Below are 230,686 nucleotides of genomic sequence, written 5' to 3' on the forward strand. Positions count from 1 at the left end.
TAAATATAATTTAATAGTATAAAAAAAATTAAATCAAATTAATAATAGTTTAAAAAACTGTTTGTATAATATAATATTATTATATATAATATTAAGCAACTACTATGATACTAATGAAGTATAGTGCTATTTTATTAATATGTAGCGTTAATTTATTTTGTTTTCAAAATAAATTAACTACTTCTCGATGGGAATTCCCTAAAGAAGATTTAATTAAAAAAAAAATAAAAATAGGCATAATTTACCATAATTACATAAATTCTATCTTTTACAATGAAAATTATAAATACATTGCCTTTATCGGAATATTGACATCTTATAATGAATGGATTGAAATACAATTTAGCCCCATAAATTTTTTTACTATCCCAACAAATAAAGATTTTATTTCAAATACTTATTTCAATTTAGCTTTCACTATTTACATTACCAAGTATTCAATTTTAACTGATACACTTGCTATAAAATTTTTTATTGGAACCCAAATCGATTTAACTCTGAGAACTACTATATTTACAGGAAAAACAACTCATGCATTTCTCTATCCAATTCTTCCCATAATTACCTTCAAATTTGAAATTGATTTCATACCTAATAACTATAGTATTTACTATAAATTATCGACTTCTTTTAAAGAATTTATCCTTTTAGATCTAGGAATTTCTATATTTATATAATCCTTTTTTTATTATAGAACTTTTTTTATGGTATAAATTATTTAACACAAATTGTAAAAAGACCAAAAACAAATTTTCAAAACAATTTCACTAAGGAATGAGTACTATATTGACACCCGAACTCAAAGACTTTTTAATAGCATTTTCAATATTAGAAAAACTTCTTGTAATTGCTCCCATATCATAAGAATCTGTCATCATAATACTAGTAATATTTAAATTTTCCCTTATAATATTAACAATACTTTTAGACATGCTAGTTATATCTTTAGAAATTTTAGGAACATTTACATGACCAATCATAATAAATTTAGCAGCTCTACCAAAAACAAATGGAACAAAATTATTTAACATTAAAAAGCTTTTACTATAAGGCAAAAATGCTAAATATTTATGTGTATCTGTAGTTGTTCCCCCTAATCCAGGAAAATGTTTGATTGCCGAAAATACTCCATTATTCTGCATACCATCAATAAAAGCTTCTACCATAAGTCCAATATTATAAGCGGAATATCCTCCAAATGTCCTATTTAATAAAGGAGTATGTGGTGCAAATTTTATATCGGCAACTGGAGCCATATTTAAATTAATACCCAATCTACGCAATTGTTTAGCAAGAACTTCACCAATTTTATAAATAAGATGCAAATCTTTAACACCCCCCACATGCTCCATGGCCGGAAAATTATAAACCCCCATTTTTTTATTTTCACTAGCTCTACTAACTATTCCCCCCTCTTCATCAATAGCAATAAAAATATCATGTCCAATATGACTCTTTATTGCATTAATCAATCCCTTTGTCTGCTCCGCATCTTTTAAATTTTCTCTAAATAAAATTATACCAATTGGATTAATCTTTTTTATTCTATTAATATCATCGATATTAAGCTCTTGAACATTCTTAAAATTTGTTAAATTTCTAATCCCAATAAATAAATTTCTATCTTTTAAAATAGTTTGAAAATCTAATTCACCTAAGAATTTTATCAAATCTACAAGATCTGATTTATCCTTGTTAAAATATTCATAATCTATTTCTGGTAAAGATTCTATCGCAATTAAATTTAAGCAAAAAAAGCTAAAAAACAAAAAAGAAAAGGTTTTTAAAAAGTCCATTTATATAGCCCACAAAGCAAACCATAATCTTTTGATAACAAATCAGGAAGAGCGCTAAAATTCTTAGCAGAATTATCGATCCCCTTTTTACAACAATATCCACATATATCTTCAAGATTACTATTAAGCAACATGTTAATAAATAACTTTGCAGGAAGGAATCTTCTATTTCTATCAACCGTTAAAATTAATGGATTTTCTATTAATTTTAACACTTCCCACGTTATTTGCTCAACCGAAATATATTTACCAATTTCTTTATCTTGCTCTATAATTCTAATGGGCATTTTTTCTATTATTTCATCAATATTTTTTATCAAATACTCTAAATTAAAAAGTCCAGTTGCACAATTAAACAGCAGTCTATTACCCTTATTTTCAAACTCTTGCACAATCTCTGAAGAAATCCCCCCGCCAATATCAACACAAGTTAAACGATTTTCACCATTTACTGCCAATATCCCTCCCTTAAAATCCGCTTTGCTTTTAAAACTAAATTCAAACCCAGAAGAACAATTAGTCAAAGCCATTAAAGCAAGTGCTTTAAAATTAATTGTAAAGCCCATATTATCAACATTACCAATATATATAAATCTTTTACCAGATTCATAAAGCTTTAAATAAATATCTTTTAAAATTTTAAAATTTTGACCATGACCGGCAGGCAAAGCCAAAATAGAATTAGCATTTTTATTATCTTTGAGAGTAAAATATTGATAATTGGAGCTATTCAGTTTTTCATAACAATAAACTAAAGGTTGAACAGCTGTGAAAACATCTTCTTTTTTGAGATTGCAAAAATTTACACTTTTAATCAAGTCATCTGCAAATAAATCGTCCAAAGATTTTGAAATAAATTCATCCGTTTTGCAACTAGTCATTTGAAATATTGAGGGCTTGATCATTTTGCCACAAAAAGATTCATATCTTTTAGCAACCATTAAAAGATGCCTAATTTTCAAAGCCAAAAATGAAAATCCAAAACTACCATCTTTGTTAATATAAGCTGGTGTTATCCCCTTTGGAAATTCTCCAAATTTTTCTTTAAATTCAAGTATTTTAGATTCATATAACATATATAAATCTTCATTTAACGCCCTATTTTTAGCTAAATCAAAATAACTTGTTGCAGAGCCACCATTTAAGATTCCAAAAGAAAGGTATGGGAAAAGCATTAGACCCAAATTTTCAAGATCACAAGAAGAAAAAATATAACAATCACCTTCTTCTGATTGCAAAAATTTAGAAAAATCATGAAAATATTTTTTTAAATTATCTTCAACCAAGCCTTTGTTGAACTTAAACCTCAAAATTTCATCCGAAATATTAAAAATATTTTCATGGTATCGCAAGGAAAATATTTAATGGATTCAAAAGTATTAGGACAAATCTTGCCAGAATTAAGTTTTTCAAGTATCATTTCAGAAAAAATTTTATCAACTTTAACATTCATAAGTTAAAACCAAAACCCTTAAAGAAAAGCTTATTAATATAAGCAAAAAAACAAATTTTTAAGTATAATAACATAAGTGGCTATACTATTGATTATTAAAATTATAGCAATAATATGACTAGAATATCAATGAGAAGAAATTTACATGCTTAAACAATATTCACTTAACATGAAAAATTTTAAAAAAGCTTTTGATGAGATGATATTTTCTCCTTCAGGATTTAGAAAAATTTTTGCAAAATCAAAAAATGAAGATTCAACAGAAAATGAAATAAACAATAAAGATAAAGCACTAATAGCACTAATAATCTTCACAATATCAAATTATTTTAAAAATGAATCTAAGCCCTATATTGGATTGGGATTAGATTCAAGACCAACTGGCAACATTATTGCAGAAATAACAATAAAAATATTAATAACAAACAAAGAAAAGATTAGATTTTTTGGAATACTTCCAATAACTGAAATTTTAGCTTATACAAAAAACAGCAAAGATTCAAAGGGCTTTATTTATATTTCCGCAAGCCATAATCCAATAGGATACAATGGGATAAAAATAGGGTTAAACGATGGTGGCGTACTAAATTCCGCAAAAGCTAATGAAATAATACAGCAAATTAAAAAAAATAGCCAAAATGAAAAGCTAATAAGCCATTTAATTAACACTCTAAACAAATTTGATGAAGATAAATCCAATTTAGAATATTATAATAAAATAATAAAATTAGAAAGAAAAAATAAAAACCAATCTTATGAAGCATATAAATCATTAATACATGAAATAGCATATGAAAACGATATTAACAATAAAAATATCGAAATTTTAAAGAAAAGAATACTAAAAAATCCAATTGGAATAATAGCAGAGATGAACGGAAGCTCCCGAATCAATTCGATAGATAAAGAATTGATAGAATCTTTGGGATTGAAAGTAAAATTATATAATGACGAAATAGGTATTTTTAAGCACAGTATTATTCCTGAAGGAAAATCCTTAAATGAATGTAAAAAGTTGCTACAAAATAAATATATACAAGACAATTCTTTTGAGCTAGGATACGTACCAGATTGTGATGGAGATAGGGGCAATCTGGTGTTTATAGATAAAGCCACAAACACTGCAAATATCATCGAAGCACAAAAAATATTTGCACTTGTAGTCATTTCAGAACTTAGCTATCTTTATTATACAGGAATAAAAAATAACATAGCAATAGTAACCAATGATGCAACATCTCTAAATATTGAAAAAATTGCAAATTTTTTCAACGCCAAAGTTTATAGAGTAGAGGTTGGAGAAGCTAATTTAACAGAGATGGCAGATGATTTAAGAGCCCAGGGATTGATTGTAAAAATCTCAGGAGAGGGATCAAATGGGGGATGCATAATTCATCCTTCAAGGGTAAGAGACCCAATTACTACTTTACTTAGTATCGTAAAATTATTAAAAATGAAAGAACTTTACCAAATATGGTGTAAATTGTCTAAAAACCACTATAAAGAAAAGTACGACTTAAAAGATATTTTAAATACAACAAATTTTTATAGTAATGTAATAGTATCATCCAAAAAAGCCAATTTAACAAATCTAAAAATAGAAAATCAAGAAATTTTAAAAAGCAATTATGAAAATCTATTGATTAAAGAGATAAAAAGTAATAAGTTATTTCAAGAATTATCAGTAGTTGATTATGAAATCATTAACTATGAAGGCAAAAGACAATCTAAGATTAGAACAGGAGATTCTTCGGGAGGATTAAAGGTATTGTTAAAAACTAATAAAGAAATTGTTGCAACCTTATGGATGAGAATCTCAAAGACAGAACCAGTAACAAGAGTGCTCAGCGAAGTTATTTACACAAAAAGAAACATTTTATTCAAGCTACTAGAATTTAACAAAAAATTAATAAAAAAGGCAAATCTACCTAATAATTAATATTGTTTGATTTAAATAATAAGTTAATTACTAATATAAGTCTAGCATAAAATCAATAATTTTCATTCTTCATTTTTTAATTTTTTCTCAGCGCTATATTTTATTCCATTCCAAGTTTTTGAAAGCCCTATTAAATCCTTAACATCTTTTACTACTTTATTTGCAATAAACCTCGCCTTGCTTGTACCATCAAAAATAATTTCATCAATGTAATCTTTTTTTTTGGCTTCATAAAAACTTCTTTTATCTCTTATTGGCTTTAAAAAACTATTCAAAGCTAAAAACAATTTTTTCTTAACCTCAACATCACCTACTTTACCCTTCTTATACCTACTTTTAAGATCCTCAACTTCTTCATGATTACTATTAAAAAAACTGTGATAAATAAAAATGGGATTACCTTCAACATTGCCAGGAATATCTGCCCTTATCCTATTTGGATCTGTATACATAGACATAATTTTTTTTTCTAATAAATTTTCATCGTCGTTTAAAAAAATTGCATTATCAAGGCTCTTGCTCATTTTATTTTTGCCATAAATACCCACCAAAGGACGAGAATCTGTGAAAACAGATTCGGGTATTGGGAAAAAATTATTTTTGTACAAATGGTTAAACCTTCGTGCAAGCTCTCTTGCAAATTCAATATGAGATTCATTATCACGCCCAACGGGAACTAAATTTGCTTTTGTCATTAAAATATCTGCACTCATAAGAACAGGATACCCCAAAAGGCCATAAGGAATCTCTTTAAGTCCAGCTGCAATGCTCATGTCTTTTATACTTGGAATCCTTTGCAAGCGCGCAACAGTAACAATCATTGAAAATATTAAATGAAGCTCAAAAAGCTCGGGTATGGCTGATTGCAGATATATACTAACCTTATCAGGATTAATTCCACAAGCAAGATAATCTAAAACCATTTCTCTAACATTAGAAGGTATTGTATTGATGCTCTTCAAGTCAGGCTTTGTAGTCAAAGTATGTAAATCGGCTATAATAAAATATGTTTCATACTCTTCTTGAAATTTTAACCGATTTACTACAGACCCCACATAGTGCCCCAAATGAAGAGCGCCAGTAGGCCTATCTCCCGTAAGCATAACCTTTCTTTTCAAAATCAAATCTCCTTATCTTTACTTGAAATATGGCTAATATTACTTAAAATCTCAGAGCCACCCAAAAATACAGAAAAAGACTTAAGCCAACTCACATTATCAACTATTACCTTTACAATCACAGTGAAAGGATAAGATATTAAAAGACCTACGATACCCCAAAGCCATCCCCAAAAAAACAAAAAACATAAAAGTAAAAATGGTGAAATATCAAGTCTTTTCCCCTGCATTTTTGGCTCAAGAATATTTCCAATCAACATTTGAATAGAAGTATTATATATAAAAACATAAAGCACTATGTTTAAATTTGGATAAAATTGAATTAAAGATGTTATTACAATAAAAAACACAGCTAATATGGATCCAATGCTGGGAATAAAATTGAAAACAAAGGAAAGAACTGCCCAAACAAGAGGAAAATCTTGCCCAAACAAAGTTAATCCAATAAACACTAAAATGCCCGTTAAGCAACTAACAAGAATTTTTATTCCCAAATATTTGCCAATTTGATTATTAATGGTATCTAAAGCCCCAATAAATCTAGTAGATATCGGCTTTTTAAAAGCTTTATCAAGCTTCATTTCAAAAACATGTATTTCTGAAAGCAAAAAATACAACAGCAAAAAAACTACTACCAAACTGCTTGTAAATCCAATAATTTCATTATAAGCTCTTGTTAAAAAAGGATAAATGTAACCAGAAAAATTCACATCATTAATAACAGAACTATCAACTTTATATCGACTAAGCACATCTTTCATGATAAATGCTAATTGGTTTTGATAGTATGGCAATTGCTTCATTAAAACAGTAACGCTGTAATAAACAAAACTAAAAATCAAATAAGAAAAAGAAAATAATAAAAAAAATATAATAAAAACTATTAAAAATTTTGGGACTTTGAATCTTGCTAAAAAAGTATAAACAGGATAAACTAAAAATCCCAACACTATGGAAATAGCCAAAGGTTTAAATACGGCTTCTGCTATTTTAAAGGCCCCAATAAATATTAAAACTATAACAATACAATAAAAAACAGATTCCACTCTCCAAGGCTTTAACCCTTGATTTGTATTTAAATCTTTAAGCATATTCCCCTCTTTTCGTTTTTTTACTGCTTTTATCAACTAAACAAAAGTAAGTTACATGAATCATACGCTCAAGCAAATTTTCTCCATTATCCAATTATACAATTTAGTACCCTTAGTATAATTGGCCTCAGCAAAATCTCCAACTCTATTCTCATAAAACAATTTTTTTGCATTCTTATCATTTCCATGATACACTGTCAAAGTATTTCTACAATGTTTCAAAATATTATTCAAGATTTCAAATGCCGGAACATCGCTAAATCCATCTGCAATGTAAAATATATTTTTAAAAGGAATTTGTCTTTTGCTCTTTGGCACTCTCTCATTAATCTTCTCATAAGACCCTTTATTGATTTCAAAAATAACTCTGGTTTTTATTGTATGATCTACAAAGTAGCAAACACTGCTTAAAATCTTATTTTTAGAAAATTTATCATCTCTGAGTTCGTAAAAAGGCATTAAATAAGAATCTATAAACTCACATGCCCACACTTTACTCACATAAGGGGCAATTTTACTTCCCAAAATCATTTGTCTAAACCCACTTGAAACAATGTAAATTTTAATCTGAGACTTGCTATTTTCCAACTTCTTATTTATTTCAGATATCTCATCAAATAAGCCAATAACCCCTTCAAAAAATCTTAACTTAGCACCCAAATTAAATAATGCTCTATTATCCAGACTTTCAAAAAACCCTTCCCTTACGTAGGTTAAAAAATGGGATAAATATATCATTTCATTAGAAATTATATTATAACCGTTTTGCTTATAAACATACTCTAAACCTTCAACTTCTCTCCAAAAAGAACAAGAATCAACACAATACTCATCAAACAGTACTTGCTGCATATTGCCATAAATAAGAGTATTATCAAAATCAAATATTAAAGCTATAATATTTTCTCTTTCATTCATAAATTCAAAAACAATTTAATTTAATAATTACAAACTGTGCTTATTTATATATTTTATATTATACTAATATAGGTTAATAAGTACAGTGTTTTCACATTGAGTAGAAAATTTATGATAGACATAAATGATTTAAATCAAATAAAAGATACTTTTTCAAGAATCTTAGATCTAAGCTTAATTAGCATCCTAGTATACTACATATATAAAAACGTAATCAATTCTTATTCTACAAATCTATTAAAAGGAATGTTGATCATTATCTCTGTAGGAATTATCTCATATTATTTAAATCTCTATACTATTAGTTGGCTGTTAAATTATATAGCCAATATATTACCAATAGCAATAGTCATACTTTTTAATCAAGAAATAAAAAAAATAATAATGCAAATTGGAAATTTCAATTTGGCCTTTAAGCTTTCAAATAAAAAAGAAGAAACTTTAAAAGTTATTTCTGAAATCCTAAAAGCAGTCAAACACCTATCTGAAAACAAATCCGGCAGCTTGATATGCATTGAAAAAAAAATACAGTTGGAGCAAATAATAAACAAAGGAACTAAAATTGATGCGCTAATATCTAGTGAACTGCTAATATCACTATTTGAGCGCGAAACTCCTCTTCACGATGGAGCTGTAATAATTAGCAAGAATAAATTAAAATACGCAGGCTCATTTTTACCATTATCTAATGTTGATTCTATTAGCAAAGCATTTGGAACAAGACATAGAGCAGGACTTGGGATTTCTGAAAATTCTGATGCAATAACAATAATAACCTCCGAAGAGACTGGATCTATTTCTATTACAATCAATGCAAAATTGGAATACAATTTAAGCTTAAGTGAAATTAGAAATAAGTTAAATCTAGAGCTAATAGAGTAAAATAATGGAAATAGGCAAAAAAATAATAAATATAATAAAGTTGCTATTTGATGATTGGCAAAACAAAGCTATTTCCATTTTAATAGCTATTTTAATGTTTGTAGCATTTAACTTTAATAAAATAGAATCAATAACAACTGAAAAAGAATTCAAAATTATCTTGAATGATCAAATAGCTCTTGGAAAAATACCAGACTTTAGCAAAATCAAGATTACAATAAAAGTCAACAAAGATGACTTAAAATACCTTGATCTTAATAAAATAATATTATTTATTGAAGCATCAAGCATAAAGATTCCTGGAAGCTATAAGCTACCAATAAAAATAAAAAATCTTAATTCAATACACATTGCAGAATATAAGCTTTCAAAAACAAATGTGTTGCTAAATCTTGATAACAAAGTCTCTAAATTAGTTAAAATAGAACCCAAGTTTAAACTTATAGAAAAAGATGGCAAGGGAGAATATTTTATTGCAAAATACAATATATTACCTGAGAATTTATTAGTATATGGACCTGAGCAAGAGCTCAAAAAAATAAACACCATTCAAACCAACGTAAAAGAGTTTGACACAAGAACTCTATTTGTATCAGATTATCTTGAAGTAGTTCCACCAAATCCTCTAGTTATGTTTGAAAAAAGTCACGTGGTAGTCAATATTTATTTAAACAAAAAATATTCAAACACAACAATAAAATCTCCTAATCTTATTTTTAATAATCTTAAAAATGGCCTTGAAATTAAAGATAAAGAAAAAATAATAAACTCAGAAAATAAAATGTTCGTAAAAATAAAAACAAGACTTTCTGAAAAACAAATTAAAGCTCATATAAACAATCAAAATATAAGCCTTGCTTTTGATTTAGCAGATATAAAAACTCCCGGGATTTATAACATTGCTGCAAATATAATTCTTAAAGAGAATATCAATGAAACAGAAATATATGATTATGAACCCAAAAAAATAAAACTAGAAATAATTGAAAGCTCAGAGATCAAACCATGAAGTCAATAGGATGTGATATAATAAAAGTAGAAAGATTTAAAAATTTTTTAGAAAATAAGAAAAAAATGGAGAGGTTCTTTACACATAAAGAAATTGAAAATTTTAAATTAAAAGGGGGTAGCATTATAGAAAGTTTAGCTGGAAAATTTGCAGCTAAAGAATCTTTAATTAAAGCATTAAGTCCACTGTTGCAATATAAAATAAATTATACCCTTAAAGATATTGAGGTAATAAAATCTTTAAAAGGAAATGCGGAGTTTTGTTTGCATAATGAAGTTGAAAAATTTGCAATAAAAATGAATTTAAAGCTATACCTAACAATATCCCATGAAAAGGAGTACGCTATTGCATTTGTAATAGTAGAAAATTAATTCATGAAAAAAATATCATATTTTACAAAAGAAAAAATTGAGTGTCCTGTATGCTCTTTTAAATTTCAAAAAGAAGAATTTTTGACCGGAAGTAGTAGATTAATAGCCGGAGAGTTAAAAATTGATCTAAAAAGAGAATATATAAAAAACGACAAATATGGCAACATTTATCCTAGAATATATTCTATAACAGTATGTCCAAAATGCTACTTTGCAGCATTCCCAAGCGAATTTAATTCAATCCCTAAAAACAAGAAAGAAATTTTGCAAAACAAAAAATACGAAAGAAAAAAAATAAATACAATTTTTGACAACATGCTCAACTTCAGTAAACCTAGGACATTAAAAGAAGGAGCTGCAAGCTATATTCTTGCCATGCTGTCTTATGAGCATCTGGAAAAGAATTATAACCCCACATTAAATCAAGCAAAGTCAGCAATAAGAGCCGCTTGGACATTCGAAGACCTTGAAAAAGAAGAACCAAACAAAAACTATAATTATCTTCAAAAAATATTTTACCACAAAGCTGCATACCTTTATAAACTAGTTATTGAAAAAGATAAAGACAATTCAGAACCTGTTAGTGCATCAACCATGTTTGGCCCAGATACAGACAAAAATTATGGCTATGATAGTGTGCTATACTTATCAGGCCTTCTAGAATACTTTTATGGAAATAAAGACAATAAAGAATATAGATATAAACAATTAAACGACATAAAAACCACTCTTTCTAAAATAGCAGGCATGGGTAAATTTTCAAAAGAAAAGCCTTCAATACTTTTAGATAAAATCAAAGAAGTTTACTTTAAAATATCAAAGGAAATGAAAAATCTTAAATAAATGAAAAAAATATTAGCTGAAATCGCTTATGACGGATCCATATACCATGGATTTCAAATACAACCAACAAAGCCTACAGTTCAAGGAGAAATTGAAAAAGCTCTAATGAAGATCAATAAAAAAAAAGTAAAAATTCATTCATCCGGAAGAACAGATAAAGGCGTTCATGCAAAAAAGCAAATAATAACTTTTGATATAAAAATCAATATTCAGCTAAACAATCTAAAAAAAGCTTTAAATGCAATATTATTAAAAAACAGCATAAAAATACTAAAGCTCAGGTATGTAAAAAATTCATTTCATCCACGTTTTAGCGCTCAAAAAAGAAAATATAGCTATTGTATATTAAACAGCGATAACTACTATCCCTGGGAAGGTTATCAAGCTCACTATGTAAATAAAAAACTAAGCATAAGCAATTTAAACCAAATGGCCAAAACATTGATTGGAAAACATGATTTTACCACATTTTCATGCATAAAAGATAAAAGCAAATCTAAATTTAGGCATATATATTTTGCCAAATTTAAAAAAAGAGGAAAATATATTATTTTTGAAATAATAGGATCTTCTTTTTTGTGGAAAATGGTAAGATCAATAATAGGCACAATGCTGGACATTGAAATAAAAAACGAATCAATTTCTACTTTTGAAACAATATTAAAATCAAAAAATAGAAACCTTGCAAGAACAACTGCACCTGCAAATGCTTTATTTTTAGAAAGAGTTTACTATGAATAATAGCGTTTTAACTAAAAAACTTTTTTTACTTAAAATATTGACAAATAATATAGAAGGCAAAATTACCGAAAATTTTGAAGAAATAGACAATGAAATTAAACAAAAAATAGAAAAAGCTAAAAACACTAAAATTTATCAAAAAAACGAAAATAGCAAAGAACCTGCAAAATTACCTTTGGAAAACCAAAATTCAAAAAACATATTATTAAATAATAGCTTACAAGAAAAAGGTATCAACGATCAAATCATAATATATGTAAACAAAAACTATCTTAACGAACCTTCAAGGGATATTATAACAAAATGGTGCAAAAGCATAAACATATACAATTATAAAATAATAGATACTATTGAATCACTTAACTTAGAAATCAGCAACAAAAATCCTAAAGCAATTTTATCTTGCGAAGAAATAGATTTTTTCTTAAATCAACCGCTAAGAATTCACATTGTAAGAGGAATAGAGCTGAGATTTAAAGGCATTCCATTAGTTTTTACATATCTTCCTACAAATCAAATAAAAAATCCAGAATTAAAAAAAGAAATATGGCAAGATTTAAAAATAATAAAAGGCATAATAAAATATGGTTGAGCATTATCATTCAACTTATTACTATGAAATAGCAATAAATATTCCTTTAAATAAACTTTTTTTTTACAAATTTAACTTAAACCTAGAAATTGGAATAAGAGTAATGGTTAATTTTAATGGCTCCAATAAAATTGGAATAATTATTAAAAAATATTTTGAAAACGAATTTAAAGAAAAATTTGAATTTAAAATAAAAGAAATTATTAAAATAATAGATACAACTAAAATAATAACAGAACATAACATTGATTTAGCACATTGGATTAGTAAAAAAACATTTTCGGGATTTGGAGAAACTTTATTCTTTGGGTTGCCCCAAAATTCAAAAGCTAAAAAAAATCAAACATTACCTTCAATAAATGAGCATCCGGATCATAAAAAATGCCTTGAGCTAAACAACGAACAACAAAATATTTACAAAGAAATTATCGGGTCAGAAAAAACCAATGTTTTTTACCTTTTTGGAATACCTGGATCTGGAAAAACTGAAATATTTATCAAATTGTGTGAATACTATTTAGCACTAGAACAACAAGTGCTTTTTTTGATTCCCGAAATATCATTAGGATATCAAATAATAAAAAGAATAAAATATGCATTAAATATGCACCATAAAATTTATGAATATAACTCCAAAGTTCCAAATTCTGATAAAAATTTAATATGGAATAAAGTTAAAAATGGAGAAAGCCTGGTTGTCATTGGCATCAAAAGCGTTTTAATGCTGCCCTTCACCAAATTGAAATTAATAATTATGGACGAAGAACACGAAACTACATACAAATCTGAAAACATTCCAAGATTTCACTCAAGACATATATCATTTTTTTTACAAAAAAAATTTAATGCTAAATTTGTAATGGGAAGCGCAACACCTTCTCTTGAAGCATACCACGCAATGAAAAATAACCAAATAAAAAAAATAATAATGCAAAACAAATTCTCTCAAAGCAAAATAGAAGATATAAAAATAATAAATATGAAAAAAGAACCTAGCACAATTTCATCAGAACTATTATACAGTATACAAAAAAGTTTAAATGAAAAAAGACAATCTTTGATTTTCATTAATAAAAGAGGATATCTAAAAAATCTCGAATGCAACGAATGTGGGCATATAATTTGTTGTCCAAATTGCTCATTTGGTTTGATTTACCATAAAAAAGAAAACAAACTTTTATGCCACTATTGTAGTTATAAAACAAAAACAGCAAGCCATTGCCCTCAATGCGAATCAAAAGATATTAAATACAAAACTTATGGAATTCAGCTTGTTGAAAAAGAACTAAAAAAATTTTTACCAAATGCAAAAATTGCAAGAATAGATTCTGATATTACAAAAATAGAAAATATAGATTCAATAAATAAGTTCGAAAATAAAGAAATAGACATACTTATCGGGACACAAATCATTGCAAAAGGATTTAATTTTGAAAATATAAAAACACTGGGTATAATCAACGCTGACATTGGAATGGGACTGCCTGATTTTAGAAGTGGTGAAAGAATTTTTACAACACTCTCACAAATTATGGGAAGAGCCGCACGATTCAAGGATGACAACATAATTATTATACAAACAAAAAATCCCAATTATTATGCCATAAAATATGCTTATAAGAATCAATATGAACAATTTTACGAAGAAGAACTAGATATACGAAAAAAATTGAACTATCCTCCGTTTAACAAAATTATTAGAATAATATTTAGAAGCAAAAATGAAGAATCTGCTAAACAAAAATGTTGGGAATTTTTTGAAAAATCTAAAGAATTTTTGCAAGAAGAAATTGAACACTTAGGCCCATCAGAAGCTATTATGAAGAAAATATCTAAAAATTACAGATACAATATAATATACTTGTCAAAATCCTACAGCCTGCTTGAAAAACTAGTTAACAAGACAAAAGAAAAGGTAAAAATGACAAGCACTGTTTATATTGAGATAGATTATTACCCAATATCATTAATTTAGGTAAAATCTAACCCTTCTTTACTTAAAGACTTAAGAAACGTTGAAAGCACATAAAGCGCTTTATCATTATGACCTCCCTCGGGAATAATAAGATCAGCATATTCTTTGGTAGGCTCAATAAATCTATAATAACCCCATCTAGTGGTATTTAAATACTGATCAATCACCGATTCTACAGTACGTCCTCTTTTGGAAATATCTCTTCTTAAACGCCTAATAAATCTAATATCATTTGGGGTGTCAATATATATTTTAAGATCTATTAAATTTCTTACTCTCTCTTCAACAAAAATCATAATACCCTCAACAATAACAACAGGAGTTGGAACAACCAAAACCGTTTTAAGTTGTCTTTTATGATTAATAAAATCGTAAAGGGGCATATCTATTGGACTATTTTTTTTTAAATTTTTTAAATGTTCATAAAACAAATTATTATCAAAAGCATCCGGATGATCAAAATTTACCTTAGAAAATTCATGTTCATAATCGCCTACACTCTTATAGTAATTATCTTGAGAAATAAGGACAAATTCTGGAATAAACTCACTAATCTTGCTTACAACTGTAGTTTTTCCGCTTCCAGAACCACCAGATATCCCAATAATCTTAGCCATCAACCAACTTCTTTTTTTGCTTGTGGCATGTCTTTCAAGGTTCCAGCAACAAACACATTCTTAAATCCCATGCTTTTTAAAACTTTTTTAGCCTCGTAAGACTTATTAAAACTTTTACCATAAACAATTATTGGGGACTCAAAATCACCTAATTTATCCTTTTTAGCAAATAAATTATTAAAAGGAATGTTAATTGACTTCAAATAATGAGACTTGCTATATTCTTTGGGAGACCGAATATCCAAAATTTTTGCTCCATTTTGGATTTTTTCTAACAAAAACAGATTAGTTCTTTTCATCCTAAGGATAATAAAAAACCAAATATAAAAAAAAAGCAGAACTATTAATACTGCAAATCTTGCATAATTCATCGCCATAGTTTCATGAACATGATATCAAAAAAAATAAAAAAAGTGAATAAAATTGTTTTTTTTGCAAAATTAATATAGAATTCAAGTAAATTACTAGCTTGTAGCTTAAAAGTGGCTCTAACATTAAGATGAAAAAGAAAAAAAAGATACGTTGTCGTAGAATTAAAAAAAAACTCAAACTATTATTACTAATACTAATAAAAAAATTAAAGACTATAACTAAAAATCCTAAATTAATATTTGATAGCACAATACAAATAACTTTAGGATCTGCGCTAATGGCAATTTCCACCAATGTTTTGTATATTCCTCATGGACTTCTTAGTGGGGGAATTGGGGGCATTTCATTAATGCTACATTACCTATTAAGCTTCAATTTGGGATGGACAATATTTGCATTAAACATACCATTATTTCTTATTGGAATAAAATTTTTAAACCTAACATTTATAATTCAAAGTTGGATTTCAATGGGATTATATTCTATTATCATAAACCACTCCCAGTTTTTACAAAATAAAATACATCTTAATGATATGATGCTTGTATCAATACTAGCTGGACTTATTTCTGGACTTGGGCTTGGGCTAATATTTAAGGGCAAAGGATCTTCAGGGGGATCAGATATAATTGCTATGATCATTAAAGAAAAATATTCAATTAGCATTGGAACAACAAACTTCGTAGTTAATCTTGTGGTATTAATACTTGCAACCTTTTTCTTTAATATTGAAATCGCTCTTTATACACTAATAGCATCATTTGTAACATCTATCATGACAGATAAAACAAGTACTGGATTTGGCAATCAAAAAGCAATATTAATCATTTCGGATAAAGGAAAAGAAATTGCTTATCTTCTTACAAACAAGTTAAAATTAGCCGCTACATTAATAGACGGAAAAGGTGCTTGGGCAGGAACAGAAAAAACTATAGTATTTATAGTAGTTCCAATAATGCGTTTATCAAGAATTAAATATATATCACAAAAAGTTGATCCAAATTGTTTCATTACCGTTATTAACACTAATGAAATCACTGGGGGTAAAATAATAACTGACCCAATCTCATTAAAACAAGAAATTTAAAATTAAAAATCTCTTAAAAAAAGAACCAAATTATCAATAATCAAATTTAATTCATCACTCTTGTAAAAATTTGACAAAAAAATAACAAATCTTTTGGGAAATTCAGAAATAAATTTCTTAAAAGAATTTTTTCCAACATCAATTTCAAGCTTATAAGAATGAAGCATTAGCGTTATTTTTTTTAAACTGCCATCTACTCTGCCATAAACCTCATCTCCCAATATTGGAAAATTAAGATATTTCATATGAACTCTCAATTGATGAGTACGGCCGGTTTTAGGCTTTAAAGCTAAAAGAGAATATTCCCCAAAATTGAGCAGTAATCTATATTCTGTTAATGCCTTTTTTCCTCTATCTTTAGAAACACTAAATTTTTTCCTATTGTGTTTATCTCTATCTATAAAAGATTCAATGCTTCCAAAAAAACTATTAAAATTACCCTTAACAATTGCAATGTAAACTTTATTTGTTCTTTTATCTTTAAACTGCTGAGCTAAAAATCTTAAGGTGCTAATGTTTTTTGCACAAATTAGAACTCCAGAGGTATCTTTATCTAATCTATGAACAATTCCGGGTCTAATTTTTTCTTCATTAAAATTAATTTTCAAGCTTTTTATATGATATAAAAGAAAATTCACTACAGTATCATCCCAATGTGATATTCCAGGATGACTCAAAATTCCTTGTGGTTTATTCAAAACAATAACATTGGAATCTTCATAAATTATAGCAATAGGGATATTACTCGGCCTAAGGCAATCAATTTGACTACTCTCCTCGTCAAATTCAATTAGTATTTCATCATCTTTAAAAACAGGCTTGGATAATTTTATCTTTAAAAATTTACCATTACTCTTTTTAAACGCTTCTACATTTCTTCTTTTGATCTGACTTCTGGTAAAAACTTCAAAATTGCCTGATAGGTAAAGATCCAATCTTAAAGCATTTTCTTTAACGGTAAATTCTCTCTTAACTCTTATCATATCATTAAAGAAAATAATCAAGCAAGGCAATGGTTAATGCAACTATTGCTCCAATAGAAGCTGAAACAATAAATTTTTTATAAATCTCATCTTTTGAAAAACTAGGACCATTTGAAAAAGGATATGGAACGTAATTTGCATTCATTCCGCTATAAAAATAGTAACTCACATCAAAAAAAAATAAGCTCAAAAATAAAACTATTGGAAAAGATCCAATACTAATAGCTGAAAACCTAAAAAAATCTTTTGCTGATTTTGACTCAAGATCATTCTCAAGATTCAAAGCCTTATTCTCTTGAATATTTTTATAAAGAAAAGAATCGTCATTATCAGCAACAGACATATTATTATTTTTTTTATGAGAAACAAAATTGCCACTGGAAGTCGATTTGTCTTGCAATGGCAAACTTTTAGCATCACTTAACTTTAAATAATTAAAATTGGACTTGAAATAATCAAGTGAATTTGAATAAACATTTAAAACACTAAAAAGCAACAACAGGCTTACAATAAACATAAATTTACTACTTAAATAATTCTAACTTTAAAGTCTCAGTTATCTCATCAACAATCTCAGAAGAACCAAAATACTGTACAGGCCCTGGATATAAATACAAATTATTTAAAGCCCACTTATCACGATTTTTAACAAACTCTTTAAATGGTCTTCCTTCTAAATCAACTARAGCTTTTTTTATAACAGGCTTTTTCTCTCCATACCTCTCTTCCATATTCATCAACATTGTTAGAGGCACTCCCCCTGCAATCCAATCTGTTGGTTTTAAATTTAGATTTTTTATACAAGACATATAGCCTGTTAGCCCATTTAAAATAAGAACAACAGCATTATACCCTAAGCTATAACAATAATCACTATCAAAATTAGAAGGAAAAGCGCTTCTGCCTTCATAGCCAAAAAAATGATCAACCGGAGTAAAACTTCCCTTATATTCTCCCCTTTTCTTCATGTCATTTAATCTTGATTGAATCATCTCAATAAACAATTTTTCAGTAGGAACTCTTGAAACATTAAAATTCCCATGAGGATCTCTTTCTAAAATTGATTTTATAAGTTCAAATTGAATAAACAAAGGCAAAGACAGATAAACTCCCTTCATATAATCACTAAGCTTGGCAACAAAAATTTCTTTCATTTTTTCAATATTAAGCCCCTTAAACTCACCTTCATTTTTATCAAAAATATCACATAATTCAAGCATTAAGGACTTAACTTCTGGAATAAACTCAATTAAACCTTCAGGAACTATAACTACTCCAAAATTATCTCCATTTAAAGATCTCTTTAAAATAACAGACACCATTTCATCGATAATCTCAGACAAAGTCTTCTTTTTGGCTAAAACCTCTTCAGATACAATGCAAATGTTTGGATGAGTTTTTAAAGCACATTCCAAAGCAACATGAGATGCGCTCCTGCCCATAAGTTTGACAAAATGCCAATATTTTTTAGTAGACATAGCATCTCTGCACAAATTACCTATCAACTCAGAATAAATTTTTGTAGCAGAATCAAAACCAAATGAAATTTCAATATGATCATTTCTTAGATCAGCATCAATTGTCTTTGGAACTCCAATAACTTGAATATTTTCCCCATTCTTTTTGAAATACTCTGCAAGAATAGCAGCATTGGTATTTGAATCATCGCCACCAATAATAATAATTGCATTAAGATTGTTTTCTTTAGCAACAAATAAGGCTTTGTTATAATGTTCTTCAGTTTCTATTTTTGTTCTTCCAGAAGATACAATATCAAAACCCCCAGTATTTCTGTAAGAATTTATTAAACTCTCGGTAAGTTCAATTTTGTCATTCTCCAAAAGGCCTAAAGGGCCTCCCTTGAATCCAAAAAGCTTTGAATTTGGATTAAATTTTTTTATTGCATCAAAAACACCAGATATAACATTATGCCCTCCAGGAGCAGGTCCTCCAGAAAGAATAATTCCAATATTTAAAGCTTTTGAAAAAGATAAACTTGACTCACCTTCGGTAAAACTTATAATTGGCAATCCATAAGTATTCTTAAAAAATTCTTTTAAAGCCTGTCTATCTTGAATTGCTTCAGTATTTTCTCCATAAACTAAACTAATATTATTAAAATCTTTTTTTAAAATATTTGGCAATTTGGGAATATACTTTTGCCTTTCCTGCTTAAAAAGAGAAGTATTCATACATTTTCCTCCTAATTAATTAAATAAGCCTTTATCATAAATTAAATATTAAAATAATTCACAACTAATATCTATATATTATTTAGAATTAACATAGCATCACCATAAGAAAAAAATTTATAACCTTTATTTATAGCTTCTTCATAAAAACTAAACACAAAATCTTTGCCTGCAAATGAAGAAACGAGCATCAAAAGAGTAGATTGAGGTGTGTGAAAATTTGTAAAAAGCATGTCAACAAACTTAAAACAATAGTTCTTGCCAGGATAAATAAAAAGATTTGTACTTTGCTGACCTGTTTTAAATTTCTTAAGGTTATTATCATAAGATGACTCTAAAGCCCTAAGCGTTGTGGTAACAATTGACAAAATTCTTTTACCAAGAAGTTTTGCATTCTGCAATCTCACAGCCACAAAATCTTTTATTAAAAAAGTTTCAAAATGCATATTATGTTCTTCAACCTTTTTAGATCTTACAGGAAGAAAAGTCCCAAGCCCCCACATGAAGAGTGATAAAATCATATTCAATATTGTTATTTTCAAAGGCAGAAAACAAATCTCTGCTAAAATGTAACCCTGCAGTTGCAGAAGCTGTAGATCCAACATATTTAGAATAAATAGTTTGATATCGATCTTCATCTATCTTATCATAATCTCTTTTAATGTAAGAGGGCAAAGGCACAAAACAATGTTTTTCAAAATAATCTTCACCAACATTATTGTTAAATTTTAAAACAACCTCACTACTATTTTTTGACAAAATTTCATCCATTAATCCTTCGGGGAATTTGTAAAAATTGCCAATAATTTGCTTTTTTGACTTAGAAACTAACGCAGTGAATAAATTAGTGTCAATTCTATCCAAAATTAAAAATTCAACATTACTGCTCATCTCTGATTCTGCATATATTCTTGATTTTCTAGCTTTTGAGTTATTAAAAATATTACTATTTATATATTTTAAAATATTGTTTACAGAATTTTTATGGTAAATTTTTTGCAATTGAGGATCTAGCACGATTAACCTTGAAGATCCTCTTTTTTCACTTGGATATTGCTCTATTAAAGAATGGGATAAATTAAAATGAAACTCTTTGGTTTTCATTAAGACCATCCTCTTTCATCTCTAAGTTTAAGTGAAGGTATGCAAACTCAGTAGCTTTACGACCTCTGTGAGTTCTACTGATAAATCCTTTCATAATTAAATAAGGCTCATAAAAGTCTTCAAGAGAATCTGCTGTTTCTCCTACAGAAATAGCTAAAGTATCAACACCTACAGGTCCTCCATTAAATTTCAATATTAAACTTCTTAAAATATTTCTATCTTGCTCATCAAGGCCTTCCCCATCAATTCTAAGCATTTCAAGCCCAATTGAAACAATATCACTTGTAATAACCAAACTTCCAGTTACCTGAGCAATATCTCTTATTCGTCTTAAAAGTCTATTTGCTATACGAGGAGTCCCTCTTGAGCTTCTTGCAAGAAGAAAAGCAGCATCCTCTTCTATTTCAATATTTAAAATAAGAGAATTTCTCTTTATTATCTCAACAAGCTCTATTTCACTGTAAAGTTCAAATCTTGCAGTAATTCCAAATCTCGCATAAAGTGGAGATGTTACTTTTCCTGGTTTAGTAGTAGCTCCAATCAATGTGAATTTTGGAAGTGGCATTCGAACAGTTCTTGCATTGGCTCCTTGCCCTATTACCCAATCCAGCTCATAATCTTCCATGGCAATGCAAAGCATTTCTTCTATTATTGGTCTGAGCCTATGTATTTCATCAATAAATAAAACACTCTTCTCATCAAGACCTGTTAAAATTCCAATAATATCTTTTGGTTTGTCAAAAGCCGGAGCTGAAGTAATCTTAATAGAAGCATTCATCTCAAAGGCAATAATACTTGCAAGAGTGGTTTTCCCAAGACCCGGTGGGCCACTTAAAAACACATGATCTAGAGCCTCATCTCTCTCTTTAGAAGCTCTTATGAAAATACTAAGGGTTTCTTTAACATTAACCTGACCTTTAAAATCTTCAAAAACTTTAGGCCTAAGCTCATTTTCACTCTTATCATATAAATAATTTTCATTAGAGCTTAAAAAGCTTATACTATTTTCGTCTTTCATAAATATTCCTTAAAAACTATTTTATAACTATAAAAAACTAATAATTAATTCGATATTCTTTTTAAAACCTCCTTAAATAAAAACTGCTCCTTTTCAGAATCTTTTAAATTTGCAAATTCAGCTAAATTGAAAGCCTCTCTAATCTTGCTATTAACAATTTTTCTATCAAATCCCATACTAACAATTGATTCTTCTAATTCTTTAAATCTAAAAAGACCAGTGGATTCAAGCTCGCTATTAATCAAAAGCTTACCTTGAAGATGTAAAAACATTTTACCAGCCATTTTTTTGCCAATGCCTTTGATTTTAGAGACAAGTTCAATATCCTCTTTGTCAATAGCCTCCTTAAACTCATTATACCTTATATTGGATAACACTCTTAAAGCGGCCCTTGGGCCTACTCCGCTTACTCCAATAAGCTCCTTAAAGATCTCTCTTTCATCTGAATTCAAAAATCCAAAAAGTTTTAATTCATTTTCTCTAGTATAAAGATAAGTAAATAACTCAACTTTGTCTGACAAATTAAAATTAGCAAGGCAAAATGCACTAACTAAAAGTTCAAATTCAAAAACAGTAGTCATTAAAACTAAACTAGATTCTTTTTTTTCTATAACTTTACCATGAATCTTATTTATCATATAATTAAATTATAAATTATATTACACAGAAACATTCAACAATTTAAAGCAAAAGCCTTAAGTAAAAAAAGGACACTAAATGAAAAATCAATTTTTAAATAGCTATTTTCAATTAATTACAACTATTTTCTTAATCTCATCTATAACTATTGCAGCAGAAGAAATAACAAGCACACTAAAAGTTCCTAATGGATTTAAAGTCGAAATTTTTTTAAACAATACAATTGAAAAACCTAGAGGAATCACAAGCGATCAAGATGGAAATATATTCATAGGATCTGGAAGCACTTTTGCATACTTTGTAACAAAAAACAGAAAAATTTATACCATAGCAAAAACCCTGCAAAAACCTATTGGTATTGATTATTGGGATAATAAACTCTACATATCTTCTGTCGATAAAATATATGTAGTTAAAAATGTAAAAGAAGAAATTAATAAAAGCATAAAATCACATAAAGACTATACATGGAAAATGCAAATTTTTGCACTTTTGCCAAAAAATAATTCTCAAATGCACTCAGGACGTTACATTAAAGTAGATTCTAAAAATAACAAATTAATAGTAAATATAGGATCCCAGCACAATGTTAAAATTCCCCCAAAAAAAGAAGCAGTAATCCTTAGTATTAATTTAAAAACAAAAAAAGAAGAAATAGTAGCTTTTGGAGTGAGAAACTCAGTTGGGTTTGATTTTCACCCAATTAGCAATGAAATATATTTTAGCGACAATGGCCAAGACGGATTAGGAGACAACATTCCCCCAGATGAAATAAACGTAATAACCGAATATAAAGAACATTTTGGATTTCCCTATGTGTTTGGAAAAAATCAAAAAAATTACGGTTTTTATAACAAAGCACCCAAAAACACTAAGTTTATCCCATCTATTTACGAACTTCCCGCACATGTAGCTCCACTTGGAATACACTTTTACCGGGGAAATAACTTTCCAAAAGAATACATAAATAAATTATTCATAGCAGAACACGGCTCGTGGAACAGATCTTCTCCTGTTGGCTACAAAATAACAACACTAGACATTGATTCTAAAACCAGAACAGCAAGAAATTACAAGACTTTTTTATATGGATTTTTAAAGCACGACAAATCTAAATTTGGACGCCCTGTTGATATAATCACATATTATGACGGTTCAATTCTTTTTACAGATGACTTTGGAAATAAAATATACAGAGTTTACTACGAAAAGATTTAAATAAAACTAACTTAATTCTTCTGGGATCTCCAAATTATGAATTACTTCCTGAACATCATCAAAATCTTCAAGCTTTTCAACAAGAAGAATTATTTTTTCTGCTTGATCTTTGTTTAAAGAAATTTTATTTTCAGGAATTAAAGCTATCTCTGCCACCTCTTCTTTAAATTTGGTTTTCAAAAAAGATAAAACTTTGTCAAAATCATCAGGACTTGTTATAACCTCTGCCTCATTGTTTGAAACTAAAATATCTTCAGCACCAACTTCTAATGCAAATTCCATTATTTCATCTTCAAGATATTTTTCTAAATTGTAAACAATAAGACCCTTTCTGTAAAACATATATGAGACTGAACCTGGGGTACCAAGAGATCCTCCACCTTTTGCAAGAACACTTTTCACATCGCTAGAGGTTCTGTTTTTATTATCCGTTAAGCATTTAATCATTAGAGCCACTCCATAAGGAGCATAAGCCTCATAAGTTATTTCAAAATATTCAACCCCTTCATTACCACCAATACCCTTTTTTATTGCCTTCTCAATATTATCTTTTGGCATATTGGCAACCTTAGCCTTATTAACAGCTACCCTTAGTCTCGGATTAGATTCAATATCCCCACCCCCTATTTTAGCTGCAATAGTTATTTCTCTTATTAGCTTTGTAAAAATTTTATTACGCTTTGCATCAAGAGCACCTTTTTTTCTCTTTATTGTTGACCATTTACTGTGACCAGACATTTACACCTCCAACAATTTTTCCAACCGATTTAAAACGTCAAACATCCTATTATTAATCAAATGAGCTTTAATTGTATTAAACATTAACATAAGAACCGTAACAGGACCTATCCCCCCCTTAACAGGAGTAATAAATTTAACGCACTCTTTAATATTGTCAAAATCTGTATCGCCTGAGAGAATTTTCCCGTTGTCAGTCTCAATTTCAGAAATGCCAATATCAATCACATAAGGCTTTCCGCACAACATGCTTTTATCTATTAATCTAGGCTTACCAACAGCAGAAATAACAATATCTGCCTGTCTTAAATAAACATCTAAATAAATGCTCTTGCTGTGACAAACAATAACAGTTGCATCGTAAGGTTTTGATGAAAGCAATATTGAAATAGGCCTTCCTACAAGAGGACTTCTACCAACCACAACAACCGTTTTTCCCAATGTTTTTATCCCTTCATCTCGCAAGATCTTTAATACAGCAAGAGCTGTACAAGGAATAAACCCTTTTTTATCGCCCAAAATCATTTTTCCCAAATTAACAAAAGATAAGCCATCAACATCTTTTGAATAAACTATGCTATTTAAAATAGAATTTAAATCCATACCTTTCAAAAGGGGTAATTGCACAATAATTCCATCTGTACTTAAATTTTTATTTTCTCTATCAATTACTTCTAAAATATCGCTTTGAACAGAGTTTGCAGAAAATTTAATTACTTCAACATTCAAGCCAATCTCTTTTGCAACTCGACTCTTAATTGAAACATAAAGATTGCTTGCAGGCTCATCATTTGCTAAAACAACTTTTAATGCAATTTTATCTCTCAAGTTATGCTGTTTTAAGAATTCTTTGAGCATTAAATAATACTTATTCGCAAAATCTTTCCCATTAAACACAATACTCAAAATATACCCCTTAAACCCCAATAAGATTACCTTAATATTATACTTAGATTGTCAATATAAGGAAAGTCAAACGACCAAATTTCAAATTGTAATTAAATTTATTTTAAACTATAATAAACAAGGATAATAATTTTAAAAGAATGGAGAATAATGAGAAAGTATATTTTTATAATACTAATTGCAGTCTTGCTAATTGGTGTAAACATAAAAAAAATTGCGGCCGCAGCCAATATTGATAGGCATACAAACTCCACTTTAGGAATAGATTTAAGTGTAGGAATCCCTATTTTTTACAACGACTTATCAAAAGCTTATCCTACCAATTTATATCCAGGAGGTATTGGGGCAATAAAATACCAGTACCATATTTTAAACAATTTAGCAATTGGACTTGAACTAAGGTATATGTTTAACTTTGATATTAACCATTCTTTTAATATATTAAATCCAGATTCAAGTGTAGGTAAAATTTTTTATAGCGTGCCTATTACATTTTCAATAAATTATATATTTGATATAGGAGAATTATTTCAAATTCCAGTCTTCACAAATATAGGGTTTTCTCTTAATACATATGGAGATAGAAACAACAATATTACAAATTTAAGAACTTTTGATGCACTCCCTACAATCTCTTTTGGATCTGGAATTTTATGGAACTTTAACTATAAATGGGCTTTTGGAGCAACAGCATCTTGGTGGATGATGTTTGAATTTGGAAATTCTGCTAAAATGGCACATTTTGCACTTGTATCATTATCAGTTACAGTGAATGTAAATAAATTGTAGGATAAAAATGAAACAAAAATACGAAAACTATTTTAAAAAAAGATTAATTTTAAACCTATTAATATTTTTACTACTAGCATGCTCAAGCGAATCCATATTTTCACAATTAGGAAATCTGCAAAAAATAAAACATGAATACAATATTTTGGGCAGTTCAAGTCCAAGAGGAATTTCTCTAGTAGGAGAAACTCTCTACATTGCAGCCATGCATTTATTTAAAAAAGAAAACGGCAAGATTGAAAAAATTGATTTGAGCAATTCTTATGAGTTTATAAACGACATTGTAAATATATCTGGAAAAACCTATCTTTTAGCGCAAAACAAAGAAGAAGAATTAGAAGTTTGCGAGCTAAATGGAAAAGATTGGACATTAAAATTTAAAAAACCGCTAAAAGCATATAAATTCTTAAAATCCGTAGGAAGAGATGGCGTAAAAGAAGCATATATTTTAGCTATAGATAAAAATAATCGTGAGAAAATTTTTGATCTACAAGGATCTGACAAAACACCACCACAAGCTACTGAAAATGACAAATTTTATCAAATATCAAATGAAGAAAACTTAATTACAGGAAATTCACTCAAAATATGGCAAATGAATAACAATACATACACAAACATAGACTATCAACAGGCCAAAGAAATAATGCCTATCATTAAAACAAGCATTAGGGGCTCTTCTGAAGTTTTAGTAATGACTGGTGGTTACAATAATTTAGATACAAAATTTAAAGTTTACTCAAATACAAATAATTACACAACGCCAATATTTATTCAAGACGAAGTAGGCGAATTTAGCAGCTACTTTGCAAGAGAATTTAATGATGCGATATTAATCGGAAGTAATAATGGATTTGCAGAATTTACAAAAAATAAAGAAGGAATTTTTGCCCTACGGGCACCCTCAAAATCTGTAGAACCTGGAGCTTATAACGGATCTCAGCTAAGCAAAACAGGCCTTAATGATATTATTCCTGTATCAAACAACACGATTTACATATTAACTCAGGGCAAGGGTTTGTGGAAATTGGAAAACAGAAAATTAACTAAAGAATAAAGAATAAAAATTCGTTATAAATTTTTCATATCTAGATTTATTAAAATCTTCATCATAATATTTTTTAATCTTAATTTTCAAATTGAAATTAATCTTAGATCTAAAATATAAATAATTTATATTATTTATATCAAAAATTCGACCTTCATCATTCATAACCTTAACCCCAAGATCTAAAAGAAGCTTGGCAAAAAAAATATCTCGAGTAATCACAAGGCTATATCTATCTGCTAAATTCAAAATAAATGAATCAACATTGTCTACCACTTCCAAAGCAACATTTTCTGTTATTTCCAGACTGAAAAACTTATTAGAAACTACAATGAGTTTTGATTTATTGTGCAATATAAATTTTTGTAAAAATTTTATTATCTTAAAATTACAAGAATCAGCATCAACAAAAATTTTACTTAACAATCTTATAGTCCACTACCTTAAGAACCAAAAAAGAAACAATAGCATTTTTATTAATGGGTCCAAATATTCTAGAATCATTTAAAACGCTTAAATTGTCATTTAATAAAAAAAATTCATTTTTTTTCAAAGTAAAACATTTAATCACTTCGTCTGTATTAAAAAAATCATTCAACTTGTAATAGCTAACCAAATTGCCATTCAAATAAAAAAAATTTGTATCCTTTTTATTTACCAGGACATTCAAACCTCTAACATAAACAGAATCGCCCTGAACAGCTGCTATTCTTGATACTTTATAGCTTGCTCTTTTAAAAATTTTATTTAAAAAAAAGAAATCTTTTATTAAAGTTAACAAAAAATTATTACTTAACCTAAAATCCTCATAAAGAACAATATCATTCATTTTCAAAGGAATAAAAAAAGAAGTTATGTGTGTTGCTACAAAAAATAAACTGGCATTTTTTGTTATTGTTGGTAACATCTCATTACTTTTAATCATAAAAATTTGCAAAACAAACTTTGTGAAAAAAAAATTTAAAATTAAAAATGTTAAAAAATATTTAAAAAAAACTTTTCTTTGTCTTTTCCTTAAAAGCCTTTGTTCGAAAGTTAAATATGGGGCCACTTTAAATAAATCCTACTCTAGAAAATGGAAGATATATTATCAAGGTTCTTCCAAGTACTTTATTCTTATTGATTACTCCAAAAAACCGACCATCATGAGAATTGTCTCTATTATCTCCAATTGGCAAAATATATCCATCAGGAACATAAATACCATAATCTCTCATTATAGCTTTTTCCATATAATAATCCACATAAGGCATAAAAGCAGATAAATACTTATATTCCAATCTTTCAAACTCAAACCTATCAATCATTCTAACATCAAAAAATGAAAAATCGGGAGTGCTACTTAAATTTATATTTAACTGGCTAAGAGCAACAAACATAGCAAAATCACCATAAATCCCATAGTCCTCATTTGCCACAATTTTTTTAATTTTAAAATTTTTATCAACCAAATCCCAATAAGAATCTTCTAAAATAAAATTTTCCTCGCCTTCTCTTTTAATATAAGCTTTACCGTTATTAAATCTAACAATTTTACCATCTGCAAACGCACCTCTTTTCACAAGAAATCTAACATTGGGATTGCCATATTCATCTCTATCAAGATCAATAAAAGATAATGTTAACATGTAAAGTATTCTTTGAAAGATATCAAAAAAAACACCCTTTGATTTATACTCTGGATTTTCAAAAATAATAATATCGGATTCTTCTGGGGCTTTAAAACCATTAATTTTAAATAACCCTGGTAAAAGCTCAGGACCGTAAGAAAATTTATCTACAAATAAAAAATCCCCTATTTGAAGAGTATTTTCCATTGATCCTGATGGTATTTTATAAGCTTGAACAAAATATTGATTTATCACCAATACAAAAATTGCCGCTGCTACAAAATCAAATAAAAAGTTAAGCAAAAATCCTCGTTTCTTAGCCCTTAATTTGCAAAAATATTTCTTTCTTTTTCTATATGTCAAATATTTCTCAACAATGTGTACCAAAAAAGATGCAAATTTATCCAATCTTCTTAAATACATAACCTAACCTCAAGAATTAAATAATACAAAATATTGACACTTATTTAAATACTTTTCTATACTTTAAAAGATGAAAGAGGTTGACGAGAATTCAAATGTTGAGCTTTTTGAAGTTAAATTAAAGCCAATCCTAGGAATAGAGCCTAAGGTTTACGTATTTCTTACAACAATAATATTGCTTTTAAGTTTAATATCAACTTTAATAATCATACCTAAATTTAAAAATCCAGGAGCATATTTAAAAATAAATTCCAATATTGAAAACACTTACATATATTTAAACGAAAAATATATCGGTAGAACCCCACTTAACAAATATATAAATGCCACCGAAGGAGTTCTTAGAGCAAAGAGAATGGGATTTAAAACTTACGAACAAAGGATAAAAATTCACAACAAATTTTTTGGAAACTACAGTTTGCAAATAAATTTAGAACTGGTTGATCCTGAAAAGATCATTAAACAAAGACAAAAAGAGCTCTCTATAATGGTGAAAATAAAAAATATTAATGAAAATACAAAACTAATTCCTGTTTTTTCATTAATATCTAGCGAACTTAAAGAACATCCCAAATACATTAAAAAATTTCTAAAAGATTCTATACCTTACTTAAATTCAACCGAAATGTTTAAAGATTTTCTAAATTCATATAAAGCTATATATTCAATAGACCAAGACAACAGCAATCAAGAAGAAATATGGAACTCTTTAAAAACAAATTTTGATTTAGAAAATAGAGCCATCTTTTGGTTTTTAGAAAATTTAGATAAAGATTTAAAAATACTAACAAAAAATGCGCCTTGGGTTAAAACATTAGCCAAAACTCTAGACAATGAAAATATTCAATTAATTTCTAAAAATGAAAAAATCAATATAAAATTACCTGGATTTAAAAAAATAAATTCAAATAAAATCGAAAAAATTCAAAATTATGAATTAAATTCATTAGATTCAAAAAACATTTCACTAAAATCTACCTATAACGTAAAAGAATTTCTTATTCAAGAACAAAATGTTACAAAATACGAGTATCAAGATTTTTTAAAAGAAAATCCAAAATGGGCATTAAATAATAAAGAAAATTTAATTAAAGAACAACTTGTAGATGAAAATTATCTTAAAAATTTTAATCAAATAGGCTTAAATGAAGCCATCACTGGAATATCTTATTTCTCAGCAATAGAATACGCCAACTGGTACTCTAAAAAACTTCCCACAGGGTTCAAAGCAAGACTGCCTATATCACAAGAATGGGAATTGTACCAAAAAGAACCAAACAAAAACCCATTAAATATTAATGAAATATCAAAAAAAGTTGGATTTTGGAATTTAATGCAAAATTCATCTTTTAATGAAATCGCAATATTTAAAAATGAAAAAAATTTTTATAGCGAAAATTCAAATTTTTACTCATTGATAACAGAAATTAGAACATATTCCCAGCAAAATAATAATTTACTCAATGCATCAACCAAAGCCTCTTTTTTGAAAAACTGGAGTTCTCCAAACATTGGCTTTAGGTTGATTGTATCAAAGGAATAAAAGGAATAGATTTGAACACAAACAATTTGCTTCTTGAAAACAAAAAAGCAAAATTTAATTACTTTATTGAAGAGAAAATAAGTTGTGGAATAGTGCTAAAAGGAACTGAGGTAAAATCAATAAAGGCAAAAAAATTATCATTTAACAATAGCTTTGCAAGCATAAAAAAAGAAGAATTGTGGCTTGAAAACTTGCACGTATCAAAATATAAAGAAGGTAATATCTTCAATCATGATGAATTAAGGCCCAGAAAACTTTTAATCAAAAAAAGAGAATTGCAAAGACTAAAAAAATTTAAAGAAAAAGAGGGATATACTTTAATTCCTATTAGTTTTTATTTAAAAAAATCAATAATTAAAGTAGAAGTTGGAATATGTAAAGGAAAAAAGTTGTATGATAAAAGAGAAATATTAAAGCAAAAAAGCATAAAAAAAGATCTTAGTAGAGAAATAAAATACAAGTAAAAGCTCTTTTAATTACAATTGAGCAATTGCAATACAGAATTGCAATCACCCATTTTTGTAATAAATAAAATTAATAGCTTTTTTTGAAAGACAGTTCAAACCCAAGAGCACTGGATTGGCCCATTGCAACATCAAAACTAGGTTCAAATCCTCCTAAAGCTACATTAAGGCTATTTTTTAGCTTCCTATTATAACTATTAGCAAATGTAAATGGAAGAATAATTTCTGTTAATCTTGTCACAGCCATAGTAACCACACCTGCTAACATAACTCCCTTACCCCAAGTCCATTGAAAAGCAGCTTTTTTAGTAATACCATCAAGCGCTTTGATATCCAAATAAGCCCCCGCAAGTATAAGCCCTATACCAACCGCATCAAATCCAAGAATAAGAGAACCTCCAAGAATATCTCCTTGAGCAAAGGAGCCTATTCCAAACCCTAAAAAAAGGTTCAATAAAAATGGTACAATAGGATCTTGCTTGCTAGTTTCATAAACCAAAAGTTTTTCTCCAGCACTCATCCCAAACGCACCATTTTTAGAATCATTAGCTTGAGCAAAGCTAGAAAAAACACAAAAGGTTGCCAAAACAAAAATTAAAAGTTTATTCATAAAAACCCCTTTATTAAAACTGGTACTATGGTAGCATATTAATGAAATTTAAAAAAGGTTTTTAAAGTTATTTAAATTTAACTTTTTTCAAATTATTGCTTGAAATTCGCTTCCCAATAGAGCTTCTTGATTTGACCATAAAATTATCAATTTCAATTCTTTTAACAATGTCTTTATTTGTAGAAAATTCTACAAATTCTGGATTCAATGAAAAATCGACAAATTCATCATTTTCTCCCAAGAATTCATAAACCTTATCTGTAATAAATTTATCTATTTTAAACCTTTTAACATAATAAAAATTGTCAAGCCTGTTAAAATAAATTATTGAAAATATTTGCTCTTTTGAATTATTTATATCATAAACTAAAGCACATACATTCTTTTTATCTATAAATGTCTTGTCTTCAATATTTTTAAGAACATAACTATTTTCTCTAAAAACTAATATTTTATCATAATAACTAGCATTTCCAATAAATTCACCATCAAAAAGACTTGTTCCTGCAAAGCCTTCTGCCAAGTTCAAATAAACTTTCATATTCTTTGTAGCTATTTCTTTTACATTCTTTGATTTGATTAAAGAAATTTTAGTCTTTCTTTGATGCTCTTTAGAATACTTTGCAAGCAATAAATCAATAAAATTTATTGAATAACCTCTTATTGAAGAAATATTGCTATTTATACTCTTTAATTCTTTATTTAAAATTTTAATATCCTTAGAATTCTTATCAATATCAAAAAGACTTATTTTTCTAATTGGAATTTTAAGCAAATTTTCAACATCTTCTTTTAAAACTTCCCTTGAAAAAGATTCTTTGTGCCTTAAAACCTCTGACAATATTATACTTAGAATATTTTCTTCTTTAGAAATTGTTTCAAGAAGTTTATAAATCTTTTTTTCAATAAAAATTTGCTCGAGTGTTTTATAAAATATTTTTTCAAGAATCTTGCTTTTTTGTAATTCAAGTTCCATTTTTAAAATTTTTTGAAGATGGGCTGCATGAAACTTGATAAGATCTTTAATAGTATAAACAACAGGATATCTCTCGCTAAGCAATAATAAATTAACAGAAATTGATATCTGACAATTTGTATAATGATACAACTTTTCAATCACTTCGCTTGCATAAACACCCCTAGGCAAAGATAGCTCTATGGCCACATTTTCAGCAGTAAAGTCATTAATGCTTGAAACTTTAATATAATTTTTTCTAATTGCTTTCTCAATCGAAGATATTAAGCTCTCAGTAGTCTCACCAAAGGGTAATTCCCTTATTACAATTGTTTTTTCATCTATGGTTTCAATCTTAGCTCTAACTAAAACTTTACCGTTACCATCAGCGTATTCGTTAACATCAACTATTCCTCCCGTTGGAAAATCAGGATAAATATCATAACTCTCTCCAAGAAGCTCGCTCTTTACTGCATTTAAAATCTCATTAAAATTGTGAGGCAATATTTTAGCTGCCATTCCAACAGCAATTCCCTCACTTCCTTGAATTAAAATAACAGGAATTTTGGCAGGATAAAGCAAAGGTTCATTATTTCTTCCATCATAAGAAGATTCATAAATTGTTATCTCTTTGCTGTAAAGAACATCAAAGGCTAAGGGAGTTAGCCTACATTCAATATATCTAGAAGCAGAAGCAGGATCACCTGTGAATAAATTGCCAAAATTGCCCTGCTTTTCAATAAATAGATCCTTATTGGCAATATTAACAAGAGCCTCATAAATTGACGTATCGCCGTGGGGATGATATTTCATTGTATTACCAACAACATTTGCAACTTTATGAAAGTTGCCATCATGCATTTCAAAAAGAGAATGTATAATTCTCCTTTGAACTGGTTTAAACCCATCAACAACACTAGCAATAGCACGATCTTTAATAACATAAGATGAATATTGCAAAAAATTATCTTTAAGTACAGTTCTAATATCCATTAAATCAAATTCTCCATAATAAAATTCCGCCTCTCAGGAGTATTTTGCCCCATATAAAAACCCAATTTCTCTTTTATTTCTTTAATATTAAAAAGGTCCACCTTTGTAAGCTTAATGCTATTAATATCAATAAAGCCTTTAAATTCATTTGGAGAAATTTCACCAAGGCCTTTAAACCTTGTTACTTCACATCCCCCCTTAAGCTCAAGAATGGCTTTTTGCTTTTCTTCCTCAGAATAACAATAGGTCGTGATTTTTTTGTTCCTAACCCTAAAAAGAGGAGTTTCTAAAATATACATATGCCCATTTAAAATTAAATCCTCAAAAAAAGTTAAGAAAAAAGTTAACAATAAATTTCTAATATGAAATCCATCAAAATCTGCATCGGTTGCTATTACAACCTTATTGTACCTTAAATTTTCAATTGATTCTTCAATGCCAAGAGCTACCATCATATTATAAAGTTCTTCATTTTTGTATATTTCAGATTTATTCTTTTCAAACATATTTTGAGGTTTTCCTCTAAGAGAAAATATAGCCTGAGTATAAACATCTCTACAAGATACCATTGAACCTGTTGCAGAATCCCCCTCTGTTAAGAAGATCATAGTTTGTTCTGACTGCTTGCTGCTGTCATTAAAATGAAATTTGCAATCCTTAAGCTTAGGGATTTTAAAAGATATTTTTTTTGCTCTCTCTCTTGCTTCTTTTCTTACGCTACTTAATTCTTTTCTGAGTCGTTCATTGTCAACTACTTTTTTCTCAATCAATTTTGCAAGTATTTTATCTTTATATAAAATTTCAGAAATTATCTTCTGCACTTCCTTTGCAACATTGCCTCTAGTTTCAATATTTCCAAGCTTATTCTTAGTTTGACTTTCAAATATTGGATCTTTAATTTTAACAGAAAGAGTTGCAACAAGCCCTTCCCTAATATCCGTAGAGGAATATGTTTTTTTAAGAAAATCGTTAATAGCTCTTACAAAGCCCTCTCTAAAACCAGTCTGATGGGTACCTCCATCATTAGTATATTGACCATTAACAAATGAAAAATAAGTCTCCCCATAATTATTTGTATGGGAAAAAGCAAATTCTAAAGTTTTACTAGAATAGTAAACAATATCATAAAGCAAATCATCACTTTTAATTTCTGAATTCAAAAAATCTAAAAGACCATTTTTAGATTCAAAAATTTGATCATTATAGTTTATTATAAGTCCCTTATTCAAACAAGCATAATGGAAAAATCTTCTTTTGAGAAAATCTTCACTATAAGAATATTTTCCGAATATTTCTGAATCTGCTAAAAACTCAACATAAGTACCATCTTTATCAGAAGATTTTATTTCTCTAGATTCCAATAATTTTCCCTTAGAAAACAAAGCCTCAAAAGATTTGCCATTTCTTGTTGATCTTACTAAAAATTTTGAACTTAAGGCATTAACTGCCTTAGTTCCAACCCCATTAAGCCCTACAGAAAATTGAAAAACATCGTCATTGTACTTGGCTCCAGTATTAATAACTGAAACACTCTCAATAACTTTTCCAAGAGGAATTCCTCTTCCATAATCCCTAATAGAAATAAGATTATTTTCTTTTTTTATAAAAATTTCATTTCCGTAACCCATAATAAACTCATCAATTGAATTGTCTATTATCTCTTTAATTAAAACATAAATACCATCATCAATATTAGAGCCATCTCCCAAACGTCCAATATACATACCAGATCTTAATCTAATATGTTCAAGAGAAGATAGAGTGATTATTTTACTTTCATCATAATTTTGAGTCTTCATCTAAATCCTTGCTTTATAAATTAAATTTTAATAGTTTCAAGCTTTTTAACTATTTGATCTCTAATAATACTAGTGAGATTCTCTTTTTCATACTCACTTAATTTTAAAACATCTATCAAAGGATGGACATGAATATAAACAGACAGTCCAGAATTAAAAATAATATTTTTAATAAAAAAGTTATTAGTATTATAAAGAGTAACAGGAAGAATTGATGTTCCTGTTTTTAATGCCATCTTAATTGAACCTTTTTTAAAAACTCTAGTATCCCCCCCTCTATTTCTAGTTCCTTCGGGGAAAATTCCAATAGATCTACCTTCTCTCATAACCTTTATTGCCTTAACCTCAGCAGCAGCAGCAGATCTTATGCTCCTTCTATTAACAAAAATAACACCCATAACAATCAAAACAATATTCACAAAAGGAATCCTAAGCAACGAATGTTTTGCCAATATTACAAATGGGCAGGCAAAAGTATAAATAAAAATTAAAGGATCCATAGCCGCAATATGATTTCCCATTATTATTACATTGCTTTTTTTAGGAATATTTTCAGAACCCGTAACAATAATTTTAATTCCAGCAAGCCATAAGCTAATTTTAATGCAAGCTCGCATCATAATGAAACTAAGCCTAACAACATAACGTTCAATTAAAAAAATTTTACAAACCAGGTAAAAAGGAAATAAAAAAAAAATTAAAATCAAAAAAAACAATAAAACATTAAAATAAGTTATAATACTTCTCAATATTTTCATAAAAACTATTATCATATTTTTTCTATTCGCTCAAGCTTTAATTTTTGCCCTTTAACTAAGCTTACATCATCTTTTAAAATTTTAATAGGATTTAAAATGATTGTAGAAAATTTTTGCTTTTGAACAATTCTTTCGCTATGCTCAAGGAAAAAAGATTCAACAAGCTTGTAACTACCCATGTCAATCTCATATTCAAGAACAAAATTATTTTTTAAAGGAAAAATATTAAAAATGCCATAATAAATTTTATTCTCATCAATATAAGTTAAATGGGGGTAAGAAAAATCATAAATTTTATCCTTATACACGTAATTTCCACTAGGAATAAAATAAATATCACTACTCCCTTTTTTAACATTTAAGACATTCTCATCAAACCTCTTAAATGTACCCGAAAATCCACTATTATCATAAGAATTTGTGCTAGTGTCAATTTTGATTTCAATGTTTTCTTTATCTACAATTTTGATCCAAAAGTTATAAACTATCAAATCTGAAAAAAGAGACTTTGCACTAACATTAAGAGTATTGTAAGCAGGTTTTGAAATATATTCAATCTTTGCAACTTCTTGAGAATTTTTCCTGAAAAGATTAATCTCGCTTGATTGCCTTTCAAAAGACAAGAATAAAACTTCATCAATATCTTTGACATGCATTTTATTATAGTCATGAACATCATACCAAACTCCATGCAAAAATTTATAAACTTCATCTTTGCTTAAATTCTTTAAAGTTTTATAAATATTATTATCAATTTTACCAACTTTTTCGCTCACAGAAGAAAGACAATATCTACCCTGAACATTAGAATATTCATATTTTTCAATCTTGCTAATTATTAAATCTTCCCCCACTTTTTCATATTTTTCTAAAGAAATAGGATAGCTTTCTCTTGATCTGTTTTCTTCATAAGCTGAAGATCTTGCATACTTATTAATAAGAACAGTTCCATTAACTTTGTCAAAAAATATAGGCCTATAAGAAGACACATCATTTAAAACAGATTTTTGAAAAACATACAAAACAGATTTATCTTTTAAAAATCCTTGAATAACTATATTAAAATCATAATCACCTGTAATATCTTCAAGATACATGTTATAAGAATTTTTTGGATCAATATCTATTTGAGTTTTAAAAAGAATCGTTCCAGCTTTAATTTTAGGATCAAAACCAATAATAAACAAATATGCATTAAGATTTGAAAAATTTTGAGCTAAAACCACCTGCTCAAAATACACATCTAAATTTAAATTTTCCTGCTGAACTGAAAGAATTTTATAACCTTTTAAATCTATAATATCTCCAAAAAAATCTTCCATTTTATTAACTTCTAAAACATTGGAATTTGGATTATCGATCCTGGAAGAAGTCTTTACATCTTTGTTAAAAACAATAAAATCTTTGCTTACCTTGGAACAAGCAAGTAATGTAAAAAAAAAGAATAAAAACAAAAATTTATAAAATGGGATTAATTCTTTATCCTTACTCAGAAGAGCAATCGCACTAACAACCAAAACCTTTGTCATAACATTTATTTCTTAATTTTGACTAAAGTTTTGCAAAGCAAAAAACGACTCATTAAAATTATTAACAAAATCTTTTTTATTCAGTAAAAAATCTGTAATCAAACCACTATTTGCAATGTTAAAATTGTCAAGAATTTTTTCATTTTTGATCTCGTCTTTGAGCTGATTAGATCTTTTTTTAACTGAATTGAGAAAAAATAAATAAACTTTTTTATTTGCCACAAAAGGCTTAGACCAAGAATTTTCCTTTAACCCAAAAATAATATCATAAAAAGACTTGCTATTATTAAACTCAACCAACTCCTTTAAAGTATTGGGGTAAACATTAATATTATAAGACAAATTAACAATTTCTTCTTTTAAGCTAAGCTGATATTTTTCAAGAACTTGGCTTAAACTGCTAAATTTAACATCACCAAGAAAATCAGATAGCTTATTTTCCAAATAACCTTCAATAACACTTGGTTCATAAGTTTCAATGTAATTTTTAACAGAACTAATATCACGATCTGAATTTTTATCAAAATCATGAACATTACTAAATGCCTTATATATTTGATATTCATTTTTATTTTTAATCTTAATAGGCTTACTAAATTCACCTTCTCTTAAAGAAAAAATGGAATTTAGATCTTCTTTCTTTTCAACATTAAGATCTAAATCAAAATAATACTTATCCAAAGAAACAACTCCCTTGAAATTGGCTATATCATCTGAATAAAGCTTAGCAAGCTCCTCGAATGGAGTTTTGTTTAATAGCTTATCATGAGCAGTCCGAGCATCATTCATATTTTTAAAACGAATAGATGCAAGCGATAAACGTTTGAATAAATTTAAATTCTTCTCAGCATAAGATATTACCTCTTTATTAGAAAAATCTTGATAGGAAAGAGAAAGATATGAAATATGCCTTTCCACAGTACTCATATTTTTAATCATATCAAAAAGAGAGTCGGGAAATATCAAATTACTATTTAAAAAAATTTTAACATTAGAAAACAATATATTTTCTACCATATCATCATAAATTTTAACTTTTTGATAATCAGAAGCTTTATTATATCTTTTAGAACTGAAATTTCCACTAGAGTCTAAATATTCTGGAGATTTAAGTAAATTTTTATTCAACATTTCTTTAGAAATATAAAAATTATATTTTTTTACTAGGTCCAAAAAAGCAACATCCTCAACATATTTCATAAATGCCAAATACCAGGCATTATAATCTGTATTAATATTTTTAGCATTACCCTGCAATCTAGAATAAAGATTTGAATAATAATTAACATACTTGGCAAACTTACTATCTTTTTTATAGTAAATAGGTTGACCTTTATAAGAACCAAATTTTAAACCAGATGAATGAGCATTATCAAATATCCCTGGAAGTAAAGGTGCAATAATAAATCCGAAAACAATCAAAATAAGAGCAAAAATACCCCACATACCAACTTTTTTTTCTTTAGATTCAAGCACAACTAAATCATTTTTGACTTTTCTACTTCTTTTTCGCATAAAACAACCTTTAATAAGTAAGCATACTAATAATTTAACTACTAAATTATCACAATTGAAAAATTATTGCAATTGAAATATCTAACTTAAGCTATACGCTTAAGTATTATAGAACTAAAAAAATTTTACATTTCTAGTATGAAAACGAATCGCTATGGATAAAAAAGGAGAATGAGATCAAAAGTATATGAACACGAATCAAAACAAATTCAACCTTAATATAAATATAACTAAGGACGAACTTTCAAGATTAATAAAAATAGTTTACAATAATTTTGGAATCAATCTCAGCGAAAAAAAAAAGCTGCTAATTGAAAGCAGATTATCATCTCTTCTGAAAGTTAAAGGTTTTAAAAATTTTACTGAATACATCAACTTTTTAGAAAAAAGCACTGGAAATATTCAATTAATCGAATTAATAGACAAAATATCAACAAATCATACCTATTTTTTCAGAGAATCTAAGCATTTTGATTTTTTAAATAATAAAATATTACCCAAACTTACTGAAAAAATATTAAACTCAGAAAACTCAGAAATTAGAATATGGTCAGCTGGCTGTTCAAGTGGTGAAGAGCCTTATACAATTGCAATGATGCTAAAAGAATATATGGAACATAATAGAGTAAATTTTAAAGTCAAAATCTTAGCAACAGACATTTCAATTAGCGTTCTAAATGAGGCTCGTGAAGGGATTTATCCTGAAGATCGCATAATAAATTTGCCCAAATATTTAAAAATTAAATATTTAAATCAACTTCAAGATGATAAATTTCAAGTTAAAGAAATTTTAAAAAAAATGGTTTACTTTAAAAAATTAAATTTAATGGATGAGAAATTTCCATTTAGCAAAAAATTTGACCTAATATTTTGCAGAAATGTCATGATCTATTTTGATGAAAAAACTAGGAATAACCTTGCCAATAAATTCAACTCCTACCTTAAAAAGGATTCTTATCTTTTAATTGGACATTCAGAAACAATCAGAGGAAACAAAAATCTTGAATACATAATGCCTGCCACCTATAAAAAGAATTAATGCTTATGCGCATCAATTCTTTTTATAATAAATTTTCTATTATGCAAAATTTATTTAGCTTAAAAGGTCTAAAAATAATACTGCTAAGTTAAGTTTACTTTTTCACCTATTCTAATAAAATAGAGCAATTCACCAATTGTTGCTACATGATCGCCTACTCTTTCTAAAAAACTATTCAAAAATAATATATTTAAAAGATAATCCAAATTTTCAGGATTTTTTTTCATTGCATCAATAACAATACTTTTCTGCTTTGAAAATAATTTATCTATTATATTGTCATACTTAACTATCTTTAATATTTTGGTAAAATCTCCATCAAAATATGCGTCAAAAATATCAGACAACATTTCTTTAGCTGTATCGGCCATTTCTCTTAAAGGTTTAAAATATAAATTAAGAAAATCAAAATCATCCAAATCTGATTCAAGTAGAAGAACAACCTTTACAATCTTAGTAGCATGATCTGCAATCCTTTCAAGAGAGCTTATTATTTTAATAATTGCTAAAATTTCTCTAAGCTCTGTAGCAACAGGATGCTCAGTTGCAATTATTCTTCCGCACAAATCTTCAATATCGTACTGATAATCATCTATTATTTTTTCATCTTCATTGATTATTTTTTTGGCTAAATTTTTATCTTTAGATTCTAAGGCTATTAAAGAATCATCGATAATCTTAAGCACACATTCTTTCATATCCCAAAGATAATCTTTTATTATTTCAAGTTGTTTAGTAAGCTTTCTCCTTATCATATCATGTCTCCTAAAAAAACCGCTTTAAAAATAAATATCTTATCTTGGCTCTCTCATAATAATAACTAAAAGGGTAATTATCAATAACCAATTTATAGTAATGCAAAGCCTTTAAAAAATCTTTATGCTTGCTCTCAGACTCATAAAGTTTTCCCAACAAATAACTATATTTGTCTGAAAAGCTTGAATTAATATACTTAGGAAAGTAAAGAGAGCTAAAATTTAAAGCAAACTCATGCTCTCCCCTTGTTACTAAGAATTCAAAGATCTCAAGATAAATGCTCTCAGAAAAATCAACATTCTTTTCAACTAAATATCTAGCGTTCTCTAAAACCTCTTCTTTAATATTTAATTCTATAGCAAGCCTAATTAGATCAAAAACAATGCTTTGAAAATATTTACTCTTCAATTTCAAATAATTTTCATAAGATTTTAAATAATCACCATTTTTATAATGAATTTCCGCCTTCAATAAAATATATTTATCGTCATTGAAATTATACTTATTAAGCAAATCTATTGCTCCTTTGTAATCATTTATGTAGGACAAATTTAAAGCCCTAACAATAATCTCTTTAGAAGTTGCCCCGCTAATACTCCCCCCCCCAAGTTCAAGATTATTACCAGTTTCAATGTTATTGTCCCTGCTAGAGCCACCACCAACGCCTTGTGGAATTGCAACTTCAAAATTCTTTGTAATTTTCAAGATAATTATTTTATTAAATTCACTTGAATCTTTAACATTTTGATAAGTGAAAACCAATTTAATTTTGCCTTCTTTTTTAAAAGTCTGAAAAGTAAAAACAGCACCGTTATCATAAGATTCTCCAATTAACTTAATAAAAGCTTCATTTTCAATGCTTTTGATATAAATCCAAGACTCATCTTTAAAAGAAAGATTAAATTTTGAATTGGTATTTACACTAATATCTACCTCTCCACTACTAAAATCAAGCTCATACGAATCGTCTTGACTTATAAAAGCTGGCTTAGAGTAAACTTCAAAAACAATAAATAGCAAACTTATATAAATCAAATATTTTCTAATCATTTGGAAATTTCTAAAATCTTATCTATTAATTTTTCATTCTCCTTCTCAATATCAACGTTAAATAAATTTTCCTTTTTAATCCAAAGATCCTTGAAAAAATTCTCATCAAGAAATTTATTTTTAATCAATCCATCAACAACTAAATTCTTATTTAAATTTTCATTTAAAAAATCAGGTCTTGGAATAAAAAAATCATCCATATTTAGACATTCATTTAAATCAAAATAAAAATCTTCCATATCAACTAATTTAACCTTAGCGTCTAAATTGTCTTCAACACACTTTTGAGATTTTTCCAACATTTGTGTTGAATAGAAATAAGTAATACCAGAAACAATAAAAATCAAAAATACTGAAATTAAAAAATATTTTCTAAAACTAAACTTTCTATCTTGCATGTTAATTTCCTTAAATCTAACTTAATTATATATTAAACACCCTGCTTTCACCATTATCAAGTGTAATACCTATCAAATTTTCACCACCCTCAGAAACATATGCATTATGGGTTATTACTAAGAGTTGGAACTTTTTACCCAATTCTCTTAAAAGTAAAGAAAGTTTTTTGCTATTTTCAAAATCAAGAGCTGCATCTATTTCATCAAGCATGCAAAAACAAGCAGGAGAATAATAATAAAGTGCAAATAAAAAAGCCATACTAACCAAAGTACTCTCGCCCCCTGAAAGCATGTTATTGTTTTTGACAAACTTGTTTGAAAAATTTATTCTAATCTCAACATTATCGGTATTTTCATTATAAAAAAGACTAGCGGTTCCTTTAAAAATTTTTTTAAAAAAGAAAGAAAAATTTTTATTAATCTCATCAAATGATTCTCTAAATTTTTTATAAATCTCATTTTTTATTTTTTTTTGAAGCTTTTGTAATGAATATTTTGAAAGCTTTAAATCTTCTACTTGTAAACTTACTTTTTCAAAACGCTCCTTAGTTTCATCAAACTCTTTATCAATATTGAAAAATACATAATCACCCAGCTTGATTGCATCTATCTCTTTGCGCAACAACTCTCTGGTTGCAAGATCTTCTTCCAATTCAAATTTATCAGACATTTCATTAGAAACATTGAAATTTTCTATTTCGCTCTTAATGCTTACATTAGAATTTAAAAGAAATTCGTATTCTGTCTGTTTTTTTATATATTCATAATAATTAGTTTTTTTAAAATCATTCAAAAAAACTAAGGAATTAAAATCTTTCTCCTTAAAAGACTCACTACTGAATTTTGAAGCACCAATAAGATTGCTTAAATTAAGCTGAATATCGCTTTTTTCTAAATTTAAATTTTCAAGCTTTAAATATAAGTCTTTAAGCTCTTCATCAAGGCTATTCTTAGATTCAAATAAAAATTCTAAATTACCATCTATAAGTTTAATTTCATCCAAATTTTTAAACTTAGAAAGCTCTATATACTCAAGCTCACCCAATACATCATTTAATTGAAGAGTCTTTTCTTCGATTAATCTCTCGATATTTGTTATCTCTTTAGCAAGATTTGATTTTAAAGCATTTTTTTCAAGCAAAAATTTTTTCAAATTAACATTTTGATCAAAAATAGGTTCAATTTTATCCCTCAATAAAGCCAAAAGATTCTCATCTTTGCTTATATACTTGATTAAATTTACCCTAATCTCTTTAATATATTTTATACTCAATGATTCTTCAAAAAGTTTAAGAGAGTCTAATATATGCTCTTTTAATAAAACAAACTCTTCTGATTTGGCACTCCTTAATACAGACAAAATTAGATCAACAAGTTCAAAAAAACTTTTAGTATACCTATTAATCTCGTCACTTAAAGAAAAAAAATCATTTTTCTTTTCTTTAAGCAAACTATTTAATTGATATAAATTATTATTTATAGAATTCTTTTTCTCTTCAGACTCAGATTTGCTCTTGACAAACTTATCTTCCAAATTCATCTTTAACGTCTTTTCTTGCTCTAATTTTTGAATTTTAATCTCTAGCCCAAGAATTTTAGACTTCATAAGCTCAAGATCTTTTTCTAATTCTTGAATATTATTAATAACATTTTTTTCTCTAAATGAATAAAATTCTAACTTTTCTTTAAAACCAGAAGACAAAAATTTACTCAAACCGTCTAAATTTAATTCGCTCTTCAAGACATTAAGATCAAAATTAATATTGAAAAGCTTTTTTAACGTTATTGTTTTTTCTAAAGCTTCTAATTTTTGACTTAAATCTTGATGTTTTTTTCTCAAAAGGAAAACATTTTTTATGTTATCGTACTTTTGCCTTAAATTTTCTTGCAGAGACAACAAAGATGATAAATTTTGACTAGATTGCTTAAAATTTTTCAAGGCCTCTTCTTCTTCCATTTTTAAAATATCTATTCCGCTTGCTTGTTCAATCAAAGATTTGAGATTTACATTTCTTTCCAAAGAAATGTCCTCAACCCTACCTTGAGTTATAAACATATAAGGCGATTTTTTAAACTTAAAACTGTTCAAAAGTCTATTATAATCTTGAAAATTCAAAATTTTATTATTAAAATAATATTCACTTGAACCATCCTTATAAAGACGCCTGCGAATATAAAAATCTTCATTAAATTCCTTTAAAGTCGATTTTTCAGAGTTAATGTTGCTAAAAAAAAGAGTTATTTCGGCAAAATTTGATTTTCCTGATTTTGAAACAGAAATTAAATCAGAAATATCTTCAACCCTTAAAAATTTTAAATTATCTTCTCCCATACAAAAACGTACAGCATCAATAAGATTGCTCTTCCCACATCCATTAGGCCCCACAATAAAACTTAAATTTTCACCTATTTCAAACTCTTGTCTATTTAGAAAAGATTTAAACCCTAAAAGCACTATTTTTTTTAAAACCAAACTAACTCCCAATTAAAATTAAAAACCAATTACTGATAAATCTACAATTTCATATTATAATAAATAAAAATATTTTAAAAAAAGGTCAATTATGATTTGCGGAATAGATGAAGTCGGAAGGGGTTGTATTTTTGGACCTATTCTAAGTGCTGCTGTGGTTTTCAAAAAAAAGCCCAGCTTTATAAAAGAATTGGATGATTCTAAAAAACTAAAAAAAGAAAAAAGAGAGTACCTATCCTCATTAATACTTGAAAACTCATATTATGCATTTGCTGAAATTTCAAATATAACAATAGAAAAAATAAATATTCACAACGCATCCCTTCTTGCAATGCAAACTGCATACGAAAACCTAAAATTAAATTGCAGCTTAGTACTTGTAGATGGCAAATTTGTACCCAAAATAACAGCAAAAAATGTTAAAGCAATAATTAAAGGAGATTCAATAATAGATGAAATAAAAGCTGCTTCAATTATTGCTAAAGTTAAAAGAGACAAACTAATGGATAAATATGATAAAATTTACCCATTGTATTTACTCAAAAAAAATAAAGGATACCCCACAAAAGAACATAAAAACGCAATAAAGAAATATGGGGTCTTAAGCCTTCATAGAAAAAATTTTAAACTAATTTAAAAAATAAAAATAATAAAATTTAATAATCCTTCTTTTTAAATCGCCCGCCTGATAAATGAGATTTCTTATCAAATCTAGAATCGTCTAATTTAGATCTCTCCCCATATTCACCATACCCTTTATTATGCCTTGCAGAAGAGCCAACGGACCCCGTAGATACTTTCTGCTTAATAACCGCTATTGCCTTAAGCAAATTGGATTCAAACTCATTTATATTCTCTTCATATACAAAAATAGAATGTCTTTCAAAATCTCCACTTGGACTTCTTTTGCTCTCTACAATATTTAAAAAATAATCTCCTTTTCTATTTTCCTTGACATTAAAAAAATAAGTTCTCTCAGACTCTGTAAATAGTTTTTCAGAGTATACTTCCCCTCTCTCTCCCATCAATTTCCTCCACACAAGTTTTTGTACTTGACTACATTTAAGCTAAATTAATTGTACTTATTTAAAAAAAAAATTGCTAGCTAAAAATAACATTACAATAAATCTTATTGACATAAATTGATTTTTTTTATATAAGTAAATTATTGTATTGCGTCCTTCGTATAATGGCTATTACCTTAGCCTTCCAAGCTAATGATGTCGGTTCGATTCCGATAGGACGCTTAAAATAATGACAACAAATTTTCTAAGCTTAGCAATGCTTGTTGGGAATAAGAATTATGTTTAAAGGATAAAAAAAAGAATAAAATAAATGGAGATGGCGGGAATTGAACCCGCGTCCTAAAAATAATACTATAAGCTTCTACAAGCTTATCTAGTATTTTATTAAGCAATATGGTTTGGAAATACTAGCAAACCACCAAATTGCTCTCAAGTATAAAAGTCCCTAAAAATCAACTTGAAAACATTTTTAAGCAAGCTTTGATGTCGAAAAGAGTATAAGTGAACCTCAAAGCCAAATTCAACAAAACCCTCTGCTAACTTAAGCAGCCATTACAAGATTTGAGCTTGTAAAGTTATTATTTTTTGCATTTATTTTAGAAGTTTTAAGAGATTCCCTCTGCCTGCAACTTACAATATTAACATTTTCAGTCAAATCCAAAACATCCCCTCATATAAAGGTTATTATAGCATAATTTTAAGAAAACAACAATACTTACCGCCTTATTTGAAAAAACTAAGCTAAAATTTTATAATAGTAAATCAAATATCAGTAAAAGGTAATTTTATGTTTAATGAATTTTTATGGTTTGGCGTGCTATTTACCACTTATTCATTTTTGATTATTGTATCCATTTTTTTTAAAAAAAACGGATTATTTGCATGGGTTGCAGTAGCAATTATTATAGCAAACATTCAAGTTTTAAAACAAATTACAATATTTGGAATTAATGCTACATTGGGCAACATTATTTATACATCATCATACATTGCAACAGACATGCTCTCAGAATTTTATGGAGAAAAAACTTCAAAAAAAGCCGTTTATATTGGATTTATCAGCTTTATTATCTTTGCAGTATTAACAAATGCGCAAATTCACTTTATGTCAAATAGGACTCAAGAAAATTTTAAAAGTTTAGGAAACATTTTCTCTTCAATGCCAGCTTTACTACTAGCCTCTCTTGTTGCATACCTAATATCCCAATTAAACGATGTTTATCTATATCAGCTTATTAAAAAAAAATTTCCTAGGTTTTTATTTTTCAGAACCAATGGATCAACATTAATAAGTGGCTTAATAGATACAACAATTTTTGTAGGCATAGCAACATATTTCAAAGTATTTCCAAAACAAGCTTTCCTAAATATAGTAATTTTCACATACGTAATTAAAGCTGTAGCAGGTGTCTTGGGAACGCCTTTCATATATTTTGCAAAATATATAAAACTTGAAAAATGAAAAAGTTATTTGCAAGAATAAAAAACTTTATCTAAGATAATCAATCTGCTACAATTAAATGTTATGAATAAGGATATGTTTGATTTAAGCTTGTGGACAGGAATGTTTCTATTTATATATACAGCATTGGGAATTCTTTACCGATTTTTTGGAAAATCTGGGCTTTTTTGTTTCAATGCAATTATTTCAACAATGTCAAACATTATAATATTAAGAAATTTAAAAATATTTGGAATGTCCTTAAATTTATCAGGCATTACCTTTTTATCAGCAGCATTCTCTTTAAACTTAATGGTAGAAAAATACAGCAAAAAAGAAGCAACAAAATCCGTGGTATTGAGTCTTTTGCTAAACATAACTTTTACAATTATGCTTTATTTTACGATACTATTCAATCATAATAAATTAGACACCGCAGATATTCATCTTAAAATACTGTTTAATAACTCTACATACATTTTAACAATATTAATTGGAACGTATGTGTTTTTTCTATCCCAATATACAAACATCTTACTATATAATTATTTAAAGCAAATAAAAATAAAATCTTTATGGATCATTCATCCTCTATCAAGACTAATTTCTGGATATCTGGCTAATTTTCTAGTTTCAATATCTATAAATACAATACTTAAATTCTACCCTGAAACAAAAAATATCGAACTTACAAAAGGCTCTCTAATTATTACATTAATAATAATTGCAATCGATACCATTTTTTACCTATTTATAAATTCTTGGAAAAAAATAAAAGAAGCTTAAGAATTAATAAGATTCTCAATAAATTGATAATTTTTAACAACTTGTCTATAATATTTTAATCTCAAATTTGATTTCTCAGCTTCATTTAGCAAGTAATCAATACTACTTTTTCTTAAGCGCATCAATAAAGAATACATAACTATTGCAACAGCTACAGAAATATTATAACTTTGAGTAAACCCATACATAGGTATTTTTACATATAAATCAGCAGCTCCCAATACCTCTGCACTAAGCCCTGTTAATTCAGTCCCAAAAAATATCGCCATTTTATTGTTAATTGTCAAATTTTCAAGATTTATTGATTTGGGATTCAAAGATGTGGCCACTATACTATATCCATCAGATTTCAACCTATCAATTGCAAACTTAGCATTTTTATACTTATTTAAATTTATCCATTGTGAAGATCCTAAAGTAACATCTGGATTTAAAGTATGCTTATTCTTTTTTTCAATGACATGAACATCACTAAGTCCTAAAATTTCGCCTGTTCTAATAGTAGCACTTGCATTTTGAGACTGAAAAATGTCTTCTAGAACAAATGTTAAATAATTGGTACGAAGATTTAATACTTTCTCAATCCTAGCTTTTTTTTCATCTGTAATAAATTTAGACAAAACACCTATTCTTTTTAATACATCATCATCCATAATAAAAATTAAATTTCAAAAATAACAAATCAGTCCTTTAATATATTTCAAATTGCAAACTATTTCTTATATAATACAAAAATGAAAGTAAAAATTGAAGAATCTTGGAAAGAAGTTTTAAACAATGAATTTAACAAAGAGTACTTTAAAAAGCTCGTGAAATTTATTAAACATGAATATAAAACAAAAAATGGAAAAATATTTCCTCCCCCAAAACTCATATTCAATGCTTTTAATTCTTTACCATTTAAAGACATAAAAGTGGTAATAATTGGACAAGATCCATACCATGGAAAAAACCAAGCAAATGGACTTGCTTTTTCTGTAGATTCAAAAATTAAAATTCCACCATCTTTGCAGAACATATTTAAAGAAATAGAAAAAAGCTTAAAAATAAAAACCATCCCAAACGGAGATTTAAAAAGATGGGCAATTCAAGGTGTATTTCTAATAAATACAATTTTAACAGTCGAAGAAGGCAAACCTTCTTCTCACAAAGCTATTGGGTGGGAAATTTTTACAGATGAAGTAATAAAAATAATCTCTAAAAATTTGAAAAACATTGTGTTTATGCTTTGGGGCAATTTAGCAAGAAGTAAAAAAGGGCTAATTGACCCAACAAAGCATCTAATTCTTGAAACAAGTCACCCATCTCCATATTCAGCAAACAATGGATTTTTAGGATCAAATCATTTTAGCAGTGCTTTAGATTATTTAAAAAAACACAATAAAAACATAATAAACTTTCAATAAAATTAATAAATTTAATAATGGTTATGATTTAAAATTCCTTTATGTAAAAAACTCTGAGTAAATACTACTCATAGTATACACAACAGTAACCAATTTAAATTATTTTTCTTTCAAATTGTTTTCTTTAATTTCATTAATATTAGCATCTGATTCACTATTCTCATCATCCCAGAAAGTTGAACTATTCTTGTTTTCAGTCTTTATGTCATTTAGAAAGCTATCATCTGCTCTTCTGGTGTTTAGAAAAGATAACAAAACTACAAAGATAAAAAAGAGTGCTATAAAAAATCCAGTAATTTTTACAGCAACACTTGAAGACTTTGCCCCAAAAATAGAAGAACTACCACCCCCAAAAACACCACCTATTCCATCACCCTGCTCATCTTGAATTAAAACTAAAAGGATAATAAAAATCGAAACAATAACAAAAATTATAAAAATAAAAAATCTAACTAAATCCAAAACAAACCTCTTCAACTAAAGAACATTGTTAATTATAGATAAAAAAGATTCGGCCTTTAAAGATGCTCCACCTATTAGCGCACCATCAATATTAGGCTCATTCATAAGCTCTTTTACATTGTTTGAATTAACAGAGCCTCCATACTGAATTATAATATTGTCTGAAGCTGACTTTGAATAAAGCTTCGTAATCTCAAGCCTAATTGCCTTATGAACCTCTTCTGCCTCTTCTTTAGTTGCGGTTTTACCCGTTCCAATTGCCCAAACAGGTTCGTAAGCTAAAATTATCCTTTGAATATCTGATTCAGAAACACAATTTAACCCCTTTTTAACCTGATTTAAAACAACCTCTAAAGTTTTTCCAGAATCTCTTTCATCAAGAGTTTCTCCAACACAAAGAATTAAGTATTTGAAAGGATGCTTAAGTCCTGCAAGAATCTTTTTATTTATTATTTCATCTGTTTCTGCTAAATACAACCTACATTCAGAATGACCAAGTATAACATATTCTACTCCAAATTCTAAAAGCATTGAAGGTGAAATTTCACTTGTCCTTGCTCCACTTTCCATATAAGACATATTTTGAGCACCAAGGAGAATGTTACTACCCTTAATACATTCTGAAACCTTAGATAAAGCCGTAAATGGGGGAGTTATCATTATTACAACATCATCTTTTAAGGTCTTAACCTCAGTTGCAATTTTTTTTGCAACAATAGAAGCTTCTGCACTTGTATAATGCATTTTCCAATTTCCCGCTAAAAATGTTTTTCTCATTTTAATTCTCCAAAACCTTAATACCCGGCAAAATTCTCCCTTCAAGATATTCAAGCGATGCACCACCGCCCGTTGAAACATGAGTAATCTTATCAGATAAATTAAATTTATTAACAGCTGCAACAGAATCTCCACCACCAACAACGGTTAAACCTGAGCAAGATGCTACCATTTCGGCAACCTTAGCAGTCCCTTTTGAAAATGAATCAAATTCAAATACACCAAGAGGACCATTCCAAATTATAGTTTTGGCAGTTTTCACAACATTTTCAATTTCTTTTAAAGTATTAGCTCCAATATCCATGCCAATCTTGTTTTCAGGAATATTAAAGGAGTCAATATACTCAGGAATTGAATTTTTGTTAAAATCATCAGCTACAATATGATCAAGTGGTAAAATTACTTTAACGCCCAGCTCTTTTGCTTTCTTTAAAAAAGAAGATGCTATACCAATATATTCGTCCTCTAAAAGAGATTTGCCTATAGAATATCCTTCGGAATGCAAAAAAGTATAAGCCATTCCACCGCCAATCACAACTACATTAGACTTTGACAAAAGTGATTCTAGTACCGCAATCTTTGAAGAAACCTTAGAACCACCAATAATTGAAACAAATGGCCTTTCGGGATTTTTTAATATTCCACCAAGAAATTTATCTTCTTTTTCCATTAAAAATCCACCAACAGACGGCAAATAATCAGCAACTCCCACAGTTGAAGCATGAGCTCTATGAGCTGCGCCAAAAGCATCATTTACAAAAACATCTCCATTTTCAGAAAGTTTTTTTGCAAAATTTTTATCGTTTTTCTCTTCTTCTGCATAAAACCTTACATTTTCAAGCAATACAACATCCCCATCCTTCATTTGCAAGGTACTATTTACAACCTCACTTCCAATACAATCAGAAAGCATCTTGACATCTTGGCCTAAAAGCTCTGACAACCTATTGGCAACCGGCTTAAGAGAATATTTAGGATTTTTCTTTCCATCTGGTCTACCCAAATGACTTACAAGCACAATCCTAGCTCCTCTTTCTTTTAGATACTCTATTGTAGACAATGCTGCCCTAATTCTAGTATCATCGCTAATGCTCCCCTCTTTTAGGGGAACATTAAAATCACATCTTACTAAAGCTCGCTTGCCCGCAAAGCTACTAAAGTCTTTTACTGTTTTTATTGACATTTTATTACCTTAAGCTTACTTATTTTACCAATTTTTGAGCAAGATCAACCACTCTTGTAGAATATCCAAACTCATTGTCATACCATGACAATATCTTTGCAAATCCATTTTCAAGAACCATTGTCTCAAGACCATCAACAATAGAAGAATGAGAATTCCCCTTTATATCTGAAGATACAATTGGATCTTCCGTGTACCCCAAAATACCTTTAAGCTCAGGCGTTTCTGATGCCTTCCTGAGCACAGAATTAATCTCTTCTTTTGTAACATCCTTTTTCTTAAGTTGAACTGTAAGGTCAACTATTGAACCTGTTGGCACAGGCACCCTCATTGAAGTACCATTCAACTTACCCTTAAGTTCGGGCAAAACAAGTCCAACTGCTTTTGCAGCACCGGTTGAAGTTGGAATAATAGAAAGTGCAGCAGCTCTTGCCCGTCTAAGATCAGAATGAGGAAGATCCAAAATTCTTTGATCATTAGTATAAGCATGAACTGTTGTCATAAGTCCTTGTTCAATTCCAAATGATTCATGAAGTACTTTTGCAAGAGGAGCCAAGCAATTGGTTGTACATGAAGCATTTGACACAGCCTTTAAATCAGAATTAATATCGTGATCATTTACACCAAGAACTATTGTTTTAATCTCGTCTTTAGCAGGAACTGTTAAAATAACTTTCTTAGCCCCAGCATGATTCACATGATCAAGATATCCCCCTTTATCACTAGTTGCTGATGAAAAAACACCTGTTGACTCAATTACAACATCAATTCCAAGCTTTGCCCAAGGAAGATTTTTTGGGTCTCTCTCAGCAATAATTTTTATTTCTCTTCCATCCACAACAATGGCACCATCTCTTGACTCAACTTTTTTATTATATACTCCAAAAGTCGAATCATACTTTAAAAGATGTGCAAGAGTTTTAGGATCTGTTAAATCATTTATTGCGACAATATCAATTCCTCTTTCAAAAGCAATCTTAAAAACATTTCTACCAATACGCCCAAAGCCATTAATAGCCAATTTCATACAAAATCCTCCAATTTTTTGATTTTATTCTTACTAGAATTATTAAATCACAAATTAACAACAAGTGTCAAACTATCTTTTTATAAGCACAGTGGCTCCTTCTTGAACATAATCCTTTAAAAAGGTAGAAGATTTTACAATGCCTCTAGAAATATAATCACTTATATCCTCAATTAAAATCTCGCCTAAAATATCTGATTTTTTGTAAACAATAAAACCAGAATCTCTAGTATCACTGTTTAAAGCACCTTCTTTAAGAATCAAAAAAACATCGCCTTTTACAACACCGTTTACTTGGCCAAGATTAATAAGAGCATCGTCATTTTTAATTTGAAGAATCTTTCCTTTTTTGGGCAAATAATCATGAAAATCTTTTGAAAGAGAATTTAAAGCATTGCTTAAATAATTAACACCTCCCACATCATAAGAGAAAGAAACAAGCTTAATCCCTGTTTTACCTGAAAAAATATTCACTACCAAGGTAGCTGTATTTTTCAAAATATCTGCCTTAAAATCAAAAATTAAAAATAAATCCAAATTATTATTTCTTGAATAAGAAAACCCTTCAGAAAAATTATTAATCAGATAGTCTCTATTTTTATTGTAATCAAAATTATAGTTAACTATTTCCATATTTAAATTACGCTCAAGCACCCTTTCAGCGTATCTCAATATCAAATCATTTGCCCCAAAAAACTTATTCTCACTTTGAGTAAAAATAGCCATTTTATAAACCACTCTGTCATCGTAAAGCTTATTAAAATCAGCAATGCTTTTGTATCCATATTTATAAAATAAAGACTTTCTAACATCAAAAGACACAACATCGTAAAAATCTAAAATTCTAGAATCAGTAGAATTTCTTTGTTTTGCTAAATAAAAAAGCTGCTCATATGCCATAATATCTAAATTCATAAGCTTGTATATTTTTGAAAGCAAAAACCTAGCACTATCATTATCAGGCCAAATATCAACAGCATTTTTTGCATTAAACAATGCTTTGTTTAAATTTAAAGATTTAAAAGCTTTAAGCCCCTCATTTTCATAATGCTTAGAAATTCTAGCATTGGAATTATTTTTCAAAAAATTTCTAAAATTAGATGCAAAAAAACTCTCCTCAAGAGCAATATTATAAAATTCTAAATCTTTTTTGAGATTTTTAGCTCGCTCTAAATTTAAAATAGCCTTTTCAATATCTCCAAATCTTAAGTAAGAATACCCCAATAAATAATAAAGCTCATCAGAATCTTTATTAACTAAAATAGCTTTCTGCAATGCTTCTATTGCATCCTCATATTTAAATTCATGCAAATAAACAAGCGCAAGCAATCGATACGCATCAACAACTCCAAAATCTTTGTAAGAGCTTTCAATTAAAGCCAAATAATTTAAAGCATACTTTTCAGCAAGCCCCAAATTATTAATACTAATATAAAATTCAGCGACTCTTTTATGAAAATCTGGAAAAGATAAAAAATTTACCCTGACTTTATTTATCAAATGTCTAATCTTGTCATGCATTCCTAGCCTTTGATAAATGTCAATAAGATGCTCAAAAGCACTATAATTATTTTGACTATAATCAAGAATAGATAAATAATAATTAGCAGCAGCTATAAATAATCCATTTTTTTCAAAAATTGAAGCAAGTCCAACCAAAGCATCAATATTATTCCTTTGTTTGACTAAAACCTCAGAATAGATTTTTTTTGCTTGATCAATTTTATCGTTTTTTAACAATATATTTGCATAAAGAATTTTATATTCAGTGTCTTCATTGGACATTTTAGAGGCTTTCTCTATGAAAAATTGTGCTTGAGTATATATCTTAAGGGAATAGTAAATTGATGCAATAAATTTATAAGCTTCATAATAATTGGGATTAATTTTTATAGCCTCAACAAGCTCATCAATAGCATCATAATACCTTTTAGATAAATAATACTCATTAGCCCTTTGATAATGTCCTAATGCTGTAGTATCACTTCCTAATAGAACACTAAAATTAAAAAGGAATAACATTAAAAACCAATTAAAATTCATAAACCTTCCTTCTCGGAAATCTTTATCACCTTAATATTTCTTTGATGCATATTTTTAATCGAAAAAACCAAATTGTTATATTCCACCTTTTCATTTTTCAAAGGAATCCTCCCAAAAAGATCATAAACGAAACCGCCAAGAGTATCAAAGTCTCCATTTGGCAAATTTAAATTAAGTTTCTCATTTAAATCCTCTATTAAAATTCTTGCATCACAAAGATAAGATCCATCATCAAGACGAACTATTTCATCAAGCTCATTGTCAAATTCATCTTGAATGTCACCTACTATCTCTTCAAGAATATCTTCAAGAGTTACAAGCCCCGAAACCCCACCATACTCATCAACCACAATTGCAATATGAACATGATTTTCTTGAAATTCTTTTAAAAGAGAGTCTGTTTTTTTGCTTTCGGGGACAAACATGACCTTTCGCATAATATCTTTTAAGTCTATTTCGTAGAAATCTTTTTTACACATATGTAATAGTATGTCTCTTGTATGAATTATCCCAACAATATTGTCAATGGTACCATGATACACAGGAAATCTTGAATGACTGCTAGATGTTACAACTTTTAAAAGCTCGTCCTTGCTCTTAGCATAATCAACAAATATAACTCCTATCCTAGGAATCATAATCTCTTTTACAACAGTCTCTTTAAGCGCATTGAAGTTTTTTATCAAAGAAGTTTCAATATTCGACTTATCTTCAAGATCATTTTCTGGGCTTCCTTTTTTCTTCTTTTTGTTTTTAAAATTAAAAAATCCCAACATCTAAAATACCCTTTTATTTTCTTTTAAGATATTTTCTTGAAGAATCAACATACCTTCCTTTTGAAAATCATTAGTTTCATGTTTATATCCCATTAAATGCAAAATCCCATGAATAGTAACACGTTGAAGTTCTTCATAAATTTCAACATTAAACTCTTGAGCGCTGAATTTTAAATATTCAAAAGATATTACAAGATCTCCTTGTATTTTATAATTTATGCCATCAACCAAATCTTCGTTAAGCTCATTATGTTCATTATAATTAAAAGAAAGAACATCAGTTGGCTCGTTCTTGTTTCTAAATTTATTATTCAATTCTTGTATATAAGCATTATCACAAAGAATAACTGAAAGTTCAAAATCGCTAATGGAAAGAGCATTCAAAACAGATACAACAAAATCATAAAAAACATTAAGATGTTCAAATTTAATATTTTCTACCAATAAATTCAAATCAGATTTGGACAAATTAAATATACCCTAAAATAATCCACATATAACTTACAAGTATGATTAATTGCTATAGCAATTAAATTATTTTATTTTGCAAACTAAAAACCAAAAAAATCCTTAATTATGTTTTCAAAAGCATCTTCTTGCAAAAAGCCAACAGAAACCTTTGGCTTGCCATCAACAGGAATAAAAAGAATAGTTGGAAGACTTTGTACTCCAATCGCAGAAGAAATATCTTGTTCCTTATCTGTATCTACTTTGTAAAAATCAATGCTATTCTCGTACTTTTTAGAAAGTTTTTCAAAAATCGGAGAAAGCATTTTACATGGACCACACCAATTAGCATAAAAATCAATTATTGCGGGTCTATCACCTCTAAAACTCCACTCTTTATCATTTTTATAATCAAAAACTTTAACAACAAAATCTTCTTCGGTTAAAGAAATAGCCATATATTTTACATGCCCCCCTATCGACTTAAAATTATATCACAAATACAATATTAATAATAAGGAATTATAAGAAATGAATCTAATGTTAATAACTTTTAATGAATTTAAAACAGGAATTTCACTCAATGATACTAGGGCAGAACATCTTGTTAAAATCTTAAAATTAAAAGATAACGACAAATTTAAATTTGGTATTCTTGGAGAAAAAAACATTTACCACTGCATTTACAAAAAAGATAAAAAACTATTTTTCAAGAAAATCTTTAAAGTAGGTGAATCTAATAAACTTAAAAAATTATATGTGCTAATTGGAATGATAAGACCAATTGTTGCCAAAAGAATCATAAAAGAACTTGCTAGCATTGGAACATACAAAATAATTTTTTTTAACACTGAGCTTACTGAAAAATCATATTTAAATTCTAAAATCTTTAAAAACAATGATTGCGAAAAACATTTAATAGCCGGAGCAATGCAAGGAAAAATAACATACTTACCAAAAATAAAAATTATAAAAAATTTGAAAGAAAGCCTTAAATATATTCAACAAGAAAATTTTGAAATAAAAATATTGCTTGAAAAAAATAGTGAAAAAAATTTAATTGATATAGAACAAATAAACAATGCGGTCATTATTGTGGGACCTGAAAGAGGATTTACAGAAAAAGAAAAACAATTAATAGCACAATATAATTTTTCCCCTTACAGCATATCCACAAACACCCTGAGAACAGAAACAGCCACAATTGCTGCATCTATTATTACAGCATCAAAACTAATTAATATGTGATTTTATATTAAAAATTTTTTTATCATTTTAAATCAATATGTTTTTGAGCACAATTAATTTATAACTGTTTGATTAATCAGCTTATCATAAATATAAAGCTCAATCATAGAACCTTTATTAACCTCATAGGGCAACTTAATAAGTCCTCCCTTTGACTTAAAGGAATAAATCAAAGAATTTTTACCATCCACGCCTTTTAACCTAACAGATATATCGACATAAGATGGATGTTGTCTTAATTTATAAGTCAAAATTCCAAAAACAATTTTATTGTCAACCTTGGGCTTTGCAATAGTAATTAAAATTTTATCTGATTCATTTATTTTAGTTCCAGGCGGAATAGACTGAGAAATAATATTTCCAAAATCGCCGATATTTGCCAAATCAATGTCAAAGTTAATGCTATCGCTTAAAAGAGAAGCAATTGCATCTTTATAATAAATTCCAACATAATTTTTAACATGTTTGTCCAAATGATCTTTACCCTTACTAATTAAAAATTGAAGATCCGTTAAACTTGATATTTGACTACCCGGTGATGGATTTTGACTAATTATTATTCCTTTTGGCAATTCGCTTTCAACCTCAAGAGGTTGAACAATATGGTAAAGTAATTTAGAATTATCAAAAGAATTGGCCTTTAAATTAATAATAACATCGTCAATGTTTTTACCAATAAAACTATCAACTCTGTTTATTATAGCCCCTTTGCTAATGAAAATTATAACCTTATTGCCATGTCTTAAAACAGTTCCTGGTTTTGGACCCTGATCTATTACTTTCCCTTTATCAAGAGCACTTGAAGAAAATTTAAATTCAATGTGCGGAATCAACTCTTTTCTCTGCAATTCAAGAACAGCATCCTCAATAGCAAGAGAATAAAGATTTGGAACGACTGTAATCTCATTATTTTCTAAAACCATAAAGAAAATTGCAAAAGAAACAATTAAAGATCCAAAAATAACTAAAAGCAATGCCTTAATTGTGGTTTTGGGCAAAATCAACATTTCATTATTGCAATTTTTGTCACTCTGAGACAGATCTAATTTATTTTTAAACAATTCCCCTTCATTAGAAAATTTATTTTCTAGATTGTCATTATTATTAAAACTAATATATCCCCCCCTATTCTATTGAAGAAAACACTTGCCCTATTAGCTGCCTACTTCCATTATAAAAGGACTTAAAATCCAAAACCTTTCTTCCAGGTCTTTGAACTTCTAAAAGCAAAAGAATCCCTTTCCCGGTATTAACAAATAATCCTTTTTCAGGATTAAAATCAACAATTTCTCCTATTTTTCTCTCCTTATATAAATCTACCTCCAAAAAATCGGCGCGATGAAAAATAATGTCGTTATAATCAAGCCTAACTCTTACAAGTGGCCAAGGATTGCACGCATTAATTTTATTTTTAATCTCAAATGCACTTAAATTAAAATCTATAAATCCAGATTCTTTTTTTAAAAAAGAACAAAAAGTAGCTTCGCTTGATTTTTGAGGAATTCCCAAAAAACCCTTGCTAATTTTTTCCAAAGCTTCTAGAACAAGGCTTGGACTAAGGCTTGATACAAGTTTTGAAATATCATGACTTGTATCATAAGATCTTATTTTAAAATTTTTTTGCACTAAAATATTGCCACTATCCATTTCTAAAGCCATACTCTGAATAGTAACACCGCTAACACAATCACCATTTAAAATTGCAGATTGAATCGGAGAAACGCCTCTATATTTGGGTAAAAGAGAAGGATGAACATTAATACATCCCTTTGGGAAAAGATCTAAAAATTCTTTTTTAAAAATCTTGCCATAAGAAAAAACTAACATTAAATCTGGATTCAAATCTCTAACTAAATTTAATACATTATCATCAAGAATCAAAGGATCAAGAACTTTAATATTCCTAGCAATAGCCTCTGACTTTATTACATTTTGACTTAACTTTTGTCCTCTACCCTTGGGTCTATCAGGCAAAGTCAAAACTCCCACCACTTCATAATGCTTTACAATCTCTTTGAAAACTTCTAAAGCAATAGAAGAAGAGCTTACAAAAAATATTTTCATTTTGCCTTAAGCCCCCTTTCTCTCATATAAGGCTTTAGTAATTTATTTTTTAACTTTTCTTCGTAATAATCAATAAAAAGAACTCCATTTAAATGGTCCATTTCGTGCTGAATAATTCTTGCCAAAAAATCAGAATTTTCTATAGTAAAAGATTTTCCATTCTCATCATGAAAATTTATTACAACAGCTTTAGGCCTCATTAAATCATAATAAACTCCTGGTATACTCAAACACCCCTCTTTGTAAGAACTAAACTCATAAGAAGTCTCTATGATTGAAGGATTGATAAAAACCAAAGGCCTTGCCATTTTATTCTCTCTAACTACAAAAAGCGCCAAATCAAGGCCTACTTGGGGAGCAGCAAGCCCAACTCCACCGCTAATATCCATCAATTCTATCATCTTTTTAGCATAATCTCTAATCTTATCGTCAATATTCTCGATTTGCTTTGTCTTAACACGAAGCAAATCATTAGGATAAAATACCATTTCCATAAAAACCCATCCCCCTTTCAAACAAAAAAGACACTTATTTTATTTTTCCAAAAAGCTTCCATTCTTCATTTCCCAATAATGAAAAATAAATATTACCAATCCTAGACTTAGGAATAGCATAAAGCTTGTTTTCATTAATATCTTTAAAAACTAAAAATTCTTTAAGATCTGTATCAAAAAGAACAAGCTTTCTGTCTTTACCATTAAACTTTAATCGCCAATCACCTTTTAATGTTTTGTAAAAAAAGGTTCTCTCATCAGCAGTATTAATTTCATAATCTTTTTGCTTTTTTAAAACACTTGTTGATTTTATAGCTCCCATAACATAGTTTAAAAAATCCTTATCAAATTGAACACTGCTCAAAACAGCTCCCACATAAGCTGCCTTTATTTGCTCATTCTTAGAATCAACAAAAAAAATAGTCGGACTTTTTTGTAGATTAATTTTATTAAAAATTTCATTATCCTTATCAATAACTAAAAAAACACTTTTTCTAGATACTTTGTGAATAATTTCACCATTTGTAAAAGAGTTTAAAAAATCTTTTATTAAATTTTCTTTAATATCTCTACCAACCAAAATTAAAACATTTTTATTCAATTTTTGAGCTTTTTTAATTGCAACCTCATAAGAACTCTCAAAAATAATATCTTCCGGAGGCAAAGAAAACAAATTTGAAAATCCTTGATTTAAAATCATTAAAAATGCAATTATAAATCTCATATTTTACTTGTTAGCTTTGCTAAAAATTCCAACTCTCCTTCATTATCAAAGCGCTCTTTTAATGTTAAAAATACACATTCATGATAATCATTGATATAATTTAACTCATCTTCTGAGAGCATTTCTTTTACTATCAATTCCTTTTCAAAAGGAACAAGGGTTAAATTCTCAAACTCTAAAAAAGCTCCAAAGTCATTTGTAAAAGCTTGCCTTACAAAAACTAAATTCTCAATTCTTATTCCGTGACTAAATGTTCTATAAAGACCAGGCTCAATTGAAACTACCTCAGATCCTTTAAAAAGATAACTAGAATTAGGACTAATAGAAACTGGAAGTTCATGAACATTAAGAAAAAACCCAACACCATGCCCAGTGCCATGAATAAAATTCAATTCATTTTTTAAAAGCGGTAATCTACAAATTCCATCAAGAAAAGCTCCGGAAGATCCATATGGAAACTTTAAAGAAGAAAGGCCAATGAAAGCCTTAAGAACCAAAGTATAGTCGCGCTTTTCTTCATCAGAGGCATCACCTATTAAAAAAACTCTTGTAACGTCTGTCGTACCAAGTCCAAAATATGAACCCCCAGAATCAATCAAAAGAAGACCATTGGTATTTATTTTTCTACCTCTTTTGGGCTTATAATGCGGAAGAGCTCCATTTTCTCTAAAACCAACTATTGAGTCAAAGCTAGAACTAAAAAAATCTTTATTCAATTTTCTAAAATGCAAAAGCATATCAGCAACATCTATTTCATCTAATTCAGACAATTCAACCTTGCTAAGACTTTTAAATTTACGTAAAAATTTAATCAATGCAATAGCATCAATAATATGCGCTTCTTTCATCTTAAGAAGTTCATAATCGGTTTTTAATGCCTTAAGACTACTTATAATACTCTCTCCCAAAATGATATTAGTCTCACCAAGAACTTTTAAAACCCTAACATTGGCATAAAATGAAACAAAAAATTTACCTTCGTGCTTTATTTTGTCCAAAAAACAGTAAAAATTGCTGTAAGACTCTATTTCAAAATTTTCCATTTCAAGTGCTTCTTTAACACCCGAATCAAGTTTTTTTRTGTCAACAAAAAGAACATTTTTTCGATTTTTATTCCTAGATATTAAAAGAAACGAATAAAATAATGCTGATTCTTCAACATCTGCCCCTCTTAAATTCAGCACCCAAGCAATCTCATCAAGAGCAGTAATAACATAAAAATCTGCCAAATTCTTTTCTAAGATCAAATAAATAGATTTGATTTTTTCAGCTCTTTTGTTATTCTTCTCAGCATCAGCCAATTCAAATACATGGCTAAACTCAAGCTGGGGTCTAGATTTCCAAATTAAATCAATTAGATCTTGATTTAAAGCCTTGATATGTGTATTTTTACATTTTTCAGACAACTCTTTATAAAACTTTATACTAATCTCATCTGAATAAATTCCAAGCTTTGATTCTTTAAGATTCAAATTTATATACGTAAAAATATCAGGAGATCCTTTTACTCCAAGCTTTATTAATGCAATTTCAGTTCCCTTAAGCTCTTGCTCGGCCTGTAAAAAATACCTACCATCTGTAAAAAGAACAGCTTTTGATAATGTTATAATTACCGTACCAAAGCTACCAGAAAAACCTGTAATAAACTTACGAGTGCTATATCTTTCATGAGAATATTCACTAAAATGAGGATCATAGCCTGCTACCAAATAAGCATCAACCCCATTATCTCTCATATGATCTCTAAGCAAAGCTAATCTTTTATTAATATCCAAAAAAATCCCCTTTATACAACCTTACTAATATTAGTATACCAAATAATTATCAATTTAAAAAAAAAAAATTATTTGATATAATTTAGCTTGAAATTAACTCCTAAAGGATAAAACATGAAAAATATTAAAGCGGTTGCCTCTGATCTTGATGGCACTCTTTTACTATCAAAAAGCTATATTGGAGCCTTTACAGAACTTGTAATTAAAAAATTAACAAAAGAAAAAAAGAAATTCATAATAGCAACAGGAAGAAGTAAAAATGAAATCATTCAAATTATAAAAAAAACAGATCAACTGCAAGTTTCATTTTTCATTACATTAAACGGAGCAAAAGTTTACAATCAAGAATGGAAATTAATAAAAAGTCATAATTTATCTGCTGAAGTGGTAAAGAAGATTTTAAATTTAAGAGACGAGAAATTTAGTCACATACCTCATTTTTTACATAAAGCAGATCAAAACGACGACCAATTAAATATTGACATCAAGACTAAAATTGCAATTGATCAATGTAAAAAATTGCAAAAAGAATCCAATGTCTTCAGACATGAAATAATCAGCCCAATCAATAAAATTCAAGAAATTAAAGACTTTAACGAGCTTAAAAATTTTGAAAATGTTGCAAAAATAATACTAGCTGGCGGAGAAGAAAGCCTAATAGAATATGAAGCAATGATTTTAGAGAAATATAAAGGAGAAATAAATGCATACCTTTCTACCCCAAATTCACTAGAAATTGTAGATCATAAAGTCTCCAAAGGTAATGCATTAAAAGAAGTTCTTAAAACTATAAATATTAATTTAAGCGAAACCATAGCTTTTGGAGATGGCTTTAATGATACTGATATGCTAGAAAATGTTAAAAAGGGATTACTAATGGGAAATGCAAATTATAGATTAAAAGCAATGCTTCCTTACTTAGAAGTAATAGGAACAAATGATGAAGAAGCTGTTGCAAACTACATTAATGAGAATGTCTTAGAAGAACCTATTTAGGAGGAATAAATGGAGAAAGATTTAATAAAATATGCAGAGCTTATAATTTTAAAGGGAATTAATTTGCAAAAAAATCAATGTGTTTTAATTCAAGGTTCAATCGACAATTATAATTTTTTGAAAATATTAGCAAAAAAAGCTTATGAACACGGGGCTAAGTATGTCAAGCTAAACATTAAAGACATTGATATTTTAAAATCAAGACTAAAATTTTCACAAGAAGAAAGCTTGAAATTTATTCCAAATGCAGAAAAAAGCTTTTTAGAAGAAATGGTTCAAGATAAATGGGCAAGAATAAACGTCGATGATACAGAAAATTTTGAAGACTTAAAAGAAAGCATTGGTCAAAAAATGTCAATTTATCAAAAAGCCTTAAATTTGGCAAGCAAAACCTTATCACAAGCAATAATGAGCAACGAAATAGCCTGGTGCGTTGTTTGTGCACCAGGTCCAAAATGGGCTTCCAAAGTTTTAAATAAAAAAGAAGGAAGTCAAACTTTAGAAGAATTTTTCAAAATACAAAAAAAAATATTATTACTCGACAGTGAAAATCCAATAGAAAGTTGGGAATCCCATGGAGAAAAACTTCACAAAAGATGCAAAACATTAAATGAACTTAACCTAGAAAAGGTAATTTTTAAAACCGAAAAAACAAACTTGGAAGTATATCTGCTTGAAACTTCCCTATGGACAGGTGGAAGCGAAAAAATCAAAGGAACAGAAATAGAATTCAATGCCAATATGCCAACAGAAGAGGTTTTTACAACTCCAAACTATAAAAAAACAAAAGGCATCGTGTACGCCACCCGCCCTGTAATGGTTCTTGAGACACTAATATATGGAATGTGGTTAAAATTCGAAAATGGAAAAGTTGTTGACTTTGGCTGTGATGATGAGAAGCAAAAAGAAATATTAAAATCACACATTGAAACCGACATTCAAGCAAAATATATAGGAGAAGTAGCATTAGTTGACAGTAGCTCCCCTATTTATCAAAGCAATCTTATTTTTTACAGCACATTATATGATGAGAATGCAAGTTGCCACATAGCACTAGGAGCTGCATATCCATCTTGTTTAAGCAATGAAGAAGATTTAAAGACCGATGCCGATAAGCTAACTTACGGATGTAACGTTTCATTGATACATACAGATTTAATGATTGGAAGCGATGACTTAAATGTCATTGGTGTAGACAAAAATGGAAAAGAGTACACAATAATAAAAGCTGGTAAATTCGCAATATAAAAGGAGGCTTAATAATGATAAGGGCATTGCTTACCAATGATCTTTTTTTGTCTTGTCTTGTATCAGGAATTTCTGCTCAAGTGATTAAATATGGTATCCAAACTGTAAAAACAAGAAAGTTAAAACTAACTCCAGTACATCTTTTAAAAAAAATTTTTCTAGAAACAGGAGGCATGCCAAGTAGTCATTCATCAACGGTCACCGCTCTTTCAACCTCAATCGCACTAACTGAAGGAATAGATACAAATTTTATAATAGCTCTTGCATTTGCCCTTATTACAATAAGAGATTCTTTCGGCGTAAGATATATGTCTGGAGTTCAAGCAGAATATTTAAATGCATTATCAGAAAAATTAAAAAAAGAAATAAAAATTGACACAACAAAAATAAAAGTGGTCAAGGGGCACAAAAAGAAAGAGGTTCTAACGGGCATAATAATAGGAATAGTCTCTGCGTATATTGTGTGCTATTTTTAGCATAGGAAAAAATAAATGGTGCGTTTTTTAGGTTTTTTATATTTAATTACAACAATACCACTTATCAAATCCTGTGATGCAGCTCAATTTGGAGACTACAAACCTTTATACTTTGAAAATGAAAATGATCTAAAAACTGCCAATGAATATATAAATTCACTAGGATACAAAACAATCTCAGAATACACAACAAAAATTGACATTTTAGACTTTCCCGAAAATAAAGAAATCACAATAAATGAGATAAACAAACTTAACAATCTTGACCTGAGAAAAAGCATATTTTTAAAAAAGCTCTCCAATCTTTTCAACATAGAGCACAAAAAACTTCTTTATGTTGAAAACAGGTTTAAAAGTATAAATTTTAAAAACCTAAAAAAAGAACTCAATATTAATGCCGACATACATTCTCTTGACTACAAAACAAAAATTAATTTTATTTCAAGCATAATATTTCTAATCATAATAATTTTATTAATTTTTTTAGACCCAACAAACTCTATATTTACTTTAATTTTTCTATTAATTTCATCTCTTGCTTTTATGATAAGCAAAGAAATAATGTATTTTTATCCATTTACAGTTCTCTCTTATTTGTTATTTTTAATAATCAGTAATTTTAACAAAAATTACAATAAAATATATTTAAAAGAAATAAATTTTTTAACACTAATGACAAAAATAAAACACTTACTATTTTTATTTACATTCACAGCTCTATATTTCATTACAATCACAACCTTTTTTACTACAAATATTGATCCCACTTTTATTGCATTTGTCGCAATACCAACCCTTTGCATTTTCTTAATTTTCAGCTGGATAAAAACAGAAAGCAATTTTAAAGACACTTTCTTATTCCCAATCGAGATTAAAGAGAAAAAAATAGAAGGAAAAAAAGCTTTAAAATCAAAAATAGCAATACATCTACTACTATTTACACTCTCATTAATTCCTTTCGCTTATTCAAGCTATATGCTAAATTCTTATGAAAACATTAACTACCTTTACAGTAAAAAATTAAATTACTTTGATTATTTAAATCCTAATAACATTTATATAATGCTGGGATACAACAAAGACATGCCCAATATTATAGGGTACCTATCCCACATTCTTTATCAAAACGAACTAAAATACAATATTACCGCTAAGTATGGAAAAATTCCTAAAGATATAAAAGAAAATTACTTTGAAATCAAAAACGACAAAATAGAAATTCATCCTAAAACTGTTTACGAAGTAGACAAATCATTTATTGATGAAATTCTTAAAAAAGATCTTGCAAGTCTGTTTTTAAAAAATAAAAATCCAATCCTAATATATAAAGAAAACAAGAATAATATCAACACAGATAAAAAAAATTACAAAATACTTTTCTTTTTCTCTTTGCCCTTCTTTGTATTACTATTCCTATTTAAAGCAATAAGATTTACAATTCTTTTAAACATAAATGAAAAAACCTATAAAAAATATATTCAAGGATAAATAGCTAATGCTAGACTTAGAAAAAGTAAAAACAATTTTTAAAAAATACAATAAATACGAAATAAATATTAACGAGATTCAAATACCTGAATATGCCCTAATACCCCTTGAAACAGAAAATTCAAAATCCATAATATACATAATTGAAAAACAAAAAATAGAAGAAAATCAAATTTTATCCAAAAACTCAAACATAGAGCTATACACATATTCTCCAATATCTGGAATAGTAGAAAAAATATACACAGCCAATTTTCCAGATGGAAAAAATTTAAAATCAGCATTAATCAAATTTCAAGGAAAAATAAAAACTGAAAAAACACCAATTGAAGAAGGAGCCTCAAGAGAAAAAACCTTGGAAAAATTAATTCAACTGGGAATTCCTTGGTTTAACGAAAATTCTTTATTTCAATTCATAAACAAATGTAAAAAAATAGACAAAATGATTTTATTAACAAACGGAAAAGATGCATTTACAAATATTTCAGAAGCACTGATGGCAGAAAAATTAGAAGAAATTTTTTCAGGATTCCAAATAATCGACAAAATATTCAAATTCAAAGAAATAATAATAATAATATCAAATAAAGACAAACTAAAAAAAGAATTCGAAAAATTGAGTATTTTTAAAAACAGAAAAATAAAAATTAAATCTTTAGAAAATGCATATCCTTATACAAATCACGAAATGATAATGCACTTTTTATACAATAATAAAAATACAAAAGATGATATAAATCCCCACAACAATATTTTATTAGCAAATATTGAAGATCTATACAATGCAAATCTTGTCATAAAAAATAACAACCCTTATAAAGAAAAATTTGTAGCTATAAATGGAAATAAAAAAATAAAAAGTAGAATACTGAAGGTAAAAATTGGAACCTCTTTCAGCCAGCTAATAAATGAGAAAATTGACACAAAAAAATATGAAATTTTTTTAAACAACCCAGCCAATAAAATAAAAATCGATACATTAAACATACCGATAACAAGAGATATTTATAGTCTCACCATATTAAAGAAAAAGTCAATATACGACAAAATTAAAGCATTGTTTATATCAAGCTTTGCACCATTGCAAATGGAAAATATTATTTTTTCATTCTTAAAGAAAGAAAAAATAAATAATAGCGGCAAATTAAAAATATTTAATTATACAGACAAAGAAGTAGAAGAAGAAATACATAAGGTTCAAAAAGAAATTAAAAGCAAAATTCTAAATGAAAGTCTAACAAATGAAGCAATATACACTGAAAACAATTTAAAAGACATATACTTTGCTATCATACTATCACTATCACCTAGCCTGATATTTTCTTTCCTAAATAACACAAAATTCATGACAGACACCTTGCTGTTAATATTTATTAGTGTGGCAATCTATATACCTATAATGCTAAAAATTAATTACAAATGTTTGTCTTTTTTTGTTTACGCCGCCTTAATGATAAGCATTATATTGCCCTTGGATTTAGAAATTACACTAAAAATAATTTCCTTATTATTTACTTTTTTGGTATTCTTTTACTTTTTCAGACTATCAGCATTTTTGGCAAACCCTATATTAATTTCTTTTATGTTTTTGGTATTAAATTTTCCGGTAAGTTTTAAGCAAGCCTATCAAGAGGAACTTAAAAATTCAAATTCAATAATTCCAACCTGGAATGAAATAATTGAAACAAATCCAAACATAAAAAATTTAAAAAGTTTAAATACCTTTACAAGATATGAAAGTAAAAAAATAGATGCAATTGAAAACTTTGTAAATCAAAACATTTTTTCCGCTTTTAATATAATTGTCACAAGATTTCATATTGAAAGTCTTTTGGGAGTTAATAATGAAAAAAAAATATCTCCTATCTTGCTTTATTTTGGCCTCTTATTAATAGTTGGCAAATATATAATCAACAAATTAATACCACTCTCATTTTATATAAGCTTAATGGCAATCTCGTACATAGCACATAATATAGGAATGCTAAACCACATCAGCTCCGACATGTTAACACTACTTATTTCTCCAATCCCAATGCTGTTAATATTTACAATGGCAACAGAATTGCAAATAACACCTCACTTTAAATTTGAGCAAATACTCTACGGATCAATATTGGCATTTATATACTTTTTGACATTAAGCTACATTCCTTTTGAAACTTTATCAGTCATAATATCTATTTTCATCTTACAAACAAGCTCAAACTTAATAAAAAAATATAGCTTAACCTTCAAAATTAAAAAAATAATGCATGTTTTGAAAACAAATAAAGAAAAAGCACTCAAAACACCTCTTGAGAATGAAAAGGATATAATAAAATTATGACCAATAATTTAATTGCATGCCTAATTATTAACAACTTAACCTTAATACACTTTGTTGGATTTGAGGACATAAAAATAAAAAACAATATAATGCTAATAAAAAGGTACGCCATAATAACAATTACTTCTTTATTAATATATTCAATATCGTTTTATCTCTATAAACTGTTTGCAAAGAATAATTTACTGTTCTTAGTGCCAATTTTTTATGTAATTTTGATTTACGTGTTGATATTATTATTTAAAGTATTAAATGATTTATTTATTGTTTACAACAAAAAATCAAATTATTCAAACGATTTCATGCTTTCAAATAGCAGCTTAATTGCAATAACATTTTTTGCGCTTGATAAGAACAACGGATTTTTTGAAGGATTAGAAATACTTATTCTATCTGCACTTGGCATACTAATAGCTTTAATGTCAATAACATCAATAAAAAAAAACTTTGATAAAAACCCCAAAATCAATATATTGGAAAACGAACCAATATATTTTTTTATAATATTTATTTTATCTTTAATTCCAAATATAATTATATTAATATACAATCAATAATAGCGAGAAATAAAAATGAAAGAAAAAATAAATACATTGCTCAAACATGCCGAAGACATTTGGAGGAAGCTTTGACAAAAATGAAATTCAAGCTAAAATCGAAAAATATGAAAAAGAAATAAACCAGAAAAATTTTTGGAATGATCCTAAAAGAGCTCAAAAAGTAATTAAGGCTCAAAGTATTTTAAAAAATAAAATTGATCCGTGGGAAGAGCTAATAAATAAAATAAAAGACTTAAGCGATTTGTGCGAAATTGCCGAAAATGAAAAAGATACTAACGGCTTGGAAATTGAATTTAATACGCTTGAAAAACAATACAAAGATTTACTCACAATTTCTTACTTTAAAGAAGAGCTTGACGCAAACAATGCTTTTTTAACTATTCATTCTGGGGCTGGGGGCACTGAAGCATGTGACTGGGTCGCAATGCTTTACAGAATGTATTCAAGATACGCTGAGAGAAAAAAATACAAAACAGAACTTATTGATTTACTCGAAGCAGAAGGTGGAATAAAATCTGTTACAATAGAAATCAAAGGTGAGTATGCTTATGGGCTATTGAAAAGTGAAGTTGGAATACATCGTCTTATAAGAATTTCTCCTTTTGATGCTGCTAAAAAAAGGCATACCTCTTTTGCATCAGTATTTGTTGACCCTGTTATTGATGACAAAATAGAAATAACAATCAAACCAGAAGACATAAGAATTGATACATACAGAGCATCGGGAGCCGGAGGACAACACGTCAATAAAACATCCTCTGCTGTAAGAATAACTCACATTGAAACAGGAATAGTAACTCAGTCTCAAAGCGACAGAAGCCAGCACAAAAACAAAGACTTGGCAATGAAAGTTTTAAAATCAAGACTTTATGAATACTATAAGAGCAAAGAAGATGAAAAAAACAAATCCAAGCAAGACACAAAAAAAGAAATTTCTTGGGGCAACCAAATAAGATCTTACGTATTTCAACCTTACAATTTGGTAAAAGATCACAGAACAAAATTTGAAAATTCAAACACCACTTCGGTTATGGACGGAAACATAGACAATTTCATAGAAGAGTATCTAAAATGGAAAAGCTTAAACTAAAGCTAGCAATACCATTGCTAGTATTTACAATATGCAAAATACATTCTCAAAGTAATATTGAATACAATTTTTCCTATATCATTAATACAAAAAAAGAAAATATTGACCTAAAAAAGGGTATTGAAAAACAATTGGACAAAATCTATGATAAAATAACAGAACATATAGTAAACAATGATGACAAGAGCATCATTGAAGACATTTATATAAATCAAGATATAATAAAAACAGAACTTGAAATTAGCAAATTAAAAAAAGAAATGGATAAAAAAAAACTTCAAAACATAATAACCGCAAAAGAAAAGCATAACACCAAAACCAAAATTGATGAGCTTAAAAAAAATATTCAAAATATTAACAATAAACAAAAAAAATTTGCAGAATATTTTAACAATTTAAAAAAACTAAAAGTAAAATATAAAAAAATCGAAGAGCAAACAAATATATCAAATTTAAATAAAGAATTTTTTATAAGAGAAGAATTATTTTTTATTAACTATATTGATCTTAAAAAAATAGAAAATTATTATTTGCTAGAAATTAGCAACATCACTCCTGAGAAAATTGAGACTAAAAAAGCGGTATTTAAAACATCATCTTCTGTTAATGAAATTGCAGATCACATAACAAAATACAGCCTCAAAGAAATATTGGGCAGAGAATTTTTAAAAATCAACATTAACGTCAAAAATAACTCGGATGCAAAAATCTACATAAATGAAAAATTTGTTTCAAAAGGAATCTATCACGATAATATTTTTGACATTTCTAAACTCCCAAACAAAGAAATTGAAATACAAATCACAAGTGCAAATTTCGAAAACTATTCTATTAAAAGAACGGTAAAAAATGCAGACTCAATAATATTAGATATTGACTTAAAAAGAACAATCTCTAAAAAAGTATCAATTAAAAGCAATGTACAATCTAAAGTTTTTAAAAAAGGAATATTTATGGGAGAAACCCCAATTGAAATTGAAAAACCAGAAAATCAAGATATCATCTTGCTTAAATCTAAAGGATATAAAGATAAATTCAAGTTAATAAATAAAGAAGAAGATCAAGTAGAAATAGAAATGATAAAAACTAACAAAAATAGACTTATCGACACAAGAGATAAATTTTATGTCAATCTGGCCGTCTTTACATTAAGCACAATAGGAGCCATTTTTGCAGGAACATTGCTTAACAATTCAGAAGTACTTTATAAAATAACAGGCAATCACTTTATTAACAAAAGATTAACAGCAGAAGATGTTTATATGGCAAAAGCGGAACAAATGACTGCAACATTTCTATTTGGAGTAGGAATCACTTTAACTATTGGAAGCTTTATCTCATTAATAACTCATTTAGTAGAATATATTAAAGAAGCAAATATGGGAGAATAGATTTAATAATCTGCAATAAAATAGGAGAACAAACTTTTGGGCATTTTAGAAAAAATAAAAAATTTATTTAAAAGCAAACAACAAGAAAATGTTATTGAAAATTTAGAAGACATTTTATTAGAATCAGACATTAATAATGAAATTGTAATAGAAATAATAAATAAATTAACAAAAGAAAAAAATGAAAACGAAAAAACTATTATTGGAAAACTAAAAGAACTTTTAAGCAGCTATATTAATACAAAAAAATTTACTCTAGAAAATAACAAATTAAATATTTTGTTAATAGTTGGTATAAATGGAATTGGAAAAACATCAAGCATAGCAAAACTTGCAAATAAATTAAAAAATGAAGGCAAAAATATATTAATATCGGCTGCTGATACATTCAGAGCAGCTGCAATTGAACAAATGAAAATTTATGGAGAACAAATCGGTGTTAGAATAATATCTCAAAACCAAGGAAGCGATCCATCAGCTGTGATATTCGACAGCATATCAAGCGCTAAGCTTAAAAATTACGATGCATTAATTATTGACACAGCCGGAAGATTGCAAAATAAAGAAAATTTAATAAAAGAGCTTCAAAAAATAAACAATGTAATATTAAAGCAAATAAAAAACACCGACATCAATTACCAAAAAATACTTGTAATAGATTCTACTATTGGAAAAAATGCAAATAGTCAAGCAGAAATTTTTAATAAAGCAATAGAAATAGACGGAATAATAATCACAAAACTTGATTCATCCTCAAAGGCAGGTACAATACTAAATATTTCAAAAATTCTTGAAAAACCTATATACTTTACTACCTTTGGAGAAAAACTAGAAGATATTAAAGAATTTGATATAAATGAATATTTTAATAAATTACTATGAAAAAAAAACAATTAATACTTCTTCTATTTATGCCACAAATTATTTATGCAAAAAGCTATTTTGCATCTGATGTATTTTTCAATAAATACCAAAAATTAAATGAAAAACCAAAAACGGGGTTTTATATTGAGTATTATTCTGTTGATGATACTGAAAAACTCTACCTATACAAAGAAAATAACTTAATAAAATACAAAACAATTCAAATCATAGAAAACACAAAAAAAATTACATGTTATGATACAAAAGATACAAAAAGAAAAGAAGAGATTTACGATAATTTAAATAACAAAATACAAGAAATTGAATATGATAGCAAAGGAAAAACTCTTGAAACAGCAAATTACGTTTATGAAAACGAAAACTTAATATCTAAAAATTTAAAAACAATAAACCAAAAACCAAAATTAATATATTATTCTAAAGACGACAATGGTAAATTACTAAAAATAACAGGATCAAATTTCCAAATTTGGAACTATGGAATTAATGGCGACATAAAATCTACATATTTTGACATCAAAAAAGCAACAACAAAAGTTATAAAATATGATGATAAAAAAAGAAATTCAAACAGTACAATAATTGTTAATAATAAAATAAAATCCAAAGAAAAAAACCAATATTTAGATGAAGAAAAAATAGTAAATACCTTTGAAGAAGAGAATACAAAAATCATATCTACCTACAAGGCAAACAACCTAATTAAAGAAGAAACATATAAAAATAATGAACTTATAAAAGTAAATGATTTTCAATACAACGAATCTGATATGATAATTTTTCAAAACACTAAAGAAAAGGATAAAGACCAATACACCAATACTAAAATTGAATACGAATATAACAAAGACAATCAATTAAAAAGCAAAAAAATTTATGAGAACGATATAATTTATCTAAAAACTGAATACCACAATGACAATGAATATGAAGAAGAAATATACTACAATAAAAAACCTGCTCTTAGGGTAAAACACAAGAACGGAAAAGTCACCGAAGAAAAACCAATAGGAACAAATTAAATGGGTATAAGAAATTTTTTGCTTAAAAGATTAATACTAGAAGAAAAAAATAGTCTAGCCCTCACAATTGTAATAATATTAAGCATTGCCTTAGGCGAAATAATAATTATCCTAACAATATCAATCATGAATGGTTTTCAAAACGATTTTTTTCTTAGCATTACAAATGTAGAAAGCGGAAACTTAAAAATAGAAAATGAATTAACTCAAGAAGAAATCAAAAAAATTAAAAAGATTGAAGGAATAAAACATATAAATAAAATATACGAAACACAAGGCATTGGAATTCAAAATTATTATTATCCAACTATTTTAAATATCATTGCAGTTGATATTAAAGATCTCAAAAAAGACCAAAATTTTATTTCATTTACAGGACTTGAAAAAGATGAGCTGGATCTTAAAGACAATGAAATCATTATTGGAAATGTACTCTCTCACAATTTCAACTTATTCGAAAATGATCCCCTAGAATTAATAATAACCGATGAAATAAAAAACACTTATATCGCTAGAAAATGATATAAAAAGCTTTAAAATAAAATCAATTTTCAAAAGTAATTATGCAAAAATAAATGAAACTTTAATTTTTATGAATATAGACTATTTCATTAAAAATAAAATTTTACATAATTCTGGTATTAATTACCAAGTAAAAACAAAAAATTTAAATCCAAGTAACAAATTAATTGAAAAGATTAAAGCTGTTAATCCAAAAATTAAAGCAAAAACTTGGAATGAATACAATAAAGAATTCTATAAAATATTAAAAATAGAACGAAATACAATGTTAATTATTTTAGCAAGCATTTTCATTGTTATTGCCGTTAATACATATTATCTTCAAAAAAGAATAATAATAAACAAAAATAAAGCTATTTTAATACTATTAGCCATGGGACTTAGAATAAAAAAAATAAAGCAAATTTTTTTTATTCATTCAATAATAATTTGCACTGTAGGAGGACTTCTTGGCTTGACACTGGGAATTTCCATTTCCCTAAATATAAATGAAATTTTAAAAATAATTGACAATCTGGTAAACACTTTAATAAATTTTTTAAATCAAATATTGGCTTTAAAAATAGATGGCATTAAAATACAAATAGTAAAAAATACAATTACTCCTAAATTATTTTTAAGCGATTTAACATTTACTTTCTGCTTTGCATGCTTTTCTACAATGTATTCAAGTATGAAGGCAACAAAAAAAATTGGAAGTCAAAAAAACATTGAAACTATTAATGGACAGTAAAATGGAGAATATATTAATTATAAAAAATCTTTGCAAAGCATATAAAAAAAATAAAACAAAAATTCAAGTAATAGAAAATCTAAACTTAACTGTAGAAAAAGGTGAATTTATTTCAATTCAAGGAAAAAGTGGTTGTGGAAAATCAACTCTTTTTAACATGATTTCAGGAATTGATAAAATAGATTCTGGAGAGATAATATCGTGTGGAATATTTTTGAAAAACGCAAATGAAAAAACATTAAGTTTGTACAAAAACAGACAAATAGGCTTAGTATTTCAAAATTATAATTTAATAAATGAATTTAGTGTAATTGAAAATATAATTTTACCCCAAATTATCTCAGGCCAAAAAACAAAAGAAACAATAAATAAAAAAGCTTTAGATCTAATGAAAATATTAAAAATAGAAAACAGAGCAAATCATTACCCTTCAGAGCTCTCAGGAGGCGAATCACAAAGGGTTGCTATTGCTAGAGCATTAATCAATGAACCTAATATAATATTGTGTGATGAACCCACGGGAAATTTAGACTTAAGCACAGCCAAAACTGTAGAAAATCTACTTATCAATACAGCAAAAAATTTTAAAAAAACCTTAATACTAGTTAGTCACAACCCACAATTTGCAAACAAAGCAGATTCAAAATACGAATTCAAAGATAGGACATTGAAAAAATTATGATACTAAGGCTACCAGAAATTACAAAAATTGCATATTTAATTTTCAAAAATTCAACAAATAAAATAGCTTTAATAGGTTCTGGAATATCATTAAGTTTAGTAATGATCCCATTAATTATTGTTTACTACATGTCTAGCAACATCATGACTTCTACTATTAATAAATATATTGAAAGTGAAGGATTTTCAATGCAAATAGAATACAACGAAACAAATAGAACCCATTATTTAAAAGACAGATTAAGCTTATTGAAAAAAAAACATAATTATAAGGATCTAAATTATTTTTTCGAGAAAAGAACTTATGGAATTATTGGAAACAATAAAAAACAAGGTGTATTAATAAGAGCAATAGAAAATAAATTCATATTAGAAAACAAATCAATAAAATTAATAAAAGGTACTAAAAACTTAAAAAAGGATTCTATACTCATTTCAAATCAAATCAAAAATAAACTTAATTTAAATCTTAATGAAAAAATTGATATTTTGATTCCAAATACAAAAAATGATAAAATAATGCCCAGAATAAAAAAATTTAATATCTCAGGAATAATTGAAACCGGATTAAAAGATATTGATAATAATTTGGTATTGATTTCTTTTGAAAACGAAAATTTAATGTCAAAAAAATTTTCAAAAAGTATAATTGGACTTAAAACAAATTCCAATTCCATAAAAAATAATGAGATCTTAAAACAGAATTTAGAAACCGAATTTCAAGAATTCCAAATAAAAACATTCTATGAACTTTACTCAAATAAATACAATAATCTGGATATAAGTAAAAAACTTTTAATATTCATTATGGCTTTGATTATAATATTTGCAAGCATCAATATATCTTCGTCCCTTTCAATGCTTATTTTTGAAAATAAAAAGAAAATTGCAATACTAAAATCAATTGGAATGAATAATTTAAATATAAAAATAATATTTCTTTTGATATCGCTCACCTTAAGCACTATCTTTTGTGGAATTGGAATAATAATTGGAAATTATTTAACACTTAAAATATCTTATTTAATAAACTTTATTGACAATATTTTAAACTTTTTTTTAAAAATATTTGGAGAAGAAAATTCTGAAATATTAAACTCAGAATATTACGTATCTGAATTTCAAATACATTTAAGCCTAAGCTTTAGCTTAACACTTCTTGGTCTTTATATGTTAATAAACATTTTAACTACACTGATTCCGCTTAACATTGTCTCAAATCTAAAAGAAAAAGAAATCTTAAGATAGCTTAAAACTCTATTTAATCATCACATTATAAATTTTAATAGAAGAAAAATCCTTTTCAATTGTAGGATAAATCTCATTTGGAAAAATCGTACTAATTGTAAAACTCTGCTTGGATTTAGACTTTAAAAAAGAATTGGCAGAAGAAATTAATTTGCGTCTCAAAGACCTAATGATTCTACCTTCCTTATCAATATAACCAATTTCAATCTCCAAATTTTTAACAACATCTTTTGAAGAATTGAAAACTTCTATAACAGTATTTGCCTTGCAAATCCCAAAAGACTTTTGAAAATAATTTCCAATATATTTAAATTTTAATATAAAAGAATCTGAGTCAAGATTTACACCAATTTTATCATCAACATTCTCAAAAAAATCAATGTCAATGATATCTAATACTATTCTTTTAGGATTAACATCAATAGCTCTTGGTATGCTTGATATAACATCAATTGGAATATAAACATCTTTACCCCATTTTGCAGAAAAATCACTTTCTTTAGAAAAAATCTGATTAAACACAGATTTGCCAAGATCATCGTAAACTGTAACTCTGTAGGAAATCTTTTTAACAGGGTGCATTGTTGAGATAACCCCCGCTTTAAGCTGATACAAATGCGCATCTTCAAATACCAAAACTTTAGCATCCTCTATTTCTATGTAATAGAAATCTTTGGGACTTGAAATAAGATTAACAGCTTCAACTACTAAATCCGTAGCCATAGTAATAGGAGGAAGGCCTTGCGATGTAAAAGAGGGAGCAAATTTTTCTTTTAAAGCCATTGCACCATTCCCATTCATACTCATGAAACCCTGAAAAGATCTGTAAGTAATCAAAGAAATACAAAATATCAAGATAGAGCTTATGGTTAATATTAACATTCTGTTCTTGGATTTCTTAAATTCATAATAGTCGATTAAATCTAAATCATCTCTTATTCCAAATTCTTTTGCTTGTAAAGTTACATGGATCATTTTTTTTTTAGATTCTTTAGTATTTACCTTATCAGCAACTTCTTTAAAAAGAAAAAAAAATAAACTAAACATTGACTTGTCGTGAAGAGAATAAAAATAGATAGACTCAAGCTCTCTAAAAGCAATATCTATCTTGCCTATATCAACAAATCTTTTGGCTCTCGCATAAGATCTTCTAAAGTGAAGTCCCATATTTTCAATGTCATTATCAGAAATATCTGATACTTCAATAATATTTTTAATACTCTTTTTGCTTAAAATTTTATTTTTATGCTTCTTAAGCTTCGATAAATAAATCTTAATTCTATCTTCAGATGTTTTACTACTATTCATTATCTTCTAATTCATCAACTTTTTTTAAAAGCCAATACGCAATATTTCTAGCAGTGGTCTTTGTAATAGAAATCCCTATAAAAGAGTTGATTAATACTATTTTTCCCTCTTCTCCACTTTTAAATTCTTTTGAAGCCTCTTCTAAAACACCTTCTTTGGTTTTTGTGTAAGCAATCTCCTCAGAAATCTCTGTGGATTCAAAAACAAGATCACAAAAAATTTCTCCTGTATTAGTTACATTCCCATAAATATTATTAACAGGAACTAATTTATAATCTTCGGCTTTTTCAAACCTATAAATTACTTCTTTCATATAAACGAGTATATCATAATCAAAAAACATAGCCAATAAACAAAATTTATACAAAAATAAATTTCAATTTTAAAAAAAAATGATTATTAATTAATAATTATTTTAAACTTTTTTTGTGAAATAAAAAATAATGATATAATAATTAAAAGCTAAAAATTAAAACAAAGGAATTTATAAGAATAATGGATTTCAAACAAATAAAAAGCAATGTCGAAAAGGTTAAATTTTTAAGAAAAGATTTTCCTATTTTAAATAAAAAATTTGACAATAAGTATATAATTTACTTTGATAATGCAGCAACCTCTCAAAAGCCCAAAAACGTAATTTATTCTAACGTTGAATATTATGAAAATTACAACGCAAATGTACACAGAAGCGGTCATAAATTTGCAATTCAATCGAGCATAAAAATAGAAAAAACAAGAGAACTTGTAAAAAATTTCATTAATGCAGAATCTGCAAAAAATATAATATTCACCTCTGGAACTACTGATGGAATTAATACCATTGCAAGTTCATTTTTTTATTCAAAATACTTTAAAAAAAAAGATGAAATTATTCTTACAACTCTTGAACATAACAGCAATTTACTGCCTTGGGTAAATCTTGCAAATTTAGCTAATTTAAAAATTAAATTAGCTAAATTCAATGAAATGGGAATTATTACCCCTGAAGAAATTGAAAAACTTATTACAGAAAAAACAAAGCTCATCAGTATTTCAGGAATAAATAATACCCTAGGAACCATTAATGATTTGGAATCTATTGGAAAAATCGCAAAAAAATACAATATATGTCTCTTTGTAGATGCTGCACAAATGGCACCTCATATAAAAATAGATGTTAAAAAAATTGGCTGTGATTTTTTGGTATTTTCTGGACATAAAATGCTTGCTCCAACAGGAATAGGAATTTTATATATTTCAAATAATATGGCTGAAAAACTTCACAGCTCAAAATTGGGGGGAAATACTGTAGAAGAAATATTTATAGAAAATGAAAAAATTAAATTTAAAGCATCTGATTCTCCTAATAAATTTGAATCGGGAACCCCAAATATTGCAGGAATTATTGGACTTGAAGAGGCAATAAAATATATTGACAATATTTCTATGGATTTTATTTTAGAGCATGATAAACAGTTAATCGAATATGGGGTAAAAAAATTACAAGAGCTTGATGAAGTTGAATTTATACTAAATACAAATCTTAAAAGAAATTCAATAATATCATTTACAGTAAAAAATATCCACTCTCACGATATTGAAACATATCTAGATACAATGGGAATAGCAACCAGAGCCGGAAGAACTTGTTCCTATGTGGCATTTTTCCCAGAAAATTTAAATAAAGACCATCTTTTAAGAATTAGCTTTTATTTTTATAATACACAAGAAGAAATTGATAATTTCATATTGGGATTAAAAAAGGTAATAAAAGAGCTTTCATAAAAATTTATAAAATAAAGATCTTAACAAAGTTAATCAAAAATTGTATTTTTGATTAACTTTAATTTCAGGATTAATAAGAATTGTTTTAATTTTTAAAAATATAAAAACAATTTCAACTGTAATACTATATTTTTAAAGTTTTTTATTTAAAAATCTTTATATTATCTTTTATTATTGATTTAATAAATCAAAGAAAATAAAATTAAATTATGCTCACTGAAAAAACTAAAAAAGAATTAATAAGACTAAGTAAAGTAAATAATTACATAATAAAAGTAGAAACAAACCAGAATTTCAAACATCAATCTAAATGTGGAGACCAAATTTTATTCCAAATAATAGAAACAAATAATGGGAAATTTAATTTAAAACATCATGCATCTGGATGCATAGTTTTACTTGCAAGCGCAAACGCTTTAAATAAATTGTGCAATAACAAAGCAAAGTCCGAAATCCTAAATTTAGTGCAAAAAGTGATAAACAGTAATTTTGCAAATCTAGATGAAATTGACGTAAGTTTAAAAATTTTTAACGTATTTACAAATACAAATAGAAAAGACTGCTTTTTACTGCCATACAAATCATTAAAAGATAGTTTGGAAAGCTATAAGCCTTTAAGGAGAACTATCAGATGAAAATCTATTCACACTCATCAATCGGATATGAAGGAGAACTAATTGAGATTGAAATAGACATTAAAAAAGGAATTTCTGGAATTGATATCGTAGGACTTGCTGGGAGTGAAATTAAAGAATCAAGAGAAAGAGTAAAATCAGCTATCAAGAATTCAAATTTTCATTTTCCCAAAAATAGAATATTAATAAATCTTGCACCAGCTGGAATTAAAAAGCTTGGAACAGCTTTTGACCTTTCGATCGCTATTAGTATTATTAAAATCCAAGAAAGCAAAGATGATAAAAATTTAGAAATCTTAATATTAGGAGAATTGCAATTAGATGGCAAAATAAGATCGATAAAAGCGGTTTTACCGGCCATTGCACTTGCCAAAGAAAAGGAAATAAAATTTGCAATAGTTCCCTTTGAAAATTTAGAAGAAGCTAGTTTAATAGATGGTTTGAATATTTGGGGTGTTAAAGACTTAAAAGAAACTATAAAAATAATAGAACAATTAAACAGCAATATACTCCCCCCAAGAACAAATACTAAACCCCAATCAATAATTGAAAAAGATTATATTATAGATTATGACTTTAAAAACATAAAAGGACAACAAAGAGCAAAAAGAGCAATTGAAATAGCAATTGCCGGTGGGCATAACATCATGCTATTTGGTCCACCTGGAAGCGGAAAAACACTTAGTATTAAATGCGCCCAATCTATTCTTCCTCCACTTACAAACAAAGAGCTTATAGAAACAAACAGAATATGGTCAATATCTGGGAAATTAATAGACAGGAAAATAATAAAACAAAGACCTTTTAGAAATCCCCACCACACTGCTAGCAAAGAAGGAATAATCGGTGGGGGTCCCAATCCTTTACCTGGGGAAGTGTCTCTTGCCCACAACGGAATATTATTTTTAGATGAAGCTTTGGAATTTAAAAAATCTATCCTACAATCTTTACGCGAACCTATTGAAGACAAATCAATTTCAATCTCAAGAGCAAGTTCTAAATTATTCAAATACCCCGCCAACTTCCAATTAATGCTTGCAATGAATCTTTGTCCTTGTGGAAATCTTGGAAAAAAAAATACAGATTGTTTTTGCTCACAACAAGAAATTTCAAATTATTGGAAAAAACTTGGAGCCGCAATGCTTGATAGAATTGATATTAGAGTCCCAACAAGAGCAATTAATAATGAAAAATTACTCAGCGAAACAAGCGAAAGTTCAAGTGAAATAAAACAAAGAATAATAAAAGCAAGAAATATTCAAAATATAAGATACGAAAATTTTGCAAACATAAATAAAAATTCTGATCTTAATTCCGATCACATTGAAAAATTTTGCGAATTAAGTGCAATCTTAAAAAATGATTTGATTTACATTTTAAATAAACTCAACATATCTTCAAGAGCAACACATTCAATACTAAAAATTGCAAGAACAATCTCCGATTTAAAGGAAGAAAAAAATATTTCAAGAGAAGCATTGCTTGAAGCAATTGAACACAGAAAAAACGGAGAAAATATGCTTGAAAAATGAAAACCCCCAAAATATTTGGGGTCTTAATACTAAAATTCCATTTTATCAATATAGCTTTTAAGCTGATTAGCAGAACTATTAAACTTATCAAGCTCTTTAGGGCTTATCTTAAAGTTTAAAACTTCTTTGACTCCTTCCTTACAAACTATAGCAGGCGCTCCAATATAAATATCTTTAATCAATCCCCCATACTGGCCATTAATATAAGAAGATATTGGCAGAATAACATTCTGATCTCCAATTATTGCATTTACAATATTCTTAATACCAAGTCCAATAGCATAATAGGTTGCCCCCTTTAACTTAATAACTTCATAAGCAGCATTCACAACCTTTTTATGAATTTCATCAAGCTCCAACTCAGTTATTTTGCCTTCAGCAAGATATTCTGACAAAGGCTTCATTGCTATTTTTGTTTCATCCCACGTAGCAAAAGAACTGTCACYGTGCTCACCCATAATATATGAATGTATATTTTGAGTGTTCACATTAAAATGATCACTTAAAAAATATCTAAGTCTTGAAGTATCAAGAATAGTCCCAGTACCAATAACCTTATGAATAGGAAATTTGGAATATTTCATTGTAACATAAGTCATAATGTCTACAGGATTGCTTGCAACAACAAAAATACCATCAAAACCGCTAGATACAACATTAGTTATAATATCTTTAAAAATTTTAGAATTTTTATCAACCAAATCAAGTCTTGTCTCACCAGGCTTTTGATTAAGTCCTGCTGTAATTACAACAATATCTGCATTAGCACAATCTTTGTAAGTCCCAAACAATACATTAATATTCTTCTTTAAAAACATTTGGCCATGATTAAGGTCCATGACCTCCCCTTTTGCTTTATTTTCATTAACATCAATAATTACAAGTTCATGTACAAGTGAATTGTCTATTGTTAAAGCATACGCAAAGCTTGAACCAACCCCACCAGCTCCAATAAGAACAACTTTATTAGACTTAAGCATAATTACTCCATTAAATTAAAACTATATACAAAACTAATTTTAAATAAGTAATGATAAAAATATTCTATCGCATTTCTAAGGGCTTTGCCAATCACATACCTTTAAAAATTAAAAACAAATTTAATTATCATTGGATTTTAGAACCGCAAGAAAAGCGCTTTGTGGAATCTCAACATTTCCCACCATCTTCATTCGCTTTTTACCTTCTTTCTGCTTTTCCAAAAGTTTTCTCTTACGAGTAATATCACCACCATAACACTTGGCAGTAACATCTTTTCTAACAGGAGAGATTGTCTCTCGAGCAATAACATTAGAGCCAATAGCACCTTGAATGGCTATTCTAAATTGTTGCCTTGCTATTTCATCTTTCAACTTTTTACAAATCCCAATAGCCTTAGTTCTGGCGCTATCTTTAAAAACCAACTGGGAGAGTGCATCAACTCTATCCCCATTAACTAATATATCTAATCTTACCAAATCTGTATATTCATAATCTAAAAGCTCATAATCAAAAGAAGCATATCCACGGCTCACAGATTTAATTTTATCATAAAAATCAAAAAGGATTTCAGAAAGAGGCATTTTATAAATAAGTTCAACACGCTTAGTATCAAGATAAATTAAGTTCGTCTGAACTCCTCTTTTCAATAAACACACACTCATAATATTGCCCAAAAATTCTGTAGGAACAATAATATTAGCCTTAATATAAGGTTCAAGAACGCTTTCAATAGCTTCATTTCCGGGAAATTGCTCAGGAGTTTCAATAAAATAAGATTCTCCCTTTTTAGGAATTATTTTGTATCTAACAGAAGGAGAAGTCAATATCACGTTTAAATTAAATTCACGCTCAATGCGTTCTTGAATAACTTCTAAATGCAAAAGACCAAGAAATCCACACTTAAAACCATGCCCAAGAGCAGATGATGAATCTTTTTCAAATGTTAACGATGCATCATTAAGTTTTAATCTATCCATTGCCTTTAAAAGATCATCATATTGATTAGCATCAACAGGATAAACTGAAGAGAATACTACAGGCTTAACTTCTTTAAATCCCTCAAGAGGAGATAATGCGGGAAAATCACAAAGTGTTACTGTATCTCCAATTTTCACATCTGATATATTTTTTATTCCTGCAATAAAATATCCAACATCTCCTGCTTCTAAGGTATCTTTTCTTTCAAGTGATATTTTAAAAATTCCGATTTCTTCAATTAAATGCTCGCTATTAGTATGCATTAACCTAATCTTATCGCCCATTTTGATTTGTCCTTCGAAAATCCTAAAGTGAACAACAACTCCTCTATAAGAATCATAATGAGAATCAAAAATTAATGCTCTTAATGGATCCTTAATACTTCCCCTAGGAGATGGCACATACTTACAAATAGCTTCAAGCAAATCATCAATTCCTATTCCATTCTTAGCAGAAATCGAAATAGCAATTTCTTCATTTAATCCTAAATCATTTTTTATTTGCTTTTTTACAAAATCAACATTAGCATTTGGAAGATCTATCTTATTAATAACGGGAATAATTTCTAAATCATGCTCAAAAGCCATATAAAAATTAGAAACTGTTTGAGCTTGTATTCCTTGACTTGCATCAATTAATAAAAGAGCACCCTCACAAGATGAAATTGCCCTTGAGACTTCATAAGAAAAATCAACATGGCCTGGAGTATCTACAAAATTTAACTCATAAAAATCACCATCATTACTTTTATAAGTAATTGTTACTGCCTGACTTTTAATTGTAATTCCTCTTTCTCGCTCAATATCCATACTGTCAAGCATTTGACTTTTAAAATCACGATCAGATATTATTTTAGCTTTTTGAATAAATCGATCAGCTAATGTAGATTTACCATGATCAATGTGTGCAATAATGCAAAAGTTTTTCTTACGAATACTAATACTACTTCCCCCCTGAACTACAAGTCAAAATTTAAAAATTTAATTTTTTTTTAAATATACAGAATTTTTAATTTGACTTCTTGATTTAGCAATATAAGGAGAAAACCTTGGCGCAAGATCTACTACTAATTTCCAAGTATCTATTGCTCTAAATTTATAATTGCCATTAGAATATGCATAAGTAGCAGCAGCAACATTATAAACTATTTCCCAAAAATCTGTAGATTCAAAAGCATTTTTTATTGCCTTATACTTATTAATTTTTTGAACAAAAGACCTTAAATTTTTAAACTGATACACAGGTTCATAATAACAAACATAATCATACATTCTTGTTAAAATTCCTACTGCAGCTATAAGTCCATGAGTAATTGAAAGCTCATAAGCTTTTAAGTGCAAATAAACTTTTGACAATAATTGATGAGTATCAATAACATTGTAGTTTTTAAATCTGTAAAGATTAAAAGTAAAATCAATACCAAAAGCTCCTCTTACTTGTTTTAAATAAGAAGTTAAATAAAATGAAGCATTAAGTTCATTATTTGACATACTGTTTTCGCCTTGAGAATAATCATGATAACTATAATAATCTTTTTTAGTTGAAAACTTATTTAATATGTCATTCAAATAATCAATAGTATCAACATAATTATTCTCAAGTTCAGCCATTTTAGCTAAAGAAAAAAGTATTTTTTTTTCAAAAGATTCATCTAGCAAATAATATCTGTCTTCAAAAGACTTATAAAGGTTTAATTTTTCAAGAATAGCATTGCCAGACATACCATAAGCTACTGACAAATAATAACTAGCCTCAGGATAAACGCCTTTTCTAAGCAAAGCTTCCTGCAAATAATTAATAGCATGTGTAAGATTAGACTTACTAAATTCAGATTTAGAATAAAGAAATTGCCTGCCTTTTTCAAGTAAAATCCAATACGGAAAATTTTTATTACTTGAAGAATACAAAGAAATAGAAAAAGGCAAAGCAAAAAAAAATAAAACCGCACTTCTCATAATAATAAATATATTAAATTAACTCATAAATTACGAGAAAATTTAATATTAAAAGAAATAATAAATCAAAATTAAACAAACTTAAATATCATTAAGAATACCATTACAAAAAGAGCAACGGATTCTATTAATCCTAAAACTAATAGATATGTGGCAAATCCTTTCCCAGTCTCAGAAAATGCATCGCAAGCACCTGCTGCCGCTTTACCTTGAGCAAATCCAGAAACAGCAATAGCAAACCCACCACCAATACCAGCTCCAAGCAACAACCATGGATTTGTCTGCATCATTACCTCATATAATGTGTTCATCAAAATATATCCATATATTATTTGAGTCAATGGTGCTGAAACAAAAACTATCAATAAAAATGGTGCTGGCTTTCCTTGCATATAGCATCTCTTCCATGCTCCAATAGCAGCACTACCTGCCGCCCCCATGCCCAACGCAGAACCTATTGCTGAGATTGTTAAAGCTGAATTAACCCCTATTAAACCTATATCCATAAATACTCCTTTTTATTTATTTTTTCATTTTTTTAAAAGGCCTATAAGCACATCCACTCCATTCTTGCCCCAAATGGTTTGAAAATTCAAGCATATTAAGCCTTACCCCATGAACAATTACTGAAAGCAAAGATAACATTATATTTAAAACATGCCCAAAAAGTATAACAATAATTCCAGCTACTATAAGACCAATATTAGAAGATTTTAACAAAGGTATTGACATAGTATTAAAACTTGCTGATATTGAAAGCCCCGCAAGCCCAACTGCAAAAAGTCTAATATAAGATATTATATCTGCAAACCCCGACACAGTGGTTAAAAACTGCTCTATAATACCCCCAAAACTTTTCAATATACACTTGAAAAAATTTGAACCATCTTGCTTGCCAAAAACAAATACAAGTGCAACGCCAAAATATATTACATTATAAACAACATTATACATGGGAAATCTAGATTGACTTAGTATTAAATTCAAAACAAGATAATAAAGTCCAACTATACACATAAGCCAACCAATCTGTGCAATTGAATGAATATGGGGCTTTTCTTTTACTTGTCTGAAAAAATTCCAAACATGCGCCAATGAAATTTGCAAAACCCCTATTGAAAAACAGATAAAGATAATATTTTGTACACTATTTTTCTCTGTCAAATAACTAACTTTAAATGAATTTAAAATAGGAAACATTTCAAGAATTAAAGGACTACCAAACCAAGTCCCAGTCATAGCACCATAAAGTATCGATGATACACTAAGATAAAATATTAACCCATGAAATGGCGTTAAGGGCTTGCCTTTAAGAAGAAAACTCAAACTAAGCAAAATTCCTATCAAAAAAAATATCACTCCATAAGCAGCATCACCTATTATCATACCAAAAAACACAAAGAAAAATAACATAAAGATAAAACTTATATCCCTTTCTTTGTACCCAGGAATTGTCTCTAAAATATTAAAAATGGGTGCAGCTAAATTGGCAATTCCTTTTCTTTTTATATAAGTTGGAATAATATCATTTTCTTCAGGATCTGCAAATTGAGCTGCAAAACCTGCTTTTAAAACTGCGTTTTTAAGAGATTCTTGACTTTCAGCTGGAACAAATCCTGTAATATACGAAAAATCTTCMAAATCAGTTTGCATATCAGCTAAAACTTGCTCAAACTCTACGATTTGATCGTAATTTTTTATCTCATCTCTTAAAATATCAATATATTTATTAAAAAGAGAAATTTGTGTCAATTTTTGATCTAAAATCTCATCAACAACCTTTAATTTATTATTAATATAATCAAGATCAAAATTAAATTTAAACTCATCAGCAATTTCAATTTTTTGCTCAAATTCACCAACACTCACAAAATAAGAAGTGTTTTTTACGTTTTTAATCAAAAGCACATTGACATTAGGGTCTCTTAATAAATTTTTATATTCACTCTTTTGGATTTTAAAAAATTGAATATAAATGTTAGACTCTTTTAATTCGTCAATATTCTCTAAAGAAAAATTTCCCCAAACAGAAATCAAATTCCTTTCATGTAATAAAGATCGTTTAATATCTTGAAATTCTTTAATTTCATTGCCCAAATTGACTATGCTTTTTGCAATATCTAAAAAATTTCCATTAGAAGATTTTAAAGCTTTAACACCTCCATCTTCTTTAAGCAGGGAAAAAGCTTGCATTAAAATTCGTCTATCATCAATGCTTTTTTTTAAAGAATCTGAATTCTTATTGCAAGAATTAATATGAACTGCTCCAAAATCTCTTAAAATCTCTAATGACTCTTTTTTATATTTTGATAAAGTTAAAAGCAACACTTTTTTCATTTTTACAATCATAAGCTGTTCCTATTTTTTTTTATCAAACTAGATTTAGCAATCTTACCTCTTACAACAGCCGCGGTTTGCTGATCTCCAAGATATATATTAATTTTTTTTATATTAGCCTTAGCTGTTGGTATCATAACTTTCTCAAATAAATTAACCCTCTGAGATGTTATTCTAAACTCTCTTAAAAGCAAATCAATCTGTTTTTTTAAAATTTTAAGTTCTACATCAATTTGAATCACAACTTTAAGAATCTCAATCCCCTTATCTACCCAATAAGGAGTAAAAAGTAAATCATGCCTTATGTCTTCATATTCAATAGAATCGAATATAGGAATTGCAACTCCAGCAATATTTAAAGACTTTTTGACTACTGTTTTTACTTGAATCCAACTCTCAAAAGGAAATTTTTCGCTAAAAAGAGAAATCCAATTAGAAATATTCTCCTTAAGTTTTTGTTGCTCAAGATTTTTAATTTTGTAAGAATTCTCAATTTTAACAATTTCCATATAAAGCTGCTGCTTCTTAAGCTGCAAAGTAGGCAAATATCTCTTAAACATTTTAAGTTCGTCTTTTTGCTTTTTAAGATCATTTTTGGTTAATTTAATTTTAGACATAATCAATAAGTCTCTTTTTTAGGCCAATATTTTTCAATAAGATCTGTTTTTATTCCCGTTTCTTTTGGGCTAAAACAACTAGCAAGAATGCTCCAACCTAAATCTAAAGCCTCTTCTAAAGGAATATTAACAGACAAATCCATCATCTTACTTTCAAACATATTGCTATACTTGAGCAATTTTTCATCCCACTTAGTCATATTAAATCCCATAGCCTTTTTTTCTACAGACTCTTTTGAAGATGCATAAAGCTTGATCATTGAATCCATTATAGTCCTGTGATCGTCTCTAGTTCTACTATTTACCATTTGCTTAAGTCTTGAAAGAGACCCAAAAGGCTCTATTCTGCCACCTTTTAAATAGTATTGACCTTCTGTAATGTATCCAGTATTGTCAGGAACAGGATGAGTAACATCGTCACCCGGCATTGTTGTAACTGCAAGTATTGTAATTGATCCTGCGCCTTCAAAGTCAATAGCCTTCTCATAACGATATGCAAGCTGAGAATACAAATCCCCGGGATAACCTCTATTAGAAGGCACTTGTTCCATTGTAATAGATATTTCTTTCATTGCATCAGCAAAATTTGTCATGTCTGTGAGAAGCACCAAAACTTTTTTGCCCTTTAGAGCAAACTTTTCAGCAACAGAAAGTGAAATATCAGGAACAGTTAAAGATTCAACAACAGAATCATTAGCAGTATGAACAAAAAAAATTGCTCTACTTAAAGCACCTCCCTTTTCTAAAGAATCTTTAAAAGTTAAATAATCATCATGCTTAAGTCCCATTCCGCCAAGAATTATTAAATCAACTTCTGCTTGAAGTGCAATTCTTATAAGAAGCTCATTATAAGGCTCACCAGAAACAGAAAAAATTGGCAATTTTTGAGATTCAACAAGAGTATTAAAAACATCTATCATTGGAAGCCCTGTCCTTATCATATTTCTAGGAACAATGCGTTTTGTAGGATTTGCAGAAGGCCCACCAATTTCAATCAAATTATCATCAAGAGAAGGGCCCCCATCTCTAGGATTCCCAGAACCATCAAAAATTCTGCCCAACAAATTGTCAGAAAATGAAACCTGCATTGAATGCCCTAAAAACTTTATCTCGTCTGACGTGGAAACACCTCTTGTACCACCATAAACCTGAAGAGAAACTTTTTCTCGATCAAGTTTAATTACTTCGGCTAGAGAACTTGTATCTTTTGCTTTTACAATAGCAAGCTCACCATACTTAATACCTTGAGCTGTAACAGTTATTACATTGCCTGCTATAGACTCTATTTTACTATAGACTCTTTTCATATATATATTTCTCCAAACCCCCTAAATTACCTTTTTAAAATTTATCAATTCACCCAAAGCATGCTCCAATTTATTAAACTTATGATCCTTAAAAGAAGAAAGATTCATGTCTAAAAGATTTTGCCTTAACTCATTTATAAAATCTCTTGCTTGAAGTTTATCAGAAAACTCAAAGTTAGTTTTAAGAATGTTATAAACTATATCAAACATATAATTTTGACGCTCTGAACTAACAGCAGCATCAATAGAATCAAATGAATTTTGCTGCAAATAGCACGAATCAAGTAGCTCGGATTTTAAATAAATTAAAAAATCATCGTTACTTATGCCTTCTTCTCCAACAACTTTCATCATTTGATTAATTTCATTACCTTTCACCAAAAAAGATCTTGCATATTCAGTCTTTTTTTGATCAATAACGCCTTTATATTTACTCCAAGATTCAAGAGGACTAATAGCTGGAAATTTCCTAGCATCAGACCTTTCTCTTGTAAGCCCGTGAAATGCTCCTACAACTTTTAAAGTTGCTTGAGTAACTGGCTCTTCAAAATTACCACCAGCAGGACTTACAGAGCCACCAACTGTTACAGATCCAATATCCCCATTATTAAGAACTACAATACCTGCCCTTTCATAAAAGGAAGCAATAACAGACTCAAGATATGCCGGAAAAGCCTCCTCGCCAGGAATTTCCTCAAGGCGTCCAGACATTTCTCTCATTGCTTGAGCCCATCTTGAAGTTGAATCTGCCAAAAGAAGAATATCAAGGCCCATTTGCCTGTAATACTCACCAATAGTAATAGCAGTATAAACAGAAGCTTCTCTAGCTGCAACTGGCATTGAAGATGTATTACAAATAATACAAGTCCTGTCCATTAAAGATTTGCCGGTTTTTGGATCCATTAATTCGGGAAATTCTTTAAGAGTTTCTACCACTTCTCCTGCTCGCTCACCACAAGCTGCAATAATCACTACATCAACATCAGCATTTCGACTTGTAACCTGCTGAAGAACCGTTTTTCCTGCTCCAAAAGGACCCGGAATGCAAAAAGTTCCACCTTTGGCAACTGGGAAAAATGTATCTATAATTCTAGTTTGAGTCAACATAGGTTCACTAGGAATAAGGCGTTCCTTATAATTAGTAATAGGAACTTTAACAGGCCAATGAAAAGACATTGTAATATTATGCCTCATACCAGAATCATCTTCAATTACAGCAATTTGCTCATCAATCGAATAGTCGCCATCACTTACAATCTCCACAATTTTATAAGAATCCCTTTTATAAAATGGAATCATTATTTGATGGTGAACAGTTCCCTCAATTACAAAACCTAAAAAATCTCCTGCAATAACGATATCTCCAACTTTGGAGGTTTTTTTAAAATTCCACTTTTTATCTTTATTCAAGGGCCTTAAATATACTCCCCTTTCTAAAAAAAATCCACATTGAATAGCCAATTCAGGCAAAGGATTTTGAAGCCCATCATATACTTGAGTTAAAAGCCCTGGTCCGAGTTCAACTGTTAAAAGTTTGTCTGTAAATTCAACTAGGTCTCCAACAGATATCCCTTTTGTCAATTCAAAAACCTGTGCATCAACTTCATTGCCCCTAATACGAATTACTTCTGCTTTTAAATTCCTACCAGCAGTCTTTACAAATAAAACTTCATTCATAGAAACTGAACCTTCTACCTCAATAGTAACTAAGTTTCCATTAACTCCAACGACTTTTCCTTTTGTATTCATTTAAATTCCTTTTCTAAACTTTTTCATTAGTTTTATCAATTAAATTTTTACAAATATTGTCAAAATTTTGAATACCCAATTTTTCTTTAAACAAATTATGCCTTAAAAATAACCTTAACTTTAAAAAGTAAATTATTAATTTCTCAAAATCAAATTCATGCCCAACCTCAAGATCAGTTAAAAATTGCCACTTAAGAAGGTCAAAACTTAATTCTATTTCAAAAGGATTTTCTTTCAAGCAGATGTTTTTCAAAATACTAAGATAGTAACTTGAAAAATAAGTAGACTCTAAATAAAAATCCTTAGACAATCCCAATTTTTCTGCCCTTAAAGCTGCAAGTGTATATCTTATTGTATCTTCAAAATTAAGAAAAAGGTCAATAACTCTTGACTTGCCCCTATCTATCTTAAATTCTAGCAACTCTTTTAAAAAATTGAAGTCCTTTTTACTTAAAGAAATTTCGACATTATTTAAAAAATCTGAAACACTATAATTTTTCAAAGATTTTAAATCAATATAAGGCAAAGAAGATAAAACATAATAATATGAATCTAACACAAAAGTCTCCTAGACCACTTTTATAACTTCCTTAAATCTTGGATTAAGATAATCAAAAAGAATGTCTGCAATAGTTTCAGCTGAAAAATCATAATGCAAACCAATATTCTTTTTTTGAATCTTAAAACCTTTGCTTATGCCCCTGAAAGGCCTAAGCTCCATCCCTTCCTTAAGCTTATTGCCAAGTTTTAGTCTTAATATCTGCTCTAAACTAGAAAAATCAGATTCATTTAATTGAATAACTAATTTTTCTCCCTTAGCCCATGAATCTGTTATTTTAATTATAAGCTCTGCTAAAAAATTATTATCACTTAAAACTTCCGTCACATTATCTTTTAAAGCATTTTCAAAAAGAGATTTAAGATTCTTTTCAACGCCAATAATTAAATCTCTTATTGCCTGACGAGAAGCTTCAAGGGCATGGCATTTATAATCATTAGCTTCTTTTTCTGATTTTGCCTTTAATACTCTAGCAGCTTCTTCTGCTCTAGCAACTATTTCCTCTGCCTCTCTTTTAGCCTTCAAAATAATATCATTAGATGCTCTCTCAGCTTCTTCAAGCCCATCTTTTTTAATTTTATTTATCAGATCCTTTACTTCAAATTGCATCAAAACTCCTTATCATATAAGATAAAAATAATAACCTAACACTTATTAGCAAACAAAACTTTAAAAAAGCATAAAATAAATTTTTAATATCAAAAATTTTACAATATTAAAAAACATATCAAGTTGGCACAATAATACTTCTTTAAAGAATATACTTATTCTCAACTATTAGAAATAATACAACCATTAAAAAAATGGTCCAATAATTTTATAAACATTGCCATCAAGCACTATATCAAGATTTTTGCTTGGAAATTTATTTTTAAGTCCTTCTCTAAAGATTTCAATACCCCTTTTATTTATCTTATCCCAAAATTCATCATCAACAAAATTTAAAGTTAATATCTCAATAATAATCAAATAACCTCTTCCAAACCTAGATCCATAGCCTGACGTAAAAGTTGTTGTAACACTAAAAAGACCATCTAAAAGACCATTTGCAGCCTTACCCCTAAAGGGCCTGTTGGGATGAATATCATAAGAATTGCCAAATTCATTCTCAAGCACAAAATCAACATCAAGGCAAATGTGAAACAATACATTTTCAAATTCATTAAATTTCGATATATTCACTTAAATTAAATCTCAACTATGGTTTTTCCAGACCCTCCATCACTAGGGTGAGCAAAATAATATTTTCTAATAAACTTCAATTCTTTTAATAAATTGTGAACTTCTCTCATAAGATGGCCCTCCCCTTTTCCATGAATGATCTCAAATTTATTAATACCATTTAATATAATATTATCTATTTTCTTATTCAAAAAGTCTAGAGCATCAACAGACCTCATACCCCTAATATCAATGGTAAAGCTTAATAAATTTTCCTTATTATAATCAATTGAAAAGTTAAAATTTTTTCCATTCTCTTTTTTTTCTTTAAAGTTTTCCAAAGATATCTCTGAGCTAGAAACACTAACATTAAAAGCACCTACATTAACGGTGATCTTCTTTTTTGAGATCCCGACTATTTTTCCTTTTGCATTAGAATTAACTATTCTAACCTTGTCTCCTATTTTAAAATCTGCAACTACATTTCTCTTATTGTTAAGAGAATTCACTTTATTTGTCTTGAGGTCTACATTTTTTTCCAAATCTGATATAAAAGCTTTATTCTTTGCAACATTAATATTGCCCTCTTTTATTTCTCTAACCAAATTTTCTAAAACTTTTCTTGAATTTTTTAAAAATTCATTCTGCTCATTTAAAAGCTTTGTCTCAATATTTTTTTCCCTTAATAAAAGATCTTGATAAAAATTTTCTAGCTCTTTTTCTTGCAATTCTATTTGGATTAATTTCTTATCCATACTTTCTTTAATTAAAAGCAAATCTTTTTCTTTTTCTATTAATTTTTCTAAAATTTCATTAATTTCTGTTTTTTGAGATGAATAAATTTCATTAGCACGAATTACTATGCTCCTGTCAATCAAAGCCTTGCTAGCAACATTAAACGCATAACTTTCACCAGGAATGGAAAAAATTAAATTATAATTGGGCTGCATTGTCTCTAAATCCATCCGCATAGAAGCATTAACAACACCTTCATGGGTATATGCAAAATATTTAAGAGCATTATAATGAGTTGATATTAAAACATAAGAATTAATATTGATCAAATATTCAAGAATTGAAATAGCAAGCGCCTGACCTTGATCAATGTCTGTTCCTGAGCAAAATTCATCAAATATTACAAGGCTATCTTTTGTAGTATGTTTTAAAATATAAGAAATATTGCTCATATGGCTTGAAAAAGTTGAAAGAGAATTAGAAATTGACTGCTCATCACCAATGTCAATAAAAATGTTATCAAAAATTTTAAAAGTGCTAGACTCACCAACAACAATAGGGATCCCAAATTGAAACATTGCACTAAGTAGTCCAATTGTCTTTAAAGTTACCGTTTTTCCACCAGCATTAGGACCAGTAATAATTACAACACGATTCTCAGCAGGAGTAAAAGTTATTGCCTTTGAATCCTTTAACAAAGGATGGTGTGCATCAAAAATATTTAATACATTTGAAATCTCGGGAAATACCCCTTTAGTTTTGATTCCATAAATCGCTCGAGCTTTTAAAGAATCATAATACAAAAAATTATTATAAAGGTTATCTAAAAGAACAATGTTGCTATGAACTTTAGCAGAAAGATTTCGTAAAATTTTTAAAATTATTCTTTCTTTTTCTAAGCTCAAATAATTTAACCTGTTGTTAGCATTTACAATATCGTTTGGCTCAATATAAAATGTTTCACCTGATGACGAAATAGAAATAATATTACCCTTAATTTTGCCTTTAAAATTAGACTTAAGAGCAAGGGTATATTTATTCGATTTATAACAAACAAAATTAGAAGTCAAATATTCTGCGTTCAAACTAATTATTTTTTTTATCTGATTTTCAACTCGTCTATTTAAATTTTTAATTTCAAATTCAATCGAATCATATTCTTTTACAACACCACTTTTCAATTCAAGAGCATCAACATCTATATGTTCTTTCAATTCATTAAGCAAATTTTTTAGCTCTGGGTTTAAAAATAATAAATCAGATAAAATCTGAACATTAAGATGCTTGATATCACTATTTTTATGCAAAAATAAATTTATTCTTAAAACCTCATCTAAAAACACTATAATATCTCTCAAATTTTCAATAGAAACTCTTGAATTTTCTTTTAATAATAATGAAATGGGATATTTTAAACTATTTATAAAAGAATTTGGATATCCTTTGCAACTTTCAAAAAGCATTCTAATCAGACTTACAAAGGAGAATATTTTCTCTAAACTTTCTTTTGTTTTTAATATTTTTTGATTACTTAGTAAATTAACAGTATCCGGATTAGAAACGTATTTAGATACTAAAGATAAAATTTCATAAAAGTCAATATTTTTTAAATATTTATCTTGTTCATCTTGCATAATTTTTATAATTTTTAAGCTCTGACAAAATCTTTAAATAGCTTTCGTATCTAAGTTTAGAAATTCCATTATCCAAAGAACTTGTAACAGAACAATAAGGTTCGCTAACATGCAAACAGGATTTATATTTACAAAAACTAGCAAAATTTTCAAACTCTTTAAAATAATACTTAAGATTCTCAAAGGGTAATGTTTCAATTCCAAACTCCTTTATTCCTGGAGTATCAACTATTATTCCGCTATCAGAATGAAATGATATTGAATAAACGGTAGTATGTTTTCCCCTAGAATACTTATGTGAAATTTCATTTACCGATTGAGAAGCTCTTGAATCAATCAAATTTATCAAAGAAGATTTACCAACGCCAGACTGGCCAATAAAAGAAGTTCTTGAATTTTTCAAAACCTCTTTTACTTCTTTAATGCCCTCATAAGTTTTAACAGAAGTTTTTAAAACCTTGTATCCTAGATTTTCATAAATTTCAGAAAATTCTTGTGCCTTTTGGCTTATTCCTTTGTCAATTTTATTAATCACAATAATAGGAACAATATTTTGTTCTTCTGCAACAATAAGAACTCTGTCAATAAAGAAATTTTTCATCTCAGGAAAATTAGCAGAACTTACAATCAAAACATTATCAATATTAGAAACAATTGTCTGTCTAAGATCTGCTTTCTTATTGTAACGCCAAAGAATATTTTTCCTGCTTAATCGCTTATCAATATACACTTTGCGAGAACTATAAATATATCCTAAGACTATATCCCCCGGAACTAAAGGACTGTACTCCTTGCAACCTGTTTCTAATACCTTACCCTTAAAAATTCCTTCATAAATTAACTTACTGTTAAGCTCTAAAATAGAATATATATTATTAACTCCCCAAATAACTTCAAATTCAAGATAATTCAAACTATCATTCCCTTAAAGCGAAGATTATATTTTTTGCAAAAATTTTGATAAAAAGTCAAATTTTTATTTTCGGTCAAATAAAACTCATCATCTACAAAATCAAAATCATTCTTATAATAATTACCTTTGTGTTCAGAAAAATTCATTGATCTAATAAGATTTTTTACCACTAATTCACGATTCTCATAAACAGGAATTTTTAAAAAATCTTCTATCATTACCTTAAGATGCAAATAATGCGTGCATCCAAGAAAAACAATTTCTCTACCAGTATTTACAACTTCAAATTTTAAAGCTTCTAAACATCTAAGAGCATATTTTTTGTAATTCTCTCCATATTCAACAAAATTAACAAGCTCTCCAGCAGCTTTTACAATCAAATCATTATGTATATTTACTTGATCCTTAACAAATTTGCTTTCAAGAGTAGTATTTGTTGCAATCAAAAGAACTCTTTTTAAAACAAGATCTGAAACTGAACTTACATCTGGCAAAGTATAGACTACTGGAAAAACAAAATTTAATTTATTGTATACACTAACAGAAATTGTATTACAAGCCAAAACTAATGCACCAATATTATAGATTTTTTTAAGCTTCTCAATCAAAAACAAAACTGCTTCTAGAAGATATTCAGGACTTTTTTCTCCATAAGGGAAATTTTTATTATCGGCAACATAAACATATTGGCATCCCCCTATTCTACTTTTAATATATTTAAAATAAGAAAGCCCTCCTATTCCTGAATCAAAAATAATTATTACTTCTTTGAAATTTTTCATTACAAAATAATAATCACCCCTAAAAAGTAAAGTATAAATATTAACAAAGTTAATATCAAGAATTAAAATAATAAAAATTGTTAAATGTTTTTTTTAAAAAAAGTTTTAAGCTATAATAAAATTGATTTAACAATATTAATAAGTTAAGTATTTAGGATGATAAATAAAATGTTTGCAAGCATTAAAGATATTTTAAAAAACCCAATTTTAAACAGCAATGTTACAATAAACGGCTGGATTAGAACCAAAAGAAGTAATGGCAAAATTGGATTTATAGAAATTAATGATGGTTCAACGCTTAAAGGAATTCAAGCTGTAATAAACGAAGAAGAAAATCAATTTAGTGAAAAAGATCTAAAAAAATTAACAACAGGAACAAGTATATCGTTAACGGGCCTATTAGTAGAAAGTCCTGCAAAAGGGCAAAATTATGAAATAAAAACACATAGTTTTAATGTAATCGGGGAAACAGACCCAGAAACTTACCCATTGCAAAAGAAAAGACATTCTTTTGAATTTTTAAGAGAAATACCCCATTTAAGAATACGAACCAACACATTTGGAGCTATTGCTAGGGTAAGAAACAAAATTTCATACAAAATTCATGAATATTTCCAAAAAAATGGTTTTTTTTATATTAATACACCAATAATTACATCAAATGATGGGGAAGGTGCTGGAGAAATGTTTAGGGTTTCCACACTAAAATTTAATAAACTAAACAATGCACTTAGCAATATTGATTTTAAAGACGATTTTTTTGGAAAAGAAGCTTTTCTCTCTGTCACTGGTCAATTGCATGGGGAAGCATATGCAATGGCTTTATCTAAAATATATACATTCGGACCAACATTTAGAGCAGAAAATTCTAACACCACACGCCACGCTTCAGAATTTTGGATGATAGAACCAGAAATGGCTTTTTATAAGCTTAACGACAATATTGCCCTAGCAGAAGATCTCTTGAAATATCTTTTAAGTTCAATTTTAAACGAATGCTCACAAGATATGGATTTTTTAGAAAATTACATTGAAAAAGGTTTAATTAAAAAACTAGAAAATGTAATAAATTCAAATTTTGAGGTTATTACCTATACTAAAGCAATTGAAATTCTTGAAAACTCAAAAAAAAATTTTGAAATAAAACCTTACTGGGGAATAGATTTGCAAACAGATCACGAAAGATACCTAACAGAAGAGACTTTTAAAAAACCGGTAGTGGTCATTGATTATCCAAAAAATTTCAAAGCATTTTACATGAAAGCAAATAAAGACAATAAAACTGTTAAAGGAATGGACATACTTGTTCCAAAAATTGGAGAGATTATAGGGGGAAGCGAAAGAGAAGATGACCTTCAAAAATTAGAAAATAGAATAAAAGAATTAAACTTAAACATTGAACATCTAAACTGGTATCTTGATCTAAGAAGATTTGGCTCGGCTCCTCATTCTGGCTTTGGACTTGGACTTGAAAGATTGGTGCAATACTCAACAGGAATATCTAATATAAGAGATTCAATACCATTCCCAAGGACTCCTAAAAATCTTTATTTTTAATCAAAAGAAAGGAAACAAAAAGATGAAATTACCAAAACTTTACAAATTAATACTACTCTTTCTTTTTACAACAAGATTGTTTTCAGTAAAAGATGAAAAATCAGACAATAAATTGGAATTATTTTCAAACGTAGAAACAAAAATCAAAAAAAATTCTAAAAATTACGACTCAAATTCAAACAGCAAAAAGATCAAAAAAGAATCAATTTTAAAAAGAGATACAAACAGCGAAAAAAATATAAATTCCAATATATACATACAAAAATCAAAAAAAATTAATTACCCCAACAGAAATTTAGGCAATAATATCAATCAAAAAACTGCAAATGATGTAAATTTTACAAAAACTAGTTATGTTAAAGTTTATCCCAACTATAAAGACGATAACTTTCAAGAAATTAAAAATGCTAATAAATTTCCAGCTAAAACCGAAAAAACTCACATGCTAATCGGCCCAATATTAAAAGATAATCTAGGAATAATAATTAAAATGCTAAAAACAAAGGGATACACTTTAATAGAATACATAGAGGACAATAATTAAGATTTATTTTTTGCCAAAAATTTTAAAATCTCATTAAGCTCATCATCTATGTATTTGAAACTATTCTTATATTCACTTTCATTTAATCCTGTCAGCTCATGATTTCCATAATGAATCCAAGTATTTAATTCTTCTTGGTTAGAATATTTATTAACATAATAATCAGGAATATAATCTACAAATCCATGATCCTTATAATCGTAAACTGCTATTTTAACATTTTCACTCTCTATGCCTTTTTTTAAAACTTCATTTCTCAAATAAACAATAGTACGACCTGTATCAAAAATGTCATCAACAAATAAAACTTTATCGCCTGCCCTTAAATATTTTGGATCATAAGTCCAGCCATCTATCATTATCTTTTTTTGCTCATTAAAAATATCATAAGATCTAGCAACAACAGCAGCATATAAAAGAGGTTTATCTACTTTTACAAATTTAAAAAATTCGCTAATAATATTGCCAAGATAGGCCCCTCCTCTCAGAGAGACATACATAATATCTGGAATAAATCCATCTTTATAAATTTTATAAGCAAGCTTAAATCCATTAATTCTTATCTCTTCATAAGAAACATATTTCTTCATAATTCAAACTTATTCCTTTTATTCTTTCCTAATAACAATAAAATTTATTTAATCAAAATATTTTAACTTGCAAATTAACACACAAATATTTGCATAAAATAAAATCATTACAATCTAAAAGCTTTACAATTATATGTAAAACAAAAAAGGGCTAAGATCAACTCTTAACCCAAAACTAAAATTTACTAAAATGTAATTTTAAAAGAATCGTTTCCTCTCAAAATTTTATAAGTATTTTTTCCAACCTCAAGAGCATCATAAAATTCTCTTAAATTAGAAACACTTTTTGAATTTACAGAAAGAATTACATCTCCTGATTTCATTTTAATATTTGATGCTAAATTTTTATCAATATAATCAACAACAACACCTTTAATCCAATTTCTTAAATTAAGCTGAGCTTTAATATCCTCAACCAATGGATACACAACAAAGCCTGGAAGCATCTTTGAAGAAGAAAGCTCTTTATCCTTAGGTCTAACAGCAAGAACAATCTCAATATTTTTTTTGACATTGCCTCTTAAGATTTCTACATTTACTTTCTCACCAGCATAAAAATCACTAATATATGATGTAACATCTTGAAAAACGCTCATGGAAACCCCATTAACCTTCATAATAATATCCCCTGCCCTAAGCCCTGATTTAACAGCGGGTGAACCCGGATAAAGAGAAGCAATAATTGCAGCTGAAACATCATTACTTTCAACCCCTAAGCTTTTTAGCACCTCAGAATCTCTTGTCTTTAGCGGATAAAAAGAAATTCCAAGCCAAGCCGATTCAATTTTTTTACCTTTAAGGAAAAAATCTACAGTGCTTTTAATATTGTTAACAGGAATTGCAAAACCCAACCCAATATTTCCGCCAGAATTTGAAGCTATCCAAGCATTAATTCCAATAACCTCGCCCTTTATATTTACAAGAGGACCACCTGAATTACCCCTGTTGATTGCAGCATCGGTTTGAATAAACAGATTCCTTGATTGCAAATTAGGATTTGCAGAACGTTGCAATCCACTTACAATACCTGCTGTAACTGTAAAACTAAATTGAAAAGGGCTGCCCACTGCCATAACCCAATCACCTATTTCAAGCTTATCACTATCTCCAAGATCAGCTACTTTAATAGTTGCGTCATCACTTTCAAAGCTAATAAGGGCAATATCCTTTTTTTCATCTTTGCCAATTAACTTAGCCTTGTGCTTTTTTTTATCATAAGATACAACTTCAAGTTCAGTTGCCTTATCTACCACATGACTATTCGTAACCACATAAAATAATGATTTTTTTTGAGAATCTCTACCAATTATTACTCCAGACCCCGCCCAATTGCTTTTTCTCTCAGAATCAAATTCTGGCATATCAAAAAAGAAAAATGGAATAGGAAAACTCTGCTTGATTACCCCTGTTGCATGAACTTCCACAGATGATGGTAAAATTTTCTTGGAAACCTCTCTAAAAGAATCTTGTAAGGCTCGTACGGTATTGTCCTTTTCTTCTGCAAAAACAATGTTGCTTCTATTAGAAGCTAAATAATGCATCCCAATAAAAAATCCAATACTCAAAGCCAAAAAACTAAGAAGAAATCCAGAAAAAAACTTTTTTTCCACTTTTATAACCTCCACATAATTACTCAATTTTATAAATAATATTTAAATATTTGATTAATTTAAAATTTAAACTTCACTTAAAATTAAAGGCAATCCATCAACAACAGCAACAGTATGTTCAAAATGTGCAGAATAACTAAGATCAGATGCAAAAACAGTCCAACCATCACTTTTTATTGAAACCTTGTGCCCCCTTAAGTTTACCATAGGCTCAATAGCCAAAACCATACCCTCTTGAATTCTAATATTTTTAAAAAAAGGAGCATAATAATTTGGAACACTTGGTTCTTCGTGAAGTTCAAATCCAACACCATGGCCTGTATATTCTCTAACTATTCCAAAACCAAACGGCTTTATATAATCTTCTATTGCCTTTGATATATTTAAAATTCTATTTCCAACTTTCATCTCAGCGATACCCTTGTAAAGAGAGGCATTTGTAACTTCTAAAAGTTTATCGATACTAGAATCTACATTTCCAACCTTAAAAGTTTTTGCCATATCGCTATAAAACCCATCAAGAATAACCCCACAGTCAATACTAACAATATCCCCATCCGCTAATTTTCTTTTTCCGGGAATGCCGTGAATAACCTCTTCATTAACAGATGCGCAAATAGTGCCCTTAAACCCACGATATCCCTTAAAAGCAGGCTTAGCTCTATTTTTAATAATAAAATCATAGGCTATCAAATCAAGCTCCTTGGTGCTAATACCAGGAACAATATTTCTCTCAACTTCTAACAAAGTAAGCGCTAACAAACTTGCTGAAGCTTTTATTTTTTTAATCTCATCTTTAGATTTCAATCTTAGTTTAGTCAAAATTCAAATTCCTTTCTCTAAGTGTATCTATCATATTTTTATAAAGCCTTCCTTCATCGGTTTCGTAAAAAGAATAAGAAGCCAAAATAGACTCTTTGCCTTTTTCCATTTTTCCTAAATAAAGATAATTAATTCCTTGTTTTAAGTAGATTTTTGATACAAGCTCACGCTCATAGGGGGTAGTAGAATCTTTATCGTAAAAACTACTAGGCAATAAAGATATTCCTTTATTAAAATATCTTTCCGCTTCTTCATAGTCTTTTTCAGAAAAGCTCAAAACTCCAAGATTATAATAAATTCCAAACATATATTTTTGAGATTTATTGTCAAAAATTATCTTTTTTGAACTAATAAAATCTCTTTTAAGGAAATAATAATAAAATTTATAAAAATCATACCAATCTTGTTTATTTTCAGAAAAATTATAAATTCTGAAAAATAAATCCAAGTCCTTTAAATCTGAATAAAGTAGCAAATTCCAAGCCAAAAATTGAGCAATACTAGAATTATACTCAGTCTTATAAAATAATCGCCACAAATAAGATTTTTTTGCCTCATACTTAGAATTTGCATAATTTAATGCAAAATAAAGTTTAAAAAATAACGGATCTTCCTTATAATTAGCTATAATTTCATTAGCTTTAAAATAATTTTTAATTCCAAAGTATATGTTTGCTAAATAATAATTTATTATCTTATTATCTTTAAATACCTCATTAGCCTTATTTAAATAAGAAATTGCTCTTTTATAATCATTCTCACTATTAGCTATGAGTGCAAGATTTAAATAAACAAGAACATTGTAATCAGGAAATCTTGTATAAAGCTTTAAATATTCATTCTTAGCATTCTTAATATCTCCTTTTTTAAAATAAGCATCGGCAAGCAAAAAAAGTAAAGTGGGATCTTCTTCATTTTTAATGGACTTAAGATTGGAAATTGTATAATCTAAATCATTAAGATTATATGAAATATATGCAAGTTCTTTTAAAAAACTTTTGTCTTCTTTGATTCTAAAAAGTATACGCTTAGCAGAATCTATGTTTTTTTTCTCTATATACAAAAGCATTGCATTTATTAAAAATGCATTATTTTTAAGATTTAAACCTATCTCTTCAAAAATACGAGCATCCTTTTCTTTATAGATTTTATCAATAAATTTGTTAAAATCTAAAATACCATTATCTGAACTTAAATTTTTAATAAAAACTTCATCATAAAGACCTTGATACTCTTCGCTATTTAAAAGATATTCATTTGCAATTCTATAAGCATCTTTTAAAAGCCCAATTTTAAGCTTAGAATAAACTTCCAAAGCTCTTAATTTCAAATTCCCCGGCAAAACTTTAACACCAAGATTTACTATTTCCCCCATAAGATGATAATCACCTGTATTTAAAGCCCAAAGTTTAGCTCTTTTAGCAAGGGCTAGCCATTTAAATTCAGTATTAGCATAATATGATGAAAATAGCATTGCTTTTTTAGCATCAGCAAATTTTTTTTTATCAATATAAAAATCAATTCCCATAATAAGTTTGCTAAAATCTTTCTCACCTTTTAGAAGATATAAAATATTGGGATCGAAATAGAAATAAAAGCCACCTAAAAAAACTGATAATAAGAATAATGAAATGAACACTAAAGTTTTATTTTTTTTCAATACCACTCTCCATATTTTTAAGCAAAGCATCAAGTATACCATTTATAAACTTATAAGAGTTTTTACTGCCATATTTCTTGGCAATCAAAATTGCCTCATCAATTATAGCACGTTTTGAATTTTCAAAATTTTGGAACTTCAAAGAATAGACGCCCATCCTAAGTATTGCAAGATCAACCTTATCCATGCGTTCTAAAGACCAATTCAAAGAAATATCCCTAATGAGGCTATCAATATGCTCTAAATTATCAAAAGTACCAATTACCAAAGAAGAGTAAAACGACTTAATAGACTCATTTTCTATGTCTAAATCTTTATCTTCAATATTAAAAATATCAAAAATATCGTCCATTGCGCTTTGATTAATATCAATGCTATAAATCTTTTGAAAAGCTAAAACTCTAACTTCATGCATTAAATCCATAATAAAATTATATAAATAAAAATATGTTTTATTTTAGACTAGAATCCAAGATTTGTATATTTGCAGACTTGTTAAGCTTACCATACATATCTTGCTGTACTTGAACAACAATTTGCTGTTGTTGAACATTAATCATGTTATTTCTTATTGCATCTTTGACAATCAAATCTGCAGTAGGAGACACTTTATCATTCAAACCTAAAAATCTCTGAGCATATTTTTCTGTAACTTTAACAATATGAAACCCTTCCTTTGAAGCAATAGGCGAAGATATATCACCCTTATTAAAATTAAAAACCTCTTTCACAAAATCGGCTCCAAGAAGATTTTGAGCATTTTGATCACCTCTTGATAAAAACCCAAGATCACCATTTTTAGCCTTAGAAGATTCGTCATTTGAATATTTTCTTACAGCTTCTTCAAAAGTAATTTTTTTTGATCTTATTTGGCTTAAAATATTTTTTGCTTGATCTAAAACATCTGATCTTTTTTTATCTTTAGTAGAAAAAAAGATATGACTAACTCTTGAAATATCGGGATTTACAAACTTAGTTTTATTAGCCTCATAATACTCAACAATTTCTTTCTCACTAGGAGTTTTAATTTCAGAAAACTTAGGCTGAGCTTGCTTTAAAACAAGCTTTTGAGAAGACAGAGATCTTTTCATTGAAGACAAAAGCTCGCCCCAATTTGTACCTTGTTTTTCTATCATTTGCTTGATTTGTTCATCAGTAAAATTCACAAGCCCAAATTGAGTTCTAATTGTTTGCATAACCTCATCATCTGAGATTTTAATTCCTTGCTTTGAAGCCTCTTGACTAAAAAGAACATCTGCTATTAAAACTTGCAGAACTTGCTTTTTCTCAGCATCAGTTAAGTCTCTACCTTGGGTCTTTTTAAATATATCAACCTTAGAATCAAAACCAGTTTTAGTAATAATTTCATTCTTATATAAATTAATAATAGCAACAGGAGTATTTTGAGCAAAAGAGCTAATCCCTACAGTTCCCAATATTACCCAAAATAAAAAACTCTTCATAACATAACCTCTTATTAAAGAATCACTTACCCACTAATTTAACAAAATTTTACATTTAAATCTAGTTAATAAAACATTTTCATCTATACAAAAAACTAGAAATTCCTTGTCCGCCACCAATACAAACAGATGCTATCCCTTTTGTTTTATTCTTCATTTTCATAGAGCGAGAAAGTGTTAATAAAATTCTTGAACCGCTAACGGCAAATGGATGCCCCAAAGCAATAGCACCACCATTTACATTAATAATATCGCTAGTTATATTGTATTTTTTAAACAAGGCCTTTTCAATGCTTAATGCTTGAGCTGCAAATGCCTCATTTACCTCAATCAAATCTATTTCGCTAGGATTTAAACTTAATTTACTAATAATGCCTTCAATAGCCATATAAGCTCCAAAACCCATATAAAGTGGATCAAGCCCCACGCTTTTAAATCCTCCAATATAAGCTAATGGACTTAACCCCAAGCTTTTTACTCTTTCCTCACTTGCTAAAATTAAAAAACAAGCACCATCATTTAAACTTGAAGAATTTCCGGCAGTTACTGTGCCTGATTCTTTAAAAACAGGATTAAGAGATGCTAGCTTATTTAAAGTTAAATTATCTCTTATTTCCTCATCACTTGAGATAGTTACGCTAGAGTTGGTCTTCTTATCAAAAACAGTCAGGGGATAAATTTCATCCTCAAAATATCCAAGCTCTCTTGCCTTTAATGCCTTTACATGAGAATTATATGCAAATTCATCTTGCATTTCTCTTGTTATTCTATATTTTTCTGAAAGATTTTCAGCCGTAAGCCCCATAGAAATAAAATTCAGAGAATCTATTAAGGCGTCTTTTTGGATTGAATCTTCAATTCCAAAATTACCAAATTTAAGACCGTCAAATCTAATCTTTCTAGGTAATAAATAAGGAGAATTGGTTAAATCTTCAACTCCTCCAGCTAAAACAATATCATTGTCTCCAAGGGCAATAGAATTAAATGCAAGCTCCAAGGCCTTAAGCCCAGAACCACAAACTTTATTAACGCTAAATGCAGGCACAGTATCGCCTAAGTCAGACTTTAAAGCAATTTGTCTTGCAATATTTTGACCAAGTCCCGCAGATATTACATTACCAATAATAACCTCATCCACTTTGTATAACTTATTTCTTTCAAGCAAAGCTTTAACAACTTTTGAAGATTCATCAATAATATTTAAACCCTTAAAAGAACCTCCAAACTTGAAATTGGGTGTTCTAAGTCCATCAATAATAGCTACCTTTTTTATCACAATTACTCCTAAAGTCTTAATAAACTTATTGAATTATACAATACAATAGATCATATAAAAACTAAGTTTATTTAATAAAAATAAACTATTTAACCTGAATTATTTAATAAACAAGCTAAAATGTTATAATTTTAAAATGCGGTTTAAAAAAATATTTTTAATAATATTTATAATTTCTAATTTAAAAGTTTATTCTTATAATTATGCAATCCAATATAAAAATGAAGGTATTGACAAATATTATTTTGAAATACTAAATGATGGATTCGGATTTTCATTAAGCGATTTTTTTGATGACTTGAGAAGTGGTTCTCTTATTTTTACCTATGTTTCAAAATACAATTTTATAATAAATTTAGAAGCACACATGTTAACCTATAGGGGTTATAAAGACTCTCCGAAATCTTTAATTAGTAGAACAGACTTAATTGAAATAGGCTTCATGTACTATTTTCCAATTTTATTGCTAATTAATGGAAAAAATTTTGGAGAAATAGACTTGGGAATTGGAGTTAAAAACTTATTATTTGGAGACTGGGGAGGGCATTTAATGCAAAGCATAATTCACCTCATTTTAAATCAACACCGTCCAATTCCAAGTATAAAAAGCTACGACAGCTACAATTATAGAGGATTTTTAAGCTTTGCTCTAAATTACTCTTACATGAATTTTTTAAATTTAGAAAATTATATGGACTTATCTTATTTTGCAGATTATTTTATTAAAAACAGTATTGGAATTACCTTAAAAAATGAAAATATTGGATTTGATATAAAACTTTATTCCCAAATTCAAAATCAAATCAAAAGCCTCAAAACATATTCAAAAACACAAGAAGCAGAAACAGGAATTGGAATAAATTATCAATTTTACTCTAAAAATTTTTTCATAACCAATAATTTAAACATTAAAAATTTTTCAACCAAAGAAAATTTCTTAAGCGTTGGGGGATTTGGAATAATCATTACACCTGAAGAATACAAAAAAATATCAGAATCAAATAATGAATTTAATGTTATAAGTAATAATTTTTACTTTGGATTTGATATTATGATCCCATTAAAAATAAGAAATTCATTATTTTATAAAATAAATGAAAACATCAACCATTACTTTTCAATATCAACAAATTATTACACTAATTATAATGAAACTAATAGCTTTACAAATCAATTATCATCAGGCATCATGTATGAATTTTTACCACAAAAAACATTCAATCCTTACCTAATTTCGGGATTATTTTTTGCCTATAATCAAAACAATAAAGATATCAAAAGCATCTCAAGACCAATAAGAATAAAAAACATTCTTCAAGTTGGAATTGAAAATGAATTAGGATTTTTGTTCAAAATGCTAAAATACCGCAACACTGAGTATATTTTCAAAATATATTCAAAAGTTAACTATATTCCTATAGCTTATAACTTAGATGAAAAAAAATTAGAAAAACATTCTATTAACTTTAATTATTTAGGAATTGGAATAGTCGTTAAATAACAACTAATACTGGTGGTCTTTGTTAACAAACTTAGTAATGTGTGGCAAAAATAATATATCTGCCCTACCTGTAGGGCCATTTCTATGTTTTGCTACAATAACCTTGGTTTCTATTGGTTCTATCTCAGCAGAAGACTCAAATTTAAAATCCTTATCCCTATGAAGTAAAATTACAATGTCAGCATCTTGCTCCAATGCTCCTGATTCCCTTAGACTAGCAAGATTAGGCTCACGCCCTTCCGTATCTCTTGTAAGCTGAGATAATGCGACAATAGGAATCTCAAGCTCTCTAGCAAGCTCTTTGAGAGATTTACTAATCGAAGCAACTTGTTCATGCCTTGGAAGATTTTTTGTTTCAAAAGAAATCAGACTGATATAATCAACAAATATTATATCTATACCATAAAATCGCTTAAGTTTTCTAGCTTGAGTTGCCAAAGTTAGCAAACTAATATTGGGAGTATCTTCAATATAAAGCTCAGAATCACTAATTTCATTTATAATATCATTTAATGATTTTATCTCTTGTCCAGATAAAATGCTATTTTGAACTTTAAAGCTATCAATACAAGACTGAGAAGATATTATTCTTTTTATTAAAGCATCTGCTGTCATTTCAAGGGAAAAAAATCCTACTTTTTTCTTTTCTTCTTTTCTTAATGCTATATAAGAAGCAATATTTAAAGCAAATGCCGTTTTACCGATGCTAGGACGAGCACCAACTATAATAAAATCACTATTTCTAAATCCCCCAATAAGAGAGTCGACCTTTCTAAAGCCACTTGGAATGCCAAAGTTTGCTTCTTTTTTCTTCATGCTGCGCTCATATATCTCATTATGAACACGTTCTGCAATAACTTTAGCATGATAGAGGTTCTTACTAGAATAATCTAACTCAATTGAAAGAATCTTTTGTTGAGATTCTTCAACAATCTCATTAATAGATTTTGTAGAATCATTTATATAGTCATTAAGCTCTTTAGAAACATTTAAAATGCTTCTGCGAACACTCTGTTCTTTTACAATTTTCGCATAAACATTTATAGTTCTATCTGTTGGCAAATAAACTGAAAGTGAATCTAAATAATCAGGCAAATTGATTAAATCTTTTTTAATCAAAAGTTGCGTTTTTGAAACATGCTTAGATACTTCTTCAAAAACAGTAATAGGATCAATATTTTCCCTTTTTTCATAAAGCGAAACCATTGCTTTGAAAATCAACTTATGAGTTTCATTGTAAAAATCATCAGCTCTTACATGAAAAGCAATTTGCTCTATCTTATCTGAATTATAAAATATACTAGAAATTACCGCTTTTTCTGCACCATCATTAAAAAGAAGTGCAGAATTCGAAAAAGCTGCTAAAGCCACAAACTACACCTCTGCTCTTTCACCTTGCTCATCTGCTTTATTCAACTTTTTACTTAAAGACTTTTTATCCTCTTGCTTTTTTTCTTTTTTTATCTCTACTTTAATAATAGAGCTAATACCTTCATAAAGCTTAATTGTCACATCATAAGTTCCAAAAGTCTTTAAAGTTCCATGATGTATATCTATTTTTTTTCTCTCTATATCAAAACCAAGTTTTAAAAGTTCATCAGCAATATTTAAACTATTAATACTATGAAACAATTTGCCAGAATCATTAGATTTCATAAAAAATTCTAATTTAACAAGATCAAGCTTGGATTTCAGATCGTTGGCCATTTGTTTTTTTGCTTCTTGCTTCTTCAATATTGATCTTCTTTTTTGATTAAAAATCTCAATATTATGTTTATTTGAAAAAACTGCAAAACCCTTGGGTAGTAAATAGTTTCTTGCAAATCCATCTCTTACCTCTACAGTATCTCCTTCTTTTCCAAGATTAATAAAATCTTCCTTTAAAATCACTTTCATAATTACCCCCCAAATAATTATTTTTTTACAAAAGGCAACAAAGCCATATATCTTGCCCGTTTAATTTCTAATGCCAAGCGTCTTTGATGCTTAGCAGAAGTTCCAGTAATTCTTTTGGGTAAAATTTTACCTTGCTCGGTAATAAACTTTTTAAGAAAATCAAAATCCTTATAATCAGGATGTTTACCAGAATCACAAAATTTACATGACTTTCTCTTAAAAAATCTGAAATTTGAATTTTTTTTAAAGCCATCCTGCTGATTTTCAAATCTTGAATCTCTTTGATTTGTATCCCTATCTTTATACATAACTTAAACTCCATTAAAAAGGTATATCTTCGCTAAATTTATCATCAACAATATCAATATCCTTAACTACATCTTCTTTTTTATGATTTGTCAAACTATTAACATCTGAATCTTGCATTTGAATAGTATTAGAACCTGAACTAAACATTTGCAAATTATCTACAAATATATTTACCTTACTCCTCTTATCACCCGTATTCCTATCTTGCCAGCTTTCATATTTAAGAGATCCACTTACCACAACTTGTTTGCCCTTTTTCAAATAATCGTTGAGACTTTCGGCTCTTTTTGAAAAAATAACACAATCAAAATATTGTGGATAATCAATCCATTCATCATTCTTCTTCATTCTTCTATTATTAGCTATAGAAAATCTAAGAACAGCCATGCCACTTTCTGTATAAGAAAGCTCAGAATCTCTTGTAAGCCTACCAGACAATACTAATGAATTAATATCAGCCATTAAAAACCCTCTTATTTTTCCTGAATATCTGTGCTTTCAGGACCTGTTGGTGTTTCAACTTTAGAGGCACCTTTAAGACTGTCTTTGTCAATATTGTCTCTAAATTCTCTAAAATTTCTTCTTTTGATTTTTTTAGTATTGATCTTTCTAACTATTTTCACCAAAATCATATACCTAAGCAAGTTTCTAATTAACTTAAGCCTTGATTCAAATTCTTTTAAATTATTGCCTTCCATACTAAACTCTATTATTTCATAACGACCTCTAGCCTGCTTTTTAATAGGATATTCTAAGGCTCTCTCTCCAATAAAATTGCTAACAACATCAGTTGCACCAAAAAACTCTAAAGATTTTTTAACCTCTTCTAAAGAACCCTTATATTCAATTTCTTCACTTTTAAACAAAAAACATGCCTCATATCTTTTAATCATTACTAAAACTCCTTATGGTCTATCGCATTGCAAAATATGCAACAAAGGTTACTTAGTTAGTATATAAAAGAGACTAATTTTTTTCAACAATAAAAATTTTTATAATATACAAAATGTAACTGAAAAATAATCTTAAACCCTAATCTTCTTCTAATTCGCTAAGCTTATAGGTTTTTCCTGATTTACCTTGCTTTTCAAGTTTTTTGTCTTCTTTCATTTCAATATAAGTTTTAAAACCTTTTTTTACATTATCAACTGCAACCATAACACTAGCTTCAAAAAGACTCTTTGGAGAATAGGTATCAATGGCATTTTTAATATAATAAACATTAGATCCATAAAAAAGCTGAACCTTGCCATTAACAAGCCCTATTTTAAGAACTCCAGCCTCTTTAAGCAAATTATTATCAACAAGCTCAGTATTAACAACATCTACATGCAATCTTGTAGAACAAACATCAAGCTTTGTAATATTATCAAATCCACCAAGACCTTGAATTAAAAGATGCGCAATTCCGAGACTCTCTAGCTTTCCTTCTTGGCCTTCAAAAAATGGATCGTCTGTAACAAATATCTGAAAATCAAAGTATCTATAAAGCCAACTAAAAGTAAAATAATAAAGAGCAAAAAACATTGCCCCCAAAGGTAATACACTAATCCAATTTGTCTTAGAATTTCCTTGAAGTATCCCAAACATAAAAAAATCCAAAAATCCAGTAGAAAAGCTATTGCCAATCGTAACATTAAAAAAATTAGCAAGCAACAATGCAAACCCCGAATAAGCGGCATGAACAAAATAAAGCAAAGGCGCTGTGAAAATAAATAAAAATTCTAAAGGCTCAGTTATTCCTGTTAAAAAAGCTGTCAAGGCCCCAGAGAAAAGAAGTGCTGCAACCTTATTTTTATCTTCATGAACAATACCCTTGTAAACCCCTAATGCTGCTCCGGGCAGTCCAAACATAATAGATAGATAAAATCCACTGCTAATTTTGGCAAAGCCTGATGAAAATTTACCAAGTGATGGGTCTAATAGCTGAGCATAAAATATATTCTTAAGACCTCTAACAGTATCGCCATTAACTATCTCCACTCCTCCCAAAGAAGTAAACTCAAAAGGAAAAGATAAAATAGAATGCAACCCCAAAGGCAATAAAAGCCTATTTAAAAATCCATAAAGAAAACTGCCAAAATATTCAAACCTAAAAACAAACAAACCTAAAGATGCAATTAAATCGTCAAAACTTGACCAAATCAAACAAAAAAATATAGCCAAAAAAACACAAAAGGGTAAAATTATTACTATAGGCACAAAATGGCACTCTGAAAAAAACACAAAAGGTTTGGGTAGCTTCATATTATAAAATTTGTTATGCAAATATCCAACTAAAAGGCCTACCGCTAAAGAACCTGCAATTCCCGTATTTAAAGTTTGAACACCAAAAAAATTTATACGCCCAACAGAAGACATTGTCTCTGCTTCAACAAGCCCTGAAAAAGCCTCAATAAAATAATTTTCAGTAATATTAAATGTTAAATAACCAATAAGGCCTCCCAAAGCCGCTGTTCCCTGCCCCATTCTTGCAACTCCAATAGAAATTCCAATAGAAAAAATTAAAGGCATATTGAGAAGAATAGCATTGCCTATAGCCTTCATTAAGCCTAAAACATTTTGAATAAAAATTTTATCAACATAAACAATACTAGAAGAATTTGAAAATACAGATCCAATACCAATCAATAAACATGAAACCGGTAAAATAGAAATAGGCACTCGTAGTGCTTTAGAAAATTTTTGCAAACTTGAAAAGTTAATTATTTTAATAAAATTAATCATGCTAAGCCTCTCCAATGCTAATTTCAGCAAACACTATTTTATTATAAAGCTTTTTTTGCAAAAAAAAACTTTACTTACTACACAAGCCAAATAATAAGGTTAGATAAATCAAGCAAGATTTAATTTGATCTTGAGAAAAAGCTACAATTAAAGTAAGGTATTATATATTTTTTATAAATAAGTGATAAAACGGAGGCAAAGCTGTGCTTAGAGAAAATAAACTTAAAAATTACTCGTTAAGCGATGTTAATACAAGCAAAATACCAAAAAATGAGCTTTTTAGTTCAATCTCGCATCTTTTTGGAATTATTTTGTCTATCATTGGAACAACAATTCTTGTTACAATATCTACTCTTAAGAAAAAAGATTTACATGTAGTTGTATTCTTGATTTACGGATTTTCAATGACCCTATTATATGTAATGAGCACTCTTTACCACATATTCCCAAAAGGAAGTAAAATAAAAAAAATATTTAGAAAATTTGATCATATTTCAATATTTATTCTAATAGCAGGAACATATACTCCTGCATGTGCAATCCTTGTGCCAAACAAATCAGGACTAATAATCTTATGCATAGTGTGGAGCCTGGCTATAATTGGAATAATTTTTAAAATAATATTTACAAACAGCCCCGGATGGTTTAATGGATCCATATTTATAATCATGGGGTGGATTATCATTTTTAAAATTAAGCCCATTTATAAGGCCCTCAGCGGAAAAGGATTTTTTTGGCTAGTTTTTGGCGGAATCGTATATACAATAGGAGGAATAGTATACATATTAAGTAAAAAATTCAATCCAACAATTAACATGAAAATGCATGATGTATTTCATATATTAATAATAATCGCATCAGCATCTCACTTTTGGCTTATGCTAAAATACATTTCTAATTTTTAATTAAATATATTTAAAAGACCTTTCAAATCATTAAAAAGGCCTAAACCAAAAAGAAACAGCCCAAAAAAAATACCAAAGCTATAAAAAGAATAAATGGTTTTGGCCTTAAATCTCTTTCCACGCAAAAGCTCAATAAAGCTGATAAAAATTTGTCCCCCATCAAAAATAGGTATTACAATAAAAAATAGATTCATACCAGCAAGAATTAAGCTCAAGAAAGAAATGCTATTAATCCAATACAATATCCCTAAAGAATAAGATGAAGAGAGAATGCCTACAATTCCAACAGGGCCTGATACACTCTTAGAAGCATTTAAAAAATTTGTCATTAATAAAAAAATAGAATATAAAATGTCTTGCAAAGCACTTACTACCTTAAAAAAAGAATTCTTAATGGCACTTGAAACATTTTCTACTTTAACTACCCTTTTTAAAGGTGGTGAAAAATATATGCCAATCATTTTATTTTTATCATGAAATACTAATTTAGAAGAAAAAATCTCTCCATTTCTAGAAAACTTAATTTCCACAACATCCGAATTTAAATTCTTAAGAAAATAATCTAAATCTCTTTTATTTTTCAAAATAACATTATCAATGCTAATTATTTCGTCACCCGGTTTCATTCCCGCAATCTTAGCAGGCGAATTTGAAACCACATCTGCTATTACAAGATCAGCCCAAGGGCCAATTTCTTTTAAAAAATCTTGCAAACTAACAGTCTCTTTAAAAGTAATATTTTCTTTTTCCCTTAAAACATCAAACATAACTGTAGATTTTTCCTCAGGAATGAATTTTCTTAAATCAGAAAAATATTTAATTTTTTTATCATTAACCTTTAATATAACATCACCGTCTCTAAATTTATCTTTTAATAAAGAATCTTTATTTAAAATACTAACTCTTGAAGAATAATCAAAATATATAACACCCGCCATACTTATAAAAATAAAAACAATAAATGAAAAAATCAAATTAAACAACGGACCTGCAAAATATATTAAGATTTTTTTAAAATGTGAAATTCCAAACAAAGAATCTTTATCTGCTTCTAATTCTTTATTTGCCTTAAGCTCTTTTTCTAAGTGATCAAATCCCTTAAGCTTACAATATCCTCCTAGAAGGATTGGGGAAAGTCTATACTCAGTATTATTAATTTTAAACTTTAATATGCTAGGACCTATACCCACAGAAAAAACTTCAACCTTAACTTTAAAAAGTTTAGCAAATAAAAAGTGCCCTAGCTCATGAATAAATATTATAAAACTGAGAGCCAACACACTAAAAAGAATATACATAATTTCCTCCAAAAATCACTAAGATAGGTATAAATAAAATATCGGGCCTGTTAAAAGAAAAGAGTCAATCGAATCAAGAGCTCCGCCTCTACCAGGAACGATTTTCCCAGAATCTTTTACTCCAGCACTTCGCTTTAATCCAGATTCAAACAAGTCGCCAATAATGGTAAAAACTCCAATCAAAATGCCTAAAATAATAGATTCTCCATAGCTTAAATTTATTAATCTAAAAACTACCGCAAATATAGCAGTAAGCACAGAAAACAAAATGCCCCCAAAAAAACCCATTAATGTTTTATTTGGGCTAATAATAGTGGGACGATAACTGTTTTTCCCTAAAAAATAACCAAAAAGATATGCAAAAGTATCGTTTCCACTTACCATAGCAAAAAGCATTAACATTAAAAATGGTGCCTTGGGTAAGGTTGTAATAGAAACCGTAAAAGACATTAATACCCCAGGATATATAAGTATAAAAAGTATTGACGTTGCTTGAGACAAAAAGTTTCCAATCTCATGCTCTTTAATAAACACCAAATCAACAATCCAATTGCTAAAAACTAACGCTATAAACAAGTAATATATTACATTCATGCCTAAATAAAAAACATTAAAATGAATATATGTTAAAATTGGGGGAGCAAATCCTAAAAAAAAAGATAATATACTCGAAAGTCCTGAAAATTTGAATTTTAATTTTAATAAATCATTAACTTCTTTTGCCGCAAAGCCACTAAATATAAAAATTAAAATATTAAGGAATAAATAATTTTTAAAATCTAAAAATATTAAAAATAAAATCAAAGGAACAAAAAATAGAAATGTTCCCAACCTTGCAAAAAAAGCAAATCTCTTAACCTTACTCAACAAATCATCTCCCAAAATTTCTTCTTCTAAATTGGAAACATTCCAAATCCTTACTATATCTAGTGTCATAATATTCAGGCCACAAAACATTTGAAAAAATTAATTCAGAATAAGCAATCCTCCATAAGAAAAAATTACTTATTCTAATATTTCCGCCTGTACGTATTAAAAGATCAAGATCGGGTAGTTCTGGATTGTCTAAAAAACTGGAAAAAATATTCTCATTCAAAGACTCTAAATCAAAATCACTTGAAACAAATTTTTTAACAGCTCTAAGTATTTCATTACGACCCCCATAATTGATTGCTAAATTTAAAATAAGGTTGTTGAAATTTTTAGAAAAGCTAATAGAGTCTTTTATAGAACTTTTTACTTCCCCACTTAAAGACTCAACATCTCCTGAAACTATTATTTTTATTCCATTTTTTTCGTAAAAATCAAATTCGGCTCTCAAATAATTAGCAATTAAAAACATTAAATTTTCTATCTCACAATCATCCCTTCTCCAATTCTCAGTAGAAAATACATAAAAGGATAAACATTTAATACCTACCCTTAAAGAATACTTAACTATTTCTTTTGCTCTTTTAAGACCTTCTTTATAACCTTCTAAAGAAGACAATCTTTTACCTAAAGCCCACCTTCTATTGCCATCCATAATAATTCCAACATGACTTGGAAGAGAACCTTTATTCATGGATTTAAGCTTCCATTATTTCTTGAATTTTAGATTCTAAAATTGAATCTATCTTTTTAATATACATATCTGTGGATTTCTGAATATCATCTAAAATTCTTTTTAAACAGTCCTCTGTAATTTCCGATTCTTTTTCTTGCTTTTTAACTTTATTGTTTAAATCCTGTCGTATATTTCTAGTTGAAATTTTATGTTCTTCTGCTATTTTTTTAGCATGCTTTACAATCTCTTGTCGCCTTTCACTAGTTAAATTTGGAACCTTAATTCTAATAACTGAACCATCATTTGAAGGATTCATAGAAAGATCAGAATTAAGTATGGCTTGCTCTATCTTATTTAAGATGCTTTTATCCCAAGGCTGAATAACAACAAGCCTTGCTTCAGGAATTCTAATACTTGACACTTGAGTTATAGGTGTTCTTCGGTCATGGTATTGAATACAAATTCTATCAAAAATATTACTACTAATTCTACCTGTTCTTAACGTTTTATATTCATTATCAAGTGATAAAAGAACCTTGTTCATCTTTTCATCTAGAAAAGCCTTATAATCTTCCATATAAACTCCTCCTTGCTGATAAAGAGCACATTATCTACCCTATTCTTAAATATTTAAACTCAACCATTTCTACCTTGCTTGAAATTGCTTTTGAAATTTCTTCAAGCATTTCCTTTACAGTGATTTTATCATTCTTTACAAAACTTTGCTCAAGAAGAGAAATCTCAGCAAGATGTTTTTTGATTTTTCCCGCAACTATACCCTTGATTATGCTTTCCGGCTTACCACTAGATTCTAATTGTTTGGTAAATATTTCTTCTTGCTCTTTAATATAATTTGGACAAACATCATCATTTCTCAAATAAACAGGAGCAAACGCAGCCACGTGCAAAGCTAAATCCATAGCAAAATTTTTAAAAATTTTATCTTCCGTTTTAGAAAAATCATTTACTTTTAATTTAACCAAAACACCTATCTTGGATTGTTCACCATGCAAATAAATTTTTACAAACTCATTAGATTGAATTTTAGTAATAAAAATTTTTTTAACCTGAATATTTTCTTTTATTGTAGCTGCTAAATTTTTAAGCTCTAACTCTTGAGAAGTAGTTAAAGAATCTATTCCACTTTCTACCAATTCCTTGATCAAGGAATTACCAAAATTAACAAAATTGTGATTCAAAGCAACAAAGTCCGTCTCACAAGAAACAAGCAAAAGCCCAGCATAAATATTGTTTGAATATGAGAATACTCTACCTTCTTTTGCATCTCTGTCAAGTCTTTTCTCAGCAGATGCGATTCCCATTTCTCTAAGTTTTTTTTTAGCTAATTCAAAGTCTCCACCAGCAACAGACAAAGCTTTTTTACAATCTCCAAAACCAGCATTGGTTTCTTCTCGAAGCTTTTTTACATCCTGAGGACTAATAATGCTCATAAATTACTCTCCCCTTTCTTCAATAGAATCACTTTTATCGTTTTTAATTTCAATTTCTTTCATCAAATCTTCTTCATTCAAATTTTCAATTATTTGAATACCAACCTCTTTATCACTTTCTAAAATAGCATCAGATATTATTTTAGTAAACAAAGCAACAGAGCGAATCGCATCATCATTGCCAGGAATTGGACAATCAATAACATCTGGATTACAATTAGTATCAACCACAGAAATAATGGGAATTTTTAATTTTCTAGCCTCATTAATAGCTATCTGCTCTCGCTTAGGATCAATGATAAAAATAGCACCAGGAAGTGTTTCCATGTCCTTGATGCCTGTTAAATTTTTAGCTAATTTTGATTTTTCACGATTAAGTTGTGAAATCTCTTTTTTGCTTATCATGTCAAAAGTTCCATCAACTTCCATCTTTTCTAGCTTTTTTAATTTTTGAACAGATTTTCTAATCGTATTAAAATTAGAAAGCATGCCCCCAAGCCATCTATTGTTTACATATGGCATATCACTTCTTCTTGCTTCTTGTTCTATTATCTCACTAGCTTGCTTTTTGGTTCCAACAAAAAGCACCTTTTTGCCATCTTTTATTACCCTTTGAACAAGTTCATAAGAATCTTTAATACCCTGCAAAGTTTTTTGAAGATCTAAAATATGTATTTCATTTCTCTCAGAAAAAATAAATCTTTTCATTCTAGGATCAAGCCTTTTTACTTGATGGCCAAAATGAACTCCGGCCTCTAACAGGCTCTTCATAGTAATAATTGCCAAATCAACCTCCTATTGTCCTTCTCTTTTACTCACCATGAAAACACACGGCGGAAATTATCCCCCCTTTTATAAGAATATAATAAAACAATCCAATTAATAAGTCCACCTCATTAAAAATAAACGTAATTCTCTTTAATAAAATTATCAACAAATTATATTAATAAAAAAATATTAAAAGCTAAATCAATATCCAACTCTTTTAAAAATCATTCTTTTATAAATCGTTCTTATTTCTTTCAGAGAATTTAATCAAACCTATTAAAATAACCGACCCCAAAATAGGAAACAAATAAAGAACAAAATCTATTTGCCTTTCATAATAATCGGAATAGAAAAAAGGGATAAAAAACTGAAATATAATTCCACCTAAAAAGCTTATTAAATAAACTACTATAAATTTAAAATTCAATATGTTTAAAAACGCAACAAAAAAGCTTACCAAAAAAGAAATAACAATGTTTGTTAAAATCAAATGAGAAAAAAATACTATCATGTTCCCCCTTAAAAAGAACTAATTAGATAAACTAAATCCCGACAAATCCCCAAGATTAATAAGAACACTATAAGCATCATCAACAATGCTGCCCACACCCATAACAAAAATTGCCAAATTATACTTGGGGGCAATATCTTTTGTAAAAAAATCCTCATTTATATGTTTTAGATCAATTGGCCTTTTCTCTTTATCTAAAGAATTGGATTTTTTAATAGATTTTGAAAAGCCTACATATTCTCCTTTATCAATATGGGACCTATATATATTTTTCTTCTCAAGAATAACAGATGAAGAAGTATTCCCATTTTTTACAGTAATGAAAGCCTCACCAGGAACATCCTTTCTTAATTCTCCAAAATTTATTTCAAAATATAAAGGCAATTTACTATCTACCCATTCTTTATTTAATTTAAAAACAGGTTTACCCGAATAAACAGTAGAACTCAAATTTATTTTATAAAACCCTCTATTATTAAATTCACTAACATTGTCAAAAACACCCTTTAAGGCTTCAAAATCTTTCTCTACGCTTTTCTGGAAACTACTTATGTGATAATTGGCACCTTCTGGATAAAATTTGTAATATATGTCAAAACCTCTTAATTTACCAGCTGCTTGATTAGAAAAATAACCCGCTGGTAAAAAAAAAGCTACATAATCTCTTGAAATTCGATTATCAACCTTTTCTGGTGAAGGAAGTATTAAAATATTGTCAAGACCACATCCAAAAAACCCCATACAAAATACAAAATATAAGATAAAAAAAATTATAAAACCTCCCCCAAAAATACAGATTAATTTTGCTTAAGTTCTAAAATTTTATTATTTGCCATATTTATATATAAATTATTTTCATACGGAAACTTAACAATCTCTTCGTATACTTTCACAGCAAGCTCTTTATCTTTTTCCTCAATCAATATTGCCTTACTCAAAAGAGCTCTTACCTTTAAAAAATCCAAACTAGTACTATTGATAAGATCTTCATAAACTAACAAAGCATCTTCTTTTAATCCCATTTTTTCATAAACTGCAGCTTTATTAAGAAAAGCAATTTCACTTTCAATACCTTTTGCCTTAATAACAATATCTAAATCTTTAATAGCCTCATCATACTGTGCTTGACTTTGGAAATAAACAGCTCTGGCTAAATAGAACCTTGAAATAAAATAAGATGAAATTTCTTTTTCCTTTGAAATAAGCTCCCTTATCCTAAGAAATATTTTTTCTCTCTCTTTGGCATCATTTTCTTTTAAATAATCATTTAAATCTTTTTCAAGATTTTCTACTATTTCTCCGCCACTCTTTACATAATCCTTGCCTAAAGAATTATAAAAAACAACAATAATAGACACAAACACAAAAATAATAGCAATAAAGAAAACTAAAAGATTATTTTTAGCCATTATTCATCCCTCTTTAGCAAATTCTCAAATGGCTTGTAAGATTCCTCATCATTGCCCTTAAATAAATAAGAAGAAATTTCTTCTCTTGATCTTTGATTTTCATACTCCCTATAAGAGAGCAGCACTGATTTGTCTTTAGAATCAATACTTGTTATTACCACTTTAAGCTTATCTCCAACGTTTAATTTTTCGAAAGTTTCTAAACTAGATTCTTTTGTATCCCCCAATTGAATTTTACTAATAAATCCCATTATTTTATTATAAACTCTTACTTGAAAGCCTTTTGATTTTTTCTCTACAATCTCAACCTCAATAGTATCGCCTTTTTTATAGCTTTTAGAAAAATCTTCCCAGGGGCTCTCTTCTAGCTGCTTAATTCCTAATCTAACATTTCTCTTTCTCTTGTCAACCTCAAGCACTTTCCCATTCACTAAATCGCCTATCTTGAAATATTCTTCAGGATCAATCTCTTCAAGCCAAGAAATATCAAACTTACTAACATAAGCATCTATACCTTCTTCAATATTTACAAAAGCACCTGTTTTTGTAATATTAGTAACAACTCCTTGAACAACCCTTCCAATAGGATATTTCTCAGTTAATCTCTCCCAAGGATTCTCATTGATCTGTTTAATGCCTAGGGATATTTTTTGATTTTCTTTATCTATCTCTAAAATCTTAACTTCTACAATCTGGCCAAGTTTTATTAATTCTTGAGGACTTTTTACTACTCTTATCCAAGAAAAATTACTTATATGTAAAAATCCCGACAATTCGCTGTCAAGTTCAATAACAGCCCCAAAGGGTAAAATTTTTACAACTTTCCCTTTTACAATGCTATCAATTTTATATTTAACATCTACAGAATCCCAAGGATTTGCTTTTAAGGCCTTAAGAGACAATTCCATTTTGCCTGTTTGTGGATTTATCTTAATAATTTTCAACTTTAACTTATCACCAACTCTAACAAAATCTTCAACATTTTCAACTTGATTAAAGGCAATATTTCTTTTATGCAAAATTCCTGTAACAAAATTTTTAATTTTTACAATCGCACCATATTCTGTAATACGCTCAACCACACCATCAACTACATCTTCTTCATTATAAGAACTAACTAGCTCTATTCTCTTAGCAAGATCTCTTTCTTTTTCTAGGGTGCGTCTATCAAGAATAAGTCTCAAACCGTCTGCTTCGCTTGCTTCAAGAATATAAAATTCAACAACAGACCCTCTTTTTAATTTCTCATCCTTAGATTTAGAGCTTAAATAAAAAGGCATAAAGCCAGAAACATTTTCATTAATTTGAATCTTATAACCATTTGGAAGCTCAACCAGCACCTTGCCTTTAATTATTTTTTTATTTTGAATATATTCATATACTTTATCTTGAAAATTTAAAGAATTAAGCTTTTCAACACTTAAAATAAGACCTAATTCTCCACCTATTCTTACAACGATTGCTTCAAGTCTATCACCAACTTGGGGAACGTTTTCAAATTCTTCAATCTTAATAAAGCCTTCCGATTTATAACCAATATCTACTAGAACATAATCCTTCATAATGTTAACAACTGTCCCAGAAACACGACTTCCAAGTTCTACTCTTTCAAGTACTTTCAAATAATTTTCTTGTAAATCTTTTTGATTTTCCATTCTCACCTCTCTCTTACTTTTTTCAAATTAAACTTTTCTATTATAATATTACACACATCGTCTAATCCTTTGTAGCTTGTATCAAGGTAAAAAACCCCTTTTGATAATTTTAACTTACCATATTGTTTTTTCTTGTCAACATCATCTCTTCTTTTAAGAGTACGCTCTAATTCTTCTAAGGTCTCATTCCCATTTCTTTGCTTATATCGCCTCAAAGCTCGAACTTTAACAGAAGCATCGAGATATATTTTAAATTCAGATTCTGGAAAAACTACAGTAGTAATATCTCTACCTTCTATTATATAATTATCATCGCTAAATTTAACAACCTCTCTTAATTTTTTATTCACAATGTTTCTTATTCCAACATAAGAAGAATAAAAAGAAACTTGAAAATCAATCTTATCGTTTAAAATTTGATTTTCAACATTCTCTCCATTAAGCAAAAAGGCAAAATTATTAAAACTTATATCATTCTCAAGAATCAAATTTAAAAGACTATCCTCACTAATAAAATCGCAACTATTCATAAGAGATCTTTGAGCAATTAAAGTTATTATCCTGTAAAGATGCCCAGAGCTGATAAATTTATAGTTCAGCCTTACGCCAAGCTCTCTTGCAATTGAACTTTTTCCTGATGCTGAAGGTCCATCAATTGCTATTATCATTTAATTTCTCCAGCCTGGATTTTAAACTATTTATCTTAGACAAAGGAACAATTTTTACTTGACCCTCCTTTAAACTATCTAAATTAATATTGCCAATTCTAATTCTATGAATTTTTTTTAAAAAAATATTCTTGCTCAAAAACACTTTTCTTATTTCTCTATTTTTCCCTTCATCTAAAATCAATCTAGCAGAATTTTTATTTAAAATTTCATAAGATTTTAATTTAAAAAATTCTTTTTTTACCTTTATACCCGATTTAAAAGAAATAAGCAAATTTTCATCAATATCTTTTTTTGATTCAATAATATATTCTCTTTCAACTTTTTGCCTTGGATGAATAATATCGTTTGCAAATTTACCATCATTGGTGAATAATAAAAGTCCAGAGCTTTTAAAATCAAGCCTACCAATTGAAAACACACGCTCTTTAAATAAGGGCTGAACCAAAGATATTGCTAACTTTCTTCCATCAACATCAAAATTAGAACATAAATAATTTCTAGGCTTGTTAAGAGCTAGATAAATTCTATTATTAATTTGAAAATCTTTAAAAACAAAAATCTGTTTTTTATAAATTATTCTGTCTCCTAAAGTTACTTTATCCCCAAGCTTAGCAATAGTGTTATTAACTCTTACAAGTTTCTTTCTTATCAGTTCCTCGCAAAATCTTCTTGACCCCACTCCCTTTTCAGCTAAAAAAACGTGAACTCTAGGGGCTTTAAGTGCAATCATTAATTTTACAACCTCGATACAATACTAATTTATTATTCAAATATCCTAAATTTACAATATTAAGCATTTTACACTCAAGAGATACTAAAAAATAAGAAAATCTCTCAAAAGAATAATTATCGGCATTAAAATCTAAAAGAGAATCAAAAATTACGCTACTCTCTTTATTTAAAATAGAAATAATTTTCATCTTTTTTTCAAAAATTTTCAATTCATATTTATTGTAAACAGCTTTAAATTTTTTATCACACAAAAAATTTTTATTAATAACTTTTTTCTTCAATGTACCAGACTTTCTCTTCAAATTTTTCTTTTTATTATTATCATTAGCAGTAGCATTAATATTTTTAATAAAATTGCCACTATCGCCAAAAATAAACTCTTCAATAATTTTTGAGTCATAGAATTTAAAATTTTTCGCTTGGTTTAATTGTAATTTTTCATTTTCTCTATTCTTGCTATAACATATTAATCTTTCCACAACTTTGCGCTCAGCTTTATCTTTGCATTCAAACTTCAGTGGGAATAAAATTTGAGTTTTCCAATAAAACAAATTATTAGCAAGATAAAAAAAATCGATCAATCCCCTAATACTTATATTAAGATCACCTGAAACAACTATAAATTCTTCAATTATTTGATTTAAACTCAAAGTTCTCAAAACATGCCTATTCATACTAACATATTCAAAAAAAAGCTCTATTCCGCCTGTAAAATTATCAAGGCTGATAGAGTAACTACCCAATTCAGACATTTAAATTTTCCATATTACTCAGATTCATCTTCTTTAAATTCAATAAAATTATCATTCTCTTGATCAAAATTATTAAAAATTATTTTTCTAAGCCTCTTATCCAAATTATTTGCAAGTTCTACTTCTTTGCTAAGATACTCAATAACACTCTCTCTCCCCTGTCCCAACTTATTATCTCCCAATGAATACCATGAGCCTGTTTTTTGTATTAAATTATGCTTAATAGCAGCATCTAAAATGCCAGCTTCTCTTGAAATACCTTTCCCAAAATAAATTATCAATTCTACTTTACGAAAAGGTGGAGCAACCTTGTTCTTTACAATCTTAACTCTAATCTTATTGCCAATAACATCATCGCTTGAGCCCGATCTAGTTACTTGTTCGATCTTTCGAACCTCAAGTCTAAGAGATGAATAAAATTTTAAAGCATTCCCACCGGTAGTGGTCTCAGGATTGCCAAACATAACACCAATCCTCATCCTTATTTGATTAATAAACATAATGCAAGTATTGGATTTAGAAAGTATACCGGTAATCTTTCTAAGAGCTTTGCTCATTAGCCTTGCTTGAAGACCAATCTGAGAATCTCCCATTTCTCCATCTATCTCTAATTTAGGGGTTAAAGCCGCTACAGAATCAACTACAATCAAATCAACACCACCACTTCTGATTAAATGCTCAGCAATCTCAAGAGCTTGCTCTCCGGTATCAGGCTGACTAAGCCAAAGTTCTGCAACATTAACACCTAAAGCTTTTGCATAAACAGGATCAAGAGCATGCTCAGCATCAATAAAAGCAGCTATCCCACCTTCTTTTTGCACCTCAGCAATCGCTTGAAGAGTTAAAGTAGTCTTGCCAGACGACTCGGGGCCAAAAATTTCTATTATGCGCCCCCTAGGATATCCGCCAATGCCGAGAGCCTCATCTAATACAATAGATCCACTTGACATACTTTTTATACCTTGTCCAACAGGAGATTCCCCCATCTTAATAAGACTTCCCTTTCCAAAAGCTTTTTCTATTTGAACTCTTGCAAGCTCAATAGCTTCCTCTTTACTTGCCCTTTCTATGCCAACAACAGCTTTTTCTCTTTTTTCCTTTAACTTTGACATTCTTAAATTTTTCCTAGCTAAATTTTATGGGTTCTATTTTTTTTACAAAATATTTAAAATTAGTATTATTTATAACAAAATTAAGACTATCCCCTTCCCTAGAATCAAGCAAATTTTCTCCAAAAGGCGATTTATATGAAATAATGCCTTCATCGGGGTTTGATTCCCAAGGCCCAAGTATTAAATAAGATTCATCTTTGCCTGTAACTTCATTTAAAATGACAACCTTGGTCCCAAAACCAACAACAGAACTTTGAAGATCCTTAGTATCTATAACTTTTGCATTCTCTATTTCCAGCATTAAGGAGTTTAATCTTTTTGTCAAAAACTGTTGTTTTTCCTTAGCAGAATGATATTCGGCATTTTCTTTTAAATCACCAAGTTCACGAGCTTTTCCAATTTCTTTTGAATTTTCTGGAATTTCAACTTCCTTTAAATATTTAAGCTCTTTTTGTTTTTTATTCAAAGAGCTTAATATGGTTAAAAATCCAATTTCCATTCTCTCGCCTGCAAGTTGCATCTTTTCATCTTCAAACTCAACCGAATCAAATAATTGTCTTATTATAGATTTAATCTCTAAAAGATCCTTTGGGGGGAAATCTTTTACATAAAAACAAGTCATATAAACTCTTTTTGCAAGTTCTTCATCTCTCACGACCTCTAAGACCGATTTAAGATATCCATCTTTAACTAAAAGATTAATTACCATTTTATAAATTCTTTTACTTGCAACAGAATTATTTTTATTATTAATTTTGATAACACTATCTGTTAAAATTTTAATCAAATTGGACAAAAGATCCGAATCCGAATAACTCAGCTCTATAGAATAAGCTTTACAGTGCTTCAAAATCCAAATATAAGCATCTTTATAGATCTTATAATTTTTTATAACATAATTAAATAATTTTTCCACCTCTCTGGGATCTTCTTTGTAAAGTGATTCAACCAATCTCTTATTAACAGAATGAGGAAAAAGTTCTTTGTAGTATAAAATCCAATTACTAAGTTCTTCTTTAATTAAAACAACTAATTCTTTTTTAATTTCTGCATTCAAAATTGAATCAAAAAGATCCACTATTCCTTTTGGATACTCTTTTAAAAGAGATTCTAAATTAACATCTTTTTCTATATTAACTTTTGATGACAATTCTTCAGAAAAATTACCTAAAGATTTAAGAATAACGTAAGAACTTACAACATGATGATCAACCTTTGTAAAATTGTTAACATAAATTAAAAAATAGTTAAGCATCTCTTCTTCAATATGCAAATCCTTAACAATTCCCTTAACATTGCAATAGTTTATAAATATCTCGTATCTTTTATAAAAATCTTTCTCAATCTTAAATTTATCATACATTTTTTCATTCAAATTGGAAGATCTCTCATTATATATATAACAATCAAGCTTGCCAGAATCCATAACAAAATGGGGATTATCCTTTAAAATTTGCTTTGCTTTCAAGCTCCATGAATTCCACGAACTTTGAGTCATCAAGCTTGGCACTAACTCTTTTTTTATTCCCTTTAAATCAATAGCTTTATAACTTTTTATAATAACCTTTATGGCCCACTCAATATCTTTTTTTACTCTATCTGCAAGTTCTTCTTTAGGTGTTACAGCCTTTAATACTCTAATATCCTCTCTGCTAAGGGGAGATAAAGCCGACATGGCCATATCAAAACCAATAAAATGACCTCTTTTGGAAACAAAATCAACCGTAATGCCGTTATCATTTACATCTCTTACTATTCCAACAGACCAAGTCTGATGATAAACAAAATTACCCTTTGCAAAAAACAAATATTTTTCAAAGTCTAAATATACATCAACAAAATTTTTATCTAAGTTTTCAATATCAGACTTTACAAGATAATCCTCAATATTTTTAACATCTTTATATCTTTCTCTTAAAAATTTAACTAAATTTTCTCTTGCCTTATGATTTTTGTTATCAAGTTTTAAAATGCCTTTTAAAATTTCTATTGTCTCGTCAACATTGTCAGTCAAAGAATAATGATCAAATAAATCCTCATAAAGAACTATGGCCTTTTTAAATCCAAGATCTTTTTCAATTTTTTGCAAAATAAGCAAAAAAGAATCAAAATCATCTGAAACATAATGAATAAGCTTGGCCCATACTTCTCTGATTCCTGACATTTGTTTTTTATCAATAAAACGATAAATAGCTTTTCTAAAATAGAAAATTGATTTTTGCAAATCAATAGTTTCATAATAAGTAGCAAGTTGCCTAACAAACACAGTGTCGTCAATATCTGCTTCAACAATTCTAGTCCAAATACCTGGAAGCTTATCATTTTCATTGTTCTGAGCATATATTTTTGCAAGAGTATAAAGAGCGTGCTTATTCTCAGAAATTAAAAGCATTTCATTACATATATGCTCAACAAGAGCCCATTTTAAATTTTGAGAAAACAAATCAATAACAGCAAGTAAATTCATATCATTTAAAGGTCGCCTACTATATATAAGCATTCCAGAAATATAAAGACCTGCTATGCTTTTTTTAACGTCCTTTAAATGCCTGCCACAAATATCAAGCACATCCTCTGTTAACCCCTCATCAATTATATTATTTATTAAATCATCCAATTCTTTTATTTTGGCAAGAGAATAATTATTAACAACTATTCTTGTCCACTTATCTTCTTGTAAAATACTATCTAATTTCTCTATGGTAGTAACATTAGACATTAAACTCTCCTAATATCGATTTTTTAGCATCAAGCAACTAATTTACATACTGTTGATAAATACCTAGGTCTATTTCTTTTATGTATAACAAAATCTCATCAATACGTGCTCTATCTTCTTTTATCCTTACATAATGATCAATAAGCCAAAAATATTTATTAATAAGCCTTGGAAGCAATATGCTCTCATTTATTGATCTATAAGACTTTTCTTTAAGCTCATTGCGCAAACTGTAAACAGACTGCTTTAGCTGTCCAAGCTCTATAGGCCTTAACTCTCTTTTAATATTAAAAACACCATTAAGAGAGCCATAAACAGGAATCCATTCTTTTATAAGATCATCTGAAATATTTCTGTCAGACTTAATAAGATCTATTAATCTTAAAATCATATCAGACTCAAGAGAATATATATCTATCTTTTGAGGATTAATAAAAAAAGCCTCTCTGAATAATACTTTAGCTTCTTTAATTTCATCAACCAACGCATAAGAATCAGCAAGCTCTGCAACAACATCTGAGTTATCTTTAAAATCTCCTAATATTTGCAAAAAAACATTGATTGCTCTCTCGTAATTTCCCATACCCTTATAAGACTTAGCAATTTTTATTAAAAGGTCCAAATTTTCTGGATGCATTTTGTATATATTTTTATATATATAAAGACAGGTCTGAAACACAAAATATTTTATAGAATTGCGACCTTGCAAAAAATTACAACCCATCTTTTTCAAATATCGTCCTGCAAAATTATTCCACTCTCTTATTAAAAATTCTGCCTTTTCATAATCTTGCCCTATTCTATCAAGGCTTTCAACTTGACCATTCCAATACACAGAACTTTTCAAAGCTGTTAGAATTTCAATATTATCAAAATCAAGAGAATGAGCCTCTTCGGATTTTACTAAAGCTTCTTTGAAATTGCCTTTTCTAAAATCTAAATAAATCTCTTTAATCAATTCAACGATTCTTTCTGATGACACATTCCCACCATTTTAAACAATATATACAAACCCCCGTTACACTTTATATAATTATATCATTTATCAATTTTTAGTCAAACAAGAAATTAGGGCAAAATAACAATATTTCATTTATTATTCTTTTAAAATAAAATCTTATATTATAATATTAAAAAGAAAATTGTGGAGTCAAATTCTAGCTATATGGAACCTAATAAAATTATCAACAAGTCTATTTATTACTATAATTCAAAAAAATATTCACAAGCAATAAAACTCCTAGAAAAAGAAATTTTTTTCTACAAAAATTACTATTTGTATCACTATGTCTTAGGAATGTCTTATCTTCGTATCGGGAACCTTGGCAATGCTCAAACATATCTTAAAAAAGCCTACACTTTAAATCCAAGCGAATCAAATATAAAACAGGCTATTGCTATACTTTTAGTAAGCCAGGGCAAAGAAGAAAAAGCTATTCAGATATGGCTTAAAATGATAGAAGAAAATCAAGAAGTAGATCGATCAGAGCTGTCTCTTGAAATTATTCGAAAAAATCCCATTAAAGGTTCTGCCTTTTTTAAAAATAGCAACCTATATGAAAAATTGTTCCCAACAATTAAAGCAATACCCGATAAAAATTCAACAAAGTTAATCATAATAATTATCATAGGGGGGATTGTATTTATTTCAATGTTAGCAATCTATTTTATTTTCTATGAACAAAAAACAACAACATCCGCAAATCTAAAAGCAGAAATAAACAAAAATTTAAACAATATTGCTGCCTACATTGATGACATTAAAATAAATAACAAAGAAAAAATAAAAAATGAAGAAGGCCAATTCATATTAATACTAACCAGCGAGGAAATTAAAAACTCTTTCGAAAAAATCAAAATTTATTTAAAAAAGGGAAAAGATAATTTTGCAAGAGTAGAAATAAATAAAATATTAAATTCAAATGCATCAGAATCTATAAAGCTAAAAGCCAAAAATCTTGCAAGTTTTATCTCAAGGCCAGATTTCATTAGCTTTAATGAACATCTAAACCTAAAAGATATTAAAAAAGATCCATCAATATATTCAAACGTGTATGTAAAATGGGAAGGAGTAGTAAATAATATCGAAAAAAAAGATAACATAATTCAATTTGACTTTTATGTAGGATACAACAAAAATGTACTCTCAGGAATTATCCCCACAAAAACAACCTTTGATATTGATATTGATTTTAAAGACAATGTTGAAATACTTGGACAAATAGAATACAAAAAGAACAAACTTACCTTAAATGCAATAACAATTAGAAAAATAGATAAAAATGAAAATTAATCCTAATATCTTTGCCAAAATTTCAAAAAATAATTAACATTTAAGATTAAAAAGGGGTGCACAACAACTTTTCATTACATTTGATAAGATTTATTGATTCTTCAAAAGAAAGCAGCAACTCTTCTTTTTTTGTCAAATCTCTTACTTTCATTTTATTTTCTTTGTATTCTTCTTGACCAACAAAAACTAAAAATCTTATTTCTTTGCTTAAAGCATATTCTATTTGTTCTTTAATATTTTTACCATTTTTATTTTTAAAATAGACTTCACAAGAAATATTTTTAACCTTGGAATAATCATGATTTCTAAATCTAGTAGCAAGTTCATAATAATAATTTTGCAAAGCACTATCTAAATTTACAATTAAAACTTTAGATCTAGCCTTAGTGACAAATATTTTAATATAACTAAACTTTTCAAGATCAATTATATCCTTTATTCTGTCAACACCAAAAGATCCTCCAACCCCTGAAATTTTTTGAATAGAGTTTGAGAACGAAGAAACCAAATTATCATATCTTCCCCCACTGCAAACACTACCCATATTACTGCCAAACACCTCAGATTCAAAAACAATCCCCGTATAATAATCAAGTCCACGCGATATTTTAAGATTCAAGTTAAAAGAATCTTGAATTTTTAATAAACTAAGATGCTGAAAAACATCTTCTACTCTCTTGATAGACTCATTATCGCCTAAAATACTTTTTAAAGCTTGTATTTTGTCTTTAAAAGTACCTTGCAAACTCACTAAACTTAAGATTGAATCTACCGCTTCTTTTTCAATCTCAAGAAGCAAAGCTTCTTTAACCTTATCAATTCCTATTTTATCTATTTTGTCAATATTTCTTAAAATAAAAATAGATTTTTCTTTAAGTCCTAATTTTTCAAAAAAAGAATTCAATATACCAATATGAGAATAATGGATAATAAATTTTTTATTAATGCCTTCTATAAAATTCAAAAAAATCTCTTCAAGTCCATAATATACAACAGAAAGAATCTCGGCATCGCCCCTAAAAGTGTCCTCTCCAACTATATCAAAATCAAACTGCATAAATTCTCTGTATCTACCCTTTTGAGAATTTTCTCCTCTGAAAACTTTTCCAAATTGAGAACGTCTAAAAGGAAGCTTTAAAGCAGAAATATTTGTAGCAACAAATCTGGCAAAAGGAACAGTTAAATCAAATCGCATGGAAACATCTCTGCCTCCATTATCCTTAAACCTATAAATTTGCTTTTCAGTCTCATCCCCACTCTTTTTTAAAAGCAAATCTGAATATTCAAGAACTGGAGTATCTATTAGGTCAAAATTATAAGAATTAAGAACACTAAATATTTGCCTAACAATATGAATTCGAATCAAAGAATCCTTCGGTAAATAATCTTTAAAGCCTTTTAAAGTTTTAATATCCATCACATTATACCCTCTGCTATATAGTAATTTACTTTTTCAGAATATAATAACATATAATAATATAGATGCAAAAAAAAATGAATAATTTTTTATTTCATATAGTCATAAAATAATTTAAGAGGTCCAAAATTCATGACCAAAAGAATGCTTAATAACACTTATCGAATAAAAACAATATTAACAATATTCTTGGCTATAACTTTGTTAACTATTTACAAATATTTCACACTAATGGCCTTCAATAACAGCCCAGACAACACAATATCTTTAAAGTCAAATGATATTGCCAAAAGAGGAACAATTTATGATAGAAATGGCAAACCAATAGCATTCTCTTCAAAATCCTACTCAATTGGTACAAATCCTCAAAAAATAGAAAATATTGTAAGCACATCTGAAACTCTTGGTGCAATACTTCAAATTAATTCAAGAATTTTAAAGGAAAAGCTTTCCTCTAACAAAGGGTTTTTATATATAAAAAGAAAAATAAAAAGAGAAGAATCAGATTTAATAAAAAGAATTCAAGCTGAAGGCAGGCTTTCAAACATCACTTTATATCCTGATTACACAAGAATTTATCCCTTCAGGAATACCACAAGCAATATTACTGGTTTTGTAGGAACAGATAATCTTGGCCTTGAGGGCATTGAATTTTCCCTAAATAGCATATTAGGAAAAGATAAAACCAAGCAACAATTTTTAAATGAGGAGCCAGAAACAAACAACATCCACTTAACAATAGACATGGATATACAACAAGGTGTTAGCAAAATAGCTAAAAAATACTTTAAAGAAAATAATCCTGAAAGTTTAATTACCTTGGTAATGAACTCCCAAAATGGAGAAATATTATCCATGGTTCAATTTCCTCAATATGATGCAAACTTTTATTCTAAATATCCTGAAGAAATCCGAAAAAACCTTTCTTCATCTCTAACCTATGAGCCCGGAAGCATTAATAAAATTTTTACAGTTGCAATAATATTAGAAAGTGGAAAATTAAATTTAGAAGAAAAATTTTTAGACAATGGAATATATCAAAAACAATTTCCATCAGGAGAAAAAATTACAATCAAAACATTAAATCCCCCCTATAAACATATCGACTCTACAGAGATTTTAATTTATTCATCAAATGTTGGAATAGCTTACATTACTGAAAAAGTTAGCAATGAATACTTTTATAAAAAACTTTTAGATTTTGGCTTTGGGGAAAAAGTTGGAGTTCCATTTCCCGGAGAAACAAAAGGACTGCTAAATCATTATTCAAAATGGTCAGGACGAAGTAAAGCTACAATTGGATTTGGACAAGAAATAGGAGTGTCAGCGGTTCAAATATTACAAGCTGCAAGCATACTAAGCAATAATGGAATAATGCTAAAACCTAGAATAATAAAAAAAATAAGCAACGATAAAGGAGAAAATATTAAAGAATTTGATAAAGAAGAAATAAGAAAAGTAATATCCAAAAATTCAGCACAAAAAGTTTTAAAAATGATGAGAGAAGTTGTAAATAAAGGTGGAATTCCAAATCTTAAAATTAAAAATCTTGACATTTCTGCAAAAAGTGGAACATCTCAAGCTATTGATAGAAAAACGGGAAAATACTCAGAAGAAGACTATACATCTTCTATATTGGCAATATACCCCACAGAACAACCAAAATATATTATTTACATTGTATACAGATACCCAAAAAAAATAATATACGGAACAAGAATAGCAGCCCCAATGGCAAAAGAAATAATAGAATTTATTGAGCACCAACAAAATACAATAGCATATAAAAAAATTAAAATGCCATCAAAAATCAAGATCCCTAAAGCTGAAACTAATTACAAAAACAAAACATACTTACCAAATTTTATCAACCTTTCTAAAAGAGAAGCAATAGACATACTAAAATACTATAAAAATACTATGAAAATAAAAATAAATGGCGATGGATTTGTTTACAAGCAAAGTATATCCCCCAATACAAAATTAGAAGATATAACAGAGCTTGAACTGTATTTAAAATAATTGGGTTAATTAAATAAATAAATTTTTAATTTCATTTTTATAAAAATTTAAAATATAGCTTCGCTTAATGTCCATTTTAATAGACATTTCTTTACCAACTTCAAATGGTTTTTCTAAAAGAGTAAACTTTAATATCTGCTCAAAAGGCTTAAATCCATTGGCTTTATTGATTAATTTTTTTATTTCATCATTTATGGCCTTAAGAACAATATTATTCGCAATAATTTGACGCCTATTATTAGCATCAAAAATTTTTTGTCCAACACTTTCTAGATATTTATTTATTTCTTCAAAATTTGGAAGAATAAGAGCGCCTAAGAATTTTTGATCTTGCCCTACAACAACTGCTTTTTCTATTAATGCTGATTCTTCAAGCTTAATCTCAATTGGAGCAGGCTCAACATTCTCTCCATTATTCAAAACAATTGTATCTTTTTCTCGACCAATAATTTGAACAACATTATCCTTGGATAATTTTGCAATATCACCCGTGTTTAAAAACCCATCAGAACCAATAATCTTACAAGTTGCTTCTTTGTCCTTGTAATATCCAAGCATTACTTGAGGCCCTTTTACAAACAAAATTCCCTTTCCAGGCTTTTTAAGCTTATTCCCATCAATATCTCTAATTTCAGCAACAGTTCCGGGCAAAATTTTACCACAAGTCCCAATAATCACTTTTTTATGCTTATTAGAAGCCACTCCAGGCGAGGTTTCAGTCAATCCATAAGCATTGGCAAGCTCAATACCAATTGAATTAAAAAATCTAACAGCAGACAATGGCATACTCCCGCCACCAGTAATCCCAACAACAAAATTATTGCCCAAGATCTTATTTATTTTATTAAAAATTAAAACATTCCCCAAAGCCTTAAAAGGAAATGCACAGATTAATCCAAATATTCCTAAAATTTTCTTTATAGGGAAAAATAAACTAAACCCGTTGTCCGGATAAAGCCCCATTACCACCCTATAGCAAATATCGCTAAGAAATGCCGCTTTTACAAAAAAATGAAAAATCATTCTAGAAATAAACGGTTTCTTAGAAACTTCTTTGTAAATATTTTGTCTTATTGCAATCCAAAGCCTAGGAACAGCTGCAATATAATGAGGATTAACATTTTTAATATCATCAAGCATTGCCCTTGGAACAATGGTGGAAAATAAACAAACCATACCCTTGAGGAAAATATTGTAAGAAAAAGACCTTTGAAAGGAATGCCAAATTGGCAAAATGCACATAAATATTTGTCCCACATGCGTATCAACCATTAAACTAAAACTAGAAACCTGATAAAGAAGATTGGCATGGCTGAGCATTACCCCCTTTGGGTGGCCTGTTGTTCCAGAAGTATATATTATTGTTGCCATATCATTAGAATCAACTTTACTTGCAATCTCAATAATTTCTGAATCTTTTCTTAAGGTATCTCCAAATAAAATACAATCGCTATAAGTATAAATTTCAAAATCACTATATTTTAATCTATCCTCTTGGTTTAAATTTTCAATAATAATAAATATTGGCTTTACTGTAAATTTAATTTGAATAAACATATTAAGAAGATTTAAATTTTCTAAAATAACTACACTTGGAAGAACGGAGTTAAAAATAATTTCCGCTTCAAAAAGAGTAACATCAGAACCCTTTGGAATATCAACGGCACCCAAAGATAAAATTGCAAAATCTATCACAGTCCACTCAGCCCTATTCTCAGAGCAAATAAATATTTTATCTTGATGCTTAACATTGATTGACTTTAAAAAGGAAGCAAGCTTTAAAACATTGTTTTTTAAGTCGCCATAAGTAACGTGGGCATATCCATTGCAAACTTTATACATTTGAGCAATTTTATCTTTTTGTTGATCAGCCACTTCAAAAAATGCCTTTGCTATTGACATATAATCCCCCTTTTAACAAAGTTAACATGGTTTATTATATCATTATTAACCATAAATTCATAAAGATTATTTATAAAGCTCTCCTGCTGTAAAAACATACAGAAATCGATCAATTAATAAAAACCTAAAAAATCAAAACAAAGTTTAAAAAAATATTTTAATAAAAAAATAATTGAAAATCTAGAAGTAAATTTCAATTTCAATATTTTAGCAAGTAATATTTTTTTCAAAATAACTAAAACATTAAATATTATCCAATTATTTTCACAAATATAATAACAATGTTTAGGATCTATTTTATCACCTTTAAAACAATCAGTCACTCTTTCTAAAAAATCTTCTTATTTTTTTCTTCAGAAATACAGGAAATATAATTTTCATAGGCTTTAAAATAATATTTATCTGATCATATTTATCTGATTTTACTTGAATACGATGAATAAGCCTATAAAATATATTGACTCTGACTTTAAAAAAAGAATGAAAAGAAAAAATTTTTGTAGCTATTGAAATAAAATAGTAAAATTTATTTTGTAATAAATATTTATCATTTAAAACAAAAAGCCCACAAACAAACTTTGATCGCGTGTCTATAATATTCTAATAACTTTAAAAAAAATTATTAACCACTCCCTTGTTAACCAAAACAGCAAATAAAATTTTACCCTTAAGAATTTCTCAAAACAAAAAGATTAATCCCTTCTGTAGGGTAAGAACGATTCAAATCATCCACAATATCCTTTAATCGCTCAACAATAGACTGATTGGAGGTATAAATAATCAAAATAAAATTTTCTTCAGGCCAAACGCCATTACCATGCTTTTCTCCCTTCTTACCTTTTCCATAAACATTTCCTATCTTAGAATAATATATAGACTCTCCTAACTCTTGCTCTATTTTTTCTATACATTCAAAAACATCAAGCTCTAAAGATAAGTTAGAAACTATTTCAATCCTATAATTATAAAATTTAGTCATATCATTCCCCATCTTCTTCAAATAAATCATCATAACTACTTTTAGTTGAATTATTAATTTTGAATGATTTTTCAACATCTAAATTGGACGTCACTCTTTTTAGCCTAGATTTGAAACTTGAAACATGTTGGAAAAATTTCAAAAAGCATGGGAATAAAAAACAAAGTAAGAAATGTGCTAGCTGTCATTCCGCCAATAAAAGTAAATGCAATTGGTTTTAGAAGTTCATTTCCACTTCCGCTAGAAAATGCCATTGGAATAAGCCCTATTATTGAGGTCAAAGAAGACATTAAAATTGGCCTAAGCCTTGAACGACAAGATTCAATAATTGCTTCTCTTAGGCCAAATCCCCTCTTGATCAATAAACCAGTATAGTCTACAAGAACAATTCCTGTATTTACCACAACACCAACAAGCATAAGCATACCAATTGCAGCAAAAATAGAAAGCTTTTCTCCTGCAAGAAAATGTATAAGCACAACCCCTATTGCCGTTAAAGGAATTGTAAAAATAATAATAAAGGGTTTTAAAAAAGATTCAAATTGAGAAGCCATAATACCAAACACAACAATAATAGCCATCATAATGATTATTTTAAACTGATTCATGATATTTGAAAATTCATTATATTCTCCTTCAACCTTAAGAGTTATGCCTTCTTTATGGGGCACCTTATTATTAATAAAATCTACAACTTTTGCGGTTACTTGGGTTAAATTATCATCTGGAGAAATACCCGCATTAAGATAAATGGTTAAAGCTTGATTTTCTCTGTAAATAGATTCGGCTTTATTGGTTTTTTCAAAGGTGGCTATTGATGAAAAAGGAATTTTAACTCCAGATGAATTTGTAATAAATATTTTTTCTAAATCTTTTAAATTTTTAACATCCATTCTATCAAGCTTAAGAACAATATCATAATTAAGTCCCTTCTCCACATATTGCCCAGCAACAACACCATTAATATTGGCCTTCAACTCATTTAAAATGGTATTCATGTCAATACCATAATTATAAACTAGCGCTCTGTCTATCTCAACGCCAATTTGAAGCTGAAAATCACTTATGCTAAGCCTTGGATTTACAAGTTCGGGAATTTCCTTTTTTAACATGGAAACTAAAATTTTTCCATAATCTTTTATATATTCAAAATCATTGGCCGAAATTTTAATTTTAATAGAATCTCCACCACCTAAAGCATTGCCACTAATGGAAGGCTCAATATTAAATTCAGGATAAAGATTACCAATACGATTCATAATTTTATATTTAATAGAATCGTAATCTACGCTTTGGGTTAAATTATCTCTTGATTCTTCTTTGAGAGGAAACAATACGTTGAAAGTTATTCTATCAGCACGCAAAGTAGCAATAATACTTTTATATCCTTTAGCCTCACTTTTTACAATTTCTAAAAATCTATTAGAATAAAATTTTGCATATTCCAAATTAGTTTTGTGGGGAAAATTTAAATTAATAGTAATTGAGTTCTCTTTCCCTCTAGTAAAAGTTGTCACATCTAACAATAATCCTAAAAGCAAGCTGCCAATAAAACTAAAAAAAACAATCAACCCAAAAATCAATTTGTGATTTAAAACTATATTTAATAAATTGATATACAAAAACTCTAAAAAATAATAAATACTAGCAAAAAAGGCATCGATTTTCCTAATAAAAGCATTCTTAATATTCTTTTGGAAACTTGTGTATAAACCGACATAGTGGCTTGATAAAACAGGAACCAAAAAAATTGCAACTAAAAGAGAAACACCCAAGGAAATAACAATCGTAAATGTAAAGTCTTTGAAAAAATCTCCATATACCCCAAGTTCTGATTTGAAAATAAGAAATGGACCAAAAACACAAATAGAAGTAAAAGTTGAAGATGTAATAGGCAACATCATCTCCTGAGCTCCGAGAATAGAAGACGAAATAAGCTTTGCTCCTTTTTGCCTATATTTGTATATATTGTCTATTACAACAATTGAACAGTCAACAACCATTCCAATCCCAAGTGCAAGACCCGCAAGACTCATAATATTAAGAGAAATATTTACAAAATACATTAAACAAAAGGTCAAAACAATTGCTATTGGAATAGAAATTCCAATAATTATTGTGGCCCTAAAGCTTCTTAAAAAGAAAAAAATAACAAATATTGCAAGCATGGCCCCAAAATAGGCTGAATTTACAACCGTTGAAATGGATGCTTTAATAAAATCAGTACTATCAGAAGCAATCTCCAATTTCATATCTTTAGGCATAGATAATTTCAATTTTTCTATTTCATTCATAACAACATTAGAAACTGCAATAGAATTAGAATCACTACGTTTTTGAACCGACAAAGAAATTGAAGGCAACCCATTATATTCAACATATTCAGACAAATCTTCAAAATCGGTTTTAATATTAGCAATATCTTTGAGTTTTATCTCAATAGGAGATAAATTTATGCCAGAAGAAATGTCGGGTATCTTATAAGCTATGACCACATTACCTATCTCTTCAATTGATTTAAATTTTCCAGAAACTTCAACCAAATATTCCAARTTGTTCTCCAATATATTGCCAGCTGAAAGTTCCAAATTTTGGGATGCTATAATTGAAGATATTCTTGACAAAGAAAGCCCATAAGACTCCAGCCTGTTTTGAGAAACTTCAATTAAAACACGCTTTTTACTTCCACCATTAACAGTAACAATTGCAACTCCATCAAGCCTTTCAAGCCCAGGTTTAATGATTTCATCGGCATATCTTTTAAGCTCAGAAACTGGCCTTACAGAATTAATAACAATTTCCATTACAGGGATGTTTTTAAGATTGTATCTAAAAATTCTTGGGGTCTGTGATTTGCTGGGCAATGAAGATTTTACCAATTCAAGAGCATCTCGAATTTCATTTAAAACCAAATCTAAATCGGTTCCATGATAAAATTCAAGTGAAACGGTGCTGCTTTCTTTGGAAGATACACTATATATATTTTTTAAATTCTTTACCGAACTCAAGCCACTCTCAAGGACTCTAGAAACACTCTCTTCAACTTCTCTAGGAGAAGCGCCAGGATAAACAGTGTGAATACTTATTTGGGGAATGTCAATTCCCGGCAAAAGATCTACTTTTAATCTTGAAAAGGTATACAAACTTATCATCAATAACAATGAAAATAAAATCAACATTGTTATTGGTTTGCCAACTATTCTCTTTACCAACATAACACATCCCCCAACAAATTAAATATTGCTTTCGGCTGAAAGACCCTCTTTGGTATCTACCAAATTTATTAGAGATCCATTAGAAAGAGCAGACATGCCTTCTACTACAATTAAATCATTCTCTTCAACCTCGCCCGAAAGAGCTACAATGTTATCTATTTCAAAAAGCACTGTAATGGGTAACATTTGAACACTCTTACTCTCTAAATCAACCTTAAATACAAATTTTTTGCCCTCTCTCTCAACAACAGCCTCTCTTGAAATCTTAATTACATCTTTAAATCGCTTAGTAATAAGTTTGATTTTAGAAAACATACCAATAATCAGTTTATCTAAATTACTACCAATAGGCGTAAGATATACTTCGATAGTTCGACTTTTAGAATCTAAAATGGGAGATATTTCTGAAACTTTAGCTTTAAACTTTTCATTAGAATAAGCTCCAACCTCAATAATAGCATCATTTCCAACTTTAATATTTGAAATGTATTTCTCAGACACATAGGTTAAAATTTGCTTTGTATCTATCCTTCCCACTACTGCTATGTTGGACTGGGGATTAACTGTTTCACCAATTTTTTTTGTAATATTTAAAATATATCCTGAGATTGGCGCTCTTACAGGACTTTTCAAATATACAGAACCAGGTCTTGAAGGATCAAGAGTTGCAACTATTTGTCCCTTTTGAACATAAGCTCCAAGTTTTATTCTCAAAGAAGTTATTTTGCCCACAGCGTCTGGAAAAATATCTGCCTTAACTTTTGTATCTACATCTCCATTTAAAGACAAATAATCGCTCAAGATTCCCTTTTTAACTTTCATAGCAATTACTGGGAATCTATAGGAACTTTCTTTCTCCTTATCAATATTTTTGTCATCTAGCTTGTTATCACCAACACAAGCAACTAAAACTAAGAATAAAACTAAAAAATATTTTTTTAAATATAAATTAATATTAAAAATCAAATTCATCAAAATACCTCTTAGTCTAATGAATTTATTAAATTTTTATATTCAAGTATAGAATTGGCATAATTTAATTTATCTTCAATGAACTTTAAATCGCTCTGCTTATAAACAAGTTCAATATCATTTAATTTAGAAAGATCCATGACCCCGGAATTAAAAGCATTAAATGCCATTTGATAATTTTTATTCGCTAATTCTACATTAATTTTAGAAGCATCAAGAATCGCTTTATATCTTCTAATATCTTTTCTTTTTTGCACAATACTAGATTTTAAATTCCTGATTTTACCTTCAACATTGTTTTGTAGTATTTTTAGCTGATAGTTGTTATCTTGTATTTTTGTAAAACTCTTTGAAAATGGAAATATTTCAGTTAAACCATAATTTAAACTAAAGGATGCTAAAAATCCAGTTGAAAAGCCCTTGGAATTTTCATGAAATGATTTATAAGGAGAGTAAGAAAATGACAAAGAAAGGCTTGGCAAATAAGTATCTAACCAAAGCGAATCAATGAGCTGCTCGGTCATTTTTAAGCGCATATTCAAATCCTTAATCTCTAATGATTCATTAAAATTTAATGCCTCATTAAATAGAGAAAAATCTATTGTTTCGTCTGGCAATTCTCCAATAATTTCAAAATCTTGATCATGATCTAATCCTATTAATAATTTGAAAATTTCTTTTGATTTTTCAAAATTAATAATATGACCATCCAAATCTGGTTGAGATTTTTTATACTTAAGCTGAGCATCAAGGAAATCTATTTCTGATATTAGTCCATTGTTATAAGCAATTCTAGCTTGTTCAAATTTAAGTTTACTATTTTGTATTTGACTCTCAAAAACTTTCAAAGTGCTCTTTAAAGCTATCAATTGATTGTAAGACTTAAGAACATTTAGCTTGATATTACGAACAGCACTCTCCCTTTCTATTTTTGCGCTTTCATATTCCAACATAACAAGTTGCATTCTCTTTAAAACAGAAGGGGACAAAGAAAGATTAATCCCAACTCCAAACCCAAAACCCCAATAATCTCTTTCAAGCTCACTCAAAGCAGAAGGATTTCTACTAAGTGTAGAGCTAAGGTTAACATTTGGAACAAAAACATTCCATGCATTATTTTTATAAAGTTTTTTTATATTTTCTTTGTACAAAGCATTTTCTGAATCCAAGCTATTTTCTAAAGCCATATTTACAGCTTGCTTGGGGGATATTTGAATAATTTCAGCAAAAGAAAAAGAGACAGTAATAAAAATTAAAAAAATTTTTTTAATTTGAAGCCCCCTTATAATAAAAATCAAAACTTTAAAGTTATAAAACTTAATTAATATTTTCAATTCATTTGATTAATTATTATAATATAATACAATTCTAAGTATGAACATTTTTAAAATTTTATTTATCTTAAATTATGCTCTTATTTTTCTAATAAAAATTTACCAAAATACTTTATCTAAAATATTTGGACTACAATGCATATACAAACCTACCTGCTCAAAATATTCAATTGAATGTCTTAAAAAATACAATTTTTTAACGGCTTTAATATTAATGACACTAAGAATAATAAGATGTAACGCATTATTCAAAGGGGGAAACGATTTTACTCCTAAATACAAACCCATTTTAGAATCCTTAAAAGAATTTAAAAAAAGATTAATCAAATAAGGTCTTATATTTTTCTGGAACCCACGTCTTTACAATCTCTTTATTCTTTTCAACAAATTCAACCGCATTGCGGTATTCTTTGCCTGGCTCTTTATCATTTTTATCCATTAAGGGCAATATTAAATCATCGCTCCAATAAAAATGATCAAAAACATAATATGCATCAAAATCATCATTTTCAAGACCAAGTCTAACAAGAGTATGCACGCTCTCAATTCCCCCCATAATTAAATCAGGATCATCAAGAAACTTAATATCATACCTAGAAAAAGCCCAATGAGGCTTCCACAAAGGAACTAAAATCCATTCGTTTCTCTTTATTGAAGAATCTAAACTTGCAAGCATAACACTCTCACTTGAAGGAACTAGCTCATACTCTTTACTTAATCCATAATAATTAAGCGCTTGTTCTGTAACAATTTGAGTTCCCGCACCAGCATCTATGCCAATCATTTTGTTTTTAAACTTATCACCTTTACCCTTAAGCTCACTAATGCTGGAAATTGGAACATAGCTTGGCACCACAAAACCTTGAATGGTTCCTTCATAATTTGCACCAAGATCAACAAACTTTGTTTTCAGTTTTTCATAATAAAATTTATCGGCTGTAGGAACCCAAGAAGACACCGTACCGTCTATCTTTCCAGATGCTAAGTATTGATACATTATAGACGTAGTAACTGAAAATATTTCTGCATTGTAGCCCATTTTCTCAAAAACAACCTTTAATACATTTGTAGCTGCCGTTTCTCCACCCCAATTCACATATCCAATTTTTACCGATTTTAAATTCTTTGAACTCTTTTTTTCATCACAAGACAAAAACATAAAAATAATAAAAAATAAAAATAATTTATACATAAAATATCCTCCTTATTTATTATAGATTTCTAAGAATCTTTTAAATTTATTCTCTTTCTTTCCACCATAATGATCTGTGTTTAAATAGCTAAATTTAATAAAGATAGATTGCATAATCCTATCTAAAATAATAGCTATAATAACAACTGCTAATCCAGATATTAAACCCTCACCAAAATTTAATCTTTCTATAGAGTAAATCACAGTTCTGCCCAAACCAGACGATCCAACCATTGCAGCAATTACTATCATAGATATAGCCATCATTATTGACTGATTAATACCTTCAATTATACTTTGAAGAGAAAGGGGAAGTTGAACTTGAAAAAGAATGCGCAAATTACTACTACCAAAGGACTTAGCTGCCTCTATTACCTCATCTGAAACTTGAACAATTCCCAGCCTTGTATATCTAATAACAGGGGGCATAGCAAAAACTATTGTAGCAAAAATAGCAGAAGCTGTACCCATTCCAAAAAAAGGAATAGCGGGAATCAAGTAAATAAAAGGGGGCATGGCTTGCATTAAATCTAGAATAGGTTTCAAAAAAACATAAAATCTTGGGAAATATCCGCCCAAAATACCTATAGGAATTCCCAAAATAACAGAAACTAATACAGAAACAAATATAATAGCTATTGTATCCATTGAAGCTTCCCAAAGATTAAAATACAAAATAAAAAAGAATCCGGGTAAAATTAAAAATATTAACCTCTTTTTTAAAAAAACAAAACTTAGCAAACATACAGTCAAAATAAAAAGAAGTGGGTTAACAAAAAGAAATAAATTTTTTAAATTTTCATATAAAAAAATTATACTTTTAGAAAAACCTACTCCATCAGAAATTGAAAAATTATCAACCAAAAAATCAAAAAAATTATCTATTTTTAATATAAAAAAATCTTTAGTCATAAATTCCTATCTTGATAATAAATAAGAGATTTCATTTAAACTAATATATCCGACAACAGTTCCCTTTTCTTTTATTATTAAATAATCTTGCTTATTTAAATATTCAACAATTTTTTTTATCTCATCGTTTAGATCTAAATTTAAAGATACAAGATTATCATACCTTTTGTTAAGAGCTTTGTCATACAAACTAAAATTTTCACCTTGACATTTAATAATAACATTTAAGCCATTATCACCACCAGAGTTTAAATCAAAATCATCTTTTAAAATATCTTTTATTTTTAAAATATTTAAAACAGGTAAATTTTTAATAAAATCAGATATAAAATCTGTACTAGGATTAGCTAAAATTTCCAAAGGTTTGCCAACTTGAATAATTTTTCCATCTCTCATAAAAGCAATTCTATGTCCCAATTTAAAAGCTTCATTTAAATCATGGGTAATAAACACAACTGTTTTTTTAAGCTTGGCTACTAGCCTCAAAAGTTCTTCCTGCATTTCTCCTTTAATTAAAGGATCAAGTGCCGAAAAAGCTTCATCCATTAAAAGAATATCTGGATTAACCACCAATGCCCTTGCTATTCCAACTCTTTGTTTCATTCCTCCAGAAAGCTCATTAATATACTTATATTTTGAATCTTCAAGCCCCACAAGATTTAATACCTCAATAGCACGTTCTTCTCTAATCTTTCTGGGGATATGCTTAACCTCAAGTCCATATGTAACGTTTCTTAGTACATTCATATGGGGAAAAAGTCCAAAATTTTGAAAAACCATTGCAAATTTATCTTTTCTTAAATTAGAAAGATCTTTACGATTTATAGCATTCATTTCCATATTATTTACCAAAATAGATCCTGAATCTATTTTATAAATACCATTTAAACACCTGACTAAAGTAGACTTGCCACAGCCCGACATACCCATAATAACTAAAATTTCATTTTCATAAACATCAAGATTAATATTGGCATTTGCAATAAAAATAGAAGATTCTTTGTAGATTTGCATTCTATCTTTGCCATCTTCATAGTCTTTTATAGCTCGACTTATCTGCTTTTTGTTAACATAATACGAAAATACTTTATAACAATCTTTAATTTTAACAGCAACCCTACTCAAAGCAAACTCCTCAATAAGCCTGCATTATGCTTTATAACACATCATTATAAATTATACTAAAATTATTAAATTTTTGCCGATCTGAAATAAAAAAACAAAAGATCCTTTAAAGGATCTTTTGTTAATACAATTTATACCAATTAAACTAGAATTTTATCTAAGCAATGACAAAACATATTGGGGAACTTGATTAGCCTGCGCAATCATTGCCATTGCAGATTGTGTTAAAATACTATTAGTTGTTGCTGCTACAACCTCATCTGTCATTGTAGCATCTTTTATTTGAGCATAAGATGCTTTTAGATTTTCAATTGCATACTCAGTACTATTCTTTATAGATTCAAGTCTATTTTGGAAAGCACCTAAATTTGCCCTTTGATCACTTATCATTCTAATAGCATTTTCAATTTTAGCAAGTGATGTATTAGCATCAACTGTAGTTGTAACATTAACAGGAGAATTAACTCCGCCTTGAGAAGGTGCTGTAGCAGGTGCTGGCTGTTGAGCTCCTTCCTGTTGAACACCCTCTTGAACCGGTGCAGCCTGAGCAGTTTGAGCTCCCTCACCAGAGAAAAGATTTGCAACATTAGCTGCATAAATATTTACAGCAATAGCTTCATCTTGGTTTGCTCCAACATGAACTCTTAAAGTCCAAGACGCTTGAGACCCTGAAAGTGATGCTGGTGTGTTAATTTTTGCAGGCTGCATTCCAAGCTCTTCAGCTGTTCTTACATTTTGAGAAGCAGATTTGTTTGATAACATGTGCATTTGGTTATATTGAGCTTGATCAGCAATTCTATTAATTTCGTCTGTAAGTTGCTCTATTTCAATTTGTATAGAACCTCTGTCTGCATCTGAATATGTGCCGTTACCTGATTGAACTGCCAATTCCTTCATTCTTACTAAGACTTTTTCTACTTCATTTAAATTCCCTTCTGTTGTCTGAATAAAATTAATAGCCTTTGAAGTATTTCTAGAAGCTTGTGACAAACCTCTTATTTGAGCATTAATCTTACCAGAAACTCCCATGCCAGCAGCATCATCAGAAGCTCGATTAATTCTGTACCCACTAGAAAGCTTTTCTTGAGTTTTACTAAGATTAGCAGCGTTAATGCCATTATTTCTTGAAGCATTAATAGCTGATGTATTATGATTGATAATCATATATCATTCCTCCATGATAAAATTTAAATTTCTGACTTTGGCAAATCCTTTTGCCTGTTAAAAAGAATAGCACAAAAATTAAAAAAAAAGAAACGCAAATAGCAATAGCATTAAAAATAATTATTATTATTTATTTCTTTGATTAAAATCAAAAGCCTTTAATGTATTTTCTTGATCTTTCATGCGCTTAACGGTAAAATCCAAGGTATTAAGTTCACCTTCCACTTTTCTCTCTCTATCTTCGTACTTCTTTTTATAATCTTCAACTTTATTTTTTTGATTAAAAATTTTCAAGTCGTAATTCTTTATTTTATTATAAATAACTCCTCCGGAAGCCACAAGAGGCGACAGACAATCTCCTAGCATTTTAGCAATTCCATTATCATACACTCTGTCACCATTAAGATCATATAAAAAAAGCTCTCTAACATTATCAATATTATTACGAATTGATTCATCAAACTTTTTCTCATCAAGTCTTAAATATCTAGAAAGTCCACCAGAAGAAGAAATGGAATTTGTAAAAACTCCCATCTGATTAATTATTGAAAAATTAGGATCACTAGTAACATAAGGCTTAAAAATTATTGACTCTAGCTTGGACTTAAGATTTTTTAATAAAAATTCAGACCTTAGAATACCTAAATTTTTATAAGCCTCTTCTTTTTGAGAATCACTAAGATAAGTTAGCTCTTCAACTATATTAGACTTTTGATTATTAGGCTGATCTTCATTAGAGCTTACAATATTAATCTCAGCAAGAACCTCATTATAAGCACCAATAAAATCTAAAAGAACCCTCTTAATCCCCTCATAATCAGGTTCAATTTTAGCCTCAACCATATCACTTGAGGGTTTTTTTAAACTTAATGTCACATTTGGAACCAAATCATTTATAACATTTGAATCTCTCTCAACATCTACTCCATCAAATTTAATTTTTGCATTTTCAGCAAAACTTTTAGCATTTATTGGCAAATGACCATCTCTATTTTTTGGATCAAAAATTTCAACATTGCTAATCACAATTACTTTATTATTTGCTTTATTTTCAATATTTATTTCTTCCAAATTAGAAAGAGCTCCAACATCAACTTCAACTTCTTCAAAATTATTTGAAATATTTATTAAAGGAAGCTCCAAAGAACCTTCCTTGCTACATATTTTAACCATATTCATTTGAATATATTTTTTTTCCAAAGGGGTTTTTAAATCAGATCCAAGATCAACTACACTATCTTCACTCTCAACTTTTGCATCCTTAAATGTAGCCCCTCCGGGATTAAAAATAATCTTACTATCAGGCTCTTCCAAGCCTGTATCAAAATACTTAACTTCAAATTTAATCTTACTCCTAGATGTAATTTCAATATCTTCAGGAATTTCAATTGATACTTCTGAAAGCGGATTTAAAACAAGACCATTGTTCTCAAAAGCAAGTTTATTGTTGCTGCTAGATTGATTTACAACAATATCTGAAAGATTAGGATTAAAATTGGTTTTAAGCTCACTTAAAATTCCAATTTGCTTAGCAAAAGACAATCCCTCCCCTTTGATAACAAGCTTGTTTTCTTTGCCCTCCTTTAAGGATTGCAAAACAAAACGACTATTTCCATTTTTATCACTTTTCACTATTTTTGCAGATAAAAAGCCCTTTCCCTTGTTATTAATATCCTTCACAAGTAAATCAATGTTGCCATTACTTTTTACATTAATTTCTTTCTTGCCAACTAAAAATATATAATCTCCCTCTGGGATTGTAACTTTTTTAGGATCAAAATTTGAAGACAAAAACACATCAGCTGACGCTATTTGATCAACAATTAATTTATGAGTCTCATTCTTAGATCCATATCTAGTAGACAAAGTTAAAACTTCGCTATTACTAGAATTTCCTGACATTAGATTAAAAGGACTGTTGAGTGATGTAAGTTCTTTTGCAAGAGAATTTAAAGTAGAGATTTTTCTATTAATTAACTGCCAGGCACTTTTCTCTTGCTCTAAAGATTCAAGTTTCTTAAAAGAAGAATCAATTTTAGCCTTATCGGACTTAAGCATGGATTCACGAATTTCTTTAGTATTGTACTTACTCTCAAGTCCAGGAACAAAAAATCCTGATGCCAAAATATTGCCCTCCGGGGTAAATTATATCATTAATAAAATTGAAAACAAAATATAATGTATAATTAAAAAAATAAAATAAATTTTAAAAACATGAATTCTTAAGCATCCAAACACTTTAAAATAAAAAATATAAGCTTTAAAAAAGATTAATGCTTATAGTAAAATAAAATAAATAAAAGGAAAATAAAAAATGCCAAATTTTTGCTTATTTAACTCAAAATCCGTTTTAACTGGAAATGATAAAATAGATAACTCAGCGGTTCTAATTAAAGATAATAAAATTTTTGATATTGTAACGTCTGACAGACTTAAAAAAATGGATCTCGAAGAATACCAAATGATTGACACAAAAGGCAATTATATAACTCCCGGACTTTACGACAATCATATTCATGGATTTCACGGTCATGGGACAGACCAGTGTTCAACAGAATCGATACTTAAAATGTCAGAACATTTAGCACAATACGGTGTAGTAGGATTTTTACCAACCCTTTACCCAAGACCAATAGATGAAATGATTAAAACAATAAAAGCTTGCATAGCAGCAATTGGTAAAGAAAAGGGAGCTAAAATTTTGGGACTTCACCTTGAAGGACCATTTTTCTCTCCTGAAAAAAAAGGAGCTCATCCAGTTTCTTATCTTCATGAACCTAGTATTGAAGTTATGCAAAAACTAATAGATGCAGCTGGTGGAGTATTTACAGGATCAAACGGCAAAAGAAAAACACATATAAGCACAATGACTGTTGCTCCTGAGCTTAAGGGTATGAGAGAGCTTGCAATATTTTGCCTTGAAAACAACATAAACCTTCAAGCGGGACACACAAATGCAACATATGAAAACATGATAGAAGGATTTCAAGTTGGAATACTTCATACAACCCATTTTTTCAACGCAATGTCAAAACTTGACCACAGAAATCCAAATGCAATAGGAGCGGTGTTAATACACGGCGATGTTTCTTGCGAAATTATTGCAGATGGCCACCATATACACCCAAAATTAATTTTAATGCTTAGAAAGCTTAAAGATATAAGTAAAATAGTCCTTGTAACTGACGGACTTACTCCGAATTGTCAAACTTGTGGAAAACTAATTGCAAACGGAGACGAAGTTTATATTGCAGAAGATGGATTATTCCATAGCGTGAAAAGCAACACAATAGCTGGATCAACACTCACAATGATACAAGGTCTTAAAAATTTAATAGAATTTGGTTTCAGCTTAAGCGATGCTGTTCAAGCAAGCTCTTACAATCCAACAAGAATTCTCAATATTGATAAAAAGGGCTTAATATGTCATGGATATGATGCAAACCTCAATGTCCTAGATAAAGATTTTAATCTAAAGTTAACAATGATAGAATCTAAAATAATTTTTAACAATCTCTAACTTTAATCAATTTTAAGGAGATCTCAATGAGATTAATAATCAGACCCACATACGAAGACATATCAAAATGGGCGGCTAATCATGTAGCACAAAAAATTAATGAATTTTCCCCAACAAAAGAAAATCCATTTATCCTTGGACTTCCAACAGGAAGCTCTCCGATTGGCATGTACAAAAACTTAATTGAATTAAATAAAAATAAAAAAATTTCATTTCAAAATGTCATAACTTTTAATATGGATGAATACATAGGAATTGAAGAAAATCATCCTGAAAGTTACCATTCATTTATGTGGAACAATTTTTTTTCCCACATTGACATTAAAAAAGAAAACATAAATATACTAAACGGAAATGCTTCAAATCTCAAAAAAGAATGCGAAGAATATGAAAAAAAAATCAAATCTTTCGGGGGAATAATGCTTTTTGTAGGGGGAATAGGCCCCGATGGTCACATTGCTTTTAATGAGCCGGGCTCCTCCTTAACATCAAGAACAAGAATTAAAACTTTAACCCAGGATACAATTATTGCTAATTCAAGATTTTTTGAAGGCGATGTAAACAAAGTTCCCAAAAATGCACTAACTGTTGGAATTGGAACGATCATGGATTCACAAGAAGTTTTAATAATAGTAAATGGACATAACAAAGCAAGAGCATTAAAGCATGCCATTGAAAAAGGCGTTAACCACATGTGGACAATTAGTGCACTCCAACTACATAAAAATGCAATCATAGTATCTGACAAAAATGCAACTTACGAATTAAAAGTTGGAACAGTAGAATACTTTAATGATATAGAAAGAAAAAACTTTAATAATGACTTAAAATAAATTGCTTAAAATTTTAAAGTAAAATACTAAATATAGAATTGAAAATCTTTATAAAGTAAAGGCTAATTAATCACTTCATTGTAAACTTTTGAAACTTCTTCCCAATTTAAAGCCTTTAAAAATGCATCAACATATTCAATTCTTCTATTTTGATATTTAAGGTAATAGGCATGCTCCCAAACATCAATACCTAAAATCGGCTTATAAGAATTCATCAAAGGACTATCCTGATTAGGCATTGAAATCACTTTAAGGCCACTCTCAGGACACAATACTAACCATGCCCAACCACTTCCAAAAATTTTCATTGCAGTATCTTTCAAATTGGCCTTAAGAACGTCTAGGCTTCCAAAAGCTGCATTAATATCATCTTTAAACTTTTCAAAAAGATTGTCCTTGTTTCCTGGCCTTAAAGTTCTAAAATATAAAGTATGGTTAGAATAACCACCAGCATTATTTCTTATTAAAGTTTGAAATTCTTCTGGAAAATCATGAATATTTTTTAATATGTTTGACACATCTGTTAAATGAATTTTCCCCATTTTTTCCAAAATAGAATTCAAATTCATTACAAAACCATTATGATGCTTGCTATGATGAATTTCCATAGTTTTAGCATCAATATAAGGCTCAACAGCATCATAATCATAACCAAGTTCTGGCAGCTTAAACATAAAAACCTCCTGTTTTAACTTTTGCCATGACAATTTTTATATTTCTTCCCACTTCCACAATAACAAGGCTCATTTCTGCCTATTTTAGGAGAACTTCTAACCACTTGAACATTAGAAGCGCTTTTATTCTCATTAATAACAATTCCAGAAAGTTCTTTATGAATTGGTTTAACATTCCTAGACTTCTTTGTTGACTTAAAATCGGAAGAATTGCTATCCAATTTTAATTGAAGAACACGCCTTATGGTAGAAACTTTAATATCTTTAATAAGCTCGCTAAATATTGAAAATCCCTCTTCTTTGTATTCTGTGATTGGATTTTTATTGGCATAAGACCTTAAATAAACAGCCTCTCTTAAAGAGTCTAAATTTGCAAGATGTTCCTGAAATTTAAAATCAATATTTTTCAAATATTCATATCTTAAAAATCCATTAAAAAGATCTCTACCAATCAAATTTTCCTTTTCATCTAAATTTGCTTTTGCTATTTGCATTAGCTTAGCCTTTAAATCAAGAGAACTAATATTTTCAATAGAACCAAGACTCTCAAGCATATAAGCAAAAATTGAATTTACTTCATTTAAAAAAACATTTGAAACCGTGCTACTTTTTGTCCCTTCAAGCAAAAAACTAAGATATTCTTCTAAAGCAACAAGAATACGATCCTTAATAGCTGTATCTTCAAGAATGGAGTTTCTCTGAGCATAAATAAAATCTCTTTGTTTTGTAATAACATCGTCATACTCTAACAAATGCTTTCTAATTTCAAAATTTCTGTCTTCTACTCGTTTTTGAGCATTAATCAAAGATTTAGTTAAAAGAGAATGTGTAATAGGCTCTCCTGTTGCCATTCCAAGCTTACCCATTAATGATCTTAGGTTGTCCCCAGCAAAAAGGCGCATTAAATCGTCCTCAAGGGACACATAAAATCTTGAGCGCCCAGGGTCACCTTGTCTTCCACTACGCCCACGAAGCTGATTGTCTATTCGCCTTGATTCGTGACGCTCACTACCAATAACATAAAGCCCACCAAGACTTTTAACCTCATTATAGTCTTTCAGGTAATTTTCTCTCTCATTTTTAACAGCCTCTTGAAATTCTTCAAGGCTTACATTAGTTCCGATTTTTTTTCTAACTCTGTGCTCAATATTTCCCCCAAGCTTAATATCCGTACCACGACCAGCCATATTTGTTGCTATTGTAACCGCATGTTTTGCTCCAGCTTCAGCAATAATAAATGCTTCTCGAGAATGATTTTTTGCATTAAGAACTTCATGCTTAATCCCTCTGTTTTTAAACATAGCTGATAAAATCTCAGATTTTTCAATAGAAACGGTTCCCACTAAAACCGGTTGGCCTTTTTTGTAAGTTTTGTAAACCTCATCTGTAATCGCATTAAATTTAAATTCTTCCGTATAATAAATAGTATCATCCTCATCTATTCGCGCTAACAATCTATTTGTTGGAACTACAACTACATCAAGATTATATATTTTATGAAATTCCTTAGCTTCTGTATCAGCTGTACCTGTCATGCCAGAAATTTTATCAAACATTCTAAATAAATTTTGAAAAGTAATAGTTGCCATAGTCTTATTTTCATTAGCAACTCTAACTCCTTCTTTAGCCTCAATAGCTTGGTGAAGTCCATCTGAATATCTTCGCCCTGTTAAAACTCTCCCAGTAAATTCATCTACAATCTCAACCCCAGAATCACCAACAATATACTCTCTATTTTTTAAAAAAAGCAAATGTGCTTTTAAGGCTTGAGTCATATAATGAACATAATTAAAATTTGAATCGGTATACATAGACCCACTAATAATGCCTTTAGAAACTAAAAGCTGTTCAAGATTATTAAGCCCTTTGGCAGTAAAAGAAATTCTTTTGGCTTTTTCATCAACAGTATAATCACCATCAAGGTCGTCTATTTCTAAAGGATAATCACCTGTTTTGGGATCCTTGGAACATTCTTTTAAAAAAGATACAAGAGAATTAACTTCAAGATAAGCATTGGTGTTGCCTTCAGTAGGCCCTGAAATAATCAATGGAGTTCTTGCCTCATCGATCAAAATAGAATCAATTTCATCAATAATACAATAATTAAACTTTCTCAAGGATTTTTCATTCAAGTCATAACGCATATTATCTCTTAGATAATCAAATCCAAGTTCATTATTTGTAACATAAGTAATATCTTTAGCATATTGAGCCTTTCTTAGCTCATAATCCATATTAGATAGAACAACCCCCACGCTAACACCCAAAAGATCAAAAACCGGCTTCATCCAATTGGAATCACGTTCTGCAAGATAGTCATTAACAGTAACAATAATAACCCCATCTCCTGTTAAACTATTTAAATACGCCGCTTGAACTGAGGAGAGAGTTTTTCCTTCTCCCGTTTTCATTTCTATTATTTTGCCTTTGTGAAGAGCAAGCCCCGCAATGATTTGCACATCATAAGGCCTTTCTTTAAGACGCCTTCTAGCAGCTTCTCTAGACAGAGTAAAAGCTCGCTCTAAAATATTCTCTAAAGAATTACCCGATTTTAATTCATCTTTAAGCTTTTCTGTCTCCTTTGAAAAATCTTCATCTGCCAACAATAATGCCCAACGCTCAAGCTTATTAATATTTCTTAAAGTCGGAAGATAATCTTTTAAATCTCTTTTACTTTTTGAGCCAATAGTTGTCTCAAGTACTGCTTTTAACATGGTAGGTATTAATTCTCCTAAATAATTGACTTAAAGTCATTTTAAATAATAATATAAAAATATGAAAAAACACTATAAAGCTCTTATATTAAGCTTGCTTTTTGCAATTATATCATGTAATACTAAAACTTTAAACGAATTAGGAGAAGAACAATTTAAAATACCATTTGGAACACTTCCTGGTGCAATAATGCCTCTGAATAACAAATTTACAAATTCAAAATTTGACATCAAAACGTATAACGGGCTAGTGTACATTGCAGAAATAAAAACAAATAAATTAATGATTTTCAACTCATACGGAAAACTAATACAAACATATCAAAATGGAATATTTAAAACAAACCCCGATTTAAAAATAAAAAAAATAGATTTTGAAGGAATTCAAGCAATATACCCACTAAAAGATTTTATTATTGTCGCAGACAAACTAAATAATAAAAAATCAAAATTCAACCAAAAAGAGAATATTGCCTACTTCATGAGAATACTAATACTAAACAAAAACTCATCTGTAGAAATTTTGGGTCAAGAAGGTTTAAACGGAATGCCATTTCCACAAATTTATGATGTTAATGTTGATGAAAATGGCAACATTGCAATAATATCAATATATAGCGAAGGATATATAATATATTCTTACAATAAAGAATTTTCCCCGCTTTATAAAATTTACGTCAACAAAAACCTGTTAAAAACAATAGACAATCAAAAGAAAAAATACAACATTTCAATAGATAAGGTTTTTTTTGAAGTCAACAAAAAAACTCTTTATGTAAAAACTACTTACTATGAAAACATTGGTGACAATGAAAATATAAACGATCTTGGAATTAAAATTAAAGATCAATATATCTATAAAATGAGTTTGAAAAAAAACAAAGAATTAGAAGTGATAAATAAAATTGCTCTTCCTAAAAACTTACTAGATGATAAACAAGAAAGCTTTATAAACATTATAAAAATACAAAAAGACAAAATAATAGCATCTACTAATATGAAAAATTTATCTAACAATTTAATATGGAAATTAGACAGCAAGGGCTCAATTAAAGAACAAATAGCTTTAATTGAGCCTCCAAATTTAATGTTTCTCTCTGAGAGTTTATCTAAAGATGGAATACTTAGTATACTTTATGGCGGAAAAACTGGTGTTAGTGTTTACTGGTGGAATTTAAATGCATTATTAAAATTATAATTATAGTAGGGTTGGATTTGCAAATACAATGAAAAAGATTAATTGCAATCAAAAACTAGAAATCGAATACCAAAAAAAAATGAAAAAACATATCATTATTGGGATAATCTTTGTTGCAATTCTTTTATTTTTTAAAATTTTATTAATTCCCAGAATTCAAAATCACGAAAATAATAAAAATAATATCAAAATGATAATAAGCTACAAGCAAGACAAAAACAGATTATCGCTAAAGATAAACATAAAAACAAAAAAAACTACCAACCTGGGAAAAGCCAAACTAGATATTTATCTAGACAGTAAATTAATTGAAAGCAATTTGCTTTATATAAGCAGCAAAAACTTTACAACATATGCTAATATAATCTATCAAAATGAAAGTTTATTAAGTATAATATTAAAGAGTAATGGCAATAATAATGTCTTTTATAGTAAAAGAATAAAACCTAGAGGTAAAATATGATACAAATATACTTCATGTCTGTTTCACTTAACATCTTAGGAGGAATAATACTTGCATTTCCAATATTAATAGAAAGAATAAGCTTTTTCAAAATTTTTGAAGATTTTGTAAATTTAATAAACGATAATAAAAAGGTAAAAAGCATTTTTGGATTATTATTTTTAATAACCAGCGCCCTTGAAATAATCAAGCCCTACAAATTGCCAATAATTGGAAATTTAATTCCAGCTGTAAGTTTATTTTTAATTGGATTCATCTTGTTCTTAAAACAAAAATTACCTACAGAAGTTCAAAATAACAAAAAATATGGAAAATTTAAATCAATACTTGAAAGCAATCAGCAAATAATTGGAATTATATCAATCACTATAGGAATAATTCATTTTTTAGCAGCAGAAATACCTTTATTGTAAGATATTGAAAGATTAAAAATAAAAATGCAATTTTAAATAAAACCAAAAGCGACTTGACTTTGACATTAGCATTCTATATTATTACTATGATTTAATGTAAATTTTAATTACCGCCTAAAAAAGGCTTTAAATGGTATAAAGGAAGAAGATCTAATGGTATTTAGAACATATAAACATTTGGAACTAATAATGCTGCCCATGTTAATGCTGAGTTGCGCTTTTTTTAAGAAACCACAATCTGTACATCAAGACAGCAATACTGGCAAACCAATAAGCGATGAAAAATTACATTTAATATCAGGCAAAATTTCAAATAAAAAATTGCCAATCATAAATAGTAATCATGACGTAACTTGGATAAAAACAAAGGCAATGACAATCTTAGGCGAAGATGGAAAAGAAATACCAGAATTTAAAAACAAATTTGGATATTCTTATATAATATCTCCTGTAAAAATGGATGGAAAATATAGTTATTACGCGTCATTATTAATACTTTTTGAAACAACTAAAAATGGAGATGATGAATATGAAATTGAAGATGTTAAATTTGTAACAGCTGGTTCCACCCTAGAACTTAAAAATTCTCTTTTAGCTGTTGAAAATTCACAAGAAGAAGGATATGTTACTGCATACCCATTTGGAATATTGATGAGTGACGAGATTAAAAATGCTTTTAAATTAACATATAAAAATGGTCATTGGAATTATATGCTTGCAGATTTAACTGTCAAAAATAAACTTACTCAAGAAACTAAAATTTATAAAATTTCTCTTAATTCAAAATTAATTATTGAATTTTTAAAAGAAGTGCTAAAAGAAAATTCTATATTAAAAGACATAGCTGGAGATTTATTTGAAGATATATAAATAAAAACAAAAGGAAATATCTTATGAGCATTAAAAAATTTATTTTAACCTTGATAATTCTTTCTCTAGCTAAAAATAGCTTTTCTGAAAACGAAATTAATATCTTCGAAAACGAAAATTATATTGTAAAAGAAAATATAAAAACAGAAATTAAAAAACTAAAACAAAGTTTTTTACTTGCATCTGTTGATGTCGCCATTAGCCAACCCTACATAGAATTGGCAGATTTAAATGGAGAACCGATAAAAGAACTTGAAGGGATTAGTTATTCATTTATAAATGTATTTTCAAAAATTGGATCTTCTGCTATTATTTCATTTGACCTATCAAACGAAGCTTCCAAGAAATACAAAATCATAAAATTAGAATTTTTAAGTCCAGATAAAGGCAATTTTATTAACCAGCTAAGCAGCCTTACTAGTGGAAAACAGCAATCAAAAAAAGAGCTTGCAAAAGACGCTTACTCATTTGGTACATTAAGAACTGAATCTCTTTCAAAAACAATTGCAGAATATTACAAAGATAACAACTGGTATTATATTTTAGCAGCAATAACAGTAGAAAATAATATAAATAAAGAAACTGAAAAATACGAAATTAGAATTAACCCTAAAATATATAATGATTTTCAAAAAAAATTGAGATTACATTTTAAAAGCAACCAAATAAAAAAATTTCCAATACCCATTATAGAATAAACTACAAATTAATAGAAAAAAGATTTTTACTTCTCTAAGAGAGCTAAATGTATAATAATAAAACAATGGGTAGTAACAAAACAATAATAATAAATTTAAATAATTTAGAACATAACTTAAATTTAATTAAAAATAAAATTGGCGAAAAAGAAATAGTGGCCACCTTAAAAGGTGACGCATATGGTCACGGACTTATAAACATCTTTAAATTTTTAAAATCAAAAAACATAAATTATTTTGGACTTTCTAATATTGAAGATGCTAAAACACTTAAAAAAATTGATAAAAATATAAAAATATTAATGTACATTAAGGTGGATAAAAAAGAAATTAAAAATTTGATTAAATTTGAGTTAGTACCATTTGTTTCTGATTTTGAATATCTATTTTTAATAGAAAAAGAATGCGCATTGCAAAAAAATAAAATAAAAGTCCACTTAAAAATTGATATCGGAATGAATAGATATGGAATAAAAATAGATGATGCCCTTGAAATAGCTACATATATTCAAAATTCAAAATTTCTAGAACTAGAAGGGATCTGCTCACATCTCCCATCAATAGAAAACTTTAAAACCACACAAAAGCAAATAGAGCAATTCTTATTTTTTTTAGAAACACTAAAACAAAAAAATATTCATCCCAAATTTGTCCATATTTCTAATTCAGGGCACATTATTAACTACAAACTAAATCCACAATTTAATATGGTAAGACCAGGTCTTATTCTTTACGGTTACTGTCAATCGCTAAAAAACAAAAAACCTGCTTTAAATTTTAAGCCTGTATTAAGTTTATTTTCAAAAGTAATATTTATCAAAAATGTCAAAAAGGGTGAAAAAATTTCATATTCGGGTATATTTCAAGCCAAAGAAGATATGAAAATAGGAATTATTCCAATCGGATATTTTGATGGAATACCTCAAAATATAAGTAATGATTTTTATTTTTTAATAAACAATAAAAAATGTAAAATAAGAGGAAAAGTTTGCATGAATCTGACAATAGTAGAAATTCCCAAAGACCTAAAAGTTAAAACAGGTTCAAAAGTAGAAATTGTATCAGAAAAATTAAGTATAGATGAAATGAGTAAATTTTCTAAAAGAAGTCATTATGAATTACTATGTAATATAGGAAAATACGAAAAGAGAAAATACTTAGATTAAATTACCCAAAGAATCAAATTTTTGAAAATCTATTAAATTGCCTCTAGAATCATAAATCCACTTATAAATTGAAAATCCTCCAACATCATCTCTTAATCTCAAATCCGGACCATGATTAGACTGCTTTGATATTTTTCCAAATTTATTATATTCATATTTATAAACACTAACTCCATGAATATCATCCTGCAACTGTCCCAAGCTGCCAAAATTTTTTTGAGAAATAAGCCTATTTTGTTTATCATATTCATATAAATACTCAAAAACAAAATTACAATCAGCAACCAAAACTCCATCCTTAGAATAATTTTTCTTTGAAATCATATTGCCATTAGAATCGTAACTAAATTTATACTTTGAAACTCCTTCAAAATCATCTATTGGATTAACAAAATCCCCACCAAAATGCTCTTGAGCAATCAAAAATCCTTCTTTGTCGTAAGAGTATCTATAAATCATCACGCCTTTAACATCAGCTATTAAATTAAAATTTTTATCAAAAAAAATATTTTCTATTAGATAAAAATTATCATCATATTTATAACTATAAATAGCAATACCTTTAAAATTATCCATTATTTCATACTTTTCCTCATAAACAGTAGGAATATCTCTATTATAGTTTTTATTGATCTTATTACTGTAGTTTATTATTCTTTTTTCATTATTTTGGATATAAAAAATAGTCTTCTTCATGGCATACCCATTTTGACTGATTGTTAAATTATTATTATTGTCGTAATTATATTCCTTGTAATAGCAATCTTTATCTTTAAAATAATATTCATAACGATAAATTGCTACATTATTTTCATCAGGAGTCAAGTTGTTATTAATATCATAATTTAAAATCTCAATAACTTTTCCATCAACATCATAATGATATATTTTAGTAGCTACAGAAAATGGATTTGAAACAGCATAAGCCGATTTATCAAGATATTCCTCTTTAATAAGATTATGATTAGCATCATAAGTTAATCTAAACCCAAAAGTACCATTTTTTGATCTTACGATATAACCATTCTCATCGTAATACAAAACCGTTTTAACAAATTTGGTATGATCGTAGCTGATCTTTGTAAAATACACATTATTTAAATCTTTGATTTGAATCCCTGATTCATTAAATCTGTAAACACTAAACTCTCTCTCATTGTCGTATAAAAAATGATAATAAGAAACATCATATTTATCTCTAACCATTTCATTAGATCTATTATAATTAAAAATATTTTTAATCCTGCCATCACTCATATACTCTATATGTTCAATATAAACACCATTATTGTTTTTAAAAGCAAGTCCCCTATTTAGAAATATGCGCCTTTCGCTGCGCTTGGACCTTTCTATTTTAATTTGGCTTGCATTAAAAAAAGAAGGCATTAAAATACTAAGCTTACCAATATAATCAACTAAAATAAGATTATTATTGCGATCATAAGTAAATTTATATCCGTACTCTTCCTCAGACTCTTCTTTTGTAATCTCATATTTACCCACTATACTGTAATTAACAGAATAATCTGCAAACCTATAGTAAACTTCTTTTGAAAAAAGAGGAGCACTAATAAAAAATATTATAAATAACATGAATAAATTCCTTGATAAATCAACCCTATTTTGATAGATTTTATTATACAATAAATCTATCAAAAGGAGCTTTAAAATGGCTAAAATTTCTAAAAACGCTCAAAGAGTGGGTTCAAAAGAACTAATAAGTCGATGGGGAGGAAAAATTATAATGAAATCAAAATTTGAAAATGGGAAAATAAAGCATTATGCAGAATGTCAAACTTCAAAAAATACAGCAAGAAAGCCAAGGGATTTATTTTAACAAATAAATCCGCTTACTTACAAACGCTATTTTTTTTGTATCCTATCACTAAATTTGACCCAAGCTTCATCTTGCTCTTGTTTTGTATAGCTCTTACTTGCCACTTGCTTAGGTGCTGCGCCCTTCTTGGGGAAAGAATTTCTAACTTGCTCTTTTATTTCCTCTCTTTGTTTTCTAATTTTTTCCAATTGTCTTTTAACTCTTTCATTTGAATCAAAAAGACCGCTTCCACTTTTATTCAAACCAGCTCTAAAATCCAATCTGGACAAAGCCTCTTTATAACTTTGATGCTTGCCTGTCAAAAACAAAACAATTCTTTTAAACAAGCTTAAATCTTTATAAGCAGCATTTAAAATCGAATACAAATCAAGTTTATATATTTTATATAAGGGTAACAATTCATTACTATTCTTAAAATATTTTGCTGCTTCAACTTTAATCAAATCTTTAAGATGAACCTGAACGCTTTGTGTTTTACAAATTCTCCTGTAATGAGAAACAATAAGATCAAGAAACTTAACTTTATTTTTTAAACAATACTCATTCATAATATATCTAGATACCAATCTACTTAGAACTTCTTCTAAGCCTTCTTCTGTAAAAATAGAAGAAGGATCATCCCCAAAGCTAAGAATTTTAAATATACTAGCCCTCAATTCACTATTAAGAAATTTCAAAACCTTTTCATATTCTTCTAAAAAAAACTCATATGCAAAAGGCTTGTACAAATAAAAATTTTCTTTTACTTGAAATATTTTTGGCAAAATATCATGAATTTTAGATTCAAAAAAGTACATATTAGCAACTAATAAAAAATTTTCAGGATCGTTTAGCCCTTCAGAATAAACTTTTAAAATCCCAAAAAACTCTTCTGTATCAATTGAGCCTTTTTTAAACTCTAAAGTCTTTTCAATTGCTTTTAAAGATTCATCAATTTTAACAGCTTCTATAGCCTTAAGCTCTTCTAAGTCTTTTTCATTTTTAATAAAAAGATTAAGAAACTCTAAAAAAACAAAATAATTTTTTGAAAAAGTAATTCCTTTTTTGCCAAGAACTTCATCCTTGATTTCAATTATACCAGAGAGAATCTTGGAAATAGCACCAATAATATTCTTACCCTCTTCTAAAGTTTTCTCATAATCAATAAGCTTTAATCCTTTTATTCTAACGAAAACATCTTTTACAACATTATTAGAAGCAATATTAAAAAATATTTTTTTAACAAACTCAATAAAATATAAAGCCCTGCTCGATGGAATTATCAATGATTTCCAAACTAATATTTCTTTCAATTGTGATTTTGTTTCAAAAAATTTATAGTTAATATCTGAATCTGCAATAGTTATAAATTCATTCTTAAAAACCAACAAACTAGATTCTATATTCTTAACAGTAAGCAAAGAACTAAAAAGCTCTATTCCTATATAAGTTTTCAAAAATAAATCATCAATAGAATAATAATAAAAATCATAACTGGCCTCATCGGTCAAAATTATACTGTCTGGCAAAAATTCTCCATCAGTTGCTATTCTATTAGTAACTATTCCTCTTTTAACTTCATAAAGTTTGCGAAATAAAAAATCAAGCTCCCCTTTTAAACCTCTTATTTTTACAGAATGCTCTTCTATAAAAGAAGAATAATCTATAGCTTCCTTTTTATAAGACAAAAGAGTTTTTAAAATTGATTTTTGGGTATCAGAAGATATTCCTAATTGAGAAATCAAAATATCTACTTCTTTGCTACTCATATAAAAAATTTCTGGTAATTTTTTCATATTGTTCCTTATGTTACATTTAAATAATAAAACATATTACATTAAAAATATATTAACAAGTCAAAATTAAGATCAAATAATCAATAAAAGTTAAATAACATTAAATTATATAAAAAATATAAAAGCAAAAAAATTAAAGAAATGCCCCTACCAAAAACCCCTTTAAATTTAACCACTAAAAATAAAACTAAAGTTATAAACACCATTATACTAAAATCTAAAATATAAATATCTTGCAATAAGATAGGTCTGAAAAAACTACTACTAGCTAAAATAAATCCGATATTAAAAATATTACTACCAATAATGTTGCCAAATGCAATGTCTGATTCTTTTCTAATTATTGCAAAAAGAGATACAACAAGCTCGGGAACACTTGTCCCAAAAGCTACAAGTATAATTCCAATCAACTTTTCACTAACATTAAAAACATTGTTGGCAATGTAAAGAGCTCCATCTACCAATAATTTCGATCCCAAATAAAGAAAATACATGCTAATAGCAAAACTTAACAAGTTAAAAAATATAAAGTTAAAACTCTGATTTAAATTACTTGCACCTTCTTGGAAAGAATTTTCTAAGCTGGCATACTCTTTTTCTTCTTTATAAAAAAGCAACAAATAGGATAAAAATAAAATTAAAATACTAAATGAGCTAAAACGATTATAAGGTGTTACAAAAAAAGAGTAAGATCTAAAATCAAATGAAAGCAATAAAAGAAGAAACATTAATAAAAACAGAAACATAAAAGAAAGCTTAAGTCTTTTAAAATCTGCCTTAATCTTTAAAAAGAATCCTGCTAAAGGCAGAGCAAGCAACATATTAATAATATTGCTACCAATAACATTAGAAACAACAATTTCGTTTTTACCCTTAAAAGCTGCCACCAAACTTGTAAAAAGCTCTGGAGCACTTGTTGAAAAAGATACTATTGTAACTCCTATTAAAAGTGTTGGAACTTTTAAATAAGTAGCAATGCCAACTGAACTTTTTAAAAGTAAATTACCACCAAGATACAATAAAAAAATCCCAAATCCTACGTAAAAAAATTGAATTAAATGTTGCAAATAAATCTCCTTTACAAGAAACAACAATTAAAAAGAATCTAAATATTCTTTTAAACTACCTTTAATCATATAATAAACATTAGATGCATTCCAAAGGCTAAAGCCACTACCAAATGACTCTTTAATTCCTTTAAGCTGAAACTTTAAATACTCCAAATAAATCTCGTCATCCACCAATCTTTCTTTTCCTAATAAAAAAGCTTGAACATAAGGCCTAATAACAACCCCATCTAAAGAAAAAGCAAGTGCTCTATCACTCCCCTCTTTATAAATCCTATAAGCTCTTTTTGTGTAATAAAAATTGCTTGGCAAAAAATCATCAGTATAATGCGAAGGATAAAACATAGGAGATATGACGTCAACATAATCTGATAACATTGAAATATTTTGCCCAATACTATTAGTAGGAAACCAGCCATTGTACCCATAAATATCAACAGAAATAGGAACATAAAGCTGTTCTCTTGCCATAATCAAAAAAGATTCAAGTGCATCAACGGGTTGCATCTCATACTTATTCATTCTTGAGATTGCAAGAGACACAGGCCCATCTGATGGAAATCTAATATAATCAAATTGTATCTCGTCAACTCCAAAAGATTGAATTTCTTTTGCGATAGAAATATTATATTCCCAAGTAGCAGGAGAAAAAATATCTACCCAATGCTCTACTTGTACATATTTCACAAGACCACTAGAATCAACTTTTTTAATCAAATGAGCCCAAGGTTTATTGGTTTTTTTATTCCAAAGGGCGTGTTTAAAATTATCATAATAATACAATTTTGAATCTTTAAATACAACACATCTAGCAATAACATAAATTCCAAGCTCTTTTGCTTTTTTAAGAATATAAGGAACATCAATAAAGTTTTTAACAGATCTCAACTTATTGGGCAAAGAAAGCTTGCTAGAATAAGTCAAATTACCATTATCATCTTTAAAATCAATTACAACAGCATTCATACCTGAATCTTTAATAAATTTAAATCTTTCATCAACTGCCTTCTTATTACGCAATGTATATGCTGTTAAATAAATAGACCCTTTATTTTTAGCAAGCTGCATCCTTTGTGATTTTTCAAAAAAATCCTGATCCTGCAAAGATAATTTTCCAATAAATACCCATTGCCCATTAATATAAGAATAAAAATGATTGTCATATGTTCTGACTAAAATTTTTTCTACATTCTTACTAGATAAGTCTAAAATACGTATTATTTGCTTTTTGAAAGGAAAAGATATTTTTTTAATAAATCCACTTTTCTGACTAATTAAAAAAATATCTCCATAAACTCCAGAGGAAAAATATAAATTATTTGTCTCTTCTTTTGAAAATTCAATAGCACTAATAATATCGTAATATCCTGCACCTAAATAAATCTGCGGAATCAAACGATTTAAATTTTTAAAACTAATAGCTCCATTAACACTAAGATAAATACCATGAATCGCAGTTCCAATAGCAATACGCTTGTAATCTCCTTGAGAAAAGGCACTAGATGTAATATATGCACCGCTATTAAATTTATCAATTCCTACTAATTTTCTAAAATTTTTTGAATAATCATAAGAAACATAAAGATTGTTACTTGTAGTCAAAAATGAACTTGAAGAATAAACATCCTCATAAATAGAAGTAATTCGACTAGGAACAAGCTTATAAAAAGGGTAAACCCACCTAGAATTTATCCCATTGACTTGAACTTTGGTTATTTTCCCATTAACATTTTTACTTAAAAATCCTTTATGAACAAAAAATAAACTATATTTTTTAAAAAATTCTTCATCGGTTAATGAATATATACTAAAAACCTTGAAAACAGAAAAGAAGAAAATAACTACCCAATAGATAAAAATTTTCATATACATTAATACATGATACTTGCAAATGAAAAAATATTAAATAACAGTGATTTTTATTTGCACAATTAGATCTCAATTAAATTTAAAAATACCTAAATTTTATAACGACTTTGCTCTTAAAAATCTTAAGCCCTGCCATAAAGCCTTGTAATAAAACTTATATTTTGACTCAAAGTAGCATCTAAATCACTTTCTAATAATCTAAAAATACAATTATCTAAAGTGCTTTTTGGGATATTTGCACTAAATTTATCTCCTAAATTAATATAATCTTGCATTGACACTATCACATTATCAGAAACACTACCCATAGCACTTCTTATCATGTCCCAAACAACAAAATTTTCATTTGTATTTAAATAATCAAAAATGTACTTTTTATGCAAATCATCTAAAGAATTAATAAACTCTCGTATTGTATCATTATCACCACTTCCTGTGTAAACTATGCAATTTTTAATATAATTATGAGGAAGATTTTGATTGCTTGAATCAAAATCAAAGGCAAGATTCATTATTTTCATTCCTGGAAAATTAAAAAAATCTCTTAGTCTTGAAACATCTTCAAGATCATTTTGAAAATCTTCAACCCAAATTTTTAAATCTTTAATTTCATTTAAAATAAAATTGAAAAAATCTCGTCCTGGCGACTTTACCCACAACCCATTAAAAGCATAAGACTCGCCCGCACTAACTTCCCAAGTAGAAACAAAACCTCTGAAATGATCAATTTTAATTATATCTGCATACTTTCTTAAAACCCCAATCCTTTTTGCCCACCATTCATACTTAAATTTCTTTAAAACATTCCAGCTATAAGCTGCACTATCCCAAGCTTGCTCTTGTTCTAAAAAATAATCTGGAGAAATTCCTGCAATCTTATCTTTGCTTGCATCAAATCTTAGCTTAAAATATTTTTGGTATGCCCAAACATCAGCAGAGTCATATGCTATAAAAAAAGGCACGTTCATAATTAGCTCAATCCCCTTATCATTTGCATAGCGCTTTAAAGCTTGAAACTGTGAAAAAAAGAAATACTGCAATACCTCTTGCACTTTAATCTCTTTTGAAAGGATATTTCTCAATTTAAATAAATCTTTTTCATTTCTTTTAAGAATTCCTCTATCAAAAAGAACATTAAAAGCATTCTTTGACTCTTTAAAAAAATATTCTTTAAACGCAACAAAACTTGCAAAATCTAAAAGCCAATAAGAAGACTTTTTTTTAAATTTTTCAAAGCTTCTAACCTCATCAGCCGAAGCTCTATTAATAAAATTTAAAGCGGCTTCTTTAAGAAATTTATCTTTAAAACTTATTTTTTTTAAATCAGAATACCTGGTTTCATTTTCTTTTAAAAGACTTAAATCTGAATCTATAAATTTGTCAAGGGCTTCTAAATCAATATAATAAACATTGCCAGCAAAAGCCGAAAAAATTGAATAAGGGGGAGATCTTGTAAAATCAATAGGGGAATAAGCAAACATTTGCCAATAACTTTGAGAAGATGCAAACAAAAAATCTATAAATTTATAAGCTCCTTTCCCTAAATCTCCAATGCCATATTTAGATGGTAAAGAGCTTATGTTAAGCAAAATACCACTTTTTCTTTTTAAGTTTAAATTAATCCTTGTTTTTTTATATTTCATATAAAACCTCTATTAATTAATAATTTAAATAAATTCCCACTGTGTTATAAATTATAATAAATATCAGATCAGAACAACATATTAAATAGCAATTTTAAAAAAAATTAGAAATTAAATACTTTTATGATAAAATCTATTAATGAATACCAAGGCGACTACACCATTGTTGTTATTATTTTTAATTCAAAGCTTAGCTTTTTCTTCTGAAATCTTTGAATTTAAATACATTAAAGGTTCAAAGTTTAGATTAGAAGGCACAGATAATCAAAAAATATATTTCAATGGCCATTATAATTCAAGCTCTAATACCAATATTCAAATTTCAAGTGAAATAAAAGACATAAAAGAAAACTTTGCAAGCATTAAAGCTTTTTTTAGAATCTTAAAAAGAGAAAATATTAATGAACCTTACCTATTAAATGAAGAGTTTGAAGAAATCTTCAGCGTAAATAAGCAAGGAGAATATACAATAGGAGCAAATCAAAAAAGACCTTCTGTTAGAGGTATTCCAAGATTCCCAAAAACACCAATCAAAATAAATGAAAAATGGTCATATCTTGCAGAAGAATATATAGAAGCGTCAAAAATAGACAAAAGTATAAAAGATTTCGTTGTAAAATTTAATGTTAACTACGAATATAAAGGCAAAGAAGAGCACAATGGCAAGCATTACCACATAATTCTTTCGAATTATGAATCACAATACAATGTAAAAAACATCTCTTTCTATCAAAAAGTAGACCAAAAAATTTATTTTGATAATGAAATTGGCAATACATATAAATACAGCGATAAATATATATTTGAAATAAATCAGAACAACAACCAACATTTTAAAATGATTGGAAACTCTCTTGGCAGAATAGTTTCAATTGAGCTTCCAAATGATAATCTTATTGAAACTGAGGTTGAAAATTACATCCGAGAAAAAAAAATAAAAGCTATTGAAGTTGAAAAAAACAATAAAGGTATTAATTTAAGCTTTGACATTGAATTTTATCCTAACTCATTTCAAATACTACAAAAAGAATATAAAAAAATTGACCTTATAGCTAAACTTCTTGAAAAATTTAAAAAAAATAACATACTAATAGAAGGACATACTGAGCAATTTGGATTGGAAGAAGAGATGCACGAGCTATCTGAAAAAAGAGCTCGTGCAATTGGAAATTATTTAATAAAAATGAAAGTAAAAGACAAAGACCAAATACTATTTAAAGGATGGGGATCTCAAAAACCAAAATATCCTAAGTCCTCCCCATTAAAGGCTAAAAATAGGCGAGTAGAAATTACAATATTAAATAACTAACTTAAGATGTATCATCTTTTGTTCTTTTTTTCTTTTTTTGTCTGACAACTAATACACAAAAAAGCATAAGGAATAGCTAAAAGTCTCTCCCTAGCAATCTCTCTTTCACAAGCCAAACACTTACCATAAGAATTTTGAGAAATTCTATAAAGAGCTTGATTTATTAAATTCAACTTTCTCTTTTCAACAAAACCTAACGCTTCAAGATTATTTCCATCCATATTATCAAAAGCAATATCGACAACATCCTTTGGATACATGTCATTATTAATTATTTCTTTTTTGCTATTTTCTACAGACTTAATAGAATCTAATATCTCTCTTTTTTCAGCTGAAAGAAATTTTTTGATCTCTTCAATAAACTCATGCTCAGAAACAGCTTTTTGCATGATACCTCCCTATAAATTACATTTTTAAAAAACTTCGTGTAATTATATACACAATTTCTTATAATGTAAACAAAAAATAATGCTTTTATTCTTAAAAAGAATAATTGAAATGATATGTTTAATCATGTAAAATTTATCCTATTAGAGAAAATTATGGAGGTTGTCTTGAATATTAAAGAAGAAGCTATTGAAACTGAAGGAATTGTAAAAGAATCCCTTCCAAATACCATGTTTAGAGTAGAGCTTAAAAACAAGCACATTGTACTTGCCCATCTATCTGGCAAGATGCGAAAACATTTCATAAAAATAGTTCCTGGTGATAAAGTAAAAGTTGAGCTATCTCCTTATGATCTTACAAAAGGTAGAATAGTGTACAGGGAAAAATAAAATTAAACCCTTTTAAAAAATTTTCAAGTGTTGTAAATATTTATTTTTTAGATCAAATCATCTTTTAAGGACACAACAAAATTCTTGTGAATCCAGCCTTGAAGTCCATAACTTGTTTCAATAAGAACAAAATCATCTTTGCTGTCAAGAATATAAACACTTGCATTTCCTTTTAAAAATCTCCAACTCCTTGAAAAATTGTCAGGAACTTTATAAAGAGAGACTAAATCACCCTTAATTATTCCTACTTCAGATTGTTGCTCATAATAAAAATAATATGTTTCAAATATAGTAAAACAAACCGCAGAAAAAAGTAAAAATATAATTATTTTTTTCAAATTTTTTGCCAAAAATCTATAAGAAATAGATACAACTAAAAAATTAATCAAAAATAAACTGATAATAAAAAAAATATTAGAAAAAATAAAACTATTGTTACGAACATTGTCTGTAACTCCATTTTTAGCTTCAATCAAATCAATAACTTTATAAGAGGTTTCATTATTCGGAGAAGCCAAAAATGCCTTATAAGCTGAATAAATAGCATCAAAATCTCTATCCATTTTACTTAAAACAAGGGCTCTATTTAACCAAAGTCCTGAATAATTTGGATATTTTTTAAGAATGTTATCTATCTTGATAAGTGCAGCATCATAATTTTTAGTATTATAGTCTTCAATCAAATCATTTACATTTTTCTCCGACAATAAACCATCATTTACAGCATTTAAACTAATGCCAACAGCCAATATTAAAATAACCAGCCCAAAACTTGATGCTGCAAAAAATTTTTTATAGTTAATTAAAATAATTAAAGATAATAAAAATCCTGGAATCAAAAGTAAATAATAGTATGAAACAAAAAATAAAAAAGTTTTATTTTTATAATTCAAAATATCGGCATAAGATAATAGTTTAAAATCAGAATCTACATTATTTTGTGCTCTATTTATGCTGTTAAACTCTCCTGAATATTCATACTTCAATTTTTTCCCTTTAAGGGTATAAACTGTATCATTATCAGGATTTAAATAATTAAAATCACCAATATTTAAAAATACACTACCTTTAGTGTCGGGCTTAACTGTATAAATTTGAGAAATACTACCCTTATATCCATTTTTAGAAGGCTTAAAGCTATAATTTTTCTTTTTATTAAGAATTTTAGAATTATAAGTTTCAATCTCTGGAAAGTAAAAATGTGGAAAATTCCCTTGACCTGTAATTTTTATTAAAATAGTAAATATATCTTGCTCAATTGTCGAATAAGTTGGAGTCTCATAATCAACTCTAAAAGTTCCTACTGCTAAAGATTTAACCTCTCCAGGAATCGGTTTAACTTTTAATAAAAGCTCAGGGGTATTCCTAACAAGGCCAGAACCAATATTAAAAGAAAAACTGGGAATCAAAACATTTTTTGAGCCCTTAAGAGGAGTTAGTATAAAGTTATAAAAAGGTACATCTAAAATCTCTTTATTATGAAAAGTTCTATATTTAATATCCCCAAATATAGGCATCTTTTCAACCATTGCATCCTTAATAGCAGGCAAAGATCCAGACATTTCATTAGAATTGCTATCTGAAAGCCAATTTGAGCGCAAAATAAGTCCAATACTTTGATATTCATAAATTTCTTTCTTATCAAGATCCCAATATAAATCAACTGGCAAACCAAAAGAATTTATTTCATCAGCTCTTAGCACACTAACTTCAACTTCTGAAGATATATAAAAATCGCCCTTATAAATTACTTTTAATGGAGGAATTTTAATAAATCCCAAACTCTCAAAAAGATATTCAACCCTGATCTCAATAAAAGAAAAGTTATTATCGGTTGTTCTAGATATTGATAAAACATTGGAATTGGATTGAACTTCTTTGTTTATTTCAACTTTTAGCAAACTTATGTCAATATCTTGCAAAGGATTATTAAGTCTTACAATCTGAATAAATTTATCGCCCTTTAAAACTTTAATATTTTTAACAAAATCAATGCCCGTAAGCGAATAAAGTCTTGCGATTGAAAAAAAATAAATAAAAAATATTACCAATCTTCTTTTGGAACAGCTAGATTCTCGTCTATTTTTCTCAACCATACAACCCTCTCAAGATTTTCAATATACCTTAAAAAATTTTCATTACTTTCAACAAAATTTTTACCTTTTTCTACACTTAAGGAATTCAAACTATCGCGCACCGCTCGTTTTTTTATTATTGCAAGTTCAAGATTATATTTAGCATTATAACTGCCAGGATTAATCTTTAAAGCTTCTTTGAAAGCCACCTCGGCCTTATGATACAGTCCTTGATTATAGTATATTACTCCTTCGTTATAATTGACATTAAAATTTAAAAAAATATCATTGGTCTTCTTAGCGTAAGAGAATATTCTAAGAGAACTTTCATACTCACCCAAAGAATAATATACAACACCAAGATTGTAATATCCCCAAGCAGAATATTTTTCATCCTCTACAAGATTATAATAATTTGAAATTGCATTTTGATAATTTCCTCTAACATATTCGTAATTACCAATAGCCATTAAAGACATGGATTTAACATTTGAGCAAGACAAAAAACCTAAAAACAAAAAGCAAAAATATAAAATTGCTAAAAAGTTTCGTCCCACTTTATCATCCTGACAAACAAATACATAAAAATAAACAACAATGAAATAACCAAAAAAATTTTATATCTTGATACATCAACAAGTATAATGTCGTTTGACGTTCTTCTTATTATACCATTTCTTATATCATTGACAACAAAGTTAATCCCTTTTAAATACAAGTTATAATATGATCCCTTAAGAGAAGAGGCCAGAAGAAGTAAATTTTCCTCATTTATCCCAGTTTTAACAAGATTTCCATTTTTATCTTTAATGCTTAAATTTTGATTAAATAAAACGGGATTACTCCCGCCAATCCCAACCACAAAACTTTCCAATTTTAAATTATTGACAAATTTAGAAAACCTATAATAATTATTTTCCCCCCAATCATCGCCATCTGTTAAAATAACTAAAAAATTATAATACGAGTCATCCGGCACATTAGAGATTACACTAAAAACAGCATCTCCTAAAAAACTTCCAGGAGAGCTTATTAAATCAGGCTCTATATAATTTAACATCTTGTTTAAACTGTTTTTATCCTTAGAAAAAGGTAAAACTAATTTAGACTTGCCTTTAAAAATAGTAAGGGAATATTCTGCATTCTCAAAATTACTTAAAATTAAACTAATCATATTTTTAGCACTCTCAAGTCTATTAATAATTTTACCTTCATCTACACTTAACATGCTACGAGAAATATCAAAAATAAAAGAAATTCTCAATTTATTTCTCTCATCCTCAACAGCTCTTTGCCCCCAAGAAATATCCAAAATGGATAAAATTAAAAAAATCAAGCTAAAAATAAAAAACATTGACATTAGAACTTTTTTAATGTAGTAATTTTGAATATAAGAATTGTCCCCATACATAAAACTTAAGGTTTTAAAAAACGGAATATTTCGTCTAAAATCAAGCACACATACAAAAAAAATAAACAATAAAACTAAAAAAAAGTATAAAGCACTATAATTATTTATACTCATAGTATCTCTTTTAAGAAAATTTTTGAAAAAATAAAATAAACAAGCAATAAGCAAAACGCTAAAACTAAAAATTCTTTATAAATATCTTTATTGTCCACAGCTATTTTAATTTTTCTCTCCAAATTTTCCTTTTTTGAAAAATCTTGAATTGCAAATTGAAAAGAAAAATCATCATTAACCGAATAAAAAAGCCCCCCCGTTTTATTTGAAATCTCCACAAGCATACTAGGATCATAAACCTCTTTAAAACTTCCCTGATAAAATTTTCCAGATCTTAATTTAAACTCAACACTAAATTCTTCAGAACTTCCAATACCAATAGAATAAATCTTAACATTTAAACCTTGAGCAAGATTGATCACTTGATCTTTATRAATCTCATCTGAATTAACAACCCCATCTGTTAAAACCACTATTGATCTTTTAAGAGCCTCAGAATGCTTTAAATGAGACAGCGCAATAGAAATACCTAGCCCTAAAGCAGAACCATTGCCAAGATCCATAATATAAATATCATCTAGCTTTTTATTAAAAAATTCCCTATCTGTTGTTATAGGCACTACTATTGAAGCATCTTTTGCAAAAGCTACCAAACCAATATTATCATTTTCACGTTGAGAAATAAAACCTCTAATCAATTCTTTTGAAAATTCAAGTCTATTTTTGGAAGAAAACTCAACAGCCCCCATACTAGGCGATATGTCAAGAACAATGACAATGTCAGCACCAGCACTAAGATGTATCATCTTCTTTTTTGAAACTGAAGGACCTGCTAAAGCAAACACCATAACCATTGCAGCTAAATATAAAAAAGAGTAAGTAAAAAAATACATCAAATTTAATCTATAATCCTTAAGTTTTAAAGAGTTGAAATTGCCGTAAAGCGATATTGGAAACTTTATCTTGCCTCCTCTATTTTTTAAAAAATGATTAAAGTAAATTATTAAAGGAAAAATTACTAATAAAAACAAATATAAAGGCTCATTAAATGTTAACATTAGCACCTCTATTAAATTCTTCAAAATTCGATGCTGCCGTTCTTAAATCCTCTAAAACAAACGACAAGCTATCAAATACCAAATCAACACCACTAAATTTACTAAAATCAGAAAGTCTTAACGTATTAATAAAAATTGATCGAATCTCGTAAGGAACCTTAAGATCTTGCAAAATTATAGAAATTTCTGTTGTAGTGATTGCATTAAAATCAAAACCTGTTTTTTTAGATAAATAAACTCTTAAAGAAGAATTTATTAAATTATAAAATGCACTTTGATCCCCACCATCTCTAACGTATTTAGACAAAATAACAAACTGCCTCTGCAATACTTTATAAGGCTTTTTAAGTCCGTGCTTAACTATCAAGTAAATCAAAAGCCGATTTAAAAGCTTTAAAAGCTTAATAACCAAATAAGGAATCAAAAACAAAACAAAAATGAATAAAAACAAATAGGTGCTTGTTCCAGGAATAAATAAAACACCTTCTATATTTTTAATTTTAAAATCAGAATTATTAGATACTAGCTTATCTGTATTGATTTTTATATTCTTTAGAATAACCTTGTTTTTCTTACCATTGCTAATTACATCACCAATATAAATAGAGGGAAGAGAGCTGCTTCCAATATAAAAAGAAACAAAATTAACTATTATTTCATTTGTTGTGTTATTAAAACTAATCGAATTTACTTCAACAAATTCATCTTTAATATTAATATCTTTAAAATCTACAGGGGAAAACTCTTCACCATCATTTAAAATTAATGAAACTTTAAAATCAACAGAATCACCTACATAATAACGAGTCGGCATAAATATTTCATTTTTTATTTCATAAGAATACAAAGATAAGGTTAAAAAAAGAAAAAGATTTGAAACAGCTCTCTTCAAAATCTATTGTCCCTTTTTAAGAAGAATTTTAAGTTTTTTAAAAACATCTTCTTTAGTATCAATCTCAATAAAACTAATATTTTTTTTAATACATTCTTTTTTCCATTTTATTTTATCAAGCGTCCAATAGTTTTTATAACCACTTAATGTTGACTTGCTAAACCCCGAAACTAAAAAATTTTCTCCAGTTTCAATATCTTCACAAATTAAAGTCCCAATTTTAGGAAAATTTTCATCAAAAAAATCTGAAATTCTTATAGCAATAACATTGTGTCTCTTGCTTAAAACATTTAAAGATTTAAAATAAGCATTCGCCTTAAAATCAGAAATAATTATAACTAAAGATCTTTTTTTATAATATTCTGCCGTATTTTTAAAAATATAGGCCAAGCTGCTACCCGGCTTAAGATTTCTATTAATTGTTTCACTTAATATCAATCCTAAGTGTGAATGACCTTTGCTAGAGGGTATAAACTTGTCTGTTCCACTTGAAAAAAAAGTAACACCTATTTTATCATTATTAAAAAATGCCATATGTGCAAAAATAGAAACCAACAAATCCTGAACATCCTTTTTGTTTACCTTGTCTCCCAAGCTCATGGAAAGTGAATTATCAACAAGAAGATGAAGATTCATTCCCCTATCCTCTTTGAAAACCTTTGAAAAAATGCTGTCGGCTTTTGAGCTCACATTCCAATCAATAAATCTAGCATCATCAGAATCCTCATACGGCCTAAACTCATGAAATTCAAGGCCAAGACCTTTAAAAATTGAACGATAACCACCAAAATTAAGCTCTGAAAGCATTTTCCTTGAAAAGAATTTTAAAGCTTTTATCCTAGTTTTAGTACTACTACTTATCTCATTATCTTGTATCATTTTAAAATCATTTCCTAAGGAAGCGCTACAGCAGAAAGAAGCATTCTAATAATATCATCAATGCTCATTTCCTCTACCTCTGCCTCATAAGATGGTGTAATTCTATGCCTTAATACGCTGTAAGCAACAGCTTTGACATCTTCTGGTAAAACAAATATTCTCCCCTCATAAAGAGCATTAACACGAGCACACTTTAATAAACTAAGAGAAGCTCTAGGAGATGCTCCAAATTCAATATATTTGGCAAACGGATAAGTTTTTTTATCCCTTTCACGAGATGCCGAGATTAAAGTAACAATATAAAGCATTATCTTGTCATCAACTTTTACTCTACCAACCGTTCTCTTGATATCAGCCAAAGAATAAGCATTCATCACCTTTGCAACTTTAATATTCTCAAGACGCCCATCTACTGAAAATATTTTCAAAAGCCTTACCTCATCTTGCACTGATGGATAATGAACATTAACTTTTAATAAAAATCTATCAAGTTGGGATTCTGGCAAATTATAAGTCCCCTCTTGCTCTATTGGATTTTGAGTGGCAAGAACAAAAAACGGATCTGGAAGCCTATGAGTTTCGTCTCCAAGAGTTACTTGTCTTTCTCCCATAGCCTCAAGAAGAGCAGACTGAACTTTTGCAGGAGCCCTGTTGATTTCATCTGCTAAAATAACATTTGAAAATACTGGACCTTTTCTAACTTTAAAAGTGCCTGTAGCACTTTTATAAACCATATTACCAGTAAGGTCAGATGGCAAAAGATCTGGGGTAAACTGTATGCGCTTAAATTCAAGATCAAGAACATCAGATACAGTTTGAATTGCAAGAGTCTTGGCAAGACCCGGAACCCCTTCAAGTAAAACATGCCCATCTGTTAAAAGACCCATTAAAATAGCATCTATCATTTCTTTTTGACCAAGAACTCTGGTTGCAACCTCTCTTCTAAATTTATTTATCAAATGTAATGCATTCTCTACTTCTGAATCTATCTGAAAACCACTCTTCATAATACTCCTAGTCAAAATCACTCTAAAATATAAACTGAACTTAAACGATAATAATATTATCTGTAAAGCAAAACCAAATTTCTATCTACTCTTAATTTTGAATTTAAAGACTTTACTTCTATTTTACTAAATAAATTTTTAATTTGATTGACTTCAAGGTTAATTCTATCAAATTTACCCTTATATGCCATAATCAATCCCCCACCCTTTAAAAGATTTTTTAAAATTAATGCATATTCATTCATATTTCTAAAAGCTCGAATTGTAATAAATTCATACTTCTTTTTTTCTTTTTCAATCTCATATTCTAAAATTTTTACATTTTCTAAATCAAGTTCTAATTTTATCATTTTTAAAAAAGTAGACTTTTTTTTACTTCTCTCTAAAAGATAATATTTTCTAGAAGAGTCAAAAATAGCCAAAATAATGCCCGGAAATCCAGCACCACTTCCAACGTCAAGAACTTCAGAAGGATTAATCTCTTTAACAGTAGACAATCCCAAAAGAGAATCTATAACGTGTAGATTAAGAATAGAATTAAAATTGCTATTACTATTTGAAATTAAATTAAATCTAGTATTTAAAAGTAAAATTCTCTTTATATATAAATTTATCTTCTGAAGATCTTTGTAAGCAAACTGAAAATTATGTTCTGACAAAGCAAATTCAATATCACTTATCATAAAGAAAAATTTATAACTACCTTATTTTTAGGATTTGAAAAATATATTAACAAAACAGTAATATCTGTACTTCTTATTCCAGGAATTCGACTTGCTTGAGCAAGGGTAGCTGGTTGAATCTTAGAAAATTTTTCTCTAGCTTCTCTTGAAAGGCCTTCAATAATTTCATAATTAAAATCAAATGGTAGCTTGACAAGCTCTAGATTATCAAGCCTTTTAATTAAATCCTTTTGTCTATTAATATAGCCTTCATATTTAACATCTAATTCAACTTGCTCTAAAATTACTTTTGAATCACTTAAACTTGGATCAATCTTTATAAGATTATCTAAACTAATAGAAGGATCTTTTAAAATATGGTAAAAATCTTTACTAACATGTTTTTTTAATTGTTCATCAACAACATCTTTTAAACTAAGGCGCCTTTGCTTTAAAAGCTCCTTTATCTCTTCAACCCTGCTCTCTTTAAAAAGATATCTTGAATACCTCTTCTCATCAACAAGCCCAAGATCATATCCAATCTTAATCAAACGCTTGTCACTAGTATCATGCCTTAAATTAAGTCTGTGCTCAGCTCTAGAGGTAAACATTCTGTAAGGTTCTTTAGTGCCTTTGGTAACAAGATCGTCAATAAGAACTCCAATATAAGAGCTAGTTCTTGTTAAAATCATTGGCTTTTTATTTTGAAGTCTTAGAGCAGCATTAATTCCAGCCATTAACCCTTGAGCTGCTGCTTCTTCATACCCTGAAGAGCCATTAGTCTGCCCCGCTATAAAAAGCCCTTTGACTCTTTTGCTCTCAAGATTTGGGTAAAGTTCAATTGGATTTATATAATCATACTCAACAGCATAACCGGGCCTTGTAATAACAGCATGCTCAAGGCCTTCAATGCTGTTAATCAATTTTTGCTGAATATTTTCAGGCAAAGAAGAGCTAAGACCATTAAGATACATTTCTTCAGTATTAAAACCTTCAGGCTCAATAAAAATTTGATGCCTATCTTTATCTTTAAATTTTACTATTTTATCCTCAATAGAAGGACAATATCTTGGACCATTACCCACAATCTCACCAGAATAAAGAGGTGATAGGTGCATATTCTCGCTAATTATTTCGTGAGTTTTTTTATTAGTATAGGTTACATAACATGAAAGTTGAGATTTATCTAACTTGCCATTTGAAAAAGAGAAAGGAATAATATCTGAATCTCCAAATTGAACCTCCGTCTTTGAAAAATCCACACTTTTTTTATGAATTCTTGCTGGAGTGCCCGTTTTAAGCCTACCCATTTCAAATCCAAGACCAAGTAAAGTTTTATCAAGCCCATAAGCAGAAAATTCAGCAAGCCTACCCATATCAGCTCTATACTCGCCAATAAATATTTTACCTCGAAGAAACGTCCCTGTTGTAAGTACCACAACGCTTGATCTAAACTTATTGCCTCTCTCTGTAACAACACCTTCAATTTCATTTCTCATTGAATTAAGAAGAAAATCCACAACTGTATCCTGAAAAAGATCAAGATTGTCTTGACGTTCTAAAGTTTCTTTAGCCTTGGTTTGGTACATTAATTTATCAGCTTGAGCACGTGGAGCTTGAACTGCTGGGCCACGACTTTTGTTTAAAACTCTAAACTGAATCATGCTAAAGTCAATAATACGACCCATTTCACCACCAAGAGCATCAATTTCTCTAACCATATTACCCTTAGCAAGCCCACCAATAGCAGGATTACAAGAAAGCTTGCCTATTGTATCTAAATTTTGAGTAATCATTAAAGTTTTAAAATTCAACCTTGAAAGAGCAAGAGCAGCTTCAATCCCCGCATGCCCCCCTCCAATAACAATTGCGTCAAAATCCATATTTATTTCCCCAAACAAAAATTCTTAAACATATTGTCAAGAACATCTTCACTACTAACTTCTCCTGTTATTTCCCCTAAACAGTTGATAATCTCATAAGCATCAAATGCTAACATATCATAACTTACTTGGCGATCAATTTTACTAAGTAAATCTAAAATCAAAGCATAAGCTTTCTCCAAAAGTTGCATCTGACGATTTGATGATATTATTATATCATCAAGTCCAATCTCGACTCTCTCATAAGAGATTAAAGCCCTTATTTTGTCATAAAGAATATCTATTCCTTCTAAATTTTTAGTACTAATCATTATTAAATTTGAAGAATTTAAAACCTTTGAGCGAACAAATTCTTCAGTGGACTTATTTATCTTTAAATCTATCTTATTTAAAACAAACAATATTTTACTATTAGATTTATTTGAATCAATAAATAAGAAATCATCTTTTGTTAAATTTGAACTAACATCGATCACATAAATCACTAAAGATGCTTCCTTTATTAAAGAGTTACTTTTCTCAATTCCCAATCTCTCAACAAAATTGTCAGCATCTCTTAGTCCTGCTGTATCAAAAAGATTAAATAAAATACCATCAAGCTCAAAACTTGCCTCAATATAATCTCTTGTAGTGCCTGGATATGAAGAAACAATTGATCTATCTTTTTTGAGAAATAAATTAAATAACGACGACTTTCCAGCATTAACAGAACCTGCTAAAACCAAAGCAACACCATTATCAATTTTTTCATAAACCTTATAAGAATTAATTAATTTTTTAAGTTCAGCCTTGCTACTTAAAATTAAGTCAAAAGGAATACTAATCTCATGATCATCAACCTCATAATCAAGATAAACACTAACAGCTGATAGAAAATTTAAAATACTTTTTTTTATTGCATCTATTTTAACAAACAAAGCTCCAGAAAGTTTATTAACTGCAAGAGAATAAGTTTTATTGGTTTTGGCAAAAATAATCTCATGAATTGCCTCTGCCTTTGTAAGATCAATTTTTTTAGCAAGAAATGCACGTAAAGTAAATTCACCAGGTTCAGCCATCCTAAACCCACTTTTTAAAAACAAATCTATAATCTTTTTAATTCCAATCACAGAACCATGCGCCATAACTTCAATAGCATCTTGCCCTGTAAAGCTTTTTGGTGCTCGATATAAACAAACAACAACTTCATCTACCTTGCAACCATTCTCACTATCTAATATATAACCGTAATGAATCGTATTCCCAGATGCTGAATTGAGAGCTGAATGATTTGAAAAGATTTTAGAAAATTTAGATATAGAAGAAGCACCACTGCTACGAATCACACATAAAGCACTACTTAAAAAAGGTGTTGCAAGAGCTACAATATCATCATCTCTCTCAAAAAACTTACTCATACTTTAATGTATTATAACACAATAAAAAAGACAAAATTGATTTGTAAATATGTTTATAATAGCTTATAATTAATTTCATAAAAATGAAAACAAAACTTGAAACTGAACTAAAAGAAGTCTTAAAAAAAGAACTTCTCTTGGTAGAAGAAATATATAATTCATACTTAAAAATAAAAGAATATATCGACAATAAAAATGAAATAGGACTTAAAGAGGTCGCAAACAAAACAAAAATATTGCTTGAAAGTTTTAAAGAAATTGAAAGCAAAAGAGATGAAATTTGGAAAAAATTTACCAAAAATGAAAACTTTAAGTCAACTTACGAAGCTGTAGAAAAATTGACTACAATTTACAAACAAGAAATATACGACTATCTACACAAATTGAAAATTGGAATACTGAATATCAAAAATTTAAACTACATAATACAAAACTATGTAAACACGTCCCTTGACATGTTATCAATAATATTCCAAGATATCCAAGAAAGTGTAGAAAATGTAACTTATAAAAACCCTTACGGGCCAAAAATTGGACGCTCAAACGAAGCTTCCGTTTTAATAAATAAAAAACTTTAAAGGAGTTTAGAGTGGATTCAACATTTTCAGGAATAGAAATTGGCAAAAGAAGTTTATTTGCACATAAAGATGCTATGAATACAGTTGGGCACAATTTATCCAATGCTACAAAGCCTGGATATTCAAGGCAAAGAGTAACAATGAAAACCGAAATTCCTCTTTATGCTCCACAATTAAACAGAGCCAAAAAACAAGGACAATTGGGACAGGGGATTGTTGTTCAATCTATAGACAGAGTAAAAGATGAACTACTTAACACAAGAATCATTGAAGAATCGCACCGACTAGGATACTGGACTTCACAAGACAAGTTTATATCAATATTAGAAGATGTTTATAACGAACCTGAGGATCAATCAATAAGAAAAAGATTAAATGATTTTTGGGAAAGTTGGCACGATCTAGCAAATCAACCACAAGGTTTAGCAGAAAGAAAAATAATTCTAGAAAGAGGCAAATCTTTTTGTGAAGGAATAAGAAATAGATTCCATTCGCTTGAAAGAATTTACATAATGGCAAACGATGAAATAAAAATTACAACGGATGAGGCAAACAATTACATTAGAAACATTGCAAATCTTAATAAACAAATTTCAAAATCTCAAGCAATGAAAGACAATCCAAATGACTTAATGGATGCAAGAGACTTAATGGTTGAAAAATTAGGCAATATAATAAGTGTATCAATTGAAAACAAACAAGATCCCAATGAATTTTTAATCCACGCAGAAGGAAGACATCTTGTACAAGGTTCAATTGCAAATGAATTCAAACTAGAAGCTACAAACGGGCCCACCAGAACTAGATGGAACATTTTATGGGCAAATAATGACAAAGCTTACCTTAAAACGGGAAAGCTGGGATCTTTGCTTAACATAAGAGATGAAGAGATTAAAAACGAAATCAATGAACTAAATAATATAGCTGCCAACATTATAGAAATTGTTAATGAAATACATGAAGCAGGACGTGGAATGGATAAAAAAAATGGAAGAAGTTTTTTTTCTCAAGAACTAAAACTAACTGATGATCGAGGTAGATATGATACTAACGGAAATGGTCAGTTTGATTCCGTTCATATTTTCAAAATTAACAGCACAAATGAAATATTTCCAGAAGAAAAATTGGGATTTTACGGAACTCTTAAATTTGAAGCTACAAATAGTAATGAAATTGTAGAAATACCCTACAATGCTCCAGATACAGTTCAAGATGTAATAAATAGAATAAATAATTCCAACGCACAAGTTACAGCAAGAATTAACTCAGAAGGCAAGCTTGAAATCAAAGCAGTTAAAGAACAAGAAGATGAGAATATAACATTTAAAATCAAACATATAGAAGATTCTGGATCATTTCTAACAAAATATACAGGAATATTAAATGCATCTGGACCTGAGGGAGCTTATGATTATAAAAATATTGACACAACAGACAAATTGGCGCCTAAATCGACTTATTCAATCTCTCCTCTAAAAAATCCTGCAGCATGGATAAAAGTTGCAGACATAATAGACTCAGATCCTTCAAAAATAGCATCGGGAATTAAAAATCCAACAAATGAAATATCTATTGGAGATAACCAAGCAGCACTAAGAATCTCCTCTTTTGGAAATTCTCAGATTATGATTGGCAAAAATTTAACATTAAATGATTACTTTGCAAATACAGCATCAAATATAGCAATAAAAGGACAAATTTCAGAAATCACAAAAGAAAGCCAATCTCAAATATTAAAAGATTTAACAGATCTAAGAATGTCTATTTCTGGAGTAAACAAAGATGAAGAACTTGCAAACATGATCGAATTTCAACAAGCATTTATTGCAGCAAGTAAATTTATCACTGTTTCTGTTGAACTAATAGACACAGTAATAAATAAAATGGGAGTATAAGCATGATAAATAGAGTAAGTCATCCATTAACATATGAAAATTTCAAAACCTCTTCAGCAGAGCAAGAGTCTAAAATTACAAAACTTTTAGAAAACTTATACAAAGGCGGCAAAAGGATTGTAAAATTAAGAAACGATCCAACAGGCGTTACTCACGCAATAAGACTAGATAACGACATATTTAAGCTTAATGTATACATAAAAAATATTGACACTTCTAAAAGCAACCTTAGATATACGGAAGGATATTTACAGTCTCTTACAAATATTTTAACACGAGCTAAAGAAATTGCAATTCAAGGAGCAAGCGGAACTTATGAATCAGATGACAAAAAAATGATATCAAAAGAAGTAAATGCCTTGCTTGAAGATGTAGTTGCAATAGCAAACGCCAAAGGGCCTGATGGATACAGCATATTCTCGGGGACTAAAATTGATAGCGAGGCGTTTAAGGTAACTAGAGAGAATAAAATAAGCAAAACAAGCAAAGACGGTGCGGGCCCCCAAATAATCAAAGTAGAATACAACGGCAACCAAGCTGAAAAAAAAACAGAGGTATACAATGACATTCATATGTCAAATAATTACCCTGGAAATGTAATATTTTTCTTACAAAATCAAAATATTATCTCATCAATAAACACTAATGGATTTGCCGTAAAAGAAAATACAAAAATTTATATTGACAATATTGAGATAGGACTAACAGCAGGAGATACTGCTCTTGACATCGTTGCAAAAATCAATGAATCTTCAGCGCCTGTTGAAGCAAGCATTGATCCCGTTTTAAACTCATTGTCTATTAAAACTACAACTCCACACCAAATTTGGATAACAGAAGAAAAGGAATCAAATGTTTTACAAACACTTGGAATACTTACCAAAAACAATGATACCAAACTACCTCCTTACAACCTTTCTAGTAGCACAGAAGTTAGAAGTAGGTCTATTTTCGATGCGCTTATTGAGCTTAGAGACACACTTTACAATAACAAAGAAGAGCTTGTTGGAAGTAGAAGTCTGGCAGAAATTGACGAAAGCTTAAAAAGATTACTTATATCCGTTGCAGATCTTGGAGCAAAAGAAAATAGACTTGATAGAAGCTATGAAAGAATAAGCAAAGAAGCTGCAGATATGAAAGAAGATATGATTCAATATACAGATCTTGATGTAACAAAAGCAATAACTAATTTAAATATGGCAAGCTTAGCTTATCAAGTGTCTATAGGAATCTCTGCTAAAATAATGCAAACGACTTTATTAGATTTTATAAAATAGAATGATAGATGAAAAAAGTATAGAATTTGATTTTCCCGAGGGAATACTTGGATTTGAAAACATTAAAAAATTTATAATAAAAGACTCTAAGTATAAGCCTTTTTCTATTATGCAATCCATCAATAAAGACGTAAGTTTTTTGGTGACATCTCCTTTCAATTTTTTAAGCGAATACTTACCAAATATCCAGGAAAAAGATTGGTCGGACATTAAAGCAAAAGAAGAAGATGAAAAAGTTATACTATGCATAATCAATATGCATGTCAATGATTATAAAGACATTACAGCTAACCTAAAGGCACCAATCATAATAAACAAAAAAAAATTACTTGGAAAACAAGCTATATGCACAAATGAAAAATACTCACTACACCATAAAGTTTTCAAGGAATAAAGATGCTAGTATTGTCAAGAAAAGCAAATGAAAGCATTAAAATAAATTCTGATATTGAGGTTTTAATATTAGAAATAAAAAAGGATGCTGTTAAAATAGCAATTAAAGCCCCTGAAAACATTAAAATATTTAGATCTGAAATTTATGAATTTATTATAGAAGAAAACAAAAAATCACTACTAAAAGACAAACACAATATAAGCAAAATTAAAAGCCTTTTTAATCATTATTTCAAGAATGAAAATTAACCTCTGCATCACTTTGTCTTATGTAAAGAGGTCCTGACAAAATATCATCACCTTTTCGATTTTTTAAGTATTTAGCTACCCCAAGTTCTGTTAAAATTTTTCCAAACGAACTTAAATTTTCAATGATTTTAAATTTATAATTGCACTCTTTGCAAACATCTTCAAGATTGTTCCCAATAAGCACTGAATTTGGATCAATCTGATTCAAATATTCAAACAAATCTTTCTTAGAAAAACACAAAATCTTCCCTATCAATTTGCAATTTTTATAATTCCCAAGAAAATATTTACCTGCAGTAAAAGTTAATACAACTGCACTGGGGTTATTTTCAACTAAATTTGCAAAAACATCTAATGTGGAAATATTGACAAAAGGAATAGAAAGACCTAAAGCAAGGCCTTTGACAAAACTTAAACTAATTCTAAGACCAGTAAAAGAACCAGGACCACAAGAATTTATAATTAATTCAATTTGATTAAGATCGATATTATTTTTAATTACAAAATCATTGAAAATTTTTGGAACACTAAAATTTAAATTTGATTTAAGTTTAACCAATGAAAAATTATTATTATTAATTCTACAATAAACTATTAATGCTTTATATGAATATTCAAATGCAAGTGTATTAACCATTAAGTTCTACAACCCTGCCTGAACCTACTATTTTAAAAGTTAAAGAAAATAATCTATCTTTTGGAACAATGCTCAAAGCAATTTGTGGCCATTCAATAGCAATAATCGAGTCAAGATCCATAAGTATTTCCAATCCCCCAACAAGCTCAAATTCTTCCAAAGAAGACACCCGATATAAATCAATATGATAAAATTTAAAATTTATAAAATCATAAACATTAACAATGTTATAAGTTGGACTTGTAAAATAAGAAATTCCAAGGTTAAGGGCAAGTCCCTTTAAAAAACTAGTTTTTCCAGATCCCATGTCACCACTTAAAACAAATATTTTACCAATTGGCAAAGGATAAAAAAAAGATTTGGAAAAATTTATCATTTTTTTTTCTGACTTAAATTCTAAAATCAAGGAAGCTTACCTTTAAACTCCAAATCGATTACACGCCTTTTAATTGCAACCATTAGTTTTAAAACAGGATAATTTAAAAGATCTATAAAATCAATAGTGACATGCTTTTCTCCTAAGGGCGTAGCTTCAATTACAAACTTGACTTTTTTGATTTCTAAGATATCATTATACTTATAAATAACATCAGCAAAATATACATTTCTATAGTATATAAAACTCTCTTGCTTTTCAATATTATTAAGAGAAATAAGCTGCACAATAATAATCCTTAAAATAAATTAAACTCCCAAAAAGCCAACATAAGAACATTTTTATTTAGCGCTATTTTTCAAGGCGGAATTTTTATTCTTAACCTCTGAATTGCTTTTGGCTATCATTGACTAAAAATATTCAAATTCCTAAATTTTATGAGATGTCGCAAAAAAATAACTCTAATTCTTAAAATTAAACCTCCCAGGAGCTTTGATTTTTCATCTTCTTATTTCTAAAACAATTTTTTTAAAAGCTTCAACATCCTCAATTGCTAAATTAGACAAAATTTTTCTATTAATTTTTATATTAGACTTCAATAAACCCTCAATAAATCTTGAATAAGTAACCCCAGTATCACTTAAAGCAGCCGAAATTCTTGAAATCCACAAGCGCCTAAAATCTCTTTTTCTAACTTTTCTATCTCTTGTGGCATACATCATACCTTTTYTCAAGGTATCCTTAGCTTTTTTATAATTGCTCTTTTTTGTACCCCAAAATCCTTTTGTTTTTTTTAAAATTCGCTTACGCCTTGCAACGTGAACTGTGCCGTTTTTAGCCCTAGCCATATCTATCTCCTAAAATTATTTTAACCATAAGGTAATAAAGTTTTAATTCTTTTAACTTCAAAACAAGAAAGATTGCCCGATTTCCTTAAATTTCTCTTGCGCTTAGAAGATTTTTTTGTCAAAATATGCCTTAAATTTTGTTTTTTATACTTAACTTTACCGTTTACAGTAAAAGAATACCTTTTTTTTGCACTTTTGCGTGTTTTCATTTTATTTGCCATTTCTTCCCCTTTAATTTAATATTTATTTTTTAAACTTAGGCGCTACAATTAAAAACATTGTTTTGCCTTCCATTTTAGCCGCAGATTCCAAAACATAATTCACATCCCCTACTTTTTCAAGAATGCTATTTAAGATACCATATCCTAAATATGTGTGAGCAAGTTCACGACCTCTAAATCTTATTGTAACTTTAACCTTATTGCCATCTTTTAAAAAACCTAAAATGTTTTTTGATTTAAAATCAAGGTCATGAGCATCTATCTTGGGCTGCATTCTGACTTCCTTAAGCTTAATTACTTTTTGATTTTTCTTTTGCTCTTTTTGACGCTTTTCTTGATGGAATTTATATTTTCCATAATCAATAATCTTGCAAACCGGAGGAGATACATTAGGAGAAACCTCAACCAAATCAAGTCCAGCTTCTTTTGCTTTTTTAATAGCATCTTCAATCGATAAAACCTCTTGTGTTCCATTTTCAAAAATAACTCTTACCTCGCGAGCCTTAATTCTGTAATTAATTTTTAATTCCTTGTCATTTGATCTGGACCTATCCCTATCTCTATTGGCATTTCTATTTATCATCTAAAAAATATATACTCCTAAATCAATTAATAATTAACATTAATAATTAATTTTATTATACATTCACTAAAAAGTAAATTCTAGGAATAATGTTTACAAAAAGTAATAAAATCAATAATATTGATAAAACAAATATCCAAATCACACAAGTTTTTAGTCAATCAATTGATTTAAAAAACGTTTAAAAGTAGAATTGTACTTACAATGAGTTTATTTTTATTAACAAGTCTACCACTAATATTAAAAATTTATATGAATATTCGGCTAAAACAAAGTCAAACAAAAAATACCCAAGCCCATGTTTTAGCAATATTTCTTGCAATAACAATGTTTTCTTTTCTTTATTTAACTCAAGAATTTATTCTATACAGATCATTTGAATTAGATTACACATCAAGAATAAGCCTGGGGATTTCAATATTTATCAAAGAACATTTATACTACTATATATTCCCACTATTAATATTTATATTTTTCTTTACTCTAAATGAAAATTCTTTATTTAAAAAAAAATTAACAATACTTATATATTTCACATTTGGACTAATATTTTCTAAAAACTTAGAAATAATAATTCTAAATAGCAAAATTTTTGGAATTTATGAATATATAGAATTACCAATACTTAATGCAATAGAACTAATCTTTTCGGCCATAATTTTTGAAAAGAAAATTAAAAAATGCCAAAAATACTCGGCAAAAGAATACAAAATTATTCTTTCTCCTATTCTATTTTTAGGATTATTTATTGCAACTTTAAAAACATTAATTTTAACCAACATGAGCATCTATGCACTAATAATACTTGGTTTGGCTTTAATATCTATGACTATTAACAATAAATATACTGAGAAATAAAATGTCTGGCCCTAAAAAACTTGCTATAATAGCGCTCTTAGTAATTTCAATACAAGGATGCAAAGAATCTTCTATTATTGAAAAACAATTTAATTATGCAATAATTTTTTCAGATGCAACTGAATATTTTTTTGAAATTCAAACAACTCCATTCATAAAAAACGAAATACTATTTATAAATGACAAAAATTTAGAAATTATAAAAGACAAGCTTAAAACAACAAAAAAAATACTATTAACTCATAAATCAAATAATGAAATTCTAAATAACGAAATTCTAAAAGAGAAAATTTTTTATCTATCAAAAATAAAATTTTCTCTAAAAAAATCTATTGACTTTCTGCTTAACGAAAAATCAATAGATTTGCAAAAAACATTACTATTTAGAGACAAATCTCTAAATAACGAAGACCTTGAATACTTGGAAAAAAAAGGCAAAGAAAAAAATGTCAATATTACTCTAATAAACGAAAAAAACATATCCTATATTCAAACATTCATTACTTCTCAAATAAAAACAATAATATTATTCTCTTTAAGAGATAATAATATTATTTTAAAAAAGATACTAAATTCGCCTTTTTCTAAAAATATAAAATTTGTATTAATTGGCAATACAAGAAAAGACTTAAAAATTATTAAGCTAAAATATATAATCACCCTTAAAGAGCCTGATTTGATAAAAATAGCAAAAGATGTTGAAAAAGATTTTCAATATGAATTTAACATTTATAAACAATAAAAATGATTAAATTTAAAACTAATAATAAACCATACAAATAAATAATTATAAATAAAATTTAATGCAGCAATAAAAGATCTTTAAAGCTATTATATACTGCAAAAGCAACATCATTAACAGAGCAATTTTTAATCCTTGCAATCTCAAGGCATACATATCCTAAAAACAAAGGTGAATTAATTTTGCCTCTCAATGGCACTGGAGCTAAAAAAGGGCTATCCGTTTCTATTAAAAGATCATTTATATTTAATTTGCCAACAAGAATTCTTAAAGGTTGTGCATTTTTAAAAGTTATATTGCCCGAAAAAGAAACTTTAAATCCCAAATCAATAAATTTTTTAGCATGCTCATAAGTTCCTGAATAACAATGCAATATACCCCTATTTAAAAAATTTAAAGACCTTACAATATTATAGACATCATCATAGGCATCTCTTATATGCAAAATAACTGGCCTTTTATATTTATCAGCCAAATACAATTGCTCTTCAAGAGCTTTAATTTGAAATTTCTTGTTATCTGCTTTAAAATAATCAAGACCCATCTCCCCAACGGCAACAACATTTTCACTAATCAAAATTTTCTCAAGCTGTTTAATATCATCTTTAAAATGATCACTTAAATTTAAAGGATGAATACCTGCTGTTAAAAACACATTGGAATAAGGGCTTAAAAGATCTTTTCTGTCATTAAAATCACTAGGATGCAATCCAACATCAAGAAAATAAGAAAAGCCGTTTTTAAAACATTCATTAATAATGTAATTGACATCCAAAGATCTTTTCTTTAATTCATAAAAATGAACATGAGTATCTATTAATTTATCAAAAAAAATAGATTTTTCAGTTTCAAGTAAAGAATCCATCATTCCATTTTTTTCCTAAGAACCGCAAGGTAGTCAATAACAACAATATTTTTCATACCAAGCTGTAAAAAGCTTGATAAAATATCAACAGCATTTCCAATCTGCCCTAATGCTTCATAACATTCAGCAGCATTAACATACAATGCTGAATTTTTAGGATTGTTTTTAATTAAACTTTTAATAGCTATTAATGCTTCTTCATATTTACCTTGTTCCTTTTGAATAAGAGCAAGTCCAAGTATGGCAAACATATCAAAATCAACATCAAGGGCCTTTTTATAATAAATTTGAGAATTTTCATAATCATTTAAATAGCGATAAGCATCGCCTACTCTTGTAAGAACCAAATTATTTTTTGGATCTTTTTCGATAATATCAAGCCAATATTTTAAAGCCTCTTTGTACTCCTTATTGCCTCTATAACAATCAGCAAGTCCAAAAACAGCATAAAAATTGCTAGGTGAAATTTCTAAAGCTTTTTTAAAAAAATAAATTCCTCTGGTAAATTCCCTTAGCTTACGATAACAATTACCAATTGAAGTTAATACTCTAACATCAACTTTAGATTGATTTAATTCATACATTTTAAGCCAATACTTTAAAGCCTCTTTATATTCTTTAAAGTCATAATACAAATGGCCAATACCTACAAGAGCATAATCATTATCAGGTATTAATTCCATTACCTTAAGATAAGTTTGCTTAGATTTTTGAAAATTTTTTAGCTTCCTGTAAGATGCCGCGACTCTTGTTAAAACCGTTATATTCTCAGGATCATATTTTAAATATTCTTCCCATATGTCTGTGGCTTTTTTATAATTATCTAAATTTCTGTAACAATCTCCAAGTCCAAAAAGAGCATAATTATTGCTCGGATGCTTTACAAGACATTTTTGATAATAAACTATTGCTTTATCGTAATTATTCTTCTTCCTTTCAATGTCTCCAAGCCCAACAAGAGCATAATTATTCTCATTATCCTTTTCAAGGATATCAGAAAATAAACTTTCTGCTTCAGAAAGTCTTTCTTCTTTGATCAACTGATACCCTCTTTTTGATTTCTCAGTGACATCAAGAAGTTGATCATCAGAAATGCTCGAGAGATCTCCTAAAGCATCCAAAATTTTTTCATTTAACATAAATACCCCTTTTAAATCGGTTTATCAAAGATATAACTTCAACTACCTCAAACACACCGCAAATAATAATACGTAAAGCTCAATTTATATATAAATACAACAAAACCTAATTTAACTTTAATATCCAACTTAATAACATTTATTATATAAAAAAACATGAAAAAATATAATTGATTTTTTTAATCACGCTTATTCTATTTATTTAATAAAAGCAGTTTTAAAAAAGAATGTTAAAATAAAACATAAATATGGGAATCTACACAAAACTTATTAAAAAGTCTAACAAAAAAATCTAAAATTAATATAAACTATTACTATCTTTCAGGAGAAACCATAATGCTTTTAGAAAAATTAAATTCAGCAACAAGCAAGATTAAGTTGATAGAAGAAAAATTACAAGATATAAATCTAATTAAAGATCAAAAAAAATATTCAAAAATAATAAAAGAATATACATATTTAGAAAAAATAAATACTAAAAAAATTGAATACGAAAAAATATTAAGCCAAATCAATGATACCAAAACCATCTTGGAAAAAGAAGATCAACAAGAAATGAAAGAGCTAATAAAACAAGAACTAATTGATCTGGACAAAAAAAAAGAAGATCTTGAACATCAAATAAAAATACTACTTTTGCCTCAAGATGAAAATGATAGCAAAAATATAATAATTGAAATTAGGGCTGGAACAGGTGGAGAAGAAGCTGCTCTTTTTGCAAACAATCTTTATAGTATGTATATAAAATATTCAGAGAAAAAAAAATGGAAAACAGAAATTATAAACTTCAATGAAACAGAACTTGGGGGATTTAAAGAAATAATATTTGAAATTAAAGGAAAAGATGTATTTAAAAAATTAAAATACGAAAGCGGTGTTCACAGGGTACAAAGAATCCCTATAACAGAGTCTAACGGAAGGCTTCAAACTTCAGCTGCTACTGTAGCAGTGCTACCTAATATTGAAGAAACTGAAATTGACATCAATGAAAAAGATTTAAGAATTGATGTTTACAGATCATCTGGAGCTGGTGGGCAACACGTCAATACAACTGATTCTGCAGTCAGAATAACGCACCTACCAACAGGAATTGTTGTACAGTGCCAAAACGAAAGAAGCCAGCATAAAAACAAAGATCAAGCAATGAAAATATTAAGAGCAAGGCTTTATGAATTTGAAGATTCAAAAAAACAAGAGCAAAGATCAAGCAATAGAAAACAACAGGTCGGCTCAGGAGATAGATCTGAAAGAATTAGAACCTATAATTTTCCTCAAAATAGAATAACAGATCATAGAGCAAACATCACTCTTTATAAATTAGAAGAATTTATGCAAGGAGAACTTGACCCACTTCTTGATCCTTTGATGATAGCACTTCAAGAACAAGAATTAAAAAGCAATAGCATATAGCAATGAATATAAACGAAGTTATAAATTATGCTAAAGGTAMAAATTTAGATACAATAGAAGCACTACTAATACTTGAATTAATTTTAAAAACCAAAAAAGAATTAATAATTGCAAATATAAAAAAAAGCTTAACAAAAAAAGAAAAAAAACTTTTTTTTGATCAAATAGATAAAATAGAAAAAGGAATTCCTATTCACTACATACTTCAAAAGAAAGAATTTATGGGGATTGAATTTAGCCTAAACAAACATGTATTAATTCCAAGGTTTGATACAGAATGTTTAGCAGAAGAAGCCTTAATTCAAATCCAACAAAATGGTTTTAAAAAAATATTAGACTTATGCTGCGGTAGTGGATGCATAGGGCTTTCGATTGCCTATTACATTAGAAAAAAAGTAATACTCTCGGATATTTCAACAAAAGCTTTACAAATAGTTGAAAAAAATACAAAAAAGCTCAAACTTGAAAAATTTGTAGAAATAATTCACTCTAATTTGCTAAAATGTATAAAGGGAAAGCTTGATATAATCATTACAAATCCTCCTTATTTAAATAAAGAAGAATTAGAAATAAAAAATAAAATAAAAAAAGAACCCACAAAAGCTCTTTTGGGATTTGGAAAAGATGGGCTTAATATTTCTAGGAAAATATTAAACCAAGCAAAAGAAAAGCTTAGCCCAAATGGATTAATAATAATAGAATCGGCTCCTTGGCAAATAAAAAGCTTGAAAGATTTTGCAATCAAAAAGGGATTTTCACATTTAAAAACAATTTACGATCTTGAAAAGAGAGCAAGGGCGCTGATATTGGGACAAAGAGATGATACAAGCATACGAAATTGCACATTTAATCAAGATAAATGATCTTGAAAAAGCTAGAAATATTTTTAAAAAAACTGTTGAAAATACTTACAAAGATGAATTTGAACGAAAAAGCATATTCAAAGCTCTAGAAATAGCAGAACAGCTCCACTATGGCCAATATAGAGAAAGTGGAGAGCCTTACATTATTCACCCAATAATGGTTTCATTATTTCTTGCCAAATTTCAACTAGATTTTAAAGCAACTATTGCTGGACTACTGCATGACGTACTTGAAGATACAAATGTTGAAAAAGAAGAAATAGTAAAAGAATTTGACGAGGAAATTTTAAGCCTAATCGACGGTGTAACTAAAATTCATGATTTACACAATAAAACAAGAAGCATAAAAGAGGCTAATACTATCTCAAAAATGTTTTTTGCAATGACACATGATATTAGAATAATAATAATAAAACTGGCAGATAAACTTCATAATATGACAACTCTCTCTTATTTGCCCAAAAACAGACAAGACAGGATTGCAAAAGATTGCCTTTCAACTTACGTTCCAATAGCAGAACGCCTTGGGATCTCATCTCTTAAAACATATCTTGAGGATCTTTCATTTAAGCATCTTTATCCTAAAGATTATAAAGAAATAAAAAATTTTTTATCTGAAACAAAAATAGAAAGAGAAAAAAAATTATACAAAGGAAAATTATCAATAGAAAAAGAACTTCAAAAAAGCGGAATTGAAGCAGAAATTACAGTAAGATCAAAACACTTTTATTCAATATTTAGAAAAATGCAAACAAGAACAAACAAACTTACTCAAATTTTTGATACTCTAGGAATAAGAATAATTTGCAAAAAACAAAAAGAATGTTATGAGATATTAGAAATTGTTCACCGGGTGTGGAAACCAATCCCGGGAAGACTTAAAGACTATATTGCAAGCCCAAAAGAAAATAAATATCAATCACTACACACTACTGTAAGAATACCTGAGGATAACCAGCTTATTGAAATACAAATTCGAACAGAAGAAATGGATAGAATTGCCAATTATGGGGTTGCAGCCCACTGGATATATAAAGAACAAATTGAACTTAAAGCTGATGATCTTTCATTTATAAACCGAATAAAAAAATGGCAACAAGAATCGGCCAACAAAAGTCAATATTCAATGAATGACATACACAAAGAGTTGTTGAATACATTCATATATGTTTACACCCCAGAAGGAGAAGTAGTAGAACTTCCTTTTGGATCAAATTCAATTGATTTTGCATACATAATTCACACAGATATTGGAGATCAAGCTCTTTATGCAAAAATAAACGGAAAAATAAGCTCAATCACAAAACCGCTTAAAAACGAACAAATTGTTGAAATATTCACATCAAAAGACTCAAAACCGGATGTAATATGGCTAAACAGCGTAAGAACAAAAAAGGCCCGATCAAAAATTAGATCATGGCTTAACAAGAATGACAACACAATTTTTGTAGACAACAATATTATTGCTTATCTTGTTGGAGCAAACAAAGAGCAAAGAAAGCTTTTCAGCTTATTCAAATCTTATACCAAAACCAAAATAAAAAGAATTGCAATAGACCCTGAATGTAGTCCAACAACAGGTGAAGATATTATTGGAATAATACATAAAGACGAAATAATAGTGCACAATGAAAATTGTCAAAAGCTTAAATCCTATAAAAAACCCCAATTGATTGAAGTTGAGTGGGAAGCAACACCAACTAGAAAAGTGCATCACATTATTTTACTTTTAAAAGAGCTTAAAGGAATATTTAGCTATCTTGAAAACATTTTCACACTCAATGACGTAAGACTTATTAGCGAAAAAATAGAAGACTGCGGAAATGGTCATGGAATAACAAATATAATAGTCTCATCAAATGCTAAAAATATAACAAAAATTATTTCTGCTTTAAAAGAAAACCCAAATATCTTACAAATAATGCAAATAGAAGAAGACATTAAAAATTATGACAATTAATATATTGTTATTATTGTTATTGCTTAGCTCAACAGGCCCCACCATTGTGCCAAATAAAATGGAAAAAAATGCATTCAATTCAAGCAATAAAATTACAAGCATAGAAACTGAAAAGAACATAAAAACGCACATTAGAAAAATTCATCAACTAAATGAAAGACAAGAAAAAATAATAAACACTTTTAATTATATAAAAAAATATTTTAATACAAATGAAGTTAAATATATGGAATACTCTTTACAAGAGATTGGATTTATTGGATATTCACAAAAAATAATACATTCTAAAATCAAAGGGAAAAACGCAAATACTTATAATATAATCACTCCAATTAAAATACAAAATAATTTAAAAAATAATTTAGCAATTGGAATTGCAATTGAGCTTTTAAATAAACTTAAAAATACTAATCCTGAAAACAACATAAATTTTTTTTTTGTTGAGGATGATTCTTTAGAACAAAATACAATAATTAGTAGCAGAATTTTACTTAGTAATAAGTATTTGGGGAAAAATACAAATACAATATACTTAATGTTAAACGAAAATAAAATAAAAAATAAAATTTACTTAGAAAATGAATCTTTCATAACAAATTCAAAAACAAATTTAGGATTTTTAAAAGCTATTATAAAAACTTTTGAAAAGAATAAACTTGATTTTAATACAGCAAAAATAACTGAAAAAAAATCAAACAATTTGTACAATCTATATCGTGATGAATCTATACCCCTTTTAATAATAAATAATAATTTAAACCCTATATTAACTCAAAATAAAAATACTATTTTTGAAATTTACAAATCAATCGAAGAAACATTAACTAATGAGTACAAAAGTAAAAATACCGATGAAACACACTATATTGTAATTGATACGCCTTTTAAAAAAATAATAATTAATGAAATTGCTTTAATAGCATTAATTTACATTTGTTATAACTTAATTATAATTGTATTTATTAGAAAATTTAAAGAGGCCGGAATAGTTATGAAAAAAGTAAAAAATAATTATTACAAATTAGTAAGATTGTTTTTTACTTTGTTTTTAAGCACTTACATATCCTTATTGCTTACAAATAAAATATTTGCAGGCTATGAAAACACAGCGATTTACAGCATAACAAATCCCAAATATCTAATAACTTTTTTTSCAACTTTGCTCATACATAATCTTTTATCTCTTTTTACATATAATTTCACAATATATTTAAATTACAGACAACTTAAATACCTAGCAATATCAACCTCTATTATCGAACCAATAATATTAATGTTTATTAAAATAGAATTTATCTTAATAATTATCATAAAAAGCATTTTATTATTAATAAAGCCAAATAAAAATACCATTATTCGAAAAATAGTGATATTAATCATTTGGATAATCAATTTTGTATTAATAACATTAATACAAAATACTACATCAATCAAAAATACACTTACACTAAGCTATATAATATCAACTTGTCTTTTCTCTAGCATATTTATTAATATCTCAGAACATTTAAAATCCAAACTCCCAAAAATTAAACAAAATTTAAAAAAAGCTGAAAACCTTGGTCTTGTAACTTTTTTTTTAATAACCACAATCATAATATCCAGCAATATTGATAAAAAAGAGCATGAAATACAAATAGAACAAACGGTTAGCTTTCCTGAAAAAATAAACAAAATAAAAATTGAATATCCAAAAGATAAAAAACATCCTATCCAAATAATTTCAAATGACTTTAATCTAACTTTACAAGCAAACGAAAAAATATTAAAAACTAACATTGAAGTCGATGATGAGCTAATGAATATTGATTTAAAAAAAATAGATATAGCAGAAAGAGCTGTTTATAGTATCGATTTGGTTACTCAAAAAATTGCAAATCAAATCGAGCTGCATTTTAAAAACGCATCTAAACTAATAATTTATCAAAGCAATACTCCTTATAAAATATTGGCTAATAAAATTATCTTTACGCTTAAAAACATTAACTCTAAAAAAACAACAATTGCATTTACTCTTAAATCTCAAGATGACATAGCATATGAAGCATTTGCAAATATTTATATTAAAAAAAATCAAATTAAAATTTACAATAAAACTAATAATACAGAAGAAAAAAATATAAAAATAAATTATTCTTACAAAATAAAATATTCAGGAATATTACCTAAAGCAGAAAAATATAAAAATCTTGAATACTTTAAACTAAAAGATGATAAAGAGATTGAAAATCTAAAAAATTTAAAATTAAATTAATCTAATAATCTAAATTAATTTTCAAAATCAATCCTTTTTTTCCTATTAATGTAACTTTGAAAAGCATAATCAATTAAATTATCCACCAGGTCTTTAAACTGAAGACCATCATTGCTGCACATTTTAGCAAACATAGATATATCGGTAAATCCTGGAATAGTGTTTATTTCATTAAGATAAATAGTTCCTGATTTTTTTTCAACAAAAAAATCAACTCTTGCCATACCTCTGAGTTCTAGATTCTTATAAGTAAGAAAAGCATATTCTTTAATGCTTAATAACTGATTTGTCTCAAGATGTGCAGGAATATTAAAAATAATAGAATTTCCAGGAATAACAGAATATTTAGCATCATAATCATAAAATATAAAATCTTGCACAACAACTTCCCCAGGAGAAAATATTTTCATCTTTTCATTCCCAATAATAGAACATTCGATTTCTCTAGCCTCAATAAACTTCTCTATTACAATAGTAAGGTCATACTTTAAAGCTTCTTTAATAAAAGATTCAATCTGATTTTCGCTGTAAGCTACATTTATTCCAATTGAAGACCCTAATACTGCGGGCTTAACAATAACAGGATAGCCTAAAACCTCCTTTACATTTCTTTTTATTTCTTCTTTGTCTAAAAAATAATCATGCTGTCTAAATCCAATAAAAGGAACCAAAGGGATATCAAAACTTTTAAGCAAAAGTTTGCAAAAATACTTATTACTAGAAATGGCGCTCCCTATAATACCAGCACCAACACAAGGAATGTCCATAACCTTTAAAACCCCTTGAATAGCGCCATCTTCACCGGTTCTTCCGTGAACAACGGGAAAAACAACATCAATTTCAAGATTTTTATTGTTTGAAAAAATTCCAAAACCTGGCAATAAACTAACAATAGGTAAAACATCTGTATTAATGGGCTTGGGAGGATCAGAAACAGAATCTAATAAATACCAAACACCTGTACACTTATCAATATAAACAGGATAAATATTGTATTTATTTAGATCCAAAAGGGCTAAATAAATACTATAAGCAGATTTGCAAGAAATTTCATGCTCAAAAGAAACGCCACCAAATATCAACATAAGATTTTTTTTCAAATCACTTCTCCTTTTCTGATTTTTCTAAACTTAAAATAGCATTTTTAACTACCTCTTGTTCATTCCAAAAAACTTCTCTATTTTTATAAATTATTGAACTTTCATGACCTTTGCCCAAAGCAACAACCAAATCTCCTGCTTTTGCAAGACTTATTGCTTTTTCAATAGCCTGCTTTCTATCAGCAATAAAAAATAAATCCTTATTTTCAACTTTATTTACAATTCCTTTTGCAATGTCTTTAATTATACACATACTATTCTCGCCTCTTGGATCTTCATCGCAAAGTATTATTAAATCAGAATAAATATCTGCGATTTGCCCTTGCAAAAATCTTTTTTCAACATCTCTTTCTCCTGCAGAGCCAAAAACAGAAATCAATCTATTGGTAGCAAATCTTTTAAAAATAGGAAAAAGCTTGGAAAAAGCACCAGGAGTATGAGCATAATCAATTATTACAGAAAAATTTTGCCCCAAATTAATACTATCCATACGCCCATCAAGACTTTTAATGCAGTTAAGTTTATCAACAATATCTTGAATATCGATATTTAAAATTTGAGAAACTAAAATAAGAGCAGCCATTACATTCTCAACATTAAAACTCCCCAGTAGGCTAACATTAGCAAGATATTTAACCCCCTTGTGATAAAATTCAAATCTAGTAGAATCGGTTTTCTCATCAATAAAACTAACAAAAAAATCCGCTTTACTGCTTTTTAAGCTATAAGTAAAAGATTTCTTAACAGCATTCTTAAAATCAGAAGAATAAAGGTCATCAAGATTAATAACCCCAAAACCAGCATCATCACTAACAGACCGAAAAAGACCCAGCTTGACATTCAAATAATTTTGAATTGTGCCATGAAATTCAAGATGCTCATGTCCAATATTGGTAAAAACAACTGCAAAATAATTAACATCAATAAGCCTTGCTGTTTCAAGGTCAAGCCCATGAGAAGTAGATTCAAGAATTGCATATTGAGCTTCATTTTTAACCATGGTGCTTAAAAATGAATGTATTTCCGTAGACTCGGGAGTTGATTGTCTGTAAGGATTTTTAATCAAGCTTCCACTCCCATCATCAAAAAATACTGTCGATATAAAACCTACTTTAACACCCTTTTTTTTAAAAAGAAGATATATATAATAACAAACAGAACTTTTCCCGTCAGTGCCAGTGACTCCAATAACTTTTAATTTTTTTGAAGGCTCATCATAAAAAATATTTGAAAAATTAGACATAAATTTTCTTATGTTAAAGTCATCTACCTTAATATAAGTAACATTAGGACTGTAAAAATCCACATCTCGTGAACACACAACAACATTACTACCCTTTTGAATTGCAATTTCAATAAAATCATGCCCATCAAAATGAATTCCTGGAAGAGCAAAAAACACAAACCTGGGCAAAACCAATTTAGAACTATAAGTAACTCCTGATATTTCTAAATCAAGAGAACCTTTTACACATTTTATTAAATCTTGATCTAACTTTAATAAAACTTCATTAAGTTTTTTATTCATACATTAAAATTTTACATAAAACTAATAAAAATAGCTAAGAAATTCAAAATTATGCTTCAATAGAAAATATATTTACAATTTTCTATTTTTTTAATAAACTAAGCAATGTTACAAGGCGCTGTACCCAAGTGGCTAAGGGAGAAGTCTGCAAAACTTTGATTCGCCGGTTCGATTCCGGTCAGCGCCTTCTAAGATCAAGTCAAAAATATTTTTATACTTAAGGACATAACTTAAAGCATTTTTATTAAAGATAAATTAAAATAATACATATATGCTAGAATTAATCATAATACTACTATTTATAATATTATCTGCTATTTTCTCAGCATCTGAAACAGCTTATACTTCATTAAGCATAATTCAGATACAAGACATAAGAAAAAAGGGGAAATCGGGAATATCCGTGTACAATTTGGTTCAATCTCCTTCAAAATTAATTACTACTATTCTTATCGGCAACAATATATCAAACATTGTAGCAAGCACACTTACAACAAAATTTGTACTTGAAAAATACGGAAACAGCGCACTTGCAATATCAACGGGCCTAATAACAATAATCGTTCTAATTTTTGCCGAAATACTTCCAAAACAAATTGCAATTTTAAATAATGAAATAATTGCCCTATCTACTTCATTTTTTTTAAAGCCATTAATTTTTATATTTACTCCACTAATATATATAATAAACAAAATCATAAAAAAAATATTAAATCTCTTTAAAGTTAAGACTAGCTCCCAAATGACTAAAGAGAGCATAAAAAATATGCTCTCTTTAGCAGGAAGTTTAGGAATTTTAAAAAATGACTCTAGAATATTTATGCAAAAAATGTTAGATATAGATCAAGTAAGAGCTTCTGAAATCATGACCCACAGAACAGGGGTTTTTTCACTCTCAAGCTCATCAAAGCTAAAAGATGTAATCAAATTGATCAAAGAAGAAGGATACTCTAGAATTCCTATATACAAAGGACAAAGCAGAGAACAGATAATTGGGATTTTAATAGCCAAAGACCTCATAGAAGTCAATAAAAAAGATATGAATAAAAACGTTTCTCAATTTATTAAACCAGCTGTATTTGTACAACAAAACAAAAGGATAAAAGACATACTAGATATTATGAGGAAAAAACAAAAAATAATGGCAATCGTAATCGATGAATATGGTGGTTTTTCAGGGATACTTACAATAGAAGACATAGTAGAAAAAATTTTTGGAGCAATATCTGACGAATACGACATTAAAGAGGAAAAGCCTCTGATTACTCAAATCAACGACAATACTTACTCAATACTTGGAGAAACTACTTTTGACGAGATTGAAGAGGCAATTGGGATATCCATTAAACATAAAGAATATACAAATACAATTGGTGGATACTTAATAGATCTGCTTGACAAAATACCAACAAAAAACGAAACCGTAAAAACAAATGATGGAGAATATTTTATTAAGGAAATTCAGAATAATAAAATTGAAACAATAACTTTTATCAAATCTAAAAAGTAGTGACAAAATTCGCTTACTAAAAATAATTTAAAACATTAGGAGAAGCAGATGTTTGACATAAAACAAATTTTTAATAAAACTTATGAATATTTAATAATTATTATTACCCTGATACTAATATCAATAATAGTTATTGCAAACATATTCATAGTAGGGCCATCAGAAGAGGCAATTGTACTTCGCCTTGGCAAGCTTAACAGAACTCTTGATTCAGGAATACACGTCAAGATTCCATTAATTGAAGAAAAATTTATCGTACCTGTAAAAATAGTCCAAGAAATTAAATTTGGATTTCTAATATCTCCAAGCGATATTAGAGAAAATGATAATGCAAACGACGAAAGCAGGATTATTACTGGGGATTTAAATATCATAAACATTGAATGGTTAGTGCAATACAAAATAAGAGATCCTTATTCATTCAAATTTAAAGTAGAAGATCCTGAAACAACAATTAAAGATATTGCAAAGTCATCAATGAATAGATTGATTGGGGATAATACTATTTTTGAAATAATAAATGATAACAGAGTGGGAATAACAGAAGGCGTAAAATCTTCTATGAATGAAATAATAGATAATTATAATTTAGGCATTGATGTAGTGCAAGTACAAATTAGAAATGCCCTACCCCCAAAAGGAAAAGTTTATGAAGCTTTTGAAGATGTAAACATTGCAATTCAAGACAAAAATAAATACATAAACGAAGGGAGAAAAGAATTTAATCAAATAGTTCCCAAAATCAAAGGTGAAGCATTAAAGGTTATTGAAGAAGCTAGAGGATATAAAGAAAGCAGAATAAACAATGCATTAGCAGACACAGAAATTTTCAATGCCATATTAGACGCTTACTTAAAAAATCCCGATATCACAAAAGAAAGACTTTACAATGAAACCATGAAAGAAATACTTGAAAACAAAGATAACATTGAATTAATTGACAAAAACTTCAAAAATTTTCTACCATTTAAAGAGGTAAAATAAATGAAATTTATAATAAATCTTTTATTATCTACTATAAAGATTATAACCTTTACAGTAATAGTTTGCTTGACTATTTTGTCTATTTTCCAGCCAATTTATATTTTGAAAGAAAATGAAATTTCAATAACCACTCGACTTGGAAAAATTCAAAGAACTGAAAATTTAGCTGGACTTAAATATAAAATACCATTAATTGAAAATGTGCAAATATTTCCCAAAATCATTCTTAGATGGGATGGAGAACCTCAAAGAATCCCAACAGGAGGGGAAGAAAAGCAATTAATATGGATTGATACAACTGCTAGATGGAAAATTGCAGACATAAATAAATTTTACACAACAATAAAAACAATGAGTAGAGCTTACGTTAGAATTGATGCAGCAATTGAACCTGCTGTTAGGGGGGTTATTGCAAAATACCCTTTGCTTGAAATTATAAGAAGCTCAAACGATCCTATTCAACGTTTGTCTAATGGAATACTCACCCCACAAGAAACAAAAATTAACGGTATTTATAAAATAACAAAAGGACGAAAGATAATCGAAAAAGAAATAATTCGTATAGCAAACAACAATACCAAAGATATTGGAATTGAAATTGTAGACGTACTAATAAGAAAAGTTACTTATGACCCAAGCCTTATTGAATCTGTAAACAACAGAATGATCTCAGAAAGACAACAAATCGCAGAAGAACAAAGAAGCATAGGATTAGCTGAAAAAACAGAAATTCTTGGAAGCATAGAAAAAGAAAAACTGAAAATATTAAGTGAAGCAAAAGCCACTGCTGCAAAAATAAAAGCCGAAGGGGATAGAGAAGCCGCAAAAATTTATTCAAATGCATATGGCAAAAATATTGAATTTTACAAATTCTGGCAGGCATTAGAAAGCTATAAAGCAGTATTAAAAGATAAAAGAAAAATTTTCTCAACAGACATGGATTTCTTTCAATATCTTCACAAAAGAAATTGAAAGTTTATTAGTATAAATTTTTTCTTTAAATACCTGTAAAATATATATTATTAATCTATTATTATAGATTAAATAATAATGCAAATCTTTATTTAAATTTAAAAAAATACCCAAAAAATATTTTACTACACACCTTGAAAAATTAACTAAATTTTTAGAAATTGTCCATTTTAAAGCCTAAAAACTAGCTATGAATCATTTTTTTAGCACTACATTTGAAAGCTAAAATTTAAAAAGAGTTGACAAACATATATACTTATGAAAAAATTAAGGTACTAGAATAAAAATGCTGCTGTAGCTCAGTTGGTAGAGCATAGGACTGAAAATCCTTGTGTCAGGAGTTCGATTCTCCTCGGCAGCATGCATTTATTTAAATTACAATTGTCGCTGTAGCTCAGTTGGTAGAGCATAGGACTGAAAATCCTTGTGTCAGGAGTTCGATTCTCCTCGGCGACATTTATTTAAAGATTAAAAGGATCTCAAAGTGATACTTAAAGAAATAAAGCAAATAAAAGATCTAAGCGAACAAGACATAATTTTCTCAAGAATAGGAAACTTATCAAAACTTGGCACAAGAATAAATGAAAAAATCATTAAAATACTTTCCAAAGGCAATACGCCATACATTCCTGTACTTAAAAAAGAAGAAGATGAATCATATGAAGACCTGATAAAAAAAATAAATGAAGAAATTTTAAATGATGATCTTAACTATTTAAGAGAAAAGCTAATAGATAACCTAAAAGATGTATATAAGCCCTTTAAGGAAGACGATCCAATATTTATTACCAAGGGCAAAAAACCACTCATGAAAATAAATACATTGATGGAGACTGAGCCTAATCAAATTTATTGGAAAGAAATATTGGAAGGAAGCTTTAAAATACTTCCAAGACATAAAATAACATCTTTGCAAAAAATTTTATTAGAAATATATCATTATTTTGATGTTAAAAAGCTTAGGACAAAAGAAAACCTTAAAGATAAAAAAACTTTAAAAAAATTATATTTATACTCTGCTAGAAGAGACTATGAATTTTTTAAAGGAAAAGTCAAAACAGAAGGTGATTCAATACTACTACATTCAGTCGATACAACAATTTACTTTTTAATTACAATTGCAAATTTAAACAAAATAAGGTCTTTGAAAAATGCACCTCGTTCAACTATTAAATTTTTTCTTGATAAAACTGAATATAACGAATTTACAGAATTTTTTTATGCAGAAGACATGATACTACAAGCCGCACTTGGATCATTGCTACACTCAATAGGATTAATGCATATAACAATATTGGAAAATATGGGGAATAAAATAAGCCTTAAAGACAAAAATTTTAAAGAACATCACAAATTAAAAATAGAGCACTTGGAAAAAAATATTAACATTGCTAAAAATTTGTTTAGAATAAGAGAAGATATTTCAGCTATTACAAAAATGATAATCAATGGACAAAAAGACTACCTTGATGCTACTGGACATCCACAGCTAAAAATCAACAAATTTATTCATGAACTTGTTAGAATTTTTTGTATAGTAGACACTTACGATGAATTGGTAAATCCAATAATAATTAAAGAAAGTGCTAACCCTTTAGAGACTGTTAAATTCTTAATAGAAAATAGTGGGAAATACTACTGGAGCAGAAAAGAGCCAAAAGAGCAAACAAAAAACAAAAAATTTGACATTAAAATGCTAGAAAATTTTTTAACAATACTTGCACCTTTTGATTATGGGCAAATAGTAGATGTAAACAAAAAAAATAATAATGAAAATCTTTTTCAAGCTGCTGTTCTGGAATACAAAATGAGCATTGCGCCAAATCTATCTATAATAAACAAAAAAAACCAGACTTACAAAATAGAAGAAATAATAATGGATCTTGAGAACAAAGAAATTTTAATAAAAGATGCAAATGGAAATTATAAAAAAAATCCATTAAACAATGTGGATGATTTTGTAATAAAAAACAGTATTCCAGAATTAAATAAAAATGAAATTCAACTCATTCCCTTTAGTTATGAAAAAAAAATAAATCCTACAATATTTTCAAAAAAATAAGTTTTGACCCCCCATACCTTTTTAAATTATAAACTGAAAATTTTGATGTATTTATCTCCAAATCTTCATTAGAAGGATAATGCATAATGATGCTAACTTTATCATTTAAAATTTTACCCTTTAAAATAATCTCAAGCAAATTAATCTTATTTTTATAATTAAACGGGGGATCAAGATAAATAAAATCATAAAAAAGATCTTTTTTACTCAAAAAATCCTCTGCTCTTTGAAAAAAGAATTTATAAAATTCCTCAACAAAACTAAAATTCTCAACTAATGTAATTTTAATTTTTCTATTACATTCAACAAGATGAGCAAGACTAGCCCCCCTGCTAAGAGCCTCAACAGACATTATACCAGTCCCTGCAAAAACATCCAAAAATTTTGAATTAACAATATCCTTGAAAATAATAGAAAAAAAGGCTTCTCTAACAAGAGACATCACAGGACGAACAGAGCCATTCTTAGGAAACAAAATCTTTTTACCTTTATATTTGCCCGAACTTACATACATAAATAAAAATTTTAAAACAATTTTAAAAAACAATGAATATATAAAATTAAATTTTTGCTATAATCTTATTTTAAGAGAGAAAAATATGAAAGGCATTATTCTGGCAGCTGGGTATGGAACAAGATTTTTACCAATAACAAAAACAATTCCAAAAGAAATGCTACCAATTTTAAACAAGCCAGCCATAGATTATATTATTCAAGAATTTATCGATTCAGGAATAAAAGATATTTTATTAATAAGCTCAAGAAGAAAAAAAGTTCTTGAAGATTATTTTGACAGAGAAATTGAACTTGAAAATATTTTTTTAAAAGAAAATAAAAAAGATGAATTAGAAAAGATTAGAAGCAAAAAAATCAACATAAGCTTCATAAGACAAAAAGAAATGCTAGGCACAGGAAATGCCCTACTTTATGCAAAACCCTGGATAAATAGAGAGCCTGTAGTTGTAGCTTACCCTGACGATCTTTGCATTGGAAATCCACCATTAAGCTTGCAATTGATCAAACTTTATGAAAAAACTGGAAAGAACATAATATCTATCATTGAAAATCCAGAAAATATAAATAGATACGGAGTAATAGATCTCTACAAAGACGAAATCCATGTAAAAAACATTATTGAAAAACCAAAGATTGGAAGTGAGCCTAGCAATAAAGCATCTATTGGAAGATTTTTGTACAATTATGAGTTTTTTGAACATTTAGAAGAAGGATTCAAACTACATAAAAAAGGTGAATACTATCACATTTATGCTTTAAAAAAGCTAATGGATCAAAAAAAAGTATTATATAAAAACATTGAAGGGAAAAGAATTGACATAGGAACTCTTGAGGGTTATCTAGAGGCAATAATAAATTCTGCCAAAAAAGATAAAAAATTAATGGGAATTATCAAAAAAGGAATAAATGAAAACGATTAAAAAGGATTCAGAATTTTATGATTCCCTTGCCACATTAAAAAAGCATATAAACAAATATATAGAAGAAAAAGTTTTAAAATATAGCATTTCTTCCCAGCTTTACAAATTAGAAAAACCTGAAATAATTGAACTTATAAAAATTAGCAATGATTATGAAAAAGAAAAAAATGCATTTAACACTTCACTTGAAGAATGCTACTACAAAAACACTCAAAATGAAGCAATTAAAAAATGGATATTAGAAATAGTAAGAAACAAAAATTTTATTCAAATAAGCAAAGAAGCCAATCTCAACACCAAAAAACTAGGAACAACATACAAACTAAAATCTAGCAACTTTTTAAAACTAATTGAAATACAAAATAGCCCTTATTATTCTCAAGAAAAAAAAGACATTTACAAGCAAATTATATTAAATTTTTCCAGCAATATTAACATTGACAGCCTAGAACAAACAATAGATATTCTGGTAGCTGTAAGAAACAGAAATAAAATTAAAATATTAAATATTTTAAATAAAAATTTAAAATATCGACCAGAAAATCAAAAAGTTTTTAAATCAAGCTTAACCAATAAAGAAAGTAGACTAATAAAATTAAAAAGAATGCTAATACTTACATATTGGCCAGTTGGATGTTTGAGCAAAAATATTTTTATTAAAATTTTAATAAAACMTTACAAATACTTGGAAGAAGAAATTCTAGCGCTAAAATACAATGAAATTTTAAACTACTTACGTGCACTAAAAACTTTAAGTCTTAATGAAATTTTTTATAAAGGTTCGAGTAAAAATATTAGCTTTAATTATTTTTTTAGCGATTTCACACAATACGCCCCAAAAGATTTTCAAGACACATTAAAGTGTTATTTATATGTAATTGAAAAAACAATAACAAAAAAATATTTAACTTGGTTTTTCAAAGACAAAATATCTAATAATTGGGAATCTTTCATAGATGCACTTGAATACATTGAAAAACATAAATTAATCAACATAAAAGAAAAAATAAAAGAAATTATAACTGCAAAATTTCAAACAGAAGATTTTTTTATATCTTTTGACAAAACAAATTTCAACCCATACGAAAGCTCAATCTTTAAAGAAAGATACATTAAGAGTGCATTTTTAGAAATTATTATGCATTATGTCAAAAAAAATTCTCAGAATATAGAAACTTATGGCTGGATTGCATTCTATATTTATGCTGATAATAAGGATAAAAAAATTTTTTGTCAACGCATGAAAGAATTTTTCAAATCTAAAACCTTTGAAATACAAAATCAAATATTTGTATATTTTCTATCTTTTTACCCAAATATTGAATATAAGCATTTCAAATTTATATCAGACATACTACTCTACCTTGACGAAAATAAAATTACAATACCTAAAAAAATAATAAAAATACAAAAAATAAATCCTAACCAACTAGATTACCAAAAATCATATCTTTTAATAAAATCACTAAAAACAAGATCAAGGATTTTAAAAATTATTATCAAAAATATAAGATTTAATCTTATTGAAAAACTGGAAGATGAAAATGAGAAAAAATTATTACCTGCAATGTGCTATTTAATATATTGTGAGAATTTGGTAGAATTAAAAAACAATAGAAAGATAAAATCTAATGAAAAAAATAGTTTATTAGAATTTATTTCTTTTTTCAAAACAAAATTGAAGCAAAAAATAAATTTTAAAAAAGAGCTTATGAAATCTAAAGGCATTTAATCTAAAATAAGTATAATGGGAAAAGAATGAGGATTTATTTATTTTTAAATAAAAATTACAAGATTTTTATTTTATTTTTAATTTTAATATTAAATTCAAAATTGGCATATTCTCAAAGGCTAATTAGAATTGGCAAAGAAGAGATGAAAAACAAAAATTACATTCAAGCAATCGAAACACTAAGTGATGCTATTAAAAAATATCCAAAAGTACAACTCGGCTATTACTTTTTATCAATAGCATACAGAGAAAATAATCAACTAACAGAAGCAGAAGGAGCATTGCTCGATGGAATTGCAGTAGGGGGTGAAATCGACTACATACTATATTATGAATTAGGCAACATAATGTTTAACAGAGGGGAAGGTTACTATCCTTTAGCAATAAAATATTATTCTAATTCTATTAAAAGTAGACCTAATTATGACAGTGCGCTACTAAACAGAGCTAATGCCTATGTTCAACAGGGCAAAATAACTTCTAAAGAAAAAGAATACCAAAAAGCTTGGGACTCTTATACTATGGCTATCCACGACTACTCTCAATTTATTACCCTTAGATCAAAAACAGAAAAAAAAGACAGCATTTTGCTTATAATAAGCTATTTAAGAAATGAAAAAATTAATCTTGAACAACTTGACAAAAGTTTGAAGGGGCGAACCGAGCATATTGTATACGCAAAAGAAGATAAAAATCAAATACTTAAAGATAGTTTTAAAGACAACCTAGAAACAAATTCTTTAATTGAGCTAGAAAAACTTAATTGGCAAGAGGAGTTATACATAGATGAATAAAAAACATACAAATTTTTCGGTATTATTGCTTTTAATTTTCTTACTTATCTTATCATTTGGGGGCTTTGGTTACTATATATATCAAAGCAAATTAAATGACAAAAATCGAGAAATAATGCTAAACGAAGTTAAAAATAGCGTAATAGATCGAAACTATAAAAAAGCATATTCTGTTGCAAAACTTCTGCAAGACAAATACCCCCAAAATGAAGACATTGCAATGCTTACAAATACACTAGCAGAAATTGCCAACAGTAGTCCTTTTGAATCAAAAGACTTGCAAAGAGATTCTGCTAATCAAATCTTAGACAAGATCAAAGGTCAAGACAATACAAAAACAAATGTAAACGAAAATTTTGATATAGCATTTAATAATAGATACATTAAAGACAGCACAATAACAGAAAACTACTCTGACAGAAACGATGATGTTGGCATTGAAGATGAAGACATATCTGAATTTAAAAAAAGCAAAATCCCAGAAAAAATAAAACCAAATACAAACCCAAAAGAAGAAGACCAAATAATACAATCTCCAAATCCGAAATTAAGTGTTAATGACCAAAAAAATTTATTTAATTTGGAAAAACTAAAAAAAAATTTAAGTGGAAAATCAAATAGTGAAAATATTTTAAACGATTCTCAAAAAATAGAAAATGATAAGCAAAACACAAATTTATCCAAAGAAAAAAATTCGGAGAATATTTTAAAAACTCCGGACAACAGTAAATATTCAAACAATAACAATACTACATCTTTAAAAAAAATTTCTTCAAATTCCCAAAAAGAAAGTGAGCTTTCTCCACCCAGTCAAACAATAATAGGGAAAATTTATAGGCCATATAGCTACTTGATAAAAAAAGAGCTCTATGAAATATTAGACGATATTAATACCGGAAGAGTCACACTTGGAAAAAACAGATTAAAAGAATTAATTAAAAAAGGTCTAAGCAACAAATTTCAAAAAGTAAATGAATTGATTGAAAATTCAAAAAATAAAGAAGCTTCAAATTTACTATTAACCTTAATAAAAAAAGATATTGAACCAAATCTCATTAATATACCAAAAGATCCTTACAAAAAAGAAATTTTTCAATTAGATAAAGAAGACAAAAAGCCTCAGTACCTAGAGGACCTTAAATCTAAAGTTCATTCAATAAAACCCATTGATCTTGAAAACACAAAATCACGCCAACAAGCCATTAAGGATCTAAACGAATTCTTGAAAAACAATCCCAATGACGCTCAGGCCTCTAAAACTTTAGCTCAAGCTAATAAAATACAACACCTAGAGGACCTTAAATCTAAGGTTCATTCAATAAAACCCATTGATCTTGAAAACACAAAATCACGCCAACAAGCCATTAAGGATCTAAACGAATTCTTGAAAAACAATCCCAATGACGCTCAGGCCTCTAAAACTTTAGCTCAAGCTAATAAAATACAACACCTAGAGGACCTTAAATCTAAGGTTCATTCAATAAAACCCATTGATCTTGAAAACACAAAATCACGCCAACAAGCCATTAAGGATCTAAACGAATTCTTAAAAAACAATCCCAATGACGCCCAGGCCTCTAAAACTTTAGCTCAAGCTAATAAAATACAACACCTGGAGGACCTTAAATCTAAGGTTCATTCAATAAAACCCATTGATCTTGAAAACACAAAATCACGCCAACAAGCCATTAAGGATCTAAACGAATTCTTAAAAAACAATCCCAATGACGCCCAGGCCTCTAAAACTTTAGCTCAAGCTAATAAAATACAACACCTGGAGGACCTTAAATCTAAGGTTCATTCAATAAAACCCATTGATCTTGAAAACACAAAATCACGCCAACAAGCCATTAAGGATCTAAACGAATTCTTAAAAAACAATCCCAATGACGCCCAGGCCTCTAAAACTTTAGCTCAAGCTAATAAAATACAACACCTGGAGGACCTTAAATCTAAGGTTCATTCAATAAAACCCATTGATCTTGAAAACACAAAATCACGCCAACAAGCCATTAAGGATCTAAACGAATTCTTAAAAAACAATCCCAATGACGCCCAGGCCTCTAAAACTTTAGCTCAAGCTAATAAAATACAACACCTGGAGGACCTTAAATCTAAGGTTCATTCAATAAAACCCATTGATCTTGAAAACACAAAATCACGCCAACAAGCCATTAAGGATCTAAACGAATTCTTGAAAAACAATCCCAATGACGCCCAGGCCTCTAAAACTTTAGCTCAAGCTTATGAAAACAATGGAGATTTGCTAAAAGCAGAAAATGCATACGAAAAAATTATCAAACTCACAAATACCCAAGAAGATCACTATAAACTTGGAATCATTAGATTCAAGCTTAAAAAGTATGAACACTCAATAGAATCATTTGATCAAACAATAAAACTCGACCCAAAACATAAAAAAGCACTTCATAACAAAGGAATAGCTTTAATGATGCTAAATAAAAACAAAAAAGCAATAGAATCTTTTGAGAAAGCAATACAAATTGATAAAAATTATGGCACCGCCTACTACCAAAAAGGAATAGCAGAAGAAAAAAATGGCGATATGCAACAAGCATTTGCAAGCTTTAAAAATGCCTACAATCTCGACAAAAACCCCAATTATGCATTAAAAGCAGGAATAGTATCAAATAACTTGGGCAACTTCAAACAAAGTGAAGAGTATTTAAATTTTTTTAATGCCAATGCAAAAAAACCTAACGAAATTGCTATTTACAACCTATCAATAGCAAAATTTGAAAACAATAAACTTGAAGAATCTCTTGAAACAATAAACAAAGCCATAGATTTAAATCCAGAAAAAAGTGAATATTTATATTTAAAAGCATCTATAAATCTTAAAAAAGAAAATTACCAAAATGCTATATCACTTTACAGCTTAGTAATTGAAAAAAACCCTGAAAATACTTCAGCCTATATAAACCTGGCAAAAGCATATGAAAAATCAGGAAATAAAAGTCAAGCAATCTCAACTCTTGAAAAGATAATAAACAAAAATAATAAATTAGCCTTAAACAATCTTGGGATACTTTACAAAAAAGAAAAAAATTATCAAAAAGCAATTGAAATTTTTGAAAAAGCAATAATCAATTCAGATATTGAAGCAAAATATAATCTTGCAACCACTCTAATTGAAATTAATGATAACACAAGAGCTAAAGACCTTCTAAGAGAATATACAAAATTAAAACCAAACAATCCAGAGGCCTTACATGCACTAGGAATAATAGAATATAATGAAAATAACAATGATCAAACACTAAGAGAACTTATAAAAAAATTTCCAAATTACAAAAAAAATGAAAATATTAAAAAAATAATAGGAATATAAATTTCAATGAACAAAATAAGATTCTTAGATAAATACTTGGTTCAAAAAATAGCAGCAGGAGAATCAATAGACAGGCCATGTTCAATATTAAGGGAACTACTAGACAATTCAATAGATTCTGGAGCTACTAAAATTGAGGTTTTTCTTGAAGAAGGGGGAATTCAAAAAATCTTAATAATAGATAATGGAAGCGGAATAAGTAAAGAAGATTTAAAAATCTGCTATCTACCACACACTACTTCAAAAATATCATCGGAAGAAGATTTAAGAAAAATAGAAACTCTAGGCTTTAGGGGAGAGGCTCTCTCTAGTATTGCAATTTGCTCCAACATTTCAATAACAAGCTCAACAACTAGCAATGAAAGCTATCAAATAGAAGTAGAAAATGGAATTGAAAAATGCTTTAAAAAACAACCCGCCATAAACGGAACAATAGTAGATGTCACAAAAATATTTCACAACTTCCCAGCAAGGAAAAGATTCTTAAAGCAAGAACCCATTGAAACAAAAATGTGTCTAAAAGTTTTAGAAGAAAAAATAATAACCCACCCCGAAATCAATTTCGAAATTAATTTAAATCAAAAGCTAAGAAAAATTTACTTTAAAGAATCGTTAATTGACAGGGTTCAAAATGTATATGGAAATGTAATAGAAAATAATAAATTTAGGGTCTTAAAAAAAGAACATGACAATATAAAAATAGAAATATTTTTAGCACCAGATAACTTTTCTAAAAAAAGTAAAAGACATATTAAAACATTTGTCAACAGAAGACCTATCGATCAAAAAGATCTCTTAGAAGCAATAACTAATGGACACAGCAGAATACTTTCTCCTGGCAACTTCCCAATATGTTATTTATTTTTAGAAATAAACCCTGAATATATTGACTTTAATGTACACCCTCAAAAAAAAGAAGTAAGATTTTACAATCTTCCATTTTTATTTAAACTAATATCTGACAATATTAATAATTTTTTTGATAAAAATATAAATAACTACCAAGACATAATAATAAAAAGACAATTAACAGAAGATGATCATTTAATAGAAATGACAAACCAACCAGAAAACTTTAATAAAATCAACACATATGATATACCACAAAACAATAATTTAGAAACAGAAGATGTAAACGAGCCAAACAAAAACACAACACAAAGCAATATTGACCTTAGAAGGTATAATTCAATTATACAAAATAGACCAACACTCAGGGAAAACATTGGAAACATTTTCTCTGACAATTTTTTAGAATTTGAAGAACCTCCAAATAAAAATGAAAAAGAAGAAATAAAATTTAACTATATTGGACAAATATTCTCTGAATTTTTAATCGTTGAAAAAATAAATGAAATTTACTTCATAGACCAACACGCAGTTCACGAAAAAATAATATATGAAAAACTTAGAAATTCAAAAAAAAATGTTCAAAAACTTCTAGTACCAATTGAATTCACAGTAGTTGATAAAAACATAGAAGAAATTATAGATAGTGAGATTGAAGAATACAAACAAATGGACATTATAATCTCTAAAATAGGCCCTAAAAAATATCAACTTGAATCTATTCCTAATATTTGTAGTCAATATGAAAATACTCTTATTAACTTTTTTCAATCAAGAAGAAGTAGGACAATAAATTCTCTTGAATCTGACTTATACGCAACTATTGCCTGTAGAAAGGCTGTCAAAAGAAATGACATGCTAAGCGCTGAATTTAGTAAATTTTTAATAAATGAATTTTTTAAACTAGAAATCAAACATTGTCCTCATGGACGAAAAATTTATTACAAAATATCTAAATTTGAACTTGAAAAAAAAGTTGACAGAGCATAAAATAAAACCAGAGTTCCCATGATGAAAAAAATCAAATCAGAAATCAACTTGTTAAAGATAGAAAAAGACAAAAATTTAATTGAGCTTGGAAAAATATTAAAAAATAATAATATAGTAGAATTAAAAAATTTAAACCACTATCCCAATTTAAAATTAGTAGAAAAAGAATTGTATCAAATGAAAAGCAATTTAAGCAAATCAGAAGAAAATGAAAACATATTAAAAAATTTAAACAAAAAAATTTATATTCTTAAAAAAGAATATAAATCTACTAGTAAATCATATAAAAAAAACCTTAAAGAAATTGCTAAAACAATAATCGAAATTTATCCTCAAAATCTAGAATTAATATCAAAATACAATATGAATTTTTCTAAATTGAAACTTGAAAAATATAAAAAAATAGAATTAGCAAGTGATCATAAAACAAAAAATTATTTACAAAGAATAATGCTTGAAGTTAGCTCAACAATAAACAATATCATTAATATGATAAATGTATATAAAATATCAAAAGAATTTGAAAAGCAGGTATTCACAAAATATTACCCTTCTGAAAACTTTGAAAGCATAATGAATGAATTTTCATTAAATAAAAAGTTAAACAATGTAATTGTTAAAGAATTTAAAATAATAAATGAAATCAAAACAAATATAAAAAACATAAAAGAAGAAATAAAAGAAATAATATCTACAAGCAAAAAAGAAAAAATATACAAAAAGAATACAATAAAAAACGAAATCAATGTTATTACAAAAAACAAAGAAAACATTTTAAAAAAAATTGCTGAAGAATTTATTGAAATCACAAAAAAAGATAAAATGACAGCCAAAACCAATGCAATCAGCTCAATAATTCAAAAAATAGAAAAAATAAACCAAAAAATATTAAACTTAAATAATGATTTAATAAAAATAACAAAACAAGAAGAAATAAAAAACATTCAACAAAAGATACAAGCTCTAACAAAAGAAAAAAATAAAATTAATAACAAATTAGACGCATTAACTTCTAAAATAGAAGTTATTCAAAATGAACTTGACAATGAATAAAAAATAAATATAATAAATTAAAGCTAAGGGCCCATAGCTCAGTTGGTTAGAGCACCCGACTCATAATCGGTAGGTCCCAGGTTCAAGTCCTGGTGGGCCCATTTTGATCTTTTCAGCCAACTTTAAAAAAAAGATTTGAATTTTTTTCGACATAATAAAAACTTATGTAATTATCAAATGCTTTATCAATCTCTAGAATATCTATTGAATCAATTCTAACAACTGAAGAGACCGGATGTAGTTTGTCTTTATAAGTTTTAACAAAAAATACTTTGGAATTGCTTAACTTGTTTAACATTTCCATATCTTTAGACTTATATACATAATTGTGAACATCATCTAAATCATATTTTGACATACCCAAAGAAATAACAAGCTCTCTATTGTATACTCTCATGCCCTTATCAAAAAGACGAACACATGAGGTAAAATCTTCAAAAGTTTTATCAAAAAAATTAAACCTCAAATCCTTACAATATAGAATATCCTTTCCAAGGCTAGAATCAATAAAAAAAGAGCTATAATTATTATTAATCACTTGAATAAACTCATTAGTGTTCTTATTCTCTATTGATAATTTAAAAACATCTTTTGAATTTATAACTTTAATTGCAAAATCAAAACTCATAGAGTAATCTAAGCGATTTTCAGTAAAATAATAATTTATCTTATAATCAAGCTCTTTTATCTCCGGATAATTTATGTCGCAAGAACAAGCAAAACAACAAAAAAACAATATTAATTTAATTTTTAATCCGCTCTGCATACTCTTTAGTTTCAGAATTAATTAAAACCTTATCTCCAACGTTAATAAAAAGTGGAGCTTTTACTACAAGCCCTGTATTAAGAGTAATATTTTTCATTGCATTTGTTACAGTATCACCTTTAACAGCCGCCTCAACTTCTACAACTTCAAAAGCAATCTTTGGAGCCAGCTTAATATCAATAACCACATTGTCAAAAGTTACAAGAGAATAGATTTCAGACTCCTGCAAAAAAGGCACTTTATCTTGTAAATTAGCACTTTCTTTTAAGTCCAAACTAACTTGATCATAAGTTTCTAAATCCATAAAAACCAAAACGTCTTTATCTTTGTATAAATACTGAGCACTAACTTCATAAATTTCAATAGCTTCTGCGGTATCTGCCCCTTTTAAAGTTTCTCTAATGACAAATTTGTTTTTTAAGTTCTTAAGCTTTAACCTTACTATCGCCCCTCCCCTACCTGTTTTTGAGAATTCTCTTTCAAGAACAATATGGGGAGCCCCTTTGATAAGTAAAAAAGAACCTTTTTCAATCTCACTAGATTTCACTACTGCCATTTAAATACCTCGCAAAACTTAACATATAAATCTAGTAGTAATTTATACCAAAAAATTAAAATATTTGCTATTATTCCTCAATTATAACTTAATCAATAAAGTTAATTTGTAATTGACTTATTTTAAATTAATGCTATTATATACTTAAACAAAGGAGTTTGCTTGATGAAAAAAGTTATTATCTTAATTTTTATGCTATCAACAAGTTTATTATACAACTGTAAAAATCAAGACAATGAAAAAATTGTATCAATTGGAGGATCTACAACTGTAAGCCCAATACTAGACGAAATGATTTTAAGATATAATAAAATAAACAATAATACTAAAGTAACATACGATGCACAAGGAAGTAGTGTTGGCATAAACGGGCTATTTAACAAAATATATAAAATAGCAATATCATCAAGAGATTTAACAAAAGAAGAAATTGAACAAGGGGCAAAAGAAACTGTATTTGCTTATGATGCTTTAATTTTCATTACAAGCCCTGAAATAAAAATTACAAATATTACAGAAGAAAATCTAGCTAAAATACTAAATGGAGAAATTCAAAATTGGAAACAAGTGGGAGGTCCTGATGCTAAAATCAACTTTATCAATCGAGACTCTTCTTCTGGTTCTTATTCGTCTATAAAAGACCTACTTCTTAATAAAATATTCAAAACTCACGAAGAAGCTCAATTTAGACAAGACGGAATAGTGGTAAAATCTAATGGAGAGGTAATTGAAAAAACAAGCCTTACTCCCCACTCAATAGGATATATAGGTCTTGGATACGCAAAAAATTCAATAGAAAAGGGTTTGAATATTCTTTCTGTTAACAGCACATATCCTACAAAAGAAACAATAAATAGCAATAAATACACCATTAAAAGAAATTTAATAATAGTTACAAATAACAAATACGAGGATAAAAGCGTAACTCAATTTATTGATTTCATGACAAGCTCAACTGGACAAGATATTGTTGAAGAACAAGGCTTTTTAGGGATAAAAACATAATTAAATTAAAGAAAAAAAAACTTGACTTAAGATCAAGTCAAGTAATACAATTTAACATTGGCATGAGCTTTAAGGGATTCTTTTAAAAAATGCATCTGAGCTTAAAGACAAAAAGAAAAATAATTGAAATTATTTTCAAATCTTTTATTCTTATATCTGCAATAATCAGCTCCCTATCAATATTGTTTTTGGGTTTGTTTATATTAAAAACTGGAATAATGCCATTTCTTAATAACAAAATTAAAATTTTAAACTTTTTATTCAGCACAAATTGGGATCCTACTAGCAATTTACAAAAATCTTATGGTATTTTGGCATTCATTATTAATTCCTTTTTAACTACACTTTTTTCTATTTTAATTGCTTTACCAATTGGATTGGGATTTGCGATATATTTACTTGAAAAAGCAAAAGGATTTTATAGACAATTTTTACAAACAGTAATAGAGCTTTTAGCAGGAATCCCTAGTGTAGTTTACGGATTTTTTGGAAGCACATTTATTGCAGCTTTAGTAAAAAACATTTTTCAAAGAGAAGACAATTTGGGATACAATTTAATAAGCTCATCACTCATATTAAGCATAATGATAATCCCCACAATAATTAGCGTTTGTTATTCATCGCTCAAAGCCGTTCCAAAATCATATAAATTTGCATCTCTTGCATTAGCAGCAACAGACTGGCAAACAATATATAATATAATAATACCATCGGCTAGTCGAGGTATTTTAGCAGGAACAATATTGGCAATAGGAAGAGCTATTGGAGAAACCGTGGCAGTATTAATGGTCGGAGGAGGCTCTCCTCTTTTTATAAAAAACATATTTTCTCCTATTAGAACACTAACTGTAAACATTGCTATGGACATGGGATACGCCTCGGGTGTTCACAGAGAAGCTCTCTTTTCTACAGCTCTAGTATTATTGCTATTTTCAATAATTACAAATTTACTCAAAAATTTTATACTATCTTCCAATAAAGGGTTAAAGAAAAAGTGACTAAAACTCAAATCAATAAATTAATTAATAAGTTCTATTTCTTTATAATCAATTCTATTGCATATTTTTTAACAGCGGTATTAATTTTTCTAATAGCATATGTATTGTACAACTCTTTATTTTATTTCAAAAAAAAACAAACTTTATTTTTAAACAAAACTCAAAGCTTTGTGCCATTTAAAACAGAAGACGGCAAAGAAATACAAATTGCTTTTATTGTTAACAAAAATATCAACACAGACAAAATCTCAATAGAAGACATTCACAACATATATAATAATAAAATTTCACACTGGGGAAGCATTTCAGATCAGGGAATTGACATTATACCTATTGCAAGTTCAATTGACAGCATATCTAACAAAGCTATTCTAAAAACACTAATCAAAAACAATGTATTTAATAAAAGATACATAAAAATCGAACCATCTACCAAAAAAATACTTCAAACCATAAACAGCACAATAGGCTCTGTAGGCTATTTAACAAAAAAAGAATTTGAATCCCTAGATTTTAAATTATATCCCAATATTAAGGCTTTAAAAATAAAAACTATGTCTGTCCTAATAAGTAAAAAAACTTTAACAAAAAATGAAAATGAAATAATCAATACATTAGGTGTTGATGAAGTTGAAAAACTTATTAAAGGCAAAGAAAAATGGGTCAATTTAATATCAAAAGATATTAAATTAAAAATAATAAAATATCTTGATCAAGAAGAAAATATAATACAAACTATAGAAAAAACAGAAGGCGCACTAGCAATTGTGCCTTGGCATTATTTTCAAAATTTTAAAGCACCCTTTATTAAAATGCATTATATTGATAAAAGTAGTCCTTTAAATTTAAATTTCATATTATCTATTCCAAGAGATTCTGGCGCATATGGTGGAATTTCTTATTTAATATTAAATACTTTTTATGTAATACTATTAACAACCGCTATTTCAATATGCATTGGAATAGGAACTGGCATAATGCTTGCCGAATATACTTCTAGTAAAATATTTTACAAAATACTGTCTATGAGCGTTGACATTCTTTCTTCAATTCCTGCAATAATTTTTGGACTTTTTGGACTGATTTTTTTTGTGCCAATTCTTGGAATAGGAATACTCTCAGGAGCAATAACAAGCTCCCTAATGATATTACCAATGATTGTTAAAACAACCGAAGAAGCATTTAAAACAATCCCAAAATCATACAAATACGCTTCATTCGCCTTAGGGGCAAATAAAACAGAAACTATAATTAAAGTTATGGTTCCAGCAGCTATTCCCGGAATACTAACAGGAATAGTTCTTGCAATAGGAAGAGCTTTGGGAGAAACAGCTGTATTGCTTTTTACAATGGGAACAAACTTGGGACTTGCAACAAATTTAAATGAACCTTCAAGAACATTAACTGTACACTTACTAATGTTATTTCAAGAAGGACACCTGGACAAAGGATTTGGAACAGCCTCAATACTTGTTATTATGGTACTCATAATAAATTTAACATCAAAATTTTTAATAAACAAATTATATAGGATTAAATAAGTGATAAAAGAAAAAGATACACCAAAAAATGAAGTTATAATAGAAACGGAAAATCTGAATCTATTTTATACAGACTTTAAAGCTTTAAATAAAATAAACATGAAAATACTGAAAAATAGTATTACCGCCTTAATAGGCCCATCTGGCTGTGGTAAATCAACATTCTTAAGAACTCTCAACAGAATGAACGATCTTGTTGAAGGCATTAAAATAGAAGGCAATGTAATATATGAGGGAAAAAACATTTATTCAAATAATTTCGATATCCTGGAGCTTAGAAGAAAAATAGGAATGGTATTCCAAACCCCTAACCCATTTTTAATGTCTATCTATGATAATATAAGCTATGGTCCAAAAATACATGGAACAAAAGATAAAAAAAAACTAGACGAAATAGTAGAGCAATCACTAAAAAAATCTGCACTCTGGAATGAGGTCAAAGACAAACTTCATACAAACGCCTTAAGTCTCTCAGGAGGCCAGCAGCAAAGGCTCTGTATTGCAAGAACTCTCGCAATAGAGCCAAATGTAATACTGATGGACGAACCTACCTCTGCTCTCGATCCAATATCAACAGGCAAAATTGAAGAGTTAATAATAAACTTAAAAGAAAGTTACACAATAATCATTGTAACTCACAACATGCAACAAGCCGGAAGAATATCTGATAGAACCGCATTTTTCCTTAATGGATGCATTGAAGAAGAAAGTTCAACTGATGAATTATTCTTCAATCCTAAAAATACTAAAACTGAAGAATATATCAGCGGAAAATTTGGATAATTTTAACCTAGTGAAACATCGAGAAACATCATTAATGTAAAACCAATAACACCAAATATACTTGGCACTTTATTGTCAATGTCTTTTCTCTTAGCTTCAGGTATTAATTGTTCAATTGACACATAAATCATAGCTCCTGCAGAAAAAGCCAAAGCAAAAGGTAAAATTCGAGTAAAAGAATAAACCGCATAAGCACCCATAAGCCCCCCCACAATTTCTACCAATCCTGACATTTGGCCATAGTTAAAGCATTTTGCCAAAGCAACATTACCTCTTCTTAAAGGCAGAGAAATAGCTGCTCCTTCGGGAATATTTTGAATACCAATACCAAGCGTAAGAAGCATAGCCCCAACTAAAGTTTGAATATCTGGATTAGACGCCAAGGCTCCAAAAGCAACTCCAACAGCCAATCCTTCTGGAAAATTATGTAAAGTAACAGCAGTAAAGAGTAAAAAATCTTTTTTACCATGTTTAGTTAAGTCTTCATCAATAAAAGTAAGTTTATCCAGATCTGGAACAAATACATCTACAATATATATAAAAAATGCCCCAACAAGAAATCCAAAAACAGCCGGCACCCAAGTAATGTATCCAAGCTCTTCAGCTCTTTCTATAGCAGGCTGAATAAGCGAAAAAAAACTGGCCGCTATCATAATGCCAGCTGAAAAACCAAGCATAGCGTCCATTATTTTATTATCTACCTTTCTAAAGAAAAAAACTGCTGCTGCTCCAAAAGCTGTAGTAAACCAAGTGAAAGTAGAACCTAAAAGTCCCAATAATACAGGATGCAAAGTTAATAAATAATCTAAAATTGATTTTATCATAAAGCCTCCTATTAAAACAAATCAACAAATAATAAGTAATTTACTCATCAATCAAAATAGCTTTTATTCTTCTTATACCTGAAGATGAGGATTGTTCTTTTTGTATTTTAAAAGTACCAAGTTCATTGGTATTCTCTACATGAGGGCCTCCACAAACTTCAAGCGAAAATCCATCTATCTCATAAACGCTCACCAAATCGTCATATTTTTCTCCAAAAAGAGCCATAGCACCTTTTTCTCGAGCTTCACTTAATTCCATTATAATTTTTTTTACAGACAAAGAATTTTTTATCTGTAAATTAACAATCTCTTCAACTTTTTTTATCTCATCATCCGTCATCTTTTCAGAATGAACAAAATCAAACCTTAATCGCTCAGCAGTAATATTGCTTCCTTTTTGTCTAACATGATCGCCTAGTACTAATTGAAGTGCCTTATGCAGTAAATGGGTCGCTGTATGTAGTTTAGTGGTCTCATAAGTATAATCGGCAAGCCCTCCTTTAAAAACTTTGTCACCCCCTTTCTTTGAAGTTTTTTGATGCTTTTTAAAATGCTCATTAAAACCCAACTTATCAACATTAAAGCCATATTCAATAGCAAGCTCTTCTGTTACTTCGTATGGAAAACCATAAGTATCGTATAGTTTAAAAGCAATATCACCAGGAATAGTCTTGGAAGGCAAATTTCTTGTTATTTTAATAAATTCTTGCTCTCCTTGAGATAAAGTTTTAAAAAACTTTTCTTCTTCTTTGCTTAATTCCTTTTTGATAAAATCTTTTTTTTCTGTTAGCTCATTATAAAAAGATCTATAAATAGCTTCTACAGAATCAACAAGATCAGCTAAAAAATGGGATTTTATCCCAAGTTTCTTTGCATATCTGATAGATCGCCTTATTAGTCTTCTTAAAACATATCCTTGCCCCAAATTGGAGGGAAAAACAACAGAACTATCAGCAAGAATAAAGCAAGCAGCTTTAACATGATCAGAAATTATTCTAATACATCTATCATCATCTTCTTTTTGTCCATAAATTTTACCAGAAATATATTCTATTCTCTTTATTATAGGCATGAATGCATCTGTATCATAAACTGAAGATTTGCCCTGCAAAAAAGCAATTGTCCTCTCAAGTCCCATTCCCGTATCAACGCATTTTCGACCCAATTCTATGTAATTACCATTTTCATCTTTATTGTATTGCATAAAAACATTATTCCAAATTTCAAAATACTTACCACAAGAACACGTAATATTACAGTCAAGAGAACACTTAGACTTTCCAGTATCCACATATATTTCAGTATCTGGCCCACAAGGCCCTTTAGATCCAACAGGCCCCCAAAAATTATGATCCTTAGAAAGATAATGTATTCTATCTTTGGAAATACCCAAGCTTTCCCAAACTTTAGCAGTCTCTGTATCGCGCGGAATCTCTTGATCGCCTTCAAATACGCTCACATAAAGACTGTCTTTTGGAATATTTAAATAATCAGAAGATGTCAAAAATTCAAAACTACACTTTACAGAATACTCTTTGAAATAAGCTCCAAGAGACCAATTTCCAAGCATTTCAAAAAAAGTTAAATGGCTTAAATCTCCAACCTCATCAATGTCGCCTGTTCTTAGGCACTTTTGAACATTAACAAGCATATCTCCTGATGGATGCACTTCTCCAAGAAGATACGGGATAAGGGGCTGCATGCCAGCTGTATTAAAAAGAACTGTAGGATCATTTTCAGGAACTAATGATTTCCCCATTATTTCAAAATGTTTTTTTGATTTAAAAAAATCAATATATTTTTTACGCAACTTATTAAGTGTCATTAAATAAATTCCTCATTTTTTCTATATATTATTAAATCGCCTTTTAAAGTTAAATTTTTAATATAATTAACAAAAGCTGTTGTCATAGTTTTTAAATCTTTTTTACTTATTTTTCCTAAAAAAGCTTCTTCGTCTAAAATGATTTCTTTGCGCCTTTTTGAAACATTTGAAAGCATTTTATCTCTAACCTCATCAGCTTTATCCTTAATAATAATTGCAATCTCTTTGTCTGTAAACTCTCTTAAAATATTATGAAGGTCATTATCCATTATTCTCAATATTACATTGATATCAAATATTTTTTCTCGAATTTCACTGTCCACAACAGGATTTAAATCCCGCATATTAATATTATTAAGCAAATTTTTCTCTTCATTAAAATCCATATAGCTTAAAATATCAACAAGTATCTTAGATCCATCAAGTTTATCTGTCTTAAGATTCCCCTGCATCTTAAATCTATCCTTAAGCTTATTTGAAATTGCCTCTATTGTCTCCATGCTCAATTGCCTTGGTTTGACAAGATCTTTTACAAATTTTCTTCTATCTTCTTCTTCTAGCATTGAAAAAACATATTTTTTTTGATCTTTATTTAAATAATTATATAATATAACAAGCGTTTTAATATTCTCATCCTTAATTAATGCCCAAAGTTGTTCATGCTCAATTTGAGACAAATAATCAAAAGGAATAAAAATATCATTACCAGTAACTTTTTTATAAATTGATTTTGCCTTAGATTTTCCTAACGTTTTATTTAATAACTCATAAGCAAAGTTATCATCAACCTTAACATACCTTTTTTGATTTCTTAGTAACTCTTCAAATTCTTTAATAATATGCTCTTTTTCTTCTGGAGCAATATAGCTAATCTTTGAAATTTCTCTGGTAATTAAGATTATATCCGAATCATCAAGCTCAGACATAATCTTAGCAGATTTTTCAAGTCCAATAGCCAAAAAATATTTTGCAATCTTTGTGACCTTACTCTCTTTGCGAATAAACCCTGGCTTTAACTCATTAATATTGTTGGATTTAGGCTCGACAGGTGTTTTATTTTTATTTCCTTTAATAAGGCTTATCCAAGATCTAAGCATAGAGCCTTGAATCTCTGAATCGGAAAAATTTTTATTTAAACTTAAAGTATCAATTTCTTCAACGGTTTTTTTGCTTAAATTTTTAGCATTTTTATACTTGGAAAGCCTAGGATCCTGCATAACTTTCATCTCTTTTAATGTTTGTAAGAACTAGTAAATTGGGATGCTCTTTGAGAAGTCTGGCTGGACATTCATTAATAGAACTATTAGAAGCTAAAAAATTTTCTAAAGCACACTTTTTATCAACACCCATAAATAACAAAACAACAGCTTTTGAACCAAACAAAGATTTCGGCGTTAAGCTTATTCTTTTGCTTGGGAATTTGGGAGAATTGTATTCATACTGATAACCTTCTACATCTGAAAACAACAATTTTCTTGAAGGAAAAAGCGATGCTATGTGGCCATCCTCACCAACAGAAACTATAATAAAATCAAAAATATTAAACCTAGAATTAAATTCAATATTATAGTCATGAATAGCTGTGGCTTCGTCTATTTCGCTATAAACAAAAGCATGAAATTTGGAAATGCTTATTAAATTTTTATCAACCATTTTAGAAAAAAAATTTTTATTTAAAAGATTATAATTACTATTCTCATCATTTAATGGAACACACCGTTCATCAACTAAAAAAAAATGCGATCTTCTAAAAGAAAAATTTTGTTTAAGAAAAACGCTTAAAAAGTTAACTATACTTCGACCACCACAAATTCCAATACTTGTATATTTATCTTTATCTACATTCATATTAAAAAAATCAAAAAATCTATCTTTTAAATAATTCTCTTCATCAGAATATAAAAACTCCATCTAACTTCCCTTAATACATATTAATCTAAATAATAATAAATAGTTGAAGCAATCCTTAATATTTCTTTAGGATAAAGCTTTGGGTTGCCAAAGATTATATCAACTAGAAAAAATTTAAAGTATTCTTGATTTGCATTTTTAATTTTATCTAATTTGGAACCAAAATGTCTCGTAAATTCTAAAGCAGAAAGTTCTGCATTTCTTATTGAACCTGCTAGAATTTGAAAATTTGTATCATTAATTCTATTTAAATAATATCTTAAATCTCTATTACTGCTAATTGGCAAGCCTTGATTATAAAACTCAATAATATTTTTTTCTACTGTTTTCATTTTTTCAATATCAATTGTATTGGTAATTAAAGCAATATACATACATATTTAATAAAAAAGCTTTAATCTTAGATAAATTTAAATTATTTGCTTTAATGCCGTCATTAATCGAATCACTATTCAAGTCATAATGCAAATTACAACTTACAGATGCCAAAAGGATTTCTTTTTCGCTTATGCCCTTAGCCTTAATACAATTGCCATTTTTAATGACAATTCCTTTTACTCTGCAAGAAATTATAATTGAAAATGACAGAAAAAGTATTAAAAAAAATAAATCCTTTCTTCCAGGCATATAACAATTCCTCCTAAAAAAGAATAAATAATTGTTAAATCAGCTCGTTTATTCTAACATATTATATAATGTTAATGAATCGAAAAATATCAATAGCCCCAATGGTAAACATTACAGACGAGCATTTCAGATATTTAATAAGACTTTTATCAAAAAAAGTTACATTATATACCCCAATGATTTCTGCAAAGTCAATAATTATGGGTGATGTAAAAAAAATTGTAAAGCAAAACCCCTTAGAATCTCCAATTGCAATTCAAATAGCAACAAACTCCAAAAATGATGCCCTTAAAGCTATTCAAATTCTTGAAAAACACTTTAATTTTGACGAATACAATCTTAATGTTGGATGCCCATCTCTAAAAATCCAAAATGCAAATTGTGGAGCTTGTCTAATGGGCAATGCTAATCAAGTAGGTGAAATTTTAAAAACGATGAAAGAAAACACAAATAAGCCTATTTCAATTAAACATAGATTGGGTATAAGGCCTTTATCTAGTGATTACAAAAATGAAAGTTATTCTGAGGTAAAAAACTTTGTCAAAATAATCTCAGATTTTGGTATCAAAAATTTTATTGTACATGCAAGGATTGCAATATTAAAAGGATTTTCTCCTAAAAATAATAGGAATATTCCAAAATTAAGACATGAATTTGTATATAAGCTGAAAAAAGAGAATAAAAATTTGTTTATCGAGATAAATGGGGGAATCAATAACTCAGAGCAAATTAAAAAACACCTATCTTTTGTTGATTCTGTCATGATTGGGAGAAGTGCGTTTGAAAATCCATACTTTATTGCAAACGCCTCAAGAGAATTTTTAAACGAAACTGATGAAATTCTTACAAGAAAAGATATATTGATGCAAATGGTAGAATACATTAAAGAATACGAAAATTATTTGTCGATCAATATATTATTCAAGCATCTTATGGGAATAGTATTCTCCAAAGAAGGAGCTAAAAAATTTAGACAAAATTTAACAGCACCATTTCCAAAAAACTTAAAAAAGCATGAAATATTGCTAAAAGCTATAGAAACATTGCCAGAAAAAATACTAAATTCTAATTCTTAAAAGGAATATAATCAAAGCCTGTATACTTAACCAAACTTTTAGGAATTCTAACTCCTCCCTTTTGATCCTGAAAGTTTTCAAGTATAGAAATAATAACCCTTGTTGTAGCTATTGCTGTTCCATTTACCATGTGTGCAAATTTATTTTGTCCATCTTGATCTTTGTATCTAATCTTAAGCCTTCTTGACTGATAATCTGTACAATTTGAAGTTGAAGTAACCTCCCCATAACCACCTTTTCCGTCTCTTCCAGGCATCCAAGCTTCAATATCATATTTTTTATAAGCTGGAGAACCAAGATCAAAAGAACAAATATTTAAAACCCTATAAGGAATTTCAAGCTCAGTAAAAATTTGCTCTTGAATACTTAAAAATTCATCATGAATAACTCCAGATTCTTCTGCTTTGCAAAAACAAAACATCTCCACCTTGCTAAACTGATGAACTCTATAAAGACCTTTTG

Annotated in this window: 214 protein-coding genes, 5 tRNA genes, 1 other RNA gene and 4 pseudogenes (1 of these 224 cut by a window edge); 86 read left to right on the forward strand and 138 right to left on the reverse strand. The window is 28.3% G+C overall.

Features of this window, described 5'->3' with window-relative positions:
• The first annotated feature begins 104 nt into the window (after positions 1–104).
• The gene (locus BB_RS00005) at positions 105–677 is read left to right on the forward strand and encodes a hypothetical protein (protein ID WP_002658391.1); all 573 of its coding nucleotides are present in this window, start codon (positions 105–107) and stop codon (positions 675–677) included.
• A gap of 90 nt (positions 678–767) precedes the next feature.
• On the opposite strand, the gene BB_RS00010 is transcribed toward BB_RS00005, so the two are convergent.
• Together BB_RS00010 and BB_RS00015 are read right to left on the reverse strand one after the other, a co-directional pair.
• Positions 768–1,796 (reverse strand): glycoside hydrolase family 3 N-terminal domain-containing protein, encoded by a 1,029-nt coding sequence (locus BB_RS00010; RefSeq protein WP_002658389.1) that lies wholly within the window; start codon positions 1,794–1,796, stop codon positions 768–770.
• Positions 1,784–3,249: pseudogene (locus BB_RS00015) on the reverse strand (UTP--glucose-1-phosphate uridylyltransferase). Before BB_RS00015 ends, BB_RS00010 begins: the two are co-directional and overlap by 13 nt.
• Before the next feature lie 145 nt (positions 3,250–3,394).
• Between BB_RS00015 and BB_RS00020 the strand changes: the two are divergent.
• The gene (locus BB_RS00020; protein WP_020948671.1) at positions 3,395–5,188 is read left to right on the forward strand and encodes a phosphoglucomutase; all 1,794 of its coding nucleotides are present in this window, start codon (positions 3,395–3,397) and stop codon (positions 5,186–5,188) included.
• 62 nt (positions 5,189–5,250) lie between these two features.
• Here the strand turns inward: BB_RS00020 and trpS are convergent, their stop codons facing one another.
• Genes trpS through BB_RS00035 form a run of 3 tightly spaced genes read right to left on the reverse strand, consistent with a single transcriptional unit; the run spans position 5,251 to position 8,315 of the window.
• Positions 5,251–6,306 (reverse strand): tryptophan--tRNA ligase, encoded by a 1,056-nt coding sequence (gene trpS, locus BB_RS00025; protein ID WP_010889658.1) that lies wholly within the window; start codon positions 6,304–6,306, stop codon positions 5,251–5,253.
• A gap of 2 nt (positions 6,307–6,308) precedes the next feature.
• Positions 6,309–7,397: an AI-2E family transporter gene (locus BB_RS00030; protein ID WP_002658381.1), complete on the reverse strand. Its 1,089-nt coding sequence runs from the start codon at positions 7,395–7,397 to the stop codon at positions 6,309–6,311.
• Between the two features lie 60 nt (positions 7,398–7,457).
• The gene (locus tag BB_RS00035; protein ID WP_002658378.1) at positions 7,458–8,315 is read right to left on the reverse strand and encodes an HAD family hydrolase; all 858 of its coding nucleotides are present in this window, start codon (positions 8,313–8,315) and stop codon (positions 7,458–7,460) included.
• A 111-nt stretch (positions 8,316–8,426) separates the two neighbouring features.
• Between BB_RS00035 and cdaA the strand changes: the two genes are divergently transcribed.
• The 7 genes from cdaA to priA are packed head-to-tail and all read left to right on the forward strand — an operon-like array spanning position 8,427 to position 14,728.
• Positions 8,427–9,197 carry a diadenylate cyclase CdaA gene (gene cdaA, locus BB_RS00040; protein ID WP_002656665.1) on the forward strand — a complete coding sequence of 257 codons (771 nt, stop codon included), beginning with the start codon at positions 8,427–8,429 and terminating at the stop codon, positions 9,195–9,197.
• A 4-nt stretch (positions 9,198–9,201) separates the two neighbouring features.
• Positions 9,202–10,206 carry a CdaR family protein gene (locus BB_RS00045; RefSeq protein ID WP_010889659.1) on the forward strand — a complete coding sequence of 335 codons (1,005 nt, stop codon included), beginning with the start codon at positions 9,202–9,204 and terminating at the stop codon, positions 10,204–10,206.
• The gene (locus BB_RS00050; protein WP_002556617.1) at positions 10,203–10,577 is read left to right on the forward strand and encodes a holo-ACP synthase; all 375 of its coding nucleotides are present in this window, start codon (positions 10,203–10,205) and stop codon (positions 10,575–10,577) included. Before BB_RS00045 ends, BB_RS00050 begins: the two co-directional genes overlap by 4 nt.
• 3 nt (positions 10,578–10,580) lie before the next feature.
• Positions 10,581–11,420, forward strand: a complete 840-nt coding sequence (locus BB_RS00055; RefSeq protein ID WP_002556618.1) for a DUF2225 domain-containing protein — start codon at positions 10,581–10,583, stop codon at positions 11,418–11,420.
• Complete coding sequence (truA, locus tag BB_RS00060; protein WP_010889660.1) at positions 11,421–12,161, forward strand: tRNA pseudouridine(38-40) synthase TruA; 741 nt, start codon at positions 11,421–11,423, stop codon at positions 12,159–12,161.
• Positions 12,154–12,753, forward strand: a complete 600-nt coding sequence (locus BB_RS00065) for a uracil-DNA glycosylase family protein (protein WP_010889661.1) — start codon at positions 12,154–12,156, stop codon at positions 12,751–12,753. The genes truA and BB_RS00065 overlap by 8 nt, the downstream gene beginning before the upstream one ends.
• Positions 12,746–14,728 (forward strand): replication restart helicase PriA, encoded by a 1,983-nt coding sequence (gene priA, locus BB_RS00070; protein WP_002659035.1) that lies wholly within the window; start codon positions 12,746–12,748, stop codon positions 14,726–14,728. Before BB_RS00065 ends, priA begins: the two co-directional genes overlap by 8 nt.
• On the opposite strand, the gene udk is transcribed toward priA, so the two are convergent.
• Together udk and BB_RS00080 are read right to left on the reverse strand one after the other, a co-directional pair.
• Positions 14,725–15,345 (reverse strand): uridine kinase, encoded by a 621-nt coding sequence (gene udk, locus BB_RS00075; protein ID WP_002655979.1) that lies wholly within the window; start codon positions 15,343–15,345, stop codon positions 14,725–14,727. The genes priA and udk overlap by 4 nt on opposite strands.
• Positions 15,345–15,716, reverse strand: coding sequence for a rhodanese-like domain-containing protein (locus tag BB_RS00080; protein ID WP_002658367.1), 372 nt, complete (start codon positions 15,714–15,716; stop codon positions 15,345–15,347). The genes udk and BB_RS00080 overlap by 1 nt, the downstream gene beginning before the upstream one ends.
• Positions 15,717–15,844: 128 nt before the next feature.
• Here BB_RS00080 and BB_RS00085 point away from each other — a divergent pair, with 128 nt between their 5' ends.
• The gene (locus tag BB_RS00085; protein ID WP_020948674.1) at positions 15,845–16,804 is read left to right on the forward strand and encodes a YitT family protein; all 960 of its coding nucleotides are present in this window, start codon (positions 15,845–15,847) and stop codon (positions 16,802–16,804) included.
• Between the two features lie 2 nt (positions 16,805–16,806).
• Here the strand turns inward: BB_RS00085 and BB_RS00090 are convergent, their stop codons facing one another.
• From BB_RS00090 to ruvA, 6 genes and pseudogenes are all read right to left on the reverse strand, one after another.
• Positions 16,807–17,787: an RluA family pseudouridine synthase gene (locus BB_RS00090; protein ID WP_002658364.1), complete on the reverse strand. Its 981-nt coding sequence runs from the start codon at positions 17,785–17,787 to the stop codon at positions 16,807–16,809.
• 4 nt (positions 17,788–17,791) lie between these two features.
• The gene (locus BB_RS00095) at positions 17,792–18,304 is read right to left on the reverse strand and encodes a hypothetical protein (protein WP_002658362.1); all 513 of its coding nucleotides are present in this window, start codon (positions 18,302–18,304) and stop codon (positions 17,792–17,794) included.
• Between the two features lie 7 nt (positions 18,305–18,311).
• On the reverse strand, positions 18,312–19,979 hold the full coding sequence (locus BB_RS00100) for a diphosphate--fructose-6-phosphate 1-phosphotransferase (RefSeq protein ID WP_002658359.1): 1,668 nt from the start codon (positions 19,977–19,979) through the stop codon (positions 18,312–18,314).
• A gap of 71 nt (positions 19,980–20,050) precedes the next feature.
• Positions 20,051–21,083: pseudogene (gene queA / locus BB_RS00105) on the reverse strand (tRNA preQ1(34) S-adenosylmethionine ribosyltransferase-isomerase QueA).
• The gene (gene ruvB, locus BB_RS00110; protein ID WP_002556628.1) at positions 21,058–22,101 is read right to left on the reverse strand and encodes a Holliday junction branch migration DNA helicase RuvB; all 1,044 of its coding nucleotides are present in this window, start codon (positions 22,099–22,101) and stop codon (positions 21,058–21,060) included. The pseudogene queA and the gene ruvB overlap by 26 nt, the downstream one beginning before the upstream one ends.
• Before the next feature lie 44 nt (positions 22,102–22,145).
• Positions 22,146–22,739: a Holliday junction branch migration protein RuvA gene (gene ruvA, locus BB_RS00115; protein WP_002658353.1), complete on the reverse strand. Its 594-nt coding sequence runs from the start codon at positions 22,737–22,739 to the stop codon at positions 22,146–22,148.
• A 79-nt stretch (positions 22,740–22,818) separates the two neighbouring features.
• Between ruvA and BB_RS00120 the strand changes: the two genes are divergently transcribed.
• Positions 22,819–23,958, forward strand: a complete 1,140-nt coding sequence (locus BB_RS00120; protein ID WP_010889662.1) for a PQQ-dependent sugar dehydrogenase — start codon at positions 22,819–22,821, stop codon at positions 23,956–23,958.
• A gap of 6 nt (positions 23,959–23,964) precedes the next feature.
• Here BB_RS00120 and BB_RS00125 read toward each other — a convergent pair whose 3' ends face one another.
• Positions 23,965–24,696 (reverse strand): YebC/PmpR family DNA-binding transcriptional regulator, encoded by a 732-nt coding sequence (locus BB_RS00125; RefSeq protein ID WP_002556631.1) that lies wholly within the window; start codon positions 24,694–24,696, stop codon positions 23,965–23,967.
• Positions 24,697–25,602 (reverse strand): bifunctional 5,10-methylenetetrahydrofolate dehydrogenase/5,10-methenyltetrahydrofolate cyclohydrolase, encoded by a 906-nt coding sequence (locus tag BB_RS00130; protein ID WP_020948678.1) that lies wholly within the window; start codon positions 25,600–25,602, stop codon positions 24,697–24,699.
• Between the two features lie 150 nt (positions 25,603–25,752).
• Between BB_RS00130 and BB_RS00135 the strand changes: the two genes are divergently transcribed.
• Together BB_RS00135 and bamB are read left to right on the forward strand one after the other, a co-directional pair.
• Complete coding sequence (locus BB_RS00135) at positions 25,753–26,391, forward strand: BB0027 family outer member beta-barrel protein (protein ID WP_002658348.1); 639 nt, start codon at positions 25,753–25,755, stop codon at positions 26,389–26,391.
• Between the two features lie 7 nt (positions 26,392–26,398).
• Entirely contained in the window at positions 26,399–27,448 is a 1,050-nt protein-coding gene (gene bamB / locus BB_RS00140; RefSeq protein WP_002655996.1) for an outer membrane protein assembly factor BamB, read from the forward strand.
• Here bamB and BB_RS00145 read toward each other — a convergent pair.
• Genes BB_RS00145 through lepB (BB_RS00155) form a run of 3 tightly spaced genes read right to left on the reverse strand, consistent with a single transcriptional unit; the run spans position 27,434 to position 29,472 of the window.
• Entirely contained in the window at positions 27,434–27,865 is a 432-nt protein-coding gene (locus tag BB_RS00145; RefSeq protein WP_002655998.1) for a DUF188 domain-containing protein, read from the reverse strand. The genes bamB and BB_RS00145 overlap by 15 nt on opposite strands.
• Complete coding sequence (gene lepB / locus BB_RS00150) at positions 27,855–28,490, reverse strand: signal peptidase I (RefSeq protein WP_002658346.1); 636 nt, start codon at positions 28,488–28,490, stop codon at positions 27,855–27,857. Before lepB (BB_RS00150) ends, BB_RS00145 begins: the two co-directional genes overlap by 11 nt.
• 1 nt (position 28,491) lies before the next feature.
• Positions 28,492–29,472 carry a signal peptidase I gene (lepB, locus tag BB_RS00155; protein WP_002661914.1) on the reverse strand — a complete coding sequence of 327 codons (981 nt, stop codon included), beginning with the start codon at positions 29,470–29,472 and terminating at the stop codon, positions 28,492–28,494.
• A 70-nt stretch (positions 29,473–29,542) separates the two neighbouring features.
• Between lepB (BB_RS00155) and BB_RS00160 the strand changes: the two genes are divergently transcribed.
• Positions 29,543–31,015, forward strand: a complete 1,473-nt coding sequence (locus tag BB_RS00160) for an SUMF1/EgtB/PvdO family nonheme iron enzyme (RefSeq protein WP_002658342.1) — start codon at positions 29,543–29,545, stop codon at positions 31,013–31,015.
• A gap of 11 nt (positions 31,016–31,026) precedes the next feature.
• Complete coding sequence (gene smpB / locus BB_RS00165; protein ID WP_002556639.1) at positions 31,027–31,479, forward strand: SsrA-binding protein SmpB; 453 nt, start codon at positions 31,027–31,029, stop codon at positions 31,477–31,479.
• A gap of 70 nt (positions 31,480–31,549) precedes the next feature.
• Here smpB and BB_RS00170 read toward each other — a convergent pair whose 3' ends face one another.
• The 6 genes from BB_RS00170 to BB_RS00195 all read right to left on the reverse strand — a co-directional run bounded on the left by BB_RS00170 (position 31,550) and on the right by BB_RS00195 (position 39,638).
• Positions 31,550–32,089, reverse strand: coding sequence for a P13 family porin (locus tag BB_RS00170; protein ID WP_002656384.1), 540 nt, complete (start codon positions 32,087–32,089; stop codon positions 31,550–31,552).
• 67 nt (positions 32,090–32,156) lie between these two features.
• Entirely contained in the window at positions 32,157–34,037 is a 1,881-nt protein-coding gene (locus tag BB_RS00175; RefSeq protein WP_002656217.1) for a DNA topoisomerase IV subunit A, read from the reverse strand.
• Complete coding sequence (locus BB_RS00180; RefSeq protein ID WP_002658339.1) at positions 34,037–35,836, reverse strand: DNA topoisomerase IV subunit B; 1,800 nt, start codon at positions 35,834–35,836, stop codon at positions 34,037–34,039. The genes BB_RS00175 and BB_RS00180 overlap by 1 nt, the downstream gene beginning before the upstream one ends.
• A 20-nt stretch (positions 35,837–35,856) precedes the next feature.
• Complete coding sequence (locus BB_RS00185) at positions 35,857–36,609, reverse strand: 1-acyl-sn-glycerol-3-phosphate acyltransferase (RefSeq protein WP_002665505.1); 753 nt, start codon at positions 36,607–36,609, stop codon at positions 35,857–35,859.
• Positions 36,606–38,123, reverse strand: coding sequence for a pallilysin-related adhesin (locus tag BB_RS00190; RefSeq protein ID WP_023003271.1), 1,518 nt, complete (start codon positions 38,121–38,123; stop codon positions 36,606–36,608). Before BB_RS00190 ends, BB_RS00185 begins: the two co-directional genes overlap by 4 nt.
• A gap of 12 nt (positions 38,124–38,135) precedes the next feature.
• On the reverse strand, positions 38,136–39,638 hold the full coding sequence (locus tag BB_RS00195) for a peptidylprolyl isomerase (protein ID WP_002658333.1): 1,503 nt from the start codon (positions 39,636–39,638) through the stop codon (positions 38,136–38,138).
• A 187-nt stretch (positions 39,639–39,825) separates the two neighbouring features.
• Here BB_RS00195 and BB_RS00200 point away from each other — a divergent pair, with 187 nt between their 5' ends.
• Complete coding sequence (locus BB_RS00200) at positions 39,826–40,677, forward strand: protein-glutamate O-methyltransferase (RefSeq protein WP_002665509.1); 852 nt, start codon at positions 39,826–39,828, stop codon at positions 40,675–40,677.
• Between the two features lie 83 nt (positions 40,678–40,760).
• On the opposite strand, the gene phoU is transcribed toward BB_RS00200, so the two are convergent.
• The 4 genes from phoU to BB_RS00220 are packed head-to-tail and all read right to left on the reverse strand — an operon-like array spanning position 40,761 to position 45,354.
• Positions 40,761–41,432, reverse strand: coding sequence for a phosphate signaling complex protein PhoU (gene phoU, locus BB_RS00205; protein WP_002556647.1), 672 nt, complete (start codon positions 41,430–41,432; stop codon positions 40,761–40,763).
• A gap of 10 nt (positions 41,433–41,442) precedes the next feature.
• Positions 41,443–42,483, reverse strand: coding sequence for a tetratricopeptide repeat protein (locus tag BB_RS00210; protein ID WP_010889664.1), 1,041 nt, complete (start codon positions 42,481–42,483; stop codon positions 41,443–41,445).
• Positions 42,480–42,881 carry a hypothetical protein gene (locus tag BB_RS00215; RefSeq protein WP_002556649.1) on the reverse strand — a complete coding sequence of 134 codons (402 nt, stop codon included), beginning with the start codon at positions 42,879–42,881 and terminating at the stop codon, positions 42,480–42,482. Before BB_RS00215 ends, BB_RS00210 begins: the two co-directional genes overlap by 4 nt.
• Before the next feature lie 25 nt (positions 42,882–42,906).
• Positions 42,907–45,354 carry a chromosome segregation SMC family protein gene (locus BB_RS00220; protein WP_010889665.1) on the reverse strand — a complete coding sequence of 816 codons (2,448 nt, stop codon included), beginning with the start codon at positions 45,352–45,354 and terminating at the stop codon, positions 42,907–42,909.
• A 91-nt stretch (positions 45,355–45,445) separates the two neighbouring features.
• Here BB_RS00220 and BB_RS00225 point away from each other — a divergent pair, with 91 nt between their 5' ends.
• Positions 45,446–45,991 (forward strand): ribonuclease HII, encoded by a 546-nt coding sequence (locus tag BB_RS00225; protein WP_002656722.1) that lies wholly within the window; start codon positions 45,446–45,448, stop codon positions 45,989–45,991.
• Between the two features lie 19 nt (positions 45,992–46,010).
• Here the strand turns inward: BB_RS00225 and bpuR are convergent, their stop codons facing one another.
• Positions 46,011–46,379: a transcriptional regulator BpuR gene (gene bpuR, locus BB_RS00230; RefSeq protein WP_002556652.1), complete on the reverse strand. Its 369-nt coding sequence runs from the start codon at positions 46,377–46,379 to the stop codon at positions 46,011–46,013.
• A gap of 150 nt (positions 46,380–46,529) precedes the next feature.
• On the opposite strand from bpuR, the gene BB_RS00235 reads away from it, so the two are divergent.
• A tRNA-Gly gene (locus tag BB_RS00235) sits at positions 46,530–46,601 on the forward strand.
• Between the two features lie 86 nt (positions 46,602–46,687).
• Here the strand turns inward: BB_RS00235 and ssrA are convergent.
• Positions 46,688–47,049: a transfer-messenger RNA gene (gene ssrA, locus BB_RS00240) on the reverse strand.
• Between the two features lie 117 nt (positions 47,050–47,166).
• On the opposite strand from ssrA, the gene BB_RS00245 reads away from it, so the two are divergent.
• Positions 47,167–47,841, forward strand: a complete 675-nt coding sequence (locus tag BB_RS00245; protein ID WP_010889667.1) for a queuosine precursor transporter — start codon at positions 47,167–47,169, stop codon at positions 47,839–47,841.
• Positions 47,842–47,916: 75 nt separating this feature from the next.
• Positions 47,917–48,606, forward strand: a complete 690-nt coding sequence (locus tag BB_RS00250; RefSeq protein WP_010889668.1) for a queuosine precursor transporter — start codon at positions 47,917–47,919, stop codon at positions 48,604–48,606.
• Here BB_RS00250 and BB_RS00255 read toward each other — a convergent pair.
• Positions 48,603–49,259, reverse strand: a complete 657-nt coding sequence (locus BB_RS00255) for a TrmH family RNA methyltransferase (protein ID WP_002658321.1) — start codon at positions 49,257–49,259, stop codon at positions 48,603–48,605. The two genes, BB_RS00250 and BB_RS00255, sit on opposite strands and share 4 nt — an antisense overlap.
• A gap of 81 nt (positions 49,260–49,340) precedes the next feature.
• On the opposite strand from BB_RS00255, the gene ung reads away from it, so the two are divergent.
• Positions 49,341–50,012: a uracil-DNA glycosylase gene (gene ung, locus BB_RS00260; RefSeq protein ID WP_002656594.1), complete on the forward strand. Its 672-nt coding sequence runs from the start codon at positions 49,341–49,343 to the stop codon at positions 50,010–50,012.
• A gap of 99 nt (positions 50,013–50,111) precedes the next feature.
• Here the strand turns inward: ung and secG are convergent, their stop codons facing one another.
• The 8 genes from secG to trxA all read right to left on the reverse strand — a co-directional run bounded on the left by secG (position 50,112) and on the right by trxA (position 57,185).
• Positions 50,112–50,474 (reverse strand): preprotein translocase subunit SecG, encoded by a 363-nt coding sequence (gene secG, locus BB_RS00265; RefSeq protein ID WP_002658319.1) that lies wholly within the window; start codon positions 50,472–50,474, stop codon positions 50,112–50,114.
• A gap of 15 nt (positions 50,475–50,489) precedes the next feature.
• The gene (gene tpiA / locus BB_RS00270) at positions 50,490–51,251 is read right to left on the reverse strand and encodes a triose-phosphate isomerase (protein WP_002658317.1); all 762 of its coding nucleotides are present in this window, start codon (positions 51,249–51,251) and stop codon (positions 50,490–50,492) included.
• 1 nt (position 51,252) lies between these two features.
• Positions 51,253–52,434: a phosphoglycerate kinase gene (locus tag BB_RS00275; RefSeq protein WP_010255334.1), complete on the reverse strand. Its 1,182-nt coding sequence runs from the start codon at positions 52,432–52,434 to the stop codon at positions 51,253–51,255.
• Between the two features lie 19 nt (positions 52,435–52,453).
• Positions 52,454–53,461, reverse strand: coding sequence for a type I glyceraldehyde-3-phosphate dehydrogenase (gap, locus tag BB_RS00280; RefSeq protein WP_002658311.1), 1,008 nt, complete (start codon positions 53,459–53,461; stop codon positions 52,454–52,456).
• 72 nt (positions 53,462–53,533) lie between these two features.
• Positions 53,534–55,504: a tetratricopeptide repeat protein gene (locus BB_RS00285; protein WP_010889669.1), complete on the reverse strand. Its 1,971-nt coding sequence runs from the start codon at positions 55,502–55,504 to the stop codon at positions 53,534–53,536.
• Positions 55,501–56,280 (reverse strand): hemolysin family protein, encoded by a 780-nt coding sequence (locus tag BB_RS00290; RefSeq protein ID WP_010889670.1) that lies wholly within the window; start codon positions 56,278–56,280, stop codon positions 55,501–55,503. The genes BB_RS00285 and BB_RS00290 overlap by 4 nt, the downstream gene beginning before the upstream one ends.
• Positions 56,281–56,748, reverse strand: coding sequence for an rRNA maturation RNase YbeY (gene ybeY, locus BB_RS00295; RefSeq protein WP_002658307.1), 468 nt, complete (start codon positions 56,746–56,748; stop codon positions 56,281–56,283).
• A gap of 83 nt (positions 56,749–56,831) precedes the next feature.
• Positions 56,832–57,185, reverse strand: a complete 354-nt coding sequence (gene trxA, locus BB_RS00300; RefSeq protein ID WP_010889671.1) for a thioredoxin — start codon at positions 57,183–57,185, stop codon at positions 56,832–56,834.
• A gap of 73 nt (positions 57,186–57,258) precedes the next feature.
• On the opposite strand from trxA, the gene BB_RS00305 reads away from it, so the two are divergent.
• Positions 57,259–57,975 carry a 16S rRNA (uracil(1498)-N(3))-methyltransferase gene (locus BB_RS00305; protein WP_010889672.1) on the forward strand — a complete coding sequence of 239 codons (717 nt, stop codon included), beginning with the start codon at positions 57,259–57,261 and terminating at the stop codon, positions 57,973–57,975.
• A 53-nt stretch (positions 57,976–58,028) separates the two neighbouring features.
• Here BB_RS00305 and BB_RS00310 read toward each other — a convergent pair whose 3' ends face one another.
• From BB_RS00310 to BB_RS00330, 5 genes are all read right to left on the reverse strand, one after another.
• The gene (locus BB_RS00310; RefSeq protein WP_020948684.1) at positions 58,029–59,036 is read right to left on the reverse strand and encodes a PASTA domain-containing protein; all 1,008 of its coding nucleotides are present in this window, start codon (positions 59,034–59,036) and stop codon (positions 58,029–58,031) included.
• Between the two features lie 64 nt (positions 59,037–59,100).
• Entirely contained in the window at positions 59,101–60,039 is a 939-nt protein-coding gene (gene fmt, locus BB_RS00315) for a methionyl-tRNA formyltransferase (RefSeq protein ID WP_002658299.1), read from the reverse strand.
• Positions 60,036–60,533 carry a peptide deformylase gene (def, locus tag BB_RS00320; RefSeq protein ID WP_002662034.1) on the reverse strand — a complete coding sequence of 166 codons (498 nt, stop codon included), beginning with the start codon at positions 60,531–60,533 and terminating at the stop codon, positions 60,036–60,038. Before def ends, fmt begins: the two co-directional genes overlap by 4 nt.
• 34 nt (positions 60,534–60,567) lie before the next feature.
• Positions 60,568–61,257 (reverse strand): hypothetical protein, encoded by a 690-nt coding sequence (locus BB_RS00325; RefSeq protein ID WP_010889674.1) that lies wholly within the window; start codon positions 61,255–61,257, stop codon positions 60,568–60,570.
• Positions 61,254–63,032, reverse strand: coding sequence for an aminopeptidase P family protein (locus BB_RS00330; protein ID WP_023003273.1), 1,779 nt, complete (start codon positions 63,030–63,032; stop codon positions 61,254–61,256). Before BB_RS00330 ends, BB_RS00325 begins: the two co-directional genes overlap by 4 nt.
• Positions 63,033–63,146: 114 nt before the next feature.
• Here BB_RS00330 and BB_RS00335 point away from each other — a divergent pair, with 114 nt between their 5' ends.
• The 13 genes and pseudogenes from BB_RS00335 (at position 63,147) to BB_RS00395 (ending at position 77,701) form a co-directional block, all read left to right on the forward strand.
• Positions 63,147–64,028, forward strand: coding sequence for an HAD family hydrolase (locus tag BB_RS00335; RefSeq protein ID WP_002658292.1), 882 nt, complete (start codon positions 63,147–63,149; stop codon positions 64,026–64,028).
• Positions 64,029–64,037: 9 nt separating this feature from the next.
• Complete coding sequence (locus BB_RS00340; protein WP_002656022.1) at positions 64,038–65,276, forward strand: aminopeptidase; 1,239 nt, start codon at positions 64,038–64,040, stop codon at positions 65,274–65,276.
• Between the two features lie 14 nt (positions 65,277–65,290).
• Positions 65,291–65,752 carry a divergent PAP2 family protein gene (locus tag BB_RS00345; protein ID WP_002556673.1) on the forward strand — a complete coding sequence of 154 codons (462 nt, stop codon included), beginning with the start codon at positions 65,291–65,293 and terminating at the stop codon, positions 65,750–65,752.
• A 15-nt stretch (positions 65,753–65,767) separates the two neighbouring features.
• Positions 65,768–67,240: a hypothetical protein gene (locus tag BB_RS00350; protein ID WP_002658288.1), complete on the forward strand. Its 1,473-nt coding sequence runs from the start codon at positions 65,768–65,770 to the stop codon at positions 67,238–67,240.
• Positions 67,241–67,247: 7 nt separating this feature from the next.
• Complete coding sequence (locus BB_RS00355; protein ID WP_010889675.1) at positions 67,248–69,569, forward strand: RnfABCDGE type electron transport complex subunit D; 2,322 nt, start codon at positions 67,248–67,250, stop codon at positions 69,567–69,569.
• Positions 69,566–70,126: a hypothetical protein gene (locus tag BB_RS00360; RefSeq protein WP_002658284.1), complete on the forward strand. Its 561-nt coding sequence runs from the start codon at positions 69,566–69,568 to the stop codon at positions 70,124–70,126. Before BB_RS00355 ends, BB_RS00360 begins: the two co-directional genes overlap by 4 nt.
• A 15-nt stretch (positions 70,127–70,141) precedes the next feature.
• Positions 70,142–71,219, forward strand: a protein-coding gene (prfB, locus tag BB_RS00365; protein ID WP_096334726.1) for a peptide chain release factor 2 whose coding sequence is annotated in 2 segments (ribosomal slippage) — positions 70,142–70,198 and positions 70,200–71,219 — 1,077 coding nt in all. Because the reading frame shifts where the segments join, the coding sequence is not laid out codon by codon here.
• Positions 71,201–72,610: a hypothetical protein gene (locus tag BB_RS00370; protein WP_010889677.1), complete on the forward strand. Its 1,410-nt coding sequence runs from the start codon at positions 71,201–71,203 to the stop codon at positions 72,608–72,610. The genes prfB and BB_RS00370 overlap by 19 nt, the downstream gene beginning before the upstream one ends.
• A gap of 36 nt (positions 72,611–72,646) precedes the next feature.
• Positions 72,647–73,492 (forward strand): signal recognition particle-docking protein FtsY, encoded by an 846-nt coding sequence (gene ftsY / locus BB_RS00375; protein WP_010889678.1) that lies wholly within the window; start codon positions 72,647–72,649, stop codon positions 73,490–73,492.
• Positions 73,489–74,517, forward strand: a complete 1,029-nt coding sequence (locus tag BB_RS00380) for a hypothetical protein (RefSeq protein ID WP_020948687.1) — start codon at positions 73,489–73,491, stop codon at positions 74,515–74,517. Before ftsY ends, BB_RS00380 begins: the two co-directional genes overlap by 4 nt.
• Positions 74,518–75,772 (forward strand): annotated as a pseudogene (locus tag BB_RS00385) (ABC transporter permease).
• Position 75,773: 1 nt separating this feature from the next.
• Positions 75,774–76,454 (forward strand): ABC transporter ATP-binding protein, encoded by a 681-nt coding sequence (locus BB_RS00390; protein WP_002656931.1) that lies wholly within the window; start codon positions 75,774–75,776, stop codon positions 76,452–76,454.
• Positions 76,451–77,701: an ABC transporter permease gene (locus BB_RS00395; RefSeq protein ID WP_002665479.1), complete on the forward strand. Its 1,251-nt coding sequence runs from the start codon at positions 76,451–76,453 to the stop codon at positions 77,699–77,701. The genes BB_RS00390 and BB_RS00395 overlap by 4 nt, the downstream gene beginning before the upstream one ends.
• A 9-nt stretch (positions 77,702–77,710) precedes the next feature.
• Here BB_RS00395 and BB_RS00400 read toward each other — a convergent pair whose 3' ends face one another.
• Together BB_RS00400 and BB_RS00405 are read right to left on the reverse strand one after the other, a co-directional pair.
• Positions 77,711–79,009 (reverse strand): hypothetical protein, encoded by a 1,299-nt coding sequence (locus BB_RS00400; protein WP_002656621.1) that lies wholly within the window; start codon positions 79,007–79,009, stop codon positions 77,711–77,713.
• The gene (locus tag BB_RS00405) at positions 79,002–79,322 is read right to left on the reverse strand and encodes a hypothetical protein (protein ID WP_002656160.1); all 321 of its coding nucleotides are present in this window, start codon (positions 79,320–79,322) and stop codon (positions 79,002–79,004) included. Before BB_RS00405 ends, BB_RS00400 begins: the two co-directional genes overlap by 8 nt.
• A gap of 182 nt (positions 79,323–79,504) precedes the next feature.
• On the opposite strand from BB_RS00405, the gene BB_RS00410 reads away from it, so the two are divergent.
• From BB_RS00410 to BB_RS00420, 3 genes are all read left to right on the forward strand, one after another.
• A complete protein-coding gene (locus tag BB_RS00410) occupies positions 79,505–80,773 on the forward strand; it encodes a cysteine desulfurase (protein ID WP_002656576.1) in 1,269 nt (422 codons plus the stop codon).
• Positions 80,774–80,982: 209 nt separating this feature from the next.
• Positions 80,983–81,408, forward strand: coding sequence for an iron-sulfur cluster assembly scaffold protein (locus tag BB_RS00415; RefSeq protein WP_010889679.1), 426 nt, complete (start codon positions 80,983–80,985; stop codon positions 81,406–81,408).
• Positions 81,405–82,940, forward strand: coding sequence for a YifB family Mg chelatase-like AAA ATPase (locus BB_RS00420; RefSeq protein ID WP_002656860.1), 1,536 nt, complete (start codon positions 81,405–81,407; stop codon positions 82,938–82,940). Before BB_RS00415 ends, BB_RS00420 begins: the two co-directional genes overlap by 4 nt.
• Positions 82,941–82,969: 29 nt before the next feature.
• Here BB_RS00420 and BB_RS00425 read toward each other — a convergent pair whose 3' ends face one another.
• The 14 genes from BB_RS00425 to murI all read right to left on the reverse strand — a co-directional run bounded on the left by BB_RS00425 (position 82,970) and on the right by murI (position 98,648).
• Entirely contained in the window at positions 82,970–83,920 is a 951-nt protein-coding gene (locus BB_RS00425; protein ID WP_010889680.1) for an L-lactate dehydrogenase, read from the reverse strand.
• Positions 83,921–84,040: 120 nt separating this feature from the next.
• Positions 84,041–85,840 (reverse strand): translation elongation factor 4, encoded by a 1,800-nt coding sequence (gene lepA, locus BB_RS00430; protein ID WP_080592854.1) that lies wholly within the window; start codon positions 85,838–85,840, stop codon positions 84,041–84,043.
• Between the two features lie 39 nt (positions 85,841–85,879).
• A complete protein-coding gene (locus tag BB_RS00435; RefSeq protein WP_002656179.1) occupies positions 85,880–86,854 on the reverse strand; it encodes a hypothetical protein in 975 nt (324 codons plus the stop codon).
• Between the two features lie 71 nt (positions 86,855–86,925).
• Positions 86,926–87,360 carry an ATP synthase subunit K gene (locus BB_RS00440; RefSeq protein ID WP_002556692.1) on the reverse strand — a complete coding sequence of 145 codons (435 nt, stop codon included), beginning with the start codon at positions 87,358–87,360 and terminating at the stop codon, positions 86,926–86,928.
• 16 nt (positions 87,361–87,376) lie between these two features.
• Entirely contained in the window at positions 87,377–89,203 is a 1,827-nt protein-coding gene (locus BB_RS00445) for a V-type ATP synthase subunit I (RefSeq protein WP_023003276.1), read from the reverse strand.
• On the reverse strand, positions 89,200–89,808 hold the full coding sequence (locus tag BB_RS00450) for a V-type ATP synthase subunit D (protein WP_002556694.1): 609 nt from the start codon (positions 89,806–89,808) through the stop codon (positions 89,200–89,202). The genes BB_RS00445 and BB_RS00450 overlap by 4 nt, the downstream gene beginning before the upstream one ends.
• 2 nt (positions 89,809–89,810) lie before the next feature.
• On the reverse strand, positions 89,811–91,115 hold the full coding sequence (locus BB_RS00455) for a V-type ATP synthase subunit B (RefSeq protein WP_002556695.1): 1,305 nt from the start codon (positions 91,113–91,115) through the stop codon (positions 89,811–89,813).
• Positions 91,116–91,136: 21 nt separating this feature from the next.
• A complete protein-coding gene (locus BB_RS00460; protein ID WP_002656082.1) occupies positions 91,137–92,864 on the reverse strand; it encodes a V-type ATP synthase subunit A in 1,728 nt (575 codons plus the stop codon).
• A gap of 13 nt (positions 92,865–92,877) precedes the next feature.
• Positions 92,878–93,423, reverse strand: coding sequence for a hypothetical protein (locus BB_RS00465; protein WP_002658266.1), 546 nt, complete (start codon positions 93,421–93,423; stop codon positions 92,878–92,880).
• 9 nt (positions 93,424–93,432) lie between these two features.
• Positions 93,433–94,032, reverse strand: a complete 600-nt coding sequence (locus BB_RS00470; protein ID WP_002655964.1) for a V-type ATP synthase subunit E — start codon at positions 94,030–94,032, stop codon at positions 93,433–93,435.
• A 186-nt stretch (positions 94,033–94,218) separates the two neighbouring features.
• Complete coding sequence (locus BB_RS00475; RefSeq protein ID WP_002556699.1) at positions 94,219–94,605, reverse strand: hypothetical protein; 387 nt, start codon at positions 94,603–94,605, stop codon at positions 94,219–94,221.
• Between the two features lie 5 nt (positions 94,606–94,610).
• On the reverse strand, positions 94,611–96,953 hold the full coding sequence (locus tag BB_RS00480; protein WP_010889681.1) for an endonuclease MutS2: 2,343 nt from the start codon (positions 96,951–96,953) through the stop codon (positions 94,611–94,613).
• Positions 96,943–97,866 carry a ribosome small subunit-dependent GTPase A gene (rsgA, locus tag BB_RS00485; protein WP_002556701.1) on the reverse strand — a complete coding sequence of 308 codons (924 nt, stop codon included), beginning with the start codon at positions 97,864–97,866 and terminating at the stop codon, positions 96,943–96,945. The genes BB_RS00480 and rsgA overlap by 11 nt, the downstream gene beginning before the upstream one ends.
• Positions 97,863–98,648: a glutamate racemase gene (gene murI, locus BB_RS00490; RefSeq protein ID WP_010889682.1), complete on the reverse strand. Its 786-nt coding sequence runs from the start codon at positions 98,646–98,648 to the stop codon at positions 97,863–97,865. The genes rsgA and murI overlap by 4 nt, the downstream gene beginning before the upstream one ends.
• Before the next feature lie 168 nt (positions 98,649–98,816).
• On the opposite strand from murI, the gene asnS reads away from it, so the two are divergent.
• Together asnS and BB_RS00500 are read left to right on the forward strand one after the other, a co-directional pair.
• Positions 98,817–100,205: an asparagine--tRNA ligase gene (asnS, locus tag BB_RS00495; protein WP_002665039.1), complete on the forward strand. Its 1,389-nt coding sequence runs from the start codon at positions 98,817–98,819 to the stop codon at positions 100,203–100,205.
• Between the two features lie 22 nt (positions 100,206–100,227).
• The gene (locus BB_RS00500) at positions 100,228–100,749 is read left to right on the forward strand and encodes a hypothetical protein (protein WP_002656934.1); all 522 of its coding nucleotides are present in this window, start codon (positions 100,228–100,230) and stop codon (positions 100,747–100,749) included.
• Here the strand turns inward: BB_RS00500 and BB_RS00505 are convergent.
• The 7 genes from BB_RS00505 to BB_RS00535 form a co-directional block, all read right to left on the reverse strand.
• The gene (locus tag BB_RS00505; RefSeq protein WP_002657101.1) at positions 100,746–101,339 is read right to left on the reverse strand and encodes a phosphoribosyltransferase; all 594 of its coding nucleotides are present in this window, start codon (positions 101,337–101,339) and stop codon (positions 100,746–100,748) included. The two genes, BB_RS00500 and BB_RS00505, sit on opposite strands and share 4 nt — an antisense overlap.
• A gap of 185 nt (positions 101,340–101,524) precedes the next feature.
• On the reverse strand, positions 101,525–102,949 hold the full coding sequence (gene htrA / locus BB_RS00510) for a DegQ family serine endoprotease HtrA (protein ID WP_002656852.1): 1,425 nt from the start codon (positions 102,947–102,949) through the stop codon (positions 101,525–101,527).
• A 66-nt stretch (positions 102,950–103,015) separates the two neighbouring features.
• The gene (gene map / locus BB_RS00515) at positions 103,016–103,771 is read right to left on the reverse strand and encodes a type I methionyl aminopeptidase (protein ID WP_010889683.1); all 756 of its coding nucleotides are present in this window, start codon (positions 103,769–103,771) and stop codon (positions 103,016–103,018) included.
• Entirely contained in the window at positions 103,764–105,431 is a 1,668-nt protein-coding gene (locus BB_RS00520; RefSeq protein ID WP_038376999.1) for a tetratricopeptide repeat protein, read from the reverse strand. Before BB_RS00520 ends, map begins: the two co-directional genes overlap by 8 nt.
• On the reverse strand, positions 105,418–105,846 hold the full coding sequence (gene nusB, locus BB_RS00525) for a transcription antitermination factor NusB (RefSeq protein ID WP_010889684.1): 429 nt from the start codon (positions 105,844–105,846) through the stop codon (positions 105,418–105,420). The genes BB_RS00520 and nusB overlap by 14 nt, the downstream gene beginning before the upstream one ends.
• 37 nt (positions 105,847–105,883) lie before the next feature.
• Positions 105,884–106,894 (reverse strand): peptidylprolyl isomerase, encoded by a 1,011-nt coding sequence (locus BB_RS00530; RefSeq protein ID WP_002655997.1) that lies wholly within the window; start codon positions 106,892–106,894, stop codon positions 105,884–105,886.
• Between the two features lie 79 nt (positions 106,895–106,973).
• On the reverse strand, positions 106,974–108,170 hold the full coding sequence (locus tag BB_RS00535) for an acetyl-CoA C-acyltransferase (RefSeq protein ID WP_010889685.1): 1,197 nt from the start codon (positions 108,168–108,170) through the stop codon (positions 106,974–106,976).
• Positions 108,171–108,306: 136 nt separating this feature from the next.
• Between BB_RS00535 and BB_RS00540 the strand changes: the two genes are divergently transcribed.
• Entirely contained in the window at positions 108,307–109,671 is a 1,365-nt protein-coding gene (locus tag BB_RS00540) for a hypothetical protein (protein WP_002656911.1), read from the forward strand.
• A gap of 3 nt (positions 109,672–109,674) precedes the next feature.
• Here the strand turns inward: BB_RS00540 and dnaB are convergent, their stop codons facing one another.
• The 6 genes from dnaB to BB_RS00570 form a co-directional block, all read right to left on the reverse strand.
• Positions 109,675–111,042, reverse strand: coding sequence for a replicative DNA helicase (dnaB, locus tag BB_RS00545; protein ID WP_002656583.1), 1,368 nt, complete (start codon positions 111,040–111,042; stop codon positions 109,675–109,677).
• 3 nt (positions 111,043–111,045) lie between these two features.
• A complete protein-coding gene (rplI, locus tag BB_RS00550; RefSeq protein ID WP_002656726.1) occupies positions 111,046–111,567 on the reverse strand; it encodes a 50S ribosomal protein L9 in 522 nt (173 codons plus the stop codon).
• A 17-nt stretch (positions 111,568–111,584) separates the two neighbouring features.
• On the reverse strand, positions 111,585–111,875 hold the full coding sequence (gene rpsR / locus BB_RS00555) for a 30S ribosomal protein S18 (protein WP_002556715.1): 291 nt from the start codon (positions 111,873–111,875) through the stop codon (positions 111,585–111,587).
• A 13-nt stretch (positions 111,876–111,888) separates the two neighbouring features.
• Positions 111,889–112,338, reverse strand: a complete 450-nt coding sequence (locus tag BB_RS00560) for a single-stranded DNA-binding protein (RefSeq protein ID WP_002657080.1) — start codon at positions 112,336–112,338, stop codon at positions 111,889–111,891.
• A gap of 11 nt (positions 112,339–112,349) precedes the next feature.
• The gene (rpsF, locus tag BB_RS00565) at positions 112,350–112,769 is read right to left on the reverse strand and encodes a 30S ribosomal protein S6 (protein ID WP_010889686.1); all 420 of its coding nucleotides are present in this window, start codon (positions 112,767–112,769) and stop codon (positions 112,350–112,352) included.
• 139 nt (positions 112,770–112,908) lie between these two features.
• Complete coding sequence (locus BB_RS00570; RefSeq protein WP_002656218.1) at positions 112,909–114,603, reverse strand: PTS transporter subunit EIIC; 1,695 nt, start codon at positions 114,601–114,603, stop codon at positions 112,909–112,911.
• Between the two features lie 203 nt (positions 114,604–114,806).
• Between BB_RS00570 and trhA the strand changes: the two genes are divergently transcribed.
• On the forward strand, positions 114,807–115,508 hold the full coding sequence (trhA, locus tag BB_RS00575; protein WP_010889687.1) for a PAQR family membrane homeostasis protein TrhA: 702 nt from the start codon (positions 114,807–114,809) through the stop codon (positions 115,506–115,508).
• Here the strand turns inward: trhA and rseP are convergent.
• From rseP to BB_RS00655, 16 genes are all read right to left on the reverse strand, one after another.
• Positions 115,505–116,806, reverse strand: a complete 1,302-nt coding sequence (gene rseP / locus BB_RS00580) for an RIP metalloprotease RseP (RefSeq protein ID WP_010889688.1) — start codon at positions 116,804–116,806, stop codon at positions 115,505–115,507. The genes trhA and rseP overlap by 4 nt on opposite strands.
• A gap of 18 nt (positions 116,807–116,824) precedes the next feature.
• Complete coding sequence (locus BB_RS00585) at positions 116,825–117,676, reverse strand: phosphatidate cytidylyltransferase (protein WP_002655941.1); 852 nt, start codon at positions 117,674–117,676, stop codon at positions 116,825–116,827.
• Position 117,677: 1 nt separating this feature from the next.
• Entirely contained in the window at positions 117,678–118,370 is a 693-nt protein-coding gene (uppS, locus tag BB_RS00590; RefSeq protein WP_002658236.1) for a polyprenyl diphosphate synthase, read from the reverse strand.
• Positions 118,371–118,374: 4 nt separating this feature from the next.
• Positions 118,375–118,929 (reverse strand): ribosome recycling factor, encoded by a 555-nt coding sequence (gene frr, locus BB_RS00595; protein WP_002658231.1) that lies wholly within the window; start codon positions 118,927–118,929, stop codon positions 118,375–118,377.
• A 34-nt stretch (positions 118,930–118,963) separates the two neighbouring features.
• Positions 118,964–119,803, reverse strand: a complete 840-nt coding sequence (gene tsf, locus BB_RS00600; protein ID WP_010889689.1) for a translation elongation factor Ts — start codon at positions 119,801–119,803, stop codon at positions 118,964–118,966.
• 3 nt (positions 119,804–119,806) lie between these two features.
• Positions 119,807–120,589, reverse strand: coding sequence for a 30S ribosomal protein S2 (gene rpsB, locus BB_RS00605; RefSeq protein ID WP_002658226.1), 783 nt, complete (start codon positions 120,587–120,589; stop codon positions 119,807–119,809).
• Positions 120,590–120,803: 214 nt separating this feature from the next.
• The gene (locus BB_RS00610; RefSeq protein ID WP_002658224.1) at positions 120,804–121,082 is read right to left on the reverse strand and encodes a hypothetical protein; all 279 of its coding nucleotides are present in this window, start codon (positions 121,080–121,082) and stop codon (positions 120,804–120,806) included.
• 18 nt (positions 121,083–121,100) lie between these two features.
• A complete protein-coding gene (locus BB_RS00615; RefSeq protein ID WP_010889690.1) occupies positions 121,101–121,823 on the reverse strand; it encodes a hypothetical protein in 723 nt (240 codons plus the stop codon).
• Positions 121,824–121,879: 56 nt separating this feature from the next.
• On the reverse strand, positions 121,880–122,491 hold the full coding sequence (locus tag BB_RS00620) for a tetratricopeptide repeat protein (RefSeq protein ID WP_002658220.1): 612 nt from the start codon (positions 122,489–122,491) through the stop codon (positions 121,880–121,882).
• Positions 122,491–124,146, reverse strand: a complete 1,656-nt coding sequence (locus tag BB_RS00625; RefSeq protein WP_010889691.1) for a 30S ribosomal protein S1 — start codon at positions 124,144–124,146, stop codon at positions 122,491–122,493. Before BB_RS00625 ends, BB_RS00620 begins: the two co-directional genes overlap by 1 nt.
• Before the next feature lie 2 nt (positions 124,147–124,148).
• On the reverse strand, positions 124,149–124,814 hold the full coding sequence (gene cmk / locus BB_RS00630; RefSeq protein ID WP_002656008.1) for a (d)CMP kinase: 666 nt from the start codon (positions 124,812–124,814) through the stop codon (positions 124,149–124,151).
• Complete coding sequence (locus BB_RS00635; RefSeq protein ID WP_002556731.1) at positions 124,798–125,547, reverse strand: pseudouridine synthase; 750 nt, start codon at positions 125,545–125,547, stop codon at positions 124,798–124,800. The genes cmk and BB_RS00635 overlap by 17 nt, the downstream gene beginning before the upstream one ends.
• Positions 125,534–126,301 carry a hypothetical protein gene (locus tag BB_RS00640; protein ID WP_002656795.1) on the reverse strand — a complete coding sequence of 256 codons (768 nt, stop codon included), beginning with the start codon at positions 126,299–126,301 and terminating at the stop codon, positions 125,534–125,536. Before BB_RS00640 ends, BB_RS00635 begins: the two co-directional genes overlap by 14 nt.
• Before the next feature lie 14 nt (positions 126,302–126,315).
• Complete coding sequence (gene recA, locus BB_RS00645; protein ID WP_002658212.1) at positions 126,316–127,413, reverse strand: recombinase RecA; 1,098 nt, start codon at positions 127,411–127,413, stop codon at positions 126,316–126,318.
• A 13-nt stretch (positions 127,414–127,426) separates the two neighbouring features.
• Positions 127,427–130,132, reverse strand: a complete 2,706-nt coding sequence (greA, locus tag BB_RS00650; protein ID WP_002665455.1) for a transcription elongation factor GreA — start codon at positions 130,130–130,132, stop codon at positions 127,427–127,429.
• A gap of 37 nt (positions 130,133–130,169) precedes the next feature.
• Positions 130,170–131,114 carry a tetratricopeptide repeat protein gene (locus tag BB_RS00655; RefSeq protein WP_002656953.1) on the reverse strand — a complete coding sequence of 315 codons (945 nt, stop codon included), beginning with the start codon at positions 131,112–131,114 and terminating at the stop codon, positions 130,170–130,172.
• 183 nt (positions 131,115–131,297) lie between these two features.
• Between BB_RS00655 and BB_RS00660 the strand changes: the two genes are divergently transcribed.
• A complete protein-coding gene (locus BB_RS00660) occupies positions 131,298–132,425 on the forward strand; it encodes a tetratricopeptide repeat protein (protein WP_002658204.1) in 1,128 nt (375 codons plus the stop codon).
• A gap of 46 nt (positions 132,426–132,471) precedes the next feature.
• Here the strand turns inward: BB_RS00660 and hisS are convergent, their stop codons facing one another.
• Entirely contained in the window at positions 132,472–133,842 is a 1,371-nt protein-coding gene (hisS, locus tag BB_RS00665; RefSeq protein ID WP_002656264.1) for a histidine--tRNA ligase, read from the reverse strand.
• Positions 133,843–133,974: 132 nt separating this feature from the next.
• Between hisS and BB_RS00670 the strand changes: the two genes are divergently transcribed.
• Positions 133,975–135,864: a penicillin-binding protein gene (locus BB_RS00670; protein WP_010889692.1), complete on the forward strand. Its 1,890-nt coding sequence runs from the start codon at positions 133,975–133,977 to the stop codon at positions 135,862–135,864.
• A gap of 9 nt (positions 135,865–135,873) precedes the next feature.
• Here the strand turns inward: BB_RS00670 and BB_RS00675 are convergent, their stop codons facing one another.
• The 5 genes and pseudogenes from BB_RS00675 to BB_RS00700 form a co-directional block, all read right to left on the reverse strand.
• Positions 135,874–137,766, reverse strand: coding sequence for a long-chain fatty acid--CoA ligase (locus BB_RS00675; protein WP_002658199.1), 1,893 nt, complete (start codon positions 137,764–137,766; stop codon positions 135,874–135,876).
• A 667-nt stretch (positions 137,767–138,433) separates the two neighbouring features.
• On the reverse strand, positions 138,434–138,745 hold the full coding sequence (locus BB_RS00685; RefSeq protein ID WP_002656352.1) for a PG0541 family transporter-associated protein: 312 nt from the start codon (positions 138,743–138,745) through the stop codon (positions 138,434–138,436).
• Between the two features lies 1 nt (position 138,746).
• A pseudogene (locus BB_RS00690) lies at positions 138,747–141,960 on the reverse strand (efflux RND transporter permease subunit).
• Between the two features lie 18 nt (positions 141,961–141,978).
• Positions 141,979–142,932: an efflux RND transporter periplasmic adaptor subunit gene (locus tag BB_RS00695; RefSeq protein WP_002658190.1), complete on the reverse strand. Its 954-nt coding sequence runs from the start codon at positions 142,930–142,932 to the stop codon at positions 141,979–141,981.
• Positions 142,933–142,943: 11 nt separating this feature from the next.
• A complete protein-coding gene (locus BB_RS00700) occupies positions 142,944–144,230 on the reverse strand; it encodes a TolC family protein (RefSeq protein ID WP_002665464.1) in 1,287 nt (428 codons plus the stop codon).
• A 76-nt stretch (positions 144,231–144,306) separates the two neighbouring features.
• Between BB_RS00700 and yidD the strand changes: the two genes are divergently transcribed.
• On the forward strand, positions 144,307–144,597 hold the full coding sequence (gene yidD / locus BB_RS00705) for a membrane protein insertion efficiency factor YidD (protein ID WP_002663648.1): 291 nt from the start codon (positions 144,307–144,309) through the stop codon (positions 144,595–144,597).
• Here the strand turns inward: yidD and BB_RS00710 are convergent.
• The 5 genes from BB_RS00710 to fliD all read right to left on the reverse strand — a co-directional run bounded on the left by BB_RS00710 (position 144,586) and on the right by fliD (position 150,783).
• Complete coding sequence (locus tag BB_RS00710) at positions 144,586–145,458, reverse strand: glycine betaine ABC transporter substrate-binding protein (RefSeq protein ID WP_002663645.1); 873 nt, start codon at positions 145,456–145,458, stop codon at positions 144,586–144,588. The genes yidD and BB_RS00710 overlap by 12 nt on opposite strands.
• A gap of 12 nt (positions 145,459–145,470) precedes the next feature.
• Positions 145,471–146,370, reverse strand: coding sequence for an ABC transporter permease (locus tag BB_RS00715; protein WP_002656468.1), 900 nt, complete (start codon positions 146,368–146,370; stop codon positions 145,471–145,473).
• 6 nt (positions 146,371–146,376) lie between these two features.
• A complete protein-coding gene (locus BB_RS00720) occupies positions 146,377–147,495 on the reverse strand; it encodes a quaternary amine ABC transporter ATP-binding protein (protein WP_002556747.1) in 1,119 nt (372 codons plus the stop codon).
• Positions 147,496–147,648: 153 nt separating this feature from the next.
• A complete protein-coding gene (flaB, locus tag BB_RS00725; protein WP_002661938.1) occupies positions 147,649–148,659 on the reverse strand; it encodes a flagellin FlaB in 1,011 nt (336 codons plus the stop codon).
• 126 nt (positions 148,660–148,785) lie between these two features.
• Positions 148,786–150,783 carry a flagellar filament capping protein FliD gene (fliD, locus tag BB_RS00730; RefSeq protein WP_002659773.1) on the reverse strand — a complete coding sequence of 666 codons (1,998 nt, stop codon included), beginning with the start codon at positions 150,781–150,783 and terminating at the stop codon, positions 148,786–148,788.
• A gap of 190 nt (positions 150,784–150,973) precedes the next feature.
• Between fliD and nagA the strand changes: the two genes are divergently transcribed.
• Positions 150,974–152,179, forward strand: a complete 1,206-nt coding sequence (gene nagA, locus BB_RS00735) for an N-acetylglucosamine-6-phosphate deacetylase (RefSeq protein ID WP_010889694.1) — start codon at positions 150,974–150,976, stop codon at positions 152,177–152,179.
• A 26-nt stretch (positions 152,180–152,205) separates the two neighbouring features.
• Complete coding sequence (gene nagB / locus BB_RS00740) at positions 152,206–153,012, forward strand: glucosamine-6-phosphate deaminase (RefSeq protein ID WP_002556751.1); 807 nt, start codon at positions 152,206–152,208, stop codon at positions 153,010–153,012.
• A 62-nt stretch (positions 153,013–153,074) separates the two neighbouring features.
• Here nagB and BB_RS00745 read toward each other — a convergent pair whose 3' ends face one another.
• Positions 153,075–153,686: a superoxide dismutase gene (locus BB_RS00745; RefSeq protein ID WP_002556752.1), complete on the reverse strand. Its 612-nt coding sequence runs from the start codon at positions 153,684–153,686 to the stop codon at positions 153,075–153,077.
• Between the two features lie 14 nt (positions 153,687–153,700).
• The gene (gene secA / locus BB_RS00750; RefSeq protein ID WP_002665461.1) at positions 153,701–156,400 is read right to left on the reverse strand and encodes a preprotein translocase subunit SecA; all 2,700 of its coding nucleotides are present in this window, start codon (positions 156,398–156,400) and stop codon (positions 153,701–153,703) included.
• Positions 156,401–156,461: 61 nt separating this feature from the next.
• Here secA and BB_RS00755 point away from each other — a divergent pair, with 61 nt between their 5' ends.
• The 6 genes from BB_RS00755 (at position 156,462) to alr (ending at position 161,208) form a co-directional block, all read left to right on the forward strand.
• Positions 156,462–157,598, forward strand: coding sequence for a lipoprotein (locus BB_RS00755; RefSeq protein WP_002655952.1), 1,137 nt, complete (start codon positions 156,462–156,464; stop codon positions 157,596–157,598).
• 28 nt (positions 157,599–157,626) lie between these two features.
• Complete coding sequence (locus BB_RS00760) at positions 157,627–158,061, forward strand: hypothetical protein (protein WP_010889695.1); 435 nt, start codon at positions 157,627–157,629, stop codon at positions 158,059–158,061.
• The gene (locus BB_RS00765) at positions 158,058–158,474 is read left to right on the forward strand and encodes a hypothetical protein (protein WP_002556755.1); all 417 of its coding nucleotides are present in this window, start codon (positions 158,058–158,060) and stop codon (positions 158,472–158,474) included. Before BB_RS00760 ends, BB_RS00765 begins: the two co-directional genes overlap by 4 nt.
• Before the next feature lie 153 nt (positions 158,475–158,627).
• A complete protein-coding gene (locus BB_RS00770) occupies positions 158,628–159,344 on the forward strand; it encodes a S2/P23 family protein (RefSeq protein WP_002662830.1) in 717 nt (238 codons plus the stop codon).
• A 23-nt stretch (positions 159,345–159,367) separates the two neighbouring features.
• On the forward strand, positions 159,368–160,042 hold the full coding sequence (locus BB_RS00775; protein WP_002663639.1) for a S2/P23 family protein: 675 nt from the start codon (positions 159,368–159,370) through the stop codon (positions 160,040–160,042).
• Positions 160,043–160,089: 47 nt separating this feature from the next.
• Positions 160,090–161,208: an alanine racemase gene (gene alr / locus BB_RS00780; protein ID WP_002658168.1), complete on the forward strand. Its 1,119-nt coding sequence runs from the start codon at positions 160,090–160,092 to the stop codon at positions 161,206–161,208.
• On the opposite strand, the gene BB_RS00785 is transcribed toward alr, so the two are convergent.
• Entirely contained in the window at positions 161,200–162,801 is a 1,602-nt protein-coding gene (locus BB_RS00785; RefSeq protein ID WP_002658164.1) for an RHS repeat domain-containing protein, read from the reverse strand. The two genes, alr and BB_RS00785, sit on opposite strands and share 9 nt — an antisense overlap.
• Positions 162,802–162,877: 76 nt before the next feature.
• Between BB_RS00785 and BB_RS07735 the strand changes: the two genes are divergently transcribed.
• Positions 162,878–163,045, forward strand: coding sequence for a hypothetical protein (locus BB_RS07735; RefSeq protein WP_002657037.1), 168 nt, complete (start codon positions 162,878–162,880; stop codon positions 163,043–163,045).
• A gap of 26 nt (positions 163,046–163,071) precedes the next feature.
• On the opposite strand, the gene BB_RS00790 is transcribed toward BB_RS07735, so the two are convergent.
• The 4 genes from BB_RS00790 to malQ form a co-directional block, all read right to left on the reverse strand.
• Positions 163,072–164,820: a hypothetical protein gene (locus BB_RS00790; RefSeq protein WP_002658161.1), complete on the reverse strand. Its 1,749-nt coding sequence runs from the start codon at positions 164,818–164,820 to the stop codon at positions 163,072–163,074.
• Between the two features lie 80 nt (positions 164,821–164,900).
• Complete coding sequence (locus tag BB_RS00795; RefSeq protein WP_002658159.1) at positions 164,901–165,887, reverse strand: calcium/sodium antiporter; 987 nt, start codon at positions 165,885–165,887, stop codon at positions 164,901–164,903.
• Between the two features lie 27 nt (positions 165,888–165,914).
• Positions 165,915–167,759 (reverse strand): putative glycoside hydrolase, encoded by a 1,845-nt coding sequence (locus BB_RS00800; protein ID WP_002658157.1) that lies wholly within the window; start codon positions 167,757–167,759, stop codon positions 165,915–165,917.
• Between the two features lie 119 nt (positions 167,760–167,878).
• Positions 167,879–169,399 (reverse strand): 4-alpha-glucanotransferase, encoded by a 1,521-nt coding sequence (gene malQ, locus BB_RS00805; RefSeq protein WP_010889696.1) that lies wholly within the window; start codon positions 169,397–169,399, stop codon positions 167,879–167,881.
• A 139-nt stretch (positions 169,400–169,538) separates the two neighbouring features.
• Between malQ and BB_RS00810 the strand changes: the two genes are divergently transcribed.
• Complete coding sequence (locus BB_RS00810) at positions 169,539–170,708, forward strand: OmpA family protein (protein ID WP_002655999.1); 1,170 nt, start codon at positions 169,539–169,541, stop codon at positions 170,706–170,708.
• A gap of 11 nt (positions 170,709–170,719) precedes the next feature.
• On the opposite strand, the gene BB_RS00815 is transcribed toward BB_RS00810, so the two are convergent.
• The gene (locus BB_RS00815; protein WP_002663978.1) at positions 170,720–171,097 is read right to left on the reverse strand and encodes a TraR/DksA family transcriptional regulator; all 378 of its coding nucleotides are present in this window, start codon (positions 171,095–171,097) and stop codon (positions 170,720–170,722) included.
• Positions 171,098–171,262: 165 nt separating this feature from the next.
• Here BB_RS00815 and infA point away from each other — a divergent pair, with 165 nt between their 5' ends.
• Positions 171,263–171,484, forward strand: a complete 222-nt coding sequence (gene infA / locus BB_RS00820; protein ID WP_002556767.1) for a translation initiation factor IF-1 — start codon at positions 171,263–171,265, stop codon at positions 171,482–171,484.
• 47 nt (positions 171,485–171,531) lie between these two features.
• On the opposite strand, the gene BB_RS00825 is transcribed toward infA, so the two are convergent.
• From BB_RS00825 to mnmE, 10 genes are read right to left on the reverse strand one after another with little or no spacing between them, the layout of a single operon-like run.
• Positions 171,532–173,535 carry an SH3 domain-containing protein gene (locus BB_RS00825; protein WP_010889697.1) on the reverse strand — a complete coding sequence of 668 codons (2,004 nt, stop codon included), beginning with the start codon at positions 173,533–173,535 and terminating at the stop codon, positions 171,532–171,534.
• The gene (locus BB_RS00830; protein ID WP_002659754.1) at positions 173,529–174,116 is read right to left on the reverse strand and encodes a tetratricopeptide repeat protein; all 588 of its coding nucleotides are present in this window, start codon (positions 174,114–174,116) and stop codon (positions 173,529–173,531) included. The genes BB_RS00825 and BB_RS00830 overlap by 7 nt, the downstream gene beginning before the upstream one ends.
• A complete protein-coding gene (locus tag BB_RS00835; protein WP_020948707.1) occupies positions 174,098–175,084 on the reverse strand; it encodes a vWA domain-containing protein in 987 nt (328 codons plus the stop codon). The genes BB_RS00830 and BB_RS00835 overlap by 19 nt, the downstream gene beginning before the upstream one ends.
• Positions 175,081–176,082: a vWA domain-containing protein gene (locus BB_RS00840; protein WP_023003278.1), complete on the reverse strand. Its 1,002-nt coding sequence runs from the start codon at positions 176,080–176,082 to the stop codon at positions 175,081–175,083. The genes BB_RS00835 and BB_RS00840 overlap by 4 nt, the downstream gene beginning before the upstream one ends.
• Positions 176,069–176,974 carry a hypothetical protein gene (locus BB_RS00845; RefSeq protein WP_002656117.1) on the reverse strand — a complete coding sequence of 302 codons (906 nt, stop codon included), beginning with the start codon at positions 176,972–176,974 and terminating at the stop codon, positions 176,069–176,071. The genes BB_RS00840 and BB_RS00845 overlap by 14 nt, the downstream gene beginning before the upstream one ends.
• Positions 176,975–176,977: 3 nt before the next feature.
• Positions 176,978–177,853, reverse strand: a complete 876-nt coding sequence (locus BB_RS00850; RefSeq protein ID WP_002656651.1) for a DUF58 domain-containing protein — start codon at positions 177,851–177,853, stop codon at positions 176,978–176,980.
• Positions 177,854–177,867: 14 nt separating this feature from the next.
• Positions 177,868–178,860: an AAA family ATPase gene (locus tag BB_RS00855; RefSeq protein WP_002556774.1), complete on the reverse strand. Its 993-nt coding sequence runs from the start codon at positions 178,858–178,860 to the stop codon at positions 177,868–177,870.
• A gap of 56 nt (positions 178,861–178,916) precedes the next feature.
• Positions 178,917–179,543, reverse strand: coding sequence for a 16S rRNA (guanine(527)-N(7))-methyltransferase RsmG (gene rsmG / locus BB_RS00860; RefSeq protein WP_002665606.1), 627 nt, complete (start codon positions 179,541–179,543; stop codon positions 178,917–178,919).
• Entirely contained in the window at positions 179,540–181,405 is a 1,866-nt protein-coding gene (gene mnmG / locus BB_RS00865) for a tRNA uridine-5-carboxymethylaminomethyl(34) synthesis enzyme MnmG (protein WP_002657592.1), read from the reverse strand. Before mnmG ends, rsmG begins: the two co-directional genes overlap by 4 nt.
• Positions 181,406–181,407: 2 nt before the next feature.
• Positions 181,408–182,802: a tRNA uridine-5-carboxymethylaminomethyl(34) synthesis GTPase MnmE gene (gene mnmE / locus BB_RS00870; protein WP_002656499.1), complete on the reverse strand. Its 1,395-nt coding sequence runs from the start codon at positions 182,800–182,802 to the stop codon at positions 181,408–181,410.
• An 83-nt stretch (positions 182,803–182,885) separates the two neighbouring features.
• Between mnmE and BB_RS00875 the strand changes: the two genes are divergently transcribed.
• The 5 genes from BB_RS00875 to csrA are packed head-to-tail and all read left to right on the forward strand — an operon-like array spanning position 182,886 to position 187,194.
• Complete coding sequence (locus BB_RS00875; protein ID WP_002656867.1) at positions 182,886–183,380, forward strand: FlbF protein; 495 nt, start codon at positions 182,886–182,888, stop codon at positions 183,378–183,380.
• A gap of 11 nt (positions 183,381–183,391) precedes the next feature.
• Positions 183,392–185,275: a flagellar hook-associated protein FlgK gene (gene flgK / locus BB_RS00880; RefSeq protein ID WP_002656068.1), complete on the forward strand. Its 1,884-nt coding sequence runs from the start codon at positions 183,392–183,394 to the stop codon at positions 185,273–185,275.
• Positions 185,276–185,277: 2 nt separating this feature from the next.
• On the forward strand, positions 185,278–186,552 hold the full coding sequence (locus tag BB_RS00885) for a flagellar hook-associated protein 3 (protein ID WP_002657594.1): 1,275 nt from the start codon (positions 185,278–185,280) through the stop codon (positions 186,550–186,552).
• A gap of 1 nt (position 186,553) precedes the next feature.
• Complete coding sequence (gene fliW / locus BB_RS00890) at positions 186,554–186,946, forward strand: flagellar assembly protein FliW (RefSeq protein ID WP_002556781.1); 393 nt, start codon at positions 186,554–186,556, stop codon at positions 186,944–186,946.
• Positions 186,947–186,948: 2 nt separating this feature from the next.
• Positions 186,949–187,194 (forward strand): carbon storage regulator CsrA, encoded by a 246-nt coding sequence (csrA, locus tag BB_RS00895; RefSeq protein ID WP_002556782.1) that lies wholly within the window; start codon positions 186,949–186,951, stop codon positions 187,192–187,194.
• Here the strand turns inward: csrA and tsaB are convergent.
• The 6 genes from tsaB to infC all read right to left on the reverse strand — a co-directional run bounded on the left by tsaB (position 187,178) and on the right by infC (position 189,859).
• On the reverse strand, positions 187,178–187,831 hold the full coding sequence (gene tsaB, locus BB_RS00900; protein ID WP_002657596.1) for a tRNA (adenosine(37)-N6)-threonylcarbamoyltransferase complex dimerization subunit type 1 TsaB: 654 nt from the start codon (positions 187,829–187,831) through the stop codon (positions 187,178–187,180). The two genes, csrA and tsaB, sit on opposite strands and share 17 nt — an antisense overlap.
• Positions 187,824–188,237 (reverse strand): tRNA (adenosine(37)-N6)-threonylcarbamoyltransferase complex ATPase subunit type 1 TsaE, encoded by a 414-nt coding sequence (tsaE, locus tag BB_RS00905; protein ID WP_002663946.1) that lies wholly within the window; start codon positions 188,235–188,237, stop codon positions 187,824–187,826. The genes tsaB and tsaE overlap by 8 nt, the downstream gene beginning before the upstream one ends.
• Positions 188,234–188,494 carry a hypothetical protein gene (locus tag BB_RS00910; protein WP_002556785.1) on the reverse strand — a complete coding sequence of 87 codons (261 nt, stop codon included), beginning with the start codon at positions 188,492–188,494 and terminating at the stop codon, positions 188,234–188,236. Before BB_RS00910 ends, tsaE begins: the two co-directional genes overlap by 4 nt.
• A gap of 213 nt (positions 188,495–188,707) precedes the next feature.
• Positions 188,708–189,055, reverse strand: coding sequence for a 50S ribosomal protein L20 (gene rplT, locus BB_RS00915; protein WP_023003280.1), 348 nt, complete (start codon positions 189,053–189,055; stop codon positions 188,708–188,710).
• A gap of 20 nt (positions 189,056–189,075) precedes the next feature.
• Positions 189,076–189,276 carry a 50S ribosomal protein L35 gene (gene rpmI / locus BB_RS00920; protein ID WP_002556787.1) on the reverse strand — a complete coding sequence of 67 codons (201 nt, stop codon included), beginning with the start codon at positions 189,274–189,276 and terminating at the stop codon, positions 189,076–189,078.
• Between the two features lie 22 nt (positions 189,277–189,298).
• Positions 189,299–189,859 carry a translation initiation factor IF-3 gene (gene infC / locus BB_RS00925; RefSeq protein ID WP_002556788.1) on the reverse strand — a complete coding sequence of 187 codons (561 nt, stop codon included), beginning with the start codon at positions 189,857–189,859 and terminating at the stop codon, positions 189,299–189,301.
• Between the two features lie 204 nt (positions 189,860–190,063).
• Between infC and BB_RS00930 the strand changes: the two genes are divergently transcribed.
• Together BB_RS00930 and BB_RS00935 are read left to right on the forward strand one after the other, a co-directional pair.
• Positions 190,064–190,717: a hypothetical protein gene (locus BB_RS00930; protein WP_002662769.1), complete on the forward strand. Its 654-nt coding sequence runs from the start codon at positions 190,064–190,066 to the stop codon at positions 190,715–190,717.
• Position 190,718: 1 nt separating this feature from the next.
• Positions 190,719–191,459, forward strand: coding sequence for a lipoprotein (locus BB_RS00935; protein WP_002662778.1), 741 nt, complete (start codon positions 190,719–190,721; stop codon positions 191,457–191,459).
• Between the two features lie 58 nt (positions 191,460–191,517).
• On the opposite strand, the gene BB_RS00940 is transcribed toward BB_RS00935, so the two are convergent.
• Both BB_RS00940 and BB_RS00945 read right to left on the reverse strand, forming a co-directional pair.
• The gene (locus BB_RS00940; RefSeq protein ID WP_010889700.1) at positions 191,518–192,327 is read right to left on the reverse strand and encodes a TatD family hydrolase; all 810 of its coding nucleotides are present in this window, start codon (positions 192,325–192,327) and stop codon (positions 191,518–191,520) included.
• The gene (locus tag BB_RS00945; RefSeq protein WP_002657606.1) at positions 192,324–193,463 is read right to left on the reverse strand and encodes a tetratricopeptide repeat protein; all 1,140 of its coding nucleotides are present in this window, start codon (positions 193,461–193,463) and stop codon (positions 192,324–192,326) included. Before BB_RS00945 ends, BB_RS00940 begins: the two co-directional genes overlap by 4 nt.
• Before the next feature lie 336 nt (positions 193,464–193,799).
• On the opposite strand from BB_RS00945, the gene prfA reads away from it, so the two are divergent.
• Genes prfA through BB_RS00965 form a run of 4 tightly spaced genes read left to right on the forward strand, consistent with a single transcriptional unit; the run spans position 193,800 to position 199,950 of the window.
• Positions 193,800–194,873: a peptide chain release factor 1 gene (gene prfA / locus BB_RS00950; RefSeq protein ID WP_002656432.1), complete on the forward strand. Its 1,074-nt coding sequence runs from the start codon at positions 193,800–193,802 to the stop codon at positions 194,871–194,873.
• Positions 194,874–194,875: 2 nt separating this feature from the next.
• Positions 194,876–195,736, forward strand: a complete 861-nt coding sequence (prmC, locus tag BB_RS00955) for a peptide chain release factor N(5)-glutamine methyltransferase (protein ID WP_010889701.1) — start codon at positions 194,876–194,878, stop codon at positions 195,734–195,736.
• Positions 195,693–197,696, forward strand: coding sequence for a guanosine-3',5'-bis(diphosphate) 3'-pyrophosphohydrolase (gene spoT / locus BB_RS00960; RefSeq protein WP_002657610.1), 2,004 nt, complete (start codon positions 195,693–195,695; stop codon positions 197,694–197,696). Before prmC ends, spoT begins: the two co-directional genes overlap by 44 nt.
• Positions 197,686–199,950 carry a hypothetical protein gene (locus BB_RS00965; RefSeq protein ID WP_023003282.1) on the forward strand — a complete coding sequence of 755 codons (2,265 nt, stop codon included), beginning with the start codon at positions 197,686–197,688 and terminating at the stop codon, positions 199,948–199,950. Before spoT ends, BB_RS00965 begins: the two co-directional genes overlap by 11 nt.
• Positions 199,951–199,964: 14 nt before the next feature.
• Here the strand turns inward: BB_RS00965 and BB_RS00970 are convergent, their stop codons facing one another.
• Complete coding sequence (locus tag BB_RS00970) at positions 199,965–201,050, reverse strand: D-alanine--D-alanine ligase (protein WP_010889702.1); 1,086 nt, start codon at positions 201,048–201,050, stop codon at positions 199,965–199,967.
• A gap of 1 nt (position 201,051) precedes the next feature.
• A complete protein-coding gene (locus tag BB_RS00975) occupies positions 201,052–202,578 on the reverse strand; it encodes a UDP-N-acetylmuramoyl-L-alanyl-D-glutamate--2,6-diaminopimelate ligase (RefSeq protein WP_002657618.1) in 1,527 nt (508 codons plus the stop codon).
• A gap of 114 nt (positions 202,579–202,692) precedes the next feature.
• Between BB_RS00975 and BB_RS00980 the strand changes: the two genes are divergently transcribed.
• The 7 genes from BB_RS00980 to BB_RS01010 all read left to right on the forward strand — a co-directional run bounded on the left by BB_RS00980 (position 202,693) and on the right by BB_RS01010 (position 208,106).
• Positions 202,693–202,765 (forward strand) — tRNA-Cys (locus BB_RS00980).
• An 84-nt stretch (positions 202,766–202,849) separates the two neighbouring features.
• Positions 202,850–204,088, forward strand: coding sequence for a hemolysin family protein (locus BB_RS00985; RefSeq protein ID WP_002656686.1), 1,239 nt, complete (start codon positions 202,850–202,852; stop codon positions 204,086–204,088).
• 48 nt (positions 204,089–204,136) lie between these two features.
• Positions 204,137–205,072 (forward strand): FtsH protease activity modulator HflK, encoded by a 936-nt coding sequence (hflK, locus tag BB_RS00990; RefSeq protein WP_002556800.1) that lies wholly within the window; start codon positions 204,137–204,139, stop codon positions 205,070–205,072.
• Positions 205,073–206,044: a protease modulator HflC gene (gene hflC / locus BB_RS00995; RefSeq protein WP_002655940.1), complete on the forward strand. Its 972-nt coding sequence runs from the start codon at positions 205,073–205,075 to the stop codon at positions 206,042–206,044. It abuts the gene before it with no gap.
• Between the two features lie 288 nt (positions 206,045–206,332).
• Positions 206,333–206,405: transfer RNA gene (locus BB_RS01000), tRNA-Phe, on the forward strand.
• 22 nt (positions 206,406–206,427) lie between these two features.
• Positions 206,428–206,500: transfer RNA gene (locus tag BB_RS01005), tRNA-Phe, on the forward strand.
• Positions 206,501–206,528: 28 nt separating this feature from the next.
• Positions 206,529–208,106 carry an HD-GYP domain-containing protein gene (locus tag BB_RS01010; RefSeq protein ID WP_010889704.1) on the forward strand — a complete coding sequence of 526 codons (1,578 nt, stop codon included), beginning with the start codon at positions 206,529–206,531 and terminating at the stop codon, positions 208,104–208,106.
• Here BB_RS01010 and rsmD read toward each other — a convergent pair.
• Positions 208,084–208,653, reverse strand: a complete 570-nt coding sequence (rsmD, locus tag BB_RS01015; RefSeq protein ID WP_002656751.1) for a 16S rRNA (guanine(966)-N(2))-methyltransferase RsmD — start codon at positions 208,651–208,653, stop codon at positions 208,084–208,086. The genes BB_RS01010 and rsmD overlap by 23 nt on opposite strands.
• A gap of 52 nt (positions 208,654–208,705) precedes the next feature.
• On the opposite strand from rsmD, the gene BB_RS01020 reads away from it, so the two are divergent.
• The 7 genes from BB_RS01020 (at position 208,706) to BB_RS01050 (ending at position 218,413) form a co-directional block, all read left to right on the forward strand.
• Positions 208,706–209,542 (forward strand): UTP--glucose-1-phosphate uridylyltransferase, encoded by an 837-nt coding sequence (locus BB_RS01020; protein ID WP_002657628.1) that lies wholly within the window; start codon positions 208,706–208,708, stop codon positions 209,540–209,542.
• Positions 209,529–211,274, forward strand: coding sequence for a BB_0208 family protein (locus BB_RS01025; RefSeq protein ID WP_023003284.1), 1,746 nt, complete (start codon positions 209,529–209,531; stop codon positions 211,272–211,274). The genes BB_RS01020 and BB_RS01025 overlap by 14 nt, the downstream gene beginning before the upstream one ends.
• A gap of 26 nt (positions 211,275–211,300) precedes the next feature.
• Positions 211,301–212,068 (forward strand): tetratricopeptide repeat protein, encoded by a 768-nt coding sequence (locus BB_RS01030; RefSeq protein ID WP_002556806.1) that lies wholly within the window; start codon positions 211,301–211,303, stop codon positions 212,066–212,068.
• Complete coding sequence (gene lmp1, locus BB_RS01035) at positions 212,061–215,420, forward strand: surface-located membrane protein Lmp1 (protein WP_020948717.1); 3,360 nt, start codon at positions 212,061–212,063, stop codon at positions 215,418–215,420. The genes BB_RS01030 and lmp1 overlap by 8 nt, the downstream gene beginning before the upstream one ends.
• A gap of 6 nt (positions 215,421–215,426) precedes the next feature.
• Positions 215,427–217,259, forward strand: a complete 1,833-nt coding sequence (mutL, locus tag BB_RS01040; RefSeq protein WP_002656028.1) for a DNA mismatch repair endonuclease MutL — start codon at positions 215,427–215,429, stop codon at positions 217,257–217,259.
• A gap of 18 nt (positions 217,260–217,277) precedes the next feature.
• Positions 217,278–218,312, forward strand: coding sequence for a coiled-coil domain-containing protein (locus BB_RS01045; protein WP_010889706.1), 1,035 nt, complete (start codon positions 217,278–217,280; stop codon positions 218,310–218,312).
• 27 nt (positions 218,313–218,339) lie between these two features.
• Positions 218,340–218,413, forward strand: a tRNA-Ile gene (locus BB_RS01050).
• 11 nt (positions 218,414–218,424) lie between these two features.
• Here the strand turns inward: BB_RS01050 and BB_RS01055 are convergent.
• Together BB_RS01055 and efp are read right to left on the reverse strand one after the other, a co-directional pair.
• Complete coding sequence (locus BB_RS01055; protein WP_002660925.1) at positions 218,425–219,078, reverse strand: lipoprotein; 654 nt, start codon at positions 219,076–219,078, stop codon at positions 218,425–218,427.
• Positions 219,056–219,634: an elongation factor P gene (gene efp, locus BB_RS01060; RefSeq protein WP_002656805.1), complete on the reverse strand. Its 579-nt coding sequence runs from the start codon at positions 219,632–219,634 to the stop codon at positions 219,056–219,058. Before efp ends, BB_RS01055 begins: the two co-directional genes overlap by 23 nt.
• A 165-nt stretch (positions 219,635–219,799) precedes the next feature.
• Between efp and BB_RS01065 the strand changes: the two genes are divergently transcribed.
• From BB_RS01065 to pstB, 4 genes are all read left to right on the forward strand, one after another.
• Positions 219,800–220,639, forward strand: coding sequence for an extracellular solute-binding protein (locus BB_RS01065; RefSeq protein WP_002556814.1), 840 nt, complete (start codon positions 219,800–219,802; stop codon positions 220,637–220,639).
• 89 nt (positions 220,640–220,728) lie between these two features.
• On the forward strand, positions 220,729–221,637 hold the full coding sequence (gene pstC, locus BB_RS01070) for a phosphate ABC transporter permease subunit PstC (protein WP_002556815.1): 909 nt from the start codon (positions 220,729–220,731) through the stop codon (positions 221,635–221,637).
• Positions 221,638–221,741: 104 nt separating this feature from the next.
• Complete coding sequence (pstA, locus tag BB_RS01075; protein WP_010889707.1) at positions 221,742–223,178, forward strand: phosphate ABC transporter permease PstA; 1,437 nt, start codon at positions 221,742–221,744, stop codon at positions 223,176–223,178.
• Complete coding sequence (pstB, locus tag BB_RS01080; protein ID WP_002657006.1) at positions 223,179–223,961, forward strand: phosphate ABC transporter ATP-binding protein PstB; 783 nt, start codon at positions 223,179–223,181, stop codon at positions 223,959–223,961.
• Between the two features lie 2 nt (positions 223,962–223,963).
• On the opposite strand, the gene BB_RS01085 is transcribed toward pstB, so the two are convergent.
• From BB_RS01085 to BB_RS01110, 6 genes are read right to left on the reverse strand one after another with little or no spacing between them, the layout of a single operon-like run.
• Positions 223,964–224,785 (reverse strand): ZIP family metal transporter, encoded by an 822-nt coding sequence (locus BB_RS01085; RefSeq protein WP_002556818.1) that lies wholly within the window; start codon positions 224,783–224,785, stop codon positions 223,964–223,966.
• 40 nt (positions 224,786–224,825) lie between these two features.
• A complete protein-coding gene (locus BB_RS01090) occupies positions 224,826–226,610 on the reverse strand; it encodes an alanine--tRNA ligase (protein WP_010889708.1) in 1,785 nt (594 codons plus the stop codon).
• Entirely contained in the window at positions 226,610–227,827 is a 1,218-nt protein-coding gene (locus BB_RS01095; protein ID WP_002656919.1) for a flagellar motor switch protein FliG, read from the reverse strand. Before BB_RS01095 ends, BB_RS01090 begins: the two co-directional genes overlap by 1 nt.
• On the reverse strand, positions 227,814–228,521 hold the full coding sequence (locus tag BB_RS01100) for a 6-phosphogluconolactonase (protein ID WP_002661712.1): 708 nt from the start codon (positions 228,519–228,521) through the stop codon (positions 227,814–227,816). The genes BB_RS01095 and BB_RS01100 overlap by 14 nt, the downstream gene beginning before the upstream one ends.
• A 20-nt stretch (positions 228,522–228,541) precedes the next feature.
• Positions 228,542–228,895 (reverse strand): SIMPL domain-containing protein, encoded by a 354-nt coding sequence (locus BB_RS01105; RefSeq protein ID WP_002556822.1) that lies wholly within the window; start codon positions 228,893–228,895, stop codon positions 228,542–228,544.
• A complete protein-coding gene (locus BB_RS01110; protein WP_002657652.1) occupies positions 228,864–229,148 on the reverse strand; it encodes an SIMPL domain-containing protein in 285 nt (94 codons plus the stop codon). The genes BB_RS01105 and BB_RS01110 overlap by 32 nt, the downstream gene beginning before the upstream one ends.
• Positions 229,149–229,216: 68 nt before the next feature.
• On the opposite strand from BB_RS01110, the gene dusA reads away from it, so the two are divergent.
• The gene (gene dusA, locus BB_RS01115) at positions 229,217–230,224 is read left to right on the forward strand and encodes a tRNA dihydrouridine(20/20a) synthase DusA (protein ID WP_002657653.1); all 1,008 of its coding nucleotides are present in this window, start codon (positions 229,217–229,219) and stop codon (positions 230,222–230,224) included.
• Here the strand turns inward: dusA and serS are convergent.
• Positions 230,214–230,686: the final stretch of a serine--tRNA ligase gene (gene serS, locus BB_RS01120; RefSeq protein ID WP_002657654.1), read on the reverse strand. 805 nt of this gene lie beyond the right edge of the window; 473 of the gene's 1,278 nt are visible here — the last part of the coding sequence; its start codon lies off the right edge, out of view; its stop codon occupies positions 230,214–230,216. The genes dusA and serS overlap by 11 nt on opposite strands.

The sequence above is a fragment of the Borreliella burgdorferi B31 genome (assembly GCF_000008685.2).
In the GTDB taxonomy this organism is placed as follows: domain Bacteria; phylum Spirochaetota; class Spirochaetia; order Borreliales; family Borreliaceae; genus Borreliella; species Borreliella burgdorferi.

Bases quoted from the DNA above. Each gene is read 5' to 3' on its own strand.
- BB_RS00005 (WP_002658391.1), top strand. From the start codon at position 105: ATGATACTAATGAAGTATAGTGCTATTTTATTAATATGTAGCGTTAAT.
- BB_RS00010 (WP_002658389.1), bottom strand. From the start codon at position 1,796: ATGGACTTTTTAAAAACCTTTTCTTTTTTGTTTTTTAGCTTTTTTTGC.
- BB_RS00020 (WP_020948671.1), top strand. From the start codon at position 3,395: ATGCTTAAACAATATTCACTTAACATGAAAAATTTTAAAAAAGCTTTT.
- BB_RS00030 (WP_002658381.1), bottom strand. From the start codon at position 7,397: ATGCTTAAAGATTTAAATACAAATCAAGGGTTAAAGCCTTGGAGAGTG.
- BB_RS00035 (WP_002658378.1), bottom strand. From the start codon at position 8,315: ATGAATGAAAGAGAAAATATTATAGCTTTAATATTTGATTTTGATAAT.
- cdaA (WP_002656665.1), top strand. From the start codon at position 8,427: ATGATAGACATAAATGATTTAAATCAAATAAAAGATACTTTTTCAAGA.
- BB_RS00045 (WP_010889659.1), top strand. From the start codon at position 9,202: ATGGAAATAGGCAAAAAAATAATAAATATAATAAAGTTGCTATTTGAT.
- BB_RS00050 (WP_002556617.1), top strand. From the start codon at position 10,203: ATGAAGTCAATAGGATGTGATATAATAAAAGTAGAAAGATTTAAAAAT.
- BB_RS00055 (WP_002556618.1), top strand. From the start codon at position 10,581: ATGAAAAAAATATCATATTTTACAAAAGAAAAAATTGAGTGTCCTGTA.
- truA (WP_010889660.1), top strand. From the start codon at position 11,421: ATGAAAAAAATATTAGCTGAAATCGCTTATGACGGATCCATATACCAT.
- BB_RS00065 (WP_010889661.1), top strand. From the start codon at position 12,154: ATGAATAATAGCGTTTTAACTAAAAAACTTTTTTTACTTAAAATATTG.
- priA (WP_002659035.1), top strand. From the start codon at position 12,746: ATGGTTGAGCATTATCATTCAACTTATTACTATGAAATAGCAATAAAT.
- udk (WP_002655979.1), bottom strand. From the start codon at position 15,345: ATGGCTAAGATTATTGGGATATCTGGTGGTTCTGGAAGCGGAAAAACT.
- BB_RS00080 (WP_002658367.1), bottom strand. From the start codon at position 15,716: ATGAATTATGCAAGATTTGCAGTATTAATAGTTCTGCTTTTTTTTTAT.
- BB_RS00085 (WP_020948674.1), top strand. From the start codon at position 15,845: ATGAAAAAGAAAAAAAAGATACGTTGTCGTAGAATTAAAAAAAAACTC.
- BB_RS00090 (WP_002658364.1), bottom strand. From the start codon at position 17,787: ATGATAAGAGTTAAGAGAGAATTTACCGTTAAAGAAAATGCTTTAAGA.
- BB_RS00095 (WP_002658362.1), bottom strand. From the start codon at position 18,304: ATGTTTATTGTAAGCCTGTTGTTGCTTTTTAGTGTTTTAAATGTTTAT.
- ruvB (WP_002556628.1), bottom strand. From the start codon at position 22,101: ATGAAAGACGAAAATAGTATAAGCTTTTTAAGCTCTAATGAAAATTAT.
- ruvA (WP_002658353.1), bottom strand. From the start codon at position 22,739: ATGATAAATAAGATTCATGGTAAAGTTATAGAAAAAAAAGAATCTAGT.
- BB_RS00120 (WP_010889662.1), top strand. From the start codon at position 22,819: ATGAAAAATCAATTTTTAAATAGCTATTTTCAATTAATTACAACTATT.
- BB_RS00125 (WP_002556631.1), bottom strand. From the start codon at position 24,696: ATGTCTGGTCACAGTAAATGGTCAACAATAAAGAGAAAAAAAGGTGCT.
- BB_RS00135 (WP_002658348.1), top strand. From the start codon at position 25,753: ATGAGAAAGTATATTTTTATAATACTAATTGCAGTCTTGCTAATTGGT.
- bamB (WP_002655996.1), top strand. From the start codon at position 26,399: ATGAAACAAAAATACGAAAACTATTTTAAAAAAAGATTAATTTTAAAC.
- lepB (WP_002661914.1), bottom strand. From the start codon at position 29,472: ATGTATTTAAGAAGATTGGATAAATTTGCATCTTTTTTGGTACACATT.
- BB_RS00160 (WP_002658342.1), top strand. From the start codon at position 29,543: ATGAAAGAGGTTGACGAGAATTCAAATGTTGAGCTTTTTGAAGTTAAA.
- BB_RS00170 (WP_002656384.1), bottom strand. From the start codon at position 32,089: ATGAATAAACTTTTAATTTTTGTTTTGGCAACCTTTTGTGTTTTTTCT.
- BB_RS00175 (WP_002656217.1), bottom strand. From the start codon at position 34,037: ATGGATATTAGAACTGTACTTAAAGATAATTTTTTGCAATATTCATCT.
- BB_RS00180 (WP_002658339.1), bottom strand. From the start codon at position 35,836: ATGAAGACTCAAAATTATGATGAAAGTAAAATAATCACTCTATCTTCT.
- BB_RS00185 (WP_002665505.1), bottom strand. From the start codon at position 36,609: ATGATAATAGTTTTTATGAAAATATTGAGAAGTATTATAACTTATTTT.
- BB_RS00190 (WP_023003271.1), bottom strand. From the start codon at position 38,123: ATGACAAAGGTTTTGGTTGTTAGTGCGATTGCTCTTCTGAGTAAGGAT.
- BB_RS00195 (WP_002658333.1), bottom strand. From the start codon at position 39,638: ATGCGAAAAAGAAGTAGAAAAGTCAAAAATGATTTAGTTGTGCTTGAA.
- BB_RS00200 (WP_002665509.1), top strand. From the start codon at position 39,826: ATGAACACGAATCAAAACAAATTCAACCTTAATATAAATATAACTAAG.
- phoU (WP_002556647.1), bottom strand. From the start codon at position 41,432: ATGATAAGGAGAAAGCTTACTAAACAACTTGAAATAATAAAAGATTAT.
- BB_RS00210 (WP_010889664.1), bottom strand. From the start codon at position 42,483: ATGATTAGAAAATATTTGATTTATATAAGTTTGCTATTTATTGTTTTT.
- BB_RS00215 (WP_002556649.1), bottom strand. From the start codon at position 42,881: ATGCAAGATAGAAAGTTTAGTTTTAGAAAATATTTTTTAATTTCAGTA.
- BB_RS00225 (WP_002656722.1), top strand. From the start codon at position 45,446: ATGATTTGCGGAATAGATGAAGTCGGAAGGGGTTGTATTTTTGGACCT.
- bpuR (WP_002556652.1), bottom strand. From the start codon at position 46,379: ATGGGAGAGAGAGGGGAAGTATACTCTGAAAAACTATTTACAGAGTCT.
- BB_RS00245 (WP_010889667.1), top strand. From the start codon at position 47,167: ATGTTTAATGAATTTTTATGGTTTGGCGTGCTATTTACCACTTATTCA.
- BB_RS00250 (WP_010889668.1), top strand. From the start codon at position 47,917: ATGTTTGATTTAAGCTTGTGGACAGGAATGTTTCTATTTATATATACA.
- BB_RS00255 (WP_002658321.1), bottom strand. From the start codon at position 49,259: ATGGATGATGATGTATTAAAAAGAATAGGTGTTTTGTCTAAATTTATT.
- ung (WP_002656594.1), top strand. From the start codon at position 49,341: ATGAAAGTAAAAATTGAAGAATCTTGGAAAGAAGTTTTAAACAATGAA.
- tpiA (WP_002658317.1), bottom strand. From the start codon at position 51,251: ATGAGAAAAACATTTTTAGCGGGAAATTGGAAAATGCATTATACAAGT.
- BB_RS00275 (WP_010255334.1), bottom strand. From the start codon at position 52,434: ATGTCAATAAAAACAGTAAAAGACTTTAGTAGCTTTGCGGGCAAGCGA.
- gap (WP_002658311.1), bottom strand. From the start codon at position 53,461: ATGAAATTGGCTATTAATGGCTTTGGGCGTATTGGTAGAAATGTTTTT.
- BB_RS00285 (WP_010889669.1), bottom strand. From the start codon at position 55,504: ATGAATTTTAATTGGTTTTTAATGTTATTCCTTTTTAATTTTAGTGTT.
- BB_RS00290 (WP_010889670.1), bottom strand. From the start codon at position 56,280: ATGTTGGGATTTTTTAATTTTAAAAACAAAAAGAAGAAAAAAGGAAGC.
- trxA (WP_010889671.1), bottom strand. From the start codon at position 57,185: ATGGCTATTTCTTTAACCGAAGAAGATTTTGTTGTTAAAGTTTTTGAT.
- BB_RS00305 (WP_010889672.1), top strand. From the start codon at position 57,259: ATGAATCTAATGTTAATAACTTTTAATGAATTTAAAACAGGAATTTCA.
- fmt (WP_002658299.1), bottom strand. From the start codon at position 60,039: ATGAAAATATTTTTTGTAAGCTCTTCTTCTATTGCTTTAGAAGTTTTC.
- def (WP_002662034.1), bottom strand. From the start codon at position 60,533: ATGGAAATGGTATTTTATCCTAATGATTTGCTTCGTGTTAAGACAAAG.
- BB_RS00325 (WP_010889674.1), bottom strand. From the start codon at position 61,257: ATGAGATTTATAATTGCATTTTTAATGATTTTAAATCAAGGATTTTCA.
- BB_RS00335 (WP_002658292.1), top strand. From the start codon at position 63,147: ATGAAAAATATTAAAGCGGTTGCCTCTGATCTTGATGGCACTCTTTTA.
- BB_RS00340 (WP_002656022.1), top strand. From the start codon at position 64,038: ATGGAGAAAGATTTAATAAAATATGCAGAGCTTATAATTTTAAAGGGA.
- BB_RS00345 (WP_002556673.1), top strand. From the start codon at position 65,291: ATGATAAGGGCATTGCTTACCAATGATCTTTTTTTGTCTTGTCTTGTA.
- BB_RS00350 (WP_002658288.1), top strand. From the start codon at position 65,768: ATGGTGCGTTTTTTAGGTTTTTTATATTTAATTACAACAATACCACTT.
- BB_RS00355 (WP_010889675.1), top strand. From the start codon at position 67,248: ATGCTAGACTTAGAAAAAGTAAAAACAATTTTTAAAAAATACAATAAA.
- BB_RS00360 (WP_002658284.1), top strand. From the start codon at position 69,566: ATGACCAATAATTTAATTGCATGCCTAATTATTAACAACTTAACCTTA.
- BB_RS00370 (WP_010889677.1), top strand. From the start codon at position 71,201: ATGGAAAAGCTTAAACTAAAGCTAGCAATACCATTGCTAGTATTTACA.
- BB_RS00380 (WP_020948687.1), top strand. From the start codon at position 73,489: ATGAAAAAAAAACAATTAATACTTCTTCTATTTATGCCACAAATTATT.
- BB_RS00390 (WP_002656931.1), top strand. From the start codon at position 75,774: ATGGAGAATATATTAATTATAAAAAATCTTTGCAAAGCATATAAAAAA.
- BB_RS00395 (WP_002665479.1), top strand. From the start codon at position 76,451: ATGATACTAAGGCTACCAGAAATTACAAAAATTGCATATTTAATTTTC.
- BB_RS00400 (WP_002656621.1), bottom strand. From the start codon at position 79,009: ATGAATAGTAGTAAAACATCTGAAGATAGAATTAAGATTTATTTATCG.
- BB_RS00405 (WP_002656160.1), bottom strand. From the start codon at position 79,322: ATGAAAGAAGTAATTTATAGGTTTGAAAAAGCCGAAGATTATAAATTA.
- BB_RS00410 (WP_002656576.1), top strand. From the start codon at position 79,505: ATGGATTTCAAACAAATAAAAAGCAATGTCGAAAAGGTTAAATTTTTA.
- BB_RS00415 (WP_010889679.1), top strand. From the start codon at position 80,983: ATGCTCACTGAAAAAACTAAAAAAGAATTAATAAGACTAAGTAAAGTA.
- BB_RS00420 (WP_002656860.1), top strand. From the start codon at position 81,405: ATGAAAATCTATTCACACTCATCAATCGGATATGAAGGAGAACTAATT.
- BB_RS00435 (WP_002656179.1), bottom strand. From the start codon at position 86,854: ATGAGAAGTGCGGTTTTATTTTTTTTTGCTTTGCCTTTTTCTATTTCT.
- BB_RS00440 (WP_002556692.1), bottom strand. From the start codon at position 87,360: ATGGATATAGGTTTAATAGGGGTTAATTCAGCTTTAACAATCTCAGCA.
- BB_RS00450 (WP_002556694.1), bottom strand. From the start codon at position 89,808: ATGTCTAAAATTAAATTAACCAAAAATGATCTTAAAAAGCAAAAAGAC.
- BB_RS00455 (WP_002556695.1), bottom strand. From the start codon at position 91,115: ATGAAAAGAGTCTATAGTAAAATAGAGTCTATAGCAGGCAATGTAATA.
- BB_RS00460 (WP_002656082.1), bottom strand. From the start codon at position 92,864: ATGAATACAAAAGGAAAAGTCGTTGGAGTTAATGGAAACTTAGTTACT.
- BB_RS00470 (WP_002655964.1), bottom strand. From the start codon at position 94,032: ATGCAATTTGAAGTAAAGGATCTGATAAATAAAATTAAAAAAGATGGG.
- BB_RS00480 (WP_010889681.1), bottom strand. From the start codon at position 96,953: ATGCAAGATGAACAAGATAAATATTTAAAAAATATTGACTTTTATGAA.
- murI (WP_010889682.1), bottom strand. From the start codon at position 98,648: ATGAAAAATTTCAAAGAAGTAATAATTATTTTTGATTCAGGAATAGGA.
- asnS (WP_002665039.1), top strand. From the start codon at position 98,817: ATGTTTGCAAGCATTAAAGATATTTTAAAAAACCCAATTTTAAACAGC.
- BB_RS00500 (WP_002656934.1), top strand. From the start codon at position 100,228: ATGAAATTACCAAAACTTTACAAATTAATACTACTCTTTCTTTTTACA.
- BB_RS00505 (WP_002657101.1), bottom strand. From the start codon at position 101,339: ATGAAGAAATATGTTTCTTATGAAGAGATAAGAATTAATGGATTTAAG.
- nusB (WP_010889684.1), bottom strand. From the start codon at position 105,846: ATGCATGAAGTTAGAGTTTTAGCTTTTCAAAAGATTTATAGCATTGAT.
- BB_RS00530 (WP_002655997.1), bottom strand. From the start codon at position 106,894: ATGAAGAGTTTTTTATTTTGGGTAATATTGGGAACTGTAGGGATTAGC.
- BB_RS00540 (WP_002656911.1), top strand. From the start codon at position 108,307: ATGCGGTTTAAAAAAATATTTTTAATAATATTTATAATTTCTAATTTA.
- rplI (WP_002656726.1), bottom strand. From the start codon at position 111,567: ATGAAAGTGATTTTAAAGGAAGATTTTATTAATCTTGGAAAAGAAGGA.
- rpsR (WP_002556715.1), bottom strand. From the start codon at position 111,875: ATGTATAAAGATAGGGATACAAATCAAAGAGATTCAAGATTTGAAAAT.
- BB_RS00560 (WP_002657080.1), bottom strand. From the start codon at position 112,338: ATGGCTGATATTAATTCATTAGTATTGTCTGGTAGGCTTACAAGAGAT.
- rpsF (WP_010889686.1), bottom strand. From the start codon at position 112,769: ATGATTAAAAGATATGAGGCATGTTTTTTGTTTAAAAGTGAAGAAATT.
- BB_RS00570 (WP_002656218.1), bottom strand. From the start codon at position 114,603: ATGATTAATTTTATTAAAATAATTAACTTTTCAAGTTTGCAAAAATTT.
- rseP (WP_010889688.1), bottom strand. From the start codon at position 116,806: ATGTATATTCTTTTTAGTGTGTTGGCTCTCAGTTTTATAATATTTATT.
- uppS (WP_002658236.1), bottom strand. From the start codon at position 118,370: ATGAATAAAGGTTCTCTTCCAAGTCATGTTGGAATTATTATGGATGGC.
- frr (WP_002658231.1), bottom strand. From the start codon at position 118,929: ATGGAAGATTATAAGGCTTTTCTAGATGAAAAGATGAACAAGGTTCTT.
- tsf (WP_010889689.1), bottom strand. From the start codon at position 119,803: ATGAGCATTATTAGTCCTCAGGATGTAAAAAAGCTTCGAGAAGAAACC.
- BB_RS00610 (WP_002658224.1), bottom strand. From the start codon at position 121,082: ATGATAGTATTTTTTTCTCATTTGATTTTAACAAACATTGTTATTTCT.
- BB_RS00615 (WP_010889690.1), bottom strand. From the start codon at position 121,823: ATGGGGTTTTTTGGATGTGGTCTTGACAATATTTTAATACTTCCTTCA.
- BB_RS00620 (WP_002658220.1), bottom strand. From the start codon at position 122,491: ATGGCTAAAAATAATCTTTTAGTTTTCTTTATTGCTATTATTTTTGTG.
- BB_RS00625 (WP_010889691.1), bottom strand. From the start codon at position 124,146: ATGGAAAATCAAAAAGATTTACAAGAAAATTATTTGAAAGTACTTGAA.
- cmk (WP_002656008.1), bottom strand. From the start codon at position 124,814: ATGATAATAGCAATTGATGGACCTTCAGCATCAGGAAAAAGTTCAATT.
- BB_RS00635 (WP_002556731.1), bottom strand. From the start codon at position 125,547: ATGATTGCACTTAAAGCCCCTAGAGTTCACGTTTTTTTAGCTGAAAAG.
- BB_RS00640 (WP_002656795.1), bottom strand. From the start codon at position 126,301: ATGTCTGAATTGGGTAGTTACTCTATCAGCCTTGATAATTTTACAGGC.
- recA (WP_002658212.1), bottom strand. From the start codon at position 127,413: ATGTCAAAGTTAAAGGAAAAAAGAGAAAAAGCTGTTGTTGGCATAGAA.
- greA (WP_002665455.1), bottom strand. From the start codon at position 130,132: ATGTCTAATGTTACTACCATAGAGAAATTAGATAGTATTTTACAAGAA.
- BB_RS00660 (WP_002658204.1), top strand. From the start codon at position 131,298: ATGGAACCTAATAAAATTATCAACAAGTCTATTTATTACTATAATTCA.
- hisS (WP_002656264.1), bottom strand. From the start codon at position 133,842: ATGGATATTAAAACTTTAAAAGGCTTTAAAGATTATTTACCGAAGGAT.
- BB_RS00670 (WP_010889692.1), top strand. From the start codon at position 133,975: ATGACCAAAAGAATGCTTAATAACACTTATCGAATAAAAACAATATTA.
- BB_RS00675 (WP_002658199.1), bottom strand. From the start codon at position 137,766: ATGTCAATAGCAAAGGCATTTTTTGAAGTGGCTGATCAACAAAAAGAT.
- BB_RS00685 (WP_002656352.1), bottom strand. From the start codon at position 138,745: ATGACTAAATTTTATAATTATAGGATTGAAATAGTTTCTAACTTATCT.
- BB_RS00695 (WP_002658190.1), bottom strand. From the start codon at position 142,932: ATGAATTTGATTTTTAATATTAATTTATATTTAAAAAAATATTTTTTA.
- yidD (WP_002663648.1), top strand. From the start codon at position 144,307: ATGAACATTTTTAAAATTTTATTTATCTTAAATTATGCTCTTATTTTT.
- BB_RS00710 (WP_002663645.1), bottom strand. From the start codon at position 145,458: ATGTATAAATTATTTTTATTTTTTATTATTTTTATGTTTTTGTCTTGT.
- BB_RS00715 (WP_002656468.1), bottom strand. From the start codon at position 146,370: ATGACTAAAGATTTTTTTATATTAAAAATAGATAATTTTTTTGATTTT.
- flaB (WP_002661938.1), bottom strand. From the start codon at position 148,659: ATGATTATCAATCATAATACATCAGCTATTAATGCTTCAAGAAATAAT.
- nagA (WP_010889694.1), top strand. From the start codon at position 150,974: ATGCCAAATTTTTGCTTATTTAACTCAAAATCCGTTTTAACTGGAAAT.
- nagB (WP_002556751.1), top strand. From the start codon at position 152,206: ATGAGATTAATAATCAGACCCACATACGAAGACATATCAAAATGGGCG.
- BB_RS00745 (WP_002556752.1), bottom strand. From the start codon at position 153,686: ATGTTTAAGCTGCCAGAACTTGGTTATGATTATGATGCTGTTGAGCCT.
- secA (WP_002665461.1), bottom strand. From the start codon at position 156,400: ATGTTAAAAGCAGTACTTGAGACAACTATTGGCTCAAAAAGTAAAAGA.
- BB_RS00755 (WP_002655952.1), top strand. From the start codon at position 156,462: ATGAAAAAACACTATAAAGCTCTTATATTAAGCTTGCTTTTTGCAATT.
- BB_RS00760 (WP_010889695.1), top strand. From the start codon at position 157,627: ATGAAAAAGATTAATTGCAATCAAAAACTAGAAATCGAATACCAAAAA.
- BB_RS00765 (WP_002556755.1), top strand. From the start codon at position 158,058: ATGATACAAATATACTTCATGTCTGTTTCACTTAACATCTTAGGAGGA.
- BB_RS00770 (WP_002662830.1), top strand. From the start codon at position 158,628: ATGGTATTTAGAACATATAAACATTTGGAACTAATAATGCTGCCCATG.
- BB_RS00775 (WP_002663639.1), top strand. From the start codon at position 159,368: ATGAGCATTAAAAAATTTATTTTAACCTTGATAATTCTTTCTCTAGCT.
- alr (WP_002658168.1), top strand. From the start codon at position 160,090: ATGTATAATAATAAAACAATGGGTAGTAACAAAACAATAATAATAAAT.
- BB_RS00785 (WP_002658164.1), bottom strand. From the start codon at position 162,801: ATGTTATTTATAATATTTTTTATTAGTGCTCCTCTTTTTTCAAAAGAA.
- BB_RS07735 (WP_002657037.1), top strand. From the start codon at position 162,878: ATGGCTAAAATTTCTAAAAACGCTCAAAGAGTGGGTTCAAAAGAACTA.
- BB_RS00790 (WP_002658161.1), bottom strand. From the start codon at position 164,820: ATGAAAAAATTACCAGAAATTTTTTATATGAGTAGCAAAGAAGTAGAT.
- BB_RS00800 (WP_002658157.1), bottom strand. From the start codon at position 167,759: ATGTATATGAAAATTTTTATCTATTGGGTAGTTATTTTCTTCTTTTCT.
- malQ (WP_010889696.1), bottom strand. From the start codon at position 169,399: ATGAAATATAAAAAAACAAGGATTAATTTAAACTTAAAAAGAAAAAGT.
- BB_RS00810 (WP_002655999.1), top strand. From the start codon at position 169,539: ATGAATACCAAGGCGACTACACCATTGTTGTTATTATTTTTAATTCAA.
- BB_RS00815 (WP_002663978.1), bottom strand. From the start codon at position 171,097: ATGCAAAAAGCTGTTTCTGAGCATGAGTTTATTGAAGAGATCAAAAAA.
- BB_RS00835 (WP_020948707.1), bottom strand. From the start codon at position 175,084: ATGAGTATAAATAATTATAGTGCTTTATACTTTTTTTTAGTTTTATTG.
- BB_RS00850 (WP_002656651.1), bottom strand. From the start codon at position 177,853: ATGATACAAGATAATGAGATAAGTAGTAGTACTAAAACTAGGATAAAA.
- BB_RS00855 (WP_002556774.1), bottom strand. From the start codon at position 178,860: ATGAAGAGTGGTTTTCAGATAGATTCAGAAGTAGAGAATGCATTACAT.
- rsmG (WP_002665606.1), bottom strand. From the start codon at position 179,543: ATGATAAGTGATATTGAATTTGCTTTGTCAGAACATAATTTTCAGTTT.
- mnmG (WP_002657592.1), bottom strand. From the start codon at position 181,405: ATGGATTTTGACGCAATTGTTATTGGAGGGGGGCATGCGGGGATTGAA.
- mnmE (WP_002656499.1), bottom strand. From the start codon at position 182,802: ATGAGTAAGTTTTTTGAGAGAGATGATGATATTGTAGCTCTTGCAACA.
- BB_RS00875 (WP_002656867.1), top strand. From the start codon at position 182,886: ATGAAAACAAAACTTGAAACTGAACTAAAAGAAGTCTTAAAAAAAGAA.
- BB_RS00885 (WP_002657594.1), top strand. From the start codon at position 185,278: ATGATAAATAGAGTAAGTCATCCATTAACATATGAAAATTTCAAAACC.
- fliW (WP_002556781.1), top strand. From the start codon at position 186,554: ATGATAGATGAAAAAAGTATAGAATTTGATTTTCCCGAGGGAATACTT.
- csrA (WP_002556782.1), top strand. From the start codon at position 186,949: ATGCTAGTATTGTCAAGAAAAGCAAATGAAAGCATTAAAATAAATTCT.
- tsaB (WP_002657596.1), bottom strand. From the start codon at position 187,831: ATGGTTAATACACTTGCATTTGAATATTCATATAAAGCATTAATAGTT.
- rpmI (WP_002556787.1), bottom strand. From the start codon at position 189,276: ATGGCAAATAAAATGAAAACACGCAAAAGTGCAAAAAAAAGGTATTCT.
- infC (WP_002556788.1), bottom strand. From the start codon at position 189,859: ATGATAAATAGAAATGCCAATAGAGATAGGGATAGGTCCAGATCAAAT.
- BB_RS00930 (WP_002662769.1), top strand. From the start codon at position 190,064: ATGAGTTTATTTTTATTAACAAGTCTACCACTAATATTAAAAATTTAT.
- BB_RS00935 (WP_002662778.1), top strand. From the start codon at position 190,719: ATGTCTGGCCCTAAAAAACTTGCTATAATAGCGCTCTTAGTAATTTCA.
- BB_RS00940 (WP_010889700.1), bottom strand. From the start codon at position 192,327: ATGATGGATTCTTTACTTGAAACTGAAAAATCTATTTTTTTTGATAAA.
- BB_RS00945 (WP_002657606.1), bottom strand. From the start codon at position 193,463: ATGTTAAATGAAAAAATTTTGGATGCTTTAGGAGATCTCTCGAGCATT.
- prfA (WP_002656432.1), top strand. From the start codon at position 193,800: ATGCTTTTAGAAAAATTAAATTCAGCAACAAGCAAGATTAAGTTGATA.
- spoT (WP_002657610.1), top strand. From the start codon at position 195,693: ATGATACAAGCATACGAAATTGCACATTTAATCAAGATAAATGATCTT.
- BB_RS00975 (WP_002657618.1), bottom strand. From the start codon at position 202,578: ATGAATAAAAAACTTAATGAAGTTTTATTAAAGTTAGATCAAGATTTA.
- BB_RS00985 (WP_002656686.1), top strand. From the start codon at position 202,850: ATGCTAGAATTAATCATAATACTACTATTTATAATATTATCTGCTATT.
- hflK (WP_002556800.1), top strand. From the start codon at position 204,137: ATGTTTGACATAAAACAAATTTTTAATAAAACTTATGAATATTTAATA.
- hflC (WP_002655940.1), top strand. From the start codon at position 205,073: ATGAAATTTATAATAAATCTTTTATTATCTACTATAAAGATTATAACC.
- BB_RS01020 (WP_002657628.1), top strand. From the start codon at position 208,706: ATGAAAGGCATTATTCTGGCAGCTGGGTATGGAACAAGATTTTTACCA.
- BB_RS01030 (WP_002556806.1), top strand. From the start codon at position 211,301: ATGAGGATTTATTTATTTTTAAATAAAAATTACAAGATTTTTATTTTA.
- lmp1 (WP_020948717.1), top strand. From the start codon at position 212,061: ATGAATAAAAAACATACAAATTTTTCGGTATTATTGCTTTTAATTTTC.
- mutL (WP_002656028.1), top strand. From the start codon at position 215,427: ATGAACAAAATAAGATTCTTAGATAAATACTTGGTTCAAAAAATAGCA.
- BB_RS01045 (WP_010889706.1), top strand. From the start codon at position 217,278: ATGATGAAAAAAATCAAATCAGAAATCAACTTGTTAAAGATAGAAAAA.
- BB_RS01055 (WP_002660925.1), bottom strand. From the start codon at position 219,078: ATGCAGAGCGGATTAAAAATTAAATTAATATTGTTTTTTTGTTGTTTT.
- efp (WP_002656805.1), bottom strand. From the start codon at position 219,634: ATGGCAGTAGTGAAATCTAGTGAGATTGAAAAAGGTTCTTTTTTACTT.
- BB_RS01065 (WP_002556814.1), top strand. From the start codon at position 219,800: ATGAAAAAAGTTATTATCTTAATTTTTATGCTATCAACAAGTTTATTA.
- pstC (WP_002556815.1), top strand. From the start codon at position 220,729: ATGCATCTGAGCTTAAAGACAAAAAGAAAAATAATTGAAATTATTTTC.
- BB_RS01085 (WP_002556818.1), bottom strand. From the start codon at position 224,785: ATGATAAAATCAATTTTAGATTATTTATTAACTTTGCATCCTGTATTA.
- BB_RS01090 (WP_010889708.1), bottom strand. From the start codon at position 226,610: ATGACACTTAATAAGTTGCGTAAAAAATATATTGATTTTTTTAAATCA.
- BB_RS01095 (WP_002656919.1), bottom strand. From the start codon at position 227,827: ATGCAGGATCCTAGGCTTTCCAAGTATAAAAATGCTAAAAATTTAAGC.
- BB_RS01100 (WP_002661712.1), bottom strand. From the start codon at position 228,521: ATGGAGTTTTTATATTCTGATGAAGAGAATTATTTAAAAGATAGATTT.
- BB_RS01105 (WP_002556822.1), bottom strand. From the start codon at position 228,895: ATGTATATTGCTTTAATTACCAATACAATTGATATTGAAAAAATGAAA.
- BB_RS01110 (WP_002657652.1), bottom strand. From the start codon at position 229,148: ATGCCTGGAAGAAAGGATTTATTTTTTTTAATACTTTTTCTGTCATTT.
- dusA (WP_002657653.1), top strand. From the start codon at position 229,217: ATGTTAATGAATCGAAAAATATCAATAGCCCCAATGGTAAACATTACA.